Consider the following 225513-nt stretch of genomic DNA (forward strand, 5'->3'; position numbering starts at 1 on the left):
CAGCCCGCTCACCCTGCCGGGCCCCACGGACTCCCGGCTGCTCTGGTTCGTCCGGGAGGCCTGGCCGTCGCCGGTCACCGGCACCTCGCTGGTCTCGGGCGAGCTGGGCCACGGGCAGGGGCTGCGGCTGACCGTGGAGTCCGACCGGGTGGTGGTCTTCGGTGACGGCATGGAGGCGGACGCGCTGGAGCTGACGTGGGGGCAGACCGTGCGGCTCGGCATCTCGCCCACGTCGCTGCGGCTGACCGTGTGACCGTTGCCCCGCCGGGGCAGCCCTCTCTGTGGCACGCCGTAGGCTCGACGCCCGTACCGGACCACCGGTCACCGATCATCACGAGGAGCATCATGGACAGCGACGCGGCGTCGCGGATCCCCGCCCGCAATTCCCGTCCGCCACTGGCCCAGGCCGCGTTGGGCGTGGGCGTGATCGTGCAGGACACACAGGGACGCATCCTGCTCGGCCGGCACCACAGCGGCACCTGGGAGCTGCCCGGCGGGAAGGTCGATCCGACGCACGAGTCCATCGCGGCGGCGGCGGTGCGGGAACTCCGCGAGGAGACGGGGCTGGCGGTCACCGAGCGCGACATGGGCGTCTTCGCGATGGTGCACGACGTGGTCGGCGGCATCAACCGGGTGTCGATGGCCGCCCTGGTCACGGTGGATTCGGGCAGCCCTGAGGTGACCGAACCCCATCTCATCAGCGCGTGGCGGTGGACCCGGCCCGAAGCGCTGCCGACGCCGTTGTTCGACCCCTCCGCGCAGATCCTCGCGGCCTGGCGCCCCGATCTCGGCATCGAGCACCCGCCCGCGCACCGGCTCTCCGTACTGCCCGAAGATGCAAAGGTGAACCCCTAAATCGTTTATTCATTTGCCTAGGGGTCGTAGGCAGAGTTAGCGTCGGTTACATGAAGGCCGTGACCGAGCAGGACATCCGCGCATCGTTCGTCAATTGCTCCAAAGGGGAAGCCAGGCGTCTGCCGCTCCCCCGCGATCTTGAGGAGCTGCCGTGGGAGGATCTGGACTTCCTCGGCTGGCGTGATCTCTCCGCTCCCGGACGCAGTTACATCGTCACCGAGCACGACGGCCGCACGGCGGGCATCACGCTCCGCTTCCCCTCCCAGCAGCGCGGCTTTCTGCACCGGAGCATGTGCTCGCTCTGTCTGACCACGCACCCCGGCACCGGGGTCTCGCTGATGACCGCCCGCAAGGCCGGACCGGCGGGGCGCGAGGGCAATTCGGTCGGCCTGTACATGTGCACCGACCTGGCCTGCTCGCTCTACGTACGGGGGAAGAAGGCCGTGGCCTCGGGCGCACGCTTCAAGGAGTCGCTGACGACGGAGGAGCAGATCGCCCGCACCACGGCCAATCTCTCCGCGTTCGTGGCCAAGCTCTTCAGCTGAACGCGAGGAAGGCGTCGAGCGGGGCGTCACCGGATGACCGGCTCCGCCGGCCGGATACCGACCCGCCGGACCGGCCCCCCGCGTCGCGATCCGGTTCATGCCTTCGCGGTCATCGTCTCGCCGTGGATGTAGCGGCCGCCGCGGAGCAGCGAGACGACCGCGGCCACCAGGCACGCCGCGATGGCGAAGTCGAAGGCGACGGAGAGGCCGTGCTCGAACGGTTCGGAGATCAGCGTCGGGAAGAACGCCCGTCCGGTGAGGTAGTCGGCGTGGCTGGTGGGCAGGTGCGCCAGTGTCTCCGGGCCGAGCAGGCTGCGCACGGGGTTGTATCCCAGGAGCGCCGCGAACAGCACGCCGACGGGTGGCAGGGCCGCGACGCGTGCCGCGTCGGCGGACGGCACGCCCTGCTCGGTGAGTCCGTGGGCGAGCGTGTCCGGCAGCGAACTCGCCAGCCCGGCGATCATCAGCGAGAAGAAGATGCCGATGGACAGCACCGTCGCCGAGTTCTGGAAGGTGGTGCTGATTCCCGCGCCCACACCGCGCTGGTCCGGCGGCAGACTGTTCATGATCGCCGCCCGGTTGGGCGAGGCGAACAGTCCCATGGCCAGCCCGTTGACGAGCAGGATCAGGGCGAAGACGGGGTAGTCGAAATCGACCGGCAGCAGTTTGAGCGCCACGAAGGTGGCGGCTGCCAGGAGCATCCCGCCGGTGGTGAAGAGCCGGGCGCCGAAGCGGTCGGAGGCCCATCCGGAGAAGGGGCCCGCGATCAGGAATCCGACCGTCAGGGGCAGCATGTAGATGCCGGCCCACAGCGGGGTCTGCTCGAAGCCGTAGCCGTGCCGGGGCAGCCAGATTCCCTGGAGCCAGATGATCAGGATGAACATCAGGCCGCCACGGCCCAGGGATGCCAGGAGACTCGCCACGTTCCCCGCCGTGAAGGCCCGGATCCGGAACAGTCCCAGATGGAACATCGGCTGGGCGACCCGGGTCTCGATCAGGCAGAAGAGACCCAGCACGGCCACCCCGCCGCCGATCGCGGTGATCACCCAGGGGTTGGTCCATCCCATCGTGTCGCCGCCGTAGGGCTGGATGCCGTACGTGATGCCGGACAGCACGGCGATCAGACCGGCCGCGAAGGTCAGATTGCCCCACCGGTCGATCCGGGCCGGGGTGCGGACCCCGGTGTCGTGCAGCTTCAGATAGGCCCAGATCGTTCCGAAGAGCCCGATCGGGACGGATACCAGGAACACCAGGTGCCAGTCGAAGGGACCGAGCAGCCCGCCGAGCACGAGTCCCATGAACGACCCCGCGATCGCCGCGACCTGGTTGAGCCCCAGAGCGAGACCGCGCTGCCGGGGCGGGAAGGCGTCGGTGAGGATGGCGTTCGAGTTCGCCATCAGCATCGCTCCGCCCACGCCCTGGAGCACGCGCATCCCGATCAGCCACAGGGCGCCGGCGGTGCCGTGCATCCAGGTCACCGAGAGCAGTACGGAGAACACCGTGAAGACGGCGAACCCCAGGTTGTACATCCGGACCCGGCCGTACATGTCGCCCAGCCGGCCGAAGCTCACCACCAGGACCGCGGTGACGACCATGTAGCTCATGATCAGCCAGAGCAGCAGACTCGTGTTGCCCGGCTGCAGGGGGTCCACTCCGATGCCGCGGAAGATGTCCGGCAGCGCGATGAGGATGATCGACAGGTTGATCGTCGCGATCAGCACACCCAGCGTGGTGTTCGACAGGGCGATCCACTTGTAGCCCGGACCCAGCGGGTCGTCGGCGCCGCCGGGGCGTACGGCTGTGCTCTGCATGGGACCATCCCACCCGTCGGAGGTACCTCGGCCGCGTACGGGAGCCAAGTTATTCCCGGACCCCGCCGCCGGCCAGCCCGGATACTCCGGTGAAGCGGTCGTCGCCCGCTTGAGGACAGTCGCGTTCCCCGCGCGGTCACCCTGTGGTCCCCGGCCGGTCCCCAGGGGCCGGCCCCCCTACGGACTCAGGCGAGCCAGCCGTAGCGGCGCTCGGGTCTGCCGGCGGCTCCGTACCGCAGGGACAGTTCGGCGCGGCCGGTGTCGTGGAAGTATTCGAGGTAACGACGGGCGCTGACCCGTGAGACCCCGGTCCGGGCCGCGCACTCGGCGGCGGACAGTGTTCCCTCGGTGCCGCACAGCGTGCGTTCGATCAGCTTCGAGGTCTCCACGCTCAGGCCCTTCGGCAGCGTGACGCTCAAGGCCGGCAGGTGGGCCCCGGTCAGTACCCGGTCCACGTCGGCCTGGCCTCTGACGACCGTGGTGAGAAGGCTGTTGCGCTGGGTGGCGTACTGGACGAGGCGAGGACGCAGGTCTTCGAAGTCGAACGGCTTCAGCAGGTAGTTGACCACGCCCTGGCGGACGGAGCGGCGGACGGCGTCGGCCTCGCGCGAGGCGCTGATCACCATGATGTCGCAGTCGTGCCCGTCGGCCCGCAGGCGGGGAATGATGTCCAGGCCGAACATGTCCGGAAGATGGAGATCGAGCAGGACCAGGTCGGGCCGCAGTTCGCCGACGGCCGTGATCGTCTGCTCGCCGGTGTTCGCCGTGCCGACGACCCGGAAGGACTCGACGCGGTCGACGTACGCCTGATGGATGCTTGCCACCATGAAGTCGTCGTCGACGACCAGTACATCGATCATCGGGAAGCTCCTTCCGGTACCGCGTCGGACAGGTGGTCGACGGACATTCTCGCGGTGAACATGGCGCCGTCGGGCGTGTTGGTCACCGCGACCTCGCCGCTCCGGCGTTCGCAGACTAGCCGGGTGAGCGCCAGCCCGATGCCGCGCTCCCCCTCCTGGGCTGCCTTCGTGGTGAAACCGTGCAAAAAGACCTCCTGGGCGAGCTCGGGCGTCACGCCCGGACCCGAATCGCGCACCACGATCTCCACGCTGGATGTGTCCTGCCGCAATTCGACCTCCACCCAGGCATCCTGATCGTCGGCGCCCGCCGCCGCGGCGTCGACGGCGTTGTCGACGAGGTTGCCGATCACCGTCGCCACGTCCACCGAGTCCTCCGGCGCCAGCCGGTCGAGCGCCGTACGCTCCGAGACGCGCAGCACGACCTTCCGTTCGGCCGCAAGCGAGGACTTCGCCATCAGCAGAGCGCCGACGGCCATGTCACGGACCCGTGTGGTCAGGGTCGTGTCCAGCGACTGGCGGTTTCGGCTCAGCGCGCGGACGTATTGCACCACATCGTCGTGCCTACCGATCTGGATCAGCCCGGAAATGGTGTGCAGCTGATTGGCGAACTCGTGGGCCTGGGCGCGCAGCAGCTCGGCGGAGCTGCGGAACGATCCGATCTCGCGTTCCAGCTGGGCGAGTTCGGTACGGTCCCGCAAGGTCGTGACCGAGCCGAGCCGGCGGCCGTCCTTGGTGACGGTCATCCGGTTCATCACCAGCACTCGGCTCCGGCGTATGACGACTTCGTCGCGCTGCTCGGTCCCACCGGGGCATCCGGCGAGTACGTCGTGCAGCCGGCCCTCGATCCGGAGATCGGCCAGGCTCATTCCCACACAGTCCTCGGGCAGATCGAGCAGCTGCCTGCCGACCTCGTTCACCAGGGTGAGCCGCAACTGCGGGTCGAGGGCGATCACGCCTTCCGCGATCCCGTACAGCATGGCCTCGCGGTGCTCGGCGAGCCCCGCGATCTCCCGTGGCTCCAGACCGAGGGTCTGACGTTTGATATGCCGGGCCAGCAGCCACGATCCGAGCAGGCCGAGCCCGCTCGCGATGCCGAGGTAGACGAGCAGATCCGATGACGCGCCAATCAGCCGCTGCCATATCGTCGGTGACGCCTCACCGATCATCACCGTGCCGAGATGCCGGCCGAGGTGGGGTTGAGCCGTTTTGAGCACCGGCACCTGGGCCACCAGTTCGCGGTCACTGTCCGGGCCCAGCTCGCCCGACCAGCCGCGGGCCTCGGCGACGCCGGGGCCGAGCGACAGTCTCGTACCGATCACCGTGGGGTTCGTCGAGCTGACGATTCGGCCACGGCTGTCGGCGATCGTCACGGAGGTGGTGCCCGACCGAGTCAGCGTGGCCCGGACGAGGGGGGCGAGCGTCTCACCCGGCGCCGGCCGGCCGAGCTGACTGGACACCAGGGGGTGAACCGCGAGCTGCTCGGCGAGCGCGATGACCCGACGGCCTTCGACCCGGTCGAAGGCCTCTTCCGACTGGGTCAGCGAGACGGCGGCGACCGGCATCAGCACCACCACGATGATGGAGAGCTGGAGTACCAGCAGCTCGCCCGCGAGGGTATGACGGCGAAAAGTTGTGACCACAATCAACTCAATCTTCAATGCCGACACAACGCAGACGCGGTGTCTCAAACGTCACATAATCATGGCGCCCGAATGTCCGAAGTGGAAGGGACAAACCATGAGAACTCGCAGAGTCGCTGTCGTCAGCGCCCTGACCGCCGTGTCCATGCTTGTGGTATGCGCCTGCGGCGCCACCGGGGAGAACGAGGGGACGGGCAAGAACGGTAAGACGGTGACCGGTCTGCGGATCATGGTCCCCAACACTCCGGGCGGCGGCTACGACACCGCGGCGCGTACGGCGGCCAAGGTGTTGGAGGACACCAAGATCGCGTCCGGTGTCGAAGTGTTCAACCTTCCGGGCGCCGGCGGCACGGTCGGTCTGCAGCGCACCGTGCACGAACGGGGCAACGGCAAACTCGCCATGCAGATGGGGCTGGGAGTCGTCGGCGCCTCGTACACCTCGAAGTCGAGCGCGACGCTCGCTGACACCACACCGATCGCCAAGATGATGGAGGAGGCCGGCGCGATCGTCGTGCCCAAGGACTCCCCGTACAAGTCGATCGGCGATCTCGTCACCGCCTGGAAGGCGCACCCCAAGGCCGTCGCTGCCGGGGGCGGCTCATCGATCGGCGGACCGGACCACCTCCTTTCGGTACAGCTCGCCAAGACGGTCGGCATCGACCCGAAGAAGGTCAACTACATCAGCTACGACGGCGGTGGTGAGCTGCTCCCGGCGATCCTCGGTGACAAGATCGCCTTCGGCGTCAGCGGTTTCGGTGAATTCATCGACCAGATCGAGGCGGGGCAGGTGCGGGTGCTCGCGGTGACCAGCGAGAAGCCCATCGATGTCCTCAAGGGCACCCCGACACTGAAGTCCTCGGGTATCGACCTGGTCTTCACCAACTGGCGCGGAATCGTCGCGCCCCCCGGCATCAACGGCGCCGAAAGGAAGGTCTGGATCGACGCGCTGACCACGATGCACGACTCCGAGGAGTGGAAGGCCGAACTGACCAAGCACGGCTGGACCGACGCGTTCATGACGGGCTTCGAGTTCTCCAGCTACCTGACGGAGCAGGACAGGGCCGTTGCCGACATCCTCACCGAGCTCGGCGTGGCATGAGCCCGGCCGGCATGAGGGACCGCGCTGTGGGTCAGGGATCCGTGGCCGCACGCACAGGACAGAGCACAAGGCACCGCCGCCCGCAGGGCCCACGCCCCGCCTGAGTCGCGAGAGCGGGCAGGACGACGTACACCAGAGGGTATGAGCGACGCGCAGACGACATGGCACCCGGGCGAGATCGTGCCCGAGAGCGGGATCTACGAATGTGACTGCGGTGCGGCCCACCACTGGAGCACCGACGTGAAGGGCCACCGCTTCCCTCCGTTCCCCGCAGGCTGCCCAGGGAGTGGATGGGCGCTGAGGACGGACGCCCACCCGGACACACCTCACCAGCCCTGACCGGCCTCGGGGAGCAGACCCACGTCCTTGGCCACGCAGGCCGGGCGGGTCACGTCACGGGCCGGCGGCTCCTGGCTGACCGGGGCGGTTCAGACCCTTGATGATCTCGTTCGGCCGCATGGTTCGGCTCCTTCTTCTCAGCGCAGCTGCTCGGCCAGTCCGATGATGATGCCCTCCGGGCCGCGGATGTAGCAGAGCAGATAGCTGTCCTCGAACCGGGCGATCCCGCCGACGAGTTCGGCGCCGTGCGGGCGCAGGCGGGCAACGGTGTCCTCGATGTCGTCGACGGCGAACATGACGCGGTGCGTGCCCAGAATGTTGTGCGGCCGGTTGCGCGGGCCGCTGCTGATCACCGCGGGGCTGCGATACTTCGCCAGCTCGAGCCGGCTCTGACCGTCCGGGGTCCGGACCATCGCGATGTCACAGCGGACGCCGTCGAGTCCGGTGCACTGGTCGGCGAAGAGGCCCTCGACCTCCGTCCTGCCCTCCAGCTCCATGCCGAGTTCCACGAAGAACGCGATGGCGGCGTCCATGTCCTCGACGACGATGCCGACGTTGTCCATCCGCTGAATCGCCATGCCGGTCTCTCCTTCTGCCACGTGCGGCCGGCGGTGGCCGCTGATGTCCCCGGGACGGAGTCGGTGGCACGTTCTCGACATCTCGGACCGCCGGACTCCATAGAAGACCGGATCGCGCCTCAGCACCACTACAGCAGACCCGCGCGTCGGCCCTGCCCGACCGGGAGACCCTCGTCGCACCAAGGGCAAGCGGGCCCGCAAGGTCCCCGAGAACTGCCAAGGGCCGGTTTCGGATTTCTCCGAAACCGGCCCTGACCTGCGACTGTCTCCAGTCGGGACGACAGGATTTGAACCGGCGACCCCTTGACCCCCAGGAGTGAGGGTCACCTGGATTATCCGTACATATGGGAATTCATCCAGGTGCATGTCATGCAGGGAAGGCTCTGCCGTTCGCTATGACGCACGCGGTGTGGTCCCCAACTGGTCCCCAGACAGGGGCACCAAACTCCACGAGGGCCGATGACGGGGGACGGCAGGGATCGGTGCCTGCGGCGGTCACCCGTAGGTTCCGCCGTCGGCAGCGTGTTGGCGTCGATGTGCTGGGCGTAGTCGGGCCGAGGTGCGAGAGCGGGTCTGGAAGTTGGCCGGCGCCTCGTCGCCGGACTCGGGCGGCTCTGTGATCGTGGACCTGGACGGGGTGCTGGTCCTTGCTCACTCCGACAAGCAGGACGCGGCCGCGACCTGGAAGAAGCCCTACGGACATCATCCGCTGATGGGTTTCGTCGACCACGGACGCGGCGGCACCGGGGAGCCGGCAGCCGCGCTGCTACGGCCCGGGAACGCGGGCAGCAACACCGCTGCCGACCACATCACCGCCACCCAACTCGCCCTGGCCCAGCTCCCAGAACGTCACCGGTGCGGCCGGTCCACACTGATTCGCACGGACTCCGCGGGCAGCACCCACGAGTTCCTCGCCTGGCTCTCGAAGCGGGGCCGGTGGCTGTCGTACTCGGTCGGGATGACCATCACCGACACCATTCACCAGGCCGTCCTGAAGGTCCCTGCCTCCGCCTGGACGCCGGCCGTCGAGCCCGGCGGTCAGATCCGCGACGGCGTCTGGGCCGCCGAACTCGACGGCGACGTCCTGAAGGGCTGGCCGAGAGGGATGCGGTGGTGGTCCGCGAGGAACGGCCGCACCCCGGAGCGACTCGACGCACTCCCGAATCCTGGATGACCGGCAGCAACGGCCCGTCCCGACGAACTCGAACCGCTCACCGGAGCCGTGGAACCCGGCGCACACCCGACGCGACAGCCGGGTCATCGTCTACCCGTCACCGACCCGACAAGCCGAAACGGGCCGCCGGAGAATCCGACGGCCCGTCACGAAAGGTCGAGGCTAACCTCACGGAATTCCACCCGGCGAATGCCAGGAGTTCCCGCCAGAAAGCCAGTGTTTCCATCGCCGAAACCATTTCCCGCAAAGCAAAAGAACAGCTGAACGGCAGGGGAATCACTTGCGACGTTTGTCGAATGACTGCCGGGACACCGCTGAATATCATGACGGCACGCCCATCAGCACGGATGAAGGATGCGCCCCATGCCGACAGCACATTCGTCGAACGAGACGCGCGCTCTGGCCGTGGGAATCCTGGCCGAGGATCTGCAGTGCTCGGTGACCGTCGCCTGCCGTCTACGGCAGCGAGGGCTCGAACCGATCATCGTCAGTGACCCCTCGACCCCCATCACCGGCGCCGACGCCGTCGTCGTCGACCTCGACCTCCACCATGCGGGCCAGGCTGCGGCGGCCCGCATCGAGCAGTGGACGAACTGGCTGGAGTCGCACGGCTGCAGGCGACTCGAAGTCAAGCTCAACGCGGAACTGCGCGGTTCCCCCGACACTCTGGTCGCCGGTGTCGAGGGCTGCCACGACGAGAACGGAATCCTGCTCGTCGTCCCCGCCTATCCGACGGCAGGCCGGGTCTGTGTGGACGGCCGCCTACTGGCTCCCATGCCCGCCGGCAACGGCCTCGACGTGGACGTACGCGCCGCCCTCCACATCGAGGACGCCGAAGTCGTGGGCCTTCCGGTGCTGAACCAGGGCGGGGAGGCGGTCACGGCCCATGTCCGGGCCGCCCTGGCCTGTGGCACCCGCCGGTTCGTGCTGGACGGGACGGTCGAGACGCATCTCGCCGCCGCGGCGCAGGTCGCCACGCAACTGATCGAGGACGGCCACCGGGTCGCCACCGCCAGCACCGGCGGATGGCTGCGGTTCTACCCGGACCTCGGCCGGGACGGGTTCGTCGTCGCCGTGACCCCGGCCAACCACGAGACCGACCGCGCACAACTGCGCCGGCTCGGCGCCGCCTACGGCACCCGTGCGCTCATCACCACCGCGACAGAGGCAGCGAGTTGGGATCCGGCCGTCACCCGGAAGGTCATCGCCTCGCATCGGGTCATCGCCCTGCACGAGACGGACCGCAACGATCCCGACCGGTGGGTCATCGCCGAGCGACTCGCCCAGGCGGTACGTGCACTGCTCGCTGTCTCCTCCGACAGCGACAACAAGTGCCTGGGCGCCGTCGTCAGCGGCGGCCTGACCACGACCGCACTGGTACGAGAGTTGGGCGGCACCGGCCTGACCGCCGGTCTCGAACTCGAACCACTGTGCCCGACCGCCCGTGTGGCGGGCGGCGCCCACGACGGCCTGCGTCTGTTGAGCAAGGCCAGCGGCACGGGCTCCGAGGAGACCCTGCTGCGCATGACCCGTCAAATTCTCGGGACCTGAAGAATCAACTCACCTCAAGGGCAGCACACATGACCATCACCGATCCCACCCGCACCGCACTCGTCCTCATCGACCTTCAGGGCTCCAACGCCGATCACCCAGTGCACCCGCACTCGACGGACACCGTCCTGGAACGCTGCGTCAGCCTGATCGAGGCCGCGCGGCGCGCCGGCAGCCTCGTCGTGCACGTACGGACCAGCTTCCTTCCCGACGAGGCGGACTCGCTGAGCGGGAAGCTGCGCACCGACATCGAGCGGCCGGCGCGCCCGATACGCCAACCGGGCTGGGACCAATTCCTGCCGGGCGTCGACCCACTGCCCACGGAGCCGGTGATCATCAAGCGCAGCTGGAACGCCTTCCACGGCTCCGACCTCGACCTCCAACTCCGCCGCCGGGGCATCAACACCGTGGTCATGGCGGGCATATCCACCGGCTTCGGCGTCGAGGGCACCGCGCGCGCGGCCTTCGACCACGCCTACAACGTGGTCTTCGTCCCCGAGGCGATGGCGGCCTACACCGGCGAGCAGCACGACCACTCGGTGCGGGCGATCTTCCCGCAGATCGGCTGCGTCCTCCTCCTCAAGACGGTTCTCAGCGAACTCACCCCCGCCGCCACCACAGTCTGAGACCTCTGTTCGGAAGGATCTGCGATGGACGAGTTCCTGGGCTACCGTGCCCTCGACCGACGGGAGAAGCTCCGACTCCCGGGCGGCAAGCGTGTCGCCGTGAACGTGGTAATGAACATCGAGCACTACGAATACCTGCCGCCGGCCAATCCGCACCGCGACTACTTCTACCGCGTTCCCGCGAAGCCCGACAACATCGGCTATGCCTTCCGGGATTTCGGCAACCGGGTCGGCTTCTGGCGCATGCTCCGCGTACTCGACGACTCCCCGGCCAAAATCACTTGTTCACTCAACTGTGAGGTGCTGCGATTGTATCCGGATGTGGCCGACGCGATGGTCGACCGCAAATGGAGCTTCATGAGCCACGGCACCTACAACAGCAGGCTCCTGTTCGGCGAATCGGAGAACGCGGAGCGGGAATTCTACGACTACACCATTTCCACGGTCCGGGATCTCACCGGATACCACATGCGCGGAATGCTGGGTCCGTCGTTCAGCGCCACCCCCGAGACCTACCGCCTGATGGCGGAGGCCGGTATGACCTACACGACCGACTGGTTCATCGACGACCAGCCCTTCCGGCTGGACGGACCGCGCGGTGGCGGCCTGGTCGGCGTGCCGTATTCCCGGGAGGTCAACGACGCCCTGCTGTTCCCCGGTTCGCCGATGTACGGCCTGGACAGCGACTACTTCGCGGCGATCGTCGAGGCGCAGTACGCGGTGCTGTCCGAGGAGGCGACGCGGCATGACACGGCCTACGTCATGACGGTCGCGCTGCATCCGCTCTACATGGGCATTCCGCACCGGATCGGGCATCTGGCGCTGATGCTCGAACGGCTCGCATCGCACGACGACATCTGGTGGACGACACCGGAGCAGATCGCCGCCCACGTCGACGACATCGGATGGTGTTGAGCATGCAACTGGTCAGGCCACTGCACGAAACCGACGGCAGTCCACAGCCCGCTGCGAACAGCGGCTGGCCCAACGAAGCGCGCTTGGGCGTCGTGGTGCTGATGCACCTCGACCACGTCCCCGCTCTGCCCGGCCCCAATCCCGGCCTACCGCCAGTGAGCGTCGCGCGGCGCGGCCCGTATCCGCAGATCATGGACGTGCACACCACGTCGCAGCACGAGTACGGCCTGCGGGTCGGCGCCTTCCGGATCCTCGATCTCCTCGACGATCTGGAGATCCCGACGTCCACGGCCATCGACGCCTACTCCGCCCGTCACCGGCCCCGGCTGGTGGAACGTCTCGCGGAGTCGGACGCCGAGTTCGTCGCGCACGGAGTCGACGGAATCAGCATCCTGCACGACGGGATGGAGCGTGCGCGGCAGCGCGCGTACCTCGCCGAATCGGTGACCGCCATCGAGGAGTCCTGCGGCGTCCGGCCGTCTGGCTGGAGCGGACTCGACTACGCCCAGTCCACCACGACGCTGGAGGATCTCGCCGAACTGGGGATCCGCTGGACGTCCGACTGGCCCGATGACGAGACGCCCAACGTCCTGCCCACGGCGCACGGAGACGTCCTGAACATCCCGGTCTCGATCCACCTGGATGACGTCTTCTCCCACCTCAAGCGCGGAATTCCGATCGAGAAGTGGGCCGAGAACATCGTGACCTCGGCCCGGGTACTCCTCGACGAGGAGGCACCCCGTGACCGCACGCTGGTGCTGGGACTCCATCCCTGGCTGATCGCCCAGCCGTTCCGCTTCGCGCACCTGCGTGAAGTCATGCGCACCCTGCGCGAGATGGAGGGACTGTGGTGGGCCCGCGGCTCGGATGTCGTGGCCCATCTGGACAACGAGAGGACCAGGGGATGAAGCTCAACCTGCTCGCGCGGGAGCTCGGCGCCTCCGTGGTGGACTGCTCGGACGAGTTCTTCGGAGCCGCCGACGCGCTGCTCGTGGCCGCCGCGCCGCAGCGGCCGGGCACCTACGGTCTACGCGGCGCGAATGTCGACGGCTGGGAGAGCCGCCGGCACAACCCCGACCACGACTGGCTGATCTTCCGGGCCGCCCACCCCGGCCGGATCGAAGAGATCGAAATGGAGACGACCGGCTTCCGCTTCAACGCTCCCACACGTATCGGTGTCGATGTGGCCGATCGTCCGGACGGGCCCTGGCGGGAGATCCTCGCCGACGCCGCGGTCGAACCGAACTCCGTGAACACCTACCCGGTGCCCGAACCCGGGGCGTCCGCCGCGTTCGTACGACTGCGGGTGTGTCCCGACGGAGGAGTGGCTCGGCTGCGCGCGTACGGCGTGGTCGATGTCGCGCGCAGCCGACCGCCGGCCGGAGTCCGGCTGTCCGACATTCGGCTGGGGTGCCGGGTGCGGGCGTCGACGGGCTCCTTCGGTGATCCGTGGGCGGTTGTCTCGCACGCCGTGCCCAGCAGTACGCATGACGGCTGGGAGACCCCGCGCCGGTCCGCCGCCGATCAGCACTTCGTGGAGCTCTCGTGGCCAAAACCGGTGCGGCTGCGTGAACTTGAGGTGGTGGCCAGTCCCTTCCGGGGCAACTGTGCGGACCGGATCGCGATCGAGGCCTTCATCGCGGACCGGTGGGAGGACATCGACACCTTCGACATCACCTCCGGGGCGACCACGGAGGTCGAGTTCGCCTCCCCCATCGACACCCAGCGTGTCAGGACGCGTGCGCTGCCCGACGGGGGGTTCTCCCGTCTCTGGTTCTACGGCGATCTGCCCTCGCACGAACAGGTTCAGGATCAGGAGGAGCAATGAAGCTCAGACACACCGGGGTCGTCGCGCTAGCAAGCACGATGCTTCTCGCCTCATGCTCGGCCGGCGACGGCGGGGCGACGGGCGGCGGCAAGGCCGGCTCGAAGACCCTCATCTATGGCGCCGCGGGCGCACCGACGCTGTTCGACCCGTTCTACACCTCGGACGGCGAGACCGCCCGGGTGAACAACCAGATGTACGAGGGCCTGCTCAGCCTGCGACCCGGCACCGCGGATCCGGCTCCGGGCCTGGCCGCCAAGTGGGACCAGAGCAAGGACGGCAAGACCTGGACCTTCCAACTGCGCGAGGGCGTCAAGTTCCACGACGGCACCGGTTTCGACGCTGCCGCAGTCTGTGCGAACTTCGATCGCTGGTACACTCAGCCGGAGATCGCGCGCACCTCCGCGGTCAGCCACACCTGGGTCAATGACTTCGGTGGGTTCAAGGGTGACAAGACGCCGTCGCTGTACGCAGGTTGTGATGCCGAGGGCGACGGTACAGTGGCGCTGCGCCTGACCAGGCCGAGCTCCAAGTTTCCCGCCATCCTCGCGCACGGCACCTACGCGATGTCGAGCCCTGCGGCGATGAAGAAGTACGACGCCAACAGCGTGCGCGTCAGCGGTGAGGGCTTCGCCTTCCCGGCGTACGGTCGGCTGCACCCCACCGGGACCGGACCGTTCAAGTTCACCTCATACGACGACTCGACCGGCACCGTCAAGCTGGAACGTAACGACGGTTACTGGGGGGACAAGCCGAAGATCGGCGGCATCGAGTTCCGGACGATCCCGGACGAGACCGCCCGCCGCCAGGAGCTGGAGGCAGGCGCCATCCACGCCTACGACCTGCCTGCCCCGCGCGACTGGAAGAGCCTGGAGGAGAACGGCGCCCAGGTCATCACCCGGAAACCCTTCAACATCCTATACCTCGGTCTCAACGCCAAGACCACGCCCGCGCTGAAGGACCTGCGGGTCCGCCAGGCGATCGCCTGGGCGATCAACAAGAAGCAGATCGTCGAGACTCTGCTGCCCGAAGGCTCGGATCTGGTGTCCCAGTTCGTCCCGACCTCGGTGGACGGCTACAACAAGGACGTCAAGGGCTATCCGTACGATCCGAAGAAGGCGCGCGAGCTGCTCGCGGAGGCCGGTCAGTCGGATCTGAAGATCGAGCTGTGGTACCCCACCGAGGTGACACGGCCCTACATGCCCGAGCCGAAACGATTCTTCGATCTGATGAAGAAGGATCTGGAAGCCGTCGGGATCACCGTGGAACCCGTGGCCAAGCCCTGGGCAGGCGGCTACCTCAGCGGGCGCGAGGCCGGCGCGGCACCCGTCTACCTCCTCGGAACCACCGGTCACTACAACAGCGCTCAGAACTTCCTGGGAATCCTCTTCGGGGCGGTGGACAACGCCTTCGCCACCGGGCTGCTGGGCTTCGGGCAGCAGCTCGTCGACGATCTCGACGCGGCGGACCAGGAGCCGGACCCGAAGAAGCGCACCTCGATGTACCGCACGCTCAACGCGAAGATGTCCGCAGACTGGCTGCCGTCGATCCCGATCGCCAGCAGCCCCTCCGCCCTGGTGCTCAGCAATCAGGTGCACGGTGTCGTCGCCAGCCCGGTGGGTGGCGAACAGCTGGCCACAGCCACCTTCGGCGAGTAGCCCAAACCCGTTGTGGGGCGTACGACCACGTACGCCCCACACCGATTGGACCCACATGTACAAATTCATTCTCCGAAGGACGGTCCAGGCCGGTGCCACGTTCCTCGCGCTGAGCGCGCTCCTGTTCGTCTGGTTGCGGAGTCTGCCCGGCGGACCGCTGGACGCACTGCTCGGGGAGAATGCGAGCCCGCAGGACCGCGCGAAGCTCGTCGAGTCGCTCGGACTCGACGAGCCGATCTGGACTCAGTACACCAGCTACCTCGGCCGATTCTGGAACGGCGATCTCGGGGTCTCGACCGGGGTGTGGCGGGGCGCACCGGTGACCGACGTACTCATCACCCGGGCTCCGGCGACAGCGGAACTCGCCCTGTGCGCGCTGACCATCGGCACGCTGCTCGGCGTGTCCATCGGCTACTGGGCAGCGACTCGACGCGGCCTGGTCGACTTCGCGTTCCTGAGCTTCTCGGTACTCGGCCTGGCCGTCCCGGTCTTCTTCACCGCGTTCGTGCTCAAGTACGTCTTCGCTGTCCGGGCCGGCTGGCTGCCGCCGTCCGGCCGGGCCAATCTGCAGGGGCTGATCCCCACACCGACCGGCTTCACCCTGATCGACTCGCTGCTCGCCGGCAACGGAGCGGCCTTGATGGAGAGCATCAGATATCTGGCGTTGCCCACGATCGCGCTGTCGATCATCCCGTTCGCGGTGATCTTCCGGCTGACCCGGGCCTCCGTCGCCGAAACGCTCCAGCAGGACTTCGTCCGCACCGCTACGTCGAAGGGGCTGCACACCGGGACGGTTGCCGGACGGCACGTGCTGCGCAACTCCCTGCTGCCTGTGGTCACGGTGATCGGCCTCCAGGCGGGCGGACTGTTCGCCGGAGCCGTACTGACCGAGACCGTCTTCAACTACCGAGGGCTCGGACAGTCGATGGCACTCGCCTTCACGACGCGTGACTACGCGGTGCTCCAGGCGCTGATCATGGCGGTCGCGGTGCTCTACCTGTTCGTCAACATCGTGGTCGACATCACGAACGCACTGTGCGATCCGAGAGTGAGGATGCAATGACGTTCGTCCGAAGAGGTGACGCGCAGACGCTTCAGGCCCAGCCGAAGCCGGCCGGGCGTTCGACCACGCGCACGCTGCACCGACTGCTGCGCCAGCCGGCCTTCCTGGTCGGGTCGGCCATCACCTGTGTATTCGTGATCCTGGCTGTGGCCGCCCCGCTGCTGGCGCCGCACGACCCGTCGGCACCCCTGCTGCTCGACCAGGTGCGTGCGCAGGCCAATCCTGTGCCGGGGCCACAGGAGGGCTTTGTGCTGGGCGGCGACGCGGCGGGGCGGGACCTTCTGTCCCGCCTGCTGGTGGGTGCCCGCCAGACGCTGATCGTCGGCGTGCTGGCGACGCTCGGCGGGCTGGTCGGCGGCGCGGCGCTCGGGATTCTCGCCGGAGTGTTCGCCGGCAAGGTCGACACGTTCGTCATGCGCGTCGTGGACGTCATGCTCGCGATCCCGTCCCTGCTGATGGCGTTCTCGATCGCGGCGCTGTTCGCCCGTCCGAACGAGTGGACGCTCATCATCGCCATCGCGGTCGTGCAGATCCCGGTCTTCGCCCGTCTGATGCGCGGTTCGATGCTCGTCCAACGCGGGACGGACCATGTGCTCGCCGCCCGTGCCCTCGGGGTGCGGCCCGGGGCCATCGTGTTCCGGCACATGGTGCCCAACGCCATGGGCCCGGTAATCGTCCAGGGCACGCTGAGTCTGGCCGTGTCGATTCTGGACGCCGCGGCGCTGTCGTTCCTGGGCCTGGGTAATCCCGACGACGCGCAACCGGAGTGGGGCCAGATGCTCGGCGGCGCGCAGCAGCACTTCAACTCCTATCCTCATCTCGCGATCTACCCGGCGTTGTGCATCATCGTGGTAGCTCTCGGCTTCACCCTGGCCGGCGAATCCCTTCGCGAGACCCTCGATCCGCGGACGCGGAGGTAGATGTGATGACCGCAGGCACACCGGCGGCCCGCCGCGCGGAACCACTGCTCTCGGTGGAGGACCTCTCTGTCTCCTTCACACGGCCGGGGGCCGAGCCGTTCAGCGCCGTGGACGGGGTGAGTTTCGAGGTGGGTCCGGGCGAGGTCGTCGGCCTGGTGGGCGAGTCCGGCTGCGGCAAGTCGGTCACCTCGCTGGCCATCATGGGGTTGCTGCCGAAACGTGGCACCCAAGTCCACGGGCAAGCCCGGTTCGACGGAACGAACCTCCTCACCCTTTCGGACGCTGAGCTGCGCGATCGGCGTGGGGCCGACATCGCGATGATCTTCCAGGACCCGCTGTCCTCCCTCAACCCCGTCGTGCCACTCGGCATGCAGGTCGCCGAGGTGATCCGGCGGCACCGACGCACGGGCCGCTCACAGTCGCTGCGCCAAGCCCAGGAGATGCTCGAACGGGTCGGAATCCCCGACGCCGCCCGGCGGATGCGCGAGTACCCGCACGAGGTGTCCGGCGGTATGCGCCAGCGCGTGCTGATCGCGACGGCGCTCGCCTGCGAGCCACGCCTGCTCATCGCGGACGAGCCGACCACCGCGCTCGATGTGACCATCCAGGCGCAGATCCTCGCGCTCCTCAAGGAACTGGTGGTCGGATCGGGAACCTCATTGATCATGATCACGCACGACCTGGGCGTTGTGGCGGGGCTGTGCGACACGGTCAACGTGCTCTACGGCGGACGGATCGTCGAACGGGCGGGCCGCTACGACCTGTTCGAAGGACCTCGGCACCCGTACACAGGTGGTCTGCTCGACTCTGTGCCGAGTCTGGACGGCGACGGGCAGCGCCTGCACGCGATCCCGGGGTCCGTCGCGGACAACATCCCCTGGTCCCAGGGGTGCGCGTTCGCACCGCGCTGTCGCTCGGCCACCGACCTCTGCCTCGCGATCAGCCCGACCTGGGAGGGCGCGCCGGAGCACCTGATGCGTTGTCATCACCCTCTCCCGGAACCCCTGGCAGCCACGAAGGAGCAGACGTCATGACCGCACAGACCGTGCGAGCCCACCCGGACACCGACGCTGAGCCGCTCCTCGTCGTACGCGGCCTCAAGGTGCACTTCCCGATCCGCCGCGGCGTCCTGTTCGACCGGACGGTCGGGCGGGTGCACGCGGTGGACGGCATAGACATGCAGATCCGCAGCGGGGAGACCTACGGGCTGGTCGGCGAGTCTGGCTGCGGCAAGTCGACCTTCGGTAGGGCGGTACTCCAACTGACGCCCGTGACCGCCGGGGAGATCCGCTTCGGCGGGACCGACCTGCGCGCCCTGCGGGGCGAGAGGCTACGGCGCCGGCGCCGGCACATGCAGATGGTGTTCCAGGATCCGTTGGGCAGTCTGGACCCGCGGCAGAGCGTGGAGCAGATGTTCCGCGAGGGGATGAAGGCACACGGTCTGGCGCGGGGCGACGTGAGTGACCGTCTGCACGAACTGCTCGACTCCGTCGGGCTGCCGCGGACCGCCCTCGGCAAGTACCCGCACGAGTTCTCCGGGGGGCAGCGGCAGCGCATCGGCATCGCCCGAGCCCTCTCCGTGGAGCCCCGGTTGATCGTCGCCGACGAACCGGTGAGCGCGCTGGATGTGTCAGTCCAGGCACAGGTGATCAACCTGCTGGAGGACGTCCAGGCCCGATACGGACTGACGTACCTGATCATCGCGCACGACCTCGCCGTGGTCAGACACGTGAGTGACCGGATCGGTGTGATGTACCTCGGCGGCCTCGTCGAGGAGGCACCGACGGCCGGGCTGTTCGCCCGCCCTCTGCATCCGTATACGCGCGCGCTGCTGTCGGCGGTGCCGCTGCCCGACCCCCGCCGGGAGGACACCAGGGAGCAGATCCTGCTCCATGGCGACCTGCCCAGTCCGGAGAACCCACCGCCCGGCTGCCGATTCAGCACCCGGTGCCCGTGGAAGCAGGCCACGCGCTGCGACAGCGAGCGGCCGGTTCTTCGGGTGCTGGAGGCGCCGGGGGCGAACCCGGCCCATCGCGTCGCCTGCCATTGGGCCGAGGACATCAACTCGGGCGCGCTGCGCCCCTCGGTGTCCGCCACCGTCACGGCCCCGGCGGCCAACTCACCGTCGCCACTACTGGCCGCCGACAATGCCAGCGAGAGTGAGAGCTGACGTGGTATCAGCCATCCACGGCCTGCTCCTCCGGCGGAGGAAGGCACGATGAACGGCCTGCTTACTCAGCACCTCCACGAACTGGTGCAGTCCCTCGCCGCGTCCCTCGACGTGCCCGTCGAGCTCACTGACCTGCATCTGACCCGAGTCGCCCGGTCCGTGCCCACCGGGTCGTCGGACGACTCCCGCGCCGAGCCGGTGTCACCGCGCCATCTCGGCCTGAGCACGCGCGCGGTGACACTGATCTGCGAGCCCGTGTACATCGGCGGCAGCGTGGATCTCGGGATTCCGTCGACCCTGGTGATGCCCCTGAGTTCGCCCGGATCGGCGCCGGCCCTGCTGCTCTGGATCACCTGCTCGCGCGGTCCCCTGTCCTCGGACCGGGTGGCGAGCGTGAGCCGGATCGCCGAGGCAACCGTGCTCTCCCTGGAGACCGCCGGACTGCTGGTCTCGCCGGAGTGGGCCGACGACGAGTACGGACGCGCCTTCGCCACGGGGGATCTGGCTGCACTGGACGTACTGCTCGGCCAGGCGATCCGCGAGGGCCGACTGCAGCACGACGAGGCCTTCGTCTGCCTCGCGCTCTCCGTGCCTGGCGCGATCGGCGCCGCGTCCTCCGTGCCCGCGGCGCACCAGCGGTTGGCGATCCTGACGAACAGAGTCGCGGAAACGCACCCGCGCAACCGGTGCCTCATCGCCTCCAGCGGATCGGTCAGCTTCGTGCTCCTCGCACCACATCCGCGGGACGTGCATCCCGCGCTGCCCGAACTCCTAGCGACGAAGGCGGCGGACCTCGTCTTCCGCTCGCGCCCGCAGGGGGCCGACGAGGTCCCCTGGCTGGTCGCCGCCAGTACGGTCGTGTCCGGCCGGGCCAGTACCGCTGTCTGGCAGGCGCGGCAGAGCCTGGACCTCGGCGACAGCCTCGGCTGGCGGCAGCAAGTGATCCGCTGGGACCGCGCGGGACACATGGCCGGCCTCGCGGCGGTGCCGACCAACATCCTGGTGCACCACTTCGTCAGCCCATCGCTGAGGTGGCTGCTGGAGGACGAATCGGCCACCCCTCTCGTCGAGACGCTGCGCGCCTACCTCACCGCGGCGGGGAACGTGAAGCAGGTCGCCACTGACCTGTACCTGCACCGCGCGACCGTGTACCACCGGATCCGCAAGGTCGAGGGGCGGCTCGGCCTTGACCTGTTCAGCGGCTACGGCCGGCTTGAGGTGCACGCGGGGCTCCTTGCCTCAGACATCATCGCGAGCCGACTGGCCGTCGGCGGCGACGACGCGGACACAGCCAAGAGGTGACCGCGCCGCGTTCCCGTCGCCGGGGCCACCGCCGGCGAACGGCGAACGGCGAAGCGGCCGAGCAGGGATGCTCCACTGGTTCTGTCATCGCGCGCCCCACCGGGTCGTGGACATCGGCTCCGGAGCCGGCCACTACGCCGTCCACCTCGCCCAGACCCACGGCGCACTCGTCGATGCGGTCGAACTCTCGCCCACCTGGCTTTGGCAGTGACAACTGATTCCAGTGGTAGGTCGGTTTTGACTCCGGTTGGCGGTCTCACGGGCATGATCTGTAGGTGAGAACTGACTCCACTCTGCGGCCCGATAGAGCCCGCACCGCGCTCACTGCCGAGCCCGATCGTCATGACCCGCGGATCTCGGTCAAGGGCGCCGGTCCCCAACTGGTCCCCAGAAACGATCAAGGGCCGGTTTCGGATTGCCCCGAAACCGGCCCTGACCTCGACTCTCTCGAGTCGGGACGACAGGATTTGAACCTGCGACCCCTTGACCCCCAGTCAAGTGCGCTACCAAGCTGCGCCACGTCCCGCTGCGAATCCCCCGGTGTCCCCGGGTGGCTGCGCAGGACAAACATTACCTCACTCGGTGGACCGGATCGACGCCCGTGCCTGCTGGGCGCGGGTCGCCAGGGATTCCGCACCGCAGGCCGTGGCCAGCTTGTGCGCCCGCGCGAGTTCTCTCGGGGAGCGGGTCGCGATGCCGTGCTCGACGAGGGCGACCGCGAACTCGTAGCCGGAGGGGGATGCCTCCAGATGACGGACCGCCTCACCGAGCAGGCGTTCGGCCTCCTCCGCAGGGGCGAAGAGCGAGACGCAGCGCAGTGCCTCACCGATCGCGGTCTCCGTTCCGAAGCGCTCGGCGCGCACCCGGGCCCAGTTGGCGATCCGGGCGGCGCGGGCCGGGTCCTCGTCGGCCAGCGCGCGTGCCAGGTCGCCGGCCCAGGGGGCCCAGATGCCGTTGAACCTGCCGCGCGGTTCGAGGGCCTGGCCGGCGGCTTCCAGTTCGGTGACGGCTTCCTTCATACGGCCTTCGGCGAGCAGCAGGCGGCCCCGTACGCACGGGGCGTCGGGGAGGACCATGGCGCTGGGGTAGGGCAGCCCGAAGTCGTACTGGTCGGCGATCTTGCGGGCCTCGGTGACACGGCCGCGGGCCAGCAGTGTGTCGATGAGCAGGCAGGCGGCGTCCCAGTGGACGGGCAGTCCGCTGCCGACCCGGTCGGCGAGGCGCAGGCCCTCGCGCAGGAAGCCCTCCGCCTCGGCGAGGCGGCCGCGACGGCGGTTGACCAGGCCGAGGAGCGTATGGGCGAAGGCCAGGTGGGCGCCGCTCCAGCCGGAGATCTCGAAGGCGCGCACCGCTTCGCCGAAGAGTTCCTCGGCGCGGTCGAGCCGGTCGGTGAAGGCGTAGGTGATGCCGAGCAGAGTGGGGAGTTCGAAGCCCCATTCCGTATCGGTCCAGCCGAGACCGCGGGCGGGATGGCCGTTGACCAGGGCGCGTTCGCAGAGGTCCACGATCAGCTGGGAGTTCTCGCCGCGCAGCATGGCGTCGAAGGCGCGCAGGGTGAGCAGGGCCCGCTCGGCGTTGTCCCGGCCGGTGAGGTGGTCGGCGTTCGCGGCGAGCCTGCGGGAGCGGCCCGGACCGTCCTCCTCGGTCGCCTGCATGCCCTCCCAGAGGAAGTGAGCGGCCTGCAGTCGCATCAGACCGGGGCCGGGCGCGGTGCGCTCGGCCTCCGCCGCGAGGGCGAGCGCCGCCTCCTTCAGCTGGTTGTTGTGGGACAGCGCGGCGGCGAGCCGGAAGGTGGCGTCGACCCGCAGGTCGTCGGCGAGACCGGGAAGGCCGAGCGCGGCCCGCAGATGCCGCACCGTGGTGGGCGGTGAGCTGAGCAGCGTGGCACAGCCCAGTTCGTAGAGCAGGGTGGCGCGCACATCGTGGCGCGGCGGTTCCTGAAGGGCCCGTTCCAGACAGCGGCGGGCCGCCTCGGGAGCGCCGACCGCGAGGTGCTGGTTGGCCGCTGCCCGCAGTTGCTCGACCAGCTCCTGGTCGTCGTCCGGATGGACTTCGAGCAGATGCCGGGAGGCCGCGGCGGGGCCGAGACCGGCCCGGGTGATCGCCCAGGCGGCCCTGCCGTGCATGGCGGTGCGGGTGGCCGGCGGAATCGAGCGGTACACGGCGGTGGCGATCAGCGGGTGCACGAACTCCAGCGGGTCGAAGCCGCTGACGATACGGGCCTCGCGCAGCCGGGCCGTGCAGTCCGCCGCCTCCGCGGGGCTCATTCCGGCCAGGGTGGCGGCGAGGTCCTGGGAGATGTCGGTGCCCAGCACAGCGGCGGCCCAGGCGAACCGGTTGGCATTGGTGCCGAGCCGTTCGAGCCGGGCGACGAGTCCGCTGCCGCGGGCCGACGCACCGAGTTCGCGCAGCAGCCCGGCGGACTCCTCCAGCGGGGCCAGCTCGCGGTCCTGGACCTTGGCGACGAGTTCGACCGCCTCGTACGGGTTGCCGCCGGTGACGGCCCAGACCTCGCGGCAGAACGGGTCGTCGGCATGTTCGCCGAGGCCCGCGCGGACCAGTTCCGCGGTGGCGTCCGGGGTGAGGGCCCGCAGGGCGACCCGCACCTGTGCCGGATGGCCGCCCGCGGCGGTGCGCGCCGCTTCCCTGGCGGCGAGCTCCTCCGGGCGGTGCGCCTGGACGACCAGGACCCGCAGTTCACCGAGCCGGGCGGTGAACGAGGCCAGCCAGGCGAGGGACTCGCCGTCGGCCCAGTGCGCGTCGTCGATGAGGAGCAGCAGTGGGCGGTGGCTCAGCCGGGAGGCGAGCCGTGAGACGACCCAGTCGAGACCGTCGCGCACACCCTGCGGATCGGGCTGCGGGCCGGTCGGTTCGGCGAGTCCCAGGGCGGGCGCGGCGATCTCGTACCAGGAGCCGAACAGGGCACGTACGTCGTCGGTGGGGAGCTGTTCCAGTTCGGGCTGCAGCAGTTGGCGTACGACGTGGAACGGTACGGAGGTGACGGTCTCGCCGCCACGTGCGGACCAGACGGTGCACCGGTCTGCCGCCATCGCCTGGATCTCGGCCAGCAGTGCTGTCTTGCCGATGCCTGCTTCACCGCTGAAGATCAGTAACCCGCCGGATGCCTGCGCGCCGCAGAGTGCGTCGACGGCTTGCGCGGCGGCGGCCAGTTCCGGTTCGCGCTCGTACAGCGGCCGGGACGGTTTCATGCCTACCCTCCCCCAAAGTGGTACGGACAACTGTCGAGAATAGTCGTGCGCGGGTGCTCACCAACAGTGCTTGAGGGAGTTCGCCGCAGGTGCGGGGCACAATCGAGGGGTGGACGAGACTCGCAGGGACCGCGACACCGAAGGCCGGGCGCACAACGCGCGCCCCCGTGACGGGCTGGGGCGCCCCTTGCCGTACGGCTCGCCGGGGGTGGAGCGGCAGCCCGAGGGGGTGGTCCGTACCCCGGAGGAGACCGTCCGGGAGGCGCAGCGGCTGCTGGACGCCGGGATGCCGTTCCATGCCCATGAGGTCTTCGAGGACGCGTGGAAGTCGGGCCCCGCGGCGGAACGGGATTTGTGGCGCGGGCTGGCCCAGCTGGCTGTCGGGCTGACCCATGCCGCCCGGGGCAATGTGACGGGCGGGGCGCGGCTGCTGCGACGGGGCGCGGTCGCGCTCGCGGAGTTCACCGAGCACGGTGCTGCCGGGGCGTCCGGGGGCGCGAGCCCGTCCGACGCCGCCGCGTCGGGGCACTCCGGCGGCTCCGGTGGCTCCGGCGGCTCCCCGGCGCACGGGATCGGTGTCGGTGCGCTGGTCGGCTGGGCGCGCGAGCTGGCGGGGCGGGTGGAGGAGCCGGGCGCGGAGCCCGTCGACGCCGCTGCCGAGGCGCCGCGCCTGCGGGCCGGGCGCCGGTAGGCCGGACGGCGGCGGGCGGCGGAGCCTCGTCCTTCCCCTCCCCCTTGACCGAGAGCGGCGAACAGGGCCGCGCGAAGCTATTACCATCCCGCGTCATGAGCACTTCTGACCAGGACCAGGCCGTGGACACCCCGATACCCGCACCCGAGGCCGAGGAGCGGCGGCTGACGCCGCGCCAGGCGAGACGGCTGCGCATCGTTCTGTCCTCCGTCGGCATGGCCGCGATGGCGGTCGTCCTGGGGCTGCGGATCGCGAGCCGGTCCTCCGTGCTGGTGGTCGGGGTGTACGGGCTGGCGCTGATCCTGTGCGGGATCGTGATCGAGCTGAGCAGGAACGGCCGGACCAGGCTGGGCAGTTGGCTGCTGGGCATCGGACTGGTGGCGGCGATCGGTTCGGACTGGCTGCTGATTCCCTGACGTGAGCGGCGCCGGCCCCTGCGCGGTCAGCGCACGGAGATCCGTACGGTGTCGCCGTGCGGATCCGCCCGGTCCAGCCAGTCGGCGGACAGCTGGAAGGGGAGGCCGGGCCGGGCGGGCAGCAGCAGCCGTCGCCGGTGCAGCAGCCGCCCGTTCTGACGGACCACGAGCAGCGGGGCGGTCAGCCGCCGCTCGGTGCGCAGGACGAAGCGGTTGTTCAGTGGCCGCTCTCCGTCGGGGCCGATGAGATTGGGCGCGATCCACGTCAGCGGGGCCTCGACCGTGAGCGCCGTACGGCCGGCGGGCCAGGACCCGGTGGCGAGGTGGCGCAGTACGGGGGCGGCGGCGGCCCGCCCCTCGGCCGCCGCGGTGCCCGCGCTCTCCACGGCGTGCAGCAGATTGCCGACGGCGAAGACGCCCTGCTCGCCGGTGCGGTACGAGGCGTCGTGGGCGGGGCCGCGGGTGCCGGGGTCCAGGGCGATCCCGCCTCGTCGGGCGAGTTCGTGGTCGGGGATCCAGTCACCCGTGAAGACCACGGTGTCGCAGCGCAGCGTCGCGGTCCGGCCGTCGTGGTGGCGCACCGTGACGCCGGTGAGCCGCCCGCGCCCGGTCAGTCCGGTCACGGTGGTGCGGCTGAGTACCGGGGCGCCGGGGCCCCGGCGCAGCACGGCGAGAGGTACGGGCGGATCGCCGGTCACCAGGGCGGCCACCTCCACTCCGGCGGCGCGCAGGGTGTCGGCCGCCGTGTGGGCGACGGGTTCGGCGCCGACGACCACCGCTCGTGTACCGATGTGCTGGTGGTGGAGGTGGACGGCCCGCTGGAGTTCCCCGGTGGTGTAGACGCCGGCGGGGCGGGTGCCGGGGACGAGCCGGGCGCTGCGGGGGCGTTCCCGGGCGCCGGTGGCGAGGACGACGGCGCGGGCGGTGATCCGTTCCAGTCCGCCAGGTCCGGTGGCGTCGAGGGTGCGCGGTCCGGCCCAGCCCGTGACGGTGATGCCGGTGCGCAGGGTGGCGCCGGCCCGTTCGGCGGCGGCCGTGCACCGCAGGGCGTACTCGGGCCCGCTCGTGCCGCCGGTGTCGCGGCGGCCGCCGAAGCCACCGTGGTGGCAGTGGCGCGGGATGCCGCCGGCGCTCTGCTCGCGCTCCAGGACCTCCACCCGCGCCCCGGAGGCGGCGAGTCCGGCCGCCGCGCCGAGTCCGGCGGGGCCCGCGCCGACGACCAGCACGTCGACCGTACGCTCGCGGCGGGTCATGTCCGCGTCCCCTCGATCAGTGCGCGGAGTCCGGCCCCGCAGTGGAAGCCCTGGCAGCGCCCGTTGCCGGCCCGCGTCCTGCGCGCCAGCCCTTGGGCCGAGCGCGGCGGGAGCACGGAGTCCAGCGCGTCGCGGATCTCGCCCGCGGTGACGCGTTCGCAGTGGCAGACCACGGTGCCGTAGGCGGGGTCCCGGGCGATGAGTCCGGCGTTCAGGTAGGGGCGGTCGCTCGTCTCGCCGAGGCCTGGCATGGTGACGGGCGGCAGTTCGGCCGGGTCGCCCAGGTCTAGTCCGGTCCGGGCGAGAAGGGCGGTGACGTGTGCGGCGATGGCCATGGAGGCGGTCAGCCCGGTGGACCGGATGCCGCCCACGGCGATGTAGCGCCGGTCCGGGTACTCCTTGATGCGGTAGTCCTCGTGTCCGGTGGCCGCCCGCAGCCCCGCGTAGACGGCGGTGACCTCCTCGTCGGTCAGCCGCGGCAGGATCCGGCGGCCCTTCTCCCGCAGCAGCGCGATCGCGTCCTCGGTCGACTCGGTGGCGGCCTTGTCGTCGAGGTCCTCGGCGGTCGGGCCGAGCAGCACGTTGCCGAAGACGGTGGGCGCCACCAGGACGCCCTTGCCCGCCGTGGTGGGGACGGGGAGCAGGATGTGGCGGACGAGCTCGCGGGCGAGTTTGTCGTACACGATGAGCTGTCCGCGGCGCGGTGTGACGGTGAAGGCGTCGTGCCCGAGCAGCCGGTCGATCTCGTCGGCGTGCAGTCCGGCGGCGTTGATCAGCCGGCGGGTGCGGAGCGGGCCGCGGGTGGTGGTCAGCGTGTGGATGCCGGTGCCGGGGTCGATGCCCGTGACGCGGCAGTCCAGGTGCAGATGGACGCCGGCCAGGACTGCCTGGGTGGCGAAGGCGAGCGGGGTGGTCCAGGGACAGATGACGGACTCGTCGGGAATCTCCAGTGCGCCGAGGGCGCCGGGCCCCAGGTGGGGTTCGAGCTCGGCGAGGCGGTCCGCGTCCAGGAGCCGTGCCGCGTGGTAGCCGTTGGCCTCGGCCTTCGCCAACAGGGCGGGGAGCACGTCGAGTTGTTCGCTGTCCCAGGCCACGAGGAGGGCGCCGACACGTTCGACGGGGATGCCGGTCTCGGCGGCGTACCCGGCGAGTCTGCGCTGCCCCTCACGTACCAGCCGGGCCTCCAGCGAACCGGGCACGGCGTCGAACCCGGTGTGCAGGATCGCGGTGTTGGCCTTGGACGTGCCGTTGCCGATGTCGTCCGAGGCCTCGACGAGGGCGGTGCGGACACGGTGGCGGGCCAGCTCGCGGGCGATCGCGGTGCCGACGACTCCGGCGCCGATGACCGTGACGTCGTAGGGCGGGCCGTCGGGCAGCGGCTGCCCGGCCGTCGTGACGGTGCGGGTCACCGGCCGCTCCCGGCAGTGGTCACGACCGCTCCAGGAGGGTGTCGACGGCAACGCGGAATCCGGCGAGGCGCTCGGCCGCCTCGTCGGGACCGATCCTCGGCTCGTACACCGCGGCCGGTTCCCAGTGGGGCACGGCCTGCCGGAGCGAGAGACCCGGGTCGAGGCCGAGCCGGGCCACGGCTCCCACGCCGAGCGCGGTGACGTCGGGCAGCGCGGACACCTCGACGGGCCGTTGCAGCAGGTCGGCCTGGGTCTGCATGAGCAGCGCGGAGCGGGTCAGCCCGCCGTCGACGCGCAGCACGCCGGGCCGCGCTCCCAGATCGGCCGCCACCGCTTCGGCCAGCTCGACGACCTGTGCGGCGATGCCCTCGCACAGGGCCCGCACCAGATGGCCGGCGGTGGTGTCCAGGCTCAGTCCGGTCACCGATCCGCGCAGGTCGCCGCGCCACCAGGGGGCGGCGAGCCCGGCGAGCGCCGGTACGAAGGTGACGCCCCCGGAGTCGGGGACGGAGCCGCCGACCGGGTCGAGGTCGGCGGCTCCGGAGATCACCTTGAGGTCGGTGAGCCAGCGCACCGCGGAGGCCGCCGTGTAGACCTGTCCGTCCAGGCAGTAGCTGGTCTGTCCGCCGAGCCGCCAGGCCACGCAGCTGACGAGTCCGGTGGAGCTGCGGCGCGGCGCCGGGCCGGTCTGGGCCAGGAGGAACGCACCGGTGCCGTAGGTGCACTTGGCGGTGCCGGGTTCCAGCGCGCTCTGTGCCAGCAGGGCGGCCTGCTGGTCGACGAGGAGGCCGGTCAGCGGGAGCTCGCCCCCGAACGCGGTCGTCGTTCCGAACACTCCGGCGGCGTCGACCACCGAAGGCAGGCGTTCGCCGCCCAGGCCGAAGATGTCCAGGGCGGCGGGTGACCAGCCGACCCGGTCGAGATCGAGCAGCTGGGTGCGCCCGGCCGTCGCCGCGTCCGTGACGAACGCACCGGTGAGCCGGTGGACCAGCCAGGAGTCGCTGGTGGTGACGACTCCCTCGCGGGTCAGTTCGCGGCGAATCCAGGCCATCTTCGGGGCGGCGAAATAGGGGTCGACGGGCAGTCCGGTGAGTTGTTTCAACTCTTCTTCGTGTTCGGCGAGTTCGGCACACAACTGGGCGGCCCGCCGGTCCTGCCAGACGATTGCGTCGGTGAGCGGTCTTCCGGTGTCCGGATCCCAGGCGAGCACGGTCTCGCCCTGATTGGCGAGACCGACCGCGGCCACCGGTTCGCCCGCTTGGGCCAGGGCCCGCTTTCCGGCCTCGACGACCGACCCGTACAGCTCGGCGGGGTCGGCCTCGACCACTCCGCCGGGACCGAACCGGGGGCGTACCGGAGCCGAACCGGAACCGATCACGCCGCGCTCCGGGCAGATCACCAGCGCCTTCGTTCCGGAGGTCCCCTGGTCCACAGCGAGTACCGGACCTGTCATCGGCTCCCCAGTGATACGCAAGCTCCGGCGCTTGAACGGAATCGTGATCTTCGGTTGCGGGAACCAAGAGTGGTGCAGCCCAGCGGCTACGTCAAGCACCCGTAAAGGCTATCTCCGGAACCCTCCTTCAACGCTCAACTTCCCGTTTGCTCAAGTGACTTGAATAAGATCCACGAATCATTCGGGGCTTCGACGCAACGGGCTCTACACTCACCGCCGAGCAACAACCGGACGCTTTACAGCAGTTCATATTTCAACAGCTACTTCACCCCCCACGTCCTTGAGGATCGATGAGACCGACACCATGCCCAGAGGGCATCCATGGCCAACAGTGATTTCCGGCCGGTTTACCATCCGGCCGGCCACGACAACGAACTCCGTTCCGTGTTACAGGACTTACGGACAGGCCGCTGGCTCTCCATGCGCAATCTGCTGGAGAACACCCCGGACTGGGCCCGGTGGACCCAGCGCACCCAGGTGCTCGGAGCGGTCGCCGCGGGTTCGGACGCGGTACAGGCCTGGCTGGCCGAGGAGCCCCGGAGCGTCGCGGCCGCCGTGATGCACGCCCGGGTCGTCGTGGAGCGGGCCGTCCGCGCCCACCGCGAGGGGCACCGCCGGGCGCAGGAGCTGTGGCAGCAGGCCTGGGAGGCGTGCCGCTCGGCCGCCCACGCCTCGCCCGCGGACCCGGTGCCCTGGGTGTGCCTGCTGGCCCTCTCCCAGCTGGACGAACGCCAGCGGCTGGAGGAGCACCGGCTGCATCCGCCGGGGCCCATGCTCTTTCCGGGACCGTGGGGTCTGCTGGCGGAGGCGGACAAGCGCGATCCGTTCAACCGCGAGGCCTACCACCGGATGCTGCAGTTCGTCTATGCGCGCAAGGCCGGTGGCGCCCTCTCCGAAGCGGTCAACTTCGTTCAGTGGGCGGCCTCATCGGCGCCCGAGGGGTCCGCCCTGCATGTGCTTCCGCTGTACGTGCGGGTCGAGCGCTACCGCCGCGAACGCGGCCATGAGAAGGCTCTGGACCTGCACTGGGTCACCGAGGACGCAGAGCGCGACGCCGTCCGCGCTCTGAACATCTGGTTCCTTCGCACGTCCGCGCCCAGCCACACCCTGCTCGACCTCAGCTATCTGGCGCACGCGCTGTGGGGCGCGCTCCAGTTCGCCGACGCGGCACCGGTGTTCAAGGAGCTCGGCCCCTATTTCACCTCGCTGCCCTGGGCGTACCGCACCCGTACGCCCAAGGAACCCGGCGGCGCCGAGGAAGTGTTCCTGCGCGCCCGCAGCCGCGCCCTGGCCGCGGCCCGCGACCCCGGCAGGGGACCGCACGGCTGAGCCGGAACCCGCACCGACCTCTCCCCCGCGCCGCCCGTCCCTGTCCCCAGCAAGAACACCGCTCACGGAGGTCCCCCATGTCCATATCCACCTCGAACCACACGGGTTCCGAGGCCAACGCGCCGAGGGACGATGAGCAGCGGCTTCGCGAGCTCGGCTACCAGCCGGTGCTCGCGCGGCGGATGGGCGGCTTCGGCAACTTCGCCATCAGCTTCTCCGTCATCTCGATCCTCTCCGGCTGCATGACCCTGTACGGATTCGGTATGTCGACCGGCGGGCCCGCGGTGATGCTGTGGGGCTGGGCCGGCGTCGGCCTGTTCGTGCTCTGCGTGGGCATGGCGCTCGCCGAGGTCACCAGCGCGTACCCGACGTCCGGGGCGCTCTACTACATGGCGGACCGGCTCGGCGGCCGCAAGTGGGGCTGGTACACCGGCTGGCTGAATCTGCTCGGGCTGCTCGGTGCGATCGCCGGTATTGACTACGGTGCCGCGCTGTTCACCGGCGCCCTGATGAACCTGCAGTGGGGATTCACCCCCACCCCGGGCAGGACCATGGTCATTTTCCTGTGCATCCTGCTGCTGCACGCGGTGCTGAACCTCTTCGGTGTCCGGCTCGTCAGCGTGCTCAACTCGGTCAGCGTGTGGTGGCACCTGGCCGGCGTCGCGGTGATCGTCTCCGTGCTGGCCATCGTCCCCGCGCACCACCAGTCGCCGTCGTTCGTCTTCACCGAGTTCGTCAATGACACCGGCTGGGAGAACCCGCTCTACGTGGCCGCGATCGGCCTGCTGCTGGCCCAGTACACGTTCTGCGGCTACGACGCCTCCGCCCACCTGTCGGAGGAGACCTCGGACGCCTCGGTCTCGGCGCCCCGCGGCATCGTCCGTGCCATCTGGGTCTCCTGGGTAGCCGGCTTCGTGCTGCTCGCCGGGCTGACCTTCGCGATCCAGGACTACGCGGGCACCCAGGACAGCGCCACCGGAGTACCGCCGGCCCAGATCCTGATCGACGCGCTGGGCACCTCGGGTGCCACGGCCATGCTGCTCATCGTGATCGCGGCGCAGCTGTTCTGCGGCAACGCCGAGGTCGCCGCCGCCAGCCGGATGGTGTTCGCCTTCAGCCGGGACAACGCGCTGCCGGGCTCCGCGCTGTGGCGCAAGGTGAGCGCCCGTACGCAGACGCCGGTCAACGCGGTGTGGCTGTCGGTCGTCGTCGCCGGACTGCTCGCCGTTCCGTCGCTGTACTCCGCGACCGCGTACGGTGCGGTGACCGCGATCAACGTCATCGGCATCACGCCCGCCTACGCGATCCCGATCTTCCTGAAGCTGCGTGCCGGTGACCGTTTCGAGCGCGGGCCTTGGCACCTGGGCCGCTGGTCGAAGCCGGTCGGCTGGATCGCCGTGGTGTGGGTCTCCATCGTGACCGTGCTGTTCCTGCTGCCGCAGTCGTCGCCGGTGACGATCGACTCGATGAACTACGCGTCGATCGCGCTGGTCGCCGTGCTGGTGCTGGCCACCGTGTGGTGGTTCGTCGCGCGGCGTTCGTACAGCACGCCGTCGGCGTACGGCAACGCCCGTGAGCAGGCGGAGATCGAGGAAGGCATCATCTGATCCACCGGCCGCCGGCCCTTCCGGATCACCGCGATCCGGGAGGGCCGCCCTCAGTTCAGCAGCAGTTGGAGACCGCCCAGCACGGTCGCCCCGATGACGAGGCGTTCGAAGAGCGTCTGGTTGATGCGGTCCACGCACTTGCGGCCGATCCAGGCGCCGGGGAGCACGAACAGCAGCATGCAGGCGTCGAGCAGCAGCGACCGCGCGTCGATCAGCCCGAGGCCCACGCTGAAAGGCACCTTGGACGTGTTGACGATCAGGAAGAACCACGCCGAGGTGCCGAGGAAGCCGAGCTTGCGGAACCCGGCGGAGAGCAGATAAAGCGACATGACGGGGCCGCCCGCGTTGGCGACCATGGTGGTGAAGCCGCCGAGCACCCCGTACGAGCGGGCCTTGAGCCGTTCGGCCGCGGCCGGCGGGCCCGCGTCCGCCGACGGCTCCGCGCTCCCGGCCGCGGTGCGGCGCCGCCAGAGCGTGACGCCCGCCATGAAGAGGAGGATCGCGCCGATCGAGGTCCGTACGGCGGCGTCGCCGGCCCACATCATGAACAGCGTGCCCGCCACCACGCCGACGGCGACGGCGGGAAAGAGCCGCAGCAGCGTCGGCCAGTGCGCGTGGCGGCGGTAGGTGAGTACGGCGAGCACGTCACCGGCGATGAGGATCGGGAGCAGCACTCCGGTGGACTCGCGAGCGGGGAGCACCGCCGCGAAGACCGCGAGGCTGATCGTGTTGGCACCGCTGACGGCCGTCTTGGAGAAGCCGACGAGCGTGGATGCCGCGGCCAGTGCCGCCAGTTGCCACAGGGTGAGAGTGTCCATGCCAGGAACAGATCGTAATCTGCCATGCTTTCCGGCCTTCACCCAGCCGGGGAACCCGCATGGCTATGCTGCGCTCCAAGCGCTCACACGAAGCGTTCAAACGCACAACGCGCAGCGGTACGGCGAGGGGGCCAGCAGCATGCGGGAGCCGGTTGAACTCAGGCGTCAGCGGATCATGGCGGTGGTGGAGTCGCGGGGCGCGGTCAAGGTCAGCGTGCTCGCCGCCGAACTGGACGTCTCGGTGGTCACGGTGCGGCGCGATGTCGAGGAGCTGACCAGGGCCGGGCGGCTGCGGCGCGGTCACGGCGTGGCCAGGCCGCTGCGGGATCCGGCCGGAACCGCCGCCGTGCCGGCCGCGCGGGAAGGTGAGCCGGCCGGTGAGGGCGGCGCGGTCGCCCTGGTCGTGCCGGAGCGGCATTCGTACCTGTACGAGACGCTGCACGGCGCCCGCAGCGTGCTGGAGGAGGCCGGGATCCGTATCGCGCTGCACATCGCACCGCAGTCGGCCGGTGCCGAGCGGCCGCTGGTGGAGCGGGCGCTGGCGGACGGGGCGCGCGGGCTGCTGATCGCCCCGCGATGGCGCAACGCGCTCTCCGAGGAACAGGACTACGGCTGGCTGGCGGACGTGGAGGTGCCGACCGTCCTGATGGAGCGGCGGCCCCGGCCGGGCAGCGCCCTGCACGCCCTGGACTCCGTCTGCTCGGACCACTGGTACGGGACGCACCTCGCCGTGGAGCACATGGTGGCGCTGGGCCACCGCCGGATCGTGCTGGCCGCCCGTGACGACAGCCCGACGGCACGCACCGTACGTGCCGCGTTCGCCGAAATCGCGGCCGGCCGGCCCGAGGTGGAGGACTGGACGGTGGTGCTGAGTTCGCCGGACGCGGTGCCGGGACCGGGCCCTGACGAGTCGGGGTCCGGTCCCGGCGCCCCGTCCGTGAGCGGTGCCCACGCGCCGGATCTCGACCTCGCCGCGCTGCTGCGCGAGCGCGGCGCCACGGCGGCGGTGCTGCACGGCGATGTCGATGCGCTGATGCTGGTGCAACGCCTGGCCGAGAGCGGTGTGCAGGTGCCCCGGGACTGCTCGGTGGTGGCGTACGACGATGTGGTCGCGGCGCTGGGCAGCACCCCGCTGACCGCGGTGGCGCCACCGAAGGCGGAGATCGGCAGGGCGGCCGCCGAACTGCTGCTCCACCGGCTCTCCGCAGCGGCCGGGGCGGCCGGCCCGGTGCGCCGGACGCAGTTGCTGCCCGAGTTGAAGGTACGTGGATCGGCGCGGGCGGTCACTCCCGCCGCGGACTGATCGTTTGACCGCTTAAATTTTCTTCTGAGCGATCTATTGACCGTCTCCGATCAGCCGATCAGGATTCCCCGTGTCTTCATTCAGGAGCCGCGGGAGGCACCCATGCCCGGTCGACACAGCCGTCGTTCCGTGCTCGCCACGATCGCCGCACTGCCGCTGACGGGCGCACTGAGCGCCTGCGGCGGCGGGACATCGGGATCGGGGAGCACGAGCAGGACCAGCACCGTCAGCAGCAAGGGCCGCAACGCCACGCACATCACCTTCTGGTCCGCCCTGCGCGGGAGCCAGGAAGTGGTGGACGCGTTCAACCGGACGCACAGCACCGTCCAGGTCGACTTCCAGCAGATCCCCACCGGGGGCCAGGGCGGATACGCGAAACTCAGCAACGCCTCCCGGGCCGACAACGCCCCCGACGTCGCGACGATCGAGTACCCCCAGATCCCCGGCTTCGCCATCGACGGGGTCACCCTGGAACTCACGGACCTGATGAGCGACGGTCTGCGGGCCGGACTGCTGCCGCAGGCCCTGGGGCTGACCACCTTCGAGAAGCGCGTCTTCAGCATTCCGCTCGACGTCGAACCGATGGTGATGCACTACCGCACCGACCTCTTCGACGAGTACGGCATCGAGGTCCCGCGCACCTGGGACGAGTTCGAGGACACGGCCCGTACGGTGCGCGACAAGGCGCCCGGCCGGCGGCTGGCGGCCTTCGCCACGGACGGCGCGCCCCAGTTCGCCGGTTTCGCCTGGCAGGCCGGTGGCCAGTGGTTCGACACCGGCGACGGCGCCTGGAACGTCTCGCTCACCGACGAGCCGAGCCGCCGCGTGGCGGCGTACTGGCAGCGGCTGATCGACCAGGACCTGGTCTTCATGACGCCCGTGGACAGCAGGCAGTACGACGCCCAGGTCAGCAACGGCCAGGTGCTGGTCCGGCTCAGCGGCGCCTGGGACGCCGGGGCGCAGATGAACGCCCTGCCCGGCCAGAAGGGCAAGTGGGCCATCGCACCGCTCCCCCAGTGGGACCCCGCCGGTGCCGCGCTCGGCACTCACGGCGGATCCACCTTGGCGGTCACCAGGAGCAGCAGGCACCCGGAAGCCGCGCTGGAGTTCATCGAGTGGCAGGTCTCGCACCCCGACGCACTGCGCGCCAGGCTCTCCAGCGGGGCCAGCAGCCAGTACCCGGCCGTCCCCGGCCTCGTCGCCGTCTACCGCAAGGCCTTCGACCGCGGCTACTACAGCGGCCAGGACATCTACACCCTGTTCGAGCAGGAGGCGCACAAGATCCGGGACGGCTGGACCTGGGGGCCCCGGATGACCGCCACCCTGAAAGTCATGCAGGACGGCTTCGCCCGGGTCAGCGGCGGCCAGGGCTCGTTGCTCGAATCCGTGCGCGCGGCCCAGCAGGGCACCATGCCCGACCTCAGGGCGCTGGGCCTGTCCACCACCGAGCACAGCAGCTGAGCCGCAGTGCGTCCCCGTTCCCAGCAGCAGAGAGGCAGGTGACACCGATGACCAGCCCGCTCACGACGCCGGCTTCCGCCCCCGTGGACGCGACCGGTTGCGTCGCGTCGCCGAAACCCACCACACCCCCGGGCACCCCCCGCAAGTCCGCCAGGCGCCGCGAACTCGGCGCGGCCGGCGCCCTGATGACGCCCTTCTTCATCCTCCTGGTGACGGTCTTCCTGATCCCGGTCGCCACCGCCGTCTGGCTCAGCTTCTTCAGTGACGACCAGCCGGGGCTCGGCTTCGGCCCGGAGCGCACCGTCTTCGTCGGACTGCGCAGCTACACCGCCGTACTGACCGACCCGACCTTCCTCAGCGGCCTGGGCACCGTCGTCCTGTACTGCCTGATCTACATACCGCTGATGGTGATCGGCGCGCTCGCGCTGGCGCTGCTGCTGGACTCCGGAGTGGTGCGACTGCGCTCCTGGGCCCAGCTCGCGCTCTTCCTGCCGCACGCCGTGCCCGGCATCATCGCCGCCGTCATCTGGCTCTACCTCTACACACCGGGGCTGAGCCCGGTGATCGACCTGCTCGGCAAGGCGGACATCACGATCAACTTCCTCGGGGTGCACACGGTGGTGCCCTCGATCGTGAACATCGCGCTGTGGAGCAACCTCGGCTACAACATGGTGGTCTTCTACGCCGCTCTGCAGGCCGTGCCGCGCGAGGTCATCGAGGCATCCGTCGTCGACGGCGCCGGACCGGTCCGCACCGCCCTCCAGATCAAGACGCCCCTGGTGCGTTCCTCGGTCGTGATGGTCGCGATGTTCACCCTGATCTTCGCGCTGCAGCTGTTCACCGAACCGATGCTGCTGAGCCAGGCGACGCCGATGATCAGCTCGCGCTTCTCGCCCAGCATGTACATCTACGACGCCGCGTTCACCCGTAACAACTACGGCCTCGCCGCCGCGGCCTCCGTCGTCCTGCTGGTCTGCACGATCGCGCTCTCCTACGGCGTGACCCGCTGGACCAACCGTGCCAACGCCCCCGAGGAGGACGCCCGATGAGCGCGACGAGTCCCGCCCGCACCGCCGCCACCCTGCGGCCCCGCCTCCTGGGCCGCTCCGTCGTCAACCTGGTCGTCGGCATCTGCGTGCTGTACACACTGCTGCCGGTGCTGTGGCTGGTGCTCGCCGCTTCGAAGGACCGGGACGCGCTGTTCGGCAGCAATGTGCTCTCGCTCGACCACTTCTCCTTCGCGCGGAACCTCAAGGACCTGTTCGCGATGGACGGCGGGCTGTACACGCGGTGGTACGGCAACAGCCTGCTGTACGCGGTCCTCGGCGCGGCACTCGGCGCGCTGATCAGCATCGCCTGCGGCTACGCCTTCGACAAGTACCGCTTCGCGCACAAGGAGAAGCTGTTCGGTCTGGTCCTCGCGGCGGTGATGGTGCCGCAGACCGTACTGGCACTGCCGCTCTATCTGATGGCGTCCGGCACCGGTCTGGTGAACACCTTCTGGTCGGTCTTCATCCCGGTGCTCTTCAACCCCTTCGGCGTGTACCTCGGCCGGATATTCAGCCAGGGCTACGTACCGAACGAGGTGCTCGAAGCGGCCCGGGTGGACGGGGCCGGCGAACTGACCACGTACTTCCGGGTCGCGCTGCGGATGCTCGGGCCGGGTCTGGTCACCGTGTTCCTCTTCCAGCTCACGGCCATCTGGAACAACTTCTTCCTGCCCATGGTGATGCTCTCCGACCAGCATCTGTATCCGGTCAGCCTCGGTCTGTACACCTGGAACAGCTCCGCCACCGTCTCGCCCGAGTACTACCCCGTGGTGATCATGGGTTCGCTGCTCGCCGTCCTGCCGCTGATCCTCGCCTTCGCGCTGCTCCAGCGCTTCTGGAAGTCGGGGCTCACCGCGGGCGCCGTCAAGTAGCCGGACCACCGCAACCCATCCCCGTACCAGGAGAAAGATGCCCAGCACCACCCCCACCCCCACCACCCCTGCCGCGCGGCGCCGGCCGCGTGCCGCCGTCGCGATGAAGCCGGATGCCGCGGCCGCCCTGCTGGACGCCCCTTCGCTGGACGCGCTCTCGCAGGTGTGCGACCTCGCACCGCTGCCCGTGCTCGACGACTTCACCACCGACCGGGCCCGCACCGTGCTCGCGGACACGGAACTGCTGGTCACCGGCTGGGGCTGCCCGCCCCTGGACGGAGCGGCACTGGCCGCCGCGCCCCGGCTGCGCGCCGTCGTGCACACGGCCGGAAGCATCCGCGGGCACATCACCGAGGCCTGCTGGGAGCGCGGCATCGAGGTGTCGTCGGCCGCCGCCGCCAACGCCCTCCCGGTCGCCGAGTACACCGTCGCGATGATCCTGCTCTCCGGGAAACGGGCCCTGGAACGGGCCCGCGACTACCGGGCCGAACGCCACCGCGACAACTGGCTGGCCACCTCCCCGGAGGTGGGCAACTACGGCCGGACCGTGGGCATCCTGTCCGCATCGCTCATCGGCCGGCGGGTCATCGAACTCCTGCGCCCCTACGACCTGCGGGTGCTGCTGCACGACCCGTACGTCTGCGACGCGGAGGCGGAGTCGCTCGGTGTCCGGCCGGTAGGGCTCGGTGAACTGTTCGCGCGGAGCGACGTGGTGAGCGTCCACACCCCGCTGCTGCCCGCCACCCACGGACTCGTCAGCCGTGAACTGCTGATGTCCATGCGCCCGGACGGCGTGCTCCTCAACACCTCGCGCGGCGCCGTCGTCGACCAGGACGCGCTGACCGACGTCCTGCGGCGCAAGCGCATCCGGGCGGTCCTCGACGTCACCGACCCCGACACGCTGCCGGCCGGCCACCCCCTGTGGGAGTGCGAGAACGCCCTGATCACCCCGCACCTCGCGGGCTCCCAGGGCAACGAGTGGCGGCGGCTCGTCGACCTGGCCGTGGGCGAGAGCGAACGCTGGGCCGCGGGCGACGGATTCGCCCATCCCGTACAACGCGAAAGGCTGGCATTCCTCGCATGAACCGACCGCACCCGAACTCCCCCCTGGAGCTCCCCGCCGACGACCGGTCGACGAGCCCGGTCACCGGCTACACCCGCGCGCACTGGGAGGCGGCGGCGGACGGACTGCTGACGGCCGCCTGGCGGTGGGCCACCCCTGGCAGCGCGCTGCTCGACCTGCCGGGACGCCCCTCCGCGTCCGGGGTCCGCTCCGACGGCCTGGAGGGCTACGCGCGCACCTTCCTCGCCGCCGCGTTCCGGGTCGCGGGCGCGGGCGGCAAGGACCCGCACGGCTGGCTCGACCGGTACGCGGACGGGCTCGCGGCCGGTACCCGTACGCCGGGCCGGGACGACGCCGAGTCCTGGCCGCTGATCCGCGACCACTCCGTGTTCGGCCAGCCCATGGTGGAGTCCGCCTCGGTCGCCATCGGGCTGCGGCTCACCCGGCCGTGGCTCTGGGACCGGCTGGACCCGGCGGTGCAGGACCGCGCCGAGGAGTGGCTGCGCGGCGCCCTGCGGCACACCCCCGCACCGAACAACTGGTACCTGTTCCCCTACTCGGTGGCCGGATTCCTGGAGTCGGTGGGGCGCGGCGACGCGGAGACGGCCCGTGCGCGTGAGCGGGCGCTCGACCTGCTGGAGGGCTGGTACCGGGGGCAGGGCTGGTACGCGGACGGCGACGGCCGGGCCTTCGACCACTACAACGGCTGGGCGCTGCACCTCTACCCGGTGCTGGACGCCCATCTGTCGGGTGACTCCGAGCTGACCGCGCACTACGGGGCGCGGCTGCGCGAGCACCTGGAGAGCCTCTCGCTGATGTTCGGCGGGGACGGGGCGCCGATCCACTTCGGCCGTTCGCTGTCCTACCGGTTCGCGGCCGGTTCAGCGGTCGGGCTCGGCGCGCTGACCGGGCACACCCCGCTCGCGCCGGGCGCGTCCCGGCGGGTGATCAGCGGGGCGCTGCGCTACTTCCTGGACCGCGGCGCGACCGGCACCGACGGGCTGCTGAGCCTGGGCTGGCACGGGCCGCACGACGCGACGCTCCAGCCCTACTCGGGCCCGGCCTCCCCCTACTGGGCGTCCAAGGCCTTCGTCTCGCTGCTCGCCCCGGCGGACCACCCGCTGTGGACGGCCACCGAGGAGCCCGCCCCGAGCGAGGGGCCCGACCGGGTCCTCGCGCTGCCCGCGCCTGGACTGCTCGTCCAGTCCACCCGGGCGGACGGGATAGTCCGGCTGCACAACCACGGCAGCGACCATGTCCGGCCGCACGAGGGCGAGTCGACGGTGCAGGACGATCCGCTGTACAGCCGTCAGTCGTACTCGACGGTCACCGGCCCGACCGGGCGGGGGAACGCCGCCGACAACCACCTCGCCGTCGTCGTCGACGGGGCCCGCAGCGGCCGCCGTGCCATCCGTCCGCTCGGCGCGGGCGGCGGCGACGGCTGGGGCTGGGCCGCCTCCTGGCACCGGCCGGTGTTCACCGGCGGCGCACCGATGGTGCCGGGGCTGCGGGTGGAGAGCGTGACCGTGGTCCGCGGCCGGTACGAACTGCGGGTGCACCGGGTGCTGGGCGCTCCGTCCGGCGCCCGGGTGGAGCAGACGGGCTGGGCGACCGGTCCCGGTTCCGCGGTCGTGTCGGCCCTGCACGGTCTGCACGGCTGGGAGTCACGGGACGAGGTGCGGGCCCCGCAGGGCACGGCGTACACGCCCTGGACGGTGCTGCCCCGGCTGGGCGCGGACGCGGAGGGCACGGTGGTGCTGGTCGCGCTCGCCTCGCTCACCGCGGAGCCCGGCGCGGCCGCGCTCGACGCGGTGGTGAGCGGAGTGAACGCCGAGGGGGACACGGTCGAGGTGTGCTGGGCCGAGGACGCGGCGACGACCCGTATCGGATTCGGGCCGGCGGCGGTGACGGTCGAGCACGGCTGAGGCCGGGACCGGGGCGGGGGTACGCGGCAGCGCACCCCCGCCTCCTCATACGTCCGTGCGGATCACGACCGCCAGGGTGCGGGGGCCGTGTACGCCCTCCACCCGTTCCAGCTCGATGTCCGAGGTGGCCGACGGTCCGCTGATCAGCGTCGTCGGCCGCTCGGGCACCAGCCGGGCCACCGCCTCCGGGACGCCCACCTGCACGGTCGACAGATCGACGACGCAGACATGGAGATCGGGCACCAGGGACAGCGCGCGGCGCCCCTGGTCGGGCGATCCGTCCAGGAAGATCGTGCCGGTCTCGGCGCAGCTGACGGCCGAGGCCGTGACGACACCGTCGAGGGCGTCGAGGCGCGGTGCCGGAATATCGGCGGAGTCCTGCTGGACCTCGCCGTCGTGGGCGGTGAGCCACCGCGGGTCGAGTCCGGCGGGTACCCCGATCCGGCGGGCGCCCCGCTCCCGGAGCACCTGGGCGACGACCTCGGCGGTCCGGTCGGCGGTGCAGGGGTGGACCTGGGCCTTGTAGTCGACGAGCCGGTCGGTGAACAGGGCCAGGCGCTCCGCGTCGGGGAGGGTCCGGCCGGTGCGGTAGGCGCGCGGGACCGGGGTGTCGGCGGCGGGCGCTAGGGCCAGGGCGTCCCGGACGCGGCCGAGCACCGTTTCGCGAGCGGTCGTCACTTCTCCTCCTCCTGCTGCTGGTCGCGCGCGTGTTCGTCGGCGGCAGCGCGCATCGTCGCCGTGCCCTCGGCCGAGGCCAGCCAGGAGCGGAAGGTCTGCTTGGGCGGGGCCGGGGTGTCCCGGCTGTCGCTCCAGCCGTTGAACGGCGGCGGCAGGTGGGAGATCTTCTTGTCCCGCCCGGCGATGACACGGCCGAGCCCCGAAGCCTTCTGCGCGGCGGTGAAGAGCTTCGGCTTGCTCATCACTCCGGCCGCCGCCTTCATGGCGAGCTTCTCGGCCGTGGTGCCGGACTGCTCGGTGTGCTGGTGGCGCAGCTCGACCAGCAGCGACGGGATGTCGATCTTGACCGGGCAGGCGTCGAAACAGGCCCCGCAGAGGCTGGAGGCGTACGGCAGCGAGCTGTTGGGGTCGTCCTTGGCGGCGTGCATACCGGCGAGCTGCGGAGTGAGGACGGCGCCGATCGGCCCGGGGTAGGTCGATCCGTAGGCGTGGCCGCCGGCGCGTTCGTACACCGGGCACACGTTGAGGCAGGCCGAGCAGCGGATGCAGTTGAGCGCCTCGCGGCCGATCCGGTCCGCGAGGGCGGCGGTGCGCCCGTTGTCGAGGAGCACCAGGTGGAAGGTCTGCGGCCCGTCGCCGGGGGTGACCCCGGTCCACATCGAGGTGTACGGGTTCATCCGCTCGCCGGTGGAGGAGCGCGGCAGCAGTTGCAGGAAGACCTCCAGGTCCTGGTAGCGCGGCAGCACCTTCTCGATGCCCATCACGGTGATCAGGGTGTCGGGCAGGGTCAGGCACATCCGCCCGTTGCCCTCCGACTCGACGACGGACAGGGTGCCGGTCTCGGCGATACCGAAGTTGGCTCCGGAGACGGCCACCTTCGTCGTCATGAACTTCTCGCGCAGATAGGCGCGGGCCGCGGCGGCGAGATGCGCGGGGACGTTGTCCAGGGACGGGTCGACGCCCGGGATCTCCTTGAGGAAGATCTCCCGGATCTCGTCGCGGTTGCGGTGGATCGCGGGCACCAGGATGTGCGAGGGCTTGTCGTGGGCGAGCTGCACGATGAGCTCGGCGAGGTCCGTCTCGTACGGGGTGATGCCGATGGATTCGAGGTGCTCGTTGAGACCGATCTCCTGGGTGGCCATCGACTTGACCTTGATGACCTCCTCGCTCCCGGTCTCCTTGACCAGCCGCGCGACGATCTCGTTGGCCTCGGCGCCGTCCCGTGCCCAGTGGACGGTGCCGCCGCGTTCGGTGACCTTGCGCTCCAGCTCCTCGAGGAGTTCGGGGAGCCGGTTCATGGTGTCGGTCTTGATGGCCGCGCCCGCGTCGCGCAGCTCCTCCCAGTCGGGCAGCTCGCCGGTGACGTTGAGGCGTTTGGCGCGGATGGTGTGGGTGGCGCGGCCGAGGTTGCGGCGCAGCTGTTCGTTGCCCAGGTCGTCGTGGGCCGCCGCGGGGAACGTGCGGTCGCCGCGGAGATTGCCCGTCCCGTACGGGGAGCGGGGCGGTGTCGCGGGCATGCCGAGAAAGGTGCTGCTCATCGGGCGGCCTCCATCGGGAGATGCGGCGAGGTGCGGGTGGCGGAGAGGATCTGCGCCAGGTGCAGGGTGCGGGTGCCGGAGCTGATCCGGGAGAGTCCGCCGCCGATGTGCATCAGACAGGACGAGTCGCCGGCGGTGCACACATCGGCCCCGGTGGTGGCGATGTTGCGCATCTTGTCCTGGAGCATCGCGGCCGACGTGTCGGCGTTCTTCAGGGCGAAGGTGCCGCCGAATCCGCAGCAGGCGTCGGCCTCGGGCAGCTCGACCAGGTCGATCGAGTCAACGGCCCGCAGCAGCCGCAGCGGCTTCTCACCGACCCTGAGCATGCGCAGGGAGTGACAGGTGGGGTGGTACGTGACCCGGTGCGGGAAGTACGCGCCGACGTCGGTGGCGTCCAGCACGTCGACGAGGAACTCCGACAGCTCGTACGTCTTCGCCTTGACGGTGGCGACACCCGAGCGCAGCGCCGCGTCGCCGTACCGTTCGGCGATGATCTCGTGCTGATGGCGGACCGAGCCGGCACACGATCCGGACGGCATGACGACGGCCTCGATGGAGGCGTCACCGAACTGCTCGGCGAAATTGCGTACCAGCGGGACGGGTTCGCGCTGGTAGCCGGTGTTGACGTGCATCTGGCCGCAGCAGGTCTGCCCCGGCGGGAACACCACGTCGTGCCCCAGGCGGGCCAGCAGCACCGCGGTGGATTTCACCGCCTCGGGGAAGAGCGTGTCTCCCAGACAGGTGGCGAAGAGTCCGATGCGCATGGGTCTCCCCGATCGTTTCTCGGCGTGATGTGCGGTGCGTGGTGCTCGGTGCGTGGCGCTTGTTCTGTGATGTGGTGCGTGAGGTACCGCTCGATTTATGGTCCGACCATACTATCCTCAAGCCGGAACCGATAAGAGGTCAACCCGCGCGAACGGCTGATCTCCGCTCGCACCGGCCCACGCGAAAGCCGCCGCGGCGCCCCCGGGGGGGGGCATCGCGACGGCTCGGGTCAGGGGCCAGGGAGTGAGGAGTCAGAGGCAGGGGTCAGTCGGTGGGCTTCTCGTCGACCAGCGTGCCGTGCAGCCCACGGATGTGCGCCTCGACGACATCGGCCGCCCGCGCCCCCTCGCCCGCGCGCACCAGGCGCAGCAGCTCGACGTGGTCGGCGTTGAGCGCGGCGGCCGTGGCCGGCCAGTCCTCCGCCGCTTCCAGGGCGCGCAGGATCAGCGGCCGGACCGACTCCCGCACCGCGGAGGTGAGCGTGGAGGTCAGCTCGTTGCCGGAGCCGCGGGCGATCCTGACGTGGAACCGGGTGTCCAGGTCGTTGAACTCCGGCACGTCGACATCCGGCTCCCCCATCCGTACGACCAGCGCCTCGGCCTCGTCCAGATCGGCCGCGGAGGCGTGCCGCGCGGCGGCCTCGAAGCTGGACCGCTCCAGGACCACGCGCGCCTCCAGCACGTCCTCCAGGCTGTAACTGCCCAGGGCGAAGTGGAGCCTGAGCAGCCGGCCGAGGGCGCCTTCGGGGTTACGGACGATCCGCGCCCCGGCGTCCGGACCCCGGCCCGGCTGGGCGACCAGGACGCCGATGGTCTCCAGTACCCGCAGCGCCTCGCGCAGCGCGGACCGGCTCACGCCCAGGACCGGGGCGAGCTCCCGCTCGGGCGGCAGCCGGTCGCCGGCCTTGAGCTCGCCGGCGAACACCCGCTGCTCGATGCTCTGGAGCACCAGCTCATGCGTGCGCGACTGCCGTACGGGCTGCCATTCGACGGGCATCCGTCACCCCCTGCCGCGGCCGGAGCCGTTCACCGGGCCGGCCGCTCTTGTCCGAATCTCCAACTATGTCACACAGGACATGTGGTCGGACCAGAACGAGTGCCGCCCCCTCCGGGCGTCCCTCAGTACGTCACGACGATGCGGCGGGCCACACCGTCCACCCGCACCCGGCCGCCGTAGGGAATGATCAGCTGAGGGTCCGTGTGGCCCAGGTCGACATCGAGGACGGCCATGGTCTCGGGTGCGTACTCCGCCAACGCCCGCAGGACCGCCCGCCGTTGCAGCGCGCGGTACTCCTCCCCCTCCTCGGCTCCCAGCGGACTCCCGAAGGACCAGTTCTTCGCCCGCGCCATCAGCAGTGCGGGGAACTGCTTCAGGAGTCCGCGCTCCCCCATGTTCCGCAGGATCTGGTACACCACGTCGGCACCTGGCATCTCCTCCGACGTCTCAAGGAACAGCACCCGGCCCGCGTACTCGGCCGCGGGCCGGATCTCCCGGTCCGCCATCAGCAGCCAGGACAGGATCTCCAGATTGCCGCCCCAGCTCGCGCCCTCGACCACCCGGTCGGCGTTGTGCCAGATCCAGTCATCGGCGGGCAGCATGGCGGGTTCGCGGTCGAAGGTCCGCTGGTTCTCCCAGCGGCCATTGACGCTACCGGTCTCCTTCGCCGGGGTGAGCTCACGGTCCTCGTGGGTGAAGAGCGCCGCCCGCAGCGAGTCGGCCGTCAGCGGGTGCATCGCGCCGGGGCGTCCCAGCTCGACCATCACCGATCCGCCGTGGTAGCCGACGATGCCCAGGCTCTCCAGGAACACCAGCAGATTGGTGCAGTCGCTGTAGCCGAAGAACGGCTTGGGGTTGGCCCGCAGCAGTTCCCGGTCCAGGTATGGCAGCACGGTGATCTGGTCGTCTCCGCCGATGCTGGAGATGACCGCCTTGATCCCGGGGTCGGCGAAGGCCGCGTGGATGTCGGCGGCCCGCTCCTGGGGCGAGGAGCCCATCTTCCGGGTGCACGGGTACTCCACCGGTTCCAGCCCGAACTCCTCGCGGAGTCTGCGCAGTCCCAGCTCGTACGGGAGCGGGAGGATGCCGGGAAGCCCGGACGAGGGGGACAGCACGGCGACGCGGTCACCGGGCCGGGGCTTGGCGGGATAGTCGGGCGTCGTCATTCGAGGAGCCTAGACGGCACGTCGCCGGCCGTCCGCCGAATATCCGTGCGGGCTAAGGGGAGTTGACCGGCGTTCCCTGGTGGAAGTAGAGCCGCCAGCGCGACCCCGTCCGCCGCCAGATCGAATTGCGCCGCACCCTGTGGCCGTCGCGCTCCGTCGTGAACGTCAGATGGACGAGGCCGGGGGCCAGCAGCACACCGGACATGCCGGTGGCGGCGACCGGGGCGGGGGCGCCCTCGCCGTCGGCGGAGGTGACGACGAGGATCGACACCCTGTCGTACCGCCGCCCGGACGCGCCGAACTCGGTGAACTCCGGGTCGAGGAGTTCGGTCACCGCGTCGGGCCGGGCCCGCACCCGCGGATCGAGCAGCCGCAGCTCCCCCTCGATCGCGGCCCGCACGGACCGCTCCTCCTCATCGTTTCCGCTCATACGGAAACCCTAGGGCCTTTCGTCCCGATCCCCTGGGCCCGCACGGCCGTTTCCCCTGCGGTCAGGCCAGCACCAGCAGGTCCATCCAGCTGACGGCCGGCCGGTCCGGTTCCTGCGCCGCGGCCCGCCTCAGCCGCCGCATCCCGCACTCGAACTCCTCGTCCGTGAGGGCCCGGAGTTTCGCATCGGTGTCGCGCCGGATCCGGTCCGCGAAGCCGGACAGGCTCGGCGCGCTCTCCTGCGGCACCGCGTGCAGCGCGACCCGGGTGAAGCCGGCTGCGGCGAACGCCGCGCAGGTCTGCTCGACGGTCGGATAGCCGTCGACGATGCGCGCGGTCCCGGGGAAGAACCGCACCCGCAGGTCCCGCGTGCACCGGCCGGGGAACGAGTTGCGGATCAGCACCGGCGCCCCCGGCTTCAGCGCCCTGCGTATCTCCCGTGCCGCGGCGGGCAGATCGTCGATGTGGTGGACGACCGATCCGAGCCAGGCCGCGTCCGCGCATCCGTCCGGCACCGGCAGCGCCTCGGCCCGGCCGTCCAGCACCTCGATGTCCGCGGTCCGCGGGATCAGCGCGCGCATGGCGGCGGCCGGCTCCACCGCCAGCACCCGCACCCCGAACCAGTCGGCGAACGCGGTCGAGAAGGCCCCCGTACCGGCCCCGACATCCAGGACGACCGCCCCCGGCGCCAGTGGCACCTCGGTCGCGACGGCCGCGCGCCACGCGGTGAGTCCGTCGCGCGGTATCTCCCGGGCGGTCCGGTACTCCTCGGCGAACCGACGGTCTGGAGCAGTCGCTTCCATGTGCCCTCAATCCTGCCGTGGCCGACGGACCGGGCGAATCGCTGCCTCAGGACCACCTCGCTCCGACGCGGATGCTAGCGAGCTTCGCCATCAATTGTCTAGACCATAATCAGGTCCGGAGCGGGGCCGGGCGGGTCCGGAACCGATCATCCAATTCATCCGGTTCACCTGGTTCATCGGATTCTCACGCAACCCGGCTACGGTGGCTGCCGTGACGCAGACGAGCCCGCCCGGCTGGCATCCAGACCCCGGGTACACAGGATTTGGCCCCATCCAGGAACGCTGGTGGGACGGCAGTCAGTGGACCGATCACCTCCGCGTGCCGCCGGCGACCGTCCGCAGCCGCCGGATACGCATCGGTGCCGGCATAACCGCCGGTGTGGTGGTACTCGCCGCCATCGGCGGCGGCCTGTACCTGCTGACCGACGACGCCGGCAAGAAGACGGAGAACACGGCCACCGCACCGTCCACCTCGCCCTCCCCGGCGCCCAGCCGTCAGCCCGGCGCACCGGGCGGCAGCAGTGGCGACAACGGCGGCGGGAACGAGAACCCCGAGCAGCAGCAGCCGCAGATCGAGGACGGTTACGCGACGGACCTGGCGAGCGGAATCAGCATCCCGGTCCCTGACGGCTGGAAGGGCGAGTCGGGCATGGGAGCGGGGGTGACCACGGGTTCGTACGCCTGCCCGGGGGACACCGAGCAGAAGTGTGTCCGCGGCGGAGTGTTCTCCGTCCCGGCCGAGGCGCTGAAGCTGAGCACCAAGACCGCGAAGGCCACGGCCGAGAAGGACATCGCCACCAACGCGAAGGAGTCGTACGGCGAGAAGGTCTACGGCGGCATCACCTCGCACCAGGAGCTGAAGTCCGAGGCGGTCACGGTGGCCGGCCAGCAGGGCTACCGGGTGCGCTGGAAGGTCGTGACGAAGGACGGCGACGACGGGTACGTCGAGTCGCTGGCCTTCCCCTCCCCTCACGCCGAGAACATGCTGATCGTCGTCCGTTCGGGCTTCGACATCAACACCAAGGCACCGGCCCTGTCCGTCCTGGACGACATCACCAAGGGCATCAAGGCCGCCTCGGGCACGGGTTCGGGCCCCGGCACCACGGCATAGTCACTCCCGCGGGGGCGCCGGACGGCCCGGGTGAGTACCCGGGCCGTCCGGACTGAGTACGCCGACCGATCCGGCACCGGTCCGTCGCTGCTCGAATGGGACCATGGCTCCCGACGCACCGCGCCCCCGCATGCAGCACGTCACCAGTGCCGGCACCACGCTGGCAGTCACCCTGGCTCCGCTGGTGATCGGGGTCCTGCTGGCCCGGACGATGGCACTGGACCCCCATACGCCCGTGAACGCGCTGATCACCCGGGGCGGCCGGGGCGCGGGCATCTCGCCCGCCGAGTGGCGCGGCTGCGGCCGGCGCGCGCTCCGGCGGTGCCGCAAGCCCCGGAAGCCCCGAACGCCTCCTGGTGCCCTTCGCTGCGGCACCGCCGGGGATGCGTCTCAGTTCGCTTCGCTGTGACACGGATCCGTCCCCGGACGGCTACGGCCCGGCGACAGCACCGGCCTCCCCCGGAAAACCGGTTCCCTCACCCGTACCCGCTTCCCTAGACTCCTCATGAAATCGCGCGCCGCCCATCACGTCCCGGCGCGCACCGTGAGCCAGTGAGGGGAGACCCGCCGTGCGCTACCGCACCGCTGTCGTCGTTCCCCTGTCGCGGTACGAGGTGATCCTGGTGTCTACCCCGGCCCGGCGCCGGCTGCGCGGCCGGCCCCGGACACCCGTGACGAACACCTGAACCCTGTCCGTTTCCTGACGGGCCATCAACGCGGCGACGCCCCGTGCGGCGCGCCGTGCCCAAGGGTTCCGCGGGCCTGGACACAGGCCTCTTCGTCCGGGGATCGCGCCGTCTTCTTCCGGATCATCCCGAAGGGCCACGGACCGTGCGTACCGAACTGAACCGTCATCTCACCAGCGCACTGAACGGCGTTCGCAATCTGGGCATCCTCGCCCACGTCGACGCCGGCAAGACGACCGTCACCGAACGCATCCTCTACGCCACCGGCACCACCCACAAGCGCGGCGAGGTCCATGACGGCACGACCATCACCGACTTCGACTCGCAGGAACGCGACCGGGGCATCACCATCTCCGCCGCTGCGGTGAGTTGTACGTGGGCGGACCACCGGATCAATCTGATCGACACTCCGGGGCACGTCGACTTCGCCGACGAGGTCGAGCGTTCGCTGCGGGTGCTCGACGGTGCGATCGCGGTGTTCGACGCGGTCGCGGGTGTGGAGCCGCAGAGCGAGTCGGTGTGGCGTCAGGCAGACCGGCACGCCGTGCCGCGCATCGCCTTCGTCAACAAGCTCGACCGTGTGGGCGCCGACCTCGACGCGGCGGTCGCCTCGATCCGGGAGCGGCTGCACACGGTCCCGTTGGTGGTCCAGCTTCCGATCGGGGACGAGGAGCGGTTCACCGGAGTGGTGGATCTGCCGCGCATGCGGGCACTGGTCTGGGCCGACGGCTGTGACGCGTACGAGGAGAGAGCGGTGCCCGATGCGCTGCGGGAGGAGGCACAACGGCGCCGGCGGCTGCTGGAGGAGACGGTGGCCGAGCTCCATCCGGTCGCCCTGGAGGAGTTCTGCGCGCGCTCCACGCTCTCCGCACAGACGCTGGCCGCGGCGTTGCGCGATCTGACCCGTACCGGGGAGGGTGTCGTCGTGCTGTGCGGTTCGGCCTACCGCAACCGCGGTATCGAGCCGCTGCTGGACGCGGTCGTGGCCTATCTGCCCTCTCCGCTGGACGTGCCGCCCGTACGCGGCACACTCGGCGACGAGGTGCGGGAGCGGGCCGCCGATCCGGCGGCTCCGTTCGCCGCGCTGGCGTTCAAGGTGACCGCGACCGCGACGGGACGACTGACCAGTCTGCGGGTGTACTCGGGCACGCTCAGAAAGGGGGACACGGTGCTGGACGCGGGTGCGCGGCGCAGCGAGCGCGTCGGCCGGATCCTGCGGATCCAGGCGGACCGGCATGTCGATGTGGACGAGGCGGTGGCCGGGGACATCGTCGCGGTGATCGGTCTCAAGGCCGCCCGTGCCGGCGCCACCCTGTGCGCGCCGGATGCCCCGTTGGTCCTCGAACCGCCCGGCGTGGCCGATCCGGTCGTGTCGGTCGCGGTCGAGGCCGGCCGGAGCACCGACACGGAGCGGCTGATGTCGGCACTGGCACGGCTGGCCGAGGAGGACCCGTCGCTGGCGGTGCGGACGGACCCCGAGACGGGTCAGACGGTGCTCTCGGGCATGGGTGAACTCCATCTGGAGGTGGCGGCGGAGAAGATCCGCCTCGCCCATGGGCTGGAGGTCCGGGTCGGCCGGCCGCAGGTCGCCTTCCGGGAGACGGTCGTGCGCGGTGTGTCGGGTCTGGTGTACCGGCACGTCAAGCAGGACGGAGGCGCTGGGCAGTTCGCCCATGTCGTCCTCGACGTCGAGCCGTTGGGGCCCGCCGATGGCCAGGACGGTGAGGGCGGGGCGGAGTTCGTGTTCCGCTCGGCCGTCGTCGGCGGCCGGGTGCCGCAGGAGTACGTCCGGGCGGTGGCGGCCGGCTGCCGGGACGCCCTGGTCGAGGGTCCCGTGGGCGGGCATCCGGTGACCGGGGTGCGGGTGACGCTGACCGATGGCGCCACCCATCCCAAGGACTCCTCGGAGATGGCCTTCCGCACCGCCGGGCGGTTCGCGCTCCGGGAGGCGCTGCGCGCCTGCGCGATGGTGCTGCTGGAACCGGTGGCCGAGGTCACGGTCACCGTGCCCGACGACGCCGTCGGCGGGGTGCTCGGCGACCTGGCCGCACGGCGTGGCCAGGTGTCCGGCTCCACCGCGCGGCCCGGTACGGCAGTGATCACGGCGACCGTGCCGCTGGCCGAACTGTTCGGTTACGCGACCCGGCTGCGCAGCCGGACCCAGGGACGCGGGACGTTCACCACCCGGGCCACGGGCTACGCCCCGGCACCGAGGACGGCACCGGGCACGGTGCCGGGAAGGGCACCGGCCCGGTAGTCCGCGCGACCGGTCCCGTGTGCGGGCAGCCCCCGGGCTGCCCGCACACGGGGTAGGACGGCGGGGTCAGAGCACGGGGACGGGGAAGGTCGGGTACTCCACCCCGGAGACGTGCTGGACGACCCGGACGACCTGGCAGGAGTAGCCGAACTCGTTGTCGTACCAGAGGTAGAGGATCGCGTTGTCGCCGTCGACCTGGGTGGGGCCGGCGTCGACGATCGAGGCGTGGCGCGAGCCGATGAAGTCGCTGGAGACCGCGTCCGGGGCGGTGGTGAAGTCGATCTGGCGCTTGAGCGGCGACGTGAGCGACACCTCGCGGAGGTGGTCGAGGACCTCGGCGCGGGTGGTCTCGCGCCCCAGCTTCAGGCTGAGGATCGCGATCGAGACGTCCGGCACCGGGACCCGGATCGAGCTTCCGGTGATCGTCGCGTCGAGGTCGGGCAGCGCCTTGGCCACGGCGGACGCCGCACCGGTCTCGGTGATGACCATGTTGAGCGGCGCCGAGCGGCCGCGGCGGTCGGAGCTGTGGTAATTGTCCAGCAGGTTCTGGTCGTTGGTGAACGAGTGGATCGTCTCCACGTGACCGCGCAGGACGCCGTACTCGTCCGCCATGGCCTTCAGCGGCGGGACGATCGCGTTGGTGGTGCAGGAGGCGCAGGAGATGATCTGCTCGTCCGGCTTGATCATGTCGTGGTTGACGCCATGGACGACGTTGGGGACGTCGCCCTTGCCCGGCGCGGTGAGGACGACCTTGGCGACGCCGGGGCGCAGGTGCTGTGACAGCCCCTCGCGGTCGCGCCACCTGCCGGTGTTGTCGATGAGGACGGCGTCCTTGATCCCGTACGCCGTGTAGTCCACCGTCGTCGGGTCGTCGGAGTAGATGACCTTGATCTCGTTGCCGTTGGCGATGATCTTGTTGTTCGCCTCGTCGACGGTGATCGTGCCCTGGAACTGGCCGTGGATCGAGTCGCGGCGCAGCAGTGAGGCGCGCTTGACGATGTCCTGGCCGGCCGCCTTGCGGACGACGATGGCACGCAGCCGCAGGCCGTTGCCGGAGCCGGCCTTCTCGATGAGCAGCCGGGCGAGGAGGCGGCCGATGCGGCCGAATCCGTAGAGGACGACATCGCGCGGCTCGCGGCGCTCGATCCTGTCGGCCCCCGTGGCGCCGGCGACGGCCCCGGCGGTGAACTCCGCCTCGGAGAGACCGCGGTCGTCGGTCCGGTACATCGCGGCGAGCATCCCGATGTCGATCTGGGAGGGGCCGAGATCCAGGGTGGTGAGTGCCTTCAGGAACGGCAGCGTCTCGGTGACCGAGAGTTCCTCACCGGCGATCTGCCGGGCGAACCGGTGGGTCTTGAGAATGCTGACCACCGACTTGTTCACCAGGGAGCGGCTGTGCAGCAGGACGGTGACGTCCCGCTCCCGGTGCAGCTTCCCGATGATCGGGATCATCGACTCCGCGATCTCCTCGCGGTTCTTCCAGTTGGTGAACGAGTCGTCATTGACAGTCACAGGTTTATCTTTCGAGCTAGGGGGCGCTCATATGGTAACCCGCTGTTGTTTCGATCACCCAAACGGTGCCGCCCACGGCCTCCCGCCGCCCTGGATCGCGTACACACCGGCAGACATGAGGTGGTGCTCTCGGGGACGGACCTGGCCGGCTGACGGCGTCACCGGGGCGGGGCGGCATTGGTTCCGTCACGTACTTGTTCTGACATATACACGTACAGAGCTTGAGTCGAATGTGCGGCATACTGAACGGGTGGCACAACGTCTTGAGGAGCCCACATGGAGTCGATCACCAGGCTGATCACCATTGACCGGAGCAGCCCGGTGCCGCTGTACTTCCAGGTCGCACAGCAGCTTCAACAACTCATCGAGTCCGGCACGCTGGCGCCGGGGACGCGGCTGGAGAACGAGATCTCTCTCGCGGACCAGTTCGGACTCTCCCGCCCGACCATGCGCCAGGCCATGCAGCACCTGGTGGACAAGGGACTGCTCGCGCGCAAGCGGGGCGTGGGCACCCAGGTCGTCAACAACCGGGTACGCAGGCAGATCGAGCTGACCAGCCTGTTCGAGGACCTCAAGCGCGACGGCCGGCGGCCGCGCACCGAATTGCTGTCGATGCGGACCGTGCCCGCCGCCGCCAAGGTCGCGGCCGCCCTCAAACTCGCTCCCGGCGCGGACACCGTGGCGCTGCGCAGGCTGCGCTACGCGGACGACGAGCCCATAGCGGTCATGGAGAACCACCTGCCGGCGGACCTCCTGGGTCTGACCGAGGAGGAACTCACCGGGCACGGCCTCTACGAACTGCTCAGGCGGGCCGGTATCGCCCTGCGGACCGCCGACCAGACCATCGGGGCCCGCCGGGCCACCGCGGCGGAGTCCCGGCTGCTGGGCGAGTCCCGCGGCGGCACCCTGCTCACCATGGAGCGCACGGTCCTCGGAGACGCGGGACGGCCGGTGGAGTTCGGCTCGCACCTCTACCGGGCGTCCCGCTACTCGTTCGAGATGACGCTGACCGCGCAATGAACCGCGCTGCCGCGCTGCGGGCCGGGCATCGGCGGACCGCCCTCGCGTCAGCGGCCGGGGCTTCGGGCGTTGAGCCGGGCGGCCTGGTACGTCAGGTGGTCGCGCTCGGCGAGATTCGGCGCCTTCCGGGCAGCCTCGGCGTACAGCCGTGCCGCCGTCGCGTGGTCGCCGTCGCGCTCATGGAGGTACGCGGCCACCGCGGCGTACCGGGGCAGTGAGTCGTCAAGCGCCGCGAGCGCCGTCAGGCCTGCGCGCGGTCCGTCGGCCTGGCCTACGGCCACGGCACGGTTGAGCCGGGCGACCGGGCTGTCGGTCAGCCGGACGAGCTCGTCGTACCACTCGACGATCTGAACCCAGTCGGTCTCCTCGGCGGTGGGAGCGTCGGCGTGGAGCGCCGCGACGGCTGCCTGGGCCTGGAACTCACCCAGCCGGTCACGGGCGAGGGCCGCTTGGAGGATCTCGACACCCTCGGCGATCAACTCGGTGTCCCAGCGGCCGCGATCCTGCTCGGCCAGCGGCACCAGGCTGCCGTCGGCCGCGGTCCGGGCGGCGCGCCGGGCCTGGTGGAGCAGCATGAGTGCGAGCAGCCCCGCCACCTCGGGGTGGTCGACCGCGGCCACGAGCTGCCGGGTGAGCCGGATGGCCTCGGCGGCGAGGTCGACGTCGCCGGAGTAGCCCTCGTTGAAGACCAGGTAGAGGACGCGCAGCACGGTGGCGACATCACCGGGCCGGTCGAACGACACACCGGAGACGGTGCGCTTGGCCCGGCTGATGCGCTGCGCCATGGTCGCCTCGGGCACCAGGTAGGCCTGGGCGATCTGGCGGGTGGTCAGCCCCCCGACGGCACGCAGCGTGAGCGCGACGGCGGACGACGGCGTCAGCGACGGGTGCGCGCACAGGAAGTAGAGCTGGAGCGTGTCATCCACCGCGGAGGCTGGTCCGGGCACCGGCTCCTCGTCGACGAGATCCTCGCGCCGGCGGCGTGCGGTGTCTGCCCGCGCCGCGTCGAGGAACCGGCGCCAGGCCACGGTGACCAACCAGCCCTTCGGGTCCCGCGGCCGGTCGGCCGGCCAGACGCGGACGGCCTCGGCCAGCGCGTCCTGCACGGCGTCCTCGGCCGCCGCGAAGTCGGCTCCGCGGCGGACGAGGATCCCGAGCACGCTCGGCGTGAGGCTCCGGAGCAGGGCCTCGTCCATCGGCGAGGTCACTCCGTGATGGTGGGCGGCGCGGTCAGGAACGGGCGCAGCTCAAGCCACTCGTGGATGGGCTTCCCGCCCGCCCCGGGGGCGGCCGACAGTTCTCCGGCCAGCTCGACCGCGCGCTCGTAGCTGTCGACGTCGATCACCATCCAGCCGGCGATGAGGTCCTTGGTCTCCGCGAACGGCCCGTCGGTGACCGGCGGGCGGCCCTCGCCGTCGTACCGGACGAACGTCCCCTCGGGGGCGAGCGCCTGGCCGTCGACGAACTCGCCGGTCCCCTCCAGCCGGGCCGCGAAGTCGTTCATGTACCGCATGTGGGCCGAGATCTCCTCCGGCGTCCACCGGTCCATGGGGACGTCGTTGACTGCGGCCGGGGCGCCGCGGTAGTGCTTGAGAAGCAGGTACTTGGCCATGGTGTTCTCCTCGGCGCTGGTGCGAACCGTTCTTTCGGTCGCGTTCACTGCGGGGACGGAGCCGGTCACGGGTTCTCGACATCGCCGGCCGGTTTCTTCTGACTCTCATGGGTTGAGATCAGCGGCTGCCGGCCAACTGAATCACGAGAAGGCCCCGCGTACGGGGTCCGGAGAGACGGAACGACGGCTGTGTCCATGTCGGGGCCGGACCGCAAGACCTTGCCGCAAAACCCTGCAACTTCTTGCCCGGATCGCCGCCGGCTGCTTGACTCACCTGCGGTCAACGGTGGTTACCGGCCCGCCCCTCGTGTGCGAGAGGAACAGCGATGAGCAGCGAATACGACGTCCTCGTCCTAGGAGGGTCGGGCGTCGACACGATCGTGTACGTCCCCGAGCTGCCGCTTCCGTACGCCGACAGCTACATGATCCGGCCGGGCATCGAGACCCGCGCCGGACAGACCGGCGACTTCGTGGCGCTGGGCCTGAGTGCGCTGGGCCTGCGTACGCATCACCTCGACATGATCGGGGACGACCCCTCCGGTGATCTCGTCCGGGCCTTCCACCGGGACCACGGCATCGGGTTCACCGAAGTGCCCCTGCCCGGCGGGACGAAGCGGGCCGTCAATCTCGTGGCCCCCGACGGACGGCGGCTCTCCCTCTACGACGACAGCCGCTCCCAGGAGTCCGACCGCCTGCCCGAGGAGCTGGTCCGGTCCCTGGCGTCGGCAAGCCGCCACGCACACGTCTCCCTCACGTATCCGTGCGCCTTCGCCCTCCCCCAACTGCGCGAAGCGGGTCTCACCGTCTCCACCGACCTCCACGACTGGGACGGCGAGAACCCGTATCACGAGCCGTTCGCCTACGGCGCGGACATCGTCTTCGTGTCCACGGCCGCCCTGGCCGACAAGGAGAAGACCATGCGCCGGATCCTGGAGCGGGGGCGGGCCGAGGCCGTGATCGCCACCGCGGGGGCCGAGGGCGCGTACCTGCTGACCGCCGACGGGCCGGCCCACGTTCCGGTGGTCGAGCCGCGAAAGCCGGTGGTCGACTCCAACGGGGCGGGCGACGCCTTCGCCTCCGGCTTCCTCTTCGGCCGGCTGACGGGCGAGGACCTGGGCCGCTGCGCTCTCTACGGCTCGGTGGCAGGCGCGTACGCCTGCACCGTCCCGGCCACCGGGAGCGACGCCATCGACCGCGCCGGACTGATCGCGGAGATCGCCAGGCTGACGGGGTCCCCGGCGACCGCGAGCGGCTGAGACGGGGACGGCGGTCACGGGGACGGCACGGCGACGGGTGCCCTGCCGCGGCGCCGACGGGCGATGACAGTGCCGTGGCGTCGGGTGCGGGACGCCGCCTACGCCGGGTGGGAAACGCCCGTACAGGCCAAGACTCTCGGCGTCGTCCTCGACGGGTTGCGGCCGCCCGCCCGCCGCTGACCCACGCGCGCCGCCGCGACCCGCTACAGGCGTCCTTCAGCCCTGCTTCGGCAAGGCTGCCGAGTACGGCCGTTCGGGAAGCCATGGTCTCTGGTGCTGTCCCCCACGCCTCGCGAACGAGGCGAAAAGACCTTCACGGCTTCCCCGGCGGCGGTCGGTTCGCCTGCCGCTTCTCCTCCTTCCATCCCGGACCCGGCCGACGGTGATCAGCTCGGCTGGTCTCCGGTGTACCGGTAGATCTCGGCGCCGCTGTTGATGTGCCACACGGTGCCGTCGGCGCCGGCGGCGATGTCGGTGGCGGTGCCGGGGATCTTGATCCACGGGTTGGCGCCGCTGGCGTCGTTGTTGGTGTACCGGTAGATGCTGCCGGCGGGATCGACACCCCACACGTTCGTCCGGGATCCCACCGCGATGCGCCTGAGGCTGCCGGAGACGCTCTTCCACGGATTCGAGCTGTCCTGGTCCCCGGTGTACCGGAAGACCTGGTTGCCGCCGTTGACACCCCACACGGTGCCGTCGGCGCCCGCGCCGATGTCGCTCAGCGCCCCCTGGACCTTGATCCACGGGTTGGCGTCAAGGTTGGTGTACCGGTAGATGGCGTTGGCGGAGTCGACCCCCCACACGTTCGTCCTGGAGCCCGCGTCGATACGGACCAGGCTGCCGGTGATGCTCGTCCACGGGTTCGCGGCCCCCTGGTCCCCGGCGTACCGGAAGATCTGGTTGCCGCCGTTGACGCCCCATACCGTGCCGTCGGCCGCGGCGCCGATGTCACTCAGTGCCCCCGGGATGTTGATCCACGGGTTGGCGTCGTAGTTCGTGTACCGGTAGATGGCGCTCGCCCCGTTCACGCCCCATACCGTCGTCCTGGAGCCCGCCGAGATGGCAGTGAGACCGCCCGCGACCTTCACCCAATCCGCCATGACCAATTCCCCTTCGTCGAACCGGTGTTGACTGCCATTCTCGGTGATCCGACGGGCCGATACAGGGGGTGAATACTTGTTCTTGCATGAAACAAGCCAGTAAATCAGTGTTTGGGTCGCTATAGCCTTGCGGCGTGCGTGCGGGAGCGGCTCGGCCGGGAGTATTCCGGCTGGAAGCGCTGTCGCCCTCAGAGGGGATCGACACGAGTGCCGGGTCGTGTCTCCCGCCGGGACGGCTTCCCACCAGCCGGAGCCCGGAGGTCTTGGCCCGGCACGCGCTTCGGCTACGGCTACGGCTACGGCACGGGTGACGGTGGAGCGCCGCCCCGGCCCGCACTACTCGGCGCAGCCGTCGGGTGTTCCGGCGGCTGCGCCGAGCTCCGCCCACGTGCTGTCGCCCAGGTCGTCGTCGGCCCATCTCGCCGCAGACCGCACTTCCCCGGCGGACCTGAACCCGGCAAACCACACCGGACACCACGGCCTCACGCAGCGGGAAGCGTACGGCCGCATGAGGCAGCAAGGCGCCATGACCGGGTACCGGCGCAAGGCCCGGCCTTCTACCTCGGCCTGCGCATCGGCGACACCGGCCTCGGGCTGGTGGCCAAGGAGAACCCGGGGACCGGGGCGGCTTCGCGGATCCTGCTCAGCATCGGTGTCGACGACGTCGACGAGACGCTCGGCCGGGTGGCGGCGCTGGGCGGCTCGGTCAGCGAAGGCCCCAACGACATGTCCCCGAGGCGGGCATCCCGGTTCGCACTGGGTCGGCCGGGAACGCCGGGCCGAAATTCCAGCGGCTGGTTTCCTGCGAACGCATCAGCCAGTTGAACAAAAAGGCAAGAACGGCGACCACTATTGTTCGAATAAGAGCGGCTTCTTAAGCCATATATTCGACATCCCGTTCACTTCGCCACCGCCTGTGCGATTCACATTCACATACCGGGCAGGTATATCGGATTACGACATGAGTGCGTGGCGCAGGGGCACTTGGCGGGGCTAGGGTCACGGATGGGAGGGGGCACGGGACCGGGCGTGTCAACCTAAGAACCCGCGCCCCCTTCAGCATTCCGTCCAGCTACGAGATCCCGCGGGGGAAGCTCATGTCTTTTCGATATGCGATCCGAGGCACCGCAGCGCCTCAGGGTGATAACGACGGTAACTCTGTGAGGCCTCATTTCGCACGGCTCCGTGCCTGCGTTGTCACGTTCAATCTTGATGCGGTGTTCGCACTTGTTGCTCCTCGGCTCAGTCCTGCGGGAGGCGCTTGGGCAGGGGTGTGTGGCAAGGGCGCGTCCGGAGTGATCGCATCGGCATGCCGTGGCTCGCGTTCCTCCTGGCTGTGGGCCCGCGCCGACTGATGGTTGCTCGCCGGCTGCTGCCCCGTGCGGCGGCCACAGGGGTGTGAATCGTCTGTCTCGGGACGGAACTTGCCCCTGATGGAAGTGGAGTAATCAGATCCAGATCGCCGTCTTCCGGATGTGTGGGCCGGGAGGCGGCCCGGTCAGCGCGAAAGAGGTACGACCGAAATGCCGGGAAACGGTGCGAAGCGCGCCTGTGGCTTCTGCGGTGCTGAACTGCCGGAGGTGATCGGTCCTGGGCGTCGGCGCTCTTACTGTGACGAGGGGCATCGGCGCCAGGCGCAGCGCCGGCGTGAGCAGGAGCGGACGGGTGTCAGGGATGACCGGCGTTCGCTGGGGCAGGAGATCGCTGCCGAGCTGCACCGTCTGGCGGGTGCGCTGCTGGAGTCCGCGTACCGGGGCGAGGAACTCGCAGAGCAGGTGCGGCGCGCGCGGGCGGTGCAGCACGAGGTCGACTGTTTCCTTGCGGCGGAGGTGCGTGCCAACCGGGTGCGTGGTGCGAAGTGGGATGACGTGGCGCGGGCGACGAACGTGACAGCTGAGACTGCACGGGCCAAGTGGAGTTCGGATCGTGTTCGGCGCATGCTGGATCATCGGGCGCTCGCTCAGCGGGCCGCCCCGCTGCCTGCTCCCCGGGCTTTTTCCTCGTTGCACCACGGTGAGGGCCAGACCAAGGCCGTGCGGGACGCCGAGGGGACAGCCACTGCACGTCAACGCCTGGCCGCGGCCCTCTCTCAGATCCAGCGGGAGAGCGGTTTCAGCATCCGCAGGATCGCCGACCACACGATGCTCTCCCCTTCTTTCATCTCCCGTGTCCTGTCGGGGGAGCGTCTTCCGTCCTGGGACTTGGTGTGTCATCTGTGCGGCATTCTCGGCCAGGAACCGCGGGAACTGAGGCTGCTGTGCGAGGTGGCCCACGGAGTGACCCAGCAACCCCGGCAGACGGTGCTTGACCACATCGCCTCGCTGAAGGCCGGCCTTCGGGGGCTGCACCTTTCCGCGGCAAGGCCCACCCCGCAACAGATCAACCGGCGCAGTAAGGGGCGCGTGCCCGTGGAGCTTGTCACGCCGGTGCTTGAGGGGGATGCGGTGCCCGAGTGGGAGATCCTCGGTTCTCTTGTGACTGCGCTGGGAGGTCATGCCGCAGACTTCAAACCGTTGTGGGAGGCGATTCACTACAGCTTTCTGATGACGGACGACTCCCATGTCTCCGGCCTGGTCAGTGATCCGACGGTGGCGACGAGGCAGTCGACATGACGGCAGCACAGCAGCACGTCTGTCCCAAGTTCCGGGCGTCCTCTCCCGATATCAGGGCGGATCGGACCGCGGTGGTTGCCTTCCACGCGTTCAGGGCGCTGTACCGGGAGGCTTATCTCGCGTACGCCCAGGCGAGGCTGGGCTCGCGTGAGCCCGCTGAGCGGGCGGTCGAAGACACGTTGACGGCTCTCGCGGTGAACTGGTCGGCAGCGTTGGGCTGTTCCCAACCGGCCGCGGTGGCGTGGACATTCTTGGCCGACAGCGTGGATCAGATCGATGGGAAGACGGCTTCTGAGTCCGTGTGCTCCTGTCGTCGGCGTGGCGGCAGCGACGCGCTGCTGCTCCGTGGCCGTCTGCAGATGGACAGCGCTCGGGCCGCGGAGCTCATGGGGCTGACGCACGGTGAGTTCCTGGTCGTTCTGCGTGGGGCAGGGGCATCGGGCCCGTGCTCCTGCATGCCGGGGCGCTGAGTCGGCGACGCTGTCCGAAACGTGCTGTGCTCTTTGGCTGTTCGGGATTCCGGCATGGTCAGGCTGTGCTCAGGTCAGCCGATCGTGGTCTCGTGTCGGCGATGAAATTTCACTAGGCTTTCCTCTTCCGGGCGGGCCGACCTGGCCGCGCCGTGCGATCACCCGGGGGATGCGATGCAGGCCGACAATGAGCTGCCCTACGGGGTCAACGTGCAGACACCGAGCGTCGCGCGGATGTATGACCATCTGCTGGACGGGAAGGACAACTTCGCTGCGGACCGCGCGGCGTGTGATCACCTCTTACAGCAAGTGCCGAGCATGAAGCATCTGGCGCTGAACAACCGGGAATTTCTCCGGCGGGTGGTGCGCGTGATCGCTGAGGACTACGGCATCCGCCAGTTCATCGATCACGGGTCAGGCCTTCCCACCCAGGACAACGTGCACGAGATCGCACAGCGTGTGGATCCCTCGTCGCGGGTCGTGTATGTCGATACCGACCCGATCGTGCGCAGTGTGGGTGGGGCGCTCCTGGAGACCAATGACCGTACTGCGGTGCTGCAGGCCGATATGCGGGACACAGAGGAGATCTTCGGCAGCGAGCCGGTGACACGGCTGATCGATTTCCGTCAGCCGGTCGCCGCGCTGTTCGTATCAGTTCTGCACTGCATCCCCGATGACGACCAGCCGTTGGAGTTGATCCGCAGAGTCAGGAGTCGGCTGGCGAGCGGAAGCATCATGGTGATCTGCCAGTTGGTGAGCGAAAGCCGGCAGGTGCGTGACGGTGTCTCCGAGTTCATGAACCGGGAGACCCGGGGGCACTGGGGACGCGTGCGCACTCAGGCCGATGTTCAGGGCTACTTCCGGGACAGCGATCTCACGGTGCTGGATCCCGGGCTGGTGGAAGTGTCCCGGTGGCGGCCCGCCGAGACTGCCGCGGCCCCGCCTCAGCGCAGTTTCGAGTGGGAGGAGTTCGGCGGGGCCGGCCTGGTCGGCTGAGCGTCCCGCCCGCTCAGGAACGGCCGTTGGCGAGTTCGTCGAGCCGGTCCTCCAGCAGGGTCAGAGTCAGGTTGGCGGGATGGGCCATGCCGGAGAGCGTGAAGATCCGTGAGCGGTACCGCTCCGCCTCTTGCGGCTTCTCTACGCACAGGGCGCTCTCGCTCTGCTCGAGGTAGACGAAGTCGGACAGCAGCTCGTCGGCGAACCGCAGGTGCACGATCGGATGCCCCACGGCCCCGGCCATGCCCATCGAGAGCGGCGCAATGTAGAGGTTGATGCGGTGGCGCAGGCCGCCCTTGAGCAGGTCGATCAGATGCTCAATCTGTCGGTACAGCACGCCGGGGCTACCAACCGGCCGACGGAGCACGTCCTCGTCCATGACGGCCACGAGCGCGGGCGGGTCCTGGTCGCGGTGGAACATGGCCAGTCGCCTGACTCGGGCGTGGGCGCGTGCCTCGATCTCGTGCTGCGAGGCGTAGGGAAACCCGGCACGGACGACGAGCTGCGCGTACTCGGGTGTCTGGAGCCAGCCCGGAACCAGCTGTGGCTCATAGGACATGATCCGCTGGGACGCCGGCTCCAGGGCGAGGAGTGGTTTCACCCAGTGAGCGGTGGAATTGCCGTGGTGCTCCCAGGCATCGGGGAGCTCCCCCTCCTGTGCGATGGACAGTGCGTGGGAGAGCTCCCGATGGTCGGTGATCCCGCACAGGCGCAGGAGAGCGGTGGCGTACTGACCGGCGTTCTCGGTGCGGTCACCGTTCTCCAGACGGCTCACTGTGGGTGTGGAGGTGCCGATGTTCTTGGCTACGTCCTTACCAGTGAGGCTGCGGCTGTTGCGGCAGCGCCTCAGGTGTTCACCCAGGGCCCGGCGGTGCGCAGCGGCGCCAAGATGCGGGCGCCGTGCGAATCCGCGTATCGAGAGGACTTCCGAGTGCTGGCCGGTCATGCCGATACCTCCCCTGGGCCCGATACCCTGAGGCGACAGTATGCCAGTGTGAGAACCCAGGATTCATGTACTGGCCTGAGCCTGACAGCCTGTCTACAAGGCGAAGTCGAAATCTCCGTCCTTCACGCCGAGGAGAAATGCCCGAATCTCGGCGGAGGTGTAGATGAGAGCCGGGCCCGAGGGAAAGCGCGAGTTCCGCACGGCAATATCTCCATCCTCCAGACGGGCGACTTCCACGCAGTTGCCCGCAGCGTTGCTCCGGGCGCTCTTGTGCCACACGGCCCCCGGGACCGCCCCTGCATTCATACCGTTGAACTGCATCTTCACGCACACTCCATTCCTGTCAGCACACCGCCGCGTCCGCCTCGCACAACCATGAGGTGAACAGACGTGCGGTTTCGTGTGCTGAAATTTCAGCTGCACTTCCAGGAACGAGCATTAGCGCGCCAGGTAGCGGGACAAAATGCGAAGGGCGCGCCGCACGTGCCGAGACGGGGAGTCAGAGATGTCCAACACGCCGAGCCAGCTCCACGGCCGACAGGTCCGTGAGCGGGGCAGCCGCCCCATCGGCCAGGCCGGCCTCGCCGAGCACCTGAGCCTGGGCGCACCACCCTTCGCCGCCCACCGGGTCAGCGGGACAACCGACTGCCTCCAGGACGCACGGAAGTTCACCTCCGACGTCGCGCAACGCTGGGGCCTGGAATCCGTACGTGAAGACGCCATCCAGATTGCCTCCGAACTGGTCGCCAACGCAGTCCGGCACGGCCGCCGTCGTACCCCCCTGCCTGACGGCAACGTCCCTGTCGTCTGGCTCGCTCTCACCCGCCGCCCGCACACCCTGCTCTGTGTCGTCTACGACCCCAGCGAACGCAGGCCTCGTCTCACCCCGCCCGCGCCACTGGCCGAGCACCACCGCGGTCTGCCGATCGTGCGTGCTCTCAGCGAGGACTGGGGCTGGAAGCCCGCCGGCCGCATGGGCAAAGCCGTCTGGGCCAGGCTGCCCTTACCTCCCTCCCCCGCGTGATCCAGGGACCGGCTTCGTGCCCGTGGCCAAAGGCACCCGTCGCGCACCCGCACCACATCCCCAACCGGCGTGTGCCGATTGCTTCCCGGAGTGGCTGCCTGTTGGCGGGCGAGGAATCCGGCAACGGCTTGGCCGCCTCCGGGCCGAAGCCCCTCACAGCGATTCACACAACAATTCACACAGCACGGACCGAAGTACGGCCGCGGGTCTGGGAGTAGTCCGGTGCGAACAGTCCGGCTGCCGACGGCCAGGTGGCCGTGGCCATTGACGGCGTCCTGGTCAGCGGTGAGCGGCGGATGCCGCCGCGTGCGCCTCGGCCCGCAGAACTCCGGCGTCGGGCTGTTCGCTCGCCCAGGCGACATGGCCGTCGGGGCGGATGAGCGCGGCACGCACGGTGGACCAGGCGGGGCGCGGGTCGGGCCGGTGTGCTGAGTGCGTGATCACGTGGGGGGTGGAGGGCGGTGCCGGGGTGCCGGAGAAGTGCAGCAGGACGTGGCTGCCGGTCCGGAGCAGCGTGAAGAGGTCTGTGCTGTCGGAGAGTTCGAGGTTGGGTGCGCGGCGGCCGGTCAAGGGGTGGTGGTGTCCGGGGGCCGGGTAGGTGACGGCCAGCGCGGAGAGCCGTTCGGCCAGGCTTCGGGAGAACTCGGGCACGGTGGCGATGAGTTGGCTCAGCAGCGCGCGCAGGTCCTGGCCCTCCGCCGAGTAGGCGTTCATCAGTGCCGTCTGGGCGCGGGTGCTGAGCAGCAGGTCGGCGCCGACCGGGTGGCGTTCGGTGTGGTAGCTGTCCAGGAGTCCGGCGGGGGCGGTGCCTGCCACCGTGGCGGCCAGTTTCCAGCCGAGGTTCGTGGCGTCCTGGACGCCGACGTTGAGGCCCACGCCTCCGGCCGGGTAGTGCATGTGCGCCGCGTCGCCCGCGAGGAGGACGCGGCCCCTGCGGTACTCGGCGGCCTGGCGGGTGGCGTTGCCGAACCGGGAGAGCCAGCTGGGGTCGCGCATGCCGAAGTCGGTGCCGGCGATCCGGGTCACCTTGGCGCGCAGCCCGTCGAGGGTGAGTTCGCCGGGGTAGCCGGTACCGGTGCTGTCCGGGTCACCGCCGACGATCCGGTGGATGCCGCCCGGCATCGGGACCATCATGACGCCGCCTGTCGGGCCCGACACGGCGGACACCGCTCCCTGTGGCGGGTTGTCCAGGACGACGTCACCCAGGAAGCCCCAGGTGGTGGCGTCGTTGCCGGGGAAGTCGATGCCCGCCGCCTCGCGCACGGTGCTTCGGGTGCCGTCGCAGCCGACGACGTAGGCGGCGCGCAGTGTGTACGGGCCGTCGGGGCCGGTTGCCTCGACGCTCACCCCGTCCTCGTCCTGGGTAAGTCCGGTCACTTGGTGCCCGCGCCGGATTTTGGCTCCCGCCGCGATCGCGTGCTCCTCCAGCAGCTCCTCGGTGCGGGCCTGCGGCAGGGCGAGTGTGAAGGGGTAAGGGGTGTCGAGAGCCCCGAAGTCCATCCGGTCGTCGAGCCCGCCGAAGTGACCGCTGGGGATGCGCCGCCCCTCCGCGAGGAAGGGCTCCAGCACGCCCCGGATGGCCAGGACCTCCAGTGTGCGCGGGTGGATGGTGAGGGCCTTGGAGTGGGGATCCCGCTCGCGGCGGGTTTCCAGGACGGTGACGGGTGTCCCGCCCAGCCGCAGTTCGGCGGCCAGCCACAGCCCGGTGGGGCCGCCTCCTGCGATGACTACGTGCTCGTGCTCCATGGCAGCTCCTCAAGAATCTCTTGGTCGGTGACCAAGACGCGGTACGCCAAGTAGACTAGGTCGGTGACCAAGAAGCAAGCGGAGGATCTCGCCCGAACCCGGCTCGACCCAGGAACGGTGGTGCGGGCGGCCCTGGAACTGCTGGACGAGAAAGGCGCGGACGGGCTCTCGATCCGCGGCATCGCGGACCGGCTCGGCGTCCGGATGAACACAGTGCTCTGGCACGCGAAGACCAAGGCGCGGCTGCTGGAGTTGATGGCGGACACAATCGTGGCCGGGGCGCCGGTGGACGGGCTGCCCGAGCCCTGGGAACCACGGGTCCGCGAACTGTTCCACCGCTACCGCCGCGCCCTGCTGGCCCACCGGGACGGGGCCAGGATCGTGGCCGGTACGTACGCCGCCGAACCCGCCACACTCCGCTTCGCCGACCTGATGACCGAGGCGCTGCTGGCCGGCGGGCTGGCGGAACGCGAGGCGGTCTGGACCGGCTGGAGCCTTGTCTACTTCACCCTGGGGCTGGCCCAGGAGGAACAGGCGCTTCCTGACGCGATGGGCCCGGCGTTCGCACGACGGCTGGACTCGGACGAGTACCCCTCACTGTCCCGGGCCGCCGCGTACTTCGAGGACACCTCTTTCGACGAGCGCTTCGACTACGGACTCTCCCGCATCCTGGGGGTGTGAAACGGAACGGCACCCGAACGGGCCGGGCTCTCCACCCCTGATGGAGAGCCCGGCCCGTCTTCGCGGGAGACCCGAGCGCGGATGCTCCGGATCAGGGAGATCAAGCGCCGCCCCGGCCCCTGACGAGGGCTGCGACCCGCGTCGGAGAACTCGGCTACGAGCGTCCACGCCGTCGTTGCCACCTGGAACACCAACACCAGCGAGACCAACGAAGGCCCCCTCGCCGTCAATGACGGCATCAGCCTCGGCTTCGACCCCGTCGAAAACGCCGCCTACGTTTGGACCGACGACCCCAACAGCCGATTCACCAGCCACGCCTCCCAGTCCAACCTCAGAGGCGCCGTCGTTACCGGGGTAGTTCGTGAATGATGGCGTGCGCAACGACCTTGGGGCCCTCAGTGATCAGGAGTTCGGCTCCGAGGTGCATGTGTGGTCTGGCGAGGTCGGGGACGAGGAAGCCGATGCGGGCGAGGTCTGTGCCGTCCGGCAGGGTGCCAGAACGCTGCACCAGGACGCTCAGGAGATCCGCGTCCGGCTCTGCACTGTCGCTGCAGAACGTGGCTGTCGCCGCGTAGACCGGTGCGGTCGGCGGGCCTGAGCTACGGCCGCCCTGCGATGCAGGAAGCCAGCGGATCGCCGCCACTGCCAAGTGTTCCTTGAGCTCGATCACCGTCGCAGGCTATCGCCGTGCGGACCTCGCCCGGGGTACTACGTCATCGGCACAGTCACCGCGCGGTCATCGGGGTGCTGTGTGGACAAAGCCTTCGAGTCGCGGACGGCGGTCTGGGGCGATGTTCGCGGCCTCGACGCAGTTGTTGCTGGTGCCATCACTGTAAGAGGACTTGAACCACGCGTCCTCAGAAGCGGTGACGGTGGAGGGCTGTTGGGGGGCTCGGTACCTGGCGATGGATGTGACGTGGCTGGTGCCCGCACGCCGCTACCGGTAGGGGCGTGCACAGGCGAGAGCCCTCCGCATTCAATGAGGCAGAGGGCTCAGGCGGGGCGGGGGCTACACGTCGAACTCGCCGTTGCGGGCTCCGAGAGTGAATGCCTTCCACTCAGCGGCGTCGTAGCAAAGGACCGGCCCACCAGGGGTGGCGGCCTTGCGCATCGCGACAGCACCATCGGGGAGGTGGGCGATCTCCACGCGATCGTGCGGGTCGCTGTCAGGCGCGCCGATCCACTTCACGTCGCTCAGGTCGAGCGCGTAGAGAGCTTCTTTGTCCCCCGTTGAGACCGTCATGTCAGAAGGTGTCGTTCCGGACGCCGGTGACGAAGTTCTGCCAGATGTCCGCGTCGAAGACGAGGGCTCCGCGTTCGCGGTCCTTCGTGTCCCGTACTGCCTGGCGGCCGGTTGCGAGCTTGCGGCGCTCGACGCAACCGTTGCTGGTGCCGCTGTAGGTGCTCTTGTGCCAGAACGCGCCCTCCAGCTCGTTCTCAGTCATGCGGGACGCCGGCTTCTGGGTCATGATCCACTATCCCGGCCGGGCGATCACCTGGCTCCGCGAATCTGGATAACCCGACGGACCGTCACGAAAGATCGAGGCTAAAGGGACGAAAGAGCTGGCCCAACGAGCGCGAGGCCCGACTCGACGCATTCAGATTGCTCCACCACTACAACACCCGGCGCCGACACTCCCGCCTCGGGCAGCGATCACCAATCGCCTTCGAGAACGCCTTCCACCACACACCACAGGGCTGAGCGGATCGCTGAACTGCCGTGCACCGCCAACGGTCGCGGGTTCGGCGTTCTTCAGCTCCGCGTTCTCGTCGCTGTCATGCTGTTCTGGGGCTCCCATGGACCCCGGCATGTCCCGCCGACATAGTCTTCGGATTTTCACGGCGGCCCGGTGGAGGAAGGCCCCTCCCATCACCAGGGTGGGGCCTTCCCGTGGCCGCCGCGATGTCGCTGGACCGGTACAGCCGGAAGATCTGCACTGCTTCAGGGTTATGACGGCTGGGCTCGCGTCGTAACGAACGAAGAGTGCTGATCAGTCGCCGGACTTCACGGGCTCCAGTTTGATGCTGAAGTGCCGGAGGATCGGGGACTGGCCCGTAACCCGGTAGCCACGGACCGATTCAGGATTCTTCGCGATATCTGCCAGGGTGGCGGCAACGTGGTCGTAGTGGCTGCGGGTGTAGACCCGTCGGGGGAGAGCCAGCCGTACAAGTTCGTAGGGCGCCGTCTTGACAGGGTTGCCGTGCTCGTCCTCTTCACCGAGGTACAGCGACCCCAGCTCCGCCGAGCGGATGCCTCCGCGCAGGTAGAGCTCGCAGACGAGTGCGGTGCCGGGGTACTGGTGCGGGGGGATGTGGGGCAGGAGGCGCCCGGCGTTGACGTAGAGGGCGTGCAGACCGGCGGGTTCCACGATGTCGACGCCGGCCTCGCGGATGCGTGCGGCGAGATAGGCGGCTATGTCGGCACGCTCGGCGAGGTAGGCCGGCTCGGTCACTTCGAGGAGGCCGCGCGCCATCATCTCGAGGTCACGTCCGGACAGACCGCCGTAGGTGGTGAATCCTTCGGTGGCGATGAGCAGACCCCCGCACCGCTCGGCGAGTTCGGCGTCCTTCAGGCCGATGAAGCCGCCAATGTGGACGATCCCGTCCTTCTTCGCGCTCATCACGCAGCCGTCGGCGAGGCGGAAGGCTTCCTCGGCGACCTGGCGCGGGGTGCGGTCGGCGTAGCCGGGTTCGCGCTGGGTCACCAGCCAGGCGTTCTCCGCGAACCGGGCCGCGTCGAGGATCATCGGCACGTTGTGACGGCGGCACAGTTCGGCGGTGCGGTGCAGGTTGTCCATGCTGACCGGCTGGCCCCCGCCACCGTTGTTGGTGATGGTCATCAGCACGGCCGCAACGGGCGTCTGGTCCGCGTTCTCCAGGGCCTGTTCGAGGGCGATCAGGTCGATGTTGCCCTTGAACGGAAAGTCGCTGTCGAGGTCCTTCGCCTCGGCGCAGGGCAGGTCGTACGCCGTGCAGCCAGTCAGTTCGACGTTGGCGCGGGTGGTGTCGAAGTGCGTGTTGGACAGCACACTCGTGCCAGGCCGCAGCAGCGAGGAGAAGAGGATGCGCTCGGCCGCGCGGCCTTGGTGGGCCGGCAGGATGTGGGGGTAGCCGGTGAGTTCGGAGACGACCTCGTGCCACCGGTAGAAGGAGCGGCTGCCGGCGTAGGACTCGTCGCCCTGCATTCCCGCGGCGAGCTGGTCCGCGGAAATGGCACCGGTCCCGGAGTCGCTCAACAGGTCGATGGTGACTTCGTCGGCCCGCAGCTCGAAGGGGTTGTAGGCGACCCGCTTCAGCGCGGCCTCGCGCTCCTCCCGGGTGGTGAAAGCAAGAGGTTCTACGACCTTGATGCGGTAGGGCTCCATGTGACTTCCTTCTGTGCGGTGTGCGGGCTGACGTGGCCGACGGCCTGGTGCCCGAGGTCCAGGACGCTCCGGGTGCGTCGCGCAGGCATCCAGGTGCCCCGCGGGTACTGCTCCTGCGGCGGCCGGACGCGGTAGGCCTCGGAACTCAGGTAGGCGGTGAGCCGGGGCGGCCGGTCGCGCTCGTACACCAGGGCCAGGTAGGCGATCAGCCCCACGCCGTCGGCGAGGGTTCGCTGTGCGAGCGCTCCCAGACTTCGGTTCAGGACGGTGGGGTCCAGGCCGGCCCGGGTCAGCAGGGCTGTGGCGCGGGCGAGGGCCTCTTCGTCATCGCGCACGTAGTCGCGAACGGGAATGTGGAGCGTGAAGCCGCTCGGGTTGCTGTCGCCTTCGGTGAAGGAGTGGCAGGTGAGCGCCGGCCGCCGCACCAGTCGCAGGGTGTCGTTTCCGCCGCGCTCGGACGGCGCGAGGGAGCCCGCGGCCGCGTGGAAGAAGTAGCGGGTGTCGGCCGCTGTGGCTCCGGAGGTACGGCTGAGCGCGCAGGCGTCATCGGCTGACATGCGCGGGTGTCTCACGTAGACCTTGACGCGGGGGGACGTCCAGGCGCCCAGGTCCAGAGCGAGGAACGGATAGCCGGCCGCCGGGGGCAGTTGCTCGAAGGCCTGGCCGTAGCCGAGCCGCCGCAGTGCCTCGTGCACGGTGCGGGCCGCGCTTTCCGGGCCGGAGGCGGAGGGGTTCAGGTAGACCTTGACCCCTGGGACCCCTCCGGCGCGCAGATCGAGCGCGTACCACAGGGCCAGCGGGCCCTGGGCTGCAGCGGGGAAAAACAGGTCCGCGAGGGCGTCGAGTTGGTCGGTGGCGAAGCCCCAGCGGGCGCCCATTGCGCGGATGACCGCGAGCCCGGCGCGGCCGCTGTCGGCCATGTCGCTGTGGGCCCACCCGGGATCCACGAGCACTCGCAGGGCCGGGGCGCCGTCCGGAGCGCTGGCGAGGGAGAACTCGACGGGGGTGTGGTCATCGGAGAGGAAGGTGGGCGAGGCCGGCGGCAGGGACAGCGGCCGGTGGGCGGCGCCTGCGAGGGAGCCGATCAGGACCTGTCCGTACAGCTCGGTGTCCGCCTCGCTCAGACCCACTGTGGCTCCCAGGCGCCGCAGTTGACCGAGTACGTGGTCGCCGAGCGTCGTCTCACCGGGGCTGGTCGCCGGTATGCCGGGGCCCGGACGGGAGGTCATCGTGTGCCTCGCACGTCGTGGCGCGTAACGCCTCTGGACGGTGCGGGAGTACGGGGACGTGCTCCGCCGACAAGGGAGGAGACGAGGGCCGATCCGCTGCCGGGAGCAGCGGGTATTCGGTCCTGCGGCTGGTCGGGGTCGCCGCCCCCGCACGGGTTCCGTCTGCTGGGGGTGGTGCGCTGTGGGCCCGGTCGGGCGCTCACGGATGGGGGCGCGGAGATGCTTGCGAGATCCACTACCTCTCCTTCATCTTGTGTCACTCCAGACACTCCGCGCCGTCCTACCCAGGAAGTTGATCTTTCATGCAGACTACTTCAACTGCCTGTGTCACATGCATCACAGGGGGTGTGGGCTACTGGGCCGTCAGCCACTTCATGAAGCTGCTCCAGCGCCCCGCTTTGCCGGTGGGCTGCGGCGCCCCGGGCGCGGGTGCGGCCGCGGCGGGGGGTGCCTGGTAGCGGGGCACGGCCGTCGGCTCCGGTGCGGCCGCGGCGCGCGGGGTGACTGCGCTGAACCGGATGGGCAGGGATGCCAGGGCCCGGTTGAAGGGGCCGGGCCGCCAGGCGAGGCTGTCCGCGGGGACGGCGAGTTCAACGTCGGGCAGGGCGTTGAACAGCGTCTCCAGGCCCGTCAGGGCGATCAGCCTGGCCGGCTCCTTCGACGGGCAGGCGTGCGGGCCCGCGCTCCAGGCGAGGTGACCGCGGGTGTCGGCACCGCGGTCCGCGAGCGCCGTGTTGGCGGCGCCGAAGGACACCAGCACCAGGTCACCGGCGCGCACCTTGTCGCCGGCCACGTCCGTGTCGACCACTGGGTAATGGGGCGCGTAGTTGGACATCGGCGCATTGCGCCACAGAGTGTCGTCCACAGCCTTGTCGAACTGCCCCAGGCGCGCGAACTCCTCGTTGGTCAGCATCGTGTAGAAAGCGTTGCCGATCAGGTTGCCCTCCGGCTCGCCGCCCGCACCGAGGAGCAACACCAGCGTGTGCGCCAGTTCCTGGTCGTTCAGCTGCGCCGGATGCTGCATCAGGTAGGACGTGATGTCCTCCCCGGGCTGGGCGCGCTTGAGCGCCACCAGCTCGCTGACCGCTCCGAGCAGGACCTGGCTGGCCGCCTCGGCGTTGACTCCGTCGAACATGCCGGAGATGCCGAACAGCACCCGGTCACCGATCTCTGCCGGGCAGCCGAACAGCTCGTTGAACACGTACAGCGGGAGCTGCTGGGCGTAGTCGCGGAGCAGGTCGGCGCTGCCGCGGGCGCTGAACTGGTTGATCAGGAACTGGGCTGCCTGGCTGACGATCCGGCTCAGCCGCTTGTTGCTGACGCGGGCGAAGGAGTCGGTGATGGCCTGCCGCAGCCGCACATGCTCGGCGCCGTCGGTGAACATCGCGTTCGGCCGGTAGGCCAGCAGCGGCAGGACCGGGCTGTCGGGGCGGACGCAGCCCTCAGCCAGTGCACGCCAGCGGCGTGAGTCCTTGCGAAAGGTCGTCGAATCCTGCAGCAGTTCCAGAGCCGCGTTGTAATCGGTCACCAGCGTCGCCTCCACGCCGGGGGCGATGGTGACCGGAGCGGTGGGGCCGAGCTCGCGCATGTAGCGGTAGTACGCGTGCGGATTGGCAGCGAACTCCGCACTGTCCAGGGGTATGCGCTGCCCGCTGCCGTGTGCGGGGCAGCCGGGCGGAGGTACAGAGGGGGTTGTCATGCGTGCTCCAGGTCGGCGCGCTCGTGCAGATAGCGGACCAAGGTGATCAGGGCGTCGACGGACGACTTCTCGTCGCGTGCGTCGATGGTGACGACGGGGGTGTCGGGCAGCAGGTCGAGTGCCTCCCGGACTTCCTCCGGGGTGTGGACCGTACTGCCGTCGAAGTGATTGATGGCCACGGCGAAGTCGAGGCCGTAGCTCTCGACCAGATCCATGACGTCGAAGGAGTCGGCCAGGCGCTCGGGGTCCACCAGGACCAGGGCGCCCAGCGCTCCGCGGGCCGTGTCGTCCCACAGACTCACGAAGCGCTGCTGTCCGGGGGAGCCGAACAGATACAAAACGATGCGCTCGCTCAGCGTCAGCCGGCCAAAGTCCAGGGCGACGGTGGTGGTGGTCTTTCCCTGGACCCCTTTGAGGTCGTCGACGCGCTCCGAGAGCGTCGTCATCCGCTCCTCGGTGGACAACGGCGTGATCTCGGAAAGTGAGCCGATCAGGGTGGTCTTGCCGACGGCGAAATGCCCGACGACCAGGATTTTCACTGCAGTCTGCTGTGCGCCACTGGGCACGTAGGCATCCTCAGACAGAGAGAGCCTTGAGGCCATCGAGCACCTCCTTGAGCAAGGCCTTGTTGGTGGGACGGGCCGAGGGCACCGGCGCCCGGGTCATGAGATAGCCCCCCTCGGCGAGGGAACTGAGCAGCACCTTGACCACCCCGAGCGGCAGTTGGGAGTGCGCGGCGATCTCCGCGACCGAGAGGTAGCCACTGGAGCACATCTCCAGGATCTGCTGCTCCTCGGGCGAGAGCCGCTGGGGGCGCTGCTGCTCGTCGGTGGCCACCGTAACGAGAGTGATGAGGGCGAACTCGTCCTCATCGGGCAGGTCACGGCCACGGGTGATGACGTAGGGCCGGACTAGTTCTCCGGCCTCGGACACGAACTCGGGCTCGGGACGACCGGGTTCCGTCATGAGGTGACCGTGTCGCCGCGGAGGCCGGTCGACATCGCCTTGCCCAGCCGGCTGACCAGCTGCTGCATCCGGTACGTGATGTCCTGCATGTCGACCTCGGCCGACGCCGCCACGGCAAGGTAGCTGCCGCCGCCCGCAGCGTTCAGGAACACCCAGCCCCCGTCGAACTCGATGAGGGTCTGGCGCCAGTTCGCTCCGTGCTCACCGCAGAAGAAGCTGACGGCGCGGCTGAGCGACTGCAGGCCGGAGACGGCGGCGGCCACCTTGTCGGCATCACCCCTGTCAATCTCCGCGGTACGGGACATCTGGAGGCCGTCGGCAGATATCAGGACCGCGTGGAGAGCATGCGGAATCTGCAGCGCGTCCTCAAGCATCCAGGACAGGTCGTCGCTCACGGGGCATCGAATCCTTCGTGTGAATCGGCAGCGGTGTCACCTTCGGCGGCCGGTACCCCCGCACCTCGCCCGCTGAGAGTGCCACGCTGAAACGCGCCCATCGCCGCCACCCGTGCCTCTGCTGACCGGGCCGGCGGCGCTTCATCAGACCTGCGGCCGCTGTCCGGCACGAGCGCCATGGCGCGCTTGTTCCGTCGCCGGGGCAGCCCGCCCTCTGCTGCCGCAGGAGCCGAACCGCGGCTCGCGGCAGCGGCATTGACTTCTTGCGTGGAAGTGGGCGTCCTGGGCTCGGGCATCTCGGTCAACAACTCCTTCGGCACCATCACCACCGCGCGGACGCCGCCGTAGGGAGAGGTGCTGTCGATGGCGACCGTGAACCCGAACCGCGCACACAGGGCGCCGATCACCGCGAAACCGAACGCGGGAGGGTTGCCGAGCTCCGAAACGCTCACCGCGGACCCGCTGGACAGCAGAGTGGTGGCGTTCGTCCGTTCTTCCTCGCTCATGCCGACACCGGCGTCGTCGATCACGATGCAGATGCCCCGGGGCACCGTCCGCACCTCGACCTCGACCATGGTGGACGGCTCGGAATAGCTGGTCGCGTTGTCGAGCAGCTCGGCCACCGTCAGCGCGATCGGTTCGACGGCACGGCTGGTCACCGCGAAATCGACCCGTGAGGCGATTTCGATGCGCTGGTAGTGCCGGATACGGCCCTGCGCTCCGCGGATCACGTCATAGACCGATGCAGCCTCCCGCTGCCGGCCAAGCCACCCGCCGCACAAAACAGCAATGGACTGCGCACGCCGGTTGAATTGCGAGTTCATGTGGTCGACTTCCAGCATGTCCCGCAACACGGCCGAGTCGCCGTACTTCTTCTGCAGCCCGGAGATGGCCCGCTGCTGCTCCGCGGCGAGGCCTTGAAGCGTCCGCATGGCCGACTTCAGTACGGTGTTTGTGGCCTCCTCCGCCTCTTCCTTAGCCTGGCGGACCACCTCGTCGTAGCCGCTGCGCAGCTCGGTGACGGTGGACCCGAGGTTGGAGGCCCTGCCCTGCGATGTGGTCAGCTCACCTTGGAGGCCCTGCTTCTGACGACGTAGCGCCTTGATCGTTTTTCGCTGGCGAGTGAATACCGTGGCGGCGACAGCGACGCCGACGGCAAGCGCCCAGACTGTCGGATCCTGCCAAAAATTCGTCATGTGACTCTCTATTGAGCGGCTGGAGTCCAGCTCTCGAAATCTGTCCAAACGGACCCTCGGCTGTGGGCAGACGTCACCGCCCGGAGAGCCCCCTGGCTGTAGCCATGCCACGGCGAAAGCTCACGTGGCATGTGCACGCGAGCGTATCACCGGACGATCATGAGGCTCTGTCAAGGCCACCACGTCGTTGCCCCGTTGGCGAGAAACACATGTTCATGTCAGTGAGAAAAGTGTGCCTGCGAGGTGGAGGCCCGCAGTGGCGGAGCGCGCACCCTCTGCGGCGCATCTCGTCTTGTAGCGGGCTGACGCAGCGATACAGAGCAGGGCGAGTGGGGCTCTGCCGGAAAGCGTGTGGGAAACGATCGAGGTCTTCGCGTTGCTCGCAATCGGGCAGACTGACCTCACGCCAGGAGGGAACCGTCGATCGGGAACGCCAGCCGAGTACGTCGTCGCCGGAACATGGCCTGATACCGAGCTGGAGCCACACAGGGCTGCCCGGCGGATCCAGACGCCGGCGCGCCGGCTGCGGGGCAGCCCTTTGGCCAGTGGGGTGAACCGGCAGGTCGTCAGCAACATTCGGCGACATGCTCAGAACACGGTCGCGTTCACACCCGCGCCCGGCGGGCCGACCGGCAAAGGCACCAAGGGCAAGCGGGCCCGCAAGGTTCCCATCGTCGAGGAAATCCGCCCCCCCTCGTCGCCCAGCGCTGCCTGCACCCGGATGTCCACAAGATCACGGCGGCCGGGGCGGCACTGTCAGCTCACTTCAGCGCGCTGCGCGCACCGCGCTCACTGCCGAGCCCGATCGTCATGACCCGCTGACCCGGCCAAGGGCGACCAGACCCCGACTGGTCCCCAACTGGTCCCCAGAAATGATCAAGGGCCGGTTTCGGATACCTCCGAAACCGGCCCTGATCTACGACTGTCTCCAGTCGGGACGACAGGATTTGAACCTGCGACCCCTTGACCCCCAGTCAAGTGCGCTACCAAGCTGCGCCACGTCCCGATACCCGTCTGACCTGGGGTTTCCCCGTGGCCGAACGTGCATGAGAACAATACCGCACTTCAACGGGTGGTTACGAACGCCTTTGGGTGCTTGACCTCAACCACGGTTGACGTTGAACGCTGTGGCACATGACGAAATCGACCGCCTCCCCCACTCCCGCATACCGCGATCTGCACCGGCTGATGAGCCTGATGACCGGCGACGAGAAGCACGGCCCCGCCGCCACCTCGACGCTCGACGCCCTGTGGGTGCTGTACGACCGGGTGCTGCGGGTCACACCGGAAACGGTGGACGCTCCCGACCGCGACCGCTTCCTGCTGTCGAAGGGGCACGGGCCGATGGCGTACTACGCCGTCCTCGCCGCGCACGGGTTCTTCGACGAGGAGCTGCTGGCGGGCTTCGGCTCGTACGACTCACCGCTCGGCCACCATCCCGACCGGCTGCTGGTGCCCGGCGCCGAGATCGGCAGCGGCTCGCTGGGACACGGGCTGCCGCTGGCCGTGGGGACCGCGCTGGGGCTGCGGGCGCAGGGGCTGAACGGTCCTCGCGTGTGGGTACTGACCGGGGACGCCGAGCTGGACGAGGGCAGCAACCACGAGGCGATCGCCTACGCGGGCCCGGCGGGTCTCGATCGGCTGCACACCGTGGTGATCGACAACGCTTCGGCGTCGTACGGCCGCCCCGGCGGCATCGCCGACCGGTTCGCGACCGCGGGCTGGTCGGTGGACTCCGTGGACGGGCGGGACCACGAGGCGCTGTACGACGCCTTCACCGCACCGCATCCCGGGCAGCCTCGGGCCGTGGTCGCCCGGGTCGCTCCCAAGCGCTGAGCCCCCGCGTCCGCAACCCACCGAAACGACGGACAGAAGAAGAGGAACACCTCACATGGACACGATGCGCGACCGATTCATCGCCACCACCTCGCGCCTGCTCGACGAGGACCCCCGGCTGGCACTCGTGCTGGCGGAGATCAGCCGGGACGGCTTCGACCGGGCCGAGCGCGCCCACCCCCACCGCGTCGTCAACGTCGGCATCCGGGAGCAGCTGCTCATCGGGGCCGGGGCCGGGATGGCGCTCACCGGACTGCGGCCGATCGTGCACACCTTCGCCAGCTTCCTGGTGGAGCGCCCCTTCGAGCAGGTGAAGCTGGATTTCGGCCATCAGGGCGTGGGCGGGGTGCTGGTCAGCGCCGGAGCCTCGTACGACTGGCCGGCCGGCGGTTTCACCCACATGGCGCCCGGGGACGTCGCGCTCCTGGACACCCTCGACGGCTGGACGGTGCACGTTCCGGGACACCCCGACGAGGCCGAGGCGCTGCTGCGGGAAGCCGCCGCCGGGGACGACCGCGTCTATGTGCGGCTGTCGCTGCAGTCCAACGACCGGGCGCGCCCGGTCGGTGGGGCGAGCGGGTTCACCACCGTGCGCGAGGGGAAGGGCGGCGTGGTGATCGCCGTCGGACCGATGCTCGACAACGTCCTGGCCGCGACCGAGGGGCTCGACACCACCGTGCTGTACGCGACGACGGTGCGACCGTTCGACGGGGACGGCCTGCGCCGGGCGGTGGGCGACCGGCCGGCCGCCGATGTCGTGCTCGTCGAGCCGTACCTGGCGGGCACGTCCACGGCCGCGGCCAACGACGCGCTCACCGCACTCCCCCACCGGATCCTGGGACTCGGCGTCGCCCGCGAGGAACTGCGCCGGTACGGGCGGATGGACGAGCATCTCACCGCCCACGGTCTGGACCCGAGGGGCCTGCGGCAGCGGATCGGCGACTTTCTCGGCCACTGAGGGGACAGCGGGGCGGCCGGGCGGCACCGGCCCATTGACCGCACGGAAGACGTGAACCTAACCTGAACGGCGTACTCCAGAAAGCGCTTTCTAACCCCCATGTCGGCATCTACCGCACAGGGAGCGCCCATGAGTCGCCGACCGTCGATCCGTCATGTCTCAGAGAGTCCGCGCCCGGCGCTCGGCCTGCTGCCGCTCGCCGCCCTCGCGTCCGGCCCGGTCCTGATCCTCGCCCTCCTGGTGACCTCACCACCCCGGGCGCACGCAGCCGTCCACCCGCGGCCCACAGGGCCGGCGACGGTGTCACCCTCGCCGGCCAGGGCTCCCGCGACCGGCGAGCGGAACCCGGTCCGGGACGGAGAAATCACCTACGGGTGCCCGGCCGGCGGCGGCCGGGCACCCGTCGAATCCGTGGAGAGATCCTCCCGGCCCTCCCGCCCATCCCGGCCCTCCCGCAGACACTTGCTCGGCGAGGTCGGGCCGGGCGCGATCCCTGCCAACTGCACCGAACCGAGCAGCAGTTCGACCCAGCGGCAGCCGCGCGATGTCCACATATCCGTCGGCCGGGACAGTGGTCCGGCGCCCCTGACCGTCAGGTTCTCCGCCGACGAAGCCGATGAAGGCGACGAAAGCGATGATGGCGACAGAGGCGTCGAAGGCAGCACAGGTGACGGCGGCGCTGGCGCCGACGCCGTTGCGCACCCCGCCCGGCACCTCGCGTACGCATGGGACTTCGACGGCGACGGCAGCACCGACTCGACGGAGGCGAACCCCTCGCACACGTACCGCGGCAACGGTTCGCACTCCGCCCGGCTGGCCGTCACCGGGCCCGGCGGGATCACGACCCGGGCCGTGCGGAGCATCGTGGTGGGGAACAGCAGGCCCGTCGTGTCGATCGAACAGCCCCTGGACCACAGCGTGTTCGGGATGGGGGACACGCTTTCGCTCACCGTGGGCGTGGCGAGGGCAGACGCGCTCAGTGCGCGGCCAGCAGTTCCCCGTACCACGCCAGCGTGGCGTCGACGGTGGCGGAGAGCGGGTTCGGGACGAGGCCGAACGCCTTCTCGATGGCGGAGGAGTCGACGATCTGCGCCTCCGTGTGCTGGTAGAACATCTCGGCGTACTCCGCCATGAACACCTCGTCGAACGGTCCGAACGGCCGCGGCTCCGCGACGACGGTCAGGGTCAGCGGACGGCCGACGCGCTCCTCGACCATGGTCAGGATCTGGCGGGTGGTGAGCGCCGGGGCCGTGGGCAGGTGCCAGACCCGGCCGTCGCCGTCCGGCTTCTCACCCAGTGTCGCGAGGCCCGCCGCGACATCACCGATGTACGTGTAGCTGTGCGGCAGGTCGATGTCGCCGAACGCCGGGACCTCTCCCCCGGTCAGCGCGGCCGGGAACACCGCGCCGCCGAGCGTGGAGTTGAGGACACCGGGCCCCACGAAGTCGGCCGACCGGCCCAGCACGACCCGCAGCCGGCCCTCGGCATGAGCGGCGAGGTAGCGGGCGTCGAGCTCGGCACGCATCAGGCCCTTGCGGGTGGTCGCGTTCCACGGGGTGTCCTCGGTCATGACCGCGCCGCGCGTCTCGCCGTACGGATAGAGCGTGTCGAGCACGACGAGACGGGCCCCCTCGGCCTCGGCCGCCGCCATTACGGCCTGCTGGATCCGCGGCATGACCTCGACCTGGAGGTGGTAGGCCACGTTCACGCAGTGGTACACGACGGCCGCACCGTCGACCGCCGCGCGGGCGCCCTCCGCGGTGGCGACGTCGGCGGCGAAGCGGTCGACGCCTTCGAGCGCCGGTCCGCCGCCCGCCCGGTCGACGAGCCGGACCGGGTGGCCGCGGTGGGCGAGCGCGACAGCGAGTGCCGTGCCGGCGGGGCCGGCGCCCAGAACTACCTGAAGATCACGTACTGCGGCCATGGGTGCTCCCTGTGCTTCGGAGTGACTCGGATTACGTAGCTCGGAGTGATCGCTACGACCTGGCGTTACGGCTTGGCGCCACGACTCGGCCCTGCGACCCAGCGCTACGATGCGTCGCTTCTGTTAGAGACAGTAACTCTTGCGATGGGTCATCGCAAGCCTGACTGTTAGACTCCGTAACTGACGTGAGCTTGCCTAACGAAAGGGGCCGGGAATGGCCGAGGCGCAATCGGGGCCACGGGCCCGGTACCGGGAGCAGACCCGGACGGAGATCAAGGAAACGGCCCTGCGACAGCTGGCCGACGGGGGTGTGGCAGCGCTCGCCCTCACCCGGATCGCCAAGGACATGGGGCTGTCGGGGCCGGCGCTCTACCGCTACTTCGCCAGCCGCGACGACCTGCTGAACGCGCTGATCAGGGACGCGTACGACGATGCCGCGACGGCCATCGGGGTGGCGGCTGCCGAGTCGGCGGCGGCCGCCGGGTCGGTGGCGGCTCCGGCGAGCCCGCGCGAGCGGCTGCGCTCGCTCGCGGCCGCGTACCGGGACTGGGCGGTCGGGGAACCGCACCGCTATCTCCTGATCCAGGGCTCTCCGGTGCCCGGATATGTCGCGCCCGCCGACACGCTGGACCGGGCCCGTGCGGTGCTCGGGCCGTTCCTTCCGGTGTTCGCGGGCGGGGCGCCCGGAGCGGGGGTGATCCCGGTGGTGGAGCAGATGACGGCCTGGCTGGGCTCGGACCCGGCCGTGGGCGCCTGGGTCGCCGAGTACGCGGCGGACACCGCCGCCGACGCCGCCGTCTCCGCACGGGCGCTGGCCGGCGCGCTCCTCGCGTGGGCGCAGTTGCACGGATCGGTGGGTCTGGAGACGGCGGGGCAGTTCGCCGGGATGGGGCACAGCGTGAACACCCTGCTGGACGCGCAGATCGGCATGCTGGCGGACGCCTTCGGACTGGAGTGAGCCGCCAACCCTGTGGCCGCTGCCCGAAGCCCGCGCCGGTTCCTGCCGGCAACGCGGATCGCCGGACGGGCCCAGGGGCCGGTCCGGCGATCCGTGTGTCGTGGCTGAGATGTGCGGTGTGTGGCGTGCGGGGTGCAGGGTGTCAGGGGTGGACGAGGACCTGGGAGAGTGCCACCCGGCCCGTTCCGGAGGTCACGATCTTCACCGTGCGGGTCCGGCTGTCCAGGTTCACCAGCGTGGGACGCAGCGCCTTCCCGCTGACGTGCACCGTCCCGTCGTCCGTGACGATGTCGAAGTCGGCCGTGGTGGAGGAGGCGTCGTTCCAGACCTCGATCTGCCGGACGTGCCGGACGGCGCCGAGGTCCACCTGCCACCAGGCACCCGCCTCGGAGAGCGTGCGGGTGTCCGTGTTGGTGTCGGCGTCCAGGGCGAGTGCCGCCGTCGCCGTTCCCTCGGTCGAGGACTGGGTGGCCGTGCCGGTGCGGGCCAGGTCGGTGCGCAGCTGCTCGACCGGGCCGCCGCGGGCGCCCGCCCGTGCGGCGACGGCGAGGGCTTCGGCGGGCAGCCGGTCCAGGCCGGTGAGGTTGTCCGTCATGACGGAGCCGGTACCGCCGAGTGCGGGGGCCGCGGTGTCGGTCCAGTTGCCGCGTGCGGTGTTCTGGATTCCGTAGTCCGCCCAGTTCGAGACCCACTTGTAGCCGATACGGGTGATGACGTTCCGCTCGACGGTGATGTGCGAGGACTGCTCGTCGAGGTAGATGCCGTTGCCGTCGCGTTCGGTGTTGCCGTACGCGGAGCGGTTGATGTAGTTGCCGCTGAGGACCGTGCCGGGCTGCGCGCCCTGGGTGTAGATCGCACCGCCGTCGTGCTGCTGCTGTGCGACCTCCATGACGTCGGTGATGCGGTTGTCCGTCACCTTGTTGTCGCGCAGCACGGACTTCCGGGCCTCGGGCTGGTTCCAGCCCCAGCCGACCGAGATCGCGGAGTACGGGAGGTGGTCCAGGCTGTTGTGGTCGACGGTCAGCCCGGCCTCGTATCCGGCCCAGATGCCCACCGAGTCGGTGTACTCGACGCCGGATCGGGTGATGGTGTTGTACGCGACGGTGTTCCGCTCCCCCGCGAGCGAGGCGCCGGGCAGCGGTTCGGTGTCGCCGACGTACACGGCGCCCGAGGACAGGTCGGTGAAGGACGACCGGGTCAGGGAGCTGTCCTTGGTACCGGCCTCCAGGATCGCGCCGGCCCCGCCGAGGTGGCTGAACCGGCTGCTCTCGATGGACACCCGCCGCCCGCCGCGGACGGTGATCGCGGCGGCCGGCTTCGTGTAGTAGCGGCCGGCGTGGTCGACGGGGCCGGTGGCTCCGGTCAGGGTGAGACCGGCCTGCATGCCCGCGTAGCCCTCGTCGGTGCCGGGCTGCCGGTACGCCGCGTACGCGAAGCCGATCCCGCTGACGGTGACGTCGTGGGCGCCGTCGACGACGAGGAGTTGTTCGGTGTGCGGGGTGACGGTCTGCGCGCGGCGCATGTTCTCGCCCTCGCGCGGCAGGTAGGTGACGGTGCGGCTCTTCGAGTCCCAGACGAACTCTCCCGGCTGGTCGAGGAGTTCGGGGGCGTTCTCGAAGAAGGCGACGCCGCTGTAGCGGGTGGAGTCGACCGCGGTGGAGTCCCAGGCGGGTCCGGTGCGGTCGGTGCCGCTCGCGGAGTTGGTCCAGCAGGGCTGGACGAACGTCATGGTGTCGCCGCTGACGCCCGCGATCCGGCAGTGGTAGTCGCGCCAGCGGACCCGGATGACGGCTTCGGCGTCGGTGGGGCGCTGCCACCGGTCGATTCCGGTCGCGGTGGCGCCGGTCATGCCGGTCGCGGTGGCGTCGCAGGTGCTCGCCGCGCAGGCCTCGCCGCGGGCGCGGGTGGCGCGGCTGCCGTCGACGAAGAGCTGACGCGGGGTGACGCCGGCGGGGACGCCGGCGCTCCAGGTGCCGTCGCCGTTGCGGTGCCAGCCGGTGATGTCCTGTCCGCCGGAGAGGACGGGGTGGGCGCCCGGGGCGGCGGTCCAGGTGACCGTGTGGCCGTTCTTCCCCGAGTCGGCGGCGCCCAGCCTCAGCGGCTCGTCGCGCTTGTACGTACCGTCCTTGAGGAGTACGCGGACGTCGCGCCCGGTCTCGGTGCGGGCCAGGTCCCTGGCGGCTTCCGGGGTGCAGGGCCGGGCGGCGGTGCAGGAGGAGCCCCGGCCGTCCGGGGAGACGTACAACGAGCGTGCTCCGGGGGCCGCTTGGGCGCCGGGGGCGGCGAGGAGCGCGGCCAGGAACGCGGCGGTGGCGGCAGCGGCGGTTCCTCGTACGACGTTCAGGGGGCGGGTCACGCGGTGGCCTTCCAGTCGGGGTGGCCGGGCATGGGCGGGTTGACGGCCCCGAAGAGCCAGTCGCGCAGGAACGGGTCGAGGGACCGGTCGCCGGTGACGTCGACGGTGTGCCGGATGAACTGTTCGCTGGTGTACGTGGAGTCCTTGAAACGCCGGACCCAATCGCGCATGACCTTGTCGAACTTCCGCTGCCCGGCCCGCAGACTCAGGGCGTAGAGCACGAGCGCGCCGCCGTCGTAGATGTTCGTGCCGCCGAGCGCCTTCGGCAGTCCTGGCGGGCCGTCGGCCGCGCGGACTGCGTCGAGCTTCTCGTACGTCGCCCGCATCTTGTCCTCGAGGACGGACCAGCCGCGCTCCTCGCCGTACAGACCGGCGTAGTACACGGCGGGGCCCTCGTTCAGCCAGGCCTGCTGCCAGTCGTGCGGGGTGACGGAGTCGCCGAACCACTGGTGGACGAGTTCGTGCACCATGGTGGTCTCGTAGCCGGGCCGGCCGCTGGCGTCGGGCTTGAACCAGTTGGTGGAGAACAGCGACAGCGTCTGGTTCTCCAGGGCGTCGGTGTAGCCGTCGTAGATGTGGACGCCGTAGACGGAGAACGGGTAGCGGCCGAACTTCGCCTCCAGCCAGTCCAGATGGTCCGGGGTACGGGCGACGACCGGTCCGTACTTCTCCTCCTGGCCCCGGGGGACGATGTGCCGCAGGGGCAGGCCTCGGCGGCTGGTGCCGTACAGGTAGGTGCCCTTGACGACGGCGATGCCGATGAGTTCGGTCGCCATCCGCTCGCGCAGCGCGAAGTGCCACACCGTGGAGCCGTCGGATCGCCGGGACCTGTGGGTGAGTTCGCCGTTGGCGGTGGCGACGAAGCCCTTGGGGGCGCTGATGTGGAAGGTCCAGGTCGCCTTGTCGGACGGGGTGTCGTTGCACGGCAGGAAGGTGTCGGCGCGCGAGGACTGGGCGGCCGAGGCGAACCCGCCGTCGGTGCCGAAGTTCCAGCCGGTGAGGCCGAGTCGGGGCGCCTTGCCGTTGCCCCGGTAGCGGACCTCGACGGTGAACGCCTGTCCGTCGCGGAGCGGCCGGGCCGGGGTGATCGTGAACTCCTGGCCGCTCTGGCCGGGGGTGAGCTCCCAGACGGCGGGGCGGCCGGAGACGGTGACCGCGTCGATGGTGTGGCCGTCGGTGTCCAGGTTGAACGCGGAGAGGTCCTGGGTGGCCCTGGCGTCGATCTTCACCCTCGCGGTGAAGTCGTACGTCACCGGAGTGAAGTCGAAGGTCAGGTCGTAGTGGAGGACCTGGTAGCCGCCGTTGCCGAGCGTCGGGAAGAGCGGGTCGCCGACGCCGTTCGAACCGGGCTTCGGGTCGAAGCGGTGCGGCTGCGCGGCGGCGGGCCGGCCGAGGGCCGGTACGGCGACGGCCGCGGCGACCGCCGCCCCGCCGATCCTGAGGGCCGTGCGTCGTGTCGTCACTTCTTCCCCTTCTGGGCCGCTTCCTCGAATTCGCCTCGGGCCTGCTCGGCACCCTTGGCCAGGTAGTCCTTGACCAGCCGGTCGTAGGCGGACATGGGCTTGCGGCCGGCGATGATGTCCTTGAGGGCGTCCAGCTTGAACGTGTAGAGGCTGCCGTAGCCCTTGGAGTCCCACGTGGGCGAGGAGTACTGGAGCGTCGGGTCCTGCTCCATGATCGGGATCATCTTGGTGAACGCCTCGTGCACATGGCGGACGCCCTGCTCCGAGTCGGCGCTGAAGACGGCCGGGACGGCGGAGGAGATGAACTTCCAGGGCACGGTGACGTCCTGGGTGCCCTGCTTGGTGAGCGCCGGGTTGCCCTTCGCGTCGCGGGTGAAGTCCTTGCCCTCGACGCCGTAGTTGATGAGCGTGTATTCCTCGCTGCCGAACGGTGACGCGGCGAAGTCGGCCAGCGCCAGGATCTGCCGGACCCGCTCCTCGGACCCGCTCTTCACATAGGTGTTCTCCAGCTTGACGTTGTCCATCCAGGCGACGGGCGCGGAGCCGAACGGTACGAAGGGCCTGGGGTCGTACTTCTTGTCGATCGCCTTCATCGCGGCGATGTAGCCGACCCCGGGCGCCAGATAGGTGGGTATGCCGTCGTAGACGTACGCGCCCTTGCCGTTCTTGAACATGTCCGTGTACTGCGCCTTCTGCGCCCCGGACATCTGGAGGGTGCCCGGGTAGTAGCAGCCCGCCTTGTACAGCGACCGGGCGGTCTCCACCGCCCGGCGGAACTCCGATGTCTCCAGGTCGGTGGTGAACTTGCCGGTCTTGGGGTCCATCCGCCAGGCGTACGGCGCACCGGCCGACATGGCGAGGACGTTGGTGGCGCCCGCGATGATCGCGTACTGGTCCTTCTTGGGCCGGGTCAGCTCCTTGCAGGCCTCGACGAACCGGTCGAGGCCGGTGATCTGGTCGAGGCTCGTGATGCCGATCTCCTCGAACAGGTCGTGCCGGTAGAAGCCCGCGCCGCCGGTGCCGGTGCGCGCGATCGGGATGCCGTAGAGCTTTCCGCCGAAGATGGCGGACTGCCAGGCGCCCTGCGGTATCGCGGCCAGGTTGGGGTAGTCCTTGACCTTGTCGCCGGCGAGGTACGGGGTCAGGTCGGCGCACTTGGCCCGCAGGAAGGCCGCCTTGTTGTCGACGCCGCCGACCTCGGGGTACATGAAGAGGTCCGGCAGGCTGTCGCTGGCGATCATGGTGGAGAACTTGGTGCCGTAGTCGTCCGCCGGGACGGCGGTGATGTCGACCCGGCCGCCGAGCAGCTTCTCGATCTCCTGCCAGGCGGCGTTCCTGCCGCGCGAGGGCGGCGGCGGCGAGAAGGTCTCCATCGTCGCGCTGATCGGCTTCGCCCCCTTGAGCGGGGTGTTCTTCGTGGCGCGCGGCGGCTTGGCCGGGTAGCTGAAGAAGCCCTGCGGAACGCCGGCCGCGGTGCCGGCGAGATCGGGCTTGAGGCCGATGTTGCGGATCGCGGTGTCGGGGAGCAGCGAGGCGCTCTTGGCCTCGGCCTTGGCGGTCGTGCCGCCGTCGCCGCAGGCGGCGAGCAGCGGGGCGGCGGCCAGTCCCAGACCGATGCCCGCACCCATGCGGAACAGCGCTCTGCGGTTGACGGGGGTTGAGCTCGGCACCTGAGTCTCCTTGGGAGAGGGGGAAGGAAGGCGTGGGGGGGGCGGTGGTTGCGCTCAGCCCTTGACGGCGCCGGTGAGCACGCCCTTGGTGAAGTAGCGCTGGAGGAACGGATAGACGCAGAGGATCGGTACGACGGCGATCACCAGGACCGCCATCTGGACGGCCTGCTGCGGGGCGAGCACCTCGCCGGCCGAGGCGGAGTTCAGGCTCTGGCCCTGGAGGACGTAGGTCCGCAGCACCATGGGCAGCGGCCATTTGTCGGAGTCGTTGAGGTACAGGAGCGAGTTGAAGAAGGCGTTCCAGTACGTCACCGCGTAGAAGAGGCTGATCACGGCGAGGACGGCCTTGGACAGTGGCAGGACGATCCGCAGCAGGATGCGGAAGTCGCCGGCGCCGTCGACCTTCGCCGCGTCGTAGAGCTCGTCCGGCAGGTTCATGAAGAAGGACCGCAGGACGACCAGGTTGAAGGCGCTGACCAGGGTGGGCATGACGAGCGCCGCGTAGGTGTCGTACAGGCCGAGCCCCTTGACCAGCAGGAAGTTCGGGATGATGCCCGCGTTGAACAGCATGGTGAACAGGGCGATCATCAAGATGGCGCGGGAGCCGGTGACCTCGCGGCGGGAGAGTCCGTACGCCATGCCGACGGTGACGAGCAGGCTGGCGAGGGTACCGAGGACGGTGATGCCGACGGAGACGATCAGTGCCCGGGTGACGACCCCGCCGGTGAAGATCGTGCGGTAGGCGTCCAGGTTGGGGTGGTCGGGCCACAGGACGAGGCCGGAGGCCTTGATGATGTCGGTCTGCGAGGCGAAGCTCGTGCCGATGACGCCGACCAGCGGATAGGCGACCGCGAGGACGACCACGACGACGGCCACCGCCTTGGCGGTCTGCCCCATGCGGGTCGGGCGTTCCATCCACGGCGGTCTGCCGTCGGTCCTGTTCCTGCGGGCGGGCCGGGGCGCGGTCGCGGTGGTCGCGGACGTGGCGCGAGTCTTCTCAGCGGTCAGCACCGCGGTACACCCCTTCGTGGCCGAGCCGGTGGGCGAGCTTGTTCGCGCCCAGCACGAGTACGGTGCCGATGACGGCCTTGACGAGTCCGACGGCGGCGGCGACGCCCCAGTCGTTGTCCTTGATGCCGTGGTAGTAGACGTAGGTGTCGAGGACCTCACCGGCGTCCGGGCCGACCGCGTCACGCTGGAGCAGGATCTGCTCGAAGCCGACGGAGAGGATCTGCCCGAGGTTGAGGATCAGCAGCAGGATGAGTACGGGGGCGATGCCCGGCAGGGTCACGTGCCAGAGCCGGCGCCTGGGTCCCGCGCCGTCGATCGCGGCGGCCTCGTACTGTTGCCGGTCGATGTTCAGCAGCGCGGCCAGGATGATGATCGTGCCCCAGCCGGCGTCCTTCCAGGCCACCTGGAGGGTCAGCAGCCAGGGGAAGGCGTCGGGGTCGCTCATCATGTCGTAGCGCGGCAGCCCAAGGCCTCCCAGGACATCGGGCAGCAGCCCGGCGCCGCCCAGGATCTGCTGGAAGATCGAGACGATGATGACCCAGCCGATGAAGTGCGGCAGATAGACGACGCTCTGCACGAAGCGCCTGATGCGGTCGCTCGCGATGCTGTTGAGCAGCAGGGCGAGGGCGACCGGGATCGGGAAGAAGAACACCAGCTGGACGAGGGCGATCTCCAGGGTGTTGAACGTCGCGCTCCAGAAGGCCGGTTCGCCGAACGCCGCGGAGAAGTTGGCGAAGCCGACCCAGACGCTGTGCATGTATCCGAGGTACGGCTGGTAGTCCTGGAACGCCACCACGTACCCGAGCAGCGGCACGTAGTGGAAGACGACGAAGTAGAGCAGGCCGGGCAGGGTGAGCAGCAGCATCACCCGGTCGCGCTTGATCCGCTGCCCGAGCGTCAGCCGGTGTGGCGCGGCAGCGGCACGGGCATCGGGCGGGGCGGGTTCATCGGCCCGCTGCCGCCGCTTTTCCCGCGGCAGCGGGGGTGCTGTGTCAGCCATGGTGCGTCCTGTTCGGCCGGGTGGCGCGTAGTGAGCCTTCTGCGGCCGCAAGTTAGTAAGCGGTTAACCCAAGCGTCAAGAGATTCGAGCGAACGTCTTTGTTTCGCCGTGCTCTTCGAAGGAAATCCAGGCCAGAAAATCGCCTGATAGCTGGACAGAACTGGATAGTTACGGGTGGAGAGAGCTTGACGGTCGGCCATCACGCTCCCTAGCGTGCCGGTCATTCCATAGAACGCGATTACTGTCCGGAGGCAGGGTGCGAACCACCGAAGAGGCGCCGGCTCAATCCGGTACCGATGCCGCGACCCCGCCCGGAAGGCGGCCGCGCACGGTTCTGGTCATGAGCCCCGGACTGCTGGACGAGGTCTTCCCGCCTCCCGTCCGGGCCCGGCTGGAGGAGACGGCGGACCTCCTCGACCCGTCCGTGATCAGCGAGTTCGACTCCCCCGCCGCCACCGCGGCGCTGTCCGGCGCCGAGGTACTGCTCACCGGCTGGGGCTGCCCGCCGGTGGACGCCGCGCTGCTGGACAGGGCACCCGGACTGCGGGCCGTGATCCACGCGGCCGGCACGGTGAAGACGTTTCTGTCCCCGGACGCCTTCGACCGCGGCATCACCGTCTCCTCGGCCGCCTCCGCCAACGCCGTACCGGTGGCGGAGTTCACCCTGGCCGCGATCATCATGGGCGCGAAGCGGGTGTTCCCGCTGGCGGGGCTCTACCGCGCCCGCCGCACCCACCGCACCGGCGCCGACCTCGACCGGCAGCACTGGCTCGGCACGCACGGGCTGACCGTCGGCGTCGTCGGCGCCTCCCGGATCGGCCGGCGGGTCATCGAGCTGCTGCGGGTCCTGGACGTGGAGGTGCTGCTGTACGACCCGTACGTGGGCGCGGCCGAGGCAGAACTCATGGGCGTCACCCCGGCCGATCTGGACACGCTCGTGGCGACCAGCGACGTGGTGACCGTGCACGCCCCGGACACACCCGAGACCCGGGGGATCATCGACGCCCGCCGGATCGGCCTGATGCGCCCCGGCACCCTTGTCGTCAATACGGCCCGGGGTCCGCTGGTGGACACCGAGGCGCTGACCGCCCACCTGGTCAGCGGCCGGCTCGACGCGGTCCTGGACGTGACCTCGCCCGAGCCGCTGCCGGCCGGCCACCCGCTGTGGGACCTGCCCAACGTCTTCCTGACCCCGCATCTCGCGGGCGCCCAGGGCAACGAGGTGGGCCGGCTGGGCGCGCTCGCCGTCGACGAGCTGGCCCGGTACGCGCGGGGCGAGCCCTTCGGTCACCCGGTGCACCGGGCCGACCTGGGGAGAATCGCATGAACCAGGACCCACCACAGGCTCTAGGCTCGGCGTCACACAACAGCCACCAGGGGGTGAGCCGGATGCGCCGGCAGAGCACGGCCGCGGACGGACAGCGACGGGCGACGGTCACCGATGTCGCGCGGCGCGCAAGCGTCTCGACGGCCACCGTCTCCCGCGTACTGAACCGCAACTACCCCGTCGCCGAGGCGACCCGGGAACGCGTCGAGTCGGCCATGCGCGAGCTGGGCTACGTGGTCAACGCGCACGCCCGCGCGCTGGCCGGGGTCTCCAACCGCACCGTCGGCATCATCGTCAACGAGGTCATCGACCCCTTCTACGCCTATATCGCGCGGGGTGTGGAGCGCGAGGCCGCGCTCGGCGGACGGCTCTGCCTGGTGTGCTGCACCCAGGGCGACCCTCAGCGCGAGCTGGCCTTCATCGACCTGATGCACGAGCGCAGGGCCGACGCGGTGGTGGTGGTCGGCGGCTCCATCGCCGACCGCGGCTACACCTCCGAACTGGCCCGCCGGGCGCGGGAGCTGGACGCGGGCGGCTCCAAGCTGGTGCTGTGCGGCAGGCCGCCGCTGGGCGAGGCGGCCCCGACCGTGGCGGTCGAGTACGACAACGAGGGCGGCGCCTTCGCCATCACCGACCACCTGCTGATGCAGGGCCACGAGCGCATCCTCTACCTCGGCGGCCCGCCCAAGCTCTCCACCACCCGCGACCGGCTCGCCGGGCACCGGCGGGCCCTGGAGCTGCGCGGACTGCCCGCCGACCCCGAACTGGTCCAGCCGGGTGCCTTCAGCCGTAACTTCGGCTACCGGCGGATGAGCGAACTGATCCGGGACGGACTGGAGTTCACGGCCGTCTTCGCGGCCAACGACATGGTCGCCGCCGGGGCGGCGCAGGCGCTGGAGGAGGCCGGGCTGCGGGTGCCGAAGGACGTCTCACTGGTGGGGTACGACGACATCCCGGTCGCCCAGGAGCTGCGTCCCCGGCTGACCACGGTCCATGTGCCGCTGGAGGAGATGGGGCGCCAGGCGGTGCGGCTGGCCGTCTCCGGCGGCGACGAGGACGACTGGCGGGAGCCGACCACGGGTGCGCTGCGGCTCGGCACCCACATCGTGGTGCGCGATTCCGTCGGGCCCCGGGCCGGCCGGCCCTCGCGCAAGTGACCGGTTACTTCCCGCCTGTCCGTAGTTGGCCATAGAAATCCGCAGTCGGTCATAGAAAATCACAGTAACTTCCCGACTCCCCTTGCGGCTCGACAGCAACCGCTTACATGCTGACGGCACGCCCCATCCCGTTCCGCACGCTTCCGCCCCTCATTCGTTTCTGCAGGGAGAGTTCCGCATGCGTCAGCACAGCCCCTCCGCCATGTCTTCCGCCCCGGTCGGCCGCCGCTCCGTCCTCGCCGCCGCGGCCGGCGCCGGGGCGGTGGCCGCACTCGGCGCCACCGTCCCCTCGGCGCAGGCCGCCCCCGGCCGGCCGCTCGCCCGCCCGGTCGCCCTGACCGTCACCGCCCGCCCCGCCGCCGAGGCCGAGCGGCTGCGGCTCGCACAGGCCCTGCGCGGCTCGGAGTTCCAGCCGACCGGCCTCCACGTTCCCGCCGGCACCCCGCTCTCGCTGACCGTCCGGCCCCACGACGGCCTGCTGCCCACGCTCTGGATCGGCGCCTGGGACTACTACGGCGAGATCACCGAACCGCGCGCCCACCCGCTGACCGCCGGCGCCAACACGGTGACCGACCCGCACGGCGGCCCGGTCTATCTGACGCTCACCGGGCACGGCGAGCGGGCGGGGGTACTCATCCGCTCCGGGGCCGTCCCCATGCCGGTCTTCACGCTGGGCCGCACCACCGAGGCCGGCTTCCAGCGGCAGCTCGACACGCTGACCGCATCGCCCTGGGCCGAACTCCACGGCCCGGACACGATCATGACGCTGACCCGTGACGGCGCGCTCCAGTACCGGGGCGAGGACCACGCCGCACTGCTCCGGCTGGTCGGAACGATCATCGACTCGCACGCCCGGATCAGCGGGCTGGACGGCTCCCGGCCGGTGCACCGGCGCAAGGCGGGTCCGTACCACTTCACCGAGGTCAGCAAGGTGCCGACCGGGGTCGGCGCGTACGCCACGCACGGCTACAACGGCTTCCCGCGCGCCTATCTCGACCGGGCCACGACCGTCGAGGGGCTGCGGACCCGCGGCTGGGGGCTCTACCACGAACTCGGGCACCTGCATCAGCAGATGGCCTACAAGCCGGGCGGTCTGACCGAGGTCACGGTGAACATCTACTCGCTGGCCGCGCAGCGCACCCTGAAGCAGCCGTCCAACCTGCTCACGGCCGACCCGGCGACCGGCCTCACCGCCTTCCAGACCGCACGGGCCAAGTTCGGCACGGCCGGGCTGACGTACGAGAAGTCCTTCGGCGCGTACGAGAAGCTCGTGCCGCTGCGTCAGCTGGAGCTGGCCTTCGGGGACGACTTCTGGCCCCGCCTGCACAAGCTGGTGCGCGAGGAGAACCCGCAGTCCGACTCCACGGAGAACGACAAGCGCTACCGGGCACTGGCCACTTACGCCAGCCGCGTCGCGGGCCACGACCTCACGGACTTCTTCGTCAACACCTGGGCCTTCCCGATCGACGCCGTCGGGCGGGCGGAACTCGCCGCCCTGCACCTGCCCCAGCCGCCCGTCGACCCGAGCACGCTCTCCGGCTGAACGCCGCGAACGCGGGAGACACAGTGAACGCAGAGCACGCACAGGACAGGGAGTCATCGTGCGACTGAGCAGAAGGACCCTTCTCGCCACGAGCGGCGCAACGGCCGTCGGAGCGGCGCTCGCCCCCGCGGCGGGCGCCGCACAGGCCGCGGCCGCGGAGCCGGCGGCAGGCACGGCACCGGACGGCGCACCGGCTGCGGACCAGGACTTCGACGGCCTCCTCCTGCGGGCGGAGACCCTGATCACCGGAGGCCGGTTCGACCCGTCCGACCCCGACTTCGCCGCCGCCCTCGCGGCCCTGAACAGCGAGGCGGAGGAACTGTGGGAGACCCTGGACCGCAGCACCGGACGCACCGCGCTGTGGGCGGACCTCTCCCCCGTCACCGATCCGGGTAACTTCGGGCAGACCTACACCCGGCTGCGCACCCTCGCCACCGCGTGGGCCACGCCCGGCGCCGCTCCGGCGGGCGACAGCGAGACCGCGGACGCCCTGCTCGGCGCGCTGCGCTTCACCTTCGACACCGCCTACCACCCGCAGGCGGGCGAGAGCGGCAACTGGTGGTTCTGGGAGATCGGCGCTCCCCGTGCGCTGATGGACTGCTGCGTACTGCTGCGCGGGCTGCTGTCCACCGGTGATCTCACGGACTATCTGGGCGTCGTCGACCGCTTCTGCCCCGACGCGGACCGCCGGACCAACTCCCCCACGCTGTCCGAGACAGGTGCCAACCGCACCGACAAGTCCGTGATCGTGGCACTGCGCGGACTGCTCGGCAAGGACGGGGACAAGGTGGCGTCCGCCCGTGACGCACTCTCCGACGTGCGTGACTCGGGCCGTAACAGCCTTTTCCGGTATACGAGTTCGGGCGACGGGTTCTACGAGGACGGCTCGTTCGTCCAGCACGACGTGGTCGCCTACACCGGCTCGTACGGCACCGTGCTGCTCGGCGGCGCGGCCTGGCTGATCTCGCTCCTGGCGGATTCGCCGTGGGCGGTCGCCGACCCGAAGGTATCGGTGATGTACGACGCCGTGGAGCGGAGCTTCGCACCGGTGGTCTTCGACGGGCTGATGATGGACGCGGTGCGCGGCCGGGCCGTCTCACGGGAACGCGCGGGTGACCACCGGGACGGTGCCGCGGCCGTCGCGGCGATCCTGCTGCTCGCCTCCGGAGCACCCGCCTCCTACGCGGAGCGCTGGCGGGCACTGGCCAAGGGCTGGCTGACCCGCAACCGCACCACCCCGTTCGCCGGTCTCGCCACACTCCCCCAACTGGCCCTGGCCAAGGCGGTGCTCGACGACCGGGACATCCACGCCGGGGCGCGCACGACGGGCAGCTTCGTCCTCGCCGACATGGACCGCGTGGTGCACCGCCGCCCCGGCTGGGCCTGCGCGCTGTCGCTGTCGTCGAAGCGGATCTCCGCGTACGAGGCGGGCAACGGCGAGAATCTGCACGGCTGGTACACCGGCGACGGCATGACGTATCTGTACGACGGCGACGACCTCGGGCAGTACAACGACGGCTTCTGGCCGACCGTCGACCCGTACCGGCTCCCCGGCACCACGGTCGACACCCGCCGGCGCGACGATCTCGGCACCGACGCCGGTACGTCCACCTACCGGCCGGCGAACACCGTCGCGGGCGGGGCCGTACTGGACACCCGGTACACGGTGGCCGCGATGGAGGTGATCGGCGCTCCGGGCAGCACGCTTCGGACCAGGAAGGCGTGGATCCTGCTGGACAACGCGGTGGTCGCGCTCGGCGCGGGCATCACCGCGAGCGACGGCCGGGCGGTCGAGACGGTCGTCGAGAACCGCAACCTCGGCGCGCGGGGCCGCAACCGGCTGCTGGTCGACGGTGTCCCGCAGCCCGTGGAGCAGGGCCGGTCCGCCGAATTCGGCCGGGCCAGGTGGGCGCATCTCGACGGTGTCGGCGGCTATGTCTTCCCCGATGGGGCCGCGCTGCACGCCCTGCGCGAGGAGCGCACCGGCACCTGGCGGGCCATCGACACGGGAGCGGACACGGGTGGCGGCGCCGACCCCGTCACCCGCCGCTATCTCACGCTCGGGCTGGACCACGGGATCTCGCCCACCGACGACGGCTACGCCTATGTGCTGCTGCCCGGTGTCCCGGCCGCCGCAACGGCGGTCTGGTCGCGCTCCCGGCCGGTCCGGATCGTCGCCAACGACGCCGCCGTGCAAGCGGTGGAGGACCGCCGGGCCGGACTGACCGCCGTGCACTTCTGGAGCGCCGGGTCCGCGGCCGGGATCACCTCGTCCGGCCCGGCGTCGGTGCTCGTGCGGCGAAGGGGCGCGCGGGTGTCCGTCGCGGTCGCCGACCCGGGCCGGACACAGAACTCGCTCACCGTCGAACTGCCCTTCCCCGTGCGGTCGGTGGCGCGGGCCGATGCCACTGTGAGCGTCGTTCCCGGCCGCAGGACCGTCCTCACCGTCGAAGCCGGCGGCTCCCGCGGCCACACCCACCACGCCGAACTCGTCCAGTAACCCGTCCCCTGAGCGTCGATCCCGAGGAGCAGCACCACCATGTCCGTCGCCCCGCATCTGCAACTGCCGCCGACCGACCGGGTCCTGTCGTCACGTACCGGCTGGACCCGGGCGCACTGGGAGGCGACCGCCGACCGGATGCTGGACGCGCTGACGCCGTACGCCACCCCCGGCTTCGCGCAGTACCGGCTGCCCGGCCGCGGCAGCTGGTCGGGGGTCGTCTCGGACGGTCTTGAGGGCTTCGCCCGGTCGTTCCTGCTCGCCGCCTGCCGGGTCGCGGGCGCGGGCGGGGCGGTCGACCCCTCGCTGACCGAGCGCTACGCGGCCGGTCTCGCGGCCGGCACCGATCCCGGGAGCGGGGAGGCGTGGCCGCGCCTGACGGACTGTTCGCAGCAGATGGTGGAGGCGGCCTCGATCGCGGTCGCGCTGCATGAGACCCGGCCGTGGATCTGGGACCGGCTGGACGCCGGGGTCCAGGAGCGGGTGGTCGACTGGTTCTCCGGGTTCGTCGGCGGCCGCACCTGGGACAACAACTGGCGGCTCTTCCAGGTGGTGTCCGAGCAGTTCCTCGCCTCCGTCGGCGCCCCGTACAACCGGTCCGACATCGAGGGCGGACTGGACAGGATCGAGGACTGGTACGTCGGTGACGGCTGGTACACCGACGGGGACGGCCGCAATTTCGACTACTACGTCGGCTGGGCCATGCACCTGTACCCGCTGCTGTGGGCGCGGATCGCCGGGCCGGGCGGCGGCGACGGCGGCCGGGCCGCGGTGTACCGGGAGCGGCTCAGCCGGTTCCTGGAGGACTACCAGCACTTCTTCGGGTCGGACGGCGCCCCGGTCCACCAGGGCCGTTCCCTCACCTACCGTTTCGCCGCGCTCGCCCCGGTGTGGATGGGCGCGCTCGCCGACTGCACACCGCTGGCGCCCGGACTGACCCGGAGGCTCGCCTCGGGCACGCTGCGGCACTTCGCGGAGCGCGGGGTGCCGGACGAGCGGGGGCTGCTGACGCTCGGCTGGTACGACACCTTCCTGCCGTCCACCCAGCCGTACTCGGGTCCGGCCTCCCCGTACTGGGCGAGCAAGGGCTTCCTCGGGCTGCTGCTCCCGGCGGACCACGCGGTGTGGACTGCGCGTGAACTCCCGCTGCCCGTCGAGGAGTCCGACACGTACACCGCTCTGCCCGCGCCGGGCTGGCTGCTGCACGGCACCCGGCACGACGGGATCGTCCGGCTGGTCAACCACGGCAGCGACCACAACCCGCCCGCCCCTGACGCCGGCGCGGCCGATGCGGACGCCGATCCGGACCGGGGTGCGGGCGAGGAAGACCCGCACTACGCGAAGCTCGGGTACTCGACGGCGACCGCGCCGCAATCCTCGCCGCACGCCGTGGCCCGCGGCATCGACGGCCACCTGGCCCTGGTCGCCCCGGACGGCACCCCGTCCCGGCGCCGCCGGATCCATCCGCTGCGCTGCGAGGGCCGCGTCGCCGCGTCCTGGTCGGCGGCGCGGCTGCCGGGTGACGAGCGCGCGTACCGGATCGGGACGACGAGCGTGCTGCACGGCCCGTGGGAGATCCGGGTGCACCGGGTCGAGTCGCCCGAGGGTGCGGTGGTCCGGGAGGGCGGTCACGCGGTCGCCGACCGGACGAGCCCGTTCGCCTCGTCGGGGCCGGACTGGGCACTCGCCCGCACGGCCGAGGGGCTGACCAGTGCGGTGGTCGCCCTGTACGGGTGGGACGGCGGGGCCGAGGTGGCGCGCGATGTCGAGTCCAACGCGTACGGACCGCACTCGGCGGTCCCGTATCTGCGCAGCGCGCCCCGTCCGGGCGGCCGGAGCGTTCATGTGTCGCTCGTCGTGCTCTCCCGCGACCGTGTCCATCCGGAGGCGCTCCGTACGGCGGTTCGCGTGCGGGTGGACGGCGACGCGGTGGTCCTGACCTTCCTGGACGGGAGCCGGGTCGAGGTCTGACCGGCGCCGGCCGGCGGCGGGCCCCGGCCGGCGGACCGGGCTCAGATTCCGATGCTGTTGTCCTCCCGGCGGTGGATGTGCCCGATCAGCTCCTGCGCCAGGGACTTGATCGTGTCGAGCCCGGCCCGCCCCCACGGGCGGGGCACGGTGTCCACGGCGCAGACGGCGCCCAGGGCGATCCCCGTACGGTCGATGAGCGGCGCCCCCAGGTAGGAGCGGATGCCTATGTCGTCGACGACCGGGTTCCCGGCGAACCGCGGATAGTCGCAGACGTCCTCCAGGACCAGCGCCCTTCGCCGCACCACGACGTGCGGGCAGTAGCCGTGGTCGAGGGCCACATAGCGGCCGCTGCGGCCGCTGCCCGCCGCCGTGGCTCCCAGGTCGGCGCCCTTGCGGGTGCCCGCCGGGGTGTGCAGCCCGGCGTAGAACTGCCGGTTGCCGTCGATGAAGTTGACTATCGAGAAGGGCACTTCGGTCACTTCGGCCACCCGGTCGGCGAAGGAGTCGAAGTTGTCGAACGAGGCGTCGGACCGCTCACCCAGGCCGAGGCTGCGCAGCCGCTGGGTCCGGACGGGGGCGTCGCTGTCGACGGGGGTCAGCAGCATCCGCCCGATGGCGTGCGGGATCACGTACGGACTCCGAAACTGCCGTGGCCGGAGAGCGGGGCCGGCTCGGTGGTGGCGTTGATGAGGTGCTGGACGAGGGTGACCAGCGCGCCGGTTCCCGAGCTGGCGATCCGGGCGTCGCAGAGGACGACCGGTACCGCGGGTGCCAGGTCGAGCGCGGCCCGCACCTCCTCGGGGCCGTAGCGGAAAGCACCGTCGAACTCGTTGACGGCGACGATGAATCCGATTCCGCGCCGCTCGAAGAAGTCGACGGCCGCGAAGCACTCCTCCAGTCTGCGGGTGTCCGCGATGACCACCGCTCCGAGTGCGCCCTGGGAGAGCTCGTCCCACATGAACCAGAAGCGTTCCTGGCCGGGTGTGCCGAACAGATAGAGCACGTGCTGCTCGTCCAGTGTGATGCGGCCGAAGTCCATGGCGACCGTGGTGGAGGTCTTGGACTCGATGCCTTCGAGGCTGTCGGTCGCCGCGCTGACCTGGGTCAGCAGCTCCTCCGTGCTCAGCGGCGCGATCTCGCTGACCGCGCCGACGAAGGTCGTCTTGCCGACACCGAAACCGCCCGCCACCAGCACCTTGAGCGCGACGGGAAAGCCCTCGGGGCTGCTGGGGGCGTCCGCGTGCCCCACGTGCCCCGGGGCCTCGGCGTGACCAGCGCTCCCGGGGCCGTCCGCGTAGCCGACGCTTCCGGGGCCCCCGGTCCCCGGGTACGGGGCGGAGCTGTCGAAACCGTCAGAGCTGTCGTCGTAAGCCATCGAGCACTGCCTCCAGCAGGGATCGGTCAGTGGGCATGTCGTGGAAGGCGGGCGGGTGCGCGGTGACCGCTCCGCAGTCGACCAGGTCGGAGAGGAGCACCTTGGTGACGACCGCGGGAAGCCGCAGATGCGCGGCGATCTCGGCCACCGAGGTGGGGCCGCCGCACAGTCCCAGCGCCACGGAGTGCTCGGGGCCGAGGTGGTCCTGCGGAACGGTTCCGGTGGCCATGACCAGGGAGAGCAGGTCGAGCACGGTGGTGGGGCGGGTGCGGCCGCCGCTCACCGTGTACGGGCGGATGAGGCGGCCTGCCGCATCGTCGAGCAACGGCGCGTCCTGGGTGGCCGACACGCTCACAGCCCCGTGGCGCCCGGCACCCCGGCCGCTTGTCTGGTCGGGGTCATCAGATAGGGCCTGACGCTCTTGACCAGCATGGTCATCTCGTAGCCCAGCACGGCGGCATCGGCGCTCCGCCCGGCGAGCACGGCCAGACAGGTGCCGGAACCGGCGGTGGCGACGAAGAGCAGCGTCGAGTCGAGCTCCACCACCACCTGGCGGACCTCTCCGTTGTCCCCGAACCGCGCCCCGGCGCTGCGGCCGAGGGAGTACAGGCCGGCGGCCAGCGCCGCCATGTGGTCGGCGCTGTCGGCGTCCAGGCCGTGGAGGGATTTCACCAGCCCGTCGGCGGAGAGCAGGACCGCGCTGCGGGTGTACGGCACGCGCTGTACCAGCCCGCTCAGCAGCCAGTCGAGGTCCGAGACCTGACCGGACGGCGTATCGGTCGCCATGGTGCATCTACTCCTTGGAGGTGTTCGCTTCGAGTGGGTCTTGATCGCTGTGGTAGGGGCCGGCCCGGAGGAGTTCCCCGGGCGCCGGGGCGCCGCGGACCGGAAGCGGATCGAGCGGTGCCGCGGCCGCTGTCACCGCGCCCGGAGCCGCCCCGAACCCGGCCTCCGCCCCGGAGCCGGAACCCGGTTCGGACATCGGTTCGGGCTCCGATTCGGCACGGGCCTCGGCGAGGTCGATGCCGCGTCGGAAGGCCGCCACCAGGCCCGGGTCGTGCAGGGTGGGTTCGTCCTCGGTGCGCGGGACGGGAGCCTCCCTGAGCTGAGGGACCAGATGTTCCTGGTTGGCACGCCTGGGAAGCTGCGGCCGGCCCATCGTGCCGCGAACGACTCCGGGCTCCGCGGAGAGCGCCGGTGCCGCCTCGTCCGCCGGCCGGATGCCGGGGCCGGCCTCGGCGGGCGTGGGCCGGTCTAGGCGCTCGGCGCGCAGCGGGAGCGGCGGCGGGCCCTCGCCCTGGCGCCGGGTCTGCTGCGGCGGCTGGTGCATCCGCAGCTGCTGGTTCGGCACGTACGGCCGGCGCTCCGGCTCGGGAGCGGGCGCCGGGCCGCCCGGACCGAGGTCCCGGTGTGCGGCGGCCTCGTCCAGCGGCGGTGGGCGGTGCACGGGGCCTGGGGGCGGGGCCGGTGCGCCGCCGGCTCCGGCGACGGCGTCGTCCTCGGCCCCGAGCAGGGACTGCGGAAGCACGAGCACGGCTTGCGTGCCCCCGTAGATATTGCTCTGCAGCCGTACGGCGATGCCGTGTCTGCGGGCCAGCGAGGCCACCACGAACAGCCCGATCCGGCCGTCCTGGAGCAGCCGGGCGACATTGACCTGGTCGGGGTCGGCGAGCAGGGCGTTCATCCGCTTCTGCTCGTTGCCCGGCATGCCCAGGCCCCGGTCCTCGACCTCCAGCGCGAGTCCCGCGGTGACGTGCTGGGCGCGCAGCAGCACCTGGGTCTGCGGGGCGGAGAACACCGTGGCGTTCTCGACCAGTTCGGCCAGGAGGTGGATCACGTCGGCCACGGCGTGCCCGCGGAGGGTGCCGTTGATCGGGGGCACCAACTTGACCCGTGGATACTGTTCGACCTCGGCGATCGCCGAGCGCAGCACCTCGGTCATGGTGACCGGGTTGCTCCACTGCCGCCGGGAGACGGCGCCGCCGAGGACCGCGAGGTTCTCCGCGTGGCGGCGGATCCGGGTGGCCAGGTGGTCGACGTGGAAGAGGCCCTTGAGCAGATCGGGGTCCTCGACCTCGTGCTCCAGCTCGTCGAGCAGCTGGATCTCGCGGTGCACGAGCGACTGCAGCCGGCGGGCGAGGTTGACGAATACCTCGACCTTCTGGTCCTCGCCGCTGTGCTCCGAGAGCCGGGACGCCTGCACGACGGCGGCGACGGCCCCTTCCTGCTGGCGGCCGAGCTCCTGAGCCAGCAGTTCGAAGGCGTCGCTGCCGGGGGCGGTGGGCTGCGGGGGCCGGCGCGTGGGTACGGGTTCGCCGTTGCGGAGCTGTTCCACCACCTGTTGCAGTTCGGCCTGGCCCTGCGCGCTGGCCCGGCGCAGGGCGAAGCAGCGGCCGAGGACGGTGGTGGCGACGCGGTTGGCGGCGAGGAAGGCCGCCGCCACGGCGGCGACCGCCAGCGCCGCGGCGGCGCCGAGCGCGGTCCAGAGCTCCGTGGACGGCGCGGTGCCGGTGGAGCGGACCGTGAGGATGACGGCCGCGGCGCCGGTCAGCATGACGGCTACGGCCGGCAGCACCGCGGTGCGCAGGAGTTGGGGGCGTATACGCGCCTCGGGGGACGGCTGGGCAGCGCGCGGCCTGGCCGCGGCCGAGTGGGAACGGGCACCCGGTCGGCCGTGCCGCCCGCCCTCTCGGCGTTCCGGTCGCGCGTCGGGTGCGCGAAGTTGAGACATCAGCGTCCTTGGTACGTGGGGCCCCAGGAATCGGTATTCATGTGGTGGCACCTACGGTGGTCGGTCATTCTCGGATCATCGGCCGGGCGGGCCCCGGGAACATGAGCCCACCGTTGATCACCGGACACACACGGTAGTCGCCCATGGCGAGGGTGCGGCGGGCAGTTGTGGAACTTGCCCGCCATCCGTCCCGCTCTGGTATGACGTCTCGCACGAACGACCGATTAGGACCGGATCGGTGACGGGGATCCGGCGCCGCACGCGACAAGCCCCCTCGACGGGTGTCGAGGGGGCTTGTCGTGGCGTACGGGGGAGCGATGTCCCGCTCCCCCGTACGGCCTGCCCGCCGGGCCAGGCCGTACGGGGGGCGATGGTGAGCCAGCGTCCGTGCAGGCGTTACGCCTTGCGGAGCCGGGCGACGATGCCGTCGAGGTCACGGCGGACCATGTAGTCGCGGATCATGTGTCCGCCCGGCTCCTCGTACCACTCGTGCGCGATTCCGGCGTCGCCGAGGCGGGCCCGGAACTCCCGCTGACCGGCCAGCACCTGGGTCTCGTTGGCCGTGTCGAACCAGTTGACCGGGTCGGGACTGGTGCCGGCCACGAGGAAGATCCGCTTGTTCCGGTAGCTCTCGACCCGCTCGACCGGGTTGTCGGCGCTGACCCTGGCCTCGTCCCACAGCGGTATGCCGTAGACCGTGCCGCCGCCCAGGTCCAGGGCGGCCGAGGACGCGTTGGCCCAGTGGGTGACCAGTCCGGCGTCCCGGCGCAGACTGGCCGGCCCCGAGTGGGCGCTCACCGAGGCGAAATGACCGTAGTACTTGGCCGCGTACTTCAGGGCGCCGAAGCCGCCCATCGAGAACCCGGCGACGGCACGGCCGTCGTACTCGGCGTAGGTACGGAAGTTCGCGTCGACCCAGGGAAGGAGCTGGTCGATGTGGAAGGTCTCCCAGTTGCGGGGGCCGGTGTTGGAGCTGACCGGGTTGGAGTACCAGCCCGCATGTCCGCCGTCGGGCATCACGACGATAACCGGCTTTCCGGCCGTCCAGTCCCGGATGCCCGCGCGGTCGAAGGTGACGAAGTCCTGGTCGGTACCGCCCCCGTGGAAGAGGTAGAGGACCGGGTAGGTACGTCCGGCCGTGTGGTAGTCGTCGGGCAGCAGGATGTTGACGCCCGGGTTCCAGCCGATGGCGTCGGTGGCGAACCGGTAGTACCACATACGTGGATCGGCCTCGCCGCGCTCCACGATGCGCAGCCCGAAGCCGTCGCCCGCCGCACTGGCCGGGGACGCGGCCGCGAGGATGCCCCCGGTGCCCAGAGCCATCGCGGCGGTGATCCCGCCGGCGGCCTTGATGACGTTTCTGCGGGTGGGACGGTAGCTGCTCAACACGGCCTCCTGGTGAGAAAGGGACACGTCACGCCGAGTAGCCCTTCGGCGGGATCAGCGTGGCGAGCAGATCGAAGGAGATCCAGTAGATCTGGTTGCCGCTGAATGAGGCGGGGTCGGCTATGAGGACGGTGCGGTCCACCTCGTCGTAGCCGAAGACGGTGAAGTAGTGATAGATCGTCTGGTCCGACGGGTAGCCGGGCGGCTGGTTGCCGGGCGGGGCGACGATGTTGGTCACCAGCGGGTAGTTGCGGTCGATGTCGAAGACGATGTCATTCCACAGCAGGTCCCGCTGACCCTGGGTGGGCGGGTCGTTCGGCATGTTCTTGGTCTCGTACCAGCCCCCGCCGAGGTTGGAGTTGAGTACGCCGGTGACCTGGCCGATGTAGTCGGTGCCGGCCTCGGTCGTGCCGAGCTGTCCGGCCAGAACGCCCTGGCTGGGCGGGGCCATCCGGGCCGAGAGCGCGATGCGGGTGGCGGCCGGGCCGCACCAGTATCCGGTCTCCTGAACCTGGTAGTCGATCTCCAGCCAGTGCGCGCTGAGGGTGCGGCCGGAGTCGACCTTCAGCCGGGTGCCGGGCTGGTTGTGCCCGCTGACGACGGCCGTACCGGCCTTCGTTCCGTGGGCGAGCACGGACACGGCCGGGGTGTGCGGTGCGGGCGACGCCTGGGCCGTGCCGGGGTGGAGGAGAATTCCGACGGCGGCGACGGCGATCGCGGAGGACACAAGTCTCCTGCGCATAAAGGCTCCTGAGGGTGGGGGGACGGGCCTTGCGGGAAGAAACGCGTTCAGCTCAGGCGCCCGGCCGATGAGCGCCACGGCTCTGCGCGGCACGGCCGGGTGCGATGGCAGGAGTCAGCGTGGTTCCTCGCCCGCGAGAGGCGCAAGGAATGAAAGTTCAGGCTTACGACCTGGTGCGCGATAGGGAGTGGAGCAGCGAGCGGCGTCATGCGGCTTCGAATCCAAGGCGGAGGAGGGAATCGACGCGGAGCGTCGTTGACCGACGACAACGCCGGAGGCGGAGTCGCAGGGCGTCGGGAGCCCGCTCACTATCGTGCACCAGGCCGTTACCGGTGGAGTCGAGCGGGCCCGGGTACTCCGGCTATCGCCGGGTCCGCTCCTCGGCGGCCAGTAGGGCCCGCCCTTCCGCCGTCGCGACGTGGAAGGACCGTCCTGCCTTGCGCACGGTGGCGACCAGGCCCGCCGCACGGAGCACGTTCAGGTGCTGGCTGACGGCGGGGTGGGTCACGTCCAGGAGCCGGGCGGCCTCGACCGTGGTGCATCCGGTACGGGTCGCGCGCAGAAGGCCCGCCCTGGTGTGACCGAGCAGCGGGCCCAGCGGTCCGGCTCCCTGCGCGGGCCGGGCGGGGGCGGGGCCGGCCCAGTCCGTGGTGTGGTGGATGGGGTAGACGAGAACGGGCGGCAGATCCCCGTCGGCCAGGGTGATCGGGGTGGGCCAGCAGAAGAACGACGGTTGCAGCACAAGTCCCCTTCCTCGCAGCCTGAGTTGCTGGTCGACGGGGTACGTCACCTCCAGCACGGGCGGGCGCCAGCGGAACTGCGGCCCGAGCCCGGCCAGCAGCCCCTCGGTGCCGCCGTCCAGGAGACTGCGCAGGCGCAGGGCGCGGTCGGCGTCTATGTGGGCGTGGACGCGCTGCCAGTACGGTGCGAGCGCCTCCAGCTGATAGGTGCGCAGTGCCTCGCCGAGCTGTCGGAGGGTGTCGGCGTCTCCCCCGGCCAATGAGCGCACCCAGCCGGGCAGTTGGAGTGTGGCGGCCAGTTGCGTCAGATCGGTTCGCAGCCGAGGGCGCGGGGTGCTCATCAGGGTGTCGACGGCCGCCTGCAAGGTGGCCCGGTCGCCGGTGGTGGGGGTGAGGAAGTCCGGCGAGTACCCGCGCGGGGGCAGCAGGGAGGAAAGCAGCCGGGGGCTCGCGGAGAGCCGGGGCCGTACCCAGCGGCGCCACGCGCCGAACACCCTTTCGCCGTCGCGCCGTTGGAGGGTCTGCACGCTGTTGCTGATCTCCCAGAGGAAGTCCGGTCCGGGGGCCACCCGGACCCGCGCCAGGTCCTCGGAGGTGAAGTACACCCGCAGCATGGCCGCCCCCTGTGGTCGCTCCCTCGAAGGTGAAGGTGCACCGATGCCGGCCACGGCCGTGCCCGGCGGATCAGCGAGCCGGTGGAAGGGGTGCACCGGGAAGCCGCAGCACCGCACCGCACCCGCTTCCCGCGGGCAGCGTACCGCCGTTCGACCCCCGCCCGGCCGTACGGGCACCGCCATCTCCCGGGCGTGGCGCCTTTGCCCCTCGGGCGGTCAGGGGCGGCGGCCCACCCAGGTGGTCCGGGTGGTCCGGACCGTGAGGTCGTCGCGCCGCAGGACGCTGTGGGGGCCTTCGTCGTCGGTGACGGCGTCGAGTGCGGCCAGGTCCTCGGCGGGGAACCGGCCGTCGAGGTGGGAGCGCAGCTTGCGCAGGCACACCTGGGCGTAGCGGGCGGTGGCGGCCGGCAGCGGGGCGGGCAGGTCGGTCACGAAGGGGCGCTCGGCCTCCAGGACGAAGCCCGCGCGGGTCAGGTGATCCGTCCAGTCCGGGGCGGGTCCCGCGTTCAGGGCGGCATGGAGACGGGCCTCCATGCCCGGCCGGCCCACCCTGACATCCTCGGGCAGGAAGCGGGGGAAGAAGTCCATCTCGGTGACGGCCAGGAGGCCGCCCGGCCGCAGGGCGTCGAACACATGGGACAGCACCCGGTCGGGGTCGCCCATGTCGTGCAGCGAGGCGGCCGCCCAGACCAGGTCGGGGGTGTCGAGGGCCGGCCAGCCCTTGTCCAGATCCGCCAGGACGCCGCGGATCCGGTCGGTGAGTCCGAGCGCGGACACCTTCGCCGACAGCCGGTGGAGCATCTGCGGGGAGACATCCACCGCCGAGACCTCGGCCCGCGGGAAGCGCCGGGCCAGGGCGATGGCACCGGTCCCGGTGCCGGTGCCCAGGTCGACGATGCGGCCGGGTTCCCGGTCGGACAGTTCACCCAGCCAGGTGGTGAGCCCGGTCAGAAAGGTCCGCAGGACCTCGGCATCGAGCTCCAGCATCTCGGCCATGGTGGCGGTTCCGGCGTCGGCCCCGGTGTGGTTCGGGTGAGGCGTGTCCGTGTCTGCGGTGTTCATGCTTCGACCGTAGCCCCGGCTTGCGCACCACGCGTACAGTCTTGCGTATGACGCAAGAAAGTGATGTGGACAGCACGGTCCGCATGCGCATCAGGAGCCTGCGGAAGGCGCGCGGCTGGTCGCTCGACAGCCTCGCCGAACGTGCCTTCCTGAGCCCCTCCACCCTGAGCCGCATCGAGACCGGTCACCGGCGCATCAGCCTGGACCAGCTCACGGCACTGGCCCGCGCCCTGGGGACCTCGCTCGACCAGCTGGTGGAAACCGTCAACGACGACGATGTCGTGATCAGGCCGCAGCGCGACGAACAGCGCGGGCTGACCACCTGGGTACTGAACCGCGGGTCCGGCCCGCCCGGCACCACCGTCGCCAAGATGCGTATCACCGACGAATCCCGGGGTCCGGGGGCCGACCAGCTCGGCGTGCACCCCGGCAAGGACTGGTTCACGGTCCTGTCGGGAACCATCACGCTGATCCTCGGCGAGCGCGCCATCCGGGTCGAAACGGGCCAGGCAGCCGAGTTCTCCACCATGATCCCGCACGCCATCAAGGCGCACGGCGGACCGGCCGAGGTCCTGTGCATCCTCGACCGCGACGGACAGTGCACCCACCTCCACCCCCCGGCGTGAACCCGGCCGGCCGGCCCGGACGGAGAACGCCCCGGCCCGTCAGGCCTGGGCGGCCCGGTCGCGGTCACGGCCGGGGGCGGGTGTCATCGCTGCGCCGGGAAGCTGTACGTGGACCGGGGGCCAGTTGCCCCATCCCGCCGCGGGCTCCGCCGCCACGGAGCGCCACCAGGGTTCGACCACCGGAGGATCGGCGGGCTCGAACGGCCTGCCCGGGTGCGGTGCCACCATGGTCGCCCCCACGAACTGGGCGGCGCGCATCGACCACTCGGCGGGCTCGGCCCACGGATGCAGTGCGAGGTTGAACGTCCCCCAGTGGATCGGCAGCATGACGCCCGCCGCCGGGTCGTCGCCCTGAAGGTCCAGATGGGCCTGGACCCCCTCGTCGGGGCTCATGTGGATGTCCGGCCACGCACCGGGTTCCGGTTCGCCGTTCGAGTGGTCCTTGGGCCAGTACTGGCTGTACGCACCGATCTGGATCATGGTGGCGTCGAACGGCCCGTGCTCGGCGCCGATCTCCTTGAAGCCGGGGAAATATCCGGTGTCGCCGCTGTGGTAGATCCGGTGCCCGGGTCCCGCGACGACCCACGAGGCCCAGAGGGTGTGCTGCTGGTTGCGGAGGCCACGGCCGCAGAAGTGCCTGGCCGGGGTGGCCGTGAGGCTGATCCCGGCGACCTCCGTGGTCTCGTTCCAGTCGAGCTCACGGATCCGCTCCAGGGGCACGCCCCAGCGCTCCAGGTGCGCCCCGACCCCGAGCGGCACCGCGAAGGCCGTGCCCGTACCGGCCAGCGCCCGGATCGTCGGAAGGTCGAGGTGGTCGTAGTGGTCGTGGGAGATCACCACCACATCGACCTTGCCGAGCACGGCGAGCGGCAGCGGAACGGGATGCAGGCGCTTGGGCCCCGCGAACGCGAAGGGCGAGCAGCGGTCACCCCAGACCGGGTCGAACAGCACCCGCCGGCCGTCGATCTCGGCGAGCACACTGGAATGCCCCATCCAGGTGAGCCGCAGCCCGGAGACGGGGGGCGTGGCGAGATCGGCCAGGGTGGTGGCGTGGACCGGCACATCACCGGTCGGCGACCTGAGCGCCCGCTCCTCCTTGCGGAAGTACGTCTTCGCGAACTCCAGGGCGGACCCCGACGGCCTGGTCCGTGCCCCCACCGGGTTCTGGAACATTCCGTCGGCGAAGTTGGGGGAACGACGAATGCGCTCCATACGGGTGCCGCCCGGGTCGGCCCCGAAGTCGGCGGGCCGCAGCGCACGCAGCCTGGTGCGGAGCGGAAGTCTGGAGTCAGCGCCGGTCACAAGATCTCCTGAGGGAGTCGGTGTCATCTCATTATGGTCGGGGGGTACGACAGTGCGAGAGCAGAACACCCAACGGGATGGCGGCCCGCAGGGTCCGCCTCAGCCACGCGGCTGCCCGTACACGTGCTCGACATGGAGCCGCAGCACGACCCGGCGGTCCCTGACCATGGCCCGGCGGTAGTCGTCCCAGTCCGGATGTTCCCCCTGGACATCGCGGTAGAGCGCGACCAGCTCCGCCACGGTGGCGTCCTCGGGGTCGGCGGCCACCGGGGTGAGGTCCGCGGTGCCGTCCGCGACGGTCCAGGCCCAGCGGTCCTCGCTGGTGACGTGGTAGCTCGCCCGCGGGTCCCGGCGCAGGTTCCGGGTCTTCGCACGGTCCTCGGTGACCGAGACCCGGACGATGCGCTCGTCGGGGTAGTAGAAGTGGTTGACATTGGACAGCTGGGGCCTGCCGTCCCGCTTGAGCGTAACCAGTACGCCGCTGTTGCCTTCGGAGAACAACCGAAGAAGCGCATCCTGCTGTGCATCGATTCCCGTCATGCCGAATCCAACGTCCGGACCGTGCGCAGGATTCCGCATCCGCCATCCGGTATCCGCTCCACCGCCCCGCGGGGACGCATCCGGCCACGGGGCGGTGATTCGGCGCGGGGCCGCATTGACAGCGGCGCCCCACCTCCCGATACTGACTCGCGATTCAGTAACAGATCGCGGCCGCACGGGGCGCCGGGCCGCGCGGCCCGGATCCCGTGGCATCGCCCCCGGGCCCGCCCCGATCGCAGTGACCGAGGAGAACTCCCGATGACGACGCCTCCGGTGTCCCCGCCCGCCCCGCTGATCTCCCTGACCTGGACGGACCACGTCACCGGCCGCCAGGGGCACCTGGTCGTCGACCGGCTGGTGCGCGGGGTGTCCAGCGGCGGGTTGCGGATGCGGGCGGGCTGCACGCTCGACGAGGTGACCGGACTGGCCCGCGGCATGACGATGAAGGAAGCCCTCCACTTCGACGCGGACCGCACCGGGGCCCGCTACGTACCGCTCGGCGGTGCCAAGGGCGGCATCGACTGCGATCCCCGCGACCCGGCGGCCTACGGCGTGCTGGTGCGCTATCTGCGGGCCGTGCGTCCGTACATCGAGAACATCTGGACGACCGGCGAGGATCTGGGACTCAGCCAGGACCTGGTCGACCGGGCGGCGGCGGAGGCCGGGCTCGTCTCCTCCATCGAGGCCGTCTATCCGCTGCTCGACGACGAGACCGCGGCCCGGCAGCGACTGGCCGACGCCTTCGCCGTCGAGGTGGACGGCATCGGTCTGGACGAGCTGGTCGGTGGCTGCGGGGTCGCCGAGTCGGCCCTCGCCGCGCTGGACCGGGACGGGGTCGCGTACGACGGGGCGCGGGTCGCCGTGCAGGGGCTGGGCACCATGGGCGGCGCGACGGCCCGGTTCCTGTCGCGGGCCGGGCTGCGCGTGGTCGCCGTCGCCGATGTGAAGGGCACGATCGCCAACCCGGCCGGCCTCGACGTCGAGGCACTGCTGTCGGCCCGGGACGCCCACGGGACGGTGGACCGCGGCGCGCTGCGCGCGACGGACCGGGAGCTGCCCGCCGGGGCCTGGCTGGACCAGGACGTGGACGTGCTCGTACCCGCGGCCGTCTCCTACGCCATCGACGCGGCGAACCAGGCCCGGATCAAGGCCCGTTGGGTGGTCGAGGCCGCCAATATGCCGGTGCTGCCCGAGGCCGAGGCGCTGCTCGCGGAGCGCGGGATCACGGTTCTGCCCGATGTCGTCGTCAACTCCGGTACCAACGCCTGGTGGTGGTGGACGCTGTTCGGCGACATCGGAGCCGACGCCGACGAGGCGTTCGCGCACACCCGGAGTTCGATGCGCGCTCTCGTCGAGCTCGTGCTGACCCGGGCCGAGGCGGACGGCTGCACCCCGCGGGCGGCGGCCCACGCCGTCGTCGCCGACCGGCTGCCGGTGATGACGGAACGCTTCGGCTGGTACCGCTGAATGAACCCTGGCCCGCCCCCGGCCTGCCCGGGGGCGGGCATTCGTTAGGGTGACGCCGTGGGAAGAGTGCGGTTGAGTGTGGCGGAGCGACGCGAGGAGCTGCTGCGCGCTGCCGTCGAGCAGATCGAGGTGCGAGGTGTCGCGGCGGTACGGATCGCCGATGTGGCCTCCGTCCTCGGCGTGAGCAACGCACTCGTGCTCTACCACTTCTCGACCAAGGAGAAACTGGTCGCCGCCGCCTTCGCGCACGCGGCCGAGGCCGATCTCACCCAGCTGCGCAAGCTGTTGACCCGCCGGACCACGGCGGTGCGCAGGCTGCGCGCCGCCGTCCGCTGGTACGCCCCGACGGGCCAGGCCAAGGGCTGGCGGCTGTGGATCGAGGGCTGGGCGGCCTCGCTCCGCGACCCCGCGCTGCGCAATGTGGCGGGCGATCTCGACCAGCAGTGGAAGGCGGAGCTGGCCGAGGTCATCGAGGAGGGCGCGGCCGCGGGCGAGTTCCACTGCGACGACCCGATGTCCGTGGCCTGGCGGCTGACCGCTCTGCTGGACGGCCTGGCGGTGCAGATGACCTCGTACGCGGGTCCGCTCTCCCGGGCCACGATGCTGGAGTGGACCGAACAGGCACTCGCCCGTGAACTCGGCATCGACCACGCGACGCTGACGGCCTGACCCACCGGACCGGTCAGCCCCCCCTCCGGCAGCCCCCCTCCGGCGGGCCCGTCAGGTCTGGCGCAGGGGTGCGTAGGACTCGCCCCGCAGGCCGAAGGTCCAGGCAACGCCGTCCTTCGCGGTCCGGGTCGCGGGCGGCACCCGCAGCCAGTACGTGCGACGCGTCCCGTCCGGCTCCGGGGTGGAGTTGACCACCTCGACCATGACCACGTCCTCGTCGCCGTCGAGCGCGATCCGCCAGAGGATGCCCGTCTCGTCCCGGTGGACCGGTTCGGCGCCGGACTCGGTGAGGTAGCGGTCGTATCCGTAGAACTCCAGCATCACGCGCCGCAGTTCGGCGTTCTCCTCGGCCCGGATCCGTTCGGGGGTGAGCGCGGTCAGCTCGGCCAGGAATCCGGCGGGCACCGGCATGCCGCGCCAGGCGTACAGTCCGAACCCGTCCCGGTAGGAGAGCGCGGGCCCATCACCGCGGTCGAGCCTGCCCGCCTCGTCGCGGTGCAGCACCTCCGGGCGCTCGCTGATCACCACGGCACGCTCGTAGGGCCACCACCAGCCCGCGTTCCTGGCCACGGCCGACAGTCCGTCGAGCCGGTCGCCCCGGCCGTCGAACGCGGCGAGCCACGCCGCGTCGTGCTGGCCCAGGACCGCGTCGAGGAGGAGCAGCCGCACATCCGGCTCGTCCTCGGGCCGCTCGGCGAGTCCGGCGACGACCCCAGCCCGTATCCGGTCGGCGAGCGCCGCCGTGCTCTCCCACAGCTGGGCGCCGGTGGCGGACCAGAGCGCGGACCAGCCGGCCGGGCCCAACTCGTCGTACATCCGGCGCCGTTCCTCCGCCCAGGGCCGGGTCCTCACCTCCTCCCGGACCGAGCGGCCGGCGTCGGCCAGCTGCTTCACGAGCCCGACGGCCGCCCTGGGCGAATCGGCCCAGACGAACTCCTCCGGCTCGGCCAGCCCGGCACTGCGGTAGGCGAGCCGCACCCCGTCCTGCGCTGCCGCCCGGTCCGCCGCGCCGGTCTCCGCCGCCACGGCCCGCCATGAGTCCACGTACTGCATCGTCTCCCCGTCCCCTGTTCCCTGATTCCCGCGTTCTCGGATCACTCTTCGCTGCCCGTGGCCGGCACCGGAAGCCCGGCCGGCGGGGCCGGTCAGTCCGCCACGATGCGGACCGCCCCCGGTGCGTACTCCCGCTGGCGCACCACGCGGAACCAGCCCTGCGGCAGCGGTATCACCGCGTGTTCCTCGTGCACCACACGTCCGCCGTCGGGCAGGTGGAGCAGCATCGGGCCGAACACTCCGCCCTCCCGGATCAGCCGTCCCGGCCCCGGCACCGCGTGCGCGTGTCCGGTGACCTCACCGAGCGCGAGCACCAGCCGGCCCCGCCCGTCGCGCAGTTCGCCCGGCGCGTCCAGGAGGTTCGGGGGCACCTCGGACTCCTCCAGCGCCATGATCAGCACATCGCCCTGCCGGTACACAGACGTCTCCCATCCCGGTCGGCACCCGCTGTGCCGGCCACATGGAAAACGCTACGGCGGGGGTCTGACAATCAGCCGCGGAGCGCCGGGCACCGGGCCCGGTCGACCCGTTGTCAGTGGGTCTTGATACACCTTGCGGACATCAATCCGTCGCCGTCATCAGGAGCTCAGGGCCATGTCCGATGTGGACCACCTGCACGAGTTGCTCGGCCTTCCGGCCGTCGATTTCCAGTCCGGGACGGACGGCGGCCCCCGGCCGGCCGCCGACGCGGCTGCCTGGCGCGTACGGGTCGACCCGTACGAGGACGAGGACCGCACCTGGGAGGAGGAGTTCGCCTCGTTCCTGGAGACCGTCGATCCGTCCGGTGTGCGGGCACTGATCATCGGGCAGTGGGGCGAGTCGTACGAGGAGGACTCGTCCCTCCCGATCGGGCTGGTGACGGCCGCCGCCGACCGGCTGACGTCGCTGGAGGCGGTGTTCGTCGGCGATCTGACGATGGAGGAGTCGGAGATCTCCTGGATCCAGCAGAGCGACGTCACCGCTCTGCTCGCCGCCTACCCCGCGCTGGTCGAGCTCGGGGTGCGCGGCGGAACGGATCTCGTCTTCCCGCCCGCCCGGCACGAGCGCCTGCGTTCGCTCACGATCGAGACGGGCGGGCTGCCGGTCGCGGTGGTGCGCGGGGTGCTGGACAGCGAGTTGCCCTCGCTGGAGCGGCTCGATCTCTGGCTCGGTGTCTCCGCCTACGGCGGCGACACCGATGTGGCGGATCTCGCGCCGCTGCTGTCCGGCACCCGGTTCCCGGCCCTGCACCATCTCGGTCTGCGCAACAGCGAGGTGGAGAACGAGATCGCGGCGGCCATCGCTTCCGCCCCGCTCGTGGCCCGGCTGCGCACGCTCGATCTGTCGTGCGGCACCCTCGGGGACGAGGGCGCGGCCGCGCTGCTGGAGGGGCAGCCGCTGACCCATCTCGACGTGCTCGATCTGCACCACCACTTCCTCTCCGAGCCGGTCGAGCGCCGGATCGCCGAGTCCCTGGAGCCGTACGGTGTGCGGGTCGATCTGTCGGATCGCTGCACGCCGTGGGACGACGGCGGGGCCGAGGGGCGCTACACCACGGTGTCGGAGTGATGCGGCGATGAGCGGCATCGAACACCCCGAGGTCTTCCACGGTCTTCCCGTGCTGACCCTGCCGTTCCTGGACGACGCCGGTGTACGGGCGCTGCCCGCGGCGGAGTCGGTGGCCTGGCGGCTGGACTGCGGCCCGGACGAGGTGACGTTCCCGGAGCTCTGGCGGCACTTCCTCGACACGGTCGACACGGCCGGGGTCCGGGCCCTGCTGATCGGCCCCTGGTGGGAGGACGAGTACTCCGCTCTCGCCCCCGTCGTCGAACAGCTCGCCTCCGCGGCGGGCCGTCTCACGGATCTGCGCGCGCTGTTCCTCGCCGATGTGGTCGGTGAGGAGTGCGAGGTGTCGTGGCTCGACATGTGCGACATCACGCCGGTGCTCGAAGCGTTCCCGCTCCTGGAGGAGCTGACCGTGCGCGGCGGTGGGGACAGCGTCCCCGAGGAGGAGAAGCTCCGGCTGCGTCCGGTGCGGCACGAGGCGCTGAGGTCACTGAGGTTCGAGTCCGGCGGCCTGCCCGGCCATGTCGTACGGGCGGTCGGGGCCTGCGAACTGCCCGCCCTGGAGCGGCTGGAGTTCTGGTTCGGCGCCGCCTGGTACGGCGGCGACGCCACCGTCGAGGACCTGCGGCCGGTGCTGGCGGGCGGCGGCTTTCCCCGGCTGCGCCATCTCGGCCTGCAGAACAGCGAGATCCAGGACGAGATAGCCGCGGCGGTGGCCTCCGCCCCGGTCGTCGCCCAGCTGGAATCGCTCGCGCTGTCCATGGGGACCCTCAGCGACACGGGAGCCGTGGCCCTCCTCGGCGGTCAGCCGCTCACCCGTCTGACGTCGCTGGATCTGCGTCATCACTACCTCACCGATCCGCTGATGGAGCGCTTCCGGGAGCTGTGCTCCCGGTCGGGCACCCGCCTCGATCTCGACGAGGCGGACTACTGGGATCCAGAGGATGACGAGCCCCGCTATGTCGCGGTCAGCGAATAGCGCGCCGCCGCGCTTCGCGGTCGTCGGCAATCCCGGCAGCCGCCGGGCCGGCCTCTTCCGGGACGCCGTGCGCGCCGCCGGACTGCCCCCGGCCCGCACCGTGTCCTGGCTCGACGTGCTGACGGGGGCGGCGGTCTTCCTGCCCGGGGAGACCGTACGCATCGACTCACCCGGTGAGGACGCCGAGGTCGAGCGGCTGCTGCGCGGCGTCGACGACCCGACCAGGGTGGAGGGTTCGTCCCTCTGGTACGCACGGTTCACCTCCGCCGTACGGGAGGTGGCGCGGGCGGCGGCCGGGGCGGGTGCGGTGCTGCTGGATGATCCCGGTGACATCGCGGTGCTGTTCGACAAGCGCCTCTGTCACGGCGTGCTGGTCGCGGCGGGGGTGCCGGTGCCCCCCTCGCCGACGTCGGGCGCCGCCGCGCCGCCCGTGCGTGGCTGGGCGGATGTGCGCGGGCTGATGGCGGACCGCCGGATGCCGAGGGTGTTCGTGAAGCCCGCGCACGGGTCCTCCGCCTCCGGGGTACTGGCCGTCGAGACGGCCGGGCCCGGCCGGATCCGGGCGGCCACCTCCGTCGAGCGGACCCCGGAGGGGCGGCTCCACAACTCGCTGCGGGTGCGTCACCTCACCACGGAGCGGGAGGTGGCGGCGATCGTGGACGCCCTCGCGCCGGACGGTCTGCACATCGAGCGCTGGCTGCCGAAGGCCTCGCAGCGCGGCCGGGCGGCCGACCTGCGGGTCGTGGTGGTGGACAGCCGCGCCACCCATGCCGTCGTCCGCACCAGCCGCTCCCCCATGACCAATCTGCACCTCGGCGGTGCGCGCGGCGATCTGGACGAGGCGCGGGCCGCCGTCGAGGCGGCGGGCGGCAGTTGGAGCGAGGCGCTGGCCGTGTGCGAGCGGGCGGGCGCCGCCTTCCCGGACACGCTGTGCGTGGGCGTCGATCTGCTTCCGTCGACCGGCTGGCGGCGCTTCGCCGTCGGCGAGGTCAACGCCTTCGGTGATCTGCTGCCGCGTCTGACCGGTCTGCCGGGCAGCGGCGCCGAGGGCCTGGACACCTATGCGGCGCAGGTCGCCGCCGTACTGAACAGAGCAAGGAACCACCGTGCCGACGCAACGACCTGAACCCCCGTCCGGCGTCATCGACGCCCTGAACCCCGATATGAGCCAGATCGTCGGCAGCCACGATCTGCTGCTCGTCACCCTGGACACCCTGCGGCACGACGTCGCGGCGGAACTCGCCGCCGCCGGCCGCATCCCGAACCTGGCCCGGCACCTGCCGGGGGGCGCCTGGGAGCGGCGGCACGCCCCGGGGAGTTTCACGTATGCCTCGCACCAGGCGATCTTCGCGGGGTTCCTACCCACGCCGGCCGCCCCGGGGCCGCATCCGCGGCTGTTCGCCGCCCGGTTCGCGGGCAGCGAGACCACTGCGGAGCGCACCTTCGTCTTCGACACCCCCGACCTGGTGTCGGGCCTGGCCGCGGCCGGCTACCGCACGGTGTGCATCGGCGGCGTCGGGTTCTTCAACCAGCAGGCACCGCTCGGCTCGGTGCTGCCCGGAATGTTCCAGGAGGCGCACTGGGAGCCCGAGTTCGGCGTCGCCTCCGACACGTCGTTCGAGGCGCAGGTGACCCGCGCCGAACGCGTCGTCGAGCGGCTTCCCTCCGGACAACGGCTGTTCCTCTTCGTCAACGTCTCCGCGCTGCACCAGCCGAACTGGTTCCACCGGCCGGGGGCGACCCGCGACGCGGGTGACAGCCGCGCCACCCACGCCGCCGCGCTGGAGTACGTGGACGCCCATGTCGGCCGCCTCTTCGCCGCCGCGAGCAGCCGCCGCCGGGCGTTCGCCATCGTCTGCTCCGACCACGGCACGGCGTACGGCGACGACGGCTACACCGGTCACCGGCTCGGACACGAGTCCGTCTGGACCGTTCCGTACGCCCATTTCTTCCTGGAACCGGGGGCCACCGCCCGATGAACAGTCCGTACTCCCCCCGCCTTGCCCCCCGTCCGTACCAGAGCTACGTCTACGCCTATCCGCACAAGACGGCGTACGGCAGGCTGTCCGAGCATCCGGACGGGCGGCCCTCGCTGAGTGAGCTGTGGGCCGCAGAACGCAAGGACGCGCTCTCGCTCTATCTCCACATACCGTTCTGCGAGGTCCGCTGCGGCTTCTGCAACCTCTTCACCCGCATCGGCGCCCCCGACGAGCTCACCACCCGCTACCTCGACGCACTGGACCGCCAGGCGACGGCTGTACGGAACGCGCTGGGCGACACGGAACCGGTGCGGTTCGCCGCGGCGGCCTTCGGCGGCGGGACCCCCACCTTCCTGACGGCGGGCGAGCTGGAGCGCCTGTGCGACATAGCGGAGAAGCGGATGGGCGCTGATCTCCGGTCGGTGCCCCTGTCGGTCGAGACATCACCGTCGACCGCGACGGCCGACCGGCTGGCCGTCCTGGCCGACCGGGGGACGACCAGGATCAGCATCGGTGTGCAGAGCTTCGTCGGGGCCGAGGCGCGTGCGGCGGTCCGTCCGCAGCGCCGTGCCGATGTGGAGTCGGCCCTCGGGCTGATCCGGGACGCCCGCATCCCGGTCCTCAACATCGACCTGATCTACGGCATCGACGGACAGACCGAGGCGAGCTGGCGCACCTCGCTGGACGCGGCCCTCCAGTGGCGGCCGGAGGAGCTGTACCTCTACCCGCTGTACATACGTCCGCTGACCGGCCTCGGCCGGATCGCCGCCTCGGCCGCGGACGCGGAGTCCGCCTGGGACGAGCAGCGGCTGCGGCTGTACCGCGCGGGCCGCGATCACCTCCTCGCCCACGGCTACGAGCAGGTGTCGATGCGGATGTTCCGCCGCGCCGACGCCCCGCGGGACGGTGGCCCCGACGACTACGCCTGCCAGACCGACGGCATGATCGGCCTGGGCTGCGGCGCCCGCTCGTACACCTCCGGGCTGCACTACTCCTTCGACTACGCCGTGGAGACGGGGAAAGTGCGCGGGATCATCGACGACTACACGGCGACCGAGGACTTCTCGTACGCCGAGGTCGGCCGGTACACCGACAGCGGTGAGGCGCGCCGCCGTCATCTCCTCCAGTCGGTCCTCCAGGCCGAGGGGCTGCGGCTGCCGGAGTACCGGGAGCGGTTCGGCACCTCCCCCGACGAGGACTTCCGCGAGGAGCTGGCCCTGTTCGAGGACCGGGGCTGGCTCGATCCGGACGGGGCGGCCGCCGGGCTGCTGCGTCTGTCGCCCGAGGGGCTGGCGCACTCCGACGCCCTGGGCCCCGACCTCTTCTCCCCCGCCGTGCGGGCCGCGATGGCCTCGTACGAGCTGAAGTGAGCCCCTCATGGACCTGACGATCCTCTACCGCGGTCCGCTCGCGTCGTGTGACTACGACTGCCCGTACTGTCCGTTCGCCAAGCGGCGCGACAGCCGGGAGCAGCTGCGGGCCGACCGGGCCGCGCTGGAGCGGTTCACGGCGTGGGCGGCGGCGCGGACCGACGACCGGATCTCGGTGCTGTTCACCCCGTGGGGCGAGGGGCTGGTCCGCTCCTGGTACCGCCGGGCGCTGGTCGAGCTGGCCCGGCTGCCGCACATCCGCCGGGTGGCGATCCAGACGAACCTCAGCGGCCGTACGCGGTGGCTGGCCGAGGCGGGCGCCGCGGGCCGGGACAAGATCGCGCTCTGGTGCACGTACCACCCGGGCCAGACGCCGTACGAGCGCTTCCTGGCCCGGTGCGCGGAGCTGACGTCGCTGGGGATCCGTCACAGCGTCGGGGTGGTCGGTCTTGACGGCCATCTCGAAGAGGCCCGGCGGCTGCGGGCTGCGCTCCCCGAAGAGGTCTACCTCTGGGTCAACGCCGCGGAGGGGCACAGCTACACGGACGAGGAGGCCGGCCGGTGGACGGAGATCGACCCGTTGTTCCCGTACAGCCGTCATCCGCACCGCTCGGCCGGGCTGCCCTGCCGGACCGGTGAGTCGGTCATCTCGGTGGACGGGGACGGCACGGTGCGCCGCTGCCACTTCGTCCGGGCCGAGCTCGGCAATCTCTACGACGGCAGCTATCGCGGGGCGCTGGGCCCGCGGGCCTGCCCGCTGGCGGTGTGCGACTGCCACATCGGCTACGTCCATCTGGAGACACTGCCGCTGTACGACGTGTTCGCGGGCGGTGTGCTGGAACGCATCCCGGCGCGGACGCCGCATTCCGTCGAGCGGGTGGGGCCCTGATCGCGTCGCGCCCCTCAGAGCGGCAGCAGGTCCGGCCGCTTGGCCTCCACGTGGTCCCCCGAGGACTCGCCGCGCAGCCGGCGCCCGATCCACGGCACCAGGTACTCGCGGGCCCAGTGGATGTCGTCGCGCCGGACCTCCAGCGTTCCCCGGTGCGCCTGCGGCGGCCACTCCTGGTCGGGGTCGGCCGGTACGTCGACGCCGAGGACCTGGGCGGCGCGCAGCGCGACCCGGGTGTGTCCCTCGGGTGACAGATGCAGCCGGTCGCCGTCCCAGGCGCGCCGGTCCTGCACGGAGCGCAGCGACCACAGGTCGAGCACCGGGCAGTCGTAGCGGTCCGCGATGGACCGGACATGGGCGGTGTAGGTGGCGATCTTGCCGCGCAGATGGCGCAGCACGGGAACGCCGCGGGTGTCGAAGCCGGTGGTGACCATGACGGTGCCGACCGATTCGGTCAGCTCCGCGACAGCGCGCTCGAAGCGCTCGGCGACGTCGTCGGGGTCGGTGCCCGGCCGGATGATGTCGTTGCCGCCCGCGCAGAAGCTCACCAGGTCGGGGGCGAGTTCTCTGGCGCGGGGCACCTGCTCCTCGACTATCTGGTCGAGGAGACGTCCTCGTACGGCGAGATTGGCGTACCTGAAGTTCCCGTGCGCGGCGCCTGTGATGCCCGGTGCCGTTCCGGGGTCCGGGAGCTGGTCCGCGAGGATGACCGCGAACCTGTCAGCCCAGCCGACGAATGTCCCGTCGGGGCCGAGATCGCCGACTCCCTCGGTGAAGCTGTCGCCAATCGCCGCGTACGACTCGATGGCGCCCTGCCGGTTGATGACGCTCTGTCGGATGTTTCTCGAATCGTTTGCCACAAGGGCATATCCTGCACCGTCGAATGTGACCTACGCGACCGTAATACGGGCTTGACGGGTGGTGAGATAGACCACCCGGTCAGGTTTTGGTAAAGGGGGAATAAGCAGAGGGACGGTGCGCCGCCACGCACCGTCCCTCTATGTATTGCTCCGGTCCGGGTCACCGGACCGGTACTGCCTGGATCAGACGTTGATCCCGTGCGACGCCAGGTAGGCGATCGGGTCGACGTCCGAGCCGTACGCCGGACCCGTGCGGATCTCGAAGTGCAGGTGCGGGCCGGTCGCGTTGCCGGTGGCGCCCGAGAGGCCGACCTGCTGGCCCGCGGTCACGGTCTGGCCCGCCGAGACGGAGAGCGAGGACATGTGGCCGTACTGCGAGTAGTGGCCGTCGGCGTGCTTGATGACGACCTCGTTGCCGTACGCGCCGCCCCAGCCGGCGGTGACGACGGTGCCCGAGGTGATCGCCTTCACGCTGGTGCCGGTGGACACGGGGAAGTCGATGCCGGTGTGGCTGCCGCTGGACCAGCTGGCGCCGGAGGCGCGGTAGGCGGTGGTGTGGTTGCCGGGAACCGGGTGGACGTAACCGGAGCCGGTGCTCTGCTCGGCCGGGGCCGAGGCCCCGTTGGACGCCTGGGCGTTGGAGGAGGACGCGGAGTTGGAGGCCGTGGGGGCCTTCGACTCGGTCTTGGCCGGAGCCTTGGAGGGGGCCTTCGACGGGGTGGTGGCGCCCGCGGAGGTGTGCGAGCCGGTGGTCGAGGCGTGGCCCCAGGCCTTGCCGCCGAGCGTCAGCTTCATGCCCGGGAAGATCAGGCTCGGGTCGTCGCCGACGACCTTGCGGTTGTCCTGGTACAGCTTCTCCCAGCCGCCCTTGAGCTTGTGCTCGGCGGCGATCTTCGACAGGTAGTCGCCGGAGACCACGGAGTACGTCTTGGTGCCGTCCTGCTTCTCCGCGACCTGCTTGGCCGGGGCGGCGTGCGTGGCGGCGGCCGAGTTCGCGGTGGCGGGAGCGGCCTGCTCCGCGGCGTTGGCACCGGTGGCGCCGAGCAGCGGAAGCGCGATGACGGCTCCGCCGGCGCTCGCGACGACGACGCCACGGGCGATGGTGCTGGACTTCGGACGGCGGTGCTTACCCGGTATGGGCATGAAGAATTTCCTCTCCGGCGCCTACGAGGTGAGCTGTCGGGTTCGGGCTGGAGATGCCCGGTCGCGGCTGGCGCGACTTCACCCCGAGCCGGCCGGATCGCTCCGGTCGGCGGCTTACCTGGTTCCCCCGCTCCTGCCACACGGTGAGTGGGTGCGAATTCCGGACGGCGGCAGGATTAGGCGTTCCATCCGGATTGAGAGCGAACGTAAGCGAGTGGGGACGGCGGAAACAAGCCACAGGTTCCACACCGGTTTCCCCTCCGGAATATCGGCGCGGAATTCCGGTCACACTCCGTGGATTACGGATCTTGGCTTTCCGCGCGGCGCACGGATTACCCATCCGGGGCGCCGCCACACACCGTCACGGATATGATCCCGCTCACGAGAGGGCGATCATCTCCCGCACAAGCAGGGCATGTTCGGCTAAAAGTCTCAATACGGACATGTCGCGTCTGTCGTTCGCGCCGGAGCCGCAGACCGGGACCCGCGCGGGAGTCCGTGCAGGGCCGTCACCGAGACGATTGCCCGAGAATCCGATGTCGTATCGTCACGGGAGTGGACCCGTCGGCGACACGCGTCGGCGGCAGAGCCTCCAGGAGTGACCGTGACGCAGCAGCTGCCGCAGACCCCGTCGACGGAACCCGAGCTGGCGGGGGTCCGTAATTTCCGTGACGTGGGCGGACTGCCCACCGCGGACGGCCGCCGGGTGCGGTACGGACGGCTCTTCCGCAGCGGTCACCTGGCGGGCGCCACCGCCGAGGACGCCGCGTTCCTGGGCGGTCTCGGCCTCCACACCGTCTTCGACTTCCGCAATGCCGCAGACCTCAAGCTGGACGGACTGGACGTCGAGCTGCCCGGCGTACGCAATGTGAACATCCCCCTCACCGACCCGGCGGACGGCGCCGAGTTCTGGCGGATGGTGCGCGACGGCAACACGGACGAGCTGCGCGGCCTCCTCGACGGCAGCAAGGGGACCGACCGCATGGTCGCCTCCTACCGGACGATCATCCTGGAGCGCACCGCCGAGCACAGCCGCGTGCTGCACGCCCTGGCCGAGGACAGCGTCCCCGCCCTGATGCACTGCGCGGCCGGCAAGGACCGGGCGGGGCTCTCGATCGCGGTCTCCCTGCTCGCGGTCGGCGTCGGGCGCGAGGCCGTCGAGGCCGACTACCTCAAGTCCAACGACACCCACCGCCGCTACCGGGTGCGCCGCAGCGACACCTCGGCGGCCGGGATGTCGCCCGAGGTGATGGAGCTCCTCAGCCCGCTCTTCGGCGCCCACAGCGAATATCTCGCCGCCGCCTTCGCCACGATCGACGAGACCTGGGGCGGCACCGACCGCTATCTCTCCGAGGGGCTGAAAATCACCCCCGAGACCCGGGAGCGGCTGCGCGAGCGGCTCCTCGACGACGCGTGACCGGCCGGCCGGGCCACCGAGTCCCCCGCTACTGGTTGTGCATCCCCACCGCGAACAGCAGGTAGAGGAAACCCGCGATGACGTGCCCGGCCACCAGATAGGCGAACAGCCTGATGACGAGCCCGCGCGGCATCCGGCTCTCCTGCGAGGACGACTCCTTGCGCTTGGCCGGGCTGAGCGGGTCATAGTTCTCGGAATCGGACATGACAGTCCTCTCTGGCGACCGGACGTGCCGGTGGCGGGGACGGCGTCTCAGCGACGGTGGATTCCGCTGCCGAGGCACAGCTCGGCGGCGGGGCTCTGCAGCAGGGTGTGGACGAAGAGCAGCTCGACGCCCTCGCGCTCCGGCGCCGCGATCCGGTGCGGGGTGAGCGAGTCGAAGTGCGCGCTGTCGCCGGGGCCGAGGTCGTGCACGGTGTCCCCGAGGGTCACCCTGAGGTGCCCGGCCAGGACGTACAGCCACTCCTCACCGGGGTGGACGCGCACCAGGTCGCCCTGCGCGCCGTGCGGGACCCGGACACGCAGCGCCTGCATCGCCCGGCCCGGACCACCGGCCTGCTGGTACATCCAGCCGTCGGCCTCGGCCCCCTCGAACTTCCGGGCCCGGACGATCGCGTCACGTTCCGGTGGGATCTCGCCCAGCAGTTCGGAGACCGTCGTACCGTAGATCCTGGCAAGTCCGAGCAGCATCGGCAGCGAGGGCTGCCGCCGGCCCGTTTCGAGCCGGGACAGATGGGCGGGCGAGAGCCCGGCGCGCTCGGCGGCGGTCTCCAGGGTGAGCCCGCGGCCGCGGCGCAGATCGCGCAGGCGTGGCGCGACGCCGGGCAGCTCGTCGGCCACCCCTCCTTCTGGAGGATTCATGCCTCCATTGGGCCAGGAACTTTCCTCGGAGGCAAATTCCTTGCCTCCGAGGCAAACTCTTTGCTGATCAGCGGTTGGCGACCGCCTGCTTCACCAGGGTCCGGCCGAAGTCCCACATCAGCCCGCCGTTGTGCGCGTCGTCCATGACCGCCGTGAACGCGGTCATGAACCGGTCCACGTCCGTCTCGTCGAGGACGAGCGGCGGAATCAGTTTGATCACTTCGAGGTGGTCGCCGGAGACCTGGGTGAGGATCCGGTGCTTCTGGAGCAGCGGCACGACCACCATCTGCGCGAAGAGTCCCTTGCGGGCCGCCTGGAGCATGGTCCAGCGGCTGCGCAGCTTCAGCGACGACGGCCGGCCGAACTCGATACCGATCATCAGCCCGCGCCCCCGCACCTCGTGCAGCAGCTCGTAGCGGCCGACCAGGGCGGCCAGCCGCTCGCGCAGCAGATCACCGGTGCGGCGCGCGTTCGCCACGGTCTCCTCGTCCTCCATCACGGCGAGGACCGCGAGCCCGGCCGCCATCGCCTGGGCGTTGGAGCCGAAACTGGCCGAGTGGACCAGCACCCGGTCCATCGACGAGTAGACGCGTTTGAAGATCCAGTCCTTGCCGAGGGTCGCCCCGACCGGCACATAGCCGCCGGAGAGCGCCTTGGCGACGCAGACCAGATCCGGTTCGACCCCTTCCTCGTGCTGGTAGGCGTAGAAGTCACCGGTACGGCCCAGACCGGTCTGCACCTCGTCGGCGATGAGCAGGGCCTTGTGCTTGTGCAGCAGCTCCTGGGCGGCGCGCAGGAAGCCGGGCGGCGAGGCGTGCACGCCCTTGCCCTGGATCGGCTCGACGACCAGGCCGGCCACATCGCCCCGCTTCAGCTCGCGCCGCAGTGCGTCCAGGTCACCGAGCTCGATGGCGGTGTCGGGCAGCAGGGGGGCGAAGCCGTCCCGGAACCCGGCCTCGCCGTTGACCGAGAGCGAACCGGTGGTCAGGCCGTGGAAGGCGTGCGCGCAGTACAGGATCCTCGGCTTCCCGGTCGCGTACCGGGCGAATTTGAGCGCCGTCTCGACGGCCTCCGTACCGCTGTTGCCGAAGAACACCCGGTCCAGGTGCGGGCTGTGCGCGAGCAGCTTCTCGGCCAGCAGCCCCGGCAGCGGCTGGCAGTCGAAACGGGTGAGGTCGGCGAGCGAGGCGTCCAGGACGTCGTGCAGCGCCCTGCGTACGACGGGGTGGTGCCGGCCGAGCCCCATCACCCCGAAGCCGGCCAGCATGTCCAGGTAGTCGTTGCCCTCCGCGTCCCAGAAGTGCGCGCCCTCGGCCCGTTCGTAGACCTTGTCGAAGCCGATGGTGTGCAGCATGCGCGGGAGCTGGTGGTTGAGGTATTTCGTGTGCAGCTCGTAGCGCTCGGCGCCGCGCTCCGCGAGGAGCCGCGCCAGATCGAAGCCCTTGGGCTCGTCGTCCTTCATGCCCCGCTCTCCTTGTGCCCGTTGCCCAGGGCGTTGCGCCCGTTGTACCCGTCATCGACGGGGAGTCCGTTTCCGCCGGCCGCGACCGGCTTCCCGGTGGCCAGGGTGGCGCTGATCCGGCCGGCGATCTCGACCGGTGTGAGTCCGACGTCGGCCAGCACCTCGGCGCGTTTCCCGTGGGCGAGGAACTCCTCGGGAATGCCGAAGGTGCGCAGCGGTACGTCGGTCCCGGTGTCCCGCAGGGCCTGTCCGACCGCCGAGCCGACGCCGCCCGCCCGGCTGTTGTCCTCGACGACGGCGACCAGCCGGTGCCGGGCGGCGAGCGGGGCCAGCTGCTCGTCGACCGGTTTGACCCAGCGGGGGTCGACCGCGGTGCAGCGGATGCCGGCGCCCGCGAGCAGATCGGCGGCCCGCAGACAGACGGGGGCCATGACGCCGACCGCGACCAGCAGGACATCGGGGTCCTCGTCGCGGTGCAGTACGTCCATGCCGCCGATCCGGCCGATGGCGGGGACCGGCTCCCCCACCGACTCCTTGGGGAACCGGATCACGGTCGGCGCGTCATCGACGTCGACCGCCTCGCGCAGCTGGGCCCGCAGCTGGTTGGCGTCGCGCGGTGCCGCGATCCGTAGCCCCGGCACGGCCTGGAGCAGGGACATGTCCCACATGCCGTTGTGGGACGCCCCGTCCGGGCCGGTGACCCCGGCCCGGTTGAGGAAGGTGGCGTAGACGGCGACGACGGGGTGCAGTCCGCCGGTCGCCAGTCCCGCCGCGGAGACGGCCGCGTGCTGCTCGGCGATCCCGACGTCCCAGACCCGGTCGGGGAACGCCTCGGCGAACTTCGTCAGCCCCACCGGGTGGAGCATCGCGGCCGTGATGGCGACGACGTCCGGCCGCTCGGCCCCGATCGCGGCGATCTCGTCCCCGAACACCGAGGTCCAGGACGGACCGGCCGCCGGGGCGAGCGGGGCGCAGGTCTGCGGGTCCATCGCGCCGACGGTGTGGAACCGGTCGGCCTCGTCCTGGAGGGCGGGCTGATAGCCGCGGCCCTTCTCGGTGATGCAGTGCACGAGCACCGGGCCGTGGAAGCGCTTCGCCCGGTGCAGCGCGGACTCGACGGCGGCGGTGTCGTGCCCGTCGATGGGTCCGACGTACTTCAGGCCGAGGTCCTCGAACATGCCCTGCGGGGCGAAGGCGTCCTTGAACCCCTTCTTGGCGCCGTGCAGCGATTCGTAGAGCGGCTGCCCGATGACGGGCGTCTGCTGGAGGACGCCCTTGCCCCAGGAGAGGAAGCGTTCGTAGCCGTCGGTGGTGCGGAGCGTGGCGAGGTGGTCGGCGAGGCCGCCGATCGTCGGCGCGTAGGAGCGCTCGTTGTCGTTGACGACGATGATCAGTGGCCGGTCCCTGGCGGCGGCGATGTTGTTCAGCGCCTCCCAGGCCATGCCGCCGGTGAGTGCTCCGTCGCCGATGACCGCGACGACGTGGTCGGGGCGGCCCAGCACCTGGTTGGCCTTGGCCAGGCCGTCGGCCCAGCCGAGCACCGTGGAGGCGTGCGAGTTCTCGATGACGTCGTGCGCGGACTCCTCGCGGGAGGGGTAGCCGGAGAGGCCGCCCTTGCCGCGCAGCTTGGAGAAGTCCTGCCGCCCGGTGAGGAGCTTGTGCACGTAGCTCTGGTGGCCGGTGTCCCAGAGAATGCGGTCCGCGGGCGAGTCGAAGACCCGGTGCAGGGCGATGGAGAGCTCCACCACGCCGAGGTTCGGCCCCAGGTGACCGCCGGTCCTGGCCACGGCCTGTACCAGGAACTTCCGGATGTCCTCGGCCAGTTCGCCGAGTTGTGGTTCGTTGAGCGACTTGAGATCGTGCGGCCCCCGGATGCTCTGCAGAAGCGTCATGCCGGGCCCCCTCTCTAATCCTGTCTCAGCTCACGGTGACGGCGGGGACCCCCGATGGTGTCCCGGCGTCGTCCAACACGACCGGGTCGTTGTGCCGGACGTACGCGTCGTCGTCATCGACCGCACCGAAACCGGCGCGTGCCCGCCGACCGCCACCGACCCGGCCCGGATGCGCCGCGAGTGGCGGCGCATCGCGAGCGGCCGGGCCGGCGGCTCGGGGAGACCCAGTGGTACTGGTTCTCCGGCGGTCATCACATCACCGGTTCCCGCCGATGGTCTCCCGCGCGGCACGCAGGGATTCCTTCAGCGACCCCATGGTGGCGAGTACGGCGGTGGGCTCGTAGCCGCAGTGCGCCATGCAGTTGGCGCAGCGCGGGTCCTTGCCGCGGCCGTACTTGTCCCAGTCGGTCTCCTCGATGAGTTCCCGGTACGTCGGCACGTAGCCGTCGCTCATCAGATAGCAGGGCCGCTGCCAGCCGAAGAGCGAGTAGTTGGGAATGGCCCATGCCGTGCACGGGAAGTCGGCCTTGCCCTCCAGGAAGTCCAGGAAGAGCGGCGAGTGGTTCAGCCGCCACTTGGCCCGGTTGCCGCCCGCGAAGGACTTCTTGAACAGCTCGCGGGTCTGCTCGACTCCCAGGAAGTGCTCCTGGTCGGGTGCCTTCTCGTATGCGTAGGCGGGCGAGATCATCATCTCGTCGACCTTCAGATCGTCATTGAGGTAGTTGAGGACCTCGATGATGGTCTGCGGGGTGTCGGTGTTGAAGAAGGTGGAGTTGGTGGTGACCCGGAAGCCCCGGCGCTTGGCCTCCTTGATCGCGGCCACCGCCTCGTCGAACACTCCTTCCTTGGCAACCGATTCGTCGTGCCGCTCGCGCAGCCCGTCGATGTGCACGGCGAACGCGAAGTAGGGCGACGGCGTGAATTTCTCGATCTTCTTCCGCAGCAGCATCGCGTTGGTGCAGAGGAAGACGTACTTCCTCTTCGCCACCAGCTGACGGACGATTTCGTCGATCTGCGGATGCATCAGCGGCTCGCCGCCCGCGATGGAGACCATCGGGGCGCCCGATTCGAGCACCGCGCCGACGGCCTGGGCCACCGGCATGCGCTGCTTGAGAACTCCGGCCGGATGCTGAATCTTCCCGCAGCCTTCGCAGGCGAGATTGCAGGCGAACAGAGGCTCCAGCTCGACAATCAGCGGGAACTTCTCCCGCTTGCGGAGCTTCTGTTCAACAAGGTACGTCGCAATCTTGATGGTCTGACGGAGTGGCATGGCCATCTAGCTCACCTCCTGGGGAGCAGCAAAGATCGGTGCCATTCATAGAAAGCCGGTAGGACGGCACGGAGAACGCGGAATGCCGATATTCCACCGCGGACCGTGCCGATGCGGACGAGCTCATGCTGTGGAGCGTCCACGACCACCCGTACGGCCGCAACCGGGCGTGGCCCGGAGCGCAGGGCGGTGCGCAGAGTGGCGGCGGACTCCATGTCCACCGCGATCGCTCCCGTGGTCCGCAGCTCGGTCCGCTCATGCCCGCGTACGACGTGATCGGAGCCGGTCAGCGGACCGGTGTGGACGGTGTGTCCCGGTACTGCTCTGGCCAGTGCGTCGGCAAGCAGTTCGGTGCCGGTGCAGGCGGTCGACTCCCCGGCGAACCGGGTCTCGTCGGCCACGACCAGATCCCCGGGGTGCATGCCGGGCGTCAGCCCGGCACAGAACCCCGAGGCGATGACGGCGGCGCCGAACGCCCGGCCTTCGCCGAGCGCCCGCGCCACGGCGGTTTCGGCCGCCTTGGGCCCCATGCCCGTACGGAGTACGGTCACCGGGCCCGGGGCCTTGTCCGCCCTGCTCCTGCCGGTGCGCAGGGCCAGCTGTTCGATGCCGAGCGCGCAGGCGATCAGCAGCGGGGCGGCGGGGCCGGGCGGCCTCGCGGCTTCGCCCATCAGGCCCCCTCACGGAGGTCCGTGCGGCCGGCGAAGGGGTCGCCGTGCACGTACCGCCCGAGTGCGGTGAGCGGGAAGACCTGCCGGTAGAGGTGGTAGTTGATGGAGAAGTCCCAGGGGAAGCCGGTCCCGGTGAAGTACGGCTCGTCCCAGGAGCCGTCGGCCTGCTGGGTCTCGGTGAGCCAGGCGACACCGCGGGCCACGGCCTCGGTGTCCCGCCGGCCCGCGGCGAGAAGTGCCAGCAGCGCCCAGGCCGTCTGGGACGCCGTCGAGGCACCGTGGCCGATCCACTTGTCCTCGTTGTACGAGCGCAGGTCCTCGCCCCAGCCGCCGTCGTCGTTCTGGACGGACTCCAGCCAGCCGACCGCGCGCCGGATCGAGGGATGCGTCGCGGGCAGTCCGGCGGCGACCAGTGCGGGCACCACCGACCCTGTCCCGTATACGTAGTTGACGCCCCACCGGCCGAACCAGCCGCCTGCCACGTCCTGTTCGGCGAGCAGCCACTCGATGCCGCGCCGGGTGACGGGGCTCGCGGAGTGGCCCTCGATGGCGAGCATCTCCACCACGTGCCCCGTGACGTCCGCGGACGGCGGGTCGATGACCTCGCCGAAGTCACAGAAGGGCAGCCGGTTGGGGAACGGGCTGGTGTTGTCGGCGTCGAACGCTCCCCAGGCACCGTTGCGGGACTGCATACCGACGTTCCAGCGCACCCCCCGCTCGATGGCGGCCTCGATCCGTGCCGGATCCGGGTGGCGGACCCGGCGCAGCGCGAGGACCACTTCCGCGGTGTCGTCGATATCGGGGTAGTTGTCGTTGTGGAACTCGAACGCCCATCCGCCCGGCGGGAGTTGGGGCCGGCGTACCGACCAGTCGCCCGGCCGGGCGATCTCCTCGTCGAGCATCCAGTCGGCCGCCTTCACGAGCGCCGGGTGGTCGGGGCTGAGCCCGGCGTCGGCGAGCGCGATGGTGGCGAGACAGGTGTCCCAGACCGGGGACTGGCAGGCCTCGATCATGCGGGCGCCGTCCTCGCGCCAGACCGCGAACCGGTCCAGCGAGGCGAGTCCGGCCCGCATCACCGGGTGGTCGAGGTCGTAGCCCAGCAGATGCAGCGCGATGACGGAGTAGACGGCGGGCGGCTGGATCCCGCCCCAGCAGCCGTCGTTCTCCTGACGTTCGATGATCCAGCGGGCGGCCGCGTTCATGGCGAGACGCCGCACTCTGCGCGGGGCGATCCGGTGATAGAGGTGCAGCGCCTTGTCGAGGCGCTGGAAGACACCGTCCCAACTGGCCGCCGGAGCCGGGCGCCTGGCCGGGTTCGGTTCGCCCGGGTCGGTGTGCAGCTCGTCCAGCGCGAAGGGAGCGGGCCGCACCGGCCGCTTCGCGGAGACGACCGTGAGCGGCACGATGGTCTGGCGGGCCCAGCAGCCGAAGTCGTAGATATTGAGCGGGACCCACTTCGGGAAGAACATGAGCTCGGGCGGGAGCTCCGGCAGGTCGTCCCATTTCCACCAGCCGAACAGGGCCAGCCAGATCCGGGTGAACACCCGGCTCGCCGCGATCCCGCCCTGTTCCCTGACCCACCCCGCGGCGCGGGCCATGTGCGGGTCCTGTGGCCGGTCGCCGGCCAGCCGCAGTGCCACGTACGCCTCGATGGTGGCGGAGAGGTCCCCGGGGCCGCCGTGGAACGTGGCCCAGGTGCCGTCACCGAGCTGCTCGCCGCGGATGAAGCGGCCGGCCGCCTGGACCGTGGCGGAATCCTGGATTCCGAGGAACTGGCGCAGCAGGAGGTCCTCGGCGTCCATGGTGACGTTGGTGGCGAGGTCGCCCTTCCACCAGCCCTGCTCGTCCTGCTTGCCGAGGAGATGCTCCACCGAGCGTTCCGCGGCCCGCCGCGCGGCGGCGAGTGCGTCGTCCGCGGCGATGGTTGATTCGGTTGTCGGTCTACTGGCCGAGGCCGCGCGGGGATCCACAGCCCCGGTGCTTCCGTCGGTCGTCGCTGTCATGGCTTCCCCTTCGTGCAGTTGGTCCTCTGCTGTGCTGGGGTCTCCGTCGGCCGGCGCCCGTGACGAACGCCGGCCGGCGACTGCGAGTCATATGGACCAGATGGCGATCATCTCTTTCGTACGACGACGAAGTCCGCGAGCGCCGTGAGCTGCGCCCGCACGGTTTCGGGCATATCGACACCTTGCAGCGCCTCGATGGCGACCGCATGCTGACGACGCGCCTCCTGAGCGGTCCATTCACGGCCGCCCGCCTCCTCGATGAGCGCCGCACGGGCGGCGAACTCCTCTTCGGAGAAGCTGTCGAAGTCGCTGCTCTTCGCGTCGGCGGCGAGCAGCTCGCCCAGGCGCTCGGAGGCCGGTCCGCCCGCGGCGAGCGCGGCGACGACCGGCAGGGACTTCTTGCGCTGGCGCAGATCGCTCCAGGTCTGCTTGCCGGTGGTCTCCGGGTCGCCCCAGATCCCCAGCAGGTCGTCGACCGCCTGGAAGGCGAGGCCAAGGTGGTAGCCGTACGCCTCCAGGACGTCGGCGGTGCGGTCGTCGGCGCCGCCGAGCACCGCACCGATGGAGCAGGCGCAGGCGAGCAGGGCACCCGTCTTGTTGCCCTCCATCTCCAGGCACTCCTCGACGGTGACCCGCTCGCGGTGCTCGTAGGAGATGTCCTGGGCCTGCCCGTCGATGAGCTTGCGGGTGGCCGAGGTGAGCCGCCGGGCCGCGCGGCCCGCCTCGACCGTCCCCAGCTCCAGCAGGACCTCGTTGGCCAGCGCGAAGAGCGCGTCGCCGACCAGGATCGCCTGGGCGGGGCCGTGCACCTTCCAGACCGTGTCGCGGTGGCGCCGCTGCTCGTCGCCGTCCATCAGGTCGTCGTGCAGCAGCGAGAAGTTGTGCACGAGCTCGACGGCCACGGCACCGGGGATACCGGCCTCCGCGGCGGCCCCGGCCGCCTCGGCGGACAGCAGGGCCAGCGCCGGGCGCACGGCCTTGCCGCCGTCGCCGTCGGAGGGCCTTCCCTCGGCGTCGATCCAGCCGAAGTGGTAGGCGGCCACGGTGTCCATGGGCGGTGCGAGCCGGTCAACGGCGGCCCGGAGCACCGGCGTGGAAAGGGCCCGTCCGCGCTCCAGAAGCGCGGTGACGTCCGTGGTGTCCGCCACGGTGTCGGAAGCCGGATTCGCCGGGGTCACTGACTCTCCTCTTGTTCCGGTGGTACTGCTCATGCCGCCTCCTGCAGCGGATGTACGTGGGGGTGGCCGAGTGCCAGGAGTGCGGCGTCCGCGGCGCCGGCACCGCTGCGGACGGCGCCCTCCATCGTCGCCGGCCAGCCGGTGGCGGTCCATGCGCCGGCCAGGAAGAGGCCGGGCGCCCGGGTCCGGGTCCCTGGCCGCAGCCTGCCGACTCCGGGGGCGGGCGCGAAGGTCGCCGTCCGCTCCCGGGTGACGAAGAAGTCCCTGATCCCCGCGCCGCGAGCGGCCGGCAGCAGCCGCTCGAGCTCGGGCAGGTAGCGCGCGCGCAGCTCGGCGACGGGCAGGTCGATCTCCTCGACGGCCGCGGACTGGGAGACCGCGAGGTACTGCCCGGGTCCGGTGAGGCCCGAGGCCTCGGTACGGTCGAAGACCCACTGGACCGGTGAGCCGATCGCGGTGAAGAACGGCCGCCGCAGCACCTTGCGGTCGTAGACCACGTGCACGTTGAGGATCGGCGAGTTGCCGATCTCCAGCAGCCGCTCAGGCGCGTCGAGCGCGCCCTCGGGCAGCAGGCCGTGGGCCTCGTGCTGCGGTACGGCCAGCACGACGGTGTCCGCCTCGGTCCGCTCGGCCCCGGTGTCGACCACCCAGCGGCCGTCGTCGGCGCGGGTGAGCGATCCGGCCTTCGTCCGCAGTTCGGTGCGGACACCTGCGGAGTCCAGGGCCCTGCGGCTCAGCGTGTCGTGGATGTCGCCGAGCGGCACGCTCGCCCAGCCGATGTCGGCGGCGCCGGGATCGGAGAGGAGGCCGGTCTTGAAGACCTTCGCGGCGAGCGCGAGCGAGGAGTTCGGCGCGGTGGCGTTGAGCGTCGCGACGCCGACCAGGTCCCAGAGGGCCTCGACGGTGCGCGCCGACTGGCCGTGCCGGGTGAGCCAGCTGCCGAAGTCGATGTCGTCCAGTGCCGGATCGTCCGGGTCGAGCCGGCCGAGGGCCAGCGCGGCGCGCCCCACGCTCGCCCGCTCGGCGAGCGAGAGGTGCGGGTATCCGGCGAGTCCGGCGGCGAGGTGGAACGGGACCGGCAGCCCATTGCGGCGCAGCCGCCCGAGCCGGGGTCCCGCGAGCCGTCCGACGTCGAGAACGGGCACGTCCAAACGGTTTTGCAGAGGGGCCAGGCGGGCGCCGTCCACGCGGTCGAGGAACCAGCGGTAGGCGTCGCAGCAGCGCAGATAGACATGCTGGCCGTTGTCGACCGTCAGTTCGCCGCGCCGGAAGGAGAAGGCGAGGCCGCCGAGGCGGGGCCGCCCTTCGAGCAGGGTCACGTCAAGCCCGGCGTCGGCCAGACGCAGGGCCGAAGTGATGCCGGCGAGCCCGCCGCCGATCACCACCGCCCGGGAGGAGCGCAGGCTGCCGTCCGTCATGAATCCCCCTCTCGCCAGGTCTTTCCCGTCAGGGACGCAGTGGTACGGCCGGGGGTTGACCGGCGTCCGGACTGATCATCCATGGTGCTCATGGTGCGCGAGATGTCGGTGAGGCGCATTCAGACACGCCCCCTGGCCGTCCGGCGCGAGACGTAGCGGGCGTCGAGACCCGACAGGCCGCGCACCGCCACGTATGCCTTCTCGTGGCCCGGCAGCGAGACCCGGCCACGCAGCACCGCCTCGGGGTCGCGCTCGATCCGGTCGAGGAGCCTGCGGTAGATACCGGCCATCGCCGCCACGCACGCACCGCTGCGCCGGTCCAGCATCGGCAGCAGCCGGTAGCCCTCGGCGAACAGGGCGCGGGCGCGCCGGACCTCGAAGTGGATCAGTCCCGCGAAGTCCGAGCCGGGCGGCGGGGTGGCCCGGTGGAAGCCCTCGGAGCAGCCGAACTTGGCGAGGTCGTCGGCGGGCAGGTAGGTGCGCCCGTTGCCCGCGTCCTCGCGGACGTCGCGCAGGATGTTGGTCAGCTGGAGCGCGAGGCCGAGCGTGTCGGCGTACTCCGCGGCGCGTTCGGCGCCGGGCGCGCCCGGTTCCGTACCGAAGACGCCCAGACTGAGACGGCCGATGGCGCCCGCGACGCACCGGCAGTAGGTCTTGAGGTCGTCCCAGGTCTCGTAGGTCGCGCCGCGCACGTCCATGAGCACTCCGTCGATGAGCTCGTCGAGCCCCTCCAGCGGCAGCGGGAACCTGCGGGCGGCGTCGGCGAGCGCGACGGCCACCGGATCGGTGTCGTCGTCGTCGACCGCGCCGTCCCGTACCCGGTCCAGCAGTGTGCGGGTGCTCTCCAGGCGGACGCGCTTGGTCTCCGGCTCCAGCTCGCCGTCACCGATGTCGTCGACACGACGGGAGAAGGCGTACAGCGCCGACATGGCCTGTCGCTTCTCGGCCGGCAGCAGCCTGATGCCGTACGCGAAGTTCCGCGCCTGCTGTCCGGTGACCGTCTCGCAGTAACTGTATGCGGCCTGTACCGGTGCCGACATGTACGTCGTCTGTCCCTCCACGGTCCGGCTCACCCCTCTCTACGCGCTCTTCGCAAGACAACTCCCACCTCGCGCAGCAGGCTGGGCTTGGTGGGCTTGGGCGGTCCGGGCAGTACATCGAACCCGGCGGCCGCGATCGCGGTGAGGGCGGCACGCCCCCCACCCACAAATCCGGCGAGAAGCAGCTTGAGCCTGCCGTGGACGCTACCCACCAGGGGGGTGCCTTCATTCAGCAGATCCCCGGCGCGTTCCGCCTCGTACGCGACCAGCGCCCGCACCGATGCGCCCGCGGAGGGCGCCGCCAGATCGGATTCGGCCACATGGAACCTTGCCATGTCGTCGGCCGGCAGGTAGATCCGGTCCCGTCCGAGGTCCTCGGTGACGTCCTGGAGGTGCTCGGCGATCTGCAGCGCGGTGCAGACGGCGTCGGAGCGGCGGATCCGTTCGGGGCTCGCGGTCCCGGTGAGCTGGAGGACCAGGCGGCCGACGGGGTTCGCGGAGAGCTCGCAGTAGGCGAGCAGTTCCTCGTACGTCCCGTAGCGGCGGATCTTCTGGTCCTGCCGGTTGGCCTCGATGAGGCCGAGGAAGGGTTCGGGCGTGAGCGAGCAGCGCCGCACGGTGGGGCGAAGTGCCTGCATGAGGGGGTGGTGCGGGGTCTCGCCCGTGGTGGTGAAGATCCGGCGCAGGTCGGTCTCCAGCGCGTCGAGCATCGCGAGCCGGTCCTCCCCCTGGGCCGGGTCGAGACCGAGGTGGCGGGCATCACCGCCGCCGGGGGCGAGATCGCCGTCGCCGATGTCATCGACGAGGCGGGCGTAGCCGTAGACGGCCATCAGGTCGTCGCGCCAGGCGCGCGGCAGGAAGAAGGGGGCCACCGGGAAATTCTCGTCGGCGGCCTTGTCAAGGGTTCCGGGTACGTCGGAATCGAGCCGCGTCCGGCGGGCACGCGTCACTGCGGACCGCCCTGCACGGGGACGGCGTGAGCACCTCGGAGCTGGAGATCATCCGTCATAGCCGTCACATCTCCCGTTCTACACTGCCGACCCAAAACAACCCATTCCGGACACGCCGCCCGCCCTCCCCAGTGCGGAGGACCCTGAAGGCCTTCCACTCAGGCGGTATCGCCCCACTTGCAACGAATCAGCACCGGTACAGCTTACGTTGTACAACGCTCATCGATACGCCGGGGTACGGGACGCAGAACGAGTGCGCGCTGTGCCGTGCCAACTTTCCCCGTGCGCAGGTAAATTGACGTCATCCGGCGGGAGGAGATCTTGCCGGGCGGCATACGACGAGCCGTGGAGGCCCGGAGTCCGGTCCACGGTCCGGACACACACAGTGGCCTGCGCCGGAGTCGTCCGGCGCAGGCCACTGCCCTGCGGAAATCGGGGAGGCGTTACTTGCCGGTCTCCCGCTCGTACGCCTTGAGGACCTCGTCGGTCGGACCGTCCATCAGCAGCTCGCCCTTCTCCAGCCACAGCACCCGGTCGCAGGTGTCCCTGATCGACTTGTTGCTGTGGCTGACCAGGAAGACGGTGCCGGCCTCCTTGCGGAGCTCGCGGATGCGCGCCTCGGAACGGATCTGGAACTTCCGGTCACCGGTCGCCAGGGCCTCGTCGATCATGAGGACGTCGTGGTTCTTGGCGGCCGCGATCGAGAACCGCAGCCGGGCGGCCATGCCGGAGGAGTACGTCCGCATCGGCAGGGTGATGAAGTCGCCCTTCTCGTTGATTCCGGAGAAGTCGACGATGTCCTGGTACCGCTCCCGGATCTCCTCGCGGCTCATCCCCATGGCGAGTCCGCCCAGGACGACGTTGCGCTCCCCGGTCAGATCGCTCATCAGCGCCGCGTTCACCCCGAGCAGCGAGGGCTGGCCGTCGGTGTAGACCTTGCCGTGCTCGGTCGGGAGCAGACCGGCGATGGCCCGCAGCAGGGTCGACTTGCCGGAACCGTTGGTCCCGATGAGACCGATCGCCTCGCCCCGGTAGGAGGTGAAGGTCACGCCGCGCACGGCGTGCACCTTGCGGACCCCGCGCTCCTCGCCCTTGCCCCGGCGCAGCATCCGGTTCAGTGCCGCGGTGGCGCTGCCCTTGCCACCGCCGCCGCTGACGCGGTACACGATGTGCACGTCGTCGGCGATCACGGTGGGGACGCGCGCCCCGGTGTTGTCCTCAGCCACGGCCGTACCGTTCCTCTGCCTTCCAGAAGTACACGAAGCCCACGATGCCCACCAGGAGCGCCCAGGCGAGGCCGACCGCCCAGACGTGCGAGGGCAGGTTCTCGGAGCCGTAACCGTCGATCAGCGCGAACCGGACCAGGTCCATGTAGATGGCCGCGGGGTTGTACTGCAGCACATCGGCGATCCAGGCCGGCTTCTTCTCCAGCATCACCGGGATGGAGAACATGACGCCCGACGCGTACATCCAGGTCCGCATGACGAAGGGCATCAGCTGGGCCAGGTCGGGAGTCTTCGCCCCGAGCCTCGCCATGACCAGCGCCAGACCGGTGTTGAAGAAGAACTGCATCACCAGGGCGGGAATCACCAGCAGCCAGGACAGCCGGGGATAGCTGCCGAAAGCCACGGTGACCGCGACCAGCACGATCATCGAGTACAGCAGCTGCTGGAGCTGCTGGAGCGAGAAGGAGATGGGCAGCGAGGCACGCGGGAAGTGCAGCGCCCGCACCAGCCCGAGGTTGCCGGAGATCGCGCGGACGCCGGCCATCACCGAGCTCTGGGTGAAGGTGAAGACGAAGACCCCGGTCACCAGGAACGGAATGAACACCTCCTGGGTCATCCCCCTCTTCGTGCCGAGGATCAGGCCGAAGATGAGGAAGTACACCGCGGCGTTCAGGAGCGGGGTGGCCACCTGCCAGAGCTGCCCGAGCTTGGCCTGGCTGTACTGCGCGGTCATCTTGGCCCGGGAGAACGCCATGATGAAGTGGCGCCGCCCGCGGAGCTGGCGGATGTACTCGAGGAGTCCGGGCCGGGCACCGCTGACTGTCAGACCGTATTTCGCGGCCAGCTCGGCCGCGCTCAGGCCGTCGTCGGCTGATGGCGGCTTGCTCAGCGCAACCGCACCATCATGGGTTGTGTCACTCACCAGATGAAACTCTCGTATTCAAAATGCGCAGCCAGTCGCGGGCGCGGCTCAGGGCGGACAGGTCCCGGTAAAAAAAATACGCCTCATGCTCCCAGAGGCGAGCCTCTCAGATGACCGGAGGGCGGCCTAGTCTGGTCAGCCGCCACACCGTACGCCACTTCATGGGGCGCCGCGGTCCGCAGGGCTTCGACCAGCCTTCCCGGAAGCCGCCGAACCAGGCCTTCAGCGCCGGGCCGGACGGCCTGCGGAGCAGAGTCAGCAGCAGCCAGACACCGAGGTACACGGGGACCAGCGGCGCGGGCAGGTTGCGGCGGGCCAGCCAGACCCGGTTGCGGGCCACCATGCGGTGGTAGACGGCGTGCCTGGACGGGGCGGTGGTGGGGTGGTTGAGCACCATGTCGGCGCGGTAGTCGATCAGCCAGCCGGCGTCCAGCGCCCGCCAGGCGAGATCGGTCTCCTCGTGCGCGTAGAAGAAGTCGCCGGGCAGCGGGCCGACCTCGGCGATGACCCGGGTACGTACGGCGTTGGCGCCCCCGAGGAACGTCGTCACCCGCGACGAGCGCAGCGGGTCGGCGGCGCGCAGCCTCGGCACGTGGCGCCGCTGGGTCTCCCCGGTGTCCGGGTCGGCGATCCGGAAGCTGATGATGCCGAGCTTGGGATCGGCGCCGAACGCCTGCCGGCACAGCTCCGCGGTGTCGGTGAGCGGCAGCAGCCCGTCGTCGTCCAGGAACAGCAGGGCGTCCACGTCGGCGCCGGACGGCCCGAAGGCCTCGATGCCGACGTTGCGGCCGCCGGGAATGCCCAGGTTCTCGGGCAGCTCGACGGTGCGCACGCCCGCGGGGACGTCCGGTACGGGAGAGCCGTTGCCGACGACGACCACCTCGATCCGGTCGCCGTCCTGCCCGGCGACCGAATCGAGCAGGGCGCGCAGCTCGGCCGGGCGGTTGCCCATCGTGATGATGACCGCGCCGAGTTTCATGGGGGCGCTCACTTCAGCCTGCTCGATGCCAGGACCGACACGAGGTGGAGGAGGGTCTGCAGCAGAGCGATGCCGGCCAGCACCGCGACCGCGAGGCGGCTGAAGAAGAGGTCGTCCCTGACCGAGTCCAGGACGGCCGCGACCAGGATCACCAGCGATGCCTCGACGCAGAGGATCAGCCGGTGGAACTTGAGCGCACCGGCGGCCCGGCGGGCGAACGCCATTCCGGACGAGCGCGGCTCGGACGCCGCCTCCTTGACCGGCGGCAGACCGCCCTGGTGGCGTGCGACACCGACGAGGTCGGTCTCGGCCTTGATCAGGATGGCGCCCAGGGCCGCGAGTGTGCCCAGGAAGGCCCACAGCCAGTCGATCCGTCCGCTGCCCCACAGGTCGGCGGCGCGCAGCCCGAAGCCGACCAGCACGGCCGCGTCGCAGAGGTAGGCGCCGACCCGGTCCAGATAGACCCCGCCCAGCGAGAACTGCTTCTTCCAGCGGGCCAGCTCGCCGTCGACGCAGTCGAGCAGCAGGTAGAGCTGGACCATGAGCACGCCGAGCAGCGCACCGGTGATCCCCGGAACGAGCAGGGCCGGAGCGGCGAGCACACCCGCGACGGTCATCAGGTAGGTCAGCTGGTTGGGCGTGACCTTGGTGTTGACCAGGTACCGGTCCACACGCAGCGAGACCTCGCGCATGTAGATCCGGCCCGCCCAGTGTTCACCGCTGCGCCGGTCCTTGACGCCCGGGGGGTGAACGACCGGGCGAAGTTCAGCTACTGATGGTCTTGGCATAGTCGGCGTACGCGTCCCTGATCTGGTCGGTGGACAGGCTGAGGTGTTCCAGGACCGTGAAGCGTCCCGGACGGGTCTGCGGGGCGTAGTCGACGGCCTGGACGAACTCGTCGGCGGTGAAGCCGATCTCCGTGGGCAGGACCGGAAGGCCGTGCCGGCGAAGGACCTCCGCGAAGAGCCCCGACGCCTCGTGGGCTCCGCGCAGGTGCATGGCGAAGGCGGCGCCGAGGCCGACCTGCTCGCCGTGGCTCGCGGCCCGCTTGGGGAAGAGCAGGTCGAAGGCGTGGCTGATCTCGTGGCAGGCGCCGGACGAGGGCCGGGTGTCGCCGCTGATCGAGATGGCGATGCCGGAGAGCACCAGCGACTCGGCGAGGACGGTGAGGAACTCGTCGTCGGCGACGGTGCCGGGGTGGCGCAGCACGGCTTCGCCGGCGGTACGGGCCATGGCGGCGGCCAGTCCGTCGATCTGCTCGTTGTTGACCTGGTGCGAGAGCTCCCAGTCCGCGATCGCGGAGATGTTGGAGATCGCGTCACCGATGCCGGAGCGCACGAAGCGGTCGGGGGCCTCCCGGATCACCGAGAGGTCGATGACCATGGCGATCGGCATCGGGACGCCGTAGGAGCCGCGTCCGTTGTCGTTGTCCAGGGTCGCTACGGGTGAGCAGAGTCCGTCGTGTGCGAGGTTCGTGGCGACCGAGACCAGCGGCAGGCCGACCCGGGCCGCGGCGTACTTCGCCACGTCGATGATCTTGCCGCCGCCGAGACCGACCACGGCGTCGTACCGCTTGCCCTTGATGTCGTCGGCCAGCTGTACGGCGGCGTCGATGTTGCCGCCCGCGACGCAGTACCAGTCGGCGCCCGGCAGGGCCGGTGCGAGCTTCTCGCGCAGGGCCTGTCCGGAGCCGCCGCTGATCGCGATCGCGAGCTTGCCGGAGGCGGAGATCCGCTGGTCCGCGAGGAGACCGGCCAGATCGTCCATGGCGCCCCGGCTGATGTCTACGAAGACCGGGGACGGGATGAGCCGGGTCAGTACTGGCACGCGATTTTCCTGCCCTTCTCGAGGTCGTCGTGGTTGTCGATCTCGACCCAGGTGACCTCACCGATGGGTGCCACGTCGACGGTGAAGCCGCGGTTGACGAGCTCCTGGTAGCCGTCCTCGTAGTAGAGGTCCGGGTCGCGCTCGAACGTCGTCTTCAGGGCGTCGGCGAGCGCCTCGGCGGCCTCTGCCTCGATGAGGGTGACGCCGATGTACTCGCCGGTGGCGGTGGCCGGGTCCATCAGCTTGGTGATCCGCTGAACGCCCTTGCCGTCCTCGGTGATGACCTTCATCTCCTCGTCGGCGAGGTCCTTCACCGTGTCGAGGGCGAGGATGATCTTCTGGCCCTTGCCGCGCGCGTCCAGCAGGGTCCGCTCGACGGAGACCGGGTGCACGGTGTCGCCGTTGGCGAGGATCACACCGCGCTTGAGGACCTCGCGGGCGCACCACAGGGAGTAGGCGTTGTTCCACTCCTCGGCCTTGTCGTTGTCGACGAGGATGATCTTGAGGCCGTACTTCGCCTCCAGCTCCTCCTTGCGGTCGTAGACGGCTTCCTTGCGGTAGCCGACGACGATCGCGACCTCGGTGAGGCCGATCTCGGCGAAGTTGGCCAGCGTGAGATCGAGGACGGTCTTCTCGCCGTCCACCGGCACGAGAGCCTTGGGAAGCGTGTCGGTGTAGGGGCGCAGGCGCCGTCCTGCGCCGGCTGCCAGTACGAGGCCGATCATGCGGGTTCTCCTTCGTCGTGAACGGCGGGTGCCCCGGAGGACACCCAGAAGCGGATGGACTCCACCAGCACGACCAGTGCCACAACCACCGCGAGAGCGGTGAGTGCCACGGTGAAGCCCGAGGCTCCGGTGAGTACGGCGGCGAGTACGGCCACCACCAGGGTGCGGCCCTCGTGCCCGCCGATCGTTCGCACCAGCCACTGGGGCGGCGCGCCGGTGCCGCCTCGAATGCGGTACACCGTGTCGTAGTGATGGTAGGCGACGGCCGATACGAGTCCGAAGGCCGCGGGAAGCGCCCCGTCGATGTCGCTGCGGGCGGCCAGCGCGAGGATCGTGCAGTACTCGGCCGCGCGGAAGACCGGGGGTACGAGCCAGTCGAGCGCGCCCTTGAGGGGGCGGGCCACGGCTATGCCGGAGCAGATCGCGTAGAAGAGCGCGGCGACGATCATCTGCCGGCTGCCGAAGGGCTGCTGGAGCGCGGCGGCGATCAGTGCGCCGGCGCCGACGACCGCGACCACCGGGGCGGTCCAGGCGCCCGGGATCCGGGGGCCGCGGGCCGCCACGAGCTGGGCGAGCGGGCCGGAGTCCGCGAGGTCCGCGAGGGCCTGGGCGGCCCGGTCGGTGCGGCGGGCCCTGCGGGTCAGGGAGCGCAGCAGCCGGCCCGCCGTGGTGTAGCAGGCCGCGAAGGCGCAGCCGACGAGCAGTGCGTAGAAGACGATCCGGGGGGTGGTGAGCGCGGTCAGTACGGCGATCATCGCCCAGCGCTCGCCGATCGGGAGCACGATCATCCGGCGCAGCCAGACCGTCCAGCCGACGCTGTCGAGCTTGTCGGAGAGGGCGGCGGTGGGGCTGGAGTTCGCCACCGCGTCGTGGTTCGCCTCGTTGAACGAGAAGTCGATGACGTGGCGGCAGGACTGGAGCACCATCGCGCCGAGCGCCAGGGCCCAGACGTCGTCGCCGCCGCGGGCGGCTCCGAGTGCGAGGCCCGCGTAGTAGGCGTACTCCTTGGCGCGGTCGAACGTGGCGTCCAGCCAGGCGCCCATCGTCGAGTACTGGAGCGAGTAACGGGCGAGCTGCCCGTCGGTGCAGTCCAGGACGAAGGAGAAGAGCAGCAGCAGCCCGGCCGCGACATATCCGCCGCGGGTGCCGGTGGCCGCGCAGCCGGCCGCGACCAGGGCGGTCAGCAGCGACGCGGTGGTGACCTGGTTGGGGGTGAACCCGCGGCGCGCGCACCAGCGGGCGATGTAGCGCGAGTACGGGCTGACGCAGTACGTGGTGAAGAAGCCGTCGCGGGCCTTGACGGCGCTGCGCAGCCGGACCGCCTCGTCATCCACGGCGGCGACGCCGCGGAGCGCGGTGGCGCGGGCGGCCTCGTCCACCGGAACGGCCGCGACGAGTGAGCCCAGCTCCGGGCGCTGCACCTCGGCGCCCTCGGCGTCCATCGTGGCGGCGAGCCGGCCGGGCACGGTGCGGTCGAGGACCGTGGCGGTGCCGCCGGGCGGGCCGGTGGGCACGCCCGCGCCGACCGCCGCGCTGGTGCTGTCCAGGGCGCGGACCAGTGCGGGACGCGCCTCGGGCTGCACGGTGAGCGCGCCGGGCACGGTGGCGGCGGGGAAGCGGGGGTCGGTCAGTCCGAGCCGCAGGGCGTGGACATGGCCGACGAAACGGGGGTCGACGAGCGCGACCCGCCTGTCGGCGGGGACGGCGGACAGCAGCCGCGCGGCCTCGCCGACATCGGCGGCGGCCTGGACGTCGAAGCCCAGTGACCGCAGATCGGCCTCGATGGACGATCCGGGTACCGGAGCACCTGTGAGAATGGCGGTCGACAGACGAACTCACTCCTTGGTGCTGACATGGGTCGGCGCGCGACGGCACGGCCCCGATGCGGGCCGGCGGCATGTCGGCAGAGGCTATCGGATGAACGGAAGCGGGAGTTCACTGCCCGTTTATGCTCCGTTCCGGGCGGACCTGGATCATGCGGCGCCGTCCGCGATCATCATCGTCGATGGCTGCCTCGCCTGACAAAACGCGGTGGGACGGATCCGCTGCCTGCCCGGTGGATCAAGGCCGGCCAGGCCCTAGTCTGACCCGCATGACATGGCTGATCACAGGCGGAGCTGGATATATCGGGGCACATGTGGTGCGGGCCATGAAGGGGGCCGGGGAGCGGGTGGTCGTTCTCGACGACCTCTCGACCGGCAACCCGGACCGGCTGCCCGCCGAGGTCCCGCTGGTGCGGGGCTCGACGGCCGACCGCGCGCTGCTGGACCGGGTACTGGCGGAGCACGCGGTGAGCGGCGTCATCCATCTCGCGGCGAAGAAGCAGGTCGGTGAATCCGTCGAGAAGCCGCTCCTGTACTACCGGGAGAACATCGGCGGGCTGACCGTCCTCCTGGAGGCCGTCGCGGCCGCCGGCGTGCGCAGCTTCCTGTTCTCCTCGTCGGCCGCGGTGTACGGCGTACCGGAGGCGGAGCTGATCACCGAGGAGGCACCCTGCGAACCGATCAATCCGTACGGCGAGACCAAGCTCGCCGGGGAGTGGCTGGTGCGGGCGGCCGGGCAGGCTCACGGGCTGTCCACCGGCTGTCTGCGCTACTTCAACGTGGCGGGCGCGGCCGAGCCGGAGCTGTCGGACACCGGCGTCTTCAACGTGATCCCGATGTTCTTCGAACGGCTGACCCGCGGTGAGGCCCCGCGTATCTTCGGTGACGACTACGCCACCCCGGACGGCACCTGCATCCGTGACTACATCCACGTCGCCGACCTCGCCGACGCGCACCTGGCTGTCGCCGGGCGGCTGGCCGCGCAGGACGGACCCGGGGACCTGACCGTCAACATCGGCCGCGGCGAGGGCGTCTCGGTGCGCGAGCTGGCCGATCTGGTGGCGGAGGTCACCGGTCTCGACCGGAAGCCCGAGTCCGGGCCCCGCCGGCCCGGGGACGCGTCGAAGGCGGTCGCGTCCTGCGACCGGATCTCCGGCGAGCTGGGCTGGTCGGCCCGGCGCGGGGTGCGCGAGATGGTCACGTCGGCCTGGCAGGGTTGGCTGCTGCACCACCCCGCGCCGTCCGCCCCGTGAGCTGTCCGTCGCTCTGACCATCACCCGTCAACCGCTCTGACCTGCAACCATTTCCGCAGGTCAGAGCAGTTGACAACGGTGTTCACTGCCGTGTTGCCCGATACCCCCCGCCCGTAGTTCACTGGCATTGCCCGGGGCGATCGCGTCCGGGTCCGCGCGACGACCGGGAGGCGTCCCCATGGGGGCTGGGCACGATCACGGACATTCGCACGGCGGCCCCGCACCCACCGGCACGGCGGCCGCCGCGTACAAGGGACGGCTGCGGATCGCGCTGGGCATCACGCTCACCGTGACGGTCATGGAGATCGTCGGCGGGCTGCTGTCCGGCTCCCTGGCGCTGATCGCCGACGCGGCCCACATGGCGACCGACGCGCTGGGCCTCGGCATGGCTCTGCTGGCGATCCACTTCGCCAACAAGCCGGCCGGACCGAACCGCACCTTCGGCTACGCCCGAGCCGAGATCCTCGCCGCGCTGGCCAACTGTCTGCTGCTGCTCGGGGTCGGCGGCTACCTCCTCTTCGAGGCGGTGGAGCGCTTCGTCAGTCCGGCCGAGACCAGGGGCGGGCTGACGATCGCCTTCGCCCTGGTCGGCCTGGTGGCGAACATGGTGTCGCTGTCGCTGCTGATGCGCGGGCAGAAGGACAGCCTCAATGTGCGGGGCGCGTATCTGGAAGTACTCGCGGACACCCTCGGTTCGGTGACCGTGCTGATCTCGGCGGGCGTCATCCTGGCCACCGGCTGGCAGGCCGCGGACCCGATCGCCTCGCTGCTCATCGGCCTCATGATCGTTCCGCGTACGGTGAAGCTGCTCAGGGAGACGCTGAACGTCCTGCTGGAGTCGGCGCCCAAGGGTGTCGACATGGGTGAGGTGCGCGATCACATCACGGCACTGCCCGGAGTGCTGGACGTCCATGACCTCCACGCCTGGACGATCACCTCCGGCATGCCGGTGCTCTCCGCCCATGTGGTGGTGCACCAGGAGCTGCTCGACTCGATCGGGCACGAGAAGCTCCTGCACGAACTGCAGGGCTGTCTCGGAGACCACTTCGACGTCGAGCACTGCACCTTCCAGCTGGAGCCGAGCGGGCACGCGGAGCACGAGGCGAAGCTCTGCCACTGAGCGCATGAAGGCCCGCGGTCGCGAGAGGGCGACGGGCGCGGGAGGCCCGCCGGAATCCCCGATGTACGGTGGAATCCCCTCTCGATCAAGGGTTCTCACGTTGACCGACAAAGATCACGACACTCGCCGGACCAGGCGATGACGGCGCTGGCGCTCGATGATTCCGGGCCGGTTCCCCGGGGCACGATTCAGTATCCGGCGGCGTTCGGCGTCTGAGGTGTGTGTCCGTGACCGTGGCATCGCGGCGCCGGACATGCCAGGACCCGAAGTGCGGACAAGCCGCTTTTGTGCGGCAGACTTGAGCAGACTCGACGGGACCGGCGCACGGGGCCGGGACCACAGCGAAGGATGGGTATGCCGACCACATCAGCCACCGCGGCGAACACCTCGTCGAACGGCGCAGCAGAAGCGATCATGCTCGAACTGGTCGACGAGAACGGCACCACCATCGGCACGGCGGAGAAGCTCGCCGCCCACCAGGCACCGGGCCAACTGCACCGCGCGTTCTCGGTGTTCCTCTTCGACGAGCAGGGCCGGCTGCTGCTGCAGCGGCGCGCCCCGGGCAAGTACCACTCCCCCGGTGTCTGGTCCAACACCTGTTGCGGTCACCCGTACCCGGGCGAGGCGCCCTTCGCCGCCGCCGCCCGGCGGACGTACGAGGAGCTGGGCATCTCCCCCTCGCTGCTGGCGGAGGCGGGCACCGTCCGCTACAACCACCCGGACCCCGCCTCGGGTCTGGTGGAGCAGGAGTTCAACCACCTCTTCGTGGGCATGGCGCAGGACCGGCTGCGGCCGGATCCGGAGGAGGTGGGCGAGACGGCGTTCGTATCGGCCGGGGAACTGGCCGAACGGCATGACCGGGCGCCGTTCTCGGCCTGGTTCATGACGGTGCTGGACGCCGCCAGGCCCGCGATCCGGGAGCTGACCGGTCCGGCTGCCGGCTGGTAGGCGGGGCCACCGGCGTGGCGGGGTCAGGGGCGCGGGCCGAGCGGCAGGGCCGCCCAGATGACCTTTCCGCCGCCCGCGGTGTGCTCCACGTCGCAGGCCCCGCCCGCCTCCCGGGTGATCTCCCGGACCAGCAGCAGTCCGCGCCCGCCCGTCTGCGCGTAGTCGGTCTCCAGCGCCGTCGGACGGTACGGATGGTTGTCCTCGACGGACACCCTGACCCAGTCGGCACCCACGGCCACCTCCACGGCGAGCTCCGGAGAGAGCAGCGCCGCGTGCTTCACGGCGTTGGTGACCAGCTCGGAGACGATGAGCAGCAGCCCCTGGGCGACCTCGTCGTCCAGGGGTACGCCCTGGCGGTCCAGCAGATCGCGTACGGCGTGCCGGGCCCGGGGTACGGAGACTTCCGTGGCCGGGGCGGTGAACCGCCAGACCCCTTCGTACGGCACGGGCCTGGCGGGGACACTCCCGCGGCTCTCCATAGACCGGTACCCGCTCTCCACTCGATGGTGACTGCACGTCGAGTACAGAGTGCGGGGCGTAGTCGGCCCGGCCCATGCCACTAGCAGAAGTCGACCTCTATCGACAGAACTTGACCGGACAGCTGTGGGTACGTCAGCTATCGGACCGTTTTTGCTCGTCCCCTGAAAGCTGGTCCTGCCCCACCCCGATCGCGAAGAGCCCGAGTCCGTCGAGGAGCAGGGCGGGCGAGAGGGCCCCTTCTTGATCACAGGTTCGAACGGTACGGATAGCATCCGGCGCATGGACCGTACGGAACCCCGGCTGGAGCTCACCGTCGCGGACGGCGTCGCCACCCTCGTGATCAGCAACCCCGCCAAGCGCAATGCGATGACGGCCGCGATGTGGCAGTCGCTGCCCGTGCTGCTGGAAGAGCTGGCCGCCGACTCCTCGGTGCGCGCGCTGGTGCTGACGGGCGCCGGGGACACCTTCTGCGCCGGAGCGGACATCTCCTCCCTCCGCGATCCCTCGGGCGCCCCGCAGGAGCTCGCGGTGGCGGCCGAGGAGGCGCTCGCCGCCTTCCCCCTGCCGGTCGTCGCGGCGGTGCGCGGCTACTGCGTGGGCGGGGGAAGCCAGCTGGCGGCCGCCTGCGATCTGCGGTTCGCCGAGGAGGGGGCGTTGTTCGGCGTCACCCCCGCCAGGCTCGGGATCGTCTACGCCGCGTCGTCGACCCGCCGGCTGGTCGCGCTGACGGGCCCGGCGACGGCGAAGCACCTGCTCTTCTCCGGCGAGCTGATCGGTACGGACCGGGCGCTGCGGACCGGTCTGGTCGACGAGGTGCTGCCCGCCGGCGAGCTGGACGAGCGGGTGGAGGCGTACGTCCGGGTCCTGGTGTCCCGTTCCCGGCTGACCCAGTCGGCCGCGAAGGAGTTCGCCGCGGGGCACGAGGACCGGGACGCCCACTGGGCGGACCAGGCACGCCGCAGCGGCGACACCGCCGAGGGGGTCGCCGCGTTCCTGGAACGGCGCACGCCCCGCTTCACCTGGCCGTCCCGGACCTGACGCTCCCCGCCTCACCCGGCATGCCCCTCACCGCTACCGGAGGATGAAGCGGCTCTTGGCGCGCCACTCCTCGACCAGCTCGGGCGGCGCCTTGTCGGGGGACCCCGCGTCGTACGGCGGCTGCGGGTCGTACTCGGTCAGCAGCTGCACCGACTGGGCGTGCCGCTCGCCCGCGATCCGGCCCAGCAGGGTGAGGCCCATGTCGATGCCGGACGAGACGCCCGCGGCCGTGACGTACTTGCCGTCGATGACGACGCGTTCCCCGGTCGGCTCCACGCCGTAGTCCCTCAGTGCGTCGAGGGCGAGCCAGTGCGAGGTCCCTCGCCGCCCCCTCAGGAGCCCGGCGGCCGCGAGCAGCAGGGAACCCGTGCAGACGGAGGTCGTCCAGGTGCTGGTGGCATCGGCGGTGCGCAGCCAGCCGAGCAGGGTCTCGTTCTCCATCTGGGCGCTCTGCCCCGGGCCGCCGGGGACGATGACCAGATCGGGCGCCGGGACGTCGTCGAGCGTCCGCTCGGCGACCAGCGACAGGCTGCCGCTGTCGTTGCGCACCGGGCCGGTCCGCTCGGCGACGAAGACGGTCTCGGCGCCGGGCGTACGGGACAGGATCTCGTACGGTCCGACGGCGTCGAGCGCGGTGAAGCGGTCGAAGAGGACGATGGCGATCTGCATGGGTGGCTGCCTGCCTTCGGTCAGTGAGGGAGGGTGACGGACTCGGTGGGGCGCGGCCGGTCGACGGGTTCGCCGGCCGGCCGGTGACTGAACCGTCTGCGGTACTCGGCGGGCGCGGTGCCCAGCGCCTTGACGAACGCGCGGCGCATCGCCTCCGGCGTGCCGTAGCCGCACACCCGCGAGATACCGGCGACACCGTCGGAGGTGTCCTCCAGGAGCCTGCGGGCCTGTTCGAGACGGACGAGGTCGACGTACCGGCCGGGTGTCATACCGGTCTCGGCCCGGAACGCACGGGCGAAGTGGCGCGGCGAGAGCCGGACGCGGGCGGCGAGGGCCTCGACGGACAGGTTGTCGCCGGGGTGTTCGGTGATCCAGTGCTGGACCTCGCGCAACGGTTCGCGCCGGGCCGTCTGCGCGGTGAGCTGGGCGCTGAACTGGGCCTGGTTCCCCGGCCTGCGCAGAAAGACCACCAGATGCCGGGCGACCGTGAGCGCCACGTCCCGGCCATGGTCCTCCTCGACCAGTGCGAGCGCGAGATCGATGCCCGCGGTGACTCCGGCGGAGGTGGCCAGCCTGCCGTCCCGCACGAAGATCGGTTCCGGGTCGACCTCGACGGCCGGATAGGTGCGGGCGAGGTGGTCGCAGAGCGTCCAGTGCGTGGTCACCCGGTGCCCGTCCAGCTGTCCGGCCTCGGCGAGCAGCAGGGCGCCGGTGCAGACGGAGACGAGCCGTTCGGCGTGCGGGGCGTGCTCGCGCAGCCAGTCGACGAGGGCGGGGGCGGGGGCGCGGGTGCCCTGTCCGCCGGGAACGAGGAGGGTGTGGGCGCGCCCGGCGTCCGCGAGGCTGCTGTCGGGGACGAGCGTGAGCCCGCTCGACGACCGGACCGGTGCGCCGTCCAGCGAGGCGGTGCGCAGTTCGTACGGGGCCTCCGGGAACCGGGAGGCCCCCGCGAAGACCTCCATCGGCCCGCTCACATCGAGGCTCTGGACGCCGTCGAAGAGGACGACGAGCACGGTTCGCTGCTTCATGCCTGCCATCCTGTGCGGCCTCCGGGATGGCCGCAATGACGGGTTCCCCACCTTTCCTGCCATGACGGACCGCGACGCACTTCACGCGCGGCCCGGGGTTCCCCGCCGTACCGACCAGTCGGTAACGTGCGGGCATGAGTACTCTGCCGCCCCGCGCCGGACGCCGCTGCCACAACGCCCTCAACCCTCTGCACTCCGCGCTCTACTTCTCCCCCGACCTCGGCAAGGAGTTCGGCGGGATCGGAATCAAGGATGCGTCCGCCGCGTATTTCGCCTCGCGCGCGGCCGCTTTCGGGGCCGTCGGCCCCGGTACGGTCACCGCGACCTTCTACAACTTCAACCACGACCTCGTGGCCGCGCACCTGCCCGCCGTCTGGGACATCGCCTCGCCCGAGGCCGTGCTGGCGGCGCGGCTGCGTGCCGTCGACTCGACGCTGCGCCGGCTCCTGGGCGAGGAGACCATCGCCTCCCCGGAGCTGGCCGAGGCCGCCCAGCTGGCGCTCCGCGCCGTCGCGGGCTGCACGCGACACGCCCGGCCGCTGTACGCGGCGCACGCCGATCTCCCGGTGCCGGAGCAGCCGCACCTGGCGTACTGGCATGCCGCGACACTGCTGCGTGAGCACCGTGGTGACGCCCACCTCGCCGCGCTCCTCGCGGCCGGTCTCGACCCGGTCGAGGCCCTGGTCAGCCACACCGCCACCGGCAAGGGCATGCCGCCGCGCTGGATCCTGGCCACCCGCGGGTGGCGCCGCGGTGACTGGGAGGACGCTTCCGCGCGGCTGCGCGACCGCGGACTGCTCACCGCCGAGGGCGAGTTGACGGAGGCGGGTGTCCTGCTGCGGACCGGCCTTGAGGAGGACACGGACCGGATGGACCTGGCACCGTACGAGCGGCTCGGCGGTCCGGGCGTGGCCCGGCTGACCGAGCTGGGGCGCGGATTCCTCGGCACGGCGCTGGCGGCCGGCGCGTTCCCGGCGGATCTGAACGGCTGACCCGCCGGGCGGACGACGGCCGGTACATGGGGCGGTCGGGCGACACGGCGCCCGGCCACCCGGCAGAATGCAGGCGAGTGGCCCAGGACCGGTCCGAACCGCGGACCCCGGGGCCCGACCAGCACAGCCAGTACGAGAAGGCGAGTCGGTAAAACCGTGACGACGTCCATCGAAGGCAGGATCGCCGAGGAGCTCGGCGTACGCGAGCGACAGGTGAAGGCGGCCGTCGAGCTGCTCGACGGCGGATCGACCGTGCCGTTCATCGCGCGCTACCGCAAGGAAGCGACCGAGATGCTCGACGACGCGCAGCTGCGCACGCTCGAGGAGCGGTTGCGGTATCTGCGGGAGCTGGAGGACCGCCGTGCGGCGGTCCTCGAATCCGTGCGGGAGCAGGGCAAGCTCGACAGCGCGCTGGAGGCGCGGATCCGGGCCGCCGACACGAAGGCGCGCCTTGAGGACATCTATCTGCCGTTCAAGCCGAAGCGGCGGACCAAGGCGCAGATCGCCCGGGAGGCCGGGCTCGAACCGCTCGCCTCGGGCCTGCTGGACGACCCGTCGGTGGATCCGCTCGTCGCGGCGTCGGCCTTCGTCGACGCGGACAAGGGCGTCGCGGACCCGGCGGCGGCTCTGGAGGGGGCCCGCGCCATCCTCGCCGAACGGTTCTCGGAGGACGCCGATCTGACCGGCGAGCTGCGTGAGCGCATGTGGACGCGGGGCCGGCTGGTGGCGAAGGTGCGGGACGGCAAGGAGGAGGCGGGCGCCAAGTTCGCGGACTACTTCGACTTCACCGAGCCGTTCACCGCGCTGCCCTCGCACCGGGTGCTCGCGATGCTGCGGGGCGAGAAGGAGGACGTTCTCGACCTCGTCCTGGAGCCGGAGGAGCCGTCCGGGGAGCCCGGCCCGTCCTCGTACGAGAACATGGTCGCCCGGCGCTTCGGGGTGAACGACCGCGGGCGTCCCGGGGACAAGTGGCTGGCCGACACCGTGCGCTGGGCCTGGCGCACCAGGCTCCTGGTCCACCTCGGCATCGACCTGCGGCTGCGGCTGCGTACGGCGGCGGAGGACGAGGCGGTACGTGTCTTCGCGTCGAACCTGCGCGATCTGCTGCTCGCCGCACCGGCCGGGACGCGGGCCACCCTGGGGCTCGACCCGGGGTTCCGTACCGGGGTGAAGGTCGCCGTCGTCGACGCGACCGGCAAGGTCGTCGCGACCGATGTCATCCACCCGCACGTCCCGGCGAACAAGTGGGACCAGTCGCTGGCGAAGCTGGAGCAGCTGGCGAAGGCGCACGATGTCGACCTGATCGCGATCGGCAACGGCACGGCGTCGCGCGAGACGGACAAGCTCGCCGGTGAGCTGTGCGACAAGCACCCGGAGTTGAAGCTCACCAAGGTGATGGTGTCGGAGGCCGGCGCCTCCGTGTACTCGGCGTCCGCCTTCGCCTCGCAGGAACTCCCGGACATGGACGTCACGTTGCGCGGCGCCGTCTCGATCGCGCGCCGGCTCCAGGACCCCCTCGCGGAGCTGGTGAAGATCGACCCGAAGTCGATCGGGGTCGGGCAGTACCAGCACGACCTGTCCGAGGTGAAACTGTCGCGCTCGCTGGACGCGGTCGTCGAGGACTGCGTGAACGGCGTCGGGGTCGACGTCAACACCGCGTCGGCGCCGCTGCTCTCACGCGTCTCCGGCATCGGCTCGGGGCTCGCGGAGAACATCGTCGCGCACCGCGACACCAACGGCCCGTTCCGCTCCCGCAAGGGGCTCAAGGACGTGGCCAGGCTCGGCCCGAAGGCGTACGAGCAGTGCGCGGGCTTCCTGCGGATCCGGGGTGACGACCCGCTGGACGCGTCCAGCGTGCACCCGGAGGCGTACCCCGTGGTCCGGGCGATGGTGAAGCGGACGGGCGGTGACGTCGCCTCCCTGGTCGGCAACACCGGTGTGCTGCGGTCCCTGCGGGCGGACGACTTCGTGGACGAGAAGTTCGGGCTGCCGACCGTCACCGACATCATCAAGGAGCTGGAGAAGCCGGGGCGCGACCCTCGTCCGGCGTTCAAGACGGCCACCTTCAAGGAGGGCGTCGAGAAGCTCGGCGATCTGGTGTCCGGAATGGTGCTGGAGGGGGTCGTGACGAATGTCGCGGCGTTCGGCGCGTTCGTGGACATCGGGGTGCACCAGGACGGCCTGGTCCATGTGTCGGCGATGTCGAGGACGTTCGTGAAGGACCCCCGCGATGTCGTGAAGCCGGGTGACATCGTGAAGGTCAAGGTCATGGAGATCGACATCCCGCGGAAGCGGATCTCGTTGACGCTGCGGCTGGACGACGAGGCGGGGGCGGGTTCGGGCCCGGCGGCCGGAGCGGGGTCCGGGTCCGAGTCCGGCGGATCGGGACCCGGCGGCTCCGGCGCCGAGCGGGGCGGGCGTCCGCCGCGGCAGCGGCAGGGGCAGGGCGGTGCGGGGCCGCGTGGCGGTCAGGGCGGTCAGGGGCGTGACCGGCGCGGTGGCGGCGGTGGCAACGGCGGCGGTGGCGGGCGTCAGGCGCCGGCCGCGGCTCCGGCCAACGGGGCGATGGCGGACGCGCTTCGGCGGGCGGGCCTGCTGGATCCGAAGCAGGGCGGCAAGAAGCGGTAGCGGGAGCCCGGATCGGGGCGGGGTGGCGAGGGGTTCGCCTGCGGCGGGCCTGCTCCCCTCCCCGCCCCTTCCCGTGTCCGGGCCCCGCCCCTCAAGCGCCGGAGGGGCCGGGATGTACGCGGGGCCGTCGGTCAGATCTCCGTGAGCCTTCCGGCCGCCACCTCGACGCGGCGCGTCGTACGGACCGCCTCCAGCATCCGGCGGTCGTGCGTGACCAGCAGCAGTGTCCCCGTGTACGAGTCCAGCGCCGATTCCAGCTGCTCGATCGCCGGCAGGTCGAGATGGTTCGTGGGCTCGTCCAGGACGAGGAGGTTGACGCCGCGGCCCTGGAGCAGGGCGAGTGCCGACCGGGTCCGTTCGCCCGGGGAGAGCGTGGTCGCCGGGCGCATCACATGGTCGGCGCGCAGACCGAATTTGGCGAGGAGGGTGCGGACCTCGGCCGGCTCGGTGTCGGGGACGGCCGCGCAGAACGCCTCCAGCAGGGATTCCGTACCGTGGAACAGCTTCCGCGCCTGGTCCACCTCACCGACCACCACACCCGAACCCAGGCTCGCGTGCCCCGATTCCAGCGGGAGGCGGCCGAGCAGAGCGGCCAGCAGGGTCGACTTCCCGGCACCGTTGGCACCGGTGATGGCGATCCGGTCCGCCCAGTCGATCTGGAGCGAGACCGGGCCGAACACGAAGTCCCCGAGCACGACCTGTGCCTCGCGCAGGGTCGCCACGACGGAGCCGGAACGGGGGGCGGAGGCGATCTCCATCCGCAGCTCCCACTCCTTGCGCGGCTCGTCCACGACATCGAGGCGCTCGATCATGCGCTGGGTCTGGCGGGCCTTCGCGGCCTGCTTCTCGCTCGACTCGCTCCGGAACTTGCGGGCCATCTTGTCGGAGTCGCCGGCCTTGCGGCGCGCGTTCCTGACGCCCTTGTCCATCCAGGAGCGCTGCATCAGGGCGCGGCCTTCGAGCGCGGAGCGCTTGTCGGCGAACTCCTCGAACTCCTCGCGGGCGTGCCTGCGGGCCCGCTCGCGCTCCTCCAGGTACGCCGCGTAACCACCGCCGTAGAGGTTGATCTGCTGCTGGGCCAGGTCGAGTTCGAGGACCTTGGTGACCGTGCGCATCAGGAATTCGCGGTCGTGGCTGATGACGACCGTGCCGGCGCGCAGCCCGGAGACGTACCGCTCGAGCCGCTCCAGGCCGTCGAGGTCGAGGTCGTTGGTGGGTTCGTCGAGCAGGAAGATGTCGTAGCGGGAGAGCAGCAGCGAGGCGAGGCCGACGCGGGCCGCCTGGCCACCGGAGAGCGTGGCCATCGGCAGGTCGAGACCGACGGTCAGGCCGAGGTCGGCGGCGACCTCCTCGGCCCGTTCGTCCAGGTCGGCGCCGCCGAGGGCGAGCCAGCGCTCCAGGGACTCGGAGTACGCGTCGTCGGAGCCGGGCGTCCCGTCGACGAGGGCCTGGGTGGCGGTGTCCATCGTCGCCTGGGCCTCGGCGACGCCCGTCCGGCGGGCCAGGAACTCCCGTACGGTCTCGTCGGGGCGCCGCTCCGGTTCCTGCGGCAGATGGCCGACGGTGGCGGTGGGCGGGGAGAGCCGCAGCTCGCCCTCCTCCGGCTGGTCGAGCCCGGCGAGCAGCCGCAGGAGCGACGATTTTCCGGCGCCGTTCACTCCGACGAGACCGATCACGTCACCGGGAGCGACCACGAGGTCGAGTTCGGCGAAGAGAGTGCGGTCGCCGTGTCCGGCGGCGAGGTCCTTGGCGACGAGGGTGGCAGTCATCAGGGTGTCGATCCTAATCGGCGGCCGGGGCTGCCGGCGGCGGGCCCCGGCCGCGTGACCGGCACGCTCCCCGCCGTCATGCGTACCGTCGCCCCCGGGGCATCGCCGTGCCCGCGCGCCTGGGCTAGGGTCCTTCCCCTGGATCGAGTGGACCGGGCCCGGACCGGGCCCGGCGAGAGGCCCTGGCGTCCGGGCCCGAACGGGGTCCGGACAGAGATGAGCGGCGGTGCGGCAGTGTCGGAAGTGATCGTGGTGGGCGGTGGGGTCAGCGGCCTCACCACGGCGGTGGTGCTGGCCGGGCACGGTCACCGGGTGCGGGTCTGGTCCCGGCAGCCCGCGGCGGCCACGGCTTCGGCGGTGGCGGGCGCCCTGTGGTGGCCGTACCGGATCGAGCCGCTGGACCGGGTCGGCGACTGGTCGCTGACCTCGCTGCGCTGGTACGAGGAGCTGGCCGCCCGTCCGCAGGAGACCGGGGTACGGCTGGTCAGCGGCCTGCACCGGGGCGAGCGGCTCGCGGCGCTCGGGGCGTGGGCCGGGAAGCTGGACGATGTGGTGGAGAGCGCCGAGGGGCTGCGGTGCCGGCTGCCGCTGATCGACATGCCGGTCCATCTGGACTGGCTGGAGGAACAGGTCAGGGCGGCCGGGGGCTCGGTCGAGCGGCGCACGGTCACCTCGTTCGACGAGGCGGCGGCCGAGGCGGCGACGGTGGTCAACTGCACGGGTCTCGGTGCCCGCGAGCTGGTCCCGGACACCGGGATGCGCCCGGTCCGCGGTCAGCTGGTCATGGTGGAGAACCCGGGGATCGATGAGTGGTTCACCGAGGCGGACCCGGCGTCGAGCGCGACGACGTACTTCTTCCCGCAGCCGGGCCGGCTGGTGCTGGGCGGCACCGCCGGGACGGACGACTGGAGCACCGTGCCCGACCCCCGCGCGGCCGAGGAGATCGTGGCGCGGTGTGCCAGGGTCCGGCCGGAGATCGCCCGCGCTCGGATCATCGGGCACCGGGTGGGGCTGCGGCCCGCCCGGGACGCGGGGGTCCGCATCGAGGCCGAGCCGCTGCCCGGCGGCGGGCGCCTGGTCCACAACTACGGACACGGGGGCGCGGGGGTGACGGTGGCCCTGGGGTGCGCGCAGGCGGCGGCCCGGCTGGTGGGCTGACCCACCGCGCGCCGGGCAGGCGGGTACGGCGGCCCCCTCGGGCGGCGCCCGGCTGGTACGGCGTACGGCGCGCCCTCAGTCGGCCGCCGGGCTCGAACCGCCGGCCTTGTCCCCGTGTTCGGTGGTGATCTGGCTGCCGCCGGGGCCGATCCGGATCTCGAAGTCACCGTCGTACTTCGCGTGGCCCTCGATGACCGCGGACTCGACCGCCTCCACCCCGAACTCGCGGCGCACGATGAGCGGGTCCTCGCGCAGGTCCCGCATCAGGGACACACACATGCCGATCATGACGATCGTGAAGGGCGCGGCCACCAGGATGGTCAGGTTCTGCAGGCCGGCCAGCGCATCGCCCTTGCCGTTCCCGATCAGCAGCATGACCGCCCCCACCGCACCGGTGGTGACGCCCCAGAAGACGATGACCCACTTGGCCGGTTCGAGGACGCCCTTCTGGGACAGGGTGCCCATCACGACGGAGGCGGCGTCCGCGCCCGACACGAAGAAGATGCCGACCAGGATCATCACCAGCAGACTCATCACCGTGGGGATGGGGAACTGCTGGAGTACGCCGAAGAGCTGGGCCTCCTGGGTCTCGGCGCCGTTCAGCTTCCCCGCCTCCTGGAGCTTGATGGCGGTGCCGCCGAAGATCGCGAACCAGACCAGGCTGACCGTGCTGGGGACCAGGATGACCCCGCCGATGAACTGACGGATCGTCCGGCCGCGGCTGATCCTGGCGATGAACATGCCGACGAAGGGGGTCCAGGAGATCCACCAGGCCCAGTAGAAGACGGTCCAGCTGCTGAGCCAGTCGGCGACCTCTCCCTTGCCGGTCGCCTCGGTGCGGCCGGCGAGCTGGGGCAGATCACCGATGTAGGCGGCGATCGAGGTGGGCAGCAGGTCGAGCACGATGATGGTGGGGCCCGCGATGAACACGAAGACGGCGAGGATCAGGGCGAGCACCATATTGATGTTGGACAGCCACTGGATGCCCTTCTCCACACCGGAGATCGCCGAGGCGACGAAGGCCGCGGTCAGCACGGCGATGATCAGTACGAGCAGTCCGGTGCTCGTCTTCTCCATCCAGTTCAGCTCGTGGAAACCGCTGCCGATCTGGAGGGCTCCCAGCCCCAGCGAGGCGGCCGAGCCGAAGAGCGTGGCGAAGATGGCGAGGATGTCGATCAGCCGGCCGACGCCGCCGTGGGCGTGCCGGGCGCCGATGAGCGGTTCGAAGACGGCGCTGATCGTCTGCCGCCTGCGGCGCCGGAAGGTGCTGTACGCGATGGCGAGACCGACCACCGCGTAGATCGCCCAGGGGTGGAGCGTCCAGTGGAAGAGGGTGGTGGCCATCGCCGTCTGCATCGCGTCGGCGGCGTCGGCGGGATGGGTGCCGGGCGGCGGGTGGACGAAGTGTGCCAGGGGCTCACTCACTCCGTAGAACATCAGGCCGATGCCCATACCGGCGCTGAACATCATGGCGACCCAGGACACCGTCCGGAATTCCGGCTCCTCGCCCTCCAGGCCGAGGGTGATCTTTCCGTAGCGGCTGACGGCGAGCCAGAGCGCGAAGATCACGAATCCGGAGGCGGCCAGCATGAAGGCCCAACCGCCGTTGTGCATGAGGCCGTTGAGCAGGGTGCTGGAGACGCTCTCCAGCGAGTCGGTGGCGGTGGCCCCCCAGACCACGAAGGCGAGGGTGAGGACGGCGGTGACGCCGAACACCACCCGGTCGGTCGTGGGGCGCCGGCCCTGGGTCGGGTCGCCGGGCAGATTCGCCGCCGTCACCGACAGATCCCCCCTGCCGCCCGTTCTCTGATCGTCCTGCGACACGAATGGCACCTTTCAAGGAAGCTGAATTTTCGCTCTCCGTAGGCAGTACCACACGCGGTGCACATCTCCCGGGATCAACAAGCGGTATCGGCTTGCCCGTTTGTGAGGTGATATGCCGCATCCCCGTCCAGAAGGAGCGGGATCAGCCGCCGGGCGGGCTGGGCCAGCGGTACGTACACGCCGTCACCGTCGGGCCGGGAGGTGACGCCGTGCAGGGCGAGTTCGTCCCCGACCCGGGCGAACCGGGCCGCCGTGAGCCGGTAACCGCAGGGCGGGTGCGTGAGGATCTCGCCGGGCCCCGCCGCCTCGTTGTCGGCCCCGCCGAACCGGACCGGGCCCCGGTCGGTGAACCCGGCCGCCCGGGAGCGGGCGGTGGCGGCGGCGATCTCGCCGCGCCGCTCCTCGACGTAGGAGAAAAGACCCTTGAGCGCGGCGAGTTGGGAGTGCACCCGGCGGCGGTTGTTGAGTGCGGGGTCGGCCCGCTCGGCTTCGGTGAGCGCGTCCACGCGGGACTCGACGAGCAGGGCCACGGCATGCTTGACGCCCGCCGCATTGCGCAGGATGCGCTCCTGCCCGTCGCCCGCGGTCTGCTTGACCGGCCGGCCGGTGACCGGGTCGGTCCAGATGCCGTAGAGCCCGCTGTCGTGTCCGGCGTCGCCGGCGGCCGGGCGCACATGGTGTCCGGCCAGGAGCTTCGATTCGTCGTGCAGCCGGCCCTGGACATTGGGATTGCGTGGCCACAGGACGGTCAGGTCCTTGTCGTAGTACGGCGGGGTCGCGCCGTACTCGTGCAGGTCGTAGACCACATCGGGCCGGTGGTCCCGGAGGACTGCCGCGATGGCGCGGCCCTCGGCGGTCCGCAGCGCGATGTGGTCGCGGTTGATGTCCACGTCGTCGGAGTTGCCCCGCGTTCCGGCGGCGCGGCCGTCGGGGTTGGCGGTGGGGATGACGAGGATCTCGGTACGGGAGAGAAGGTCCCGGGTCGCCCGGTCCCCGGCGTATCCGAGGTCACGGATCACCGTCAGGCAGGCCTCGCGGGCGGCGGGTTCGTCGCCGTGCTGACTGCACACGAGGAGCACGGTGAGGGCGGCCGGGCGCCGGCTGCCGATCCGGACGAGCCGCAGCGGGCGCCCCTGCTTCGTCGTACCGATCCGCTCCACGGAGACCCGGCCGCTGCGCCGGCCGGCGGTCGCGAGCAGGGAGCGTTCCTCGGCCGGGCCGGTCCAGCGCGCCCCGCCGGTGGATTCGAATCCGGTGGGCGGCGGTGTCCGCGCGGCCTGCGCGGACCCCGTGAGCAGCACACCGGCCAGCGCGGTGGCGAGGGCCGTCTGCGCGAGCCCGCGGACCCGGCGACGGCCCGCCCGCCGCTCGCGGCCGTCCGGTGCGCGGCCCGTCATCGGCCGAAGGCTCCCGTGCCGCGCGGACCGCCGGCGGGGGCCGGGACGGGCTGTCTGTACGTCGAGCGGGCACCCCGCGCACGTGTCGGCATGGGCGGAAGGTACCGTGGCCGGCGCCCGCGCGACAGGCCCCCCGGTCAGCGCTCCGCGAAAGGCCCTAGGCTGGCGAGGTTCGTGCTGTTCGGCCGGGCCCCGGCCGTCTCCGGCCCCCTCTCGCGCCTCCGAGGAGCGTCCCTTGCCCCGTCCGACCCCCGATGCCCCTCACGACGCACGCCCCACACTGGAAGCCGTGGCAGCCCGCGCCGGGGTGTCCCGGGCAACGGCCTCCCGGGTGGTCAACGGCGGTGCCGGGGTACGGCAGCCGCTCGTGGAGCAGGTGCGCAAGGCGGTCGATGAGCTCGGCTACATACCGAACCACGCCGCCCGGACGCTGGTGACCCGGCGCAACGGAGCCGTCGCCGTGATCATCGACGAACCCGAGATCCGGATCTTCTCCGACCCCTTCTTCTCCCAGCACATCCGCGGAATAAGCCGTGAACTCATCACCTACGACGCACAGTTGGTGCTGCTCCTGGTGGAGGGAAGCGGGGACTTCGACCGGGTCACCCGCTATCTGGCCGGTGGCCACGTGGACGGTGTGCTGGCGTTCTCGATGCACACGGACGACGAACTGTCCGCGGTCATCCGCCGGTTCCGGGTACCGACGGTCTACGGCGGGCGCCCCGGACGGCCGGGCGCCGCCTCCGGGCTCGCGGTCCCCTACGTCGACTGCGACAACCGCGGCGGCGCCCGCGAGGCCGTGCGCCATCTGGTCTCGCTCGGCCGCCGGCACATCGCGCACATCGCGGGCCCGCGCGACCAGACCTCGGCGCTCGACCGGGTCGACGGCTACTTCGACGTGCTGCCCGACGGCGATCCCGCGCTGGTCGCGGACGGCGACTTCACCGCGGAGGGCGGCGCCCGCGCCATGGCCGGGCTGCTGGAGAGGCGGCCGGACCTGGACGCGGTCTTCGCCGCCAACGACCTGATGGCCTCGGGCGCCCTGCGGGTGCTGCGCGAGCACGGCCGCCGGGTGCCGCAGGACGTGGCACTGGTCGGCTTCGACGACATGGAGTCGGTGTCCGAGGCCACCGACCCGCCACTGACGACGGTCCGTCAGGACGTGGTGGGAATGGGCCGGTTGATGGTCCGGATCCTGATGGAGCGGCTGAACGGCGGAGCCACCGAACAGGATTCGGTGATCACGCCGACGGAGCTCGTCCACCGCGCGTCGGCCTGACGCACGCACCGGCATGAGGCCGGGCGCCTTCCACCACACACACCGCCGCGGCCCCGCCACGGCGGTGTGAGCGACGACCCGATCCGGGCCGGCGGTGTTGACGCGACCCGTGCAACAAGTCGATAGTATTTGTAACATTGACTCTCTGCTCGAAGTGCCCGTCAGATCCCCTCCGGTTCAAGGGAGTTGGACCGGAGGGCGCCGCACGCACCGCCCGACAGGAGGGCGCACCATGGGCCGCTACAGCCGCCTTCGTGAGATACGCCGAATGGATCCCGTCCGCGACTGCGCCGAGATACTCCGGCTGATCTCGCAGTACGAGTTCCCCTGGGACTACCGGCAGGGGGTGAGCGTCGCGTTCCTCCGCGACTACGGGGTCCCCCGCATCTCCGTCCTCCTGGACCGTACGCAGGAGTTCGAACGGTCCGGACAGAAGCGCTACGACGACACGGTACTGATCGGGTACGAGATGGCCGCCGACGGCTTCGACTCGGAGCGCGGGCGGGCGGCGGCCCGCCATCTCAACCGCATCCACGGCAAGTACCGGATACCCAATGAGGACTTCCTGTACGTCCTGGCGACCACGGTCGTCGGGCCGAAGCGCTGGATCGACCGGTTCGGCTGGCGGCCCCTGTGCCCGGTGGAGACCGAGGCGCTGACCGAGGTGGGCCGGAAGATGGCCGCGATGATGGACATCGAGGGCGCGCCGGACACCTATGAGGGGTTCGAGCGGCTGCTGGACTCCTACGAGGAGCGGATGTTCGCCTACGACCCGGCGAACCGGCGGGTCGCCAACGCCACGTTCCGGATCATGGCGAGCTGGTACCCGCGCCCGCTGCGTCCGGCGATCGCACGGTTCTCGCTCGCGCTGCTGGACGAACCGTTACTGCGGGCCCTGGGGTTCAGGGCGCAGCCCCGCTGGGTCCGGTCGGCCGCCGCGGGAACGCTGCGGGCCCGCTCGCGGTGTGTGCGTCTGCTCCCGGCCCGGCCCCGGTGGCTGCCCTCGCGCCCGCAGCCGCGTTCCTACCCGTTCGGCTGGCGGCTCGACGATCTGGGCCCGCACTGGGCGGGCAGCCGGCCCGTGGAGCCGCTGCCCGACGAGCGTCACCCCACGCCTTCGGGGTCGCCGCTGAACAGGTGCGCGGATCAGCGCACCCGGGAGGTGTTCGAACGTCCCGTCTAGGCGACGGCGATCAGCGGTACCAGGTAGCTGCGGGCGAACGCCCGCAGCTGCTCGTCGTCGTCGAGCTCGAAACAGCTCACCGGGTTGAGGAGGAAGGAGACCGTGATGCGCACCATCAGCTCGGCGACGGGTGTCGCATCGGCCTCGGGCCTCCCCTCCGCACGCCGGGCCTCGCGCAGTCGGCCGGCCACGTAACCGCGCATGGCGACGAGGGCCGGCCCGCTCTCCACCGTCAGGAACGGGAGCATGATCTCCGGCTCCAGCCTCAACAGACCGCCGACCAGCGGGTGTTCGCGGATGTGGCCGAGGACGGCCACGAACCCTTCGACGATCCGGTCCTCGGTGGTGGGCAGCGCGGCGACCGCCTCGTCCACCTCGACGACGAAGCGCCGGTACTCCCGCAGCAGGCAGGCCGACACCAGGCCGTCCTTGTTGCCGATCCGCCGGTACACCGTCACGCGCGAGACCCCGGCCCGCTTGGCGACGTCGTCGACGGTGGAGCGGCGCAGCCCGAAGGTCATGAACTGCTCACGAGCGGCGTCGAGGATCTGCTCGGTCAGCGCGTCGGAGGGCGGTGTCTCGCCGAGCGCCCGGACGAGCAGTGTTTCGTCCGTACTCCGTGCGGCCATGGGCCCTCCCCGTTCTCCGCCGGTTCCGGTCCACCATAGCGGCGCCGGAACACAGAGCCGTTGCCCGTCTCTCTGTATCCGCTCGCTGTCCGCCTGTTATCCGCGCGGGGACGAGGACAGGGGTGCGCCGACGGCCGCGCCCCGTACGTAACGATCTCCGTCATGGCGCCGGCGTACGAGCCGGCACCGACAGTCGGTGCGTCATCTCCCCTCGTCGGGCTCCGGCCGGTACAGCGCGTCGATGGTGTCGGCGTACCTGTCCCTGATCGCCTTGCGCCGCAGTTTCAGCGAGGGGGTCAGCTCGCCGGTCTCCGGGCCCCACTCCTCCCCGAGCAGGCGGTGGCGTTTGATCTGCTCGGTCCGGTTGAGCCGGGCGTTTGCCGCCCGTACGGCCGCTGCGACCTCCTCCCGGACGGCCGGGTGGCCGGCCAGTGCGGAGGCGTCCGCGTCGATGCCCCGGGCGGCCGCCCAGGCCGGTGCCGTATCGGGGTCCAGGACCAGCAGGGCCACCAGGTAGGAGCGGCCGTCGCCGTGGACGAGGGCCTGGCCGATCAGGGGGTGTTCCTTGAGGGTGTTCTCGACCAGTGCCGGGGAGACGTTCTTGCCGGTCGAGGTGACGATCATTTCCTTCTTGCGGTCGGTGAGCCAGAGGTGGACGTGCGAGGCACGGAAGACGGAGAGGTAGATGCCGAGCATCCGCTCCGCGATATGGGCGAGGGGCAGATAGCAGATGTGCTCGACGTGGCCGGGGAGTTCGACGACACGGGGTCCGCGGGGAGTCTCAGGGTCGTGGGCACGGCCGCCTCCTGTCGCCCTTCGGCCGGACCGTGCGGGCCCGCACCTGGGGGTGGACTGCGCTTCGCTGCTGCCGGAGACTTTCACAACAGTGGTGAGACAGCAATACTGTTGAACCTGATTGACGCACACGCCCAGCAGTTCAGCCGCGGGGTCGGACACGAGGAGCAGATATGGCGACCGGGACCGAGGAGCCGACGCTCACCGTCGACGAGCTGGCGGCGCGTGCCGGGGTGACCGTGCGCACGGTGCGCTTCTACAGCACCCGCGGGCTGCTGCCGCCGCCGGTGATCGGGCCGCGCCGGGTGGGGCACTACGGGCACGACCACCTCTCCCGGCTCGCGCTCATCGAGGAGCTCCAGCACCAGGGCATGACGCTCGCCGCGATCGAACGCTATCTGGAGCAGCTGCCGCCCGATCTGAGCGCCCAGGATCTGGCGATCCACCGGGCCCTGGTGGCGACCTGGGCACCGGACTCGGCGGAGGACTCGACCCGCGCGGAGCTGGAACGCCGCGCGGGGCGGGCGCTGACCGAGCAGGATCTCGACCGGCTGGCCGCGATGGGTGTGCTGGAACGGGCCGATCCGGGCGAGGCCCCCTACCGGGTGGATCCGGGGCTGCTGCGGCTCGGTGTGGAACTGCTCGACGTGCCGATCGCGCACGAGACGATCCTGGCCGCCCGGACGGTCCTGCTGGAGCACACCCGCTCGGCCGCCCAGCAGCTGACCCGGCTGTTCCGGGACGAGGTGTGGAGCCCGTACCGGGAGCGGGAGGCCGATCCGGAGCACGTCAGGGCGATGAAGTCGCTGTCGGCGCACATGCAGCCGATGGTGCTCCAGGCGCTGGTGACCGCCTTCCAGCGGTCGCTGAAGGAGGAGCTGCGGGCCGCGTTCACCGCTGAGTGAGTACGGCCCGCAGCGCCCGGCGTCAGTCGTGGAAGGTCTCGCCCCGCTCCGCCTTCGCGACGAGCGACGCGGGCGGCAGGAAGCGGTCGCCGTACCGCTCGGCGAGTTCCCGGGCGCGGGCCACGAAACCGGGCAGGCCGCCCTCGTACCCGTTGATGTACTGGAGCACGCCGCCGGTCCACGGCGGGAAGCCGATGCCCATGATGGAGCCGATGTTGGCGTCGGCGACGGTGATCAGTACGTTCTCCTCCAGGCAGCGGACGCTGTCCAGGGCCTCGGAGAAGAGCATCCGCTCCTGCATGTCGGTGAAGGAGACGTCCGTCCGCGGCCGGGTGAAGTGCTCGCGCAGGCCGGGCCAGAGGCGGGTGCGCCTGCCGTTCTCGTCGTAGTCGTAGAAGCCCGCGCCGCCGCTGCGTCCCGGGCGTCCGAACTCGTCGACCATCCGGTCGATGACCGAGTCCGACGGGTGGCCGGCCCAGCTGCCGCCCGCCGCCTCGACGGCCCGCCTGGTCTCGTCGCGGATCTTGCGGGGCAGGGTGAGGGTCAGCTCGTCCATCAGGGAGAGCACCTTGGCCGGGTATCCGGCCTGGGCGGCGGCCTGCTCGACGGAGGCGGGCTCGACGCCCTCGCCGACCATCGCGACGCCCTCGTTGATGAACTGGCCGATGACGCGCGAGGTGAAGAAGCCGCGCGAGTCGTTGACGACGATCGGCGTCTTCTTGATCCGGCGGACCAGGTCGAAGGCGCGGGCCAGGGCCTCGTCGCCGGTCTTCTCGCCCTTGATGATCTCGACGAGCGGCATCTTGTCGACGGGTGAGAAGAAGTGCAGCCCGATGAAGTCGGCCGGGCGCGAGACCCCTTCGGCCAGGGCCGTGATGGGCAGGGTGGAGGTGTTGGAGCAGAGCAGGGCGTCGGGCTCGATGACGTCCTGGATCTCCTGGAACACCTTGTGCTTGAGCGCGGTGTCCTCGAAGACGGCCTCGATGACGGCGTCGCAGCCGGCGAGGTCGGCCGGGTCGCCGGTCGGGGTGATGAGGGCGAGGAGCTCGTCGCGCTTCGCCTCGGTCGTACGTCCCCGGGACAGCGCCTTGTCGAGCAGCTTCTCGCTGTACGCCTTGCCCTTGGCGGCGGCCTCGGCGGAGACGTCCTTGAGGACGACCTCGATGCCGGCGCGGGCGCAGGAGTAGGCGATGCCCGCGCCCATCATCCCGGCGCCGAGTACGGCGACCTTGCGGACCTGGCGCTCCTCGACGCCCTTGGGGCGGCTGGCGCCGGAGTTGACGGCCTGGAGGTCGAAGAAGAACGCCTGGATCATGTTCTTCGAGACCTGGCCGGTGACCAGCTCGGTGAAGTAGCGGGCCTCGATGGTGAGCGCGGTCTCGAAGTCGACCTGCGAACCCTCGACCGCCGCTGCCAGGATGTTGCGCGGCGCGGGCATGGGGGCCCCGGCGAGCTGCTTCTTCAGGTTGGCCGGGAAAGCGGGCAGGTTGGCGGCGAACTTGGGGTTCGACGGGGTGCCGCCGGGGATCCGGTAGCCCTTGACGTCCCAGGGCTGCTGCGACTCGGGGTTGGCGTCGATGAAGGCGCGGGCCCGGTCGAGCATCTCCCCACGGGTGGCGGCGACTTCGTGGACCAGGCCGTTCTCCAGGGCGCGCCGCGGGGTGTACTGGGTGCCCTGGAGCAGCACCTTCAGCAGCGCGTCCGCGATGCCCATGAGGCGTACGGTGCGGGTGACGCCGCCGCCCGCGGGCAGCAGGCCGAGGGTGACCTCGGGCAGGCCGATCCGGGAGCCGGGCGCGTCGAGGGCGACGCGGTGGTGGGAGGCGAGGGCGATCTCGTAACCCCCGCCGAGGGCGGCTCCGTTGATGGCGGCGACGACGGGCTTGCCGAGGGTCTCGATGCGGCGCAGCGAGCGCTTGATCGCGGTGCCGGTGTCGAAGGCGGCCTGGGCGTTCTCGGGGCCGACCTTGATCATGTCCTTGAGGTCGCCGCCCGCGAAGAAGGTCTTCTTGGCGGAGGTGTAGATGATGCCGCGGATGGAGTCCTTCTCGGCCTCGGCGCGGTCCGCGACGGCCTCGATGGAGTCCTTGAAGGCCTGGTTCATCGTGTTGGCGGACTGGTCGGGGTCGTCGAGTACGAGGGTGACGACGCCGGTCCCGTCCTGTTCCCAGCGGATGGTCGTGCTCTCGGTCATTGCTCTTCTTCTCCGTAAGCAGGGGTGGCCGGGGGACGGTCAGAGACGCTCGATGACGGTGGCGACACCCATGCCGCCGCCGACGCAGAGGGTGGCGAGGCCGTAGCGCTTGTCCCGGCGCTCCAGCTCGTCGATGAGCGTGCCGAGGATCATCGCGCCGGTGGCGCCGAGGGGGTGGCCGAGCGCGATGGCGCCGCCGTTGACATTGATCTTGTCCAGCGGCAGACCCATGTCCCTGGCGAAGCGCAGGACGACGCCGGCGAAGGCCTCGTTGATCTCGACGAGGTCGATGTCGTCGATGGTGAGCCCGGCTTTGGCGAGCGCCTTGCGGGTGGCGGGCGCGGGGCCGGTGAGCATGATGGTGGGCTCGGAGCCGGAGACCGCGGCGGAGACGATCCGGGCGCGCGGCGTGAGGCCGTACCGCTCCCCGATCTCCTTCGAGCCGATCGCGACCAGGGCCGCGCCGTCGACGATGCCGGAGGAGTTGCCCGCGTGGTGGACGTGGTCGATCTTCTCCACCCAGTGGTACTTCTGCAGGGCCACCGCGTCGAAGCCGCCCATCTCGCCGATCGCCGCGAACGACGGCTTGAGCGCGGCGAGGGAGTCTGCCGTGGTGCCGGGCCGCATGTGCTCGTCGTGGTCGAGGACGACGAGACCGTTGCGGTCCTTGACGGGGACGACGGAGCGCGCGAAGCGGTTGTCCTTCCACGCCTCGGCGGCCCGCTCCTGCGACAGCGCGGCGAACTCGTCGACGTCACGGCGTGAGAAGCCCTCGATCGTCGCGATGAGGTCGGCGCCGATGCCCTGCGGCGCGAAGCCCGTCTCGTAGTTGGTCATCGGGTCCATCGCCCAGGCGCCGCCGTCCGAGCCCATCGGCACCCGGGACATCGACTCGACGCCGCCCGCGAGGATGAGGTCCTCCCAGCCCGAACGGACCTTGGCGGCCGCCAGGTTGACGGCTTCCAGGCCCGAGGCACAGAAGCGGTTCTCCTGGACGCCCGCGACGGTGTCCGGGAGGCCGGCCGCGATGGCGGCGATGCGGGCGATGTCGGAGCCCTGGTCGCCGAGCGGGCTGACCACGCCGAGGACGATGTCGTCGATGGCCGCCGGGTCCAGGTCCGGGAACCGGCCGCGGATCTCGTGGATCAGGCCGACGACGAGATCGATCGGCTTGGTGCCGTGCAGGGCCCCATTGGCCTTGCCGCGGCCGCGCGGGGTGCGGATCGCGTCGTAGACGAACGCTTCGGTACTCAAGACAGCTGCCTTTCGGGGGTGGTGGCGCAAGAGGGGGTGTGGCACAGGGAGAGGTGTGGCACAGGCGGGGGGTGGTGGCCGGGCAGGGGTCAGGCGAACAGGGGTCAGGCGAGCAGGGAGCGGCCGATGATCTCCTTCATGATCTCGGTCGTACCGCCGTAGATGGTCTGGATGCGGCCGTCGGTGAACGCCTTGGCCACCCGGTACTCGGTCATGTAGCCGTAGCCTCCGTGCAGTTGGAGGCAGCGGTCGGCTACGCGCTTTTGCAGTTCGGTGGCCCACCACTTGGCCATCGAGGCGTGCACGGCGTCGAGCGTCCCCTCGGAGTGGTCGACGATGCACCGGTCGAGGAAGGCACGGGTGACGGCGCACTCGGTGGCCATCTCCGCGATCTCGAAGCGGATGTGCTGGAGCTTGGAGAGCGGCCGCCCGAAGGCCTCGCGCTCCTTGACGTACTCGGTGGTGATCTCCAGCAGGTACTCGGCGGCGGCGATGCCGGCGACTGCTATGCCCATCCGCTCCTGGGCGAGGTTGGTCATCAGGTGGATGAAGGCGCCGTCGAGCTCGCCGAGGAGGTTCTCCTTGGGCACGCGGACGTCGTTGAAGAACAGCTCGGCGGTGTCCTGGGACTTCTGGCCGATCTTGTCGAGGTTGCGGCCGCGTTCGAAGCCCTGCGCACCCCGCTCGACGACGATGAGGGAGAGTCCCTTCGCGCCGCCGTCCGGGGTGGTCTTCGCCACGACCACGACCAGGTCGGCGAGGATGCCGTTGGAGATGAACGTCTTGGAGCCGTTGAGCAGCCAGTGGTCGCCCTTGTCCTCGGCCGTGGTGCGGATGCCCTGGAGGTCGGAACCGGCACCGGGTTCGGTCATCGCGATGGCGGTGATGATCTCGCCGCTGCAGAAGCCGGGCAGCCAGCGCCGCTTCTGCTCGTCGGTGCCGAGACCGGTGAGGTAGGGGCCGATGATGTCGTTGTGCAGGCCGAGCGCCAGCCCCGCGGCGCCCGCCCGGGTGAACTCCTCGGCCAGGACGGCGCTGTAGCGGAAGTCGGCGTTGCCGCCGCCCCCGTACTCCTCGGGCACCGCGAGGCCGAGGAGGCCCTGCCGTCCGGCCGCGAGCCAGGCCTCGCGCGAGACGATGCCGTCCTTCTCCCACTGCTCGTAGTGCGGGAGCACCTCCTTGGCCAGGAAGGTGCGGACGGCCTCGCGGAACGCGTCGTGCTCTTCGGTGAAGATCTGCCGCTGCATCAGTCGGTGGTGTCCTTCCGGGGGGTCCGCAGGCCCGGTACGTCCCAGTCGGCGGCGACGGCGTCGGTATCCGCGCCCGGCCGCGCCGGGCCGCTGTGCACCGAGGAGGGCGTGGCCGAGAACCGGGGCGCGGGCGCGGGCTGGGTGAGTCCGCCGTGTTCGACGAAGGTGGCGCGGGCGGCGAGGTGCGGGTGGTGCGGTGCCTCGCGGAGCGAGAGGACGGGTGCCACGCAGGCGTCCGACCCGTCGAAGACCTCGGTCCATTCGGCGCGGGTACGGGTGCGGAACCGGGCGGCGACGACCGCGCGCAGCTCGTCCCAGCGGGAGATGTCGCCCCGGTCGGGGGCCGTCTCCCCGATGCCGAGGAGTTCGGCGAACTCGGCGTAGAACCGCTGCTCCAGCGGGCCGACCGCCATGTACTCGCCGTCGGCGGTCTCGTACGAGCCGTAGAACGGGCAGCCGCCGTCCAGCAGGTTGGAGCCGCGCCGGTCCTGCCAGCCGCCGGCCGCCAGCATCCCGTGGATCATCATGGCGAGGTGGGCGGCGCCGTCGACGATCGCCGCGTCCACGACCTGGCCGCGGCCGCCGGGGGTACGGGCGTGCTGGAGGGCGGCGAGGACGCCGACGACGAGGTAGAGCGAGCCGCCCGCGTAGTCGCCGAGCAGGTTGGCCGGGACGGTGGGCGGCTCGTCCGGCTTCCCGATCATGGAGAGGGTGCCGGTGAGGGCGATGTAGGCGATGTCGTGCCCGGCCCGTGCGGCGAGCGGCCCGTCCTGGCCCCAGCCGGTCATCCGCCCGTAGACGAGGAGCGGGTTGCGGGCCAGACAGGCGTCGGGGCCTACCCCCAGGCGCTCGGCGACGCCCGGCCGGTACCCCTCGATCAGGATGTCGGCGCGCTCCGCCAGCTCCAGGACCGTGTCCGGGCCGTCCTCGGCCTTGAGGTCGACGAGGACGGAGCGTTTGTTGCGGTTGGTGAGGTCATGGGCCGGATCGATGCCGAGGCCGGCGCCGCCGGGCCGGTCGACCCGCACCACGTCGGCGCCCAGATCGGCCAGGAGCATCGCGGCGAACGGGCCGGGGCCGATGCCCGCCAGTTCGACCACCCGTACCCCGGCGAGCGGGCCCCGCGGGCCGTGCGCACCGTTCCCTGCTGTTGCCATCGAGCCCCCAGCGGTATGACACAACCGATGTAACACCGATGATGCTAAGAACGTACCGCGCTCCGCACAACCCCTTGAGGCGAGCAAGCGCTTAGTTCTTTTCCCGCCGATCCTCCCCCACGAAGCCCTCCCGGACGCACACCGCCACGTCCGCCTCCGCTAACCTCTGCCTGCTACATCGGCGCCGGCCCCTGCGGAGGCACTCGTGAACAGGCAGAACGGGGCACAACGCCCCTATGACGTAGTCCTCTTCGGCGCCACCGGCTTCGTGGGAGTCCTCACCGCCGAATATCTGGCGGCACACGCACCGGACGGCTGCCGCTGGGCCCTGGCCGGCCGCAACCGCGCCAAACTGGAACAGCTGCGCAATCACCTCACCTCCGTCGATCCGGGCTGCGCGGACATCCCTCTGCTGCACGCCGACGCGGACGACGCCTCTTCGCTGCGCGAGCTGGCCGAGTCCGCCCATGTGGTGGCCACGACGGTCGGCCCGTACGTCTGGTACGGGGAGCGGCTGGTCGCCGCCTGCGCCGAGGCCGGAACGGACTACGCGGACCTCTCCGGTGAGCCGGAGTTCGCGGACCGGATGTATCTGGAGCACGACGCACGGGCGCGCGAGACCGGCGCCCGGATCGTGCACGCGTGCGGCTTCGACTCCGTACCGCACGATCTCGGGGTGTACTTCACGGTCCAGCAGCTGCCCGAGGACGTACCCCTGCGCATCGACGGTTTCGTCCGCAGCAACGCGGCCTTCTCGGGCGGTACGTTCGCCTCCGCGCTCACCGCGATGGGCCGCGGCCCGCAGATGCTGCGCGCCGCGAAGGAGCGCCGGCTGCACGAGCCGCGCCTCGTCGGCCGCCGCGCCCGCGCCCCGCTCGGCGCCCCGCGCTTCAGTACGGAGACCGGCACCTGGGCGCTTCCGCTGCCCACCCTCGACGCGCAGATCGTGGAGCGCTCCGCCCGCGCGCTGCCCCGCTACGGCCCCGACTTCCGCTACCGGCACTACGCGTCGGTCAAGTACCTGCCGGTGGCGCTGGGCGGCACGGCGGCGCTGGGCGCCCTGATGGGCGCGGCGCAGTTGCCGGCCGCGCGGGCGTGGCTGATGGACCGGTACGAGCCCGGCTCGGGCCCGGACGCCGAGCGCAGGAGCCGCAGCTGGTTCACGGTCAGGTTCGTCGGCGAGGGCGGCGGCCGCCGGGTGTTCACCGAGGTGTCGGGCGGCGACCCGGGCTACGGCGAGACGGCCAGGATGCTCGCGGAGTCCGCGCTGTGTCTGGCGCTGGACGAGCTGCCGACGGTGTCGGGGCAGGTCACCACGGCCGTCGCGATGGGCGATGCGCTGGGGGAACGCCTGCGGGCGGCGGGGCTGGGCTTCCGGGTGGCGGCGGTCCGCTGAGGCACGTCTAGAAGATCCACGAGAAAAGCGTGTAGAGCATCGCTCCGGCCCAGACGAACGCCACCGCACCTCCGATCAGCATGCCCACCGCGACGCGGCGCTGGGCGGGGTGAAGAGGTGCGGTTCGGGCGGGTGTGCGAGGTACGTTCATATGTCCAGAGTGCCGACCATGATCGGCGAACGCTATCCGTACGGATACTCAGACGCCCCCGCCCCCGTCCGCACCGCCCTCAGGCGGTCGCCTCGCGCAGCGCCCGCCGGCAGAGCGCGTCCGCCCGGCGGGTGGTCTCGGGCTGACGGAAGTCCCGGGCGAGCAGCAGGGTGTGCGCACAGGCGTTGTCGAGGCCGGTGCGGTGGCCGACGGAGACGAAGACCGGTTTGGTGCCGTCCTGGGTACGCAGTGCCCGGCCCACCTCCTCGTCCCCGTCGAGCAGCGGCGAGCAGTCGCCGCGGCGTGGGCCGGGCTGTTCGTACGAGAAGGTGAAGGGGTTCTTCGCGACGCCGATGACCGGCAGCCCGGTGAGCACGCCCAGATGGCTGGCGAGTCCGAAGCGGCGCGGGTGCGCCTGCCCGTATCCGTCGCAGACGACGAGGCCCGGATCGGCCGGCAGGGACTCCAGCGCGGCCAGCACGGTGGGGATCTCGCGGAAGGCCAGGAGCCCGGGGACGTAGGGGAAGGTGACCCGGCCGACGGCGGTCGACTCGGCCACCACGTCCAGGGTGACCGCGTCGAGCACGACGGCCGCCGCCACGACGACGTCGCGCTCGTCGTCGTAGGCGACGTCGACACCTGTCACCCGGCCGGTGCCGGGCGGCGGCCCCGGCTCGTCGAGCACCACGCGGGCGCGCAGGGAGTCCTGGACGGCGCGGGCACCGGCCTCGTCGGATGGCATCTGAAGAGTTGTCATGGTGCTGACCAGCCTATGGGGCCGTCCCGCGATCCCCGGCGGGTGCGCGAGGCCGGCCACGGCACGGGACAGCCCTCAGGGAGTGTTCAGCCGGGCCGCGCGCCCCTGCTCGCCCGCTGCCCAGCAGCCGCCGTCCGCCGTGCAGTCGACCGTGTCGTAGGAGCCGGTGCCGACCGTCCGCCAGGTGCGCCCGCCGTCCGTGGTGAGGTCGGTGCCGGACGGGCCGACAGCGAGTGCGGCCGACCGGCTGTGCGGCAGCCAGGCGACGCCCGAGCGGTAGGCGGCGGGTGCGGTGGCCGACTGGCGCCAGCCTCGGCCGCCGTTGTCCGTGACGGCCGAGGCGCGGGGCGATTCCTGGTCGGGCCGGTAGTCGCCGCCGACCGCGATGCCGTGGGTCCGGTCGCGGAAGGCCAGCCCGAAGACCCCGCGGGCCGGGTCACCGGCAGGCAGGGTCGATTCGGCGGCCCGCCAGGTCACTCCGCGGTCCCCGGAGTGCAGGACGCGTGCGGTGGCCGCCCCGCCGGTCGCCAGCCAGACGTCCTTCGGCCCCGAGCTGACCAGGCACTGTCCACTGGCCGCGAACCCCGCCTCGCCGTCCTGGGCCGGGGGCATGCCCGTACTGGGCAGCACGCTCCAGCTGCGGCCGCCGTCGGCGGTGGACAGGATGCGGAACCGCCCGTCCACCGGGTCGCTCATGGCCAGCCCGTGCCGGCTGTCGAAGAAGGTGAGGCAGTCGTAGAAGGCGCGGGCGTCGGTGTTGCGGAAGGACTCGGTCCACGTCGCTCCCCCGTCGTCGGTGCGCAGCACCCGGGACGCCTCCCCCTCGCCGATGGCCAGCGCCACGGCCCGTCGGGCGTCGAAGGCCTCAATGTCGCGGAACTCCAGCCCCTGCGCCGCCGCACCGGGCGGTGAGACGTCGCGCCAGTGCCGGCCGGCGTCGGAGGTGCGCAGCACCGTGCCCTTGGTCCCGGCGAGCCAGGCGGTGCGGCTGTTCACGGCGGCGAGGCCGCGGAAGCGGGCGTCGGTTCCGGTGGCGGTGGGTGTCCAGACCGGCCGGTCACCGGGCCGGTGCCGTTCCCCCGGCGCCGCGTGAGCCGCCGGTGCGGCCAGCGCCGCGGCCAGCGCCGCCCCGCACAGTCCCAGTGACATCAGTCGTCGCGTCTTTCCCTTGGCCCTCATGGCGCTGGAAGCTAACCGACGGACCGCGCGCCGTCCAGGGTGCGCCGCCCGGAAGCGGGCACGTGATCAGGGACCGGGGGCCCGGTGAGCGGTGACGCAGCTCACTCGGTTCCGGGGTGCACGGATCGGCGACTTCCGTCGTCTGTATCAGTGCCGGGAACCCGTTCATCCGGTCGCGAGAGGGAGCAGGTCGTGTCCATCGTTATCGAGCAGTCCGTACAGGTCCGCATGGTGGCGTCCGCGCCGCAGATGGAGACACTTCCGGCCGTCCTCCGGTACGACCGCACGGACCCCTTCGCGATCCGCATGGCCTTCCCCGCACCCGCGACGCTGGAGGGCACCGAGGTGTCCTGGGAGTTCTCCCGGGAACTGCTCACGGCGGGAATGGACACACCGGCGGGCGTGGGTGACGTACGGATCAGGCCGTTCGGGTACGACCGCACGGTTCTGGAGTTCCACGCCGCCGAGGGCGTCGCGATGGTGCACGTCCGCACTGCCGACCTGCGCCGGTTCCTGCGGCGGACCCAGCAGCTGGTGCCCGTCGGCGGCGAGCACCGGTTCCTGGACCTGGACCGGAACCTGACGGACCTGCTCGGCGGCTCCCGCTGAACCGGCCCCGGCGGACAGGGCGGTCCGGGACCGTGTCGCGTTAATTCGTTTGCCCGGCCCCCGGGCCGGGCGTAGCGTCTGCGATGTCCTTGTCGTCGTCGATCGGAGTAGGACGTTGCTCGTCTGAGGTCTTGAGACACCGTGTCGCGCGCCGTGTCGTGTCTGTACATGTCCGCGTGCCCGAGTGTGACCTCAGCTCTTTCGAGCCGTCCTCCGTGACCAGGGCCTTCCTCCGCATCTTGCGGAATCCTTCCGTGGAACGCCAGTGACCGGTGTCTCGTCCCGTTGCCCCTGACCTTCCTCGCAACCGGGAGATTCCCCTATGTCAGCTCCGCTCGCCCACCTCACCTGCTCGTCGCTCTCCTTCGCCTGGCCCGACGGCAGCGAGGTCTTCGACGACTTCCATCTCACCGTGGGGCCCGGCCGTACGGGCCTCATCGGTATCAACGGCGCCGGCAAGTCGACCCTGCTGCGGCTGATCGCCGGCGACCTCGCTCCGGCGGCGGGCCACGTCAGGGCCGCGGGCGAGGTCGGTTACCTGCCGCAGAATCTGGTCCTGGACACCGCGCTGCGGGTCGACGCGGCCCTGGGCATCGCCGCGACCCGTGAGGCGCTGCACGCCATCGAGGCGGGCGACGTCGGCGAGGAGCGGTTCACGGCCGTCGGTGACGACTGGGACGTGGAGGAGCGGGCCCGCGCCACGCTCGACCAGCTCGGTCTCGGACACATCGGGCTCGACCGGACCATCGGCGAGATGTCCGGCGGGGAGTGCGTGCTGCTGCGGCTGGCCGCGCTGCTGCTGGCCCGGCCCGACGTGCTGCTGCTCGACGAGCCGACGAACAACCTGGATCTGCACGCACGGCAGCGGCTGTACGCCGCGGTCGACGCGTGGAACGGGGTCCTGGTGGTCGTCAGCCACGACCGGGAACTGCTTGAACGCGTCGATCAGATCGCCGATCTGCGGGGCTCCGAGGTCACCTGGTACGGCGGAAACCTCTCGGCGTACGAGGAGGCGCTCGCCGTGGAGCAGGAGGCCGCCGAGCGCATGGTGCGGGTCGCGGAGGCCGATGTGCACCGGCAGAAGCGCGAGCTCGCCGACGCCCAGGTCAAGCTGGCCCGGCGCAAGCGCTACGGACAGAAGATGAACGACCAGAAGCGCGAGCCGAAGATCGTCATGGGCGCCCGCAGGCGCGCCGCGCAGGAGTCGGCCGGCAAGCACCGCATCATGCACACCGAGCGGCTGGCCGAGGCGAGGGAGCGCCTGGACGACGCCGTCGAGGCGGTGCGCGACGACGACGAGATCCGGGTCGAGCTGCCGCACACCAAGGTCCATCCGGGCCGCGGCGTGCTGGTACTGCGCGATCTGGAACTCGCTTACGGGGCACGGGTCCAGGGCTCGTTCGAGGTGCGCGGTCCGGAGCGCATCGCACTGGTGGGACGTAACGGAGCGGGCAAGACCACGCTGCTGCGGACGCTCGTCGGTGAGCTGGCACCGGTGTCGGGCGAGGCGGAGGTACAGCTCCCGGCGCGGTTTCTGCCGCAGCGGCTGGACGTGCTCGACGACGGGCTGAGCGTGGTGGAGAACGTGGCGCGGTTCGCACCGGATGCCACGGACAACGCGATCAGGGCGAGGCTGGCACGGTTTCTGTTCAAGGGGAAACGGGCGGACCGGCCCGCGGGAACCCTGTCGGGCGGGGAGCGGTTCCGCGCGGCTCTGGCCGCTCTGCTGCTGGCCGAACCGGCGCCTCAGCTGCTGATGCTGGACGAACCGACGAACAGCCTGGACCTGGCGAGCGTGCGCCGGCTGACGGCGGCACTCGACGCGTACGAGGGAGCGCTCATCGTGGCGAGCCACGACGTGCCGTTCCTGGAGTCCCTCGGAATCACGCGCTGGCTGCTGCTAGACGGCGAGCTGCGGGACACCACGGCCGAGGAGGTGCGCACCGGGATGTGAGGCGCGGAGCAGGGGAAGCCCGGGGGGGAGATGGGTGTGGGGGAGGCTGTGCGGGGGCTACGGGTGGAGTAACGCCCAGGCCTTGGAGCCGCCGGATGCCGTCAGCGCGGGGGCGAGCCCCCAGTCCCCGCCGTGCGCGTCGACCGCGGCCGCCAGCAGCCACATGCCGTCGCTGCGCTGCTCCCGGCACTCCTCGGACTTCTCCGGCGTTCCGTGACACGGGTGCTGGTCGTAGAGGACGACCCGCAGCGCGTCGAACTGCCAGTGGACCCGGAGCAGCATCTCCCGGTCCGGAGTGAACCGGTAGGCGGCGGCGACCAGTTCCGACGCGGCGAGAACCGCGGTGTCACGGAGTTCCGCGAGGTCGTGCCGGATGAGCAGGTCGCTCACGGCGCGGCGGGCGAGACCGGCGCAGAAGGCGCCGCCCGGCAGGGCGAACGAATAGCTCAGATTGCCCGCCACCGGCGGATGGGGCCCGGCCGGGGCCGGGGCGGGGGCGGGGAGAAAACGCAGTGCGCCCTTCATCAAGGTACTCACATTTCCGGTGCGTGTGGTGACAGTCACACAGAGGCACGGTCGCCCCGTGTGAGACTTGCGCTACCGACCGTAGCCCACAAGTGGAGCACAGTGCTACTACTTGTGTGGTTCCGGTCATTTCACTGACCTCCCCACCCGGAAGGACACACCGTGCCTCCCAGGAGCACTCCGACCGCCCGGCAACAACGCCTCGGGTACGAACTGCGAAAGCTGCGCGAGCAGTCGGGAATGACGGCGCAGCAGGCCGCCGCACTGCTCGGCGTCGACCGCACCCGGATCCCGAACATCGAGTCGGGCCGGTTCGGCATCAGCACCGAGCGGGTCCGCACCCTCGCCTTCAATTACGGCTGCCCCGACACAGGCCTCGTGGACCTGCTGGCCGAGATGACGCAGGAGCGGGCCAGGGGATGGTGGGAGGAGCATCGCGGACTCCTGCTGCCCAGCCTGCTCGACATCGCCGAATTGGAGTTCCACGCGGTTGAGTTGATCACCGCGACCACCACGCACATCCCGGGCCTCCTGCAGACCGAGGAGCACGCGCGGGCGGTCTTCGACACCGCCGACCCACAGTTGCCCCGCCCCGATCTGATGGCCCGGCTCTCGCTGCGGCTGCGCCGGCAGGAGGTCCTCGAACGGGACCGGCCGCCCCTGTACGAAGCGGTGATCCACGAGGCCGCCCTCCGGATGCAGTTCGGCGGCCCGAAGGTGACCGGGGCGCAGCTGGAACACATCCTCGGCCAGTCCGAACGGGACCGGATAACCGTCCGGGTGATCCCGTTCGCAGCCGGTGGATTCCCCGGCGCCGGGCAGTCGTTCACCTATGCCGGCGCGGCGGTGCCTCAGCTCGATACCGTGCAGCTCGATTCCTCGCACGGCTCGATGCTGCTGGATGCCGATATGCAACTGCGGCGCTACCGGGGCCTGTTGGCGCGACTCCGTACGCTCGCGCTGCCCGTCGAGGAATCACGCGAATTCATCCGGCGCATAGCCCAGGACCTCTGAGGAGAGACCATGAACGACATCTGCTGGGACGAGGCATTCTGCAGCGAGGGGGCGAACTGTTTCCGTTTCGGCCTGGACGACCAGGGCCGCGCCTACATCGGCTCCACCACCGACACCTCCCTCTACGTCAGTGACTCCGTGGAGGCGCTGCGGGCACTGATCTCCGCGGTGAAGTCCGGCGCGGCGGACCATCTGCTCTGATCCCCGACCGACCGAGCCCCCTGTGCGCCCGCGCTCCGAGTACGCCGACTGTTCAGAGCCCATGCCACCGGGGGCCGGGCCCGGCTTTTCCCCTGTCTGGGGCACTCCCCCACAGCCGACCTGACCCTCCGTATATACGCTTGACCTGCACTTATGACATTGCGTAGCCGATTGTCGCCCGGGTGAGCTTGGCTCCGGCCTTACCGCCGCTTTAACCTACGGTCTCGTAACCTACGAAGCCGTAGGTAATTCTCCCGTCCCCAGGAGCTCCCCGTGACGATCACCTCTCCCCACCTCGGCAGTTCACAGGCGTGGACTGACGCCCAACTGCTGTACGCGCTGGAAGAGGTGGTGGAGAAGGAACTCAACCGCCATCTCACGGTCGCCAAGGACTGGATGCCCCACGAGTACGTCCCGTTCTCCGACGGCCGGAACTTCCCCGGTGTCTTCGAGGACGGTCAGGCCTGGGAGTCCGAGCAGTCCAAGGTCACCGACATCGGCAAGATCGCGCTGGTCGTGAACCTGCTGACCGAGGACAACCTCCCCAGCTACCACCACGAGATCGCCTCGCTCTTCGGCCGCGACGGCGCGTGGGGCACCTGGGTGCACCGCTGGACGGCCGAGGAGGGCCGGCACGGCATCGTGATGCGCGACTACCTCCTCACGTCGCGCGCCGTGGACCCGGACAAGCTGGAGCAGTTCCGGATGGCGCACATGACGGAGGGCTTCGAGTCCGACAACCGCCACTCGATGCTGCACTCCGTGGCCTATGTCGCCTTCCAGGAGCTGGCGACCCGGGTGTCCCACCGGAACACCGGCCACCAGTCGGGCGACCCGGTCTGCGACCGGATGCTGGCGCGGATCGCGACCGACGAGAACCTCCACATGGTGTTCTACCGCAACCTCCTGGGCGCGGCCTTCGAGCTCGCACCCGACCTGACCATGCAGTCCGTGCGTGATGTCGTCGTGAACTTCCGGATGCCCGGCCACGGCATGCCCGGCTTCGAGCGGGCCGCCGCGCAGATGGCGATCGGCGAGATCTACAACATGCGTATCCACCACGACGACGTCATCCAGCCGGTGCTGCGGTACCTGAAGGTGCTGGACATCGACGGGCTGGGCCCGGAGGGTCTCAAGGCGCAGGAGGAGCTCGGCCTGTACATGAACGGGCTGGACAGCGAGGCGGCGAAGTTCGACGAGAAGCTGGCCACGCGCAAGGCGCGGATGGCTGCCCGCGCCCAGGCCTGACGGCCCGCACCGCGTGCCGTCCGTCGGGGGCGGGTCCCCCGGCCCGCCCCCGGCGGACGTGCAGGTGGGGTGACCCCTCACCACGGGCGCGCGGACCGTACTCTGTGCCGGTGAAACCTGTGACGCGTTTCGTTCTCTTCGCCGCACCGATAGCCATCGCCGCCTCCATCCTCATCAACGGGGGTGGCGACGATGCCGAGCAGTCGGCCGGCTCCCCCGCGGCGGCGGACCCGGCCGACTCGTCCGTGGGCCCCGACCCGTACGCCGCCGCGAACGACGAGGAGCGCCGGCAGCTGGACGAGCGCGTCGCCGCGATGCCCGCCGGACTGGCCGCACCGGCGAAGCGCGAGCTGGCCTGGAAGCTGCTGGCCACCTCCGAGAGCTCGACGCTGGACTGGCGCGGCCAGTACGCGGCCATCGACGACAACGGCGACGGCACCGGCTACACGGCCGGGATCGTCGGTTTCTGTTCCGGAACGCACGACATGCTCGCGTTCGTCGAGGCGTTCTCCAAGGACCATCCGGACAGCCCGCTGACGCCGTACGTCCCGGCCCTGCGCAAGGTGGACGGCACCGGCTCGCACAAGGGCCTCGACCCCGGCTTCACGGCCGCGTGGAAGAAGTCGGCCGCGGACCCGGTGTTCCGCGCCGCGCAGGACCGCGTCAGGGACAAGCAGTACTTCGAGCCGGCCGTACGGCTGGCCAAACTGGACGGGCTCGGCACCCTGGGCCAGTTCATCTACTTCGACGCCATGGTGCTGCAGGGCCCCGGAACGGAGCCGGACGCCTTCTACGGAATCCGGAAGGCGGCGCTGGCCGAGGCCGACACGGTCGACGAGGGCGGGGACGAGAAGGTCTACCTGGACGCCTTCCTGGACGCCGCGCGTGCCGTGATGAAGTCGAAGAAGAACCAGCACGACACCTCGCGCATCGACACGACGCAGCGGGAGTTCCTCTACGACGGCAATCTGAGCCTGGAGCCGCCGCTGACCTGGAAGATGTACGGCGAGACGTTCCGCGTCGCGTCCTGAGCCGGGCGCACCCGGTCCGGGTGCCCGCCCCGGCTCCGTGCTCACACGGACAGCGTGCGATCAGGCCTGGTCGCGCCCGACTCTGCGCAGCCGGTCCCGCTCCTTCTCGGAGAGACCGCCCCACACGCCGAAGCGCTCGTCGTTGTCGAGGGCGTACTCCAGGCAGGCCAGACGTCCTTCGCAGGCGTTGCAGAGCTGCTTGGCCTCCCGGGTTGAGCTGCCGGGGGCGGGAAAGAAGAACTCGGGCCCCGCTTGCGCGCACAGCGCTGTCTCCTGCCAGGCAAGAGCGGGGTCGGTCGGGGTGTTGATCAGCATGACGCACACAGTGCCCGGCCGCGATAAACGACTGCTCAACGATTCATCAACCACCGGGCCGGGGCCTGCGCCGGGTCAGCCGGCGGGCGCCGGCGAGCTCTTGATCACGGCGAACGGCGCACCGTAGGGGTCGGTGACGTTGGCGAACCTGCCCACGCCCGCCATCTCCAGCGGTTCCAGTGTCAGCTTGCCGCCCAGCCGCTCGACCTCCGCCGCCGTGGCGTCGCAGTCGTCGACCTCGATGTACGGCAGCCAGTGCGGGCCCACGACCGCCCGTACCGGCACGGCGTCCAGCGGGACGAGTCCACCGAAGGAGGTCTCGTCGCCACCGCCCGCGGTCCGCACCATTGTGTACGATCCTCCGCCGCCCGGATAGGGCACCTGGCTGGTCTCCCAGCCGAGGACGGCACCGTAGAACGCCGCGGCGGCCGGAACATCCGGGGTGTACAGCTCCGCCCAGCACAGGCTGCCGGTGTCCCCCACGACTCCGAGTCCCGGCAGCCGCTTGGGCTGCCAGACGCCGAAGAACGCCCCGCCCCGGTCGGTGAATCCGCCCATCCGGCCGAACTCCAGCACGTCCATCGGCGCGAACGGCACCGTCCCGCCGGACTTCTCCACGAGCTGGGCGGTGGCGTCCGCGTCCGCCGACTGGAAGTACACCGACCACGACGGCTTCGCCTGCTCCTCGGTGACGGTCATCACGCCCCCGGCCGGCCTCCCGCCCAGCGTGAACATCCCGTAGCCACCGGTCTCGGGGCCTCCGGCCTCGTACTCCCAGCCCAGGAGAGCGGTGTAGAAGGCCGCGGCCCCGTCGATATCCGGGGTGCCGAGGTCCATCCAGTTGGGGGCTCCGTCAACAAAACGGGTGGTGAGCATGGTGCGCTCCTTCGGTGGTCCCGTTCTCGGACACATCGGGGCTTCTTTCCGATGTGTCCGAGTCTCGCACCGGGCACTGACAACCGCAGTCCGTCAGCCACCGTGCGGACCTCGGTGCCATACACCGTGGAAGGGAGGCGTTCAGCGTGTGACGCCCGGCGCGGGAAGCACGGTCCCGGCCAGTCCGGACCGGAGCGGGATGTGTCCGTCCTGGTGGAACGGCGGCCGCCCGCGCCCTGAGCCGCCGCCTCCGTCCGGGTTGTCAGCAGCGCATGGGACGATACGAGTCGCTCCGGCCGGCTGCCGGGCGGAGCGGTGGAGACCGCGGGGACAGAGGACGTACATGACTGAGGCCGGGGCCGCGGAGGGCGGGGCGACGACCGGGCGGGCGGCCCGTGAGCTGCTCGCACGGGCCGAGGGACTGCTGGGCGCCGCAAGCGGGGTGCTGGCCGATCACGGCCGCGCCGTCGATGCCGTACGTGCCGCCCTGGACCCGCTGCTCGACGCGCTCGTCCGCGACGAGCTGGCGGCCATCCCGGCGTCCCGGCTCAAGGACGTCACCGAGGGCCGGCTGCGCATCGGCGCGGTGGAGCAGGCCGGTCTCACGACCGTCGGGCAGGTGCACGGGGCGAACCGCTACGAGCTCCGCCAGATCCCCGGGGTCGGTGCGCAGACCGCCGACCAGGCACTCGCCGCGGCGGGCCAGATCGCCCACGCGGTACGGGACACGGTCACGGTGCGGATATCCGTGGAATCCCCGGACGACGCCACGACCGCCCTGGTCACCGCGTTGTACCGGCTGGTCGAGGCCGGACCGGACGTGCGGCGGGCCGTGGACGGCGCCCGGGGTCTGGCCGAGCGGCTGGATCCGCTGCTGGCCACGGCGGCGCCCGCGAGGGGGCGGCTGCGGATGCTCTTCACCCGGCGGCCGGACCGGGCGCGGGCACTGGCCGCTCTCGCCGCCGCCCAGGCGGTGTTGGCCGATGCGGCGGAGCGCGAACTCCCGCTGCTGTTCGGGCAGGTGTCGGTCGATCTGCTGCGCGATCCGGACTCCGCGGTCGCGGCCTGGGTCGACTTCGAGGTGCGCTCCGCCGAGTACTACAGCCTGCTCGCCGAGATGTCCGGCACCGGGCCCGACCGGGACGCGGCCGAGGGGTTCCTGCCGTCCGGGATCGCCGACCGGGTACGCGGGCTGCGACTGGACGACGCCCGGCTGCGGGTGTCGTTGCGCGGCTACCAGTCGTTCGGTGCCCGCTTCGCACTCGCGCAGAAGCGGGTGATCCTCGGCGACGAGATGGGGCTCGGCAAGACCATCCAGGCCATCGCCGCGCTGGCCCATCTCGCGGCACGGGGCGAGACGCACTTCCTGGTGGTCTGTCCGGCGAGCGTCCTGATCAACTGGACGCGGGAGGTCCGGGCCCGTTCCACGCTGCGCGCACTGCCCGTGCACGGTCCGGAGCGGCAGGGCGCGTTCGCGGAGTGGCGCGAGGCCGGCGGGGTCGCCCTCACCACGTTCGACGCCCTGCACACGCTGCCCCTCGCGGACGACTGCGGCATACGGCCCGGCATGCTCGTGGTGGACGAGGCCCACTACGTCAAGAATCCCGCCACCCGCCGCTCCCGGGCGGTGTCCGGCTGGTCGCGGCGGACCGAGCGCGTGCTGTTCCTGACCGGTACGCCGATGGAGAACCGGGTGGAGGAGTTCCGCAGCCTCGTCCGCCAGCTCCAGCCCGAACTGGCCCCGTTGATCAGCACCAGCCACGGCGCCGCCGGATCCCAGGCGTTCCGCCGGGCCGTCGCTCCCGCCTATCTGCGCCGCAACCAGAGAGACGTCCTCACCGAACTCCCGGCGCTGGTGCAGGTCGACGAGTGGGAGGAGTTCAGCGCGGCCGATCTGGTGGCCTATCGCGAGGCGGTGGGTGCCGGGCAGTTCATGCGGATGCGCCGGGCCGCGTACGCCTGTCCGGCCACCTCCGCCAAGCTGCACCGGCTGTGCGAGCTGGTCGCGGAGGCCGCGGGCAACGGCGTGAAGGTCGTGGTGTTCTCGTACTTCCGCGACGTGCTGGAAACGGTCCGACAGGCCCTGGGCGAGGGCGTGTTCGGCCCGCTGTCGGGGAGCCTGCCGGCCGCCCGGCGCCAGGAGCTGATCGACGGCTTCACGGCGGCGGACGGCCACGCGGTCCTGCTGAGCCAGATCCAGGCCGGCGGGATCGGGCTCAACATGCAGGCCGCCTCGGTCGTCATTCTCTGCGAGCCGCAGATCAAGCCGACGATGGAGCACCAGGCGGTGGCCCGCGCCCATCGGATGGGCCAGATACGCACCGTCCAGGTGCACAGGCTGCTCGCCGCGGACAGCGTCGACCAGCGCATGCTGGACATCCTGGCCCGCAAGGAGCGGCTGTTCGACGCGTACGCACGGCGCAGCGATGTCGCCGAGACGACGCCGGACGCCGTGGACGTGTCGGACGGGTCGCTGGCCCGCCGCATCGTCGAGGAGGAACAGCGACGCCTCGCCGCGGAGGCGAGGGCGAAGGCGGGCGCGAAGACGGAGGTGGAGGCCGGCGCGGACGCGGACGTGGACGCGGAAGCCGGGAGCCCGGTCCCGGGGGACGGCGCCTGACGACCGCCGCGATGACGGGCAAGGCGTCCCCCGCGGGATTCGGCCAGGGGATCGTTTTACTGCCATTCACCGGCAACCCGGTCACGGCACCGCTGAGCCCCGGCTAAACAAGAGGGGGCTCGGACCGGCGTCCGCCGCCCGCTGGGGAACAGGCCGTGTTCTGGTGGGAGGTCCGGCATTTGCTGATGATCAACGTGGCTGTGCTGCTCGCGCTCGCCGCCCTCCTCCGGCCGCGCCGACGTACAGGGGCCCGGCTCGCGAGCGGCGTTGCCCGGTCCGGCCGATGAGTCCCCGGGCGCGCAGAGGCCGGGCGACGAACAGGCGCCCGCCGGCGCGGCGCCGTACCCGCGGGCCCGGCAAGCGGCGGCAGCGCGCGGACGACCGGCTGATCGCTCGCCTCGTGGCCGTGGTCGTGGCCGTCGTCCTGGTGGTGGCCATGGTCGACTGGCTGCTGGCCCACTGGTGGGTGCTGCCGGCCCTCGGCGCGATCGCGGTGCTGACCGGCGGCGGCCTGCTCCGTCAGAAGCGGCGTGCCGCGCGGTGGGAAGCGGTCCGCGCACAGGGCCTGCGGTACGAGCTGCCCCGGCTGGACGCCCTGCACCACACCCGGTTCGAGGACGCGGTACGGGACCTGATGCGCCGTGACGGCTGCCGGGACGCGCTCCGTGTCGGTGGCGGCGGGGACCTGGGCGCCGACGTGAAGGCCACCGACCCCTACGGACGCCGCTGGGTGATCCAGTGCAAGCACCGGCGCAACGGCCCGGCCGGCTCGGCGGTGGGAACACCGGACCTCCAGGTCCTCAACGGCACCGCCCGTCAGGTGCACGGCGCCGACATCGCGGTGATCGTGACGAACGGCAGGGTCACCGCCCCGGCCGTGCTCTTCGCCGAACAGCAGCGGCTGCACGTCGTCGACCGGCAGACCCTCGCCGTGTGGGCGTCCGGTTCTCGTCCCCTGTGGGAGCTGCTCCGGGCCGTCCCGCCGCCACGCAGGCCGACCGCCCTGTCCTGAGCGGTTCGCGGCCCGGTCAGGAGCGACGGGGCGCGGCCCCCGTCACCCGTCACCCGTCACCCGTCACCCGTCAGTGACCGTCGTGCGACGCGGCTCTGTCCGATGTCCTGGCGTCGGACGTCTTGGCATCAGGAGTCTTCGCGTCCGACGTCTTGGCATCCGGGGTCTTGGCATCCGGGGTCTTCGCGTCCGGCGTCTTCGTGCCGTGCGATGACATGGAGTGCGCGTCGTGCCCCGGTACCGTCCCGTCGGGCTTGGCCACCAGCAGCATTCCCGCCATGCCCATGTCGGAGTGGCTCTGCACATGGCAGTGGTACATCCACGCGCCCGCGCCCACGTGTTCACCCGCGATGACCTGGAAGCCGAAGGAGTCCGCCGGTCCGACGATCTTCGTGTCGATGACCCGGGTCGGGTCGTCGGGGCCGGTGAGCAGGCCCGTGCGGTTGTCCGCCCAGCGGTGACCGTGGACATGGAAGGTGTGGTAGTACTCGCCGTGCGTGATCATGACGACTTCGAGCCGGTCCCCCACCGTGGTCTCGAAGTCGGGGCTCTTGTCGGCGGGCTTGTTGTTGATCAGCATGTCGTTGAAGACGATCGTGATCGTCTTGTCCGGCAGGATGTCGCCCTTGCGGCGGACGATCACCGGCCCGTACAGCCCCTTGCGAATGCCGCCCGTGCCGTGGTCGGTGCCGACGACGTGGTCGTGGTAGTGCCAGTAACCCGCGCTGCCCGCCTGCCAGGTGCCGTCCTTCCTCCGGCCCGGGGCGTGGGTGCGCCAGGTGTAGGTGCGGGTGTCGCCCGGTTCGACGATGCTCTTGTTCATCCGCGTGCCGTCGCTCGCGATGTCGTAGTCGACGCCGTGCGCGTGGAGACTGGCCGCCACGTCCATCGTGTTCTCGAACTCGATGTGCAGGGTGTCGCCCTCGTTGATCTCGATGAGCGGGCCGGGGATCGACGCCTTGCCCTTCTCGAACCCGTACCCCATCTGTCCGTCCGGCAGCTTCTCCGCGTACATCTTGAGATGGCGGACCACTCCGCCCGCCGGTGCCGTCCGGGGCGGGTTCTCGGCCGAGGTGGCCTCGATCGCACCAAGGGACAACGATGTCACGCCGGTTGCCGCCACCACCCCGCCGCCCATCAGAATCCGCCGGTTGAAGCTGCGTCGATCCATGTCGAACTCCCCACTTTCATACGGGTGTTGCGGAGAAAGCCAAGGCAACTGCGGTGCGCGGCGCAGAGGTACGCAGGTCATGGCAGCCGACGCCGTCGGGCACGGGTGGCCTCGGGGACGGGCCATACCGTAGCCCGAGGATCTTCGTTTATCCACACTAAGGACAAAGTTCGTGTGATTGCTGCCATAGCTATTGGCGAGTCGCGAAAAGAGGTCTAGCTTCATGCGCTGTTGCAGTGACCAAAGAGGGGTGGGTGACCACATGCAGCGCACACCACATCACAGGTCCAGATCGCGACGCGGACTTGCGGCGGCCGTAGCGGCCGGCGCACTGACCGCATCCCTGCTCGGCGGCAACGCCGCCAGTGCCAGGCCGTATCCCGGACCGCACGAGTCCATGGCGACAACGTTGTCCCTTCCGTCGCCGCCCGGCGGCGCGAACGTGAAGGTACTGGTGTTCCACGCCTCCGCGTCCGAGGAGTCCCCGACGGTCGACGCCGGGATCGCGGCGATCGAGAAGATCGGGCTCACCGGTCCGGAGGCGGGCCGCTTCAAGACCGTGGCCAGTGACGACCCGGCCGTCTTCACCAACGGCAAGAAGCTCGGCAAGTACAACGCCGTCGTCTTCCTGACGGGCGGCGGCGACGTCCTGGACCCGGAGCAGGAGGCCGGTCTGGAGGCGTACATGGAGGCCGGCGGCGGCTTCCTCGGCATCCATGACGCGGCGCGCACCGAGCCGTACTCGGACTGGTTCACCGGACTGGTCGGTGCCCGCCCGGCGGCCGGCAGCCCCACCTCCGTACAGCGTGCGACGGTGGAGATCGGTGACCGGCAGCACCCGGCCACCAAGAACCTCCCGCTGGAGTGGAAGCGTCCCGACAAGTGGCTGAACTGGAAGGAGAATCCGTCCGGCGACGTGCACACCGTGGCGCGTGTCCGGGAGATCACCTACAAGCCCGGGGCGAGCGCCAACGGCTGGGACCACCCGGTCTCCTGGTGCCGTGACTACGACGGCGGCCGGTCCTTCTACACCGCGATGGGCGGTACGGTCGACAGCTTCGCGGAGGCCGACTTCCGTGACCACCTGCGCGGCGCGCTCGACTGGACGACCCGGATCTCGCAGGCCGACTGCAAGGCGACGATCACCTCCAACTACAAGGCGGAGCGGGTCACCCAGCCGAACCAGCCCGGTCAGAACGACCAGATCGGGGAACCGCACGGGCTGGTGACCGCCCCCGACGGACGCGTGCTGTACATCGGCCGCGGCGGCGCCGACAGCAGCGTGCCGGTCGTCACCGACTGGGCCGACCCGGACGTCGGCAAGGGTCTGGGCCAGATCCACGTCTACGACCCCAAGACCAAGCAGGTCACCCTCGCGGGAGAGCTGACGGTCTTCGGCAACAAGGGCGGCGGCGACGAACTGGTCAAGGTCGAGGAGGGTCTGCTCGGGATCGAGCTCGACCCGGACTTCGAGAAGAACGGCTGGGTGTACCTGCACTACACACCGCACGACAAGATCGACCGCGACAAGCAGATGGCGGTCCGTCAGGTCTCCCGGTTCACCATGGACCTGGCCACGAACAAGCTGGACCTCTCCTCCGAGAAGGTGCTGCTGCACTGGCCGGTCCAGATCCACAGCTGCTGCCACGCGGGCGGCGGCCTGGCCTGGGACTCCAAGGGCAACCTGTACATCGCGGCCGGTGACAACAACTCCTCGCAGTTCAGCGACGGTTACTCGGGCAACAACCCGGAGCCGAACTACAAGGGCGTCTCGTTCTCCGATGCCCGGCGCACCGCGGGCAACACGAACAACCTCAACGGCAAGATCCTGCGGATCCACCCCGAGGACGACGGCACCTACACCCTGCCCGAGGGCAATCTCTTCACCGGCAAGGAGCCGGACGAGGGCGGCGGCAAGACCCGCGGCGAGATCTATGTGATGGGTGTGCGCAACCCGGCGAGGATCTCGATCGACAAGTCGACCGACACGCTGTACGCGGGCTGGGTCGGCCCCGACGCGGGCGAGCCGAGCACCACCTGGGGTCCGGCCAAGTACGACACGTTCGCCGCGATCACCAAGGCGGGCAACCACGGCTGGCCGTACTGCATGGGCAACAAGCAGCCCTACCGGGACCGCAATCTGCCCGACCCGAGCAAGCCGCTCGGCTGGTACGACTGCGACCACCCCAAGAACGAGTCGCCGAACAACGACGGTCTGGTGAACCTGCCGCCGATCACCTCCAACACCATCTGGTACTCGCCGCAGGGCGGCGGCGTGGACTACCCGCGCGACGAGAACGGCATCCCGAGCTACAAGGTGGAGGACCAGAAGGAACTCCTGCCCTGGCTCAAGGGCGGCGGCCAGGCCACGATGAACGGCCCGGTCTACCGGTACGACGCGGAGAACACCAGCGCCGAGAAGTGGCCCTCCTACTGGGACGGCAAGTGGTTCGTCGGTGACTTCTACGACGACACCCAGCCGCGGCACGCCGTGCTCACCGACCCGAAGACGGTCGGCAAGGGCGGACTGCCCACGCACGCCGAGTCCCTCAAGGAGATCATCCCGGTCGGCGCGGACGGCATCCGCAACCTGATGGACTGGAAGTTCGCCCCGGACGGTTCGCTGTACGTCCTGGACTATGGGCGCGGCTTCTTCACCTCCGACTCCAAGTCCGCGCTGTGGCGCGTGACGTACAAGGGCGGCGCACCGACCCCGGCCGTCAAGGATCTGGCCAGGAAGGCGGCAGTGCAGTGAGACACCGTTCGATCTTCTTCCGAAGGCGGTCGCGGCCCGCCCGGCTGTGGCTCGCTCTGCTGGGGTCGTTCCTGATGGTGCTGGGACTGACCTCGACGGCGGCCTACGGGCGTACGGCGACGCCGGTCGGCACGGCGGCCGACCAGGTGCTCACCTGGACGGCCGGCAACCCCATCGACCGCTATCTGTCCGCTCCGAAGACGGCGGTGGCCGGCAAGGCGACCATCGTCTTCGAGAACAGTGAGGGGACCGGGAACACCTCCGGTATGCCGCACACGCTGACGTTCAGCGTGTCGGACCCGGAGTTCAACAACGACGTCCCGCTGAACCTGCTGGCCAACCCGGGCGACGACGCGGGCGGCATGCAGACCGCGGAGGTCACGCTCACGCCCGGCCGGTACTTCTACCACTGCACCATGCCGGGGCACGAGGCGATGCAGGGCATCCTGACCGTGACCGACGGGGGCGCCGGTGAGGACACCACCGCACCCGAGACCTCGGCGAAGGTCGACGGCGACAAGAACGCCGACGGCGCCTACATCGGCCAGGCGACGGTCACCGTCGCCGCCACCGACGAGGGCTCGGGCGTCGACACCGTCGAGTACGCGGCGGGGGCCGACGGCGCCTGGCAGCCGTACACCGCGCCCGTCGTCGTGAACGAGGTCGGCGCGCACACCATCCGCTACCGCGCCACCGACAAGGCGGGCAACGCCGCCGCCGAGAAGACGGCGGAGTTCACCGTCGCCGCACCGCCGACCGACGACACCACGGCGCCGGAGACCTCGGCGACCGTCTCCGGTGAGAAGGACGACCAGGGGCGGTACCTGGGCATGGCGACGGTCACCGTGACCGCCTCCGACACCGGGTCCGGCGTCAACACCATCGAGTACGCGGTGGGTGCCGACGGTGCCTGGCAGCCGTACACCGGCCCCGTGATGGTGCACGAGCCGGGGGCGCAGACGGTCCGCTACCGCGCCACCGACAAGGCGGGCAACGCCGCCGCCGAGAAGACGGTGGAGTTCACCGTCGTCGAGCCGCCGACCCAGGACACCACGCCGCCGGAGACCTCCGCGAAGGTCGAGGGCGACAAGAACTCGGACGGCGCCTACCTCACCAGCGCCAAGGTGACGGTCACCGCGGCCGACGCCGACAGCGGGGTGGACAAGGTCGAGTACTCCCTCGACGGCGGCCCCTACCTCGCCTACTCCGCCACGGTCATCGTCGACCGCGTCGGCTACCACACCGTCGCCCACCGGGCCACGGACAAGGCGGGCAACACCTCCGAGGCGAAGCAGACGTCGTTCACCGTCGCGCAGAGCGGCGGCGTACCGGCGCCGAACTGCCCGGAGTTCGACGAACGGCTCACCGTCATCGTGGGCACCGTCGACACCGGGATCCCCAACCGCATCACCGGCAACCGCTGCACGATCAATGAGCTGATCGAGGACGAGAAGGACTGGTCGTCGCACGCGCTGTTCCTCAAGCACGTCGACAAGGTCCTCGACCAGCTGCTCACCGCCGGGGTGATCGACGCCCGCGAGCAGAAGAAGATCCACAAGGCCGCCAAGCAGTCGGGGATCGGCAAACCGGGCCAGGACGAGGGCTATCACAAGCTCTTCGACGGCACGGCCGCCTCCTTCGCCAAGTGGCAGCAGGTCGGGGGCGGGCAGTTCTCGCTCAACGAGGAGGACGGCTCGCTCAACAGCTCCACCACGGTGGACGGCATGGGCATGCTCTGGTTCCCGGGCCGGCAGTACGGGGACTTCTCGCTGAAGCTCCAGTGGCGGGACGACGCCCCCGGCACGGGCAACGCCAACGGCGGTGTCTTCGTGCGGTTCCCGAATGTCCACGACAACCCGGAGGAGTCGAATCCGGAGTGGGTCGCCATCAAGTACGGCCATGAGATCCAGATCAACGACCGGCCGGACGGCGACATGTACAAGACCGGTTCGGTCTACGGGTTCGACCGGGTGGGTCTCGGCGGCGCCGGGGTCACCCCCAAGGGCAGCTGGAACGACTACGAGATCCGGGTGGTGGACCAGCACTACTCGATCTACCGCAACGGTGTTCTGCTCAATGAGTTCGACAACAACGGCGGTCAGCTCTTCGAGCCGCCGCGGGACGACGACCCGGGCACCGACGGCCGGCGGTACGCCTCCGGCTACATCGGGCTCCAGGTCCACAGCACCTCGGACGTGATCTCCTACCGGGACATCCGGATCCAGGAGCTCTAGGCACAACGGCCAGGAGTGGTTCAGGTGGCCGCGGCCGCATGCTGAGGCATGTGGTCGCGGCCTCCCTGTTTCCGGCGGGTTCCCACCCAGAAGACCGTGCCGGAGACCAGGGCCCAGCCCGCGAGCACCAGGAACGGGAAGATCCGCTGATGCCCCTGGTAGTAGACGGCGGTGTGCTGGGCGTTGACGGACGCGCCGGGCGGCAGCCAGCGTCCGATGTGCCCGAGCACCGAGGGCAGCAGCGGCCAGGACACGGCCCCGCCGGAGGACGGGTTCCCCAGGAGCACCAACAGGCCCCAGGTCGGGATCATGGCCCAGCGCCCCAACAGGGTGTGGAACATGAGGAAGACCATGCCCGTGGTGAACATCGTGAGCGCCAGGATCATCCAGGACTCGAAGAACGGCAGATCGACGGCGCCCAGCAGCCAGTCCACCACTGCGGCGATGCAGAACCCGCCGAGCAGCGCGTAGGCGATCGTGAACGCGATCCGTTCGAGCGGCCGCAGGCCACTGGCGTGCACGTTCAGCTGGATGGAGCCGACGAAACCGATGATGACGGCGGCGAGCGCGATGTAGAAGAGCGCGAGCCCGCGCGGGTCGCCCTTGTGGAGCGGTTTGACGTCCGTGACGGAGACGGGGATGCCGAGCGTGTGCCCCACCTTCACGGCGGACTGCGCGAGCACCTGGGCGACGGCCGCCCCGGAGGCGCCGGCCACGTCGAGTGACACCCCCCGGCTCTCGGCCCGCACGATCGCGAAGACCTGCTGTTCCTCCAGCGCCTCGCGTGCCTCGGCGGGGGTCGCGAAGACGTGGATGACCAAAGAGGCGTCCAGGGCCTTGTCCATCGCGGCGACGAACTCCCTGCCGCGGACCGTGTCCGGCTGACTGACCACGGCGGTCGGGATCCGGTGCGGGGTCGGGTTGGCCATCGCGTACGTGTAGGAGCCGGCGAAGAGCCCGGCGGCGGCCGCGAGGATGAACATGATCACCGTCGCCGGGAGGTAGGGCGACTTCTTGTACGCCGCCCATCTCCGGCCGGGGCCCGGCGGCCGGCCGTGCGCTCCGTGCGGCGGAGCGGGATCGGATGCGGGCGTGGCCGGGTCGGGATCGGGGCCCGGCGTGGCCGGGTCGGGACCGGGCCCGCTCATCCTTCGCCGTCCTCGTCGTGCCGGGCGCGGCTCGGCTGGACCCGTTTCGGTTCGCCGGGCATCTTCGGGTACTCCGGCGGGTACGGCATGTCACCCAGCCCGCGCTCCCGCTCGTCGCGGTCGGCGAGCTCCAGGAGCCCGTCGAGCGGGAAGGCGTGCTCGTCCATGTCCGCGTGCACATCGCCCGTTTCCGCGTACCGCGCCGGCATGGTCCGGATGTCGAAGTCGCGCGGTTCCGCGTCGTCGATCTCCTCCCAGCGCAGGGGCGCCGAGACCGGGGCGTGCGGGCGGGGGCGCACGGAGTAGGCGGAGGCGATCGTGCGGTCCCGGGCGGTCTGGTTGAAGTCGACGAAGATCCGCTCGCCGCGCTCCTCCTTCCACCAGGCCGTGGTCACCCGGTCCGGCATCCGGCGTTCCAGCTCCCGGCCCGCAGCGATGGTCGCCCGCCTGACCTCGGTGAACGTCCAGCGGGCCTCGATGGGAACGAAGACATGGATACCGCGGCCGCCTGAGGTCTTGGGCCAGCCGCGCAGACCGTGGTCGTCCAGTACGGAGCGCAGCTCGTGGGCGGCCCGCACCGCGTCGGCGTAACCGGTGCCGGGCTGGGGGTCGAGGTCGATGCGCAGTTCGTCGGGATGGTCGGTGTCACCGCCCCGGACCGGCCACGGGTGGAAGGTGAGCGTTCCCAGGTTGGCGGCCCAGATGACGGCGGCCACCTCGGTGGGGCAGATCTCGTCGGCGGGGCGGCCGCTGGGGAAGGCGATGCGGGCGGTGGGGATCCATTCGGGGAGGTTCTTCGGGGCCCGTTTCTGGTAGAAGAACTCGCCCTCGACCCCGTCCACGAAGCGCTGGAGGGTGGTCGGCCGGTTGCGCAGGGCACGGGTGATGCCGGGGCCCACGGCCAGGAAGTACTCGGCCACGTCCCTCTTGGTGTAGCCCTTCTCCGGGAAGTAGACCTTGTCCGGACTGGACAGCCGGACGGGCCGTCCGCCCGCGTCCAGCTCCACCGCTTTGCCCGCTGCTGCCATGTCGGCCACGGTAGGCCGGGCACGCATATGCCGCATATCGGGAGACTCCGATCGTCGGACGGTCCACAATCGGGGCATGGATCTGCCGGTGATGCCGCCCGTGAAGCCGATGCTCGCCAAGTCCGTGTCCCGGATCCCGCCGGGCATGCAGTACGAGGCCAAGTGGGACGGCTTCCGGGCGATCGTGCACCGGGACGGCGACGAGGTGGTGATCGGCAGCCGCACCGGAAAGCCGCTCACCCGCTACTTCCCCGAGCTGGTCACAGCGGTCCGGGACAACCTGCCGGACCGCTGTGTGATCGACGGCGAGATCGTGGTCGCGCACGAGGGGCGGCTCGACTTCGACCGGCTGAGCGAGCGTATCCACCCCGCCGACTCCCGGGTACGGCTGCTCGCCGGGCAGACCCCGGCCAGTCTGGTCGCCTTCGACATCCTCGCGGTGGGCGACGACTCCCTCCTGAGTGCGCGGCAGTCGCAGCGGCGAACGGTGCTGGAGGCCGCGCTGTCCGGCGCGTCGGCGCCCGTCCACCTCGCCCCGGCGACCACTGACCCGGCTGTCGCCCAGGAGTGGTTCGAACAGTACGAGGGTGCCGGTCTCGACGGGGTCGTCGCCAAACCGCTCGATCTGCCCTACCGGCCGGACACCCGGGTGATGTACAAGATCAAGCACGAGCGGACCGCCGACTGCGTGGTGGCGGGCTACCGCCACCACAAGAGCGGCCCGGTCGTCGGATCGCTGCTGCTCGGCCTGTACGACGAGGAGGGTGTCCTCCAGCACGTGGGGGTCTGCGCGGCCTTCCCGATGAAGCGCCGCGCGGAGCTGGTCACCGAACTGGAGCCGCTGGTGACGGACTTCGCCGGCCATCCCTGGGGGGCCTGGCAGGACGCCGGGGCGCACGAGCACGCCCGGCTGCCCGGCAACCCGAGCCGGTGGTCCGGCAAGAAGGACCAGTCGTGGGTGCCGGTGCGCCCGGAGCGGGTCTGCGAGGTGGCGTACGACCACATGGAGGGTGACCGGTTCCGGCACACGGCCCAGTTCCGCCGGTGGCGGCCGGACCGCACCCCCGAGAGCTGCACGTACGCGCAGCTGGAAGAGGTGGTGCGGTACGACCTGGCCGCGGTGCTGTCGGCCGGCGGCTGAGCCGGACGGGCCGGTTTCAGTCGGCGGCCGGCGGCAGCGTGGGGGTGGAGCAGGGCTCGGGGGTCGTGCTCGGATCGGGTGACGGCGACTCCGTGGCCCCGGTGGTGCCGTCCGGGTCCGGCGACGGGGAGCCCGTCTCGCAGCCCGGAGCGGGCTTGGTGGTGCTCGGGTCGGGGTCCGGGCTGGTGGACGGGTCGGGGCTGGTGCCGGGATCGGGGGTGGCGGATCCGCTGTCGGCCGGATCGGGCGAGGAGCCCGGGTCGGTGGAACCGCCGGGGTCCGGGGAGCCCGAATCGCCGGGCGAGGGGGTCGGGGACGTCGGGGCCTTGGTGTGGCCGGGCTGCGGGCCGACCTCGATGCCACCGCCGTCGCCGTCGCCCGATCCGCCCACGGGGTGCTTGGGCTCGTTCGGGCTCCCGGCGCCGGGGCTCCTGGGCACCGGGCCCCGGCCGTCGGTGACCGGATGGGTGCCCTTGCGGTAGAACTCCAGCCAGGAGCGCACGGTACGCAGATACGTGTCCGAGTGGTTGTAGCTCAGGATCGCCCGGTCGAGATCCGCCCGCACCCTCAGATCGCGCGGCCCGGCGCAGAGGTAGGCCCCCGCGGCCAGCGCCGCGTCGTAGACGTTGCTCGGGTCACTGCGCCCGTCACCGTTGCCGTCCCTCCCCCAGTGCGCCCAGGTCGAGGGGATGAACTGCATCGGGCCGACCGCCCGGTCGAAGGTCTTGTCCCCGTCGTACGCCCCGCCGTCGGTGTCAGGGATGTTGGCGAATCCCGCGCCGTTGAGCACCGGTCCGAGGATCGGCGAGAGCGTCGTGCCCTGGGCGTCGACCCGGCCGCCGCCCGCGTGCCCGGACTCGACCTTGCCGATGGCCGCCAGTAACTGCCACGGCAGCCCGCAGCCCGGGGCGCTGCGTCCCAGTGAGCTCTCCGCCTTGCGGTAGGCGGCGAGCACCGTGGCCGGAATCCCCGCCTCGGCCCACGAGGCGGTGACGGCCCGGCTCTGCTTGACGCCCCGTTTCGGGGGCTCGGGGCTCTTCAGCGGCGGCAGTTCGGTGTGGTACGAGTCGTCGTTGGGTACCTCCGACCACCTGACCTCGTCGGTCTTCTGGCGCTGTTCGTGCGTCTCCTCGTGCGCCACGAACCCCGGCCCCTGGGAGGCGGTGAGCGCTGCCATCGCGGCGACGGCGGCTGCGGTGCCACCGAGTCCGCGGCGCATGGTGCCGTTGAACCTCATGCGTGCTCTCCTCTCCCCCGGGGTCACCGGGAGAACGTGTCGATGGCCGATATCCGCCAGGTGCCGCCCCGGCGGACCGCGTCCACGGCGAACATCGCCGCGGCGTACGTCGTCTCCTCGGACTTGCCGGTACGGGTGTTGCTCTGGTCGGCGAAGATCAGCAGCCGGGCCCGGTCGCCGTCGAGCAACTCCACACCGCTCTCGGTGACGGTCGTGGTGAGGACGAGCTTCTGCTTGGGCGCCTGCGCCCGTACGTCGGCGAGCATGTCCTTGTGCTGCTGGACCGCCTTGCCCACCAGGTAGGTCTTCACCGCGGTGTCGGCCTTGGCCGGCGAGGCGTAGTTGTACGAGAACACCGCGCCCACCGCCTCGGTGATCTGGCCCTTCACCTCGCTGGTGCGGCTGATGTCGGTGAGGGCGGTGTTCTGCCGGCTCGGGTCGTCGCGCAGACTGCCCGCCGAGGTGAACGCCCAGGCGGCGAAGGAGCCGAGAAGTACGGTCAGGACGCACAGGACGGCGGGCAGCGAGAACCGGAGCCGGAGCGGCCGCCCGGACGGCGGCTCCTCCCTCTCCGGCCTCCCCTCCGATTCGGCATCGGCATCGGCATCGGCATCGGGGCTGTCTTCGCCGGCCGCGGTGGCGCTCTCCTGCCCGGCCTCGCCGGGCTCGGTGTCCGGCCCGGCGGGCCTGGGCGCGGTGGCGGTCGTGGCGGTGCGTTCCGCCGCGGCGACGGTGGCCAGGCGGCGCTGCCGGTTGACGAGGTGACGGGTCGTCGACATGTCCGGGAATCCTCTCGGTGCGGGGTGGGAGTCGGTGGCGTCAGCCGGCCGTGTTGCCGACGGGCGCCTGACCGAGGGCGCTGAGCTTCCACCCCTCGGAGGTACGGGTGAGCTGCCCGAGCATCCGGCTCTCCTTCACCGCGGGCTTGCCCTTCGGCGCGGTCACGGTCACCCGCAGCGCCACCATGACCCCGGCCCGGCCGGCCCGGTCGTCGAGCTCCGTGACCGCGCCGGACAGCACCTTGGCCGTGCTGACGGTCCTGGCCTCCTGGATCTGCTTCACGAACGCGTCCCGCCCGTCGACGAGTTGCTGGTGCAGGTCGCCGGTGGTGGAGTCCTCCCAGCTGTCGAGACCCTTGGCCAGCTTCTGGTGGTCGAGCGTGTTCATGTTCTGCACGGCCTGCTCGCCCGCGGCCAGCGCGTCGTCGCGGGTCTGCGCGTACGCCGCCGAGTCGTCGTGCGATGCCTGGTACCGGGACACTCCGCCCCAGCCCGCCGCGCCGGCCGCCGCGACCGTCAGCACGATCGCCGCCGCCACCAGCGGATTCCTCGTCATCCGTACCCGTGCCATTGCTGCCTCTCCCTGCCGGCCGGCCCTGTGCTGTGTCGTGCTGTGCTGTGTCGTGCGGTGCGGTGTTCGGTAGGTCCGTACCGCGCTATCTAGAGGTGATCTCGATGATCGTCCAGCGCCCGTCCCGCAGTTGGGCGGTGACGGAGAGCTGCGCCGCCGCCGTGCTGGCGGTCTTTCCCTGGCGTTCGTAGACCTGGTCGAGGAACACGAGCAGATGGGCGCTGTCGTGGCTCAGCCGGGTCACCCCGGCGCGTACGACATGGGTGGTGAGGGTGAGCTTCTGGTCGGCTGCCTGCTTCTCGACCTGGCCGAACAGCGCCGCGTACTGCTGGAGCGCCTTGCCCGCCAGCAGTTGCCTCGCGGACTCCTTGGTGACGGCGGTGGCCGAGGGGCTGTAGGAGAAGACCTTGCCGAGCGCGTTGGTGACGTCGCCCGCGACCCGGGTGGTCGCCTCGCTGTCGGTGAGCGCCGTGTTGGAGGTGGCCGGGGTGTCGCGCAGCTGCCGGCCCATGACGAAGAGTCCGCCACCGGCCGCGAGCAGCGCCACGACCAGTACCCCCGCCACGAGGCGCAGCCGGCGGCGGCCCGTGCCGGATGCCGGTTCGTCCCGTCCAGCCCCGGTCCTCGCGGACTCGTCCGTTGCGGGCAGCTCCGTTGCGGGGCCGTCCGTTCCGGGCTCCTGCGGGTGTTCCCCGTCCCCGGTCGCCCCGAGCTCCCCGACGTCCTCCACCTCCGTGCCGGTGGTCACGACCGTCGCCCCTGCCTGCCGCCTCATGTGCCGCTCCCGACCGGTATCGCCGTCAGTGCCTTGACCTTCCAGCCGTCCGCGGTCCGGGCGAGGGTGGCCTCGAAACGCTTGCGTTCGGCGCCGCCCTTCCCGGTGCGCGGAGTGACCTGGACATCGACGGTCGCGATCATCTGTGCCGTGCCGGTCCGGTCGTCGAGCGCGGTGAGCGCCGCGTCGGTGACCTTCCCCCTCGCCGTGGAACCGGACTTCGTCAGCTCGCGCGCGTCCTTGGTCCGGGTGCGCTTCAGCTGTTCGTGCAGCGGTCCGGTCGAGGACCGGAGCCAGCTGCCCAGACCGGCGTCCACGCTCTTGGCGTCCTTGCCGTCCAGGCTGTTGAGCCGGGCGAGGTGCGCTCTCCCGTCGGCCAGGGCGGTGTCCCGGCTCTTGGCGTACGCCAGGTCGTCGTCGCCGCGCGCCTGGGCGTACGACCAGCCGCCGAGCGCGCAGATCAGTGCGGCGACGAGCAGTGCGGCCCAGCCGATCGATGTCCTCGTACGGGATGTCATGAGCCGCCTCCCTGGCCGAGACCCAGCAGACCGGCCATGCCATCGGCGGCCGGGGCGGTGTCGGGGGTGACACCGAGCGCCCCGGGAAGCCGGTCCGTCGAGGTGTCGTCGCCCAGGAGCATCGAGCCGGGTTTGGCCGGCGGGGGCAGGGCCCCGCCCTTCGGCGCGTTCGCGCTGCCCCGGACGTTGACGCCCGTTCCGGGCGAGGAGGTGCAGCGGGCCTTGGTGTTGAGCGTGGGGCCTGCCGTGACGTCGAGCCCGTTGCGGTAGGTCGTACCGCCGTAGCCCGAGGTGCAGGGCAGCGGCTCGAAGAAGGTGACGGACATGCCGAACCGGGCACCGTTCTCGTCGACGGCGCTGGAGCCCACGGCCGCGACCTCGGGGACCTTCACCAGCAGTTCCTCCAGTCCGCGCTGCCGGGTGACGGCGACGTCCGAGGTGGTGAGGAGGTTGGCGACGACGACGCCGAAGCTCGGGTCCAGGTCCCGCAGGAGTCCGCTGATCTGGCCGGTGGCGTCGGGGGCGACCGCGATCAGCTTGCGCAGATCGGTGTCGGACCCCTTGAGTTCGGCGGCCAGTTCCTTGGCGCCGGACGCGAAGCCCTTGAGCGCGTCGCCCTGTTCGGCCTGGGTGCGCAGCACGGTCTCGCCGTCGATCATCAGCCGGGTGTTGACGGGCAGTGCGTCGTCGGCCGCCTGGACGAAGTCGCTGCTGGTGTCCAGCAGTACCTGGAGGTCGTCGCCGCGCCCCTCGAAGGCGGTGCCGAACTCCTCGACGACCGTGCGCAGGGATTCCAGGTCGACGGAGCCGGCGAGGTCGTCGACGCTGGTGAGTACGTCGGTGACGGGGGCCGGGATCGTGGTGTCGGCCTGGTCGATGACGGAGCCGTTCGCCAGGTACGGGCCATCGGTGCGGGTCGGCCGCAGGTCGATGTACTCCTCGCCGACCGAGGAGAGGTTGGCGACGACGGCTTTCAGGGCGTCCGGGATGGGCGGGGAGTCCTTCTCGATGCGGAGTTCGGCCTCCACGCCGTCGTCGGTGAGCTCGATCGGCCCGACCCGGCCCACGGACACCCCCCGGTAGGTGACGTTGGAGTGGGTGAACAGGCCGCCGGTCTGCGGGAGCTGGACCTTGACGGTGTAGTAGCTGCGCAGGCCGACGTAGTGGCCGAGGTCGGCGTAGCGCACCCCGAGGTAGCCGAGGACGAGCACCGCGATGATCAGGAAGGCGATGTTCTTGAGCCGGATGGCCAGGGTGATCATCGGTTGCTCCCCTTCGTGGCCGGTCCCGTGACCGAGGGAAGCGGCAGCGGCAGTGCCGCGCCGGACTTCTGGGCGGTGCTGCCCTGGACGGCCGGGGGTGTGGTGCCGCCGGCCGGGTCGAGCGGCGGAATGATCTGGGTGCCGGGCAGGGCCGTCACATCCAGGTAGACGTTGAGGTAGTCACCCTTCACTCCGCTCAGCACCTCGTCGGTGAACGGGTACGTCAGCAGCACCTGGAGCGAGTCGGGCAGATCCTGGCCGGAGTCGGCGAGGGCCTGGAGGGTGGGAGTGAGGGCCTTGAGGTCGGCGACCATGTCGGCCTTGCTCTTCTTCACCGTGTCGACGGCGACGTCGGAGAGCGTGTCGAGCGAGCTGAGCATGGTCATGAGCGAGCCGCGCTGCTTCTCCAGGACCTTCATGCCGGGGCTGAGCTTGGTGAGGACGGTGCCGACGTCCTGCTTTCGGGTGGCGAGGGTGGCGGACAGCCGGTTGACGCCGTCGAGGGCGTCGGTGATGTCCCCTCTGTGGTCGTCCAGGTTGGTGACGAGGGTGTTGACCCGGCTGAGCATGGAGCGGACCTGGGGCTCCTGTCCGGCCAGTGCCTTGTTGAGCTCGGTGGTGATGGTCTTCAGCTGGTCGATGCCGCCGCCGTTGAGGAGCATCGACAGTGCGCCGAACACCTCCTCGACCTCCGGGTTCCGGTTGGTCCGGGTGAGCGGGATGCGGTCCCCGTCGGCGAGGGCGCCCTTGGCGGTGCCGGACGCGGGGGGCGAGAGCTGGATGTACTTCTCGCCGAGCAGGCTGGACTGTTCCAGGTGCGCGTACGCGTTCGCGGGGAGTCTGATCCCCCCGTTGACCCGCATGGTGACCTTGGCGTTCCAGCTGCCCGGGGCCAGCGAGATCTTGGTGACCCGGCCGACGGCCACGTCGTTGACCTTCACCGAGGACTGCGGGGCGAGGCTGAGCACGTCCCCGAACTCGGCGGTGATCTCGTACGGGTGGTCGCCGAGGTCCGCGCCGCCCGGCAGCGGCACCTGGTCGATGCCGGTGAACGTCGGCAGGTCGACCGTGGTGACGATCAGGGCCAGGCCGACGGCCACCGCCAGCACGGCGGCGACGCCGGTCGCGCGGGCGCCGGGCCGGCGCAGGACGCGGTTCATCGCTTCGCCCCCTTCTTCTGCGTGGCGGTCTTCTCGGGGGTGCCGTAGACGGTGCCCACGGCGGGCAGCGGCAGCGAGGGCAGCGCCTTCTGGCGGGCGGCGTCCACGGGTGAGAGTCCGTTCAGGCCGACGGACTCGTCCGAAAGCGGTCCGCCCATGGAGAGTTCGTTGAGGTTGGTACGGCCGTTGATGGTGCGGTTCAACGGGTCGTAGGCCTTGATCACGTTGTCCGCGGCGAGCGGCAGCGTGTCCATCGACTCGGCGAGCGAGGCCCGCTGGTCGACCAGGGTCTGGGTGATCGGCACCAGGGCGTCCACGTTCGCCTTCAGGGCGCCGCGGTTGTCCTTGATGAAGGTCTTGACCTGGCCGAGGGCGGTGCCCAGTTCCTTCAGGGCCGCGCTGAGGTTCTTCTTGTCGTCGGCCAGGAATCCGGTGACCGAGTTGAGCTGTTGTTCGGCCTCGCGGACGTTGCCGTCGTTGTCCTTCAGCATGGTGGTGAAGGTCTGCAGGTAGGACAGGGTGTCGAAGAGGTTCCCGCTGCTCTTGTCGAGGGTCTTCGTCGCCTTGCCGAACTGTTCGATGGAGTCCCCGATCGCCCTTCCGTTGCCGTCGAGGTTCTTCGCCCCGGTGTCCAGGAGCTTCGCCAGCGCGCCGTCGGAGTTGGCCCCGTCGGGGCCGAGGGCGGTGGAGAGTTCCGTGATGGAGGCGTACAACTGGTCGACCTCGACCGGGGTGGCGTTGTGCGACGCGGGCAGTTCCGCCTCGTCCGCCAGCACCGGCCCCCCTTCGTACGCGGGGGCGAGCTGGACGTACCGGTCGGCGACCAGGCTGGGGGCGACGACCACGGCGTGCACGTCCTTGGGCACCTTGACGCCCTTGTCGACGCGGAGCCTGACCTCGACCTCCTCGCCCTTCGGCCGCACCGACTCGACCGTGCCGACCTTCACTCCGAGGATCCGCAGGTCCGATCCGGCGTACACACCGGTGGCCTGGTCGAAGTAGGCGGTGACCGTCGTCTTCCCCTCGTCGTCCATGGCCATCACGCCGGAGGCGGCCGCGACAGCCACGACGGCGAGTCCGGCGCCGATGCCGACGATGCGCGTGAGTCTCATGTCAGCGGCCGCCTTGCTGCTTGGGTGGCATGCATCCGGTGGCCGGGGGCGTGCCGGCGGGGAGGTAGTTCCTCGGGACGACCCCGCAGACGTAGTTGTCGAGCCAGCGGCCGTTGCCGAGCGTGTTGCCGACGAGCCGGTTGTAGGAACCCGCCAGCGACAGCACCTTGTCGAGGCTCTTGCGGTTCTTGACCAGGACGGCGGTGACCCGGCCGAGCGAGTCCAGGGTGGGCTTCAGCTGCTTGTTGTTGTCCGCGACCAGGCCGGTGAGCTGGGTGCCGAGGTCCCGGGTGCCGGTGAGCAGCAGATGGATGGAGTCGCGGCGGGCCTGGATCTCGCCGAGGAGCAGGTTGCCGTCCTCCAGCAGGGTCTCGAAGCTGCTCTTCTTGTGGGCGAGGGTCTTGGTCAGCTGCTTGCTGCCCTTGAGGAGCGTGGCCAGCTGGGCGTCCCGCTGGGACACGGTCCTGGAGAGTGCGGAGAGCCCGTCGGCGGCGCTCTTCACATCGGGCGGCGAGTCCTTGAAGGTGGCGGAGATCGTCTCGAAGCTCTTGGCGAGCTGCTTGGTGTCGATCTCCCCGATGGTCTCGCCGAGTCCGTTGAACGCCTGGGTGACGTCGTACGGGGAGGTGGTGCGGCTCGCGGTGATGCGCCGGTCCGGGTCCTGGGGCCCGGTGCCGAGCGGGTCGACGGCGAGGTACTTGTCGCCCAGCAGGGTCTTGATGGCGATGCCCACGGTGGAGGAGTTGCCGATCCAGGCGTCCTTGACCCGGAAGCTGACCTTGACCTTGGCGCCGTCGAGCGAGACTCCGGTGACCTCGCCGACCTTGACGCCTGCGATCCGTACCTCGTCGCCGGCGTCGAGCCCGGCGGACTCGGTGAAGTCGGCGGTGTAGGTGGTGCCGCCGCCGATGAAGGGCAGCGAATCGGCGCGGTAGGCGCCGAAGCCGATGAGGGCCAGGACGAGGAGTCCGGCGATGCCGATGGCGACGGGGTTGCGTTCCCGCAGGGGTTTGATTCTCATGCCAGGCACCTCGGCTGGGTGATCGCGATGCCGGTGGGCGGCTCGCTGCCGTCCTCGGTGCTCACACCGCTGACCTTGGCCTCGCAGAGATAGAGGTTGAGCCAGGACCCGTACGAGGCGAGCCGGCCGATCGCCTCCATCTTGGCGGGGGTCTTCTTCAGGAAGTTCTCGATCTGCGGAGTGCCCTTGCCCAACTGGTCGGAGAGGCGGCCGAGTTCCTTGATGTCGTCCTTGAGGGGCTTACGTCCGTCCTGGAGCAGGTCGGCGGTGACGGTGGTGAGCGCGCCCATCGCGGTGACTGCCTGCCCGAGCGGTTTGCGGTCGCCGGAGAAGCCCGTGACGAGCTGCTGGAGCGTGTCGACGAGGTCGTTGAAGCCGGCCTCCCGGTCGTTCACGGTCTTCAGGACCGTGTTGAGGTTCTTGATCACCTCACCGATCACCTTGTCCTTGGCCGCGACCGTGGAGGTCAGTGAGCCGACGTGCTGGAGGATGCTGTCGACGGTGCCGCCCTCGCCCTGGAGCACCTGGACGATGGAGCCGGCGAGCTGGTTGACGTCGGGCGGGGACAGCCCTTCGAAGAGCGGCTGGAAGCCGTTGAAGAGCTGGGTCAGATCGAGGGCCGGGGTGGTGCGTGAGAGCGGAATGGTCGCTCCGGCGGCGAAGCTCCGGCCGACCGGTCCGGCGCCCTGGTCGAGGTCGATGTAGCGCTGCCCGACCATGTTGAGGTACTTGATCGACGCGGTCACCGAGGCGGGGAGGCTGCGTCCCTTGCGGACGGCGAAGCCGACCTCGGCGCGCCGCCTGTCCGCGACCTTGATCGACTCGACCTGCCCGACCTTGACCCCGGCGATCCGTACGCTGTCGCCGACGATCAGCCCGGTGGCGTCGGTGAACCTCGCCTTGTACGTGGTGGTGTCACCGACCCCGGTGTTGGCGATGGACAGTCCCAGGACGGTGGTGGCCAGGACGGTCACCAGGATGAAGACGATCGATTTCGCGAGCGGTCCCGCGAGGGAGCGGCGCTTCACTTGAGCTTCACCTCCGCGCCGCGGAAGGCCGGACCGATGAGCACGCTGCTCCAGTCGGGCAGGGTCTGCGGCTGGACTTTCAGTGAGGGAGCGACCAGCTCGTTGACGAGCCGGCTCTCCTGCGGGGAGTTGGGCATGCCGAGGGAGGTGTCCGTGGCGGCGGGGCCGGTGCCGGTCTGCTCGTCCGCGGCCGGCTTGTCGCCGGGGGCCGGCGAGGCGGCGGCGCGTCCGGCGGCCGTCGGCTCGGTCGTACCGACGTACGGCACCGAGTAGCAGTGCGGTCCGCCGGTCGCGTCGTAGACCGGGGTGTCCTTGCCGGACACGTACTTCCCCTTGGACTTCACGGACTTGACGGTGACGTGGAGGCCGGGCTGTCCGGTTCCCTTGCCGAGTGCCTTGTCCATCGCCGGGACGAATCCGGCCACGGTCCGCAGGGTGCAGGGGAATTCGTCGGAGTACTTCGCGAGGAGTTCCAGCGTCGGCCTGCCCGTGGCGGAGAGCCGGATGAGGTTGTCCTTGTTCTCCTGGAGGAACGAGGTGAGGTCCTGCGCGGAGGCGGTCGTGGATCCGTAGAGGTCGGCGAGCTCCGCCTGCTGGTCGGCGAGGGTGCCGCTGGTGGTGGTGAAGTCGGTGAGTGCGTCCAGGACATCCGGTGCGGCGTCCCCGTACACCCTGCTCACCTTGACGAGTTCCTTGATGTCGGCGTTGAGCGTGGGGAGCTGGGGGTTGAACTTCTGGAGGTGCGCGTCGAGGGTGACCAGGGTGTCGCCGAGCTTCTCGCCGCGTCCCCGCAGTGCCTGGGAGACCGCGTTGAGGGTGGCGGAGAGCTTCGCCGGCTGTACCGCGGTCAGCAGCGGCAGGACGTTGTCGAGGACCTCTTCCAGCTCGATGGCGTTGCTGGAGCGGTCCTGCGGGATGACGGCCCCGGCGCGCAGCGTCCGCGCGGACGGTACGGCGGGCGGCACGAGTGCCACGAACCGTTCGCCGAACAGGGTGGTGGGCAGCATCTGGGCGGTGACGTCGGCCGGGATCCGGTCGAGTTCGCCGGGCTTGATCGCGAGGGTGAGGCGGGCGCCCTCGCCGTCGGCCGAGATGTCGCGGACCTGGCCGATGACGACTCCGCGCAGCTTCACATCGGCGTTGTCGTGCATCTCGTTGCCGACGCTTGCGGTCCGTACCGTCACCGTCGCGTCGTCGGTGAAGTCCTTGTTGTACACGGCTATCGACACCCAGATGAGTACGGCGGGCACGAGCAGGAGGGCGACTCCGGCGAGTCTGCGGCGGGCGGTACGCGTGGTCCGGGAGTTCATCAGCCGGCCACCTTCACCGTCGTCGTGGCGCCCCAGATGGCGAGCGAGAGGAAGAAGTCGGTGACGCTGATCAGCACGATCGCGTTGCGCACCGACCGGCCGACCGCCACTCCCACTCCGGCGGGGCCGCCGGTGGCGTGGAAGCCGTAGTAGCAGTGCGCGAGGATCACCATCACGCTGAAGATCAGCACCTTGAGCACCGACAGCAGTACGTCCTGCGGGGACAGGAAGAGGTTGAAGTAGTGGTCGTAGGTGCCGGCCGACTGCCCGTTGAACAGGACGGTGACGTAGCGGGAGGAGACGTAGGAGGAGAGCAGTCCGATCGCGTACAGCGGGACGATGGCGACGACCCCGGCGATGATGCGGGTGGTGACGAGGTAGGGCATGGACCGCACGCCCATCGCCTCCAGGCCGTCGATCTCCTCGTTGATCCGCATGGCGCCGAGCTGTGCGGTGAAGCCCGCACCGACGGTCGCGGAGAGCGCGAGTCCGGCGACGAGCGGGGCGATCTCACGGGTGTTGAAGTAGGCGGAGATGAAGCCGGTGAAGGCCGCGGTGCCGATCTGGTCGAGCGCCGCGTACCCCTGGAGGCCGACGACCGTACCGGTGGCCAGCGTCATCGCGATCATCACGCCGATGGTGCCGCCGACGACACCGAGGCCGCCGCTGCCGAAGGCGACTTCGGCCAGGAGCCGCTGCACCTCCTTGAGATAGCGCCGCAGGGTCCTGGGGATCCAGAGCAGTGCCCGTACATAGAAGGTGAGTTGGTCACCGGATCGGTCGAGCCAGCTGAGCATCGACATCGGTCAGCTCCCCTTCGCGGGGACGATCTGGAGGTAGATCGCCGTGAGGATCATGTTCACGAAGAACAGCAGCATGAAGGTGATGACGACGGACTGGTTGACCGCGTCCCCGACCCCCTTCGGCCCGCCGCGCGGGTTGAGGCCGCGGTAGGCGGCGACGATGCCCGCGATGAAGCCGAAGATCAGGGCCTTGATCTCGCTGATGTACAGGTCGGGCAGCTGGGCCAGGGCGGAGAAGCTGGACAGATAGGCGCCGGGGGTGCCGTGCTGCAGGATCACGTTGAAGAAGTAGCCGCCGAGCGTGCCGACGACGGAGACCAGTCCGTTCAGCAGGACGGCCACCAGCATCGTCGCCAGTACCCGCGGGACGACGAGGCGCTGGACGGGCGAGACGCCCATGACCTCCATCGCGTCGAGCTCCTCGCGGATCTTGCGTGATCCGAGGTCGGCACAGATGGCCGACCCGGCGGCCCCGGAGACCAGCAGCGCCACGATGATCGGGCTGGCCTGCTGGATGACGGCGAGGACGCTGGCGCCGCCGGTGAACGACTGGGCGCCGAGCTGCTGGGTGAGGGAGCCGACCTGGAGCGCGATGACCGCGCCGAACGGGATGGACACGAGGGCGGCGGGCAGGATGGTGACGCTGGCGACGAACCAGAACTGCTCGATGAACTCCCGCACCTGGAAGGGCCGGCGGAAGGTCTCGCGGCACACGGTCCCGGCGAGGGTGAAGAGCCTGCCCGTCTCCCGCAGCGGGGCGAACAGCCGGGTCGGGCGTCTCTCCTCGGGCGCCTTCTCCGGCACCCGGTCCGCGGGCGGCTCGGGGGGCCGCACCGGCATGGGGGCGGTCACGGGCGTCCACCGCCGGCGGCCGGGCTGTAGCTGTTCAGGATGGCCGTACGGGCGGCCTCCGGCAGCTGCCCCATCATCGACATGACCCGCTCCCGGCGGCGCAGCGCGCCCTGCCGTACGGGCAGGCCGGGTGAGGGCTCCAGCTGCGGGACCACGGTGCGCGTGGCGTTGGCCGAACTGATGCCCTGCCCGTAGCCGTTGACCTCCTCGGCGGCGAGCGTGGCGGCGTCCTTCTCCTCCGACATGCCGATGGGCCCTTCGCGGCGGCCGGAGAGGAACTGGGAGACGACGGGCAGATCGCTGGTCAGCAGCACCTCGCGCGGCCCGAAGGTGACGAGGTTGCGGCAGAACAGCATGCCCATGTTGTCCGGGACGGTGGCCGCGATGTCGAGGTTGTGGGTGACGATCAGCATCGTCGCGTCGATCTGCGCGTTGAGGTCGATGAGCAGCTGGGAGATGTAGGCGGTGCGGACCGGGTCGAGCCCGGAGTCCGGCTCGTCGCAGAGAATGATCTGCGGATCCAGGACGAGGGCGCGGGCCAGGCCGGCCCGCTTGCGCATACCGCCGGATATCTCGCCGGGCAGTTTGTCCTCGTCGCCGAGCAGTCCGACGATATCGATCCGCTCCATGACGATCCGGCGGATTTCCGATTCCTTCTTGCGGGTGTGCTCACGCAAGGGAAAAGCGATGTTGTCGAAGAGGGACATCGACCCGAAGAGCGCACCGTCCTGGAACATGAGACCGAAGAGCTTCCTGGTCTCCATGATCTTCCGTTCGGGACTGTTCACCATGTCGACGCCATTGATGAGCACACGCCCCTGCTCGGGCTTGAGCAGACCGATGAGGGACTTCAGGAAGACGGTCTTTCCGGTACCGGAAGGACCGAGCATCACGCTCACCTCGCCGGCGGGCAGGGTAAGGCTGACGTCCTGCCAGATGTTCTGTTTACCGAAGGATTTCGTAAGGCCTTCAACGACTACTTCGATTCCCATCGGCCCTCCCTCGATATGTCGGTGAACGAAGTCATCTGTCAGCGCTCCGGCTCTGAGAAATCCAATGGCGGCTCGTCACACATGCACCAGGAGGCGCACGTTATGTCCGCCGAAACCGCCAGGACAAGCCGTTGAACAGCGGAAATCGACGAACAAGGTGCTCGGTGTGGATCACTTGTCACCGAGTGACAAAGCCGCGCACCGGCTTTGTCGGAATCTGCGCAAGATCTCCGGCGTGCGAGTCGGGGCCCCCGGTTCACGGAGGCCGGAGCCGTGAGACCCCGACAGCGGGAGCGCCGCCCCCGGACGGAGGGTTCGGGGCTGAGCATTCCCGGTGCGAAATCCGGGTCAAGGGGGGCGCGACCAGGACTCCATGTGCGTCGGACGAACAGTTACGGACGCGTTTCCGTAACTCTCACCCGGGACGCTACGGCTCAGTAACCTGCCTTCGCAATAGCGGTCCCGGAACTTTTTGCACGTCCATTGACGGCCGTGTTGTTTTTGTACGGAGGTGAGTAAAGGCCCTCGTACGGTTATCGACAAGTGAGTCGTTCCGAGTCGCCGCGCCGTGATCGTCACGCATGCCCGCGCCCCGCCCGGAGCGGCATTCCGGGCGGGGCGCGGAAATTGGAGAAGTGCGGACTACTGGGCCACGCCTGCGTGCCAGTTGTCCGAAAGCACCTGGCCGGCGTGGGGTGCGGAGCTGCCGGGGAGGGCCAGCCCCGCCGTGTAGGTGGCGGTGTCGTTCAGCACCAGGTGGTTGTTGCCGGCCGCCGAGGGCAGCGCGGTCTTCAGGTTCACCGCCCAGTTCAGCTCGCCGAGGGTCAGGGGGCCGCAGCCGCTCACCCCGGGAACGGCGAAACCGCTGTCCCCCTGGTCGTTGCCGGTCAGCGAGAGGCGGTTCAGCAGACCGGCGGTGTTGGCCGCGCCGTCGGCGTCGAAACGCTGGCTGCCCAGTGCCGGGACCGAGACGTTCTGCGGACTCAGCACGACCGGGCTTGACGTGGTCCCGATGTAGCACTTGGACCCGAGGAACGTGTTCTGCAGGTGAATGCGGACCGGAATGTCGACGATCGTCTTTCCGCTCTGCATCCCCGCGGTCAGGTCGAAGTTGCTGGGCGTACCCGCCGACTCCACCGTGGCCACGACCCGGTTGAGACTGCTGTCGGCCAGCTGGCCGCAGATGCCCGAGACCACCGGAATGCCGCTGGGGCACATCAGCCCGAGCAGACCGCCGGGGATGTCCGTGGGCGCCCCGACGATCGCTCCGCCGGCCGGCGCCACGATCCTGGACGCACCGGTGGACGCGTTGCGGACCACGCCGAACTGGAGATCGTTCGCACCGGTCGTCGCCTCGGTGTTGCCGAGCTTGATGGAACCGCTCTCGGAGTGCGAGGACACGCATATCGCGATGTCCGTCGTACCGTCCGCGGCGAGCATGGCCGGGTCGTCGACCGGACACCGGGCGAAGGGGCCCCAGTTGCCGTTCATCGCCTGGGCCGAGGCGGCGCTCGCCGGTGAGGTGCTCAGCGGAATCCCGACGGCCACCGCCACCAGCGCGGCGAGCAGAGCGGGTCTGACACGTTTGTGGGCAGCACTCATTGATGGTCCAGCCTTTCTTGGAAGCGGGGTGGCAGAGCCCTCAGCGTTCGGGGGTGGGCTTCTCGGGCTCCGGGCAGTTCGCCGGAACACCTTCGACGCACAGAGGGGACTGCATCATCTTGGTGAAGTTGTCTTTGCCGGACACCGATGCCGTGAAGAGGCTGTCGAGGTCCTCGGTGACCCCGCATCCGGCGAACGGTGGCACGTCCGAGGTGCCGGTCAACGGCCCTCCGGTCTTCACGGTGTAGCCGACGGGGCCGTTCGTGCCGGTACTCCCCTTGCCGACGAGCGTGAGCTCCATCGGCCTCACAGTGCGGCAGTTGGCTCCGACGTCCAGCGGTTCCCCGTTGACCTCGACGTCGTAGAGGCGTATCCGCAGCATTGCGACAGCGGTCGTCGTCTCCTTGTACTGCTTGGTGTCGGGGTCGGGGGCGGAGTCGCCGAGTGTGCCGATGTCGATCCTGCCCTCAAGACTGAGCTCAAGCTTCGCCGTCGTCGGCATGAAGCCGAAGGTGAGGAAGGTGGCCGTGGCCGGCGGCATCTGCGGTTTGCCGTTGTAGTCGAGTGTGCCGTCGGTGGTGAGCCAGCTCTTCACCCCTGTCGGGCACTGGAGGAAGGAGACGGATGTGTTCAGGTTGAGGCGGAGCCGCCCGGGATCGCTGAACTTCGCGGCCCCGTCGAGTTTGTTGACGTTGGAGTATCCCGCCATGTAGCCGAGCGCGTCCTTCGGAGGCTGCACCATCGGCCCCGACGCCACCGTGCAGTCGGGAGGTATGTTCACCTTCCCCAGCACGGTCTTCGGATCGTCCTGGGCCTTCGGTTCGCCGCTGGACCCGACGCTGTTCCTGGACGTTCCGGGTGTGTCGGGAGGGGCGCCGGGTCCCGGCGACGAGGTCCCGGCGAGCGGGGGGACGTCCACGTCGGCCAGCTCCGCGCTCTGGTCGGGGTCGATCGTGCACGAGAGGGCGACGGGAGGCGGGGCGGCCGGCTCACCCTCCGCGGCCCGGAAGGCGAGGCCCACGTCGAGGTGTCCCAGTGCGAAGCCTATGGTCCCGCTGGATCTCGGAGTGATCGTCGGCACGTCTCCGGCGGCTGTGAATTCGAGGTCGCCCTCGGCGGGAACCGGCCCTTCCGGGATCTCCAGTCCCTGCCAGGGCACCGACGTCGTCTCCCCCCGCTGCGAGACGTCCGCCACCACACTCACGGCCCCCGAGACGAGGGCCGAGTCGATCCCCGGCAGACCGGAGACCGCTGAACGTGGCAGCGCGAAGGAGAGCCCCACGTCATGGACCTGGATCGGAGATCCGATGTTCGCGGTGAGCGGCAGCTCCGCCTTGACCGTCACCTCGACCGGTACCGGGCCCGAGGGCGATTCACAGGTGTAGTCGAAGTCCGCCTCGGCCACCCGGGTGTCGGCGGCTTCCCCGGTACCCGTCATGAGGCCGGTCATCAGGGCCAGCGCGCCGACCGTCGCGACCCGTGCGGCGCGCCGCGGATCGCTCGTCCTGAATCTCATCTCGACTCAACCTGCCGTCGTCTCGGTGCTCAGCACTCGTCCATGGGATGCGGATGGCGAACGGGCCGCCGCCGGAAGGCGGTTGCGGAGCAGAATCGAGCTCTGCTCCGCAACCCTCCCCCGGCACAGGCGGCCCGAAGCGATTACGGCGAGGTGATCGTGATCGGCGTGACGAGCTTGTACGTCGCGTCGAAGGTGGCCGCGTCACCGGCGTTGAGCAGCCCACTGCAGTTGGTGGCGCTCTCCACCTTCAGGCCGGCACCGTTGTTGATGTCGAGTACGCCGGTGGAGTTGGTGTAGGTGACGTTGCTCGCGGAACCGGTGATCACCGCCTTGCAGGTGCCGAGGATGGTGTCACCTGTCAGGTTGACGCGGACGCCCGACAGGGTTCCCTTGGTCACGCCGGAGCTGTAGGTGCTCCCGTTGACGCTGATGGTGGAGCCCGGGGCGAGCACGGCTGTGAAGGAGGAGCCGAGCGGTCCGGGGCACGGGCTGGCGGACGAACCGAAGGTCGCGGCGGTGATCTTCGCGAGGCCCGTACCGGTGGCGTACGTCCCGCTCGTCGCGGTTCCGCTGGCGGACGCCGTCGAGCAGTCCACCTGCTGGCTGGTGGCAGTGTCGATCAGAGTGGCCACGGTGCCGGACTGGAGCGAGGCCGAGAAGGTGCCAGTGGGGTTGGTCACGGTCCACGTCGCGAGTGCGGTGGCCGAGGCCGACGTCGTGGCAAAGCCGAACGCCGCCGCGGCGACAGTGGTGGCGAACAGCGCTCGCTTGAGGGTGCTTCTCACGGAACTTACCTCCGGAATGTGGAGTTGGACGTACCCGATTACCTCGCACCGCACCCGGCAAGGGGCCCGGCGCAAGGGCGGCTCAACATCATGGAACGCAGAAGTCGATGGACTCGACTGCGTGATCGAACTCCGTGCGGATCGAACGTTACGAGCCAGTAGCCCAACGCTGCAATACCCGGCACAGAAATTCCCCGAGCCTCTCGATAAAGACATTCCGTCTTAGCGATAACTCAGCAGATCGCCGCGATTTTCTATCCGAAAGTGAGTAGTTGCGCGGAGGTTCGCGGGCCGGCACCGCCTCCACACACTCACCTGAGGCGTAGCCACCGGAGCGCTGAGCACCCCTCGTACGGTCACCTACCCACCGGTAAGATCGTCGATCTCGCCACCGTGCGCAGCCTGACGGCCTCCCGGTGCGGCACCGCTGAACTGGGCGGAGCCGCCCATGGCCTTCGCGCGGGCGCGCACGGCGCGTACTGCCGGGCCGGCCCCTCCCGGCGCCACCCGCCGAGCCCGTCGCCCGCACACCGTGACGGTGTGCCAGGCACACCCGGGCACAATGCCCAAAATCCAGGTACGGAGGGCTCGATATCCGTTCGCGCAAAGGCCCTTAAAGCTCCCGGGGACCGCAGAAGGATTTGTTTCGGGAAATTGAATTACCCTTCGCGGTCCGCCATGGACTCCGCCGCCCACCGCACCGGCCCGGCCGAGGCCCCGACGGCCGTGGGCAACCGCATGGGGCCCTCCGCCGCCGGACCGGCCGGACCTCCGGAAGGAGCGGTGCGCGGCGCACCTCGGTGAAGAAGGGCCGGGCCGCCCGCTCCACAAGCTGTACGGCAATGGCATGGCCGCACCATGGGTCATTCAGCCACGCGGAGTCCGCCCGCGGGCTGAACCGGAGCTCACCGTTCCACGGGCTCCCCCGGATGCCCCGCCCCCCGACCGGCGACACCACGGCCCGGCAACGCCTTCGATGACAGGCGTCGGAGGGACGGAGCAATCAGCGCCCGCGGACACACATGTCGGCATTACCCATGGTTACTTTCTTGTCTCCTCGGAACTAAATGTCCGAAAAATATTGTCCGGAAGTGAGCAGTCACTCCCCACCTGCACCGGAGCACCACAACGGGGCCGAGATGTGTGCCCCCTGCACTTCGATCTTGCGCAAGTGGTGGGCACAGCTGCTGACTTGGTCTATCTTCATCGCGGACTTGGTACGCACCTGTCGGTTCGTGGGAGCGCTTTCCCCCACTGCCTCACCCCCCACCGGGCACTGGAGAGCAAGGGGACACTTCATGCCGAAAGTCATTTCGCCATTGGACACGGGGGATCCGCTGGGACCGCTTCCCCAGGAATTCGCCGCGATCATGCGGCCCGAACTGCCGAGCCTCATCAAGGAGATCGGCGTCGAGGTCACGCGCGCCTATCCGGAATACGCGCGCCTGCTCAGCGGGCCCAATGGCCAGGCCATTCGCGTCGGCGTCGAGCAGAGTCTCTCGTCATTCGTGGACCTGGTCGCTGAGCCGTCCACCTCGACATCGCTGCGCGACGACATGTGCCGCCGGTTCGGACGGTTCGAGGCCTATGAAGGCCGCACCATGGAGACGCTCCAGGGCGCCTACCGGCTCGGCGCCCGCGTCGCGTTGCGCCGGGCGAAGAAGGTGGGCCGGAGCTACAACTTCTCGCCGACCCTGATGCTCAGTTTCGCCGACGCGCTCTTCACCTATATCGACGAGCTCGAATCCCTCTCCCGCGAGGGCTTCCTGGAGGTGCAGTCGCAGACGGGCGAGCAGAGCGAGGCGATGCGCCGGCGCCTGCTGCACCTGATCCTGGCCGGGCGCCCCGTCCCCCGTACCGCCATCGCCGAGCTGTGCGAGCAGACCGGGTGGACACTGCCCGACGAGGTCACCCTCGTCGCGGTCCGCGCGCCCGCCGGACTCGACCGGGTCAGTGCCGACCGCGACGTGCTGGCCGATCTCAGCGATCCCCAGCCGCACTTACTGATCCCGGGGCCCCTGGACGACGCCCGAAGATCCATGCTCGATCAGTCACTGCTCGGCACGCGCGCCGCGATCGGGCTGACCGTCCCCACCGCGCTGGCCTCGGACTCGATCCGCTGGGCCAGGAGGATCCTCGAACTCGTCGACGCGGGCGTCATCGACGACGCGCCGTTCATCCTCTGCGAGGACCACCTCATCACCCTGTGGCTGCTGTCCGACCCGGTCCTCCTGGACCAGCTCGCCCAGCGGGAACTCGCGCCCATCGCCAAAATCAGCGCCACCCGCCGGGAGCGGCTGGTCGAGACGCTGCGCATCTGGCTCGACACCCGCGGCACCGCGGCCCACATGGGCCAACTCCTCGATGTGCACCCGCAGACCGTCCGCTACCGCATGCGCAACCTGGAGTCCATCTTCGGCGAGCAACTGATCGACCCCGAGAGCAGGTTCTCCACCGAGGCGGTGCTGCGGGCGCTGCAATTGCAGTCCCGGAGCCAGGAATCCGTCCTGTAGGAGCACCGCAGAACGGTTTCCGGCCGGATCACGGCCCTCGCGTCGAGTCAACTTACTTATGGGTAAGGCGAAATACCCGGTCACTCCCAAACGGTTGCCACACGGAGACGTTCTCAACGAGAAACCCGGAACCGCGTCCCGTACACATGGAGGAGTCGGCCGCCCACCCGGCGGCCGCACCGCACGACCTCCTGGCCACCATTCGAGAGGGAACACTCCATGACCGCCTCGCACCTGCTCGTCCCCGTGCCGATTCCGGACCGGGTCGCCGCACTGATCGGGTCCTGCATCCCGCCGCACATCCTGGAGGCGGAGTTCGACGCCGAGCGCGCCGCGCGCGAGGTCCGCAGGTTCCGCGGTCCGCGGCTCGGCATCGAGGACCAGGCCGACCGTGAGCAGGCCCTGTCTGAGCTGGCCCGCGCCAATAAGCTCCTGGCCGCCCACCACCCCCTGCTGCGGGTCCACCCCGGCAGCGCCTGGTGACTCCCCCGCGGTGCGCCCGTGCTCGCACCGCCTTGCGGAGGGGAGGCCCGACGCTTACCTTACTCAAAAGTAAGTTTACTTCAGAGTAAGGAACTGGCGTGGCCGACAACAGCAGCGGCAACCTCACCGGTGAACTGGCCGCACTCGACTTCGCGGCCGTCTCCCCGCCGGAGTTCGCGCGGATCGTGAAGGGACTGTCCGCCAGGCAACTCGGCGAGGTCATGCACGGCGAACTGCGCACCCGGGTGCTCGGGGAGGTCTTCGGCCGGATGAGGCAGCAGTTCCGCCCGGACGCCGCGGGTCAGCTCAGGGCGCTGATCCGCTGGAAGATCACCGGGGACAGCGAGGCGGTCTTCGAGACGTCGATCGCGGACGGCACCTGCACCATCAGCGAGGGCCGCTCCGGCGCCGAACCGCGCACGACCCTGGTGATGGGGGACGCCGAGTTCCTCAAGCTGGTCTCCGGCAACGGGAATCCGGTGACGATGTTCATGATGCGCAAGCTGAAGGTGGCCGGCGACGTCGGTCTCGCCTCGGGCCTCACCCGCTACTTCGACATCCCGAAGGCCTGAGCCGATGAGCTACTTCTCCCTCGCCCTCACCGAGGAGCAGCAGGACCTCCGTAACTGGGTGCACGGCTTCGCCGCCCAGGTGGTGCGCCCGGCGGCCGCCGAATGGGACGCCCGCGAGGAGACCCCCTGGCCGGTCATCCAGGAGGCCGCCAGGATCGGCCTGTACGGTTTCGAGTCGCTCGCCGACATGTACGGCGACCCGACAGGACTCTCCCTCCAGATAGCCAACGAGGAGCTGTTCTGGGGCGATGCCGGAATCGGCATGGCCCTCTTCGGCACCTCCCTCGCCGTCGCCGGGATCTTCGCCTCCGGCACGCCGGACCAGCTCGCCGAGTGGGTTCCGCAGTGCTACGGCGACGAGGACGAGCCGAAGGTCGCGGCGTTCTGCGTGTCCGAACCGCAGGCCGGCTCCGACGTCTCCGCGATGACCACGAAGGCCAGCTACGACGAGGCCAGGGACGAGTGGGTCCTCTCCGGCCAGAAGGCCTGGATCACCAACGGGGGCATCGCCGAGATCCATGTGGTCGTCGCCTCGGTCGACCCGGCGCTCGGCGCCCGCGGGCAGGCCGCGTTCATCGTGCCGCCCGCCACGAAGGGCCTGGCGGCGAGCCGCACCATCAAGAAGCTCGGCCTGCGCGCCTCGCACACCGCGGACGTCTTCCTCGACGACGTCCGGGTCCCCGGGCACTGCCTGCTCGGCGGAAAGGAGAAGCTGGACGCACGGCTCGCCCGCGCCCGCGAGGGCACCAACGCCAAGGGGCAGGCGGCGATGGCGACCTTCGAGGTCAGCCGCCCCACGGTCGGCGCCCAGGCGCTCGGCATCGCGCGCGCCGCGTACGAGTACGCGCTGGAGTACGCGGGACAGCGTGAGGCGTTCGGCCGCCCCATCATCGAGAACCAGTCGATCGCCTTCGCGCTCGCCGACATCCGTACCGAGATCGAGGCCGTGCGGCTGCTGATCTGGCAGGCCGCCTGGATGGCCCGCAACGACCGGACCTTCGACGCGGGGCAGGGTTCCATGTCCAAGCTGCGCGCCGGTGAACTCGCCGTGTCCGCCACGGAGAAGGCCGTGCAGATCCTCGGCGGCGCCGGATACAGCCGGGAGCATCCGGTCGAGCGGATGTACCGCGATGCCAAGATCTACACGATCTTCGAGGGGACCAGCGAGATCCAGCGCCTGGTCATCGCGCGGGCGATCTCGGGGCGCCACATCCGCTGAGCCGGTGCGGGGCACCCGTCCGGACGCCGTCCGTGCGCGCCCCCGGGACAGACCCGCCGCACCGGGTGCATGCTCGTCCGGGTGAGAAGCGGCCGGTGTACGGGGGCACACCGGCCGCGGTGTCACCCAGGGTGCCCCCGCCACCGGGAGACCGTATGCACCGGACCACCGTCGTTTCCGCACTCGCACTCGCACTCACCACCGCGCTGCTGACCGCCGCGTCGCCCGCCTCGGCCGGCACACCAGCCGCCTCCGACGCCGGAACGGGCAGCGGCTGGGAGCCCGCGCCCACCGCCCCGTTCGACGCGGCGGCGGGCGCCCGCTGCGACTTCCCGATCCACGGCGAACCGGTCGTGGACGAGGTCGTACAGAAGGTGCTCGCCACGCATCCCGACGGATCGCCCTCGGAGATCGCGTACAAGGGCGCCCTGGTCATCCGGATCACCAACACCGGCACCGGCGCGTTCCACGACGCCGATGCCAGTGGCAGTGCGCTGGTCGACTACCACGCGGACGGTTCGCAGCGCTGGCACGCGATCGGGCCCGTGCTCGCCGGGATCGGCGAGCACGACAGCAACCTGCCGCGCGGGGAACAGCTGATCGACGGCATCTACACGCTGGACATCAGCGCCACCGGGTACAAGACGCTCCACATGATCCACGGGTCCACGGACGACATCTGTGCCCACATCGGCTGACGCCCCACCGGGGCGGCGGCCCGGCGATCCGTGCCGCCGCCCCTCACTCAGCCCGCGACCGGGGTGAACCGCACCGGCAGCGACCGCGGCCCCCGGGGTGAAGACGCCCGTAGTTGTCGGTGGTGAATTCCCCGGCCTCGTCCTTGAAGACCCGTTCGACGTCCTCGTAGCGGGAGACGATGTAGCTGTTCATCGCCTCGTGCCGGATCAGCGGGGCGCTCTCGCGCATGATCCGGTAGGCCCCGTAGGGATCGGCGGCGAAGCCGGGCGAGAGGATGTCGGGCACGGGCGGCTCTTGCGGGGCAAGCGACTCTCGCGGGGCAGACGTCATGACGCTCCAGGGTCGTTGACGGGCAGCGCGCCGTCCAGGTTATTGACCACCCGTCCGCTCACGCACCCCTTGGGGAAACATCATGGCCGCCGGCCCGCGCCCGTCCGTCCTCTTCGTCACCGACCTCGCCTACGAGGCCCGCGGGCGCCGCTACTGCGACGAGGACGTCTTTCTGACCTCACGGCTGCGCGAGGACTTCGACACAGCGCTCTGCCATCCGCGCGACGCCGCCGCGCTGCTGGACGGTTTCGACACGGCCGTCATACGCAACAGCGGCCCGGTACTGCACTACCAGGAGGCGTACGACGCCTTCTGCGCACGGGCCCGGGAACTGGACGCACGCGTCTACAACCCGCTGACCGGGCGGGGCGACATGGCGGGCAAGCAGTACCTCGTCGACCTGAGCCGCGCCGGGTACCCGGTGATCCCCACCGTGGACCGGGCGGCGGACCTGGGGCTGCTGCCGGGGGCCGAGGAGTACGTGATCAAACCGAAGCTGGGCGCGGACTCGGCCGGACTGCGCTTCGTACGGAGCCCCGGACTGTCCCCCGACCTGACCTGCGACCTGACCTCCGAGTTGTCCTCCGAGGCGGACGGGACCCAGCTGATCCAGCCGCGGATCGACTTCCGCTACGAGGTGTCCTTCTACTTCGTCGACCACGACTTCCAGTACGCGCTGTACGCGCCGCACCCGGAGCAGCGGTGGGTGCTGGAGCCGTACGAAGCGAGTGCGGCGGATCTGGGGTTCGCCCGGTCCTTCGTCGAGTGGAACACCCTCGGCCACGGCATCCAGCGGGTCGACGCGTGCCGGACGGCGGACGGCGAGCTGCTCCTCGTCGAGCTGGAGGACCTCAATCCGTACCTCTCGCTGGACAGGGTGGCGGAGCCGGTGCGGGAGGCGTTCGTGACCCGGATGAAGGCGTCGCTACGGGACCTGCTGGCCTGACACGTCCGGCCGTTCCCCGCATGCGGGTGACAGGGCGCGGTGTGAGGGTGCAAACGTGACCACTGCCAGCGAGACCGCCCCCGCCGCGCAGGGTGCCGCCGCGCCACCCCTGCTCGATCCGCGCCGCCGGAACATCGTCTTCGCCACGATCGTGCTGGGCATTCTGCTGGCCGCGCTGGACCAGACGATCGTGGGTACCGCGCTGCCCACGATCGTCTCGGACCTGGGGGGCGCCGCCCATATGTCGTGGGTGGTCACCGCGTATCTGCTCGCGGAGACGGTGGCGACGGTCCTGGTCGGGAAGTTCGGCGACCTGTTCGGCCGGAAGATCGTCTTCCAGCTCTCGGCGATCATCTTCATCACCGGTTCGTTCCTCTGCGGCCTCGCGACGAACATGACGCTGCTCATCGTGTGGCGCGGTCTCCAGGGCATCGGCGCGGGCGGTCTGATGGTCACGTCGATGGCGCTGATCGCCGACGTGATCCCACTGCGCGACCGCGGCAAGTACCAGGGTGCGATCGGTGCGGTGTTCGGTGTCTCCACCGTCGTCGGACCGCTGCTGGGCGGGCTCTTCACGGACCATCTGACCTGGCGCTGGGCGTTCTACGTCAATGTGCCGATCGCGATCGTGGTGGTCATCGCCGCGGCCCGCACCATTCCGTCCGTGAAGGCCGCGGGACGCCCGGTCATCGACTACCTGGGCATCGCCATGGTCACGGTCGGGGCGAGCTCGCTGATCCTCGCGACCAGCTGGGGCGGCAACCAGTACGCCTGGGGCTCGCCCGTCATCATCGGCCTGTTCGTGCTCGGGCTGGCCGCGCTCGCGGCGTTCTGCGTGGTCGAGTTCCGGGCGAAGGAGCCGATGCTGCCGATGCGGCTGTTCGGGAACCCGGTCTTCACGGTCTGCTCGATCCTCAGTTTCATCGTGGGGTTCGCGATGCTCGGCGCGATGATCTTCCTGCCGACGTATCTGCAGTACGTGGACGGGGACTCGGCGACCCTCTCGGGCGTCCGGACGCTGCCGATGGTCGTCGGTCTGCTGGTCGCGTCGATCTTCAGCGGCAACGTGGTCAGCAAGACCGGCCGCTACCGGATCTTCCCCATCGTGGGGTCGCTGGTCATGGCGGTCGGCCTGTTCCTGCTCTCCCGGATGGGTCCGGACAGCGGGGTGTGGCTGGAGTCGCTGTACATGCTGGTGCTCGGGCTCGGCATCGGCCTGTCCATGCAGGTGCTGACGATCGCGGTGCAGAACACCGTCGACTACTCGGACCTGGGCACGGCGACCTCGGGCGTCACGTTCTTCCGTACGCTCGGCAGCGCCTTCGGCACCGCGGTGTTCGGGACCATCTACGCCAACGCGCTCGGCCCCAATCTCAAGGACGGGATCGCGTCGGCGGCGCGGGCCGGCGGGAATCCGGCGGTGCTGGCGAAGGCGTCGCAGAGTCCGGAGGGCCTGCACTCGCTGCCCGGCGCCCAGGTGGCGCCGCTGGCCCAAGCATACGCCGACACCCTGCACACGGTGTTCCTGTGGACGGTGCCGGTCGCGGTGCTCGGGTTCGTCGTGGCGCTGTTCCTGAAGGAGGTGAAGCTGCGCGACACGGTACGGGTCGGCTCGACCGACATGGGCGAGGGCTTCGCCTCACCGAGCGCCGGTGACTCGGCCCTGCTGCTGGAGTTCTCGGTGGCCAAGGTCCTGCGGCGGGTCGACCCCGGCACGGCCCGGCGGATCATCTCCGAATCGGACACCCGGCTCGACATGGCGGGGGCCTGGGCGGTGATGCAGGTCGAGCTGTTCACCCGGCTGGTCGGCCACGCGGGGCTCCGGCTGATCGCGGCCCGGCACCGGATTCCGCCGGAGGTACTGGTGCCCGTCTTCGACCGGATGATCGAGGAGGGCTATCTCACCGGGGACGGCCATCTGTTCGCGCACACCGAGGCGGGCAGCAGGGAGGCCGGGACCATCACGGCCGCCTGGGCGACATGGCTCAACGAACAGCTGGGCCACGACGGCGAGCGCCCCGACGACGCGCGTGTGCGCGCCGCGGTCGACGTCATCGCCAAGCGGCTGCTGGCGGAGGACCTCACGCAGGAGCTGTCCCCGGCGGCCCCGGCCGGCGCGCCGGTCTGACGGGGCGCCGGTCTGAAGGGGCGGCGGTCCGACGCGTACGGCCGCCGGACCCGCCGAGCGGATCAGTCGGCGAAGATCGCCGACTCGTAGACCCAGGCGCCCTCGCAACGGACGAAGCGGCTCTTCTCGTGCAGCGAGTCGGCGCGGCCGTTGTCGTTGAAGTGCGCCCGGAAGGTGACCGTGCCCGTGGTGTGGAAGGCGCTGCCCTCCGTCGTCCCCAGGATCTCCAGCCGCTCCCAGCGCACCCCGGGATCGAGGTCCAGGACGTCCGGCCGGGTGGCGGGGTGCCAGGTGCGCAGCAGATACGCGGCGTCCCGGACGGCGAAGGCCGCGTACCGCGAACGCATCAGCGCCTCACAGGTCGGCGCGGCGGCCCCGGCGTGCAGCCGCCCGCAGCACGCGCCGTACTCGGCGGGCAGCCCGCACGGACAGGGCGATGCCGCGGTGATCTCCGGTACGGGAACGGTGCGGGTGCTCGCGGCGGACGGGCGCCGGGGGCGTGAGGTGCGTCGGGACATGGGGTCCATTGTGGCCTGTGACAGGGCCGTGCCCGCGCGCCGGTGGTCGCCGGCCGCCCCCTCAACCTCCATGACCCGCCGACGCGGCAGGTCATGGAGGTTCCGCCACCGTTTCCGGCCGTGCGACGGGTCAGCCGACGGCACCGAGGATCGGTGCCCAGGCGGGACCGGTGAGTGCGGCCACCGCCTGCTTCTGGGAGAGCGGGGGGGCGTCACGGGTCGGCTTCGGCGTGCTTCCGCCACCGAAGTCGCCGGCGGTGTTCCACTGCACCATCTGGAGCTGGGCGCCCGTCGACTTCAGGGTGACCGTCGTCGTCCAGCGGTGAGCGATGCCGGATTCGGGCACGGGGTCGCCGCCCATCGGCTGCCTCTCCGCGATCTTCTCCGACATCACCAGGGCTCCGCCGGGAAGCGCGGCACTGCTCGGCAGCTCGCTCAGCTCGCAGGTGTCGCCGGCCTTGGCACGCCCGGCCGTTCGGTCGCAGCTCAGCCCTTCGCCGTCCCTGAGCGGCAGCTTGAGCCGCAGGGCCGAGACACCGACGTTGGCGGCGCCGTGCCCGTCGTTGACGTCCACTCCGCCGTTGGCGACCCACCCGCCGGACGGGTTCGAGGGGTCGTTGCTCTGCCCGTGCTCCTGGTCGAACCGGCTCCCGGGGAACGTCTTCTTCACAGCGTTGATCATCTGGGTGCCGGTGATCGCGGAACGGGGCCTCGCCAGCGCCACCGTTTCCATGTCGGACCCTTCGGAGCCGGCCCCGGCGAGCGCCCCGGGGAGCACCAGGCCGGCTGCCGCGATCGCGGCGCAGGCGCCGACCCCGGCGATGACGCCGGCGTTGCGCCGACGCCGGCTGCGGCCCCGCCCGCGCTCGACGGCTCCGCTCGTGAGCGTGGTGAGATCGGGTTCGAGGGAGTCCGCCGTGCGGTTCAGGGCGTGTGCGAGGTCTGCTTCGAACGGCATGGTGGCATCACCTGTTCTGTCACTGATGTGGATTTCGGGGTGGTTTCGACCTGTGCGCACCGGATGTTCAGTGCGGAACCAGGTCGGACAGGCTGTCGCCGAGCAACGCGCGCACCCTGTTGAGTGCCCGGGTGCCCTGGGAGCGGACCGCGCCGCTGCTCAGCTTGAGCATCTGGGCGGTCTCCTCGATGCTGCGGTCCTCCCAGTAGCGCAGCAGCAGCACCGCCCGGTCCCGGGGCGGCAGTTGTCCGAGCGCGTCCAGCAGGGTGAGCCGCAGTGCGGCGTCCGGGCCGGCCGCCGCGCTGTCGGGCATGTTCCCGATGGGGCGCTCACCGGTGCTTCGCCGGCGCCGCAGGGTGAGGAAGGTGCGGACCAGGACCGTCTGGGCGTAGGCCGCCGGGCTGTCCGCTCGGGCCACCCGCTTCCAGTGCACGTACACCCGGCTGAGGGTCTCCTGGACCAGGTCCTCGGCAAGATGGGTGTCGCCGGCCGCGAGGACGTATGCCGAGCGGTACAGCGCCTTCGCCCTCGTGTCCACGAACTCCAGGTACTGATCCTCCTGTGCTGATTTCACTCGGCCACCGTCTGTTCTCTTGTTCCGTGATCCCCGTGCATACCCCTCTTGACTACGCGAGACGGCAGGATGTCGCGCGGCCGGAGCACCTTCGTCTCCACCGTTGCCGGGTGAGCGGTGTTCCGCGCGGGGCGGGCTACGGTGAGCGGGAGAGCCAGACCCGTGGCCGGCACCGAATCCACGTGTTCGGCGGTCGGAGACCAAGTGAGCCCCGCCCGGTCACGGGCGGGGCTCAGTCCCAGGTCAGGTCAGTCCCAGGTCAGGTCAGCAGGAAATCCGCCTGGCCGGCCTTCGCACCCTGGATGAACGCGGCGATCTCGCGGTGGGTGTAGATCAGGGCCGGGCCGTCCGGGTCCGCGGACTGGCGCATGGCGATTCTTCCGTCGGACAGCTTCATGGCCTCGACACAGTTGCCGCCGTTGCCACCGCTCCACGGCTTGTACCAGCCCTCGGAGCCGAGTTCGGCGGCCGGCATGCCGTTGTATATGGGTGTCATCACAGCTCCTTGCGGAAGCCCCGGAGGATTTCCTTCGTGCGTTGTGCAGTCGCGGCCTGGGCCGCCATGCGGTCCATGACCTCGAGGTAGGAGGCCACCTCCGGGCGGGCGTCGAAGTAGACGGCCCCGGTCAGGTACTCGCTGTAGACCATGTCGGGGAGCTCCGGGACGGCGAACCGGAAGAGCACGAAGGGCCCGTAGGTGCCCGGGTGATGGCCGGTCGAGAACTCGGCGATCTGGAGGGTCACATTGGGCATCGCGGTCGCTTCGAGCAACTGGTCGATCTGGGCGCGCATGGCCTCCGGGCTGCCCACCGGGCGGCGCAGCACCGTCTCGTCCATCACGACCCACAGCCGCGGGGCGTCCGGCCGGGTGAGCAGGGACTGGCGCTGCATCCGCAGCGCCACATGGCGCTCGATGTCCTCCGGCCTGGTCTGGCCGACCGCTCCGGTACGCATCACCGAGCGCGCGTAGTCCTCGGTCTGCAGCAGCCCGGGGACGAAGTGCGGCTCGTACATGCGCAGCAGGCTCGCGGCGCCCTCCAGGCTGACGTACATGCTGAACCAGTCGGGCAGCACGTCGTGGAAACGCTGCCACCAGCCGGGCTTGTTGGCCTCCTCGGCGAGGACGACGAAGGCGTCGGCCTCCTCCTCGGAGATCCCGTAGGCCTTCAGGAGCAGCTGTACATAGGGGATCTTGAGAGCGACCTCGGCCGTCTCCAGCCTGCGTATCGTCGCGGGCGCGACACGCAGCACCTTGGCAGCCTGGTCCCGGCTCAGGCCGACACGTTCCCGCAGATCCTGCAGGCGCTTGCCGAGAACGACCTGACCCACGGTCGGGGCGGACCGCGGTTCACTCACTTCAGACCTCCCCATGCGCTGTTTGCCAGCAGTGTGCCATGCGCGTGGCATCAAAGACACAGCCACTCTGGAAATTTCAGAGTGCCCCTTGCCAAGTGTTCACGACAGGGGGAGAGTTGGTGAGTGAACCAGTTCACTAGTCGCGCCCCCCTCTTTTCGCGAGGATCGCGAAGCGTGACGCAGCCCCCACTGTGAGGATTCGGTCGTGGCACCTGGCAGTGCGCTCATCCCCCGGCTCATGGATCTCAGCCCCGGGACGGAAGCGCTCCGGTACTGCTTCGCGCTGCCCGCGCACCCGGAGTCGGTAGCCGGTGCCCGGCGGCTGACGCGGGCCCGGCTGGACGAGTGGCGGCTGGACGGCGACGCGCACGAGGCGGCGATCCTCATCGTGTCCGAACTGGTCACCAACGCGGTGGTGCACACCGCCAGCTCTCGCGTCGTGTGCGAGCTGCGCTGTCTCGATCACCGGCTGCGCATAGCCGTACAGGACCAAGGACACCAGCCAGGCGGGCCGCGGTTGTGCCGCAGCGCCGATGACGAGCACGGACGCGGCCTGCTGCTCGTCGACGCGATGTGCAGTGCCTGGGGGTCCCGCGACGCCGGGGGCGGCTCGGGCCGCATCGTCTGGGCAGAACTGCCGCACGGCACGGAGCACTCATGCTGAAGAACGCCATGTCCCATCTCCTCGGAACCCGCCGGCTCCGTGAGCCCGGCCGCCCCGCTGGTGGCGGCCGCGTGCAACTTCCGCTTCCCTCCGCCCTTTCGGCGACCCTGGGCTGCGACGCGGTGGGAGTGCCGGCGCGGTACGGCTTCCGGCTGATGTCTCATCTGCCGCGCACCGGGTGTGTCTTCGACGACGGGGAGCGCTGGTGGTGGATCGTCCCGTCGGGCTCGGACCTCGATCTGGACTGGCCCGCGCAGGCCGCCTACGCACGTGGGGCCTACGTCTCCGCGGTACGGCCCCGGCTGATCCACCAGCCCGACAGCCGTACGCCGTACACGCCGCCCATCCCGCTCTACCTGATGGTCTGCCAGGTGACCGGTGTGACGCCCTCGTGGACGTCCGCGGGCGGGCCGCGTGTCCCCTCCGCCCCCTGACCTGCGAGCGGACGTACGGGTGGGGGCCGGGGCGTCATCCGATGCCCCGGCCCCCACCCGCGTACTCACCTGCCGAACGTCAGCCAGTCGACGGCCGCGGTCCGCGGTCCGCCCGCGGCGACGACATACACGTCGTGCGAACCGGTGACGGTGTGCGGCAGCTTCGCCGACTGCTCCTGCCAGGTGTCGGCGCCGCCGGTCGCCCTCACCGGCAGCACACCCACGATCCGGCCCTTCGGGCTGTCCAGCCGCACCTGGAGCAGACCGGTCACGCCCCGGCCCGGCGCCGCGACGCGGAGGGTCATCCGGTCAGCGCCCGCACCGAACTCGACCTTGCGGAAGCCGAAGCGGTCGCCCGAGCCCAGCAGCCCGGTGGCGGCGTCACCCCGGGTGGTGCCCACGACATCGGTGGCCAGTTCGGCCTGGAGCGTCCCGGCGGCGTCCGGCCCGTCGGCGTACGGACGGATCTCGTTCACACCCCATTCGGTGTCGCCCGGTGCGGTGAGGGTGATCCGCGGATAGCGGACGGTGGCGGTCGGGAAGACGGCCTCCTGGGTGAAGGAACGGCCGCTCACCTCGGCGACCGGCTTGCCCCACCGCTTGCCGTCACGGCTGGTCGCGACGGTGAACTCGGACGGGTGCCCGGTGGCGTCGAGGGCCAGCCGGCCGACGGTCTTCGGTGTGCCCAGGTCGACGGTGAGCGACTGGCCAGGGGCCTGGAGCGCGCCGGACCTCCACTGGGTGGTCTGGACACCGTCCACGGCCGCGGAGGCGTCGGACGCGGTGGCCCTCCAGCCTTCGTTGCGGACCCGGGACCGGCAGCCGGGCAGGTTGCAGCCCGCCGACCAGATGGCGTCACCGTACTCGTAGGCGCCCTGGTCGGGGCCGGCACCGCGCACCCCGGTGGTCACCCCGTCGACGGTCTCGCCCGCGTCGATGGCGGGCGAGCCGGCACGCAGCCACAGTTCGCCGTTGCGGATGTCGGTGTAGCCGGGGTCGGTGTAGCCGGGGTCGGTGTAGCCGGGGTCGGTGGGCGGCAGGAGGTTGCCGCGCTCGACGGGTGGCGGGTTCCCGGGTCCGGAGATCTCGGTCTTGGTCATCCCGACGATGTTGCTGACGTAGGTGCCGGTGGCGTCGGTGGCGCCGCTCGGCCGGACCGAGGCGCCCGTGATGCCCTGGCCGTACGACGAGTTGTGGTCGCGGTCGCCGAGGCTGACGCCGCTGTGGCCGTTGAAGAAGTGCCCCGGGTATGACGCCTGTCCCGCGAGCGGTGCTACGTCAGATAGGCGAGACCGGGGTGGACCCTGGTGTAGCCGTCGACCAGGCGACGGGCGACCGAGACCGAGTCGACCAGCGGGTGCAGGGCGAACGCCCGGACCGCGTCGGCGCGCGAACCGCTCGCCGCCGCGTCCAGCACCGCGCGTTCGACGGCCTTGACCGAGGTGACCAGGCCGACGGCGTGGTACGGGAGCGGGTCGACGGCGACGGGATGCGCGCCGTTCGCGTCCACGAGGCACGGCACCTCGATGACGGCGTCCGCGTCGAGCACCGAAAGGGTGGTGCGGTTGCGGACGTTGAGGATCAGGGAGGTCCGCTCGTTGCGGGCGACGGCCCGCATGAGGGCCAGCGCGACCTGCTCGTAGCCGCCGGAGTCGAGATCGCTCTCGTCGCGCTCCCCGGCCCCGGCGACATCCCGGTTCTCCGACATATAGGTCGCCTCGCGCTCCGCGCGGGTGCGGTCCCAGGTGGCCAGCGCGGGAGTGTCCGGGTGCTTCATCCGGCCGTAGAAGCCCTCCTGCTGTTCACGGAGGAAGGCCCCCCGGGTCTGCTCCGCCTCCTGATAGGCGCGGACCGCCTCGCGGTTGAAGTAGTAGTAGTGCAGGTACTCGTTGGGGATCGCGCCCAGGGACCGCAGCCAGTCGCCGCCGAAGAGCCTGCCCTCCTCGAACGAGCCGAGCAGCTCCGGGTCGGCGAACAGGCGCGGCAGTTCGTCCCGGCCCTCGACGTACAGCCCGCGCACCCAGC

201 protein-coding genes, 2 tRNA genes, 6 pseudogenes and 1 riboswitch (2 of these 210 cut by a window edge) are annotated in these 225513 nt (G+C 70.5%); of the genes and pseudogenes, 87 read left to right on the plus strand and 122 right to left on the minus strand.

Annotated features, from left to right (window positions below):
• The 3 genes from ACZ6S6_RS05170 to ACZ6S6_RS05180 all read left to right on the plus strand — a co-directional run.
• Positions 1-253, plus strand: the 3' portion of a protein-coding gene (locus ACZ6S6_RS05170) for a hypothetical protein (protein ID WP_362952888.1). It extends 647 nt beyond the left edge of the window; only the last 253 of its 900 coding nucleotides appear in the window; the start codon falls outside the window, past its left edge; its stop codon occupies positions 251-253.
• Positions 254-345: 92 nt separating this feature from the next.
• A complete protein-coding gene (locus tag ACZ6S6_RS05175) occupies positions 346-855 on the plus strand; it encodes a nucleotide triphosphate diphosphatase NUDT15 (protein WP_469704057.1) in 510 nt (169 codons plus the stop codon).
• A gap of 50 nt (positions 856-905) precedes the next feature.
• Complete coding sequence (locus ACZ6S6_RS05180; RefSeq protein ID WP_362952885.1) at positions 906-1400, plus strand: FBP domain-containing protein; 495 nt, start codon at positions 906-908, stop codon at positions 1398-1400.
• 95 nt (positions 1401-1495) lie between these two features.
• Here the strand turns inward: ACZ6S6_RS05180 and ACZ6S6_RS05185 are convergent, their stop codons facing one another.
• The 3 genes from ACZ6S6_RS05185 to ACZ6S6_RS05195 form a co-directional block, all read right to left on the minus strand.
• Positions 1496-3211 carry an MFS transporter gene (locus ACZ6S6_RS05185; protein ID WP_469704058.1) on the minus strand — a complete coding sequence of 572 codons (1716 nt, stop codon included), beginning with the start codon at positions 3209-3211 and terminating at the stop codon, positions 1496-1498.
• Between the two features lie 185 nt (positions 3212-3396).
• The gene (locus ACZ6S6_RS05190; RefSeq protein ID WP_362952881.1) at positions 3397-4071 is read right to left on the minus strand and encodes a response regulator; all 675 of its coding nucleotides are present in this window, start codon (positions 4069-4071) and stop codon (positions 3397-3399) included.
• Positions 4068-5711 (minus strand): sensor histidine kinase, encoded by a 1644-nt coding sequence (locus ACZ6S6_RS05195; protein ID WP_362952879.1) that lies wholly within the window; start codon positions 5709-5711, stop codon positions 4068-4070. Before ACZ6S6_RS05195 ends, ACZ6S6_RS05190 begins: the two co-directional genes overlap by 4 nt.
• Positions 5712-5808: 97 nt before the next feature.
• On the opposite strand from ACZ6S6_RS05195, the gene ACZ6S6_RS05200 reads away from it, so the two are divergent.
• A complete protein-coding gene (locus tag ACZ6S6_RS05200) occupies positions 5809-6810 on the plus strand; it encodes a Bug family tripartite tricarboxylate transporter substrate binding protein (protein ID WP_362952877.1) in 1002 nt (333 codons plus the stop codon).
• Positions 6811-7286: 476 nt separating this feature from the next.
• On the opposite strand, the gene ACZ6S6_RS05205 is transcribed toward ACZ6S6_RS05200, so the two are convergent.
• Positions 7287-7727, minus strand: a complete 441-nt coding sequence (locus tag ACZ6S6_RS05205) for a VOC family protein (protein ID WP_362952873.1) — start codon at positions 7725-7727, stop codon at positions 7287-7289.
• Positions 7728-8274: 547 nt separating this feature from the next.
• Between ACZ6S6_RS05205 and ACZ6S6_RS05210 the strand changes: the two are divergent.
• The 13 genes and pseudogenes from ACZ6S6_RS05210 to ACZ6S6_RS05270 form a co-directional block, all read left to right on the plus strand.
• A pseudogene (locus ACZ6S6_RS05210) lies at positions 8275-8883 on the plus strand (transposase); the annotation flags it as partial.
• A 381-nt stretch (positions 8884-9264) separates the two neighbouring features.
• Positions 9265-10452, plus strand: coding sequence for a four-carbon acid sugar kinase family protein (locus tag ACZ6S6_RS05215; RefSeq protein ID WP_469704059.1), 1188 nt, complete (start codon positions 9265-9267; stop codon positions 10450-10452).
• 29 nt (positions 10453-10481) lie between these two features.
• A complete protein-coding gene (locus tag ACZ6S6_RS05220; RefSeq protein WP_362952869.1) occupies positions 10482-11078 on the plus strand; it encodes an isochorismatase family protein in 597 nt (198 codons plus the stop codon).
• Positions 11079-11102: 24 nt separating this feature from the next.
• Positions 11103-11993: a polysaccharide deacetylase family protein gene (locus tag ACZ6S6_RS05225; RefSeq protein ID WP_362952867.1), complete on the plus strand. Its 891-nt coding sequence runs from the start codon at positions 11103-11105 to the stop codon at positions 11991-11993.
• A gap of 2 nt (positions 11994-11995) precedes the next feature.
• Positions 11996-12901 (plus strand): polysaccharide deacetylase family protein, encoded by a 906-nt coding sequence (locus ACZ6S6_RS05230; RefSeq protein ID WP_362952865.1) that lies wholly within the window; start codon positions 11996-11998, stop codon positions 12899-12901.
• Positions 12898-13821, plus strand: coding sequence for a hypothetical protein (locus ACZ6S6_RS05235; protein ID WP_362952864.1), 924 nt, complete (start codon positions 12898-12900; stop codon positions 13819-13821). The genes ACZ6S6_RS05230 and ACZ6S6_RS05235 overlap by 4 nt, the downstream gene beginning before the upstream one ends.
• Positions 13818-15476 carry an ABC transporter substrate-binding protein gene (locus ACZ6S6_RS05240; RefSeq protein WP_362952862.1) on the plus strand — a complete coding sequence of 553 codons (1659 nt, stop codon included), beginning with the start codon at positions 13818-13820 and terminating at the stop codon, positions 15474-15476. Before ACZ6S6_RS05235 ends, ACZ6S6_RS05240 begins: the two co-directional genes overlap by 4 nt.
• A 55-nt stretch (positions 15477-15531) precedes the next feature.
• Complete coding sequence (locus ACZ6S6_RS05245) at positions 15532-16539, plus strand: ABC transporter permease (protein ID WP_469704060.1); 1008 nt, start codon at positions 15532-15534, stop codon at positions 16537-16539.
• On the plus strand, positions 16536-17459 hold the full coding sequence (locus ACZ6S6_RS05250; RefSeq protein ID WP_469704061.1) for an ABC transporter permease: 924 nt from the start codon (positions 16536-16538) through the stop codon (positions 17457-17459). The genes ACZ6S6_RS05245 and ACZ6S6_RS05250 overlap by 4 nt, the downstream gene beginning before the upstream one ends.
• A gap of 5 nt (positions 17460-17464) precedes the next feature.
• Positions 17465-18493, plus strand: a complete 1029-nt coding sequence (locus ACZ6S6_RS05255; protein WP_362952856.1) for an ABC transporter ATP-binding protein — start codon at positions 17465-17467, stop codon at positions 18491-18493.
• Complete coding sequence (locus ACZ6S6_RS05260) at positions 18490-19629, plus strand: ABC transporter ATP-binding protein (RefSeq protein ID WP_469704062.1); 1140 nt, start codon at positions 18490-18492, stop codon at positions 19627-19629. The genes ACZ6S6_RS05255 and ACZ6S6_RS05260 overlap by 4 nt, the downstream gene beginning before the upstream one ends.
• A 48-nt stretch (positions 19630-19677) precedes the next feature.
• Positions 19678-20931 (plus strand): PucR family transcriptional regulator, encoded by a 1254-nt coding sequence (locus ACZ6S6_RS05265; protein ID WP_362952852.1) that lies wholly within the window; start codon positions 19678-19680, stop codon positions 20929-20931.
• Between the two features lie 106 nt (positions 20932-21037).
• Positions 21038-21142 (plus strand): class I SAM-dependent methyltransferase, encoded by a 105-nt coding sequence (locus ACZ6S6_RS05270; RefSeq protein WP_362952850.1) that lies wholly within the window; start codon positions 21038-21040, stop codon positions 21140-21142.
• Positions 21143-21383: 241 nt separating this feature from the next.
• Here the strand turns inward: ACZ6S6_RS05270 and ACZ6S6_RS05275 are convergent.
• Positions 21384-21457: transfer RNA gene (locus tag ACZ6S6_RS05275), tRNA-Pro, on the minus strand.
• Positions 21458-21506: 49 nt separating this feature from the next.
• Positions 21507-24140 (minus strand): ATP-binding protein, encoded by a 2634-nt coding sequence (locus ACZ6S6_RS05280; protein WP_469704063.1) that lies wholly within the window; start codon positions 24138-24140, stop codon positions 21507-21509.
• 109 nt (positions 24141-24249) lie between these two features.
• Between ACZ6S6_RS05280 and ACZ6S6_RS05285 the strand changes: the two genes are divergently transcribed.
• Together ACZ6S6_RS05285 and ACZ6S6_RS05290 are read left to right on the plus strand one after the other, a co-directional pair.
• The gene (locus ACZ6S6_RS05285) at positions 24250-24831 is read left to right on the plus strand and encodes a DUF309 domain-containing protein (RefSeq protein ID WP_469704064.1); all 582 of its coding nucleotides are present in this window, start codon (positions 24250-24252) and stop codon (positions 24829-24831) included.
• A gap of 95 nt (positions 24832-24926) precedes the next feature.
• Complete coding sequence (locus ACZ6S6_RS05290; protein ID WP_362952844.1) at positions 24927-25247, plus strand: hypothetical protein; 321 nt, start codon at positions 24927-24929, stop codon at positions 25245-25247.
• A 26-nt stretch (positions 25248-25273) separates the two neighbouring features.
• Here the strand turns inward: ACZ6S6_RS05290 and ACZ6S6_RS05295 are convergent, their stop codons facing one another.
• Genes ACZ6S6_RS05295 through ACZ6S6_RS05305 form a run of 3 tightly spaced genes read right to left on the minus strand, consistent with a single transcriptional unit; the run spans position 25274 to position 29362 of the window.
• Positions 25274-26500 (minus strand): NAD(P)/FAD-dependent oxidoreductase, encoded by a 1227-nt coding sequence (locus ACZ6S6_RS05295; RefSeq protein ID WP_362952842.1) that lies wholly within the window; start codon positions 26498-26500, stop codon positions 25274-25276.
• Positions 26497-27909: an FAD-dependent oxidoreductase gene (locus ACZ6S6_RS05300; protein WP_469704065.1), complete on the minus strand. Its 1413-nt coding sequence runs from the start codon at positions 27907-27909 to the stop codon at positions 26497-26499. Before ACZ6S6_RS05300 ends, ACZ6S6_RS05295 begins: the two co-directional genes overlap by 4 nt.
• 19 nt (positions 27910-27928) lie before the next feature.
• Positions 27929-29362 carry an FGGY family carbohydrate kinase gene (locus ACZ6S6_RS05305; protein ID WP_469704066.1) on the minus strand — a complete coding sequence of 478 codons (1434 nt, stop codon included), beginning with the start codon at positions 29360-29362 and terminating at the stop codon, positions 27929-27931.
• Between the two features lie 321 nt (positions 29363-29683).
• Between ACZ6S6_RS05305 and ACZ6S6_RS05310 the strand changes: the two genes are divergently transcribed.
• Together ACZ6S6_RS05310 and ACZ6S6_RS05315 are read left to right on the plus strand one after the other, a co-directional pair.
• Positions 29684-30691 (plus strand): hypothetical protein, encoded by a 1008-nt coding sequence (locus ACZ6S6_RS05310; protein WP_469704067.1) that lies wholly within the window; start codon positions 29684-29686, stop codon positions 30689-30691.
• 77 nt (positions 30692-30768) lie between these two features.
• Positions 30769-32298, plus strand: a complete 1530-nt coding sequence (locus ACZ6S6_RS05315) for an amino acid permease (RefSeq protein WP_469704068.1) — start codon at positions 30769-30771, stop codon at positions 32296-32298.
• Positions 32299-32348: 50 nt separating this feature from the next.
• On the opposite strand, the gene ACZ6S6_RS05320 is transcribed toward ACZ6S6_RS05315, so the two are convergent.
• Complete coding sequence (locus ACZ6S6_RS05320) at positions 32349-33116, minus strand: sulfite exporter TauE/SafE family protein (RefSeq protein ID WP_362952832.1); 768 nt, start codon at positions 33114-33116, stop codon at positions 32349-32351.
• A gap of 139 nt (positions 33117-33255) precedes the next feature.
• Here ACZ6S6_RS05320 and ACZ6S6_RS05325 point away from each other — a divergent pair, with 139 nt between their 5' ends.
• The 6 genes from ACZ6S6_RS05325 to ACZ6S6_RS05350 all read left to right on the plus strand — a co-directional run bounded on the left by ACZ6S6_RS05325 (position 33256) and on the right by ACZ6S6_RS05350 (position 40789).
• Positions 33256-34419, plus strand: coding sequence for a substrate-binding domain-containing protein (locus tag ACZ6S6_RS05325; protein WP_469704069.1), 1164 nt, complete (start codon positions 33256-33258; stop codon positions 34417-34419).
• Between the two features lie 102 nt (positions 34420-34521).
• Positions 34522-35880: an ABC transporter substrate-binding protein gene (locus ACZ6S6_RS05330; RefSeq protein WP_362952828.1), complete on the plus strand. Its 1359-nt coding sequence runs from the start codon at positions 34522-34524 to the stop codon at positions 35878-35880.
• Between the two features lie 47 nt (positions 35881-35927).
• The gene (locus ACZ6S6_RS05335) at positions 35928-36929 is read left to right on the plus strand and encodes a carbohydrate ABC transporter permease (RefSeq protein WP_469704070.1); all 1002 of its coding nucleotides are present in this window, start codon (positions 35928-35930) and stop codon (positions 36927-36929) included.
• Entirely contained in the window at positions 36926-37801 is an 876-nt protein-coding gene (locus ACZ6S6_RS05340) for a carbohydrate ABC transporter permease (protein ID WP_362952824.1), read from the plus strand. Before ACZ6S6_RS05335 ends, ACZ6S6_RS05340 begins: the two co-directional genes overlap by 4 nt.
• A gap of 37 nt (positions 37802-37838) precedes the next feature.
• Positions 37839-38885 carry a hydroxyacid dehydrogenase gene (locus ACZ6S6_RS05345; RefSeq protein WP_469704071.1) on the plus strand — a complete coding sequence of 349 codons (1047 nt, stop codon included), beginning with the start codon at positions 37839-37841 and terminating at the stop codon, positions 38883-38885.
• The gene (locus ACZ6S6_RS05350) at positions 38882-40789 is read left to right on the plus strand and encodes a DUF2264 domain-containing protein (protein ID WP_469704072.1); all 1908 of its coding nucleotides are present in this window, start codon (positions 38882-38884) and stop codon (positions 40787-40789) included. The genes ACZ6S6_RS05345 and ACZ6S6_RS05350 overlap by 4 nt, the downstream gene beginning before the upstream one ends.
• Before the next feature lie 45 nt (positions 40790-40834).
• On the opposite strand, the gene ACZ6S6_RS05355 is transcribed toward ACZ6S6_RS05350, so the two are convergent.
• The 7 genes from ACZ6S6_RS05355 to ACZ6S6_RS05385 form a co-directional block, all read right to left on the minus strand.
• Positions 40835-41467: a LutC/YkgG family protein gene (locus ACZ6S6_RS05355; protein WP_469704073.1), complete on the minus strand. Its 633-nt coding sequence runs from the start codon at positions 41465-41467 to the stop codon at positions 40835-40837.
• The gene (locus tag ACZ6S6_RS05360; RefSeq protein WP_362952816.1) at positions 41464-43005 is read right to left on the minus strand and encodes a LutB/LldF family L-lactate oxidation iron-sulfur protein; all 1542 of its coding nucleotides are present in this window, start codon (positions 43003-43005) and stop codon (positions 41464-41466) included. Before ACZ6S6_RS05360 ends, ACZ6S6_RS05355 begins: the two co-directional genes overlap by 4 nt.
• Positions 43002-43769, minus strand: coding sequence for a (Fe-S)-binding protein (locus ACZ6S6_RS05365; protein WP_362952814.1), 768 nt, complete (start codon positions 43767-43769; stop codon positions 43002-43004). The genes ACZ6S6_RS05360 and ACZ6S6_RS05365 overlap by 4 nt, the downstream gene beginning before the upstream one ends.
• Positions 43770-44034: 265 nt before the next feature.
• The gene (locus ACZ6S6_RS05370) at positions 44035-44766 is read right to left on the minus strand and encodes a FadR/GntR family transcriptional regulator (protein ID WP_469704074.1); all 732 of its coding nucleotides are present in this window, start codon (positions 44764-44766) and stop codon (positions 44035-44037) included.
• 122 nt (positions 44767-44888) lie between these two features.
• A complete protein-coding gene (locus tag ACZ6S6_RS05375) occupies positions 44889-45932 on the minus strand; it encodes a S66 family peptidase (protein WP_469704075.1) in 1044 nt (347 codons plus the stop codon).
• Positions 45933-45984: 52 nt separating this feature from the next.
• Positions 45985-46362, minus strand: a complete 378-nt coding sequence (locus ACZ6S6_RS05380; protein ID WP_362952808.1) for a nuclear transport factor 2 family protein — start codon at positions 46360-46362, stop codon at positions 45985-45987.
• A 61-nt stretch (positions 46363-46423) separates the two neighbouring features.
• On the minus strand, positions 46424-47164 hold the full coding sequence (locus ACZ6S6_RS05385; protein ID WP_362952806.1) for a class I SAM-dependent methyltransferase: 741 nt from the start codon (positions 47162-47164) through the stop codon (positions 46424-46426).
• Between the two features lie 211 nt (positions 47165-47375).
• On the opposite strand from ACZ6S6_RS05385, the gene ACZ6S6_RS05390 reads away from it, so the two are divergent.
• The 3 genes from ACZ6S6_RS05390 (at position 47376) to fusA (ending at position 51218) form a co-directional block, all read left to right on the plus strand.
• Complete coding sequence (locus tag ACZ6S6_RS05390) at positions 47376-48275, plus strand: DUF2510 domain-containing protein (RefSeq protein ID WP_469704076.1); 900 nt, start codon at positions 47376-47378, stop codon at positions 48273-48275.
• A 103-nt stretch (positions 48276-48378) separates the two neighbouring features.
• Positions 48379-48684 carry a hypothetical protein gene (locus ACZ6S6_RS05395; protein ID WP_362952802.1) on the plus strand — a complete coding sequence of 102 codons (306 nt, stop codon included), beginning with the start codon at positions 48379-48381 and terminating at the stop codon, positions 48682-48684.
• 422 nt (positions 48685-49106) lie between these two features.
• Positions 49107-51218, plus strand: a complete 2112-nt coding sequence (gene fusA / locus ACZ6S6_RS05400) for an elongation factor G (RefSeq protein WP_469704077.1) — start codon at positions 49107-49109, stop codon at positions 51216-51218.
• Positions 51219-51284: 66 nt separating this feature from the next.
• Here the strand turns inward: fusA and ACZ6S6_RS05405 are convergent, their stop codons facing one another.
• On the minus strand, positions 51285-52730 hold the full coding sequence (locus ACZ6S6_RS05405) for a glyceraldehyde-3-phosphate dehydrogenase (RefSeq protein ID WP_362952798.1): 1446 nt from the start codon (positions 52728-52730) through the stop codon (positions 51285-51287).
• A gap of 276 nt (positions 52731-53006) precedes the next feature.
• On the opposite strand from ACZ6S6_RS05405, the gene ACZ6S6_RS05410 reads away from it, so the two are divergent.
• Positions 53007-53750, plus strand: coding sequence for a GntR family transcriptional regulator (locus tag ACZ6S6_RS05410; protein WP_362952796.1), 744 nt, complete (start codon positions 53007-53009; stop codon positions 53748-53750).
• 47 nt (positions 53751-53797) lie between these two features.
• On the opposite strand, the gene ACZ6S6_RS05415 is transcribed toward ACZ6S6_RS05410, so the two are convergent.
• Together ACZ6S6_RS05415 and ACZ6S6_RS05420 are read right to left on the minus strand one after the other, a co-directional pair.
• The gene (locus ACZ6S6_RS05415; protein WP_469704242.1) at positions 53798-54946 is read right to left on the minus strand and encodes an RNA polymerase sigma factor; all 1149 of its coding nucleotides are present in this window, start codon (positions 54944-54946) and stop codon (positions 53798-53800) included.
• Positions 54947-54954: 8 nt separating this feature from the next.
• Positions 54955-55362, minus strand: coding sequence for a YciI family protein (locus ACZ6S6_RS05420; RefSeq protein WP_469704078.1), 408 nt, complete (start codon positions 55360-55362; stop codon positions 54955-54957).
• 326 nt (positions 55363-55688) lie between these two features.
• Here ACZ6S6_RS05420 and ACZ6S6_RS05425 point away from each other — a divergent pair, with 326 nt between their 5' ends.
• Positions 55689-56618 (plus strand): adenosine kinase, encoded by a 930-nt coding sequence (locus ACZ6S6_RS05425; RefSeq protein WP_469704079.1) that lies wholly within the window; start codon positions 55689-55691, stop codon positions 56616-56618.
• A gap of 386 nt (positions 56619-57004) precedes the next feature.
• Here ACZ6S6_RS05425 and ACZ6S6_RS05430 read toward each other — a convergent pair whose 3' ends face one another.
• A complete protein-coding gene (locus ACZ6S6_RS05430; RefSeq protein ID WP_469704080.1) occupies positions 57005-57718 on the minus strand; it encodes a tectonin domain-containing protein in 714 nt (237 codons plus the stop codon).
• Between the two features lie 531 nt (positions 57719-58249).
• Here ACZ6S6_RS05430 and ACZ6S6_RS05435 point away from each other — a divergent pair.
• The 3 genes and pseudogenes from ACZ6S6_RS05435 to ACZ6S6_RS05445 form a co-directional block, all read left to right on the plus strand.
• Positions 58250-58543 (plus strand): annotated as a pseudogene (locus ACZ6S6_RS05435) (VOC family protein); the annotation flags it as partial.
• Positions 58544-59241: 698 nt separating this feature from the next.
• Positions 59242-60330, plus strand: a complete 1089-nt coding sequence (locus ACZ6S6_RS05440; protein ID WP_469704081.1) for a helix-turn-helix domain-containing protein — start codon at positions 59242-59244, stop codon at positions 60328-60330.
• A gap of 644 nt (positions 60331-60974) precedes the next feature.
• Entirely contained in the window at positions 60975-61796 is an 822-nt protein-coding gene (locus tag ACZ6S6_RS05445) for an SAM-dependent methyltransferase (RefSeq protein ID WP_469704082.1), read from the plus strand.
• A 13-nt stretch (positions 61797-61809) separates the two neighbouring features.
• Here the strand turns inward: ACZ6S6_RS05445 and ACZ6S6_RS05450 are convergent, their stop codons facing one another.
• Positions 61810-62742: a helix-turn-helix domain-containing protein gene (locus ACZ6S6_RS05450; protein WP_362952784.1), complete on the minus strand. Its 933-nt coding sequence runs from the start codon at positions 62740-62742 to the stop codon at positions 61810-61812.
• Between the two features lie 93 nt (positions 62743-62835).
• Positions 62836-63063, minus strand: coding sequence for a DUF397 domain-containing protein (locus ACZ6S6_RS05455; RefSeq protein WP_469704243.1), 228 nt, complete (start codon positions 63061-63063; stop codon positions 62836-62838).
• A 184-nt stretch (positions 63064-63247) separates the two neighbouring features.
• Here ACZ6S6_RS05455 and ACZ6S6_RS05460 point away from each other — a divergent pair, with 184 nt between their 5' ends.
• The gene (locus ACZ6S6_RS05460) at positions 63248-63766 is read left to right on the plus strand and encodes an ATP-binding protein (protein WP_362952780.1); all 519 of its coding nucleotides are present in this window, start codon (positions 63248-63250) and stop codon (positions 63764-63766) included.
• A 279-nt stretch (positions 63767-64045) separates the two neighbouring features.
• Here the strand turns inward: ACZ6S6_RS05460 and ACZ6S6_RS05465 are convergent, their stop codons facing one another.
• Complete coding sequence (locus tag ACZ6S6_RS05465) at positions 64046-65512, minus strand: FAD-dependent monooxygenase (protein ID WP_469704083.1); 1467 nt, start codon at positions 65510-65512, stop codon at positions 64046-64048.
• A gap of 63 nt (positions 65513-65575) precedes the next feature.
• Between ACZ6S6_RS05465 and ACZ6S6_RS05470 the strand changes: the two genes are divergently transcribed.
• On the plus strand, positions 65576-66193 hold the full coding sequence (locus tag ACZ6S6_RS05470; protein ID WP_362952776.1) for a TetR/AcrR family transcriptional regulator C-terminal domain-containing protein: 618 nt from the start codon (positions 65576-65578) through the stop codon (positions 66191-66193).
• Between the two features lie 346 nt (positions 66194-66539).
• On the opposite strand, the gene ACZ6S6_RS05475 is transcribed toward ACZ6S6_RS05470, so the two are convergent.
• From ACZ6S6_RS05475 to ACZ6S6_RS05530, 12 genes are all read right to left on the minus strand, one after another.
• Positions 66540-66863 carry a hypothetical protein gene (locus ACZ6S6_RS05475; RefSeq protein WP_469704084.1) on the minus strand — a complete coding sequence of 108 codons (324 nt, stop codon included), beginning with the start codon at positions 66861-66863 and terminating at the stop codon, positions 66540-66542.
• 66 nt (positions 66864-66929) lie between these two features.
• Positions 66930-67100 (minus strand): DUF397 domain-containing protein, encoded by a 171-nt coding sequence (locus ACZ6S6_RS05480; protein WP_469704244.1) that lies wholly within the window; start codon positions 67098-67100, stop codon positions 66930-66932.
• A 102-nt stretch (positions 67101-67202) separates the two neighbouring features.
• Positions 67203-67436: a DUF397 domain-containing protein gene (locus ACZ6S6_RS05485; RefSeq protein ID WP_469704085.1), complete on the minus strand. Its 234-nt coding sequence runs from the start codon at positions 67434-67436 to the stop codon at positions 67203-67205.
• Between the two features lies 1 nt (position 67437).
• Entirely contained in the window at positions 67438-67638 is a 201-nt protein-coding gene (locus ACZ6S6_RS05490; protein ID WP_469704086.1) for a DUF397 domain-containing protein, read from the minus strand.
• Between the two features lie 546 nt (positions 67639-68184).
• On the minus strand, positions 68185-69558 hold the full coding sequence (locus ACZ6S6_RS05495) for a tryptophanase (protein ID WP_362952766.1): 1374 nt from the start codon (positions 69556-69558) through the stop codon (positions 68185-68187).
• Complete coding sequence (locus ACZ6S6_RS05500) at positions 69531-70787, minus strand: tryptophan dimethylallyltransferase family protein (protein ID WP_469704087.1); 1257 nt, start codon at positions 70785-70787, stop codon at positions 69531-69533. Before ACZ6S6_RS05500 ends, ACZ6S6_RS05495 begins: the two co-directional genes overlap by 28 nt.
• 352 nt (positions 70788-71139) lie before the next feature.
• Complete coding sequence (locus tag ACZ6S6_RS05505) at positions 71140-72486, minus strand: cytochrome P450 (protein ID WP_362952762.1); 1347 nt, start codon at positions 72484-72486, stop codon at positions 71140-71142.
• A complete protein-coding gene (locus ACZ6S6_RS05510; protein ID WP_362952760.1) occupies positions 72483-73088 on the minus strand; it encodes a GTP-binding protein in 606 nt (201 codons plus the stop codon). The genes ACZ6S6_RS05505 and ACZ6S6_RS05510 overlap by 4 nt, the downstream gene beginning before the upstream one ends.
• Positions 73063-73452: a DUF742 domain-containing protein gene (locus ACZ6S6_RS05515; RefSeq protein ID WP_362952758.1), complete on the minus strand. Its 390-nt coding sequence runs from the start codon at positions 73450-73452 to the stop codon at positions 73063-73065. The genes ACZ6S6_RS05510 and ACZ6S6_RS05515 overlap by 26 nt, the downstream gene beginning before the upstream one ends.
• Positions 73449-73847 (minus strand): roadblock/LC7 domain-containing protein, encoded by a 399-nt coding sequence (locus tag ACZ6S6_RS05520; protein WP_018552722.1) that lies wholly within the window; start codon positions 73845-73847, stop codon positions 73449-73451. The genes ACZ6S6_RS05515 and ACZ6S6_RS05520 overlap by 4 nt, the downstream gene beginning before the upstream one ends.
• Positions 73844-75043, minus strand: a complete 1200-nt coding sequence (locus ACZ6S6_RS05525; protein ID WP_362952756.1) for an ATP-binding protein — start codon at positions 75041-75043, stop codon at positions 73844-73846. Before ACZ6S6_RS05525 ends, ACZ6S6_RS05520 begins: the two co-directional genes overlap by 4 nt.
• Before the next feature lie 932 nt (positions 75044-75975).
• Positions 75976-76049 (minus strand) — tRNA-Pro (locus ACZ6S6_RS05530).
• A 128-nt stretch (positions 76050-76177) separates the two neighbouring features.
• On the opposite strand from ACZ6S6_RS05530, the gene ACZ6S6_RS05535 reads away from it, so the two are divergent.
• The 3 genes and pseudogenes from ACZ6S6_RS05535 to ACZ6S6_RS05545 all read left to right on the plus strand — a co-directional run.
• Positions 76178-76879 (plus strand): transketolase, encoded by a 702-nt coding sequence (locus tag ACZ6S6_RS05535; protein ID WP_362952754.1) that lies wholly within the window; start codon positions 76178-76180, stop codon positions 76877-76879.
• 55 nt (positions 76880-76934) lie between these two features.
• A complete protein-coding gene (locus tag ACZ6S6_RS05540) occupies positions 76935-77837 on the plus strand; it encodes a transketolase family protein (protein ID WP_469704088.1) in 903 nt (300 codons plus the stop codon).
• 129 nt (positions 77838-77966) lie between these two features.
• A pseudogene (locus tag ACZ6S6_RS05545) lies at positions 77967-78683 on the plus strand (PKD domain-containing protein); the annotation flags it as partial.
• A gap of 130 nt (positions 78684-78813) precedes the next feature.
• Here ACZ6S6_RS05545 and ACZ6S6_RS05550 read toward each other — a convergent pair.
• Positions 78814-79761, minus strand: coding sequence for an NAD-dependent epimerase/dehydratase family protein (locus ACZ6S6_RS05550; protein WP_469704089.1), 948 nt, complete (start codon positions 79759-79761; stop codon positions 78814-78816).
• A gap of 214 nt (positions 79762-79975) precedes the next feature.
• Between ACZ6S6_RS05550 and ACZ6S6_RS05555 the strand changes: the two genes are divergently transcribed.
• Positions 79976-80719: a TetR/AcrR family transcriptional regulator gene (locus tag ACZ6S6_RS05555; protein WP_362952746.1), complete on the plus strand. Its 744-nt coding sequence runs from the start codon at positions 79976-79978 to the stop codon at positions 80717-80719.
• A 142-nt stretch (positions 80720-80861) separates the two neighbouring features.
• Here ACZ6S6_RS05555 and ACZ6S6_RS05560 read toward each other — a convergent pair whose 3' ends face one another.
• The 5 genes from ACZ6S6_RS05560 to ACZ6S6_RS05580 all read right to left on the minus strand — a co-directional run bounded on the left by ACZ6S6_RS05560 (position 80862) and on the right by ACZ6S6_RS05580 (position 88219).
• Entirely contained in the window at positions 80862-83075 is a 2214-nt protein-coding gene (locus ACZ6S6_RS05560; RefSeq protein WP_469704090.1) for a right-handed parallel beta-helix repeat-containing protein, read from the minus strand.
• Positions 83072-84538 (minus strand): M1 family metallopeptidase, encoded by a 1467-nt coding sequence (locus ACZ6S6_RS05565; RefSeq protein ID WP_469704091.1) that lies wholly within the window; start codon positions 84536-84538, stop codon positions 83072-83074. The genes ACZ6S6_RS05560 and ACZ6S6_RS05565 overlap by 4 nt, the downstream gene beginning before the upstream one ends.
• Entirely contained in the window at positions 84535-86208 is a 1674-nt protein-coding gene (locus ACZ6S6_RS05570) for an extracellular solute-binding protein (protein ID WP_469704092.1), read from the minus strand. The genes ACZ6S6_RS05565 and ACZ6S6_RS05570 overlap by 4 nt, the downstream gene beginning before the upstream one ends.
• A 54-nt stretch (positions 86209-86262) precedes the next feature.
• Positions 86263-87123: a carbohydrate ABC transporter permease gene (locus tag ACZ6S6_RS05575; RefSeq protein ID WP_469704093.1), complete on the minus strand. Its 861-nt coding sequence runs from the start codon at positions 87121-87123 to the stop codon at positions 86263-86265.
• 82 nt (positions 87124-87205) lie between these two features.
• On the minus strand, positions 87206-88219 hold the full coding sequence (locus ACZ6S6_RS05580; RefSeq protein WP_362952738.1) for an ABC transporter permease: 1014 nt from the start codon (positions 88217-88219) through the stop codon (positions 87206-87208).
• 340 nt (positions 88220-88559) lie between these two features.
• On the opposite strand from ACZ6S6_RS05580, the gene ACZ6S6_RS05585 reads away from it, so the two are divergent.
• The 5 genes from ACZ6S6_RS05585 to ACZ6S6_RS05605 all read left to right on the plus strand — a co-directional run bounded on the left by ACZ6S6_RS05585 (position 88560) and on the right by ACZ6S6_RS05605 (position 96717).
• The gene (locus tag ACZ6S6_RS05585) at positions 88560-89546 is read left to right on the plus strand and encodes a hydroxyacid dehydrogenase (protein ID WP_362952736.1); all 987 of its coding nucleotides are present in this window, start codon (positions 88560-88562) and stop codon (positions 89544-89546) included.
• A 62-nt stretch (positions 89547-89608) separates the two neighbouring features.
• A complete protein-coding gene (locus tag ACZ6S6_RS05590) occupies positions 89609-90703 on the plus strand; it encodes a LacI family DNA-binding transcriptional regulator (protein WP_362953134.1) in 1095 nt (364 codons plus the stop codon).
• Between the two features lie 178 nt (positions 90704-90881).
• Positions 90882-92246 (plus strand): M60 family metallopeptidase, encoded by a 1365-nt coding sequence (locus ACZ6S6_RS05595; protein WP_469704094.1) that lies wholly within the window; start codon positions 90882-90884, stop codon positions 92244-92246.
• 58 nt (positions 92247-92304) lie between these two features.
• A complete protein-coding gene (locus tag ACZ6S6_RS05600) occupies positions 92305-94746 on the plus strand; it encodes a polysaccharide lyase 8 family protein (RefSeq protein ID WP_469704095.1) in 2442 nt (813 codons plus the stop codon).
• A 39-nt stretch (positions 94747-94785) separates the two neighbouring features.
• Positions 94786-96717, plus strand: coding sequence for a DUF2264 domain-containing protein (locus ACZ6S6_RS05605; RefSeq protein WP_469704096.1), 1932 nt, complete (start codon positions 94786-94788; stop codon positions 96715-96717).
• Between the two features lie 41 nt (positions 96718-96758).
• Here the strand turns inward: ACZ6S6_RS05605 and ACZ6S6_RS05610 are convergent, their stop codons facing one another.
• The 9 genes from ACZ6S6_RS05610 to ACZ6S6_RS05650 form a co-directional block, all read right to left on the minus strand.
• On the minus strand, positions 96759-97346 hold the full coding sequence (locus ACZ6S6_RS05610; protein ID WP_362952728.1) for a GAF domain-containing protein: 588 nt from the start codon (positions 97344-97346) through the stop codon (positions 96759-96761).
• Positions 97343-98092: a GTP-binding protein gene (locus ACZ6S6_RS05615; RefSeq protein WP_362952726.1), complete on the minus strand. Its 750-nt coding sequence runs from the start codon at positions 98090-98092 to the stop codon at positions 97343-97345. Before ACZ6S6_RS05615 ends, ACZ6S6_RS05610 begins: the two co-directional genes overlap by 4 nt.
• Positions 98070-98441 carry a DUF742 domain-containing protein gene (locus ACZ6S6_RS05620; protein WP_362952724.1) on the minus strand — a complete coding sequence of 124 codons (372 nt, stop codon included), beginning with the start codon at positions 98439-98441 and terminating at the stop codon, positions 98070-98072. Before ACZ6S6_RS05620 ends, ACZ6S6_RS05615 begins: the two co-directional genes overlap by 23 nt.
• Positions 98442-98443: 2 nt before the next feature.
• Entirely contained in the window at positions 98444-98878 is a 435-nt protein-coding gene (locus ACZ6S6_RS05625) for a roadblock/LC7 domain-containing protein (RefSeq protein ID WP_469704097.1), read from the minus strand.
• 7 nt (positions 98879-98885) lie between these two features.
• Positions 98886-100823, minus strand: coding sequence for a sensor histidine kinase (locus ACZ6S6_RS05630; protein WP_469704098.1), 1938 nt, complete (start codon positions 100821-100823; stop codon positions 98886-98888).
• Positions 100824-101219: 396 nt separating this feature from the next.
• Positions 101220-102209 (minus strand): alpha/beta hydrolase, encoded by a 990-nt coding sequence (locus ACZ6S6_RS05635; protein ID WP_469704099.1) that lies wholly within the window; start codon positions 102207-102209, stop codon positions 101220-101222.
• 28 nt (positions 102210-102237) lie between these two features.
• Positions 102238-102951, minus strand: coding sequence for a C39 family peptidase (locus ACZ6S6_RS05640; protein WP_469704100.1), 714 nt, complete (start codon positions 102949-102951; stop codon positions 102238-102240).
• A gap of 361 nt (positions 102952-103312) precedes the next feature.
• Positions 103313-104305, minus strand: coding sequence for an ArsR/SmtB family transcription factor (locus ACZ6S6_RS05645; RefSeq protein WP_469704101.1), 993 nt, complete (start codon positions 104303-104305; stop codon positions 103313-103315).
• Between the two features lie 216 nt (positions 104306-104521).
• Complete coding sequence (locus tag ACZ6S6_RS05650; protein WP_469704102.1) at positions 104522-105367, minus strand: class I SAM-dependent methyltransferase; 846 nt, start codon at positions 105365-105367, stop codon at positions 104522-104524.
• A gap of 47 nt (positions 105368-105414) precedes the next feature.
• On the opposite strand from ACZ6S6_RS05650, the gene ACZ6S6_RS05655 reads away from it, so the two are divergent.
• A complete protein-coding gene (locus ACZ6S6_RS05655) occupies positions 105415-105993 on the plus strand; it encodes a helix-turn-helix domain-containing protein (protein ID WP_362952710.1) in 579 nt (192 codons plus the stop codon).
• Positions 105994-106032: 39 nt separating this feature from the next.
• Here ACZ6S6_RS05655 and ACZ6S6_RS05660 read toward each other — a convergent pair whose 3' ends face one another.
• Together ACZ6S6_RS05660 and ACZ6S6_RS05665 are read right to left on the minus strand one after the other, a co-directional pair.
• Positions 106033-107295 (minus strand): MBL fold metallo-hydrolase, encoded by a 1263-nt coding sequence (locus ACZ6S6_RS05660; protein WP_362952708.1) that lies wholly within the window; start codon positions 107293-107295, stop codon positions 106033-106035.
• Between the two features lie 99 nt (positions 107296-107394).
• A complete protein-coding gene (locus tag ACZ6S6_RS05665) occupies positions 107395-107835 on the minus strand; it encodes a PPOX class F420-dependent oxidoreductase (protein WP_362952706.1) in 441 nt (146 codons plus the stop codon).
• 258 nt (positions 107836-108093) lie between these two features.
• Here ACZ6S6_RS05665 and ACZ6S6_RS05670 point away from each other — a divergent pair, with 258 nt between their 5' ends.
• Positions 108094-109302, plus strand: coding sequence for a glutamate dehydrogenase (locus tag ACZ6S6_RS05670; RefSeq protein WP_469704103.1), 1209 nt, complete (start codon positions 108094-108096; stop codon positions 109300-109302).
• A 78-nt stretch (positions 109303-109380) separates the two neighbouring features.
• Positions 109381-109971: a TetR/AcrR family transcriptional regulator gene (locus ACZ6S6_RS05675; RefSeq protein ID WP_469704104.1), complete on the plus strand. Its 591-nt coding sequence runs from the start codon at positions 109381-109383 to the stop codon at positions 109969-109971.
• 51 nt (positions 109972-110022) lie between these two features.
• Here the strand turns inward: ACZ6S6_RS05675 and ACZ6S6_RS05680 are convergent, their stop codons facing one another.
• Complete coding sequence (locus ACZ6S6_RS05680; RefSeq protein WP_362952700.1) at positions 110023-111024, minus strand: DUF6745 domain-containing protein; 1002 nt, start codon at positions 111022-111024, stop codon at positions 110023-110025.
• Between the two features lie 92 nt (positions 111025-111116).
• A complete protein-coding gene (locus ACZ6S6_RS05685) occupies positions 111117-111443 on the minus strand; it encodes a hypothetical protein (protein WP_362952698.1) in 327 nt (108 codons plus the stop codon).
• A gap of 175 nt (positions 111444-111618) precedes the next feature.
• On the opposite strand from ACZ6S6_RS05685, the gene ACZ6S6_RS05690 reads away from it, so the two are divergent.
• The 6 genes from ACZ6S6_RS05690 to ACZ6S6_RS05715 are packed head-to-tail and all read left to right on the plus strand — an operon-like array spanning position 111619 to position 117786.
• Positions 111619-112572, plus strand: a complete 954-nt coding sequence (locus ACZ6S6_RS05690) for an STM4015 family protein (RefSeq protein WP_469704105.1) — start codon at positions 111619-111621, stop codon at positions 112570-112572.
• A gap of 7 nt (positions 112573-112579) precedes the next feature.
• Positions 112580-113548: an STM4015 family protein gene (locus tag ACZ6S6_RS05695; RefSeq protein WP_469704106.1), complete on the plus strand. Its 969-nt coding sequence runs from the start codon at positions 112580-112582 to the stop codon at positions 113546-113548.
• Positions 113529-114674, plus strand: coding sequence for an STM4014 family protein (locus ACZ6S6_RS05700; protein ID WP_469704107.1), 1146 nt, complete (start codon positions 113529-113531; stop codon positions 114672-114674). Before ACZ6S6_RS05695 ends, ACZ6S6_RS05700 begins: the two co-directional genes overlap by 20 nt.
• Before the next feature lie 37 nt (positions 114675-114711).
• Positions 114712-115527 (plus strand): STM4013/SEN3800 family hydrolase, encoded by an 816-nt coding sequence (locus ACZ6S6_RS05705; protein ID WP_469704245.1) that lies wholly within the window; start codon positions 114712-114714, stop codon positions 115525-115527.
• On the plus strand, positions 115524-116897 hold the full coding sequence (locus tag ACZ6S6_RS05710) for an STM4012 family radical SAM protein (protein ID WP_469704108.1): 1374 nt from the start codon (positions 115524-115526) through the stop codon (positions 116895-116897). Before ACZ6S6_RS05705 ends, ACZ6S6_RS05710 begins: the two co-directional genes overlap by 4 nt.
• Positions 116898-116904: 7 nt before the next feature.
• A complete protein-coding gene (locus ACZ6S6_RS05715; RefSeq protein ID WP_469704109.1) occupies positions 116905-117786 on the plus strand; it encodes an STM4011 family radical SAM protein in 882 nt (293 codons plus the stop codon).
• Between the two features lie 14 nt (positions 117787-117800).
• Here ACZ6S6_RS05715 and ACZ6S6_RS05720 read toward each other — a convergent pair whose 3' ends face one another.
• Both ACZ6S6_RS05720 and ACZ6S6_RS05725 read right to left on the minus strand, forming a co-directional pair.
• Positions 117801-118646, minus strand: coding sequence for an SGNH/GDSL hydrolase family protein (locus ACZ6S6_RS05720; protein ID WP_362952686.1), 846 nt, complete (start codon positions 118644-118646; stop codon positions 117801-117803).
• A gap of 183 nt (positions 118647-118829) precedes the next feature.
• Positions 118830-119789: a M23 family metallopeptidase gene (locus ACZ6S6_RS05725; RefSeq protein WP_469704110.1), complete on the minus strand. Its 960-nt coding sequence runs from the start codon at positions 119787-119789 to the stop codon at positions 118830-118832.
• Positions 119790-119792: 3 nt separating this feature from the next.
• Positions 119793-119953: riboswitch (cyclic di-AMP (ydaO/yuaA leader) on the minus strand.
• Positions 119954-120393: 440 nt separating this feature from the next.
• Here ACZ6S6_RS05725 and ACZ6S6_RS05730 point away from each other — a divergent pair.
• Positions 120394-121206: a tyrosine-protein phosphatase gene (locus ACZ6S6_RS05730; RefSeq protein WP_362952682.1), complete on the plus strand. Its 813-nt coding sequence runs from the start codon at positions 120394-120396 to the stop codon at positions 121204-121206.
• Positions 121207-121234: 28 nt separating this feature from the next.
• On the opposite strand, the gene ACZ6S6_RS05735 is transcribed toward ACZ6S6_RS05730, so the two are convergent.
• From ACZ6S6_RS05735 to ACZ6S6_RS05825, 19 genes and pseudogenes are all read right to left on the minus strand, one after another.
• Positions 121235-121411 (minus strand): DUF6126 family protein, encoded by a 177-nt coding sequence (locus ACZ6S6_RS05735; protein WP_362952680.1) that lies wholly within the window; start codon positions 121409-121411, stop codon positions 121235-121237.
• A gap of 47 nt (positions 121412-121458) precedes the next feature.
• Positions 121459-122067: a helix-turn-helix domain-containing protein gene (locus ACZ6S6_RS05740; protein WP_362952678.1), complete on the minus strand. Its 609-nt coding sequence runs from the start codon at positions 122065-122067 to the stop codon at positions 121459-121461.
• A 67-nt stretch (positions 122068-122134) separates the two neighbouring features.
• Complete coding sequence (locus ACZ6S6_RS05745) at positions 122135-123529, minus strand: aspartate aminotransferase family protein (RefSeq protein WP_362952676.1); 1395 nt, start codon at positions 123527-123529, stop codon at positions 122135-122137.
• Entirely contained in the window at positions 123526-125421 is a 1896-nt protein-coding gene (locus ACZ6S6_RS05750) for a 1-deoxy-D-xylulose-5-phosphate synthase (RefSeq protein ID WP_469704111.1), read from the minus strand. Before ACZ6S6_RS05750 ends, ACZ6S6_RS05745 begins: the two co-directional genes overlap by 4 nt.
• A gap of 96 nt (positions 125422-125517) precedes the next feature.
• Positions 125518-125673, minus strand: a pseudogene (locus tag ACZ6S6_RS05755) (flavodoxin-dependent (E)-4-hydroxy-3-methylbut-2-enyl-diphosphate synthase); the annotation flags it as partial.
• A gap of 4 nt (positions 125674-125677) precedes the next feature.
• Positions 125678-126697, minus strand: coding sequence for an adenosyl-hopene transferase HpnH (gene hpnH, locus ACZ6S6_RS05760; RefSeq protein ID WP_362952672.1), 1020 nt, complete (start codon positions 126695-126697; stop codon positions 125678-125680).
• 5 nt (positions 126698-126702) lie between these two features.
• The gene (locus ACZ6S6_RS05765) at positions 126703-127362 is read right to left on the minus strand and encodes a phosphorylase family protein (RefSeq protein WP_362952670.1); all 660 of its coding nucleotides are present in this window, start codon (positions 127360-127362) and stop codon (positions 126703-126705) included.
• The gene (gene shc, locus ACZ6S6_RS05770) at positions 127362-129365 is read right to left on the minus strand and encodes a squalene--hopene cyclase (protein WP_362952668.1); all 2004 of its coding nucleotides are present in this window, start codon (positions 129363-129365) and stop codon (positions 127362-127364) included. Before shc ends, ACZ6S6_RS05765 begins: the two co-directional genes overlap by 1 nt.
• A gap of 107 nt (positions 129366-129472) precedes the next feature.
• Entirely contained in the window at positions 129473-130576 is a 1104-nt protein-coding gene (locus ACZ6S6_RS05775; RefSeq protein ID WP_362952666.1) for a polyprenyl synthetase family protein, read from the minus strand.
• Positions 130573-131961: a hydroxysqualene dehydroxylase HpnE gene (hpnE, locus tag ACZ6S6_RS05780; protein WP_469704112.1), complete on the minus strand. Its 1389-nt coding sequence runs from the start codon at positions 131959-131961 to the stop codon at positions 130573-130575. The genes ACZ6S6_RS05775 and hpnE overlap by 4 nt, the downstream gene beginning before the upstream one ends.
• A 119-nt stretch (positions 131962-132080) precedes the next feature.
• Positions 132081-133001 (minus strand): presqualene diphosphate synthase HpnD, encoded by a 921-nt coding sequence (gene hpnD / locus ACZ6S6_RS05785; RefSeq protein WP_362952662.1) that lies wholly within the window; start codon positions 132999-133001, stop codon positions 132081-132083.
• A 29-nt stretch (positions 133002-133030) separates the two neighbouring features.
• The gene (gene hpnC, locus ACZ6S6_RS05790; RefSeq protein WP_362952660.1) at positions 133031-133951 is read right to left on the minus strand and encodes a squalene synthase HpnC; all 921 of its coding nucleotides are present in this window, start codon (positions 133949-133951) and stop codon (positions 133031-133033) included.
• A gap of 443 nt (positions 133952-134394) precedes the next feature.
• Positions 134395-135177, minus strand: coding sequence for an ABC transporter ATP-binding protein (locus ACZ6S6_RS05795; RefSeq protein WP_362952658.1), 783 nt, complete (start codon positions 135175-135177; stop codon positions 134395-134397).
• Positions 135170-136099 (minus strand): ABC transporter permease, encoded by a 930-nt coding sequence (locus ACZ6S6_RS05800; protein ID WP_362952656.1) that lies wholly within the window; start codon positions 136097-136099, stop codon positions 135170-135172. Before ACZ6S6_RS05800 ends, ACZ6S6_RS05795 begins: the two co-directional genes overlap by 8 nt.
• Positions 136100-136205: 106 nt before the next feature.
• Positions 136206-137078 (minus strand): glycosyltransferase family 2 protein, encoded by an 873-nt coding sequence (locus tag ACZ6S6_RS05805; protein ID WP_469704246.1) that lies wholly within the window; start codon positions 137076-137078, stop codon positions 136206-136208.
• Positions 137079-137086: 8 nt separating this feature from the next.
• Complete coding sequence (locus ACZ6S6_RS05810) at positions 137087-137866, minus strand: CDP-alcohol phosphatidyltransferase family protein (protein WP_362952654.1); 780 nt, start codon at positions 137864-137866, stop codon at positions 137087-137089.
• Positions 137844-138905: an iron-containing alcohol dehydrogenase family protein gene (locus ACZ6S6_RS05815; RefSeq protein WP_362952652.1), complete on the minus strand. Its 1062-nt coding sequence runs from the start codon at positions 138903-138905 to the stop codon at positions 137844-137846. The genes ACZ6S6_RS05810 and ACZ6S6_RS05815 overlap by 23 nt, the downstream gene beginning before the upstream one ends.
• Complete coding sequence (locus tag ACZ6S6_RS05820) at positions 138893-139630, minus strand: phosphocholine cytidylyltransferase family protein (protein WP_469704113.1); 738 nt, start codon at positions 139628-139630, stop codon at positions 138893-138895. The genes ACZ6S6_RS05815 and ACZ6S6_RS05820 overlap by 13 nt, the downstream gene beginning before the upstream one ends.
• The gene (locus ACZ6S6_RS05825) at positions 139627-141231 is read right to left on the minus strand and encodes a DUF5941 domain-containing protein (protein ID WP_469704114.1); all 1605 of its coding nucleotides are present in this window, start codon (positions 141229-141231) and stop codon (positions 139627-139629) included. The genes ACZ6S6_RS05820 and ACZ6S6_RS05825 overlap by 4 nt, the downstream gene beginning before the upstream one ends.
• Positions 141232-141722: 491 nt before the next feature.
• Between ACZ6S6_RS05825 and galE the strand changes: the two genes are divergently transcribed.
• From galE to idi, 3 genes are all read left to right on the plus strand, one after another.
• Positions 141723-142706 carry a UDP-glucose 4-epimerase GalE gene (gene galE, locus ACZ6S6_RS05830; protein WP_469704115.1) on the plus strand — a complete coding sequence of 328 codons (984 nt, stop codon included), beginning with the start codon at positions 141723-141725 and terminating at the stop codon, positions 142704-142706.
• A 178-nt stretch (positions 142707-142884) separates the two neighbouring features.
• A complete protein-coding gene (locus ACZ6S6_RS05835) occupies positions 142885-143826 on the plus strand; it encodes a cation diffusion facilitator family transporter (RefSeq protein WP_362952644.1) in 942 nt (313 codons plus the stop codon).
• Positions 143827-144180: 354 nt separating this feature from the next.
• Positions 144181-144774, plus strand: a complete 594-nt coding sequence (idi, locus tag ACZ6S6_RS05840) for an isopentenyl-diphosphate Delta-isomerase (protein WP_362952642.1) — start codon at positions 144181-144183, stop codon at positions 144772-144774.
• 23 nt (positions 144775-144797) lie between these two features.
• On the opposite strand, the gene ACZ6S6_RS05845 is transcribed toward idi, so the two are convergent.
• A complete protein-coding gene (locus tag ACZ6S6_RS05845) occupies positions 144798-145253 on the minus strand; it encodes an ATP-binding protein (protein WP_362952640.1) in 456 nt (151 codons plus the stop codon).
• A gap of 280 nt (positions 145254-145533) precedes the next feature.
• Between ACZ6S6_RS05845 and ACZ6S6_RS05850 the strand changes: the two genes are divergently transcribed.
• A complete protein-coding gene (locus ACZ6S6_RS05850) occupies positions 145534-146292 on the plus strand; it encodes an enoyl-CoA hydratase/isomerase family protein (RefSeq protein WP_469704116.1) in 759 nt (252 codons plus the stop codon).
• A gap of 33 nt (positions 146293-146325) precedes the next feature.
• Here the strand turns inward: ACZ6S6_RS05850 and ACZ6S6_RS05855 are convergent, their stop codons facing one another.
• Both ACZ6S6_RS05855 and ACZ6S6_RS05860 read right to left on the minus strand, forming a co-directional pair.
• On the minus strand, positions 146326-146961 hold the full coding sequence (locus ACZ6S6_RS05855) for a DJ-1/PfpI family protein (RefSeq protein WP_362952636.1): 636 nt from the start codon (positions 146959-146961) through the stop codon (positions 146326-146328).
• Between the two features lie 20 nt (positions 146962-146981).
• Positions 146982-147989: a GlxA family transcriptional regulator gene (locus ACZ6S6_RS05860; RefSeq protein WP_469704117.1), complete on the minus strand. Its 1008-nt coding sequence runs from the start codon at positions 147987-147989 to the stop codon at positions 146982-146984.
• A gap of 134 nt (positions 147990-148123) precedes the next feature.
• Between ACZ6S6_RS05860 and ACZ6S6_RS05865 the strand changes: the two genes are divergently transcribed.
• Positions 148124-148981: an SCO6745 family protein gene (locus ACZ6S6_RS05865; RefSeq protein ID WP_469704118.1), complete on the plus strand. Its 858-nt coding sequence runs from the start codon at positions 148124-148126 to the stop codon at positions 148979-148981.
• Positions 148982-149137: 156 nt separating this feature from the next.
• The gene (locus ACZ6S6_RS05870; RefSeq protein ID WP_469704119.1) at positions 149138-151609 is read left to right on the plus strand and encodes a Tex family protein; all 2472 of its coding nucleotides are present in this window, start codon (positions 149138-149140) and stop codon (positions 151607-151609) included.
• 131 nt (positions 151610-151740) lie between these two features.
• On the opposite strand, the gene ACZ6S6_RS05875 is transcribed toward ACZ6S6_RS05870, so the two are convergent.
• Positions 151741-153378, minus strand: coding sequence for an ABC-F family ATP-binding cassette domain-containing protein (locus tag ACZ6S6_RS05875; RefSeq protein ID WP_469704120.1), 1638 nt, complete (start codon positions 153376-153378; stop codon positions 151741-151743).
• Positions 153379-153594: 216 nt separating this feature from the next.
• On the opposite strand from ACZ6S6_RS05875, the gene ACZ6S6_RS05880 reads away from it, so the two are divergent.
• Positions 153595-154536: an FAD-dependent oxidoreductase gene (locus ACZ6S6_RS05880; RefSeq protein WP_362952625.1), complete on the plus strand. Its 942-nt coding sequence runs from the start codon at positions 153595-153597 to the stop codon at positions 154534-154536.
• Between the two features lie 75 nt (positions 154537-154611).
• Here the strand turns inward: ACZ6S6_RS05880 and ACZ6S6_RS05885 are convergent, their stop codons facing one another.
• Positions 154612-156360 (minus strand): BCCT family transporter, encoded by a 1749-nt coding sequence (locus ACZ6S6_RS05885; protein ID WP_362952623.1) that lies wholly within the window; start codon positions 156358-156360, stop codon positions 154612-154614.
• A gap of 74 nt (positions 156361-156434) precedes the next feature.
• Positions 156435-157757 carry a M14 family metallopeptidase gene (locus ACZ6S6_RS05890; protein WP_469704121.1) on the minus strand — a complete coding sequence of 441 codons (1323 nt, stop codon included), beginning with the start codon at positions 157755-157757 and terminating at the stop codon, positions 156435-156437.
• A gap of 235 nt (positions 157758-157992) precedes the next feature.
• On the opposite strand from ACZ6S6_RS05890, the gene ACZ6S6_RS05895 reads away from it, so the two are divergent.
• Together ACZ6S6_RS05895 and ACZ6S6_RS05900 are read left to right on the plus strand one after the other, a co-directional pair.
• Positions 157993-159036 carry a LacI family DNA-binding transcriptional regulator gene (locus ACZ6S6_RS05895; RefSeq protein ID WP_362952619.1) on the plus strand — a complete coding sequence of 348 codons (1044 nt, stop codon included), beginning with the start codon at positions 157993-157995 and terminating at the stop codon, positions 159034-159036.
• A gap of 232 nt (positions 159037-159268) precedes the next feature.
• A complete protein-coding gene (locus ACZ6S6_RS05900) occupies positions 159269-160219 on the plus strand; it encodes an oxygenase MpaB family protein (RefSeq protein ID WP_469704122.1) in 951 nt (316 codons plus the stop codon).
• Here the strand turns inward: ACZ6S6_RS05900 and ACZ6S6_RS05905 are convergent.
• Positions 160216-160848 (minus strand): TetR/AcrR family transcriptional regulator, encoded by a 633-nt coding sequence (locus tag ACZ6S6_RS05905; protein ID WP_363077405.1) that lies wholly within the window; start codon positions 160846-160848, stop codon positions 160216-160218. The two genes, ACZ6S6_RS05900 and ACZ6S6_RS05905, sit on opposite strands and share 4 nt — an antisense overlap.
• A 201-nt stretch (positions 160849-161049) precedes the next feature.
• Positions 161050-161502 (minus strand): annotated as a pseudogene (locus tag ACZ6S6_RS05910) (long-chain fatty acid--CoA ligase); the annotation flags it as partial.
• Between the two features lie 314 nt (positions 161503-161816).
• Between ACZ6S6_RS05910 and ACZ6S6_RS05915 the strand changes: the two are divergent.
• Positions 161817-162548 carry a MerR family transcriptional regulator gene (locus tag ACZ6S6_RS05915; protein WP_362952613.1) on the plus strand — a complete coding sequence of 244 codons (732 nt, stop codon included), beginning with the start codon at positions 161817-161819 and terminating at the stop codon, positions 162546-162548.
• Positions 162549-162570: 22 nt separating this feature from the next.
• Here the strand turns inward: ACZ6S6_RS05915 and ACZ6S6_RS05920 are convergent, their stop codons facing one another.
• The 4 genes from ACZ6S6_RS05920 to ACZ6S6_RS05935 all read right to left on the minus strand — a co-directional run bounded on the left by ACZ6S6_RS05920 (position 162571) and on the right by ACZ6S6_RS05935 (position 168403).
• The gene (locus ACZ6S6_RS05920) at positions 162571-164742 is read right to left on the minus strand and encodes a 3-hydroxyacyl-CoA dehydrogenase NAD-binding domain-containing protein (protein ID WP_469704123.1); all 2172 of its coding nucleotides are present in this window, start codon (positions 164740-164742) and stop codon (positions 162571-162573) included.
• Between the two features lie 39 nt (positions 164743-164781).
• Positions 164782-165996, minus strand: a complete 1215-nt coding sequence (locus tag ACZ6S6_RS05925; RefSeq protein ID WP_362952609.1) for an acetyl-CoA C-acetyltransferase — start codon at positions 165994-165996, stop codon at positions 164782-164784.
• A 104-nt stretch (positions 165997-166100) separates the two neighbouring features.
• Entirely contained in the window at positions 166101-167243 is a 1143-nt protein-coding gene (locus ACZ6S6_RS05930; RefSeq protein WP_469704124.1) for an acyl-CoA dehydrogenase family protein, read from the minus strand.
• The gene (locus tag ACZ6S6_RS05935; RefSeq protein WP_469704125.1) at positions 167243-168403 is read right to left on the minus strand and encodes a CaiB/BaiF CoA transferase family protein; all 1161 of its coding nucleotides are present in this window, start codon (positions 168401-168403) and stop codon (positions 167243-167245) included. Before ACZ6S6_RS05935 ends, ACZ6S6_RS05930 begins: the two co-directional genes overlap by 1 nt.
• A 205-nt stretch (positions 168404-168608) precedes the next feature.
• Here ACZ6S6_RS05935 and ACZ6S6_RS05940 point away from each other — a divergent pair, with 205 nt between their 5' ends.
• Positions 168609-169799 carry a saccharopine dehydrogenase family protein gene (locus tag ACZ6S6_RS05940; protein ID WP_362952603.1) on the plus strand — a complete coding sequence of 397 codons (1191 nt, stop codon included), beginning with the start codon at positions 168609-168611 and terminating at the stop codon, positions 169797-169799.
• A gap of 7 nt (positions 169800-169806) precedes the next feature.
• Here the strand turns inward: ACZ6S6_RS05940 and mmpA are convergent, their stop codons facing one another.
• The 3 genes from mmpA to ACZ6S6_RS05955 all read right to left on the minus strand — a co-directional run bounded on the left by mmpA (position 169807) and on the right by ACZ6S6_RS05955 (position 171886).
• Positions 169807-169950 carry a morphogenic membrane protein MmpA gene (gene mmpA, locus ACZ6S6_RS05945; protein ID WP_362952601.1) on the minus strand — a complete coding sequence of 48 codons (144 nt, stop codon included), beginning with the start codon at positions 169948-169950 and terminating at the stop codon, positions 169807-169809.
• Between the two features lie 79 nt (positions 169951-170029).
• The gene (locus tag ACZ6S6_RS05950) at positions 170030-170707 is read right to left on the minus strand and encodes an endonuclease V (protein WP_362952599.1); all 678 of its coding nucleotides are present in this window, start codon (positions 170705-170707) and stop codon (positions 170030-170032) included.
• A 75-nt stretch (positions 170708-170782) separates the two neighbouring features.
• Positions 170783-171886 carry a beta propeller repeat protein gene (locus tag ACZ6S6_RS05955; RefSeq protein WP_362952597.1) on the minus strand — a complete coding sequence of 368 codons (1104 nt, stop codon included), beginning with the start codon at positions 171884-171886 and terminating at the stop codon, positions 170783-170785.
• A gap of 192 nt (positions 171887-172078) precedes the next feature.
• On the opposite strand from ACZ6S6_RS05955, the gene ssgD reads away from it, so the two are divergent.
• Together ssgD and ACZ6S6_RS05965 are read left to right on the plus strand one after the other, a co-directional pair.
• Entirely contained in the window at positions 172079-172495 is a 417-nt protein-coding gene (gene ssgD, locus ACZ6S6_RS05960) for a spore wall synthesis regulator SsgD (RefSeq protein WP_362952595.1), read from the plus strand.
• A gap of 322 nt (positions 172496-172817) precedes the next feature.
• A complete protein-coding gene (locus ACZ6S6_RS05965; protein WP_469704126.1) occupies positions 172818-174449 on the plus strand; it encodes an ABC-F family ATP-binding cassette domain-containing protein in 1632 nt (543 codons plus the stop codon).
• A 57-nt stretch (positions 174450-174506) separates the two neighbouring features.
• On the opposite strand, the gene ACZ6S6_RS05970 is transcribed toward ACZ6S6_RS05965, so the two are convergent.
• Positions 174507-174986, minus strand: coding sequence for an ATP-binding protein (locus ACZ6S6_RS05970; RefSeq protein ID WP_362952592.1), 480 nt, complete (start codon positions 174984-174986; stop codon positions 174507-174509).
• 150 nt (positions 174987-175136) lie between these two features.
• Here ACZ6S6_RS05970 and ACZ6S6_RS05975 point away from each other — a divergent pair, with 150 nt between their 5' ends.
• From ACZ6S6_RS05975 to ACZ6S6_RS05990, 4 genes are all read left to right on the plus strand, one after another.
• Entirely contained in the window at positions 175137-175988 is an 852-nt protein-coding gene (locus ACZ6S6_RS05975) for a helix-turn-helix domain-containing protein (RefSeq protein WP_362952590.1), read from the plus strand.
• A gap of 9 nt (positions 175989-175997) precedes the next feature.
• Positions 175998-176189 carry a hypothetical protein gene (locus ACZ6S6_RS05980; protein WP_362952588.1) on the plus strand — a complete coding sequence of 64 codons (192 nt, stop codon included), beginning with the start codon at positions 175998-176000 and terminating at the stop codon, positions 176187-176189.
• A gap of 273 nt (positions 176190-176462) precedes the next feature.
• Positions 176463-177437, plus strand: a complete 975-nt coding sequence (locus ACZ6S6_RS05985) for an acyl-ACP desaturase (RefSeq protein WP_362952586.1) — start codon at positions 176463-176465, stop codon at positions 177435-177437.
• Positions 177438-177556: 119 nt separating this feature from the next.
• Positions 177557-178468 (plus strand): chitosanase, encoded by a 912-nt coding sequence (locus ACZ6S6_RS05990; RefSeq protein ID WP_362953129.1) that lies wholly within the window; start codon positions 177557-177559, stop codon positions 178466-178468.
• Between the two features lie 60 nt (positions 178469-178528).
• On the opposite strand, the gene ACZ6S6_RS05995 is transcribed toward ACZ6S6_RS05990, so the two are convergent.
• Both ACZ6S6_RS05995 and ACZ6S6_RS06000 read right to left on the minus strand, forming a co-directional pair.
• On the minus strand, positions 178529-178783 hold the full coding sequence (locus ACZ6S6_RS05995) for a WhiB family transcriptional regulator (protein ID WP_362952584.1): 255 nt from the start codon (positions 178781-178783) through the stop codon (positions 178529-178531).
• Positions 178784-178858: 75 nt separating this feature from the next.
• Complete coding sequence (locus tag ACZ6S6_RS06000; protein ID WP_469704127.1) at positions 178859-179659, minus strand: VOC family protein; 801 nt, start codon at positions 179657-179659, stop codon at positions 178859-178861.
• A gap of 343 nt (positions 179660-180002) precedes the next feature.
• Here ACZ6S6_RS06000 and ACZ6S6_RS06005 point away from each other — a divergent pair, with 343 nt between their 5' ends.
• On the plus strand, positions 180003-182279 hold the full coding sequence (locus ACZ6S6_RS06005; RefSeq protein ID WP_469704128.1) for a DEAD/DEAH box helicase: 2277 nt from the start codon (positions 180003-180005) through the stop codon (positions 182277-182279).
• A gap of 283 nt (positions 182280-182562) precedes the next feature.
• Positions 182563-183291 (plus strand): restriction endonuclease, encoded by a 729-nt coding sequence (locus ACZ6S6_RS06010; protein WP_469704129.1) that lies wholly within the window; start codon positions 182563-182565, stop codon positions 183289-183291.
• Positions 183292-183361: 70 nt separating this feature from the next.
• Here ACZ6S6_RS06010 and ACZ6S6_RS06015 read toward each other — a convergent pair whose 3' ends face one another.
• A complete protein-coding gene (locus ACZ6S6_RS06015) occupies positions 183362-184462 on the minus strand; it encodes a multicopper oxidase domain-containing protein (RefSeq protein ID WP_469704130.1) in 1101 nt (366 codons plus the stop codon).
• Positions 184463-184724: 262 nt separating this feature from the next.
• On the opposite strand from ACZ6S6_RS06015, the gene ACZ6S6_RS06020 reads away from it, so the two are divergent.
• Together ACZ6S6_RS06020 and ACZ6S6_RS06025 are read left to right on the plus strand one after the other, a co-directional pair.
• Positions 184725-187217: a ThuA domain-containing protein gene (locus ACZ6S6_RS06020; protein WP_469704131.1), complete on the plus strand. Its 2493-nt coding sequence runs from the start codon at positions 184725-184727 to the stop codon at positions 187215-187217.
• Entirely contained in the window at positions 187214-189451 is a 2238-nt protein-coding gene (locus tag ACZ6S6_RS06025) for an OmpL47-type beta-barrel domain-containing protein (protein ID WP_469704132.1), read from the plus strand. Before ACZ6S6_RS06020 ends, ACZ6S6_RS06025 begins: the two co-directional genes overlap by 4 nt.
• Positions 189452-189471: 20 nt before the next feature.
• On the opposite strand, the gene ACZ6S6_RS06030 is transcribed toward ACZ6S6_RS06025, so the two are convergent.
• Both ACZ6S6_RS06030 and ligD read right to left on the minus strand, forming a co-directional pair.
• Positions 189472-190599, minus strand: coding sequence for an ABC-2 transporter permease (locus ACZ6S6_RS06030; RefSeq protein WP_469704133.1), 1128 nt, complete (start codon positions 190597-190599; stop codon positions 189472-189474).
• Positions 190596-191606, minus strand: coding sequence for a non-homologous end-joining DNA ligase (ligD, locus tag ACZ6S6_RS06035; RefSeq protein ID WP_469704247.1), 1011 nt, complete (start codon positions 191604-191606; stop codon positions 190596-190598). Before ligD ends, ACZ6S6_RS06030 begins: the two co-directional genes overlap by 4 nt.
• 97 nt (positions 191607-191703) lie before the next feature.
• Between ligD and ACZ6S6_RS06040 the strand changes: the two genes are divergently transcribed.
• The gene (locus ACZ6S6_RS06040) at positions 191704-192768 is read left to right on the plus strand and encodes an ATP-dependent DNA ligase (RefSeq protein ID WP_362952568.1); all 1065 of its coding nucleotides are present in this window, start codon (positions 191704-191706) and stop codon (positions 192766-192768) included.
• A 16-nt stretch (positions 192769-192784) separates the two neighbouring features.
• Here the strand turns inward: ACZ6S6_RS06040 and ACZ6S6_RS06045 are convergent, their stop codons facing one another.
• From ACZ6S6_RS06045 to ACZ6S6_RS06125, 17 genes are all read right to left on the minus strand, one after another.
• Positions 192785-194005, minus strand: coding sequence for a lytic transglycosylase domain-containing protein (locus ACZ6S6_RS06045; protein WP_469704134.1), 1221 nt, complete (start codon positions 194003-194005; stop codon positions 192785-192787).
• 23 nt (positions 194006-194028) lie between these two features.
• The gene (locus ACZ6S6_RS06050) at positions 194029-194784 is read right to left on the minus strand and encodes a hypothetical protein (protein ID WP_469704135.1); all 756 of its coding nucleotides are present in this window, start codon (positions 194782-194784) and stop codon (positions 194029-194031) included.
• Positions 194785-194824: 40 nt separating this feature from the next.
• On the minus strand, positions 194825-195355 hold the full coding sequence (locus ACZ6S6_RS06055) for a nuclear transport factor 2 family protein (RefSeq protein WP_385026608.1): 531 nt from the start codon (positions 195353-195355) through the stop codon (positions 194825-194827).
• Between the two features lie 85 nt (positions 195356-195440).
• Positions 195441-196130, minus strand: coding sequence for a hypothetical protein (locus ACZ6S6_RS06060; protein ID WP_469704136.1), 690 nt, complete (start codon positions 196128-196130; stop codon positions 195441-195443).
• Positions 196127-196648: a hypothetical protein gene (locus ACZ6S6_RS06065; RefSeq protein WP_362952558.1), complete on the minus strand. Its 522-nt coding sequence runs from the start codon at positions 196646-196648 to the stop codon at positions 196127-196129. Before ACZ6S6_RS06065 ends, ACZ6S6_RS06060 begins: the two co-directional genes overlap by 4 nt.
• Positions 196645-197910: an MlaD family protein gene (locus ACZ6S6_RS06070; RefSeq protein ID WP_362952556.1), complete on the minus strand. Its 1266-nt coding sequence runs from the start codon at positions 197908-197910 to the stop codon at positions 196645-196647. The genes ACZ6S6_RS06065 and ACZ6S6_RS06070 overlap by 4 nt, the downstream gene beginning before the upstream one ends.
• Positions 197907-199070 carry an MCE family protein gene (locus tag ACZ6S6_RS06075; protein ID WP_362952554.1) on the minus strand — a complete coding sequence of 388 codons (1164 nt, stop codon included), beginning with the start codon at positions 199068-199070 and terminating at the stop codon, positions 197907-197909. The genes ACZ6S6_RS06070 and ACZ6S6_RS06075 overlap by 4 nt, the downstream gene beginning before the upstream one ends.
• On the minus strand, positions 199067-200182 hold the full coding sequence (locus tag ACZ6S6_RS06080) for an MCE family protein (RefSeq protein WP_469704137.1): 1116 nt from the start codon (positions 200180-200182) through the stop codon (positions 199067-199069). Before ACZ6S6_RS06080 ends, ACZ6S6_RS06075 begins: the two co-directional genes overlap by 4 nt.
• Before the next feature lies 1 nt (position 200183).
• Positions 200184-201203: an MCE family protein gene (locus ACZ6S6_RS06085; RefSeq protein ID WP_469704138.1), complete on the minus strand. Its 1020-nt coding sequence runs from the start codon at positions 201201-201203 to the stop codon at positions 200184-200186.
• Positions 201200-202231 carry an MCE family protein gene (locus tag ACZ6S6_RS06090; RefSeq protein ID WP_469704139.1) on the minus strand — a complete coding sequence of 344 codons (1032 nt, stop codon included), beginning with the start codon at positions 202229-202231 and terminating at the stop codon, positions 201200-201202. Before ACZ6S6_RS06090 ends, ACZ6S6_RS06085 begins: the two co-directional genes overlap by 4 nt.
• The gene (locus ACZ6S6_RS06095) at positions 202228-203541 is read right to left on the minus strand and encodes an MCE family protein (protein WP_362952546.1); all 1314 of its coding nucleotides are present in this window, start codon (positions 203539-203541) and stop codon (positions 202228-202230) included. The genes ACZ6S6_RS06090 and ACZ6S6_RS06095 overlap by 4 nt, the downstream gene beginning before the upstream one ends.
• Positions 203541-204344, minus strand: coding sequence for an MlaE family ABC transporter permease (locus tag ACZ6S6_RS06100; protein WP_362952544.1), 804 nt, complete (start codon positions 204342-204344; stop codon positions 203541-203543). Before ACZ6S6_RS06100 ends, ACZ6S6_RS06095 begins: the two co-directional genes overlap by 1 nt.
• A 3-nt stretch (positions 204345-204347) precedes the next feature.
• Positions 204348-205196: an MlaE family ABC transporter permease gene (locus ACZ6S6_RS06105; RefSeq protein ID WP_362952542.1), complete on the minus strand. Its 849-nt coding sequence runs from the start codon at positions 205194-205196 to the stop codon at positions 204348-204350.
• Positions 205193-206188 carry an ABC transporter ATP-binding protein gene (locus tag ACZ6S6_RS06110; RefSeq protein ID WP_311302047.1) on the minus strand — a complete coding sequence of 332 codons (996 nt, stop codon included), beginning with the start codon at positions 206186-206188 and terminating at the stop codon, positions 205193-205195. The genes ACZ6S6_RS06105 and ACZ6S6_RS06110 overlap by 4 nt, the downstream gene beginning before the upstream one ends.
• 642 nt (positions 206189-206830) lie before the next feature.
• Positions 206831-207790, minus strand: coding sequence for a hypothetical protein (locus ACZ6S6_RS06115; RefSeq protein ID WP_362952540.1), 960 nt, complete (start codon positions 207788-207790; stop codon positions 206831-206833).
• A gap of 40 nt (positions 207791-207830) precedes the next feature.
• Complete coding sequence (locus tag ACZ6S6_RS06120; protein WP_362952538.1) at positions 207831-209306, minus strand: DUF6801 domain-containing protein; 1476 nt, start codon at positions 209304-209306, stop codon at positions 207831-207833.
• A 143-nt stretch (positions 209307-209449) separates the two neighbouring features.
• The gene (locus tag ACZ6S6_RS06125) at positions 209450-210094 is read right to left on the minus strand and encodes a hypothetical protein (protein WP_362952536.1); all 645 of its coding nucleotides are present in this window, start codon (positions 210092-210094) and stop codon (positions 209450-209452) included.
• 1298 nt (positions 210095-211392) lie between these two features.
• On the opposite strand from ACZ6S6_RS06125, the gene ACZ6S6_RS06130 reads away from it, so the two are divergent.
• The 5 genes from ACZ6S6_RS06130 to ACZ6S6_RS06150 all read left to right on the plus strand — a co-directional run bounded on the left by ACZ6S6_RS06130 (position 211393) and on the right by ACZ6S6_RS06150 (position 215579).
• Positions 211393-212607: a PucR-like N-terminal domain-containing protein gene (locus tag ACZ6S6_RS06130; protein WP_362952534.1), complete on the plus strand. Its 1215-nt coding sequence runs from the start codon at positions 211393-211395 to the stop codon at positions 212605-212607.
• Between the two features lie 219 nt (positions 212608-212826).
• Entirely contained in the window at positions 212827-213090 is a 264-nt protein-coding gene (locus tag ACZ6S6_RS06135; protein ID WP_362952532.1) for a hypothetical protein, read from the plus strand.
• 98 nt (positions 213091-213188) lie between these two features.
• A complete protein-coding gene (locus ACZ6S6_RS06140) occupies positions 213189-213662 on the plus strand; it encodes an SCP2 sterol-binding domain-containing protein (RefSeq protein WP_469704140.1) in 474 nt (157 codons plus the stop codon).
• A gap of 4 nt (positions 213663-213666) precedes the next feature.
• Complete coding sequence (locus ACZ6S6_RS06145) at positions 213667-214881, plus strand: acyl-CoA dehydrogenase family protein (protein WP_469704141.1); 1215 nt, start codon at positions 213667-213669, stop codon at positions 214879-214881.
• Between the two features lie 155 nt (positions 214882-215036).
• Positions 215037-215579 (plus strand): hypothetical protein, encoded by a 543-nt coding sequence (locus tag ACZ6S6_RS06150; RefSeq protein WP_469704142.1) that lies wholly within the window; start codon positions 215037-215039, stop codon positions 215577-215579.
• Between the two features lie 109 nt (positions 215580-215688).
• Here the strand turns inward: ACZ6S6_RS06150 and ACZ6S6_RS06155 are convergent.
• Positions 215689-215910, minus strand: a pseudogene (locus ACZ6S6_RS06155) (hypothetical protein); the annotation flags it as partial.
• 82 nt (positions 215911-215992) lie between these two features.
• On the opposite strand from ACZ6S6_RS06155, the gene ACZ6S6_RS06160 reads away from it, so the two are divergent.
• Positions 215993-216856 carry an ATP-grasp domain-containing protein gene (locus ACZ6S6_RS06160; RefSeq protein ID WP_469704143.1) on the plus strand — a complete coding sequence of 288 codons (864 nt, stop codon included), beginning with the start codon at positions 215993-215995 and terminating at the stop codon, positions 216854-216856.
• A gap of 55 nt (positions 216857-216911) precedes the next feature.
• Positions 216912-218984, plus strand: a complete 2073-nt coding sequence (locus ACZ6S6_RS06165) for an MDR family MFS transporter (protein ID WP_469704144.1) — start codon at positions 216912-216914, stop codon at positions 218982-218984.
• A 62-nt stretch (positions 218985-219046) separates the two neighbouring features.
• On the opposite strand, the gene ACZ6S6_RS06170 is transcribed toward ACZ6S6_RS06165, so the two are convergent.
• The 5 genes from ACZ6S6_RS06170 to ACZ6S6_RS06190 form a co-directional block, all read right to left on the minus strand.
• Positions 219047-219502, minus strand: a complete 456-nt coding sequence (locus tag ACZ6S6_RS06170) for a YchJ family protein (protein ID WP_469704145.1) — start codon at positions 219500-219502, stop codon at positions 219047-219049.
• 130 nt (positions 219503-219632) lie between these two features.
• Complete coding sequence (locus tag ACZ6S6_RS06175; protein WP_469704146.1) at positions 219633-220460, minus strand: hypothetical protein; 828 nt, start codon at positions 220458-220460, stop codon at positions 219633-219635.
• A 67-nt stretch (positions 220461-220527) separates the two neighbouring features.
• Positions 220528-221034 (minus strand): SigE family RNA polymerase sigma factor, encoded by a 507-nt coding sequence (locus ACZ6S6_RS06180; RefSeq protein WP_469704147.1) that lies wholly within the window; start codon positions 221032-221034, stop codon positions 220528-220530.
• A 259-nt stretch (positions 221035-221293) separates the two neighbouring features.
• Positions 221294-221530: a DUF397 domain-containing protein gene (locus tag ACZ6S6_RS06185; protein WP_024490276.1), complete on the minus strand. Its 237-nt coding sequence runs from the start codon at positions 221528-221530 to the stop codon at positions 221294-221296.
• Positions 221530-222390, minus strand: coding sequence for a helix-turn-helix domain-containing protein (locus tag ACZ6S6_RS06190; protein ID WP_362966635.1), 861 nt, complete (start codon positions 222388-222390; stop codon positions 221530-221532). The genes ACZ6S6_RS06185 and ACZ6S6_RS06190 overlap by 1 nt, the downstream gene beginning before the upstream one ends.
• Positions 222391-222595: 205 nt before the next feature.
• Here ACZ6S6_RS06190 and ACZ6S6_RS06195 point away from each other — a divergent pair, with 205 nt between their 5' ends.
• Both ACZ6S6_RS06195 and ACZ6S6_RS06200 read left to right on the plus strand, forming a co-directional pair.
• A complete protein-coding gene (locus ACZ6S6_RS06195) occupies positions 222596-223054 on the plus strand; it encodes an ATP-binding protein (protein WP_362966637.1) in 459 nt (152 codons plus the stop codon).
• Positions 223048-223488, plus strand: coding sequence for a hypothetical protein (locus tag ACZ6S6_RS06200; RefSeq protein ID WP_362966639.1), 441 nt, complete (start codon positions 223048-223050; stop codon positions 223486-223488). Before ACZ6S6_RS06195 ends, ACZ6S6_RS06200 begins: the two co-directional genes overlap by 7 nt.
• A gap of 65 nt (positions 223489-223553) precedes the next feature.
• Here ACZ6S6_RS06200 and ACZ6S6_RS06205 read toward each other — a convergent pair whose 3' ends face one another.
• Both ACZ6S6_RS06205 and ACZ6S6_RS06210 read right to left on the minus strand, forming a co-directional pair.
• Positions 223554-224588 carry a carbohydrate-binding protein gene (locus tag ACZ6S6_RS06205; protein WP_469704148.1) on the minus strand — a complete coding sequence of 345 codons (1035 nt, stop codon included), beginning with the start codon at positions 224586-224588 and terminating at the stop codon, positions 223554-223556.
• A 173-nt stretch (positions 224589-224761) separates the two neighbouring features.
• On the minus strand, positions 224762-225513 hold the 3' portion of the coding sequence (locus tag ACZ6S6_RS06210; RefSeq protein WP_469704149.1) for a 6-phospho-beta-glucosidase. The gene runs 589 nt beyond the window's last position; 752 of the gene's 1341 nt are visible here — the last part of the coding sequence; the start codon falls outside the window, past its right edge — the gene reads right to left on this strand; it ends in the stop codon at positions 224762-224764.

The sequence above is a fragment of the Streptomyces sp. NPDC048671 genome (assembly GCF_055587045.1).

Bases quoted from the DNA above. Each gene is read 5' to 3' on its own strand.
- ACZ6S6_RS05175 (WP_469704057.1), top strand. From the start codon at position 346: ATGGACAGCGACGCGGCGTCGCGGATCCCCGCCCGCAATTCCCGTCCG.
- ACZ6S6_RS05180 (WP_362952885.1), top strand. From the start codon at position 906: ATGAAGGCCGTGACCGAGCAGGACATCCGCGCATCGTTCGTCAATTGC.
- ACZ6S6_RS05185 (WP_469704058.1), bottom strand. From the start codon at position 3,211: ATGCAGAGCACAGCCGTACGCCCCGGCGGCGCCGACGACCCGCTGGGT.
- ACZ6S6_RS05190 (WP_362952881.1), bottom strand. From the start codon at position 4,071: ATGATCGATGTACTGGTCGTCGACGACGACTTCATGGTGGCAAGCATC.
- ACZ6S6_RS05200 (WP_362952877.1), top strand. From the start codon at position 5,809: ATGAGAACTCGCAGAGTCGCTGTCGTCAGCGCCCTGACCGCCGTGTCC.
- ACZ6S6_RS05205 (WP_362952873.1), bottom strand. From the start codon at position 7,727: ATGGCGATTCAGCGGATGGACAACGTCGGCATCGTCGTCGAGGACATG.
- ACZ6S6_RS05215 (WP_469704059.1), top strand. From the start codon at position 9,265: ATGCCGACAGCACATTCGTCGAACGAGACGCGCGCTCTGGCCGTGGGA.
- ACZ6S6_RS05220 (WP_362952869.1), top strand. From the start codon at position 10,482: ATGACCATCACCGATCCCACCCGCACCGCACTCGTCCTCATCGACCTT.
- ACZ6S6_RS05225 (WP_362952867.1), top strand. From the start codon at position 11,103: ATGGACGAGTTCCTGGGCTACCGTGCCCTCGACCGACGGGAGAAGCTC.
- ACZ6S6_RS05230 (WP_362952865.1), top strand. From the start codon at position 11,996: ATGCAACTGGTCAGGCCACTGCACGAAACCGACGGCAGTCCACAGCCC.
- ACZ6S6_RS05235 (WP_362952864.1), top strand. From the start codon at position 12,898: ATGAAGCTCAACCTGCTCGCGCGGGAGCTCGGCGCCTCCGTGGTGGAC.
- ACZ6S6_RS05240 (WP_362952862.1), top strand. From the start codon at position 13,818: ATGAAGCTCAGACACACCGGGGTCGTCGCGCTAGCAAGCACGATGCTT.
- ACZ6S6_RS05245 (WP_469704060.1), top strand. From the start codon at position 15,532: ATGTACAAATTCATTCTCCGAAGGACGGTCCAGGCCGGTGCCACGTTC.
- ACZ6S6_RS05250 (WP_469704061.1), top strand. From the start codon at position 16,536: ATGACGTTCGTCCGAAGAGGTGACGCGCAGACGCTTCAGGCCCAGCCG.
- ACZ6S6_RS05255 (WP_362952856.1), top strand. From the start codon at position 17,465: ATGACCGCAGGCACACCGGCGGCCCGCCGCGCGGAACCACTGCTCTCG.
- ACZ6S6_RS05260 (WP_469704062.1), top strand. From the start codon at position 18,490: ATGACCGCACAGACCGTGCGAGCCCACCCGGACACCGACGCTGAGCCG.
- ACZ6S6_RS05265 (WP_362952852.1), top strand. From the start codon at position 19,678: ATGAACGGCCTGCTTACTCAGCACCTCCACGAACTGGTGCAGTCCCTC.
- ACZ6S6_RS05280 (WP_469704063.1), bottom strand. From the start codon at position 24,140: ATGAAACCGTCCCGGCCGCTGTACGAGCGCGAACCGGAACTGGCCGCC.
- ACZ6S6_RS05290 (WP_362952844.1), top strand. From the start codon at position 24,927: ATGAGCACTTCTGACCAGGACCAGGCCGTGGACACCCCGATACCCGCA.
- ACZ6S6_RS05295 (WP_362952842.1), bottom strand. From the start codon at position 26,500: ATGACCCGCCGCGAGCGTACGGTCGACGTGCTGGTCGTCGGCGCGGGC.
- ACZ6S6_RS05305 (WP_469704066.1), bottom strand. From the start codon at position 29,362: ATGACAGGTCCGGTACTCGCTGTGGACCAGGGGACCTCCGGAACGAAG.
- ACZ6S6_RS05310 (WP_469704067.1), top strand. From the start codon at position 29,684: ATGGCCAACAGTGATTTCCGGCCGGTTTACCATCCGGCCGGCCACGAC.
- ACZ6S6_RS05315 (WP_469704068.1), top strand. From the start codon at position 30,769: ATGTCCATATCCACCTCGAACCACACGGGTTCCGAGGCCAACGCGCCG.
- ACZ6S6_RS05320 (WP_362952832.1), bottom strand. From the start codon at position 33,116: ATGGACACTCTCACCCTGTGGCAACTGGCGGCACTGGCCGCGGCATCC.
- ACZ6S6_RS05325 (WP_469704069.1), top strand. From the start codon at position 33,256: ATGCGGGAGCCGGTTGAACTCAGGCGTCAGCGGATCATGGCGGTGGTG.
- ACZ6S6_RS05330 (WP_362952828.1), top strand. From the start codon at position 34,522: ATGCCCGGTCGACACAGCCGTCGTTCCGTGCTCGCCACGATCGCCGCA.
- ACZ6S6_RS05335 (WP_469704070.1), top strand. From the start codon at position 35,928: ATGACCAGCCCGCTCACGACGCCGGCTTCCGCCCCCGTGGACGCGACC.
- ACZ6S6_RS05340 (WP_362952824.1), top strand. From the start codon at position 36,926: ATGAGCGCGACGAGTCCCGCCCGCACCGCCGCCACCCTGCGGCCCCGC.
- ACZ6S6_RS05345 (WP_469704071.1), top strand. From the start codon at position 37,839: ATGCCCAGCACCACCCCCACCCCCACCACCCCTGCCGCGCGGCGCCGG.
- ACZ6S6_RS05350 (WP_469704072.1), top strand. From the start codon at position 38,882: ATGAACCGACCGCACCCGAACTCCCCCCTGGAGCTCCCCGCCGACGAC.
- ACZ6S6_RS05360 (WP_362952816.1), bottom strand. From the start codon at position 43,005: ATGAGCAGCACCTTTCTCGGCATGCCCGCGACACCGCCCCGCTCCCCG.
- ACZ6S6_RS05365 (WP_362952814.1), bottom strand. From the start codon at position 43,769: ATGCGCATCGGACTCTTCGCCACCTGTCTGGGAGACACGCTCTTCCCC.
- ACZ6S6_RS05370 (WP_469704074.1), bottom strand. From the start codon at position 44,766: ATGCCCGTCGAATGGCAGCCCGTACGGCAGTCGCGCACGCATGAGCTG.
- ACZ6S6_RS05375 (WP_469704075.1), bottom strand. From the start codon at position 45,932: ATGACGACGCCCGACTATCCCGCCAAGCCCCGGCCCGGTGACCGCGTC.
- ACZ6S6_RS05380 (WP_362952808.1), bottom strand. From the start codon at position 46,362: ATGAGCGGAAACGATGAGGAGGAGCGGTCCGTGCGGGCCGCGATCGAG.
- ACZ6S6_RS05385 (WP_362952806.1), bottom strand. From the start codon at position 47,164: ATGGAAGCGACTGCTCCAGACCGTCGGTTCGCCGAGGAGTACCGGACC.
- ACZ6S6_RS05395 (WP_362952802.1), top strand. From the start codon at position 48,379: ATGGCTCCCGACGCACCGCGCCCCCGCATGCAGCACGTCACCAGTGCC.
- ACZ6S6_RS05410 (WP_362952796.1), top strand. From the start codon at position 53,007: ATGGAGTCGATCACCAGGCTGATCACCATTGACCGGAGCAGCCCGGTG.
- ACZ6S6_RS05415 (WP_469704242.1), bottom strand. From the start codon at position 54,946: ATGGACGAGGCCCTGCTCCGGAGCCTCACGCCGAGCGTGCTCGGGATC.
- ACZ6S6_RS05420 (WP_469704078.1), bottom strand. From the start codon at position 55,362: ATGGCCAAGTACCTGCTTCTCAAGCACTACCGCGGCGCCCCGGCCGCA.
- ACZ6S6_RS05425 (WP_469704079.1), top strand. From the start codon at position 55,689: ATGAGCAGCGAATACGACGTCCTCGTCCTAGGAGGGTCGGGCGTCGAC.
- ACZ6S6_RS05430 (WP_469704080.1), bottom strand. From the start codon at position 57,718: ATGGCGGATTGGGTGAAGGTCGCGGGCGGTCTCACTGCCATCTCGGCG.
- ACZ6S6_RS05440 (WP_469704081.1), top strand. From the start codon at position 59,242: ATGCCGGGAAACGGTGCGAAGCGCGCCTGTGGCTTCTGCGGTGCTGAA.
- ACZ6S6_RS05445 (WP_469704082.1), top strand. From the start codon at position 60,975: ATGCAGGCCGACAATGAGCTGCCCTACGGGGTCAACGTGCAGACACCG.
- ACZ6S6_RS05450 (WP_362952784.1), bottom strand. From the start codon at position 62,742: ATGACCGGCCAGCACTCGGAAGTCCTCTCGATACGCGGATTCGCACGG.
- ACZ6S6_RS05455 (WP_469704243.1), bottom strand. From the start codon at position 63,063: ATGCAGTTCAACGGTATGAATGCAGGGGCGGTCCCGGGGGCCGTGTGG.
- ACZ6S6_RS05460 (WP_362952780.1), top strand. From the start codon at position 63,248: ATGTCCAACACGCCGAGCCAGCTCCACGGCCGACAGGTCCGTGAGCGG.
- ACZ6S6_RS05465 (WP_469704083.1), bottom strand. From the start codon at position 65,512: ATGGAGCACGAGCACGTAGTCATCGCAGGAGGCGGCCCCACCGGGCTG.
- ACZ6S6_RS05485 (WP_469704085.1), bottom strand. From the start codon at position 67,436: ATGACGGTCTCAACGGGGGACAAAGAAGCTCTCTACGCGCTCGACCTG.
- ACZ6S6_RS05490 (WP_469704086.1), bottom strand. From the start codon at position 67,638: ATGACTGAGAACGAGCTGGAGGGCGCGTTCTGGCACAAGAGCACCTAC.
- ACZ6S6_RS05495 (WP_362952766.1), bottom strand. From the start codon at position 69,558: ATGGAGCCCTACCGCATCAAGGTCGTAGAACCTCTTGCTTTCACCACC.
- ACZ6S6_RS05500 (WP_469704087.1), bottom strand. From the start codon at position 70,787: ATGACCTCCCGTCCGGGCCCCGGCATACCGGCGACCAGCCCCGGTGAG.
- ACZ6S6_RS05505 (WP_362952762.1), bottom strand. From the start codon at position 72,486: ATGACAACCCCCTCTGTACCTCCGCCCGGCTGCCCCGCACACGGCAGC.
- ACZ6S6_RS05510 (WP_362952760.1), bottom strand. From the start codon at position 73,088: ATGGCCTCAAGGCTCTCTCTGTCTGAGGATGCCTACGTGCCCAGTGGC.
- ACZ6S6_RS05515 (WP_362952758.1), bottom strand. From the start codon at position 73,452: ATGACGGAACCCGGTCGTCCCGAGCCCGAGTTCGTGTCCGAGGCCGGA.
- ACZ6S6_RS05525 (WP_362952756.1), bottom strand. From the start codon at position 75,043: ATGACGAATTTTTGGCAGGATCCGACAGTCTGGGCGCTTGCCGTCGGC.
- ACZ6S6_RS05535 (WP_362952754.1), top strand. From the start codon at position 76,178: ATGACGAAATCGACCGCCTCCCCCACTCCCGCATACCGCGATCTGCAC.
- ACZ6S6_RS05540 (WP_469704088.1), top strand. From the start codon at position 76,935: ATGGACACGATGCGCGACCGATTCATCGCCACCACCTCGCGCCTGCTC.
- ACZ6S6_RS05550 (WP_469704089.1), bottom strand. From the start codon at position 79,761: ATGGCCGCAGTACGTGATCTTCAGGTAGTTCTGGGCGCCGGCCCCGCC.
- ACZ6S6_RS05555 (WP_362952746.1), top strand. From the start codon at position 79,976: ATGGCCGAGGCGCAATCGGGGCCACGGGCCCGGTACCGGGAGCAGACC.
- ACZ6S6_RS05575 (WP_469704093.1), bottom strand. From the start codon at position 87,123: ATGGAACGCCCGACCCGCATGGGGCAGACCGCCAAGGCGGTGGCCGTC.
- ACZ6S6_RS05580 (WP_362952738.1), bottom strand. From the start codon at position 88,219: ATGGCTGACACAGCACCCCCGCTGCCGCGGGAAAAGCGGCGGCAGCGG.
- ACZ6S6_RS05585 (WP_362952736.1), top strand. From the start codon at position 88,560: ATGAGCCCCGGACTGCTGGACGAGGTCTTCCCGCCTCCCGTCCGGGCC.
- ACZ6S6_RS05590 (WP_362953134.1), top strand. From the start codon at position 89,609: ATGCGCCGGCAGAGCACGGCCGCGGACGGACAGCGACGGGCGACGGTC.
- ACZ6S6_RS05595 (WP_469704094.1), top strand. From the start codon at position 90,882: ATGCGTCAGCACAGCCCCTCCGCCATGTCTTCCGCCCCGGTCGGCCGC.
- ACZ6S6_RS05605 (WP_469704096.1), top strand. From the start codon at position 94,786: ATGTCCGTCGCCCCGCATCTGCAACTGCCGCCGACCGACCGGGTCCTG.
- ACZ6S6_RS05615 (WP_362952726.1), bottom strand. From the start codon at position 98,092: ATGGCTTACGACGACAGCTCTGACGGTTTCGACAGCTCCGCCCCGTAC.
- ACZ6S6_RS05625 (WP_469704097.1), bottom strand. From the start codon at position 98,878: ATGGCGACCGATACGCCGTCCGGTCAGGTCTCGGACCTCGACTGGCTG.
- ACZ6S6_RS05630 (WP_469704098.1), bottom strand. From the start codon at position 100,823: ATGTCTCAACTTCGCGCACCCGACGCGCGACCGGAACGCCGAGAGGGC.
- ACZ6S6_RS05640 (WP_469704100.1), bottom strand. From the start codon at position 102,951: ATGCGCAGGAGACTTGTGTCCTCCGCGATCGCCGTCGCCGCCGTCGGA.
- ACZ6S6_RS05645 (WP_469704101.1), bottom strand. From the start codon at position 104,305: ATGCTGCGGGTGTACTTCACCTCCGAGGACCTGGCGCGGGTCCGGGTG.
- ACZ6S6_RS05650 (WP_469704102.1), bottom strand. From the start codon at position 105,367: ATGAACACCGCAGACACGGACACGCCTCACCCGAACCACACCGGGGCC.
- ACZ6S6_RS05655 (WP_362952710.1), top strand. From the start codon at position 105,415: ATGACGCAAGAAAGTGATGTGGACAGCACGGTCCGCATGCGCATCAGG.
- ACZ6S6_RS05665 (WP_362952706.1), bottom strand. From the start codon at position 107,835: ATGACGGGAATCGATGCACAGCAGGATGCGCTTCTTCGGTTGTTCTCC.
- ACZ6S6_RS05670 (WP_469704103.1), top strand. From the start codon at position 108,094: ATGACGACGCCTCCGGTGTCCCCGCCCGCCCCGCTGATCTCCCTGACC.
- ACZ6S6_RS05680 (WP_362952700.1), bottom strand. From the start codon at position 111,024: ATGCAGTACGTGGACTCATGGCGGGCCGTGGCGGCGGAGACCGGCGCG.
- ACZ6S6_RS05690 (WP_469704105.1), top strand. From the start codon at position 111,619: ATGTCCGATGTGGACCACCTGCACGAGTTGCTCGGCCTTCCGGCCGTC.
- ACZ6S6_RS05695 (WP_469704106.1), top strand. From the start codon at position 112,580: ATGAGCGGCATCGAACACCCCGAGGTCTTCCACGGTCTTCCCGTGCTG.
- ACZ6S6_RS05700 (WP_469704107.1), top strand. From the start codon at position 113,529: ATGTCGCGGTCAGCGAATAGCGCGCCGCCGCGCTTCGCGGTCGTCGGC.
- ACZ6S6_RS05705 (WP_469704245.1), top strand. From the start codon at position 114,712: ATGAGCCAGATCGTCGGCAGCCACGATCTGCTGCTCGTCACCCTGGAC.
- ACZ6S6_RS05710 (WP_469704108.1), top strand. From the start codon at position 115,524: ATGAACAGTCCGTACTCCCCCCGCCTTGCCCCCCGTCCGTACCAGAGC.
- ACZ6S6_RS05715 (WP_469704109.1), top strand. From the start codon at position 116,905: ATGGACCTGACGATCCTCTACCGCGGTCCGCTCGCGTCGTGTGACTAC.
- ACZ6S6_RS05725 (WP_469704110.1), bottom strand. From the start codon at position 119,789: ATGCCCATACCGGGTAAGCACCGCCGTCCGAAGTCCAGCACCATCGCC.
- ACZ6S6_RS05735 (WP_362952680.1), bottom strand. From the start codon at position 121,411: ATGTCCGATTCCGAGAACTATGACCCGCTCAGCCCGGCCAAGCGCAAG.
- ACZ6S6_RS05740 (WP_362952678.1), bottom strand. From the start codon at position 122,067: ATGAATCCTCCAGAAGGAGGGGTGGCCGACGAGCTGCCCGGCGTCGCG.
- ACZ6S6_RS05745 (WP_362952676.1), bottom strand. From the start codon at position 123,529: ATGAAGGACGACGAGCCCAAGGGCTTCGATCTGGCGCGGCTCCTCGCG.
- ACZ6S6_RS05750 (WP_469704111.1), bottom strand. From the start codon at position 125,421: ATGACGCTTCTGCAGAGCATCCGGGGGCCGCACGATCTCAAGTCGCTC.
- hpnH (WP_362952672.1), bottom strand. From the start codon at position 126,697: ATGGCCATGCCACTCCGTCAGACCATCAAGATTGCGACGTACCTTGTT.
- ACZ6S6_RS05765 (WP_362952670.1), bottom strand. From the start codon at position 127,362: ATGGGCGAAGCCGCGAGGCCGCCCGGCCCCGCCGCCCCGCTGCTGATC.
- shc (WP_362952668.1), bottom strand. From the start codon at position 129,365: ATGACAGCGACGACCGACGGAAGCACCGGGGCTGTGGATCCCCGCGCG.
- ACZ6S6_RS05775 (WP_362952666.1), bottom strand. From the start codon at position 130,576: ATGAGCAGTACCACCGGAACAAGAGGAGAGTCAGTGACCCCGGCGAAT.
- hpnE (WP_469704112.1), bottom strand. From the start codon at position 131,961: ATGACGGACGGCAGCCTGCGCTCCTCCCGGGCGGTGGTGATCGGCGGC.
- hpnD (WP_362952662.1), bottom strand. From the start codon at position 133,001: ATGTCGGCACCGGTACAGGCCGCATACAGTTACTGCGAGACGGTCACC.
- ACZ6S6_RS05805 (WP_469704246.1), bottom strand. From the start codon at position 137,078: ATGAAACTCGGCGCGGTCATCATCACGATGGGCAACCGCCCGGCCGAG.
- ACZ6S6_RS05810 (WP_362952654.1), bottom strand. From the start codon at position 137,866: ATGCCAAGACCATCAGTAGCTGAACTTCGCCCGGTCGTTCACCCCCCG.
- ACZ6S6_RS05820 (WP_469704113.1), bottom strand. From the start codon at position 139,630: ATGATCGGCCTCGTACTGGCAGCCGGCGCAGGACGGCGCCTGCGCCCC.
- galE (WP_469704115.1), top strand. From the start codon at position 141,723: ATGACATGGCTGATCACAGGCGGAGCTGGATATATCGGGGCACATGTG.
- ACZ6S6_RS05835 (WP_362952644.1), top strand. From the start codon at position 142,885: ATGGGGGCTGGGCACGATCACGGACATTCGCACGGCGGCCCCGCACCC.
- idi (WP_362952642.1), top strand. From the start codon at position 144,181: ATGCCGACCACATCAGCCACCGCGGCGAACACCTCGTCGAACGGCGCA.
- ACZ6S6_RS05845 (WP_362952640.1), bottom strand. From the start codon at position 145,253: ATGGAGAGCCGCGGGAGTGTCCCCGCCAGGCCCGTGCCGTACGAAGGG.
- ACZ6S6_RS05850 (WP_469704116.1), top strand. From the start codon at position 145,534: ATGGACCGTACGGAACCCCGGCTGGAGCTCACCGTCGCGGACGGCGTC.
- ACZ6S6_RS05855 (WP_362952636.1), bottom strand. From the start codon at position 146,961: ATGCAGATCGCCATCGTCCTCTTCGACCGCTTCACCGCGCTCGACGCC.
- ACZ6S6_RS05860 (WP_469704117.1), bottom strand. From the start codon at position 147,989: ATGAAGCAGCGAACCGTGCTCGTCGTCCTCTTCGACGGCGTCCAGAGC.
- ACZ6S6_RS05865 (WP_469704118.1), top strand. From the start codon at position 148,124: ATGAGTACTCTGCCGCCCCGCGCCGGACGCCGCTGCCACAACGCCCTC.
- ACZ6S6_RS05875 (WP_469704120.1), bottom strand. From the start codon at position 153,378: ATGACTGCCACCCTCGTCGCCAAGGACCTCGCCGCCGGACACGGCGAC.
- ACZ6S6_RS05880 (WP_362952625.1), top strand. From the start codon at position 153,595: ATGAGCGGCGGTGCGGCAGTGTCGGAAGTGATCGTGGTGGGCGGTGGG.
- ACZ6S6_RS05890 (WP_469704121.1), bottom strand. From the start codon at position 157,757: ATGACGGGCCGCGCACCGGACGGCCGCGAGCGGCGGGCGGGCCGTCGC.
- ACZ6S6_RS05900 (WP_469704122.1), top strand. From the start codon at position 159,269: ATGGGCCGCTACAGCCGCCTTCGTGAGATACGCCGAATGGATCCCGTC.
- ACZ6S6_RS05905 (WP_363077405.1), bottom strand. From the start codon at position 160,848: ATGGCCGCACGGAGTACGGACGAAACACTGCTCGTCCGGGCGCTCGGC.
- ACZ6S6_RS05915 (WP_362952613.1), top strand. From the start codon at position 161,817: ATGGCGACCGGGACCGAGGAGCCGACGCTCACCGTCGACGAGCTGGCG.
- ACZ6S6_RS05920 (WP_469704123.1), bottom strand. From the start codon at position 164,742: ATGACCGAGAGCACGACCATCCGCTGGGAACAGGACGGGACCGGCGTC.
- ACZ6S6_RS05930 (WP_469704124.1), bottom strand. From the start codon at position 167,243: ATGCAGCGGCAGATCTTCACCGAAGAGCACGACGCGTTCCGCGAGGCC.
- ACZ6S6_RS05935 (WP_469704125.1), bottom strand. From the start codon at position 168,403: ATGGCAACAGCAGGGAACGGTGCGCACGGCCCGCGGGGCCCGCTCGCC.
- mmpA (WP_362952601.1), bottom strand. From the start codon at position 169,950: ATGAACGTACCTCGCACACCCGCCCGAACCGCACCTCTTCACCCCGCC.
- ACZ6S6_RS05950 (WP_362952599.1), bottom strand. From the start codon at position 170,707: ATGACAACTCTTCAGATGCCATCCGACGAGGCCGGTGCCCGCGCCGTC.
- ACZ6S6_RS05955 (WP_362952597.1), bottom strand. From the start codon at position 171,886: ATGAGGGCCAAGGGAAAGACGCGACGACTGATGTCACTGGGACTGTGC.
- ACZ6S6_RS05965 (WP_469704126.1), top strand. From the start codon at position 172,818: ATGTCAGCTCCGCTCGCCCACCTCACCTGCTCGTCGCTCTCCTTCGCC.
- ACZ6S6_RS05980 (WP_362952588.1), top strand. From the start codon at position 175,998: ATGAACGACATCTGCTGGGACGAGGCATTCTGCAGCGAGGGGGCGAAC.
- ACZ6S6_RS05995 (WP_362952584.1), bottom strand. From the start codon at position 178,783: ATGCTGATCAACACCCCGACCGACCCCGCTCTTGCCTGGCAGGAGACA.
- ACZ6S6_RS06000 (WP_469704127.1), bottom strand. From the start codon at position 179,659: ATGCTCACCACCCGTTTTGTTGACGGAGCCCCCAACTGGATGGACCTC.
- ACZ6S6_RS06005 (WP_469704128.1), top strand. From the start codon at position 180,003: ATGACTGAGGCCGGGGCCGCGGAGGGCGGGGCGACGACCGGGCGGGCG.
- ACZ6S6_RS06010 (WP_469704129.1), top strand. From the start codon at position 182,563: ATGAGTCCCCGGGCGCGCAGAGGCCGGGCGACGAACAGGCGCCCGCCG.
- ACZ6S6_RS06015 (WP_469704130.1), bottom strand. From the start codon at position 184,462: ATGGATCGACGCAGCTTCAACCGGCGGATTCTGATGGGCGGCGGGGTG.
- ACZ6S6_RS06020 (WP_469704131.1), top strand. From the start codon at position 184,725: ATGCAGCGCACACCACATCACAGGTCCAGATCGCGACGCGGACTTGCG.
- ACZ6S6_RS06030 (WP_469704133.1), bottom strand. From the start codon at position 190,599: ATGAGCGGGCCCGGTCCCGACCCGGCCACGCCGGGCCCCGATCCCGAC.
- ACZ6S6_RS06040 (WP_362952568.1), top strand. From the start codon at position 191,704: ATGGATCTGCCGGTGATGCCGCCCGTGAAGCCGATGCTCGCCAAGTCC.
- ACZ6S6_RS06045 (WP_469704134.1), bottom strand. From the start codon at position 194,005: ATGAGGTTCAACGGCACCATGCGCCGCGGACTCGGTGGCACCGCAGCC.
- ACZ6S6_RS06050 (WP_469704135.1), bottom strand. From the start codon at position 194,784: ATGTCGACGACCCGTCACCTCGTCAACCGGCAGCGCCGCCTGGCCACC.
- ACZ6S6_RS06055 (WP_385026608.1), bottom strand. From the start codon at position 195,355: ATGGCACGGGTACGGATGACGAGGAATCCGCTGGTGGCGGCGGCGATC.
- ACZ6S6_RS06060 (WP_469704136.1), bottom strand. From the start codon at position 196,130: ATGAGGCGGCAGGCAGGGGCGACGGTCGTGACCACCGGCACGGAGGTG.
- ACZ6S6_RS06065 (WP_362952558.1), bottom strand. From the start codon at position 196,648: ATGACATCCCGTACGAGGACATCGATCGGCTGGGCCGCACTGCTCGTC.
- ACZ6S6_RS06070 (WP_362952556.1), bottom strand. From the start codon at position 197,910: ATGATCACCCTGGCCATCCGGCTCAAGAACATCGCCTTCCTGATCATC.
- ACZ6S6_RS06075 (WP_362952554.1), bottom strand. From the start codon at position 199,070: ATGAACCGCGTCCTGCGCCGGCCCGGCGCCCGCGCGACCGGCGTCGCC.
- ACZ6S6_RS06080 (WP_469704137.1), bottom strand. From the start codon at position 200,182: ATGAGACTCACGCGCATCGTCGGCATCGGCGCCGGACTCGCCGTCGTG.
- ACZ6S6_RS06085 (WP_469704138.1), bottom strand. From the start codon at position 201,203: ATGAGAATCAAACCCCTGCGGGAACGCAACCCCGTCGCCATCGGCATC.
- ACZ6S6_RS06095 (WP_362952546.1), bottom strand. From the start codon at position 203,541: ATGAACTCCCGGACCACGCGTACCGCCCGCCGCAGACTCGCCGGAGTC.
- ACZ6S6_RS06100 (WP_362952544.1), bottom strand. From the start codon at position 204,344: ATGTCGATGCTCAGCTGGCTCGACCGATCCGGTGACCAACTCACCTTC.
- ACZ6S6_RS06110 (WP_311302047.1), bottom strand. From the start codon at position 206,188: ATGGGAATCGAAGTAGTCGTTGAAGGCCTTACGAAATCCTTCGGTAAA.
- ACZ6S6_RS06115 (WP_362952540.1), bottom strand. From the start codon at position 207,790: ATGAGTGCTGCCCACAAACGTGTCAGACCCGCTCTGCTCGCCGCGCTG.
- ACZ6S6_RS06120 (WP_362952538.1), bottom strand. From the start codon at position 209,306: ATGAGATTCAGGACGAGCGATCCGCGGCGCGCCGCACGGGTCGCGACG.
- ACZ6S6_RS06130 (WP_362952534.1), top strand. From the start codon at position 211,393: ATGCCGAAAGTCATTTCGCCATTGGACACGGGGGATCCGCTGGGACCG.
- ACZ6S6_RS06135 (WP_362952532.1), top strand. From the start codon at position 212,827: ATGACCGCCTCGCACCTGCTCGTCCCCGTGCCGATTCCGGACCGGGTC.
- ACZ6S6_RS06145 (WP_469704141.1), top strand. From the start codon at position 213,667: ATGAGCTACTTCTCCCTCGCCCTCACCGAGGAGCAGCAGGACCTCCGT.
- ACZ6S6_RS06150 (WP_469704142.1), top strand. From the start codon at position 215,037: ATGCACCGGACCACCGTCGTTTCCGCACTCGCACTCGCACTCACCACC.
- ACZ6S6_RS06160 (WP_469704143.1), top strand. From the start codon at position 215,993: ATGGCCGCCGGCCCGCGCCCGTCCGTCCTCTTCGTCACCGACCTCGCC.
- ACZ6S6_RS06170 (WP_469704145.1), bottom strand. From the start codon at position 219,502: ATGTCCCGACGCACCTCACGCCCCCGGCGCCCGTCCGCCGCGAGCACC.
- ACZ6S6_RS06175 (WP_469704146.1), bottom strand. From the start codon at position 220,460: ATGCCGTTCGAAGCAGACCTCGCACACGCCCTGAACCGCACGGCGGAC.
- ACZ6S6_RS06185 (WP_024490276.1), bottom strand. From the start codon at position 221,530: ATGACACCCATATACAACGGCATGCCGGCCGCCGAACTCGGCTCCGAG.
- ACZ6S6_RS06200 (WP_362966639.1), top strand. From the start codon at position 223,048: ATGCTGAAGAACGCCATGTCCCATCTCCTCGGAACCCGCCGGCTCCGT.
- ACZ6S6_RS06205 (WP_469704148.1), bottom strand. From the start codon at position 224,588: ATGACCAAGACCGAGATCTCCGGACCCGGGAACCCGCCACCCGTCGAG.